Origin of the sequence: Klebsiella sp. Shm-1, assembly GCF_040804525.1 — a bacterium.
Taxonomy (GTDB): Bacteria; Pseudomonadota; Gammaproteobacteria; order Enterobacterales; family Enterobacteriaceae; genus Klebsiella; species Klebsiella pneumoniae.
In genome coordinates this window covers 2788397-3014908 of the sequence record NZ_CP161823.1, presented here as the reverse complement: position 1 = coordinate 3014908, position 226512 = coordinate 2788397, and the positions used below count along the sequence as shown (strand labels likewise).

Annotated in this window: 227 protein-coding genes, 5 pseudogenes and 1 other annotated feature (2 of these 233 only partly in view); of the genes and pseudogenes, 151 read left to right on the top strand and 81 right to left on the bottom strand. The window is 57.1% G+C overall.

Translation table 11 applies throughout. From position 1 onward, the window contains the following. On the top strand, nt 1–235 hold the 3' portion of the coding sequence (locus tag AB1E37_RS14870; RefSeq protein ID WP_002901627.1) for a YniB family protein. Its footprint begins 302 nt before the window's first position; the window shows 235 of its 537 coding nt (coding positions 303–537); the start codon falls outside the window, past its left edge; the stop codon is at nt 233–235. 29 nt (nt 236–264) lie between these two features. Here the strand turns inward: AB1E37_RS14870 and yciA are convergent, their stop codons facing one another. The 5 genes from yciA to AB1E37_RS14845 form a co-directional block, all read right to left on the bottom strand. Next, entirely contained in the window at nt 265–663 is a 399-nt protein-coding gene (gene yciA / locus AB1E37_RS14865) for an acyl-CoA thioester hydrolase YciA (RefSeq protein WP_002901629.1), read from the bottom strand. Between the two features lie 99 nt (nt 664–762). Further along, nucleotides 763–2946 carry a TonB-dependent siderophore receptor gene (locus tag AB1E37_RS14860; RefSeq protein WP_032447969.1) on the bottom strand — a complete coding sequence of 728 codons (2184 nt, stop codon included), beginning with the start codon at nt 2944–2946 and terminating at the stop codon, nt 763–765. A 271-nt stretch (nt 2947–3217) separates the two neighbouring features. Next, nucleotides 3218–3757: a septation protein A gene (locus tag AB1E37_RS14855; RefSeq protein ID WP_002901631.1), complete on the bottom strand. Its 540-nt coding sequence runs from the start codon at nt 3755–3757 to the stop codon at nt 3218–3220. 54 nt (nt 3758–3811) lie between these two features. Continuing rightward, nucleotides 3812–4555 (bottom strand): YciC family protein, encoded by a 744-nt coding sequence (locus tag AB1E37_RS14850; RefSeq protein ID WP_029884275.1) that lies wholly within the window; start codon nt 4553–4555, stop codon nt 3812–3814. A gap of 25 nt (nt 4556–4580) precedes the next feature. After that, nucleotides 4581–4994: a YkgJ family cysteine cluster protein gene (locus AB1E37_RS14845; protein ID WP_002901633.1), complete on the bottom strand. Its 414-nt coding sequence runs from the start codon at nt 4992–4994 to the stop codon at nt 4581–4583. A 269-nt stretch (nt 4995–5263) separates the two neighbouring features. Here AB1E37_RS14845 and ompW point away from each other — a divergent pair, with 269 nt between their 5' ends. Then, nucleotides 5264–5902: an outer membrane protein OmpW gene (ompW, locus tag AB1E37_RS14840; protein WP_002901634.1), complete on the top strand. Its 639-nt coding sequence runs from the start codon at nt 5264–5266 to the stop codon at nt 5900–5902. Between the two features lie 84 nt (nt 5903–5986). Here the strand turns inward: ompW and ybiX are convergent, their stop codons facing one another. The 3 genes from ybiX to AB1E37_RS14825 form a co-directional block, all read right to left on the bottom strand. Further along, nucleotides 5987–6664: a PKHD-type hydroxylase YbiX gene (gene ybiX / locus AB1E37_RS14835; protein ID WP_004140326.1), complete on the bottom strand. Its 678-nt coding sequence runs from the start codon at nt 6662–6664 to the stop codon at nt 5987–5989. A gap of 48 nt (nt 6665–6712) precedes the next feature. Beyond that, entirely contained in the window at nt 6713–8998 is a 2286-nt protein-coding gene (locus tag AB1E37_RS14830) for a catecholate siderophore receptor Fiu (protein ID WP_004176501.1), read from the bottom strand. Nucleotides 8999–9306: 308 nt separating this feature from the next. After that, nucleotides 9307–10014, bottom strand: a complete 708-nt coding sequence (locus AB1E37_RS14825) for an SDR family NAD(P)-dependent oxidoreductase (RefSeq protein WP_004224257.1) — start codon at nt 10012–10014, stop codon at nt 9307–9309. A 107-nt stretch (nt 10015–10121) separates the two neighbouring features. Here AB1E37_RS14825 and AB1E37_RS14820 point away from each other — a divergent pair, with 107 nt between their 5' ends. Next, nucleotides 10122–10394 carry a hypothetical protein gene (locus AB1E37_RS14820; RefSeq protein ID WP_004224259.1) on the top strand — a complete coding sequence of 91 codons (273 nt, stop codon included), beginning with the start codon at nt 10122–10124 and terminating at the stop codon, nt 10392–10394. Nucleotides 10395–10429: 35 nt separating this feature from the next. On the opposite strand, the gene AB1E37_RS14815 is transcribed toward AB1E37_RS14820, so the two are convergent. Beyond that, a complete protein-coding gene (locus AB1E37_RS14815) occupies nt 10430–11377 on the bottom strand; it encodes a zinc-binding alcohol dehydrogenase family protein (RefSeq protein ID WP_004190773.1) in 948 nt (315 codons plus the stop codon). 74 nt (nt 11378–11451) lie between these two features. Between AB1E37_RS14815 and AB1E37_RS14810 the strand changes: the two genes are divergently transcribed. After that, on the top strand, nt 11452–11934 hold the full coding sequence (locus AB1E37_RS14810) for a MarR family winged helix-turn-helix transcriptional regulator (protein ID WP_004224267.1): 483 nt from the start codon (nt 11452–11454) through the stop codon (nt 11932–11934). A gap of 3 nt (nt 11935–11937) precedes the next feature. Here the strand turns inward: AB1E37_RS14810 and trpA are convergent, their stop codons facing one another. From trpA to AB1E37_RS14785, 5 genes are read right to left on the bottom strand one after another with little or no spacing between them, the layout of a single operon-like run. Further along, nucleotides 11938–12747: a tryptophan synthase subunit alpha gene (gene trpA, locus AB1E37_RS14805; RefSeq protein ID WP_002901728.1), complete on the bottom strand. Its 810-nt coding sequence runs from the start codon at nt 12745–12747 to the stop codon at nt 11938–11940. Further along, nucleotides 12747–13940 (bottom strand): tryptophan synthase subunit beta, encoded by a 1194-nt coding sequence (gene trpB / locus AB1E37_RS14800; RefSeq protein WP_004224270.1) that lies wholly within the window; start codon nt 13938–13940, stop codon nt 12747–12749. The genes trpA and trpB overlap by 1 nt, the downstream gene beginning before the upstream one ends. Before the next feature lie 9 nt (nt 13941–13949). Continuing rightward, the gene (gene trpCF / locus AB1E37_RS14795; RefSeq protein WP_004224272.1) at nt 13950–15308 is read right to left on the bottom strand and encodes a bifunctional indole-3-glycerol-phosphate synthase TrpC/phosphoribosylanthranilate isomerase TrpF; all 1359 of its coding nucleotides are present in this window, start codon (nt 15306–15308) and stop codon (nt 13950–13952) included. 3 nt (nt 15309–15311) lie between these two features. After that, nucleotides 15312–16907 carry a bifunctional anthranilate synthase glutamate amidotransferase component TrpG/anthranilate phosphoribosyltransferase TrpD gene (trpD, locus tag AB1E37_RS14790; RefSeq protein WP_004148109.1) on the bottom strand — a complete coding sequence of 532 codons (1596 nt, stop codon included), beginning with the start codon at nt 16905–16907 and terminating at the stop codon, nt 15312–15314. After that, complete coding sequence (locus AB1E37_RS14785; RefSeq protein WP_004176488.1) at nt 16907–18469, bottom strand: anthranilate synthase component 1; 1563 nt, start codon at nt 18467–18469, stop codon at nt 16907–16909. Before AB1E37_RS14785 ends, trpD begins: the two co-directional genes overlap by 1 nt. A gap of 33 nt (nt 18470–18502) precedes the next feature. Beyond that, nucleotides 18503–18598: a sequence feature (Trp leader region), on the bottom strand. 159 nt (nt 18599–18757) lie between these two features. Between AB1E37_RS14785 and rnm the strand changes: the two genes are divergently transcribed. Both rnm and AB1E37_RS14775 read left to right on the top strand, forming a co-directional pair. Beyond that, nucleotides 18758–19621 carry an RNase AM gene (gene rnm / locus AB1E37_RS14780; protein WP_002901735.1) on the top strand — a complete coding sequence of 288 codons (864 nt, stop codon included), beginning with the start codon at nt 18758–18760 and terminating at the stop codon, nt 19619–19621. 16 nt (nt 19622–19637) lie between these two features. Next, the gene (locus AB1E37_RS14775; RefSeq protein ID WP_002901738.1) at nt 19638–20258 is read left to right on the top strand and encodes an L-threonylcarbamoyladenylate synthase; all 621 of its coding nucleotides are present in this window, start codon (nt 19638–19640) and stop codon (nt 20256–20258) included. A 21-nt stretch (nt 20259–20279) separates the two neighbouring features. On the opposite strand, the gene AB1E37_RS14770 is transcribed toward AB1E37_RS14775, so the two are convergent. Next, on the bottom strand, nt 20280–21188 hold the full coding sequence (locus tag AB1E37_RS14770; protein ID WP_004210746.1) for a DMT family transporter: 909 nt from the start codon (nt 21186–21188) through the stop codon (nt 20280–20282). A gap of 111 nt (nt 21189–21299) precedes the next feature. On the opposite strand from AB1E37_RS14770, the gene gcvA reads away from it, so the two are divergent. Together gcvA and rluB are read left to right on the top strand one after the other, a co-directional pair. Further along, nucleotides 21300–22196 (top strand): transcriptional regulator GcvA, encoded by an 897-nt coding sequence (gene gcvA, locus AB1E37_RS14765; protein WP_004224275.1) that lies wholly within the window; start codon nt 21300–21302, stop codon nt 22194–22196. Between the two features lie 281 nt (nt 22197–22477). Further along, on the top strand, nt 22478–23380 hold the full coding sequence (gene rluB / locus AB1E37_RS14760) for a 23S rRNA pseudouridine(2605) synthase RluB (protein ID WP_002901746.1): 903 nt from the start codon (nt 22478–22480) through the stop codon (nt 23378–23380). Between the two features lie 60 nt (nt 23381–23440). Here the strand turns inward: rluB and cobO are convergent, their stop codons facing one another. Together cobO and AB1E37_RS14750 are read right to left on the bottom strand one after the other, a co-directional pair. Continuing rightward, nucleotides 23441–24031, bottom strand: coding sequence for a cob(I)yrinic acid a,c-diamide adenosyltransferase (cobO, locus tag AB1E37_RS14755; RefSeq protein ID WP_002901749.1), 591 nt, complete (start codon nt 24029–24031; stop codon nt 23441–23443). Beyond that, entirely contained in the window at nt 24028–24789 is a 762-nt protein-coding gene (locus AB1E37_RS14750; protein WP_004196459.1) for a YciK family oxidoreductase, read from the bottom strand. Before AB1E37_RS14750 ends, cobO begins: the two co-directional genes overlap by 4 nt. Here AB1E37_RS14750 and AB1E37_RS14745 point away from each other — a divergent pair. Both AB1E37_RS14745 and sohB read left to right on the top strand, forming a co-directional pair. Continuing rightward, nucleotides 24784–24999, top strand: a complete 216-nt coding sequence (locus AB1E37_RS14745) for a hypothetical protein (RefSeq protein WP_004148112.1) — start codon at nt 24784–24786, stop codon at nt 24997–24999. The genes AB1E37_RS14750 and AB1E37_RS14745 overlap by 6 nt on opposite strands. 44 nt (nt 25000–25043) lie before the next feature. After that, the gene (sohB, locus tag AB1E37_RS14740) at nt 25044–26090 is read left to right on the top strand and encodes a protease SohB (protein WP_029884271.1); all 1047 of its coding nucleotides are present in this window, start codon (nt 25044–25046) and stop codon (nt 26088–26090) included. 47 nt (nt 26091–26137) lie between these two features. Here sohB and AB1E37_RS14735 read toward each other — a convergent pair whose 3' ends face one another. Beyond that, nucleotides 26138–26389: a YciN family protein gene (locus tag AB1E37_RS14735; RefSeq protein ID WP_002901761.1), complete on the bottom strand. Its 252-nt coding sequence runs from the start codon at nt 26387–26389 to the stop codon at nt 26138–26140. A gap of 406 nt (nt 26390–26795) precedes the next feature. Between AB1E37_RS14735 and topA the strand changes: the two genes are divergently transcribed. The 4 genes from topA (at nt 26796) to acnA (ending at nt 34187) form a co-directional block, all read left to right on the top strand. Continuing rightward, entirely contained in the window at nt 26796–29393 is a 2598-nt protein-coding gene (gene topA, locus AB1E37_RS14730) for a type I DNA topoisomerase (protein WP_002901763.1), read from the top strand. Between the two features lie 345 nt (nt 29394–29738). Further along, nucleotides 29739–30713 carry an HTH-type transcriptional regulator CysB gene (gene cysB, locus AB1E37_RS14725; RefSeq protein WP_002901772.1) on the top strand — a complete coding sequence of 325 codons (975 nt, stop codon included), beginning with the start codon at nt 29739–29741 and terminating at the stop codon, nt 30711–30713. A 245-nt stretch (nt 30714–30958) separates the two neighbouring features. Beyond that, nucleotides 30959–31126 carry a YmiA family putative membrane protein gene (locus tag AB1E37_RS14720; protein ID WP_002901776.1) on the top strand — a complete coding sequence of 56 codons (168 nt, stop codon included), beginning with the start codon at nt 30959–30961 and terminating at the stop codon, nt 31124–31126. 388 nt (nt 31127–31514) lie between these two features. Further along, nucleotides 31515–34187 (top strand): aconitate hydratase AcnA, encoded by a 2673-nt coding sequence (gene acnA / locus AB1E37_RS14715; RefSeq protein WP_029884270.1) that lies wholly within the window; start codon nt 31515–31517, stop codon nt 34185–34187. 46 nt (nt 34188–34233) lie between these two features. Here acnA and ribA read toward each other — a convergent pair whose 3' ends face one another. Beyond that, a complete protein-coding gene (ribA, locus tag AB1E37_RS14710) occupies nt 34234–34836 on the bottom strand; it encodes a GTP cyclohydrolase II (RefSeq protein WP_002901778.1) in 603 nt (200 codons plus the stop codon). Between the two features lie 163 nt (nt 34837–34999). Between ribA and pgpB the strand changes: the two genes are divergently transcribed. The 5 genes from pgpB (at nt 35000) to yciH (ending at nt 38642) form a co-directional block, all read left to right on the top strand. Further along, a complete protein-coding gene (pgpB, locus tag AB1E37_RS14705; RefSeq protein ID WP_002901779.1) occupies nt 35000–35767 on the top strand; it encodes a phosphatidylglycerophosphatase B in 768 nt (255 codons plus the stop codon). Between the two features lie 135 nt (nt 35768–35902). Beyond that, entirely contained in the window at nt 35903–36211 is a 309-nt protein-coding gene (locus AB1E37_RS14700) for a LapA family protein (protein WP_029884269.1), read from the top strand. Nucleotides 36212–36217: 6 nt separating this feature from the next. After that, entirely contained in the window at nt 36218–37387 is a 1170-nt protein-coding gene (gene lapB, locus AB1E37_RS14695; protein WP_002901781.1) for a lipopolysaccharide assembly protein LapB, read from the top strand. Between the two features lie 191 nt (nt 37388–37578). After that, nucleotides 37579–38316 (top strand): orotidine-5'-phosphate decarboxylase, encoded by a 738-nt coding sequence (gene pyrF, locus AB1E37_RS14690; RefSeq protein ID WP_004151907.1) that lies wholly within the window; start codon nt 37579–37581, stop codon nt 38314–38316. Further along, on the top strand, nt 38316–38642 hold the full coding sequence (gene yciH / locus AB1E37_RS14685) for a stress response translation initiation inhibitor YciH (protein ID WP_002901782.1): 327 nt from the start codon (nt 38316–38318) through the stop codon (nt 38640–38642). The genes pyrF and yciH overlap by 1 nt, the downstream gene beginning before the upstream one ends. Nucleotides 38643–38773: 131 nt before the next feature. Here the strand turns inward: yciH and osmB are convergent, their stop codons facing one another. From osmB to AB1E37_RS14650, 7 genes are all read right to left on the bottom strand, one after another. Continuing rightward, on the bottom strand, nt 38774–38992 hold the full coding sequence (gene osmB, locus AB1E37_RS14680; protein WP_002901783.1) for an osmotically-inducible lipoprotein OsmB: 219 nt from the start codon (nt 38990–38992) through the stop codon (nt 38774–38776). Nucleotides 38993–39267: 275 nt separating this feature from the next. Further along, nucleotides 39268–40017, bottom strand: a complete 750-nt coding sequence (locus AB1E37_RS14675; RefSeq protein WP_002901785.1) for a DNA-binding transcriptional regulator YciT — start codon at nt 40015–40017, stop codon at nt 39268–39270. Between the two features lie 71 nt (nt 40018–40088). Next, a complete protein-coding gene (locus tag AB1E37_RS14670; RefSeq protein WP_002901786.1) occupies nt 40089–40268 on the bottom strand; it encodes a hypothetical protein in 180 nt (59 codons plus the stop codon). Nucleotides 40269–40426: 158 nt separating this feature from the next. After that, a complete protein-coding gene (locus AB1E37_RS14665) occupies nt 40427–42361 on the bottom strand; it encodes an exoribonuclease II (RefSeq protein WP_004224284.1) in 1935 nt (644 codons plus the stop codon). Nucleotides 42362–42442: 81 nt separating this feature from the next. Beyond that, nucleotides 42443–43600 carry a carboxymuconolactone decarboxylase family protein gene (locus tag AB1E37_RS14660; RefSeq protein WP_032447498.1) on the bottom strand — a complete coding sequence of 386 codons (1158 nt, stop codon included), beginning with the start codon at nt 43598–43600 and terminating at the stop codon, nt 42443–42445. Between the two features lie 190 nt (nt 43601–43790). Further along, nucleotides 43791–44579 carry an enoyl-ACP reductase FabI gene (fabI, locus tag AB1E37_RS14655; protein ID WP_004140277.1) on the bottom strand — a complete coding sequence of 263 codons (789 nt, stop codon included), beginning with the start codon at nt 44577–44579 and terminating at the stop codon, nt 43791–43793. A 198-nt stretch (nt 44580–44777) separates the two neighbouring features. Then, nucleotides 44778–45320 (bottom strand): HutD family protein, encoded by a 543-nt coding sequence (locus tag AB1E37_RS14650; RefSeq protein WP_004152967.1) that lies wholly within the window; start codon nt 45318–45320, stop codon nt 44778–44780. A 247-nt stretch (nt 45321–45567) separates the two neighbouring features. Here AB1E37_RS14650 and AB1E37_RS14645 point away from each other — a divergent pair, with 247 nt between their 5' ends. Continuing rightward, complete coding sequence (locus AB1E37_RS14645) at nt 45568–46947, top strand: cytosine permease (protein ID WP_004151902.1); 1380 nt, start codon at nt 45568–45570, stop codon at nt 46945–46947. Between the two features lie 44 nt (nt 46948–46991). Here the strand turns inward: AB1E37_RS14645 and sapF are convergent, their stop codons facing one another. Genes sapF through sapC form a run of 3 tightly spaced genes read right to left on the bottom strand, consistent with a single transcriptional unit; the run spans nt 46992 to nt 49685 of the window. Then, a complete protein-coding gene (sapF, locus tag AB1E37_RS14640; protein ID WP_004140269.1) occupies nt 46992–47801 on the bottom strand; it encodes a putrescine export ABC transporter ATP-binding protein SapF in 810 nt (269 codons plus the stop codon). A gap of 1 nt (nt 47802) precedes the next feature. Next, entirely contained in the window at nt 47803–48795 is a 993-nt protein-coding gene (gene sapD, locus AB1E37_RS14635) for a putrescine export ABC transporter ATP-binding protein SapD (protein ID WP_004140266.1), read from the bottom strand. Then, a complete protein-coding gene (gene sapC / locus AB1E37_RS14630; RefSeq protein WP_004151901.1) occupies nt 48795–49685 on the bottom strand; it encodes a putrescine export ABC transporter permease SapC in 891 nt (296 codons plus the stop codon). Before sapC ends, sapD begins: the two co-directional genes overlap by 1 nt. Before the next feature lie 146 nt (nt 49686–49831). On the opposite strand from sapC, the gene AB1E37_RS14625 reads away from it, so the two are divergent. Next, complete coding sequence (locus AB1E37_RS14625) at nt 49832–51049, top strand: site-specific integrase (protein WP_023300902.1); 1218 nt, start codon at nt 49832–49834, stop codon at nt 51047–51049. A 220-nt stretch (nt 51050–51269) separates the two neighbouring features. Here the strand turns inward: AB1E37_RS14625 and AB1E37_RS14620 are convergent, their stop codons facing one another. The 8 genes and pseudogenes from AB1E37_RS14620 to AB1E37_RS14585 form a co-directional block, all read right to left on the bottom strand. Then, nucleotides 51270–51509, bottom strand: coding sequence for a DUF4060 family protein (locus AB1E37_RS14620; protein ID WP_004892750.1), 240 nt, complete (start codon nt 51507–51509; stop codon nt 51270–51272). A gap of 7 nt (nt 51510–51516) precedes the next feature. Then, nucleotides 51517–51825, bottom strand: a complete 309-nt coding sequence (locus AB1E37_RS14615; protein WP_080851493.1) for a hypothetical protein — start codon at nt 51823–51825, stop codon at nt 51517–51519. 146 nt (nt 51826–51971) lie between these two features. Next, nucleotides 51972–52433, bottom strand: a pseudogene (locus AB1E37_RS14610) (DUF550 domain-containing protein); the annotation flags it as partial. Beyond that, a complete protein-coding gene (locus tag AB1E37_RS14605; RefSeq protein ID WP_080851496.1) occupies nt 52426–52770 on the bottom strand; it encodes a hypothetical protein in 345 nt (114 codons plus the stop codon). The pseudogene AB1E37_RS14610 and the gene AB1E37_RS14605, both read right to left, overlap by 8 nt. Before the next feature lie 34 nt (nt 52771–52804). Beyond that, nucleotides 52805–53964 (bottom strand): annotated as a pseudogene (locus tag AB1E37_RS14600) (RecT family recombinase). Further along, on the bottom strand, nt 53927–57025 hold the full coding sequence (locus AB1E37_RS14595; RefSeq protein WP_117028513.1) for a RecE family exodeoxyribonuclease: 3099 nt from the start codon (nt 57023–57025) through the stop codon (nt 53927–53929). Before AB1E37_RS14595 ends, AB1E37_RS14600 begins: the two are co-directional and overlap by 38 nt. 137 nt (nt 57026–57162) lie before the next feature. Then, nucleotides 57163–57318 (bottom strand): YdaE family protein, encoded by a 156-nt coding sequence (locus tag AB1E37_RS14590; protein WP_012967861.1) that lies wholly within the window; start codon nt 57316–57318, stop codon nt 57163–57165. 8 nt (nt 57319–57326) lie between these two features. Then, nucleotides 57327–57518: a YebW family protein gene (locus tag AB1E37_RS14585; protein ID WP_004179600.1), complete on the bottom strand. Its 192-nt coding sequence runs from the start codon at nt 57516–57518 to the stop codon at nt 57327–57329. Between the two features lie 292 nt (nt 57519–57810). On the opposite strand from AB1E37_RS14585, the gene AB1E37_RS14580 reads away from it, so the two are divergent. Beyond that, on the top strand, nt 57811–58041 hold the full coding sequence (locus AB1E37_RS14580) for a hypothetical protein (protein WP_156838936.1): 231 nt from the start codon (nt 57811–57813) through the stop codon (nt 58039–58041). Between the two features lie 829 nt (nt 58042–58870). On the opposite strand, the gene AB1E37_RS14575 is transcribed toward AB1E37_RS14580, so the two are convergent. Next, nucleotides 58871–60478: an SIR2 family protein gene (locus tag AB1E37_RS14575; RefSeq protein ID WP_032436022.1), complete on the bottom strand. Its 1608-nt coding sequence runs from the start codon at nt 60476–60478 to the stop codon at nt 58871–58873. Between the two features lie 189 nt (nt 60479–60667). Further along, the gene (locus tag AB1E37_RS14570) at nt 60668–61063 is read right to left on the bottom strand and encodes a helix-turn-helix transcriptional regulator (protein WP_032436023.1); all 396 of its coding nucleotides are present in this window, start codon (nt 61061–61063) and stop codon (nt 60668–60670) included. A gap of 104 nt (nt 61064–61167) precedes the next feature. Between AB1E37_RS14570 and AB1E37_RS14565 the strand changes: the two genes are divergently transcribed. From AB1E37_RS14565 to AB1E37_RS14330, 48 genes are all read left to right on the top strand, one after another. Then, nucleotides 61168–61395: a YdaS family helix-turn-helix protein gene (locus tag AB1E37_RS14565; RefSeq protein ID WP_032436024.1), complete on the top strand. Its 228-nt coding sequence runs from the start codon at nt 61168–61170 to the stop codon at nt 61393–61395. Nucleotides 61396–61397: 2 nt separating this feature from the next. Further along, nucleotides 61398–61934 carry a toxin YdaT domain-containing protein gene (locus AB1E37_RS14560; RefSeq protein WP_032436025.1) on the top strand — a complete coding sequence of 179 codons (537 nt, stop codon included), beginning with the start codon at nt 61398–61400 and terminating at the stop codon, nt 61932–61934. A 128-nt stretch (nt 61935–62062) separates the two neighbouring features. Beyond that, on the top strand, nt 62063–62857 hold the full coding sequence (locus AB1E37_RS14555; RefSeq protein ID WP_273665803.1) for a ParB/RepB/Spo0J family partition protein: 795 nt from the start codon (nt 62063–62065) through the stop codon (nt 62855–62857). Nucleotides 62858–62874: 17 nt separating this feature from the next. Next, nucleotides 62875–63762, top strand: coding sequence for a hypothetical protein (locus AB1E37_RS14550; protein ID WP_177334457.1), 888 nt, complete (start codon nt 62875–62877; stop codon nt 63760–63762). Nucleotides 63763–63764: 2 nt separating this feature from the next. Next, a complete protein-coding gene (locus AB1E37_RS14545) occupies nt 63765–64514 on the top strand; it encodes an ATP-binding protein (protein ID WP_110219130.1) in 750 nt (249 codons plus the stop codon). Between the two features lie 7 nt (nt 64515–64521). Further along, the gene (locus AB1E37_RS14540; RefSeq protein WP_071003301.1) at nt 64522–64890 is read left to right on the top strand and encodes a DUF977 family protein; all 369 of its coding nucleotides are present in this window, start codon (nt 64522–64524) and stop codon (nt 64888–64890) included. Then, nucleotides 64890–65147 carry a hypothetical protein gene (locus AB1E37_RS14535; protein WP_023279098.1) on the top strand — a complete coding sequence of 86 codons (258 nt, stop codon included), beginning with the start codon at nt 64890–64892 and terminating at the stop codon, nt 65145–65147. The genes AB1E37_RS14540 and AB1E37_RS14535 overlap by 1 nt, the downstream gene beginning before the upstream one ends. Continuing rightward, a complete protein-coding gene (locus AB1E37_RS14530) occupies nt 65144–67225 on the top strand; it encodes a DNA cytosine methyltransferase (RefSeq protein WP_273665807.1) in 2082 nt (693 codons plus the stop codon). The genes AB1E37_RS14535 and AB1E37_RS14530 overlap by 4 nt, the downstream gene beginning before the upstream one ends. A 427-nt stretch (nt 67226–67652) precedes the next feature. Further along, nucleotides 67653–67886: a hypothetical protein gene (locus AB1E37_RS14525; protein WP_048337681.1), complete on the top strand. Its 234-nt coding sequence runs from the start codon at nt 67653–67655 to the stop codon at nt 67884–67886. A gap of 35 nt (nt 67887–67921) precedes the next feature. Beyond that, a complete protein-coding gene (locus AB1E37_RS14520; RefSeq protein ID WP_023322448.1) occupies nt 67922–68518 on the top strand; it encodes a DUF1367 family protein in 597 nt (198 codons plus the stop codon). Continuing rightward, on the top strand, nt 68518–68724 hold the full coding sequence (locus AB1E37_RS14515; RefSeq protein ID WP_072000763.1) for a hypothetical protein: 207 nt from the start codon (nt 68518–68520) through the stop codon (nt 68722–68724). Before AB1E37_RS14520 ends, AB1E37_RS14515 begins: the two co-directional genes overlap by 1 nt. Nucleotides 68725–68726: 2 nt before the next feature. Further along, complete coding sequence (locus AB1E37_RS14510; RefSeq protein ID WP_273665811.1) at nt 68727–69017, top strand: DUF1364 domain-containing protein; 291 nt, start codon at nt 68727–68729, stop codon at nt 69015–69017. Further along, nucleotides 69014–69376 carry a crossover junction endodeoxyribonuclease RusA gene (gene rusA / locus AB1E37_RS14505; RefSeq protein WP_004177081.1) on the top strand — a complete coding sequence of 121 codons (363 nt, stop codon included), beginning with the start codon at nt 69014–69016 and terminating at the stop codon, nt 69374–69376. Before AB1E37_RS14510 ends, rusA begins: the two co-directional genes overlap by 4 nt. Further along, nucleotides 69373–69513 carry a YlcG family protein gene (locus tag AB1E37_RS14500; RefSeq protein WP_023279926.1) on the top strand — a complete coding sequence of 47 codons (141 nt, stop codon included), beginning with the start codon at nt 69373–69375 and terminating at the stop codon, nt 69511–69513. Before rusA ends, AB1E37_RS14500 begins: the two co-directional genes overlap by 4 nt. Then, nucleotides 69510–70199, top strand: a complete 690-nt coding sequence (locus tag AB1E37_RS14495) for a bacteriophage antitermination protein Q (RefSeq protein WP_040225582.1) — start codon at nt 69510–69512, stop codon at nt 70197–70199. The genes AB1E37_RS14500 and AB1E37_RS14495 overlap by 4 nt, the downstream gene beginning before the upstream one ends. A 652-nt stretch (nt 70200–70851) precedes the next feature. Next, nucleotides 70852–71151 (top strand): phage holin family protein, encoded by a 300-nt coding sequence (locus tag AB1E37_RS14490; RefSeq protein WP_024940884.1) that lies wholly within the window; start codon nt 70852–70854, stop codon nt 71149–71151. Beyond that, complete coding sequence (locus AB1E37_RS14485) at nt 71148–71687, top strand: glycoside hydrolase family 108 protein (RefSeq protein ID WP_273665880.1); 540 nt, start codon at nt 71148–71150, stop codon at nt 71685–71687. Before AB1E37_RS14490 ends, AB1E37_RS14485 begins: the two co-directional genes overlap by 4 nt. Beyond that, a complete protein-coding gene (locus AB1E37_RS14480; protein ID WP_004190674.1) occupies nt 71684–72028 on the top strand; it encodes a hypothetical protein in 345 nt (114 codons plus the stop codon). The genes AB1E37_RS14485 and AB1E37_RS14480 overlap by 4 nt, the downstream gene beginning before the upstream one ends. Then, entirely contained in the window at nt 72025–72300 is a 276-nt protein-coding gene (locus tag AB1E37_RS14475) for a hypothetical protein (protein ID WP_273665879.1), read from the top strand. Before AB1E37_RS14480 ends, AB1E37_RS14475 begins: the two co-directional genes overlap by 4 nt. Beyond that, nucleotides 72251–72445, top strand: a complete 195-nt coding sequence (locus AB1E37_RS14470; RefSeq protein WP_019405025.1) for a hypothetical protein — start codon at nt 72251–72253, stop codon at nt 72443–72445. Before AB1E37_RS14475 ends, AB1E37_RS14470 begins: the two co-directional genes overlap by 50 nt. A gap of 813 nt (nt 72446–73258) precedes the next feature. After that, nucleotides 73259–73504: a DUF2560 family protein gene (locus tag AB1E37_RS14465; protein WP_004218558.1), complete on the top strand. Its 246-nt coding sequence runs from the start codon at nt 73259–73261 to the stop codon at nt 73502–73504. A 128-nt stretch (nt 73505–73632) separates the two neighbouring features. Next, the gene (locus AB1E37_RS14460) at nt 73633–73818 is read left to right on the top strand and encodes a hypothetical protein (RefSeq protein ID WP_004244013.1); all 186 of its coding nucleotides are present in this window, start codon (nt 73633–73635) and stop codon (nt 73816–73818) included. A 548-nt stretch (nt 73819–74366) separates the two neighbouring features. Beyond that, nucleotides 74367–75371 (top strand): terminase small subunit, encoded by a 1005-nt coding sequence (locus tag AB1E37_RS14455; RefSeq protein WP_058330843.1) that lies wholly within the window; start codon nt 74367–74369, stop codon nt 75369–75371. Then, the gene (locus tag AB1E37_RS14450; protein WP_004190663.1) at nt 75349–76656 is read left to right on the top strand and encodes a terminase family protein; all 1308 of its coding nucleotides are present in this window, start codon (nt 75349–75351) and stop codon (nt 76654–76656) included. The genes AB1E37_RS14455 and AB1E37_RS14450 overlap by 23 nt, the downstream gene beginning before the upstream one ends. Continuing rightward, the gene (locus AB1E37_RS14445; protein ID WP_008807834.1) at nt 76656–78056 is read left to right on the top strand and encodes a DUF4055 domain-containing protein; all 1401 of its coding nucleotides are present in this window, start codon (nt 76656–76658) and stop codon (nt 78054–78056) included. The genes AB1E37_RS14450 and AB1E37_RS14445 overlap by 1 nt, the downstream gene beginning before the upstream one ends. Next, a complete protein-coding gene (locus AB1E37_RS14440) occupies nt 78040–79152 on the top strand; it encodes a phage minor head protein (RefSeq protein ID WP_273665878.1) in 1113 nt (370 codons plus the stop codon). Before AB1E37_RS14445 ends, AB1E37_RS14440 begins: the two co-directional genes overlap by 17 nt. Nucleotides 79153–79236: 84 nt before the next feature. Further along, entirely contained in the window at nt 79237–80022 is a 786-nt protein-coding gene (locus AB1E37_RS14435) for a hypothetical protein (protein ID WP_016946679.1), read from the top strand. A gap of 10 nt (nt 80023–80032) precedes the next feature. Further along, nucleotides 80033–80986 (top strand): major capsid protein, encoded by a 954-nt coding sequence (locus AB1E37_RS14430; protein ID WP_004190653.1) that lies wholly within the window; start codon nt 80033–80035, stop codon nt 80984–80986. A gap of 8 nt (nt 80987–80994) precedes the next feature. After that, nucleotides 80995–81267, top strand: a complete 273-nt coding sequence (locus AB1E37_RS14425; protein ID WP_142689607.1) for an Ig-like domain-containing protein — start codon at nt 80995–80997, stop codon at nt 81265–81267. Between the two features lie 40 nt (nt 81268–81307). Continuing rightward, nucleotides 81308–81703, top strand: a complete 396-nt coding sequence (locus AB1E37_RS14420) for a hypothetical protein (RefSeq protein ID WP_004217348.1) — start codon at nt 81308–81310, stop codon at nt 81701–81703. 1 nt (nt 81704) lies between these two features. Continuing rightward, on the top strand, nt 81705–81959 hold the full coding sequence (locus AB1E37_RS14415) for a hypothetical protein (RefSeq protein ID WP_004217346.1): 255 nt from the start codon (nt 81705–81707) through the stop codon (nt 81957–81959). Nucleotides 81960–81968: 9 nt separating this feature from the next. Further along, nucleotides 81969–82202: a hypothetical protein gene (locus tag AB1E37_RS14410; RefSeq protein ID WP_004190646.1), complete on the top strand. Its 234-nt coding sequence runs from the start codon at nt 81969–81971 to the stop codon at nt 82200–82202. Beyond that, nucleotides 82189–82572, top strand: coding sequence for a hypothetical protein (locus AB1E37_RS14405; RefSeq protein WP_004217344.1), 384 nt, complete (start codon nt 82189–82191; stop codon nt 82570–82572). Before AB1E37_RS14410 ends, AB1E37_RS14405 begins: the two co-directional genes overlap by 14 nt. A 1-nt stretch (nt 82573) precedes the next feature. Continuing rightward, complete coding sequence (locus tag AB1E37_RS14400; protein WP_004217343.1) at nt 82574–83125, top strand: hypothetical protein; 552 nt, start codon at nt 82574–82576, stop codon at nt 83123–83125. After that, entirely contained in the window at nt 83122–83514 is a 393-nt protein-coding gene (locus AB1E37_RS14395) for a phage tail terminator-like protein (RefSeq protein ID WP_217873724.1), read from the top strand. Before AB1E37_RS14400 ends, AB1E37_RS14395 begins: the two co-directional genes overlap by 4 nt. A 23-nt stretch (nt 83515–83537) precedes the next feature. Continuing rightward, nucleotides 83538–84710 (top strand): phage tail tube protein, encoded by a 1173-nt coding sequence (locus AB1E37_RS14390; protein WP_004217341.1) that lies wholly within the window; start codon nt 83538–83540, stop codon nt 84708–84710. A gap of 53 nt (nt 84711–84763) precedes the next feature. After that, entirely contained in the window at nt 84764–85246 is a 483-nt protein-coding gene (locus tag AB1E37_RS14385) for a hypothetical protein (RefSeq protein ID WP_004226994.1), read from the top strand. 167 nt (nt 85247–85413) lie between these two features. After that, nucleotides 85414–85590, top strand: coding sequence for a hypothetical protein (locus AB1E37_RS14380; RefSeq protein WP_004217335.1), 177 nt, complete (start codon nt 85414–85416; stop codon nt 85588–85590). Between the two features lie 76 nt (nt 85591–85666). Then, nucleotides 85667–86023, top strand: a complete 357-nt coding sequence (locus tag AB1E37_RS14375) for a hypothetical protein (RefSeq protein ID WP_004217333.1) — start codon at nt 85667–85669, stop codon at nt 86021–86023. Between the two features lie 47 nt (nt 86024–86070). After that, on the top strand, nt 86071–86439 hold the full coding sequence (locus AB1E37_RS14370) for a zinc ribbon domain-containing protein (RefSeq protein WP_024940882.1): 369 nt from the start codon (nt 86071–86073) through the stop codon (nt 86437–86439). Between the two features lie 261 nt (nt 86440–86700). After that, a complete protein-coding gene (locus tag AB1E37_RS14365; protein WP_273665877.1) occupies nt 86701–89598 on the top strand; it encodes a phage tail length tape measure family protein in 2898 nt (965 codons plus the stop codon). Between the two features lie 83 nt (nt 89599–89681). Continuing rightward, a complete protein-coding gene (locus AB1E37_RS14360) occupies nt 89682–90017 on the top strand; it encodes a hypothetical protein (protein ID WP_004152648.1) in 336 nt (111 codons plus the stop codon). Between the two features lie 313 nt (nt 90018–90330). Further along, entirely contained in the window at nt 90331–90804 is a 474-nt protein-coding gene (locus AB1E37_RS14355; RefSeq protein WP_273665876.1) for a hypothetical protein, read from the top strand. Next, a complete protein-coding gene (locus AB1E37_RS14350; RefSeq protein WP_273665875.1) occupies nt 90791–91273 on the top strand; it encodes a DUF1833 family protein in 483 nt (160 codons plus the stop codon). Before AB1E37_RS14355 ends, AB1E37_RS14350 begins: the two co-directional genes overlap by 14 nt. Nucleotides 91274–91282: 9 nt before the next feature. Continuing rightward, nucleotides 91283–91663, top strand: a complete 381-nt coding sequence (locus tag AB1E37_RS14345) for a nitrite transporter (protein ID WP_273665874.1) — start codon at nt 91283–91285, stop codon at nt 91661–91663. Then, nucleotides 91660–94722 carry a host specificity factor TipJ family phage tail protein gene (locus tag AB1E37_RS14340; RefSeq protein ID WP_273665873.1) on the top strand — a complete coding sequence of 1021 codons (3063 nt, stop codon included), beginning with the start codon at nt 91660–91662 and terminating at the stop codon, nt 94720–94722. Before AB1E37_RS14345 ends, AB1E37_RS14340 begins: the two co-directional genes overlap by 4 nt. 77 nt (nt 94723–94799) lie before the next feature. Next, the gene (locus tag AB1E37_RS14335) at nt 94800–96953 is read left to right on the top strand and encodes a hypothetical protein (protein ID WP_284302638.1); all 2154 of its coding nucleotides are present in this window, start codon (nt 94800–94802) and stop codon (nt 96951–96953) included. A gap of 12 nt (nt 96954–96965) precedes the next feature. After that, nucleotides 96966–97700 carry a hypothetical protein gene (locus tag AB1E37_RS14330; protein ID WP_110225387.1) on the top strand — a complete coding sequence of 245 codons (735 nt, stop codon included), beginning with the start codon at nt 96966–96968 and terminating at the stop codon, nt 97698–97700. Between the two features lie 54 nt (nt 97701–97754). Here AB1E37_RS14330 and AB1E37_RS14325 read toward each other — a convergent pair whose 3' ends face one another. Continuing rightward, entirely contained in the window at nt 97755–98399 is a 645-nt protein-coding gene (locus AB1E37_RS14325; RefSeq protein ID WP_069012973.1) for a hypothetical protein, read from the bottom strand. Between the two features lie 314 nt (nt 98400–98713). Between AB1E37_RS14325 and AB1E37_RS14320 the strand changes: the two genes are divergently transcribed. The 5 genes from AB1E37_RS14320 to AB1E37_RS14300 all read left to right on the top strand — a co-directional run bounded on the left by AB1E37_RS14320 (nt 98714) and on the right by AB1E37_RS14300 (nt 103138). After that, nucleotides 98714–99253 carry a recombinase family protein gene (locus AB1E37_RS14320; protein ID WP_087661438.1) on the top strand — a complete coding sequence of 180 codons (540 nt, stop codon included), beginning with the start codon at nt 98714–98716 and terminating at the stop codon, nt 99251–99253. 50 nt (nt 99254–99303) lie between these two features. After that, a complete protein-coding gene (locus tag AB1E37_RS14315; RefSeq protein ID WP_001333465.1) occupies nt 99304–99726 on the top strand; it encodes a hypothetical protein in 423 nt (140 codons plus the stop codon). Nucleotides 99727–100275: 549 nt separating this feature from the next. Beyond that, a complete protein-coding gene (locus AB1E37_RS14310) occupies nt 100276–100695 on the top strand; it encodes a translesion error-prone DNA polymerase V autoproteolytic subunit (protein WP_002901812.1) in 420 nt (139 codons plus the stop codon). A 1-nt stretch (nt 100696) separates the two neighbouring features. Beyond that, nucleotides 100697–101962, top strand: a complete 1266-nt coding sequence (locus AB1E37_RS14305) for a Y-family DNA polymerase (protein ID WP_273665871.1) — start codon at nt 100697–100699, stop codon at nt 101960–101962. Between the two features lie 66 nt (nt 101963–102028). Further along, a complete protein-coding gene (locus AB1E37_RS14300) occupies nt 102029–103138 on the top strand; it encodes a YecA family protein (RefSeq protein ID WP_273665872.1) in 1110 nt (369 codons plus the stop codon). 11 nt (nt 103139–103149) lie between these two features. Here AB1E37_RS14300 and AB1E37_RS14295 read toward each other — a convergent pair whose 3' ends face one another. From AB1E37_RS14295 to AB1E37_RS14280, 4 genes are all read right to left on the bottom strand, one after another. Beyond that, entirely contained in the window at nt 103150–103821 is a 672-nt protein-coding gene (locus tag AB1E37_RS14295; RefSeq protein WP_048985174.1) for an SOS response-associated peptidase, read from the bottom strand. A 201-nt stretch (nt 103822–104022) separates the two neighbouring features. Further along, the gene (gene sapB / locus AB1E37_RS14290) at nt 104023–104988 is read right to left on the bottom strand and encodes a putrescine export ABC transporter permease SapB (protein ID WP_002901816.1); all 966 of its coding nucleotides are present in this window, start codon (nt 104986–104988) and stop codon (nt 104023–104025) included. Further along, nucleotides 104985–106628 (bottom strand): ABC transporter substrate-binding protein SapA, encoded by a 1644-nt coding sequence (gene sapA / locus AB1E37_RS14285; RefSeq protein ID WP_002901817.1) that lies wholly within the window; start codon nt 106626–106628, stop codon nt 104985–104987. The genes sapB and sapA overlap by 4 nt, the downstream gene beginning before the upstream one ends. A 333-nt stretch (nt 106629–106961) precedes the next feature. Then, nucleotides 106962–107870, bottom strand: a complete 909-nt coding sequence (locus AB1E37_RS14280; RefSeq protein WP_004190601.1) for an SDR family oxidoreductase — start codon at nt 107868–107870, stop codon at nt 106962–106964. A gap of 107 nt (nt 107871–107977) precedes the next feature. On the opposite strand from AB1E37_RS14280, the gene AB1E37_RS14275 reads away from it, so the two are divergent. Then, nucleotides 107978–108808 (top strand): helix-turn-helix transcriptional regulator, encoded by an 831-nt coding sequence (locus tag AB1E37_RS14275; protein ID WP_032447499.1) that lies wholly within the window; start codon nt 107978–107980, stop codon nt 108806–108808. Here the strand turns inward: AB1E37_RS14275 and AB1E37_RS14270 are convergent. Further along, nucleotides 108787–111096 (bottom strand): helix-turn-helix domain-containing protein, encoded by a 2310-nt coding sequence (locus AB1E37_RS14270; protein WP_032447500.1) that lies wholly within the window; start codon nt 111094–111096, stop codon nt 108787–108789. The genes AB1E37_RS14275 and AB1E37_RS14270 overlap by 22 nt on opposite strands. Before the next feature lie 171 nt (nt 111097–111267). Here AB1E37_RS14270 and AB1E37_RS14265 point away from each other — a divergent pair, with 171 nt between their 5' ends. From AB1E37_RS14265 to AB1E37_RS14255, 3 genes are read left to right on the top strand one after another with little or no spacing between them, the layout of a single operon-like run. After that, nucleotides 111268–112437: a M20 aminoacylase family protein gene (locus AB1E37_RS14265; protein ID WP_023279938.1), complete on the top strand. Its 1170-nt coding sequence runs from the start codon at nt 111268–111270 to the stop codon at nt 112435–112437. Nucleotides 112438–112462: 25 nt separating this feature from the next. Next, nucleotides 112463–113089, top strand: coding sequence for an MFS transporter (locus AB1E37_RS14260; protein WP_223809861.1), 627 nt, complete (start codon nt 112463–112465; stop codon nt 113087–113089). Next, entirely contained in the window at nt 113017–113853 is an 837-nt protein-coding gene (locus tag AB1E37_RS14255; RefSeq protein ID WP_020805926.1) for an MFS transporter, read from the top strand. The genes AB1E37_RS14260 and AB1E37_RS14255 overlap by 73 nt, the downstream gene beginning before the upstream one ends. Here AB1E37_RS14255 and pspF read toward each other — a convergent pair. Then, nucleotides 113844–114833, bottom strand: coding sequence for a phage shock protein operon transcriptional activator (gene pspF / locus AB1E37_RS14250; protein WP_004148137.1), 990 nt, complete (start codon nt 114831–114833; stop codon nt 113844–113846). The two genes, AB1E37_RS14255 and pspF, sit on opposite strands and share 10 nt — an antisense overlap. A gap of 152 nt (nt 114834–114985) precedes the next feature. Here pspF and pspA point away from each other — a divergent pair, with 152 nt between their 5' ends. The 6 genes from pspA (at nt 114986) to AB1E37_RS14220 (ending at nt 119098) form a co-directional block, all read left to right on the top strand. Further along, entirely contained in the window at nt 114986–115654 is a 669-nt protein-coding gene (pspA, locus tag AB1E37_RS14245) for a phage shock protein PspA (protein ID WP_032447501.1), read from the top strand. 55 nt (nt 115655–115709) lie between these two features. Continuing rightward, a complete protein-coding gene (pspB, locus tag AB1E37_RS14240) occupies nt 115710–115934 on the top strand; it encodes an envelope stress response membrane protein PspB (protein WP_002901911.1) in 225 nt (74 codons plus the stop codon). Beyond that, nucleotides 115934–116293, top strand: a complete 360-nt coding sequence (gene pspC / locus AB1E37_RS14235; RefSeq protein WP_002901913.1) for an envelope stress response membrane protein PspC — start codon at nt 115934–115936, stop codon at nt 116291–116293. Before pspB ends, pspC begins: the two co-directional genes overlap by 1 nt. Before the next feature lie 28 nt (nt 116294–116321). After that, a complete protein-coding gene (gene pspD / locus AB1E37_RS14230; RefSeq protein ID WP_002901915.1) occupies nt 116322–116540 on the top strand; it encodes a phage shock protein PspD in 219 nt (72 codons plus the stop codon). Between the two features lie 102 nt (nt 116541–116642). Continuing rightward, nucleotides 116643–118040, top strand: coding sequence for a YcjX family protein (locus tag AB1E37_RS14225; RefSeq protein ID WP_002901917.1), 1398 nt, complete (start codon nt 116643–116645; stop codon nt 118038–118040). Then, a complete protein-coding gene (locus AB1E37_RS14220) occupies nt 118037–119098 on the top strand; it encodes a TIGR01620 family protein (protein ID WP_014907753.1) in 1062 nt (353 codons plus the stop codon). Before AB1E37_RS14225 ends, AB1E37_RS14220 begins: the two co-directional genes overlap by 4 nt. A gap of 89 nt (nt 119099–119187) precedes the next feature. Here the strand turns inward: AB1E37_RS14220 and AB1E37_RS14215 are convergent, their stop codons facing one another. Then, on the bottom strand, nt 119188–120042 hold the full coding sequence (locus AB1E37_RS14215; RefSeq protein ID WP_032447970.1) for a LysR substrate-binding domain-containing protein: 855 nt from the start codon (nt 120040–120042) through the stop codon (nt 119188–119190). Nucleotides 120043–120200: 158 nt separating this feature from the next. Here AB1E37_RS14215 and AB1E37_RS14210 point away from each other — a divergent pair, with 158 nt between their 5' ends. The 3 genes from AB1E37_RS14210 to AB1E37_RS14200 all read left to right on the top strand — a co-directional run bounded on the left by AB1E37_RS14210 (nt 120201) and on the right by AB1E37_RS14200 (nt 124382). After that, complete coding sequence (locus AB1E37_RS14210) at nt 120201–121514, top strand: 6-phospho-beta-glucosidase (RefSeq protein ID WP_023327986.1); 1314 nt, start codon at nt 120201–120203, stop codon at nt 121512–121514. A gap of 172 nt (nt 121515–121686) precedes the next feature. Beyond that, nucleotides 121687–123228: a transcriptional regulator TyrR gene (gene tyrR / locus AB1E37_RS14205; RefSeq protein WP_002901979.1), complete on the top strand. Its 1542-nt coding sequence runs from the start codon at nt 121687–121689 to the stop codon at nt 123226–123228. 101 nt (nt 123229–123329) lie between these two features. Continuing rightward, nucleotides 123330–124382 (top strand): AbrB family transcriptional regulator, encoded by a 1053-nt coding sequence (locus AB1E37_RS14200; protein WP_004176450.1) that lies wholly within the window; start codon nt 123330–123332, stop codon nt 124380–124382. 70 nt (nt 124383–124452) lie between these two features. On the opposite strand, the gene tpx is transcribed toward AB1E37_RS14200, so the two are convergent. Continuing rightward, the gene (tpx, locus tag AB1E37_RS14195) at nt 124453–124959 is read right to left on the bottom strand and encodes a thiol peroxidase (protein WP_004152131.1); all 507 of its coding nucleotides are present in this window, start codon (nt 124957–124959) and stop codon (nt 124453–124455) included. Nucleotides 124960–125061: 102 nt separating this feature from the next. Here tpx and ycjG point away from each other — a divergent pair, with 102 nt between their 5' ends. Next, nucleotides 125062–126027: an L-Ala-D/L-Glu epimerase gene (gene ycjG, locus AB1E37_RS14190; protein WP_004176448.1), complete on the top strand. Its 966-nt coding sequence runs from the start codon at nt 125062–125064 to the stop codon at nt 126025–126027. Here ycjG and mpaA read toward each other — a convergent pair. Beyond that, the gene (gene mpaA, locus AB1E37_RS14185; RefSeq protein ID WP_004152134.1) at nt 126024–126731 is read right to left on the bottom strand and encodes a murein tripeptide amidase MpaA; all 708 of its coding nucleotides are present in this window, start codon (nt 126729–126731) and stop codon (nt 126024–126026) included. The two genes, ycjG and mpaA, sit on opposite strands and share 4 nt — an antisense overlap. A gap of 72 nt (nt 126732–126803) precedes the next feature. Here mpaA and AB1E37_RS14180 point away from each other — a divergent pair, with 72 nt between their 5' ends. The 3 genes from AB1E37_RS14180 to AB1E37_RS14170 all read left to right on the top strand — a co-directional run bounded on the left by AB1E37_RS14180 (nt 126804) and on the right by AB1E37_RS14170 (nt 129959). Then, nucleotides 126804–126920 (top strand): hypothetical protein, encoded by a 117-nt coding sequence (locus AB1E37_RS14180; protein WP_004148146.1) that lies wholly within the window; start codon nt 126804–126806, stop codon nt 126918–126920. Further along, entirely contained in the window at nt 126917–128533 is a 1617-nt protein-coding gene (locus AB1E37_RS14175) for an ABC transporter substrate-binding protein (RefSeq protein ID WP_004176446.1), read from the top strand. The genes AB1E37_RS14180 and AB1E37_RS14175 overlap by 4 nt, the downstream gene beginning before the upstream one ends. A gap of 412 nt (nt 128534–128945) precedes the next feature. Further along, nucleotides 128946–129959, top strand: coding sequence for a hypothetical protein (locus AB1E37_RS14170; protein WP_032438529.1), 1014 nt, complete (start codon nt 128946–128948; stop codon nt 129957–129959). A 90-nt stretch (nt 129960–130049) separates the two neighbouring features. Here AB1E37_RS14170 and AB1E37_RS14165 read toward each other — a convergent pair whose 3' ends face one another. Further along, on the bottom strand, nt 130050–130934 hold the full coding sequence (locus AB1E37_RS14165) for a LysR family transcriptional regulator (RefSeq protein ID WP_004152138.1): 885 nt from the start codon (nt 130932–130934) through the stop codon (nt 130050–130052). A 172-nt stretch (nt 130935–131106) separates the two neighbouring features. On the opposite strand from AB1E37_RS14165, the gene AB1E37_RS14160 reads away from it, so the two are divergent. The 4 genes and pseudogenes from AB1E37_RS14160 to AB1E37_RS14145 form a co-directional block, all read left to right on the top strand. Further along, nucleotides 131107–132243, top strand: a complete 1137-nt coding sequence (locus tag AB1E37_RS14160) for an alpha/beta hydrolase (RefSeq protein ID WP_004224319.1) — start codon at nt 131107–131109, stop codon at nt 132241–132243. Between the two features lie 72 nt (nt 132244–132315). Further along, nucleotides 132316–133518, top strand: a complete 1203-nt coding sequence (locus tag AB1E37_RS14155; protein ID WP_004224321.1) for an MFS transporter — start codon at nt 132316–132318, stop codon at nt 133516–133518. Between the two features lie 78 nt (nt 133519–133596). Further along, nucleotides 133597–134466 carry an aldo/keto reductase gene (locus tag AB1E37_RS14150; protein WP_004152141.1) on the top strand — a complete coding sequence of 290 codons (870 nt, stop codon included), beginning with the start codon at nt 133597–133599 and terminating at the stop codon, nt 134464–134466. A 230-nt stretch (nt 134467–134696) separates the two neighbouring features. Then, nucleotides 134697–134942 (top strand): annotated as a pseudogene (locus AB1E37_RS14145) (ATP-binding protein); the annotation flags it as partial. Nucleotides 134943–135012: 70 nt separating this feature from the next. Here AB1E37_RS14145 and AB1E37_RS14140 read toward each other — a convergent pair. Beyond that, nucleotides 135013–135201, bottom strand: coding sequence for a hypothetical protein (locus tag AB1E37_RS14140; RefSeq protein ID WP_004176439.1), 189 nt, complete (start codon nt 135199–135201; stop codon nt 135013–135015). A gap of 300 nt (nt 135202–135501) precedes the next feature. Next, complete coding sequence (locus AB1E37_RS14135; protein WP_004176438.1) at nt 135502–136416, bottom strand: LysR family transcriptional regulator; 915 nt, start codon at nt 136414–136416, stop codon at nt 135502–135504. A gap of 108 nt (nt 136417–136524) precedes the next feature. Here AB1E37_RS14135 and AB1E37_RS14130 point away from each other — a divergent pair, with 108 nt between their 5' ends. After that, entirely contained in the window at nt 136525–137286 is a 762-nt protein-coding gene (locus AB1E37_RS14130; protein ID WP_004224329.1) for an SDR family NAD(P)-dependent oxidoreductase, read from the top strand. Between the two features lie 216 nt (nt 137287–137502). Further along, a complete protein-coding gene (locus tag AB1E37_RS14125) occupies nt 137503–139035 on the top strand; it encodes an HD domain-containing protein (protein WP_004224331.1) in 1533 nt (510 codons plus the stop codon). Between the two features lie 186 nt (nt 139036–139221). Here the strand turns inward: AB1E37_RS14125 and AB1E37_RS14120 are convergent, their stop codons facing one another. Continuing rightward, nucleotides 139222–139788 (bottom strand): DJ-1/PfpI family protein, encoded by a 567-nt coding sequence (locus AB1E37_RS14120; RefSeq protein WP_004190556.1) that lies wholly within the window; start codon nt 139786–139788, stop codon nt 139222–139224. A 640-nt stretch (nt 139789–140428) separates the two neighbouring features. On the opposite strand from AB1E37_RS14120, the gene tssB reads away from it, so the two are divergent. The 26 genes from tssB (at nt 140429) to AB1E37_RS13990 (ending at nt 170473) form a co-directional block, all read left to right on the top strand. Beyond that, the gene (gene tssB, locus AB1E37_RS14115; protein WP_004176434.1) at nt 140429–140920 is read left to right on the top strand and encodes a type VI secretion system contractile sheath small subunit; all 492 of its coding nucleotides are present in this window, start codon (nt 140429–140431) and stop codon (nt 140918–140920) included. Nucleotides 140921–140962: 42 nt separating this feature from the next. Continuing rightward, nucleotides 140963–142507, top strand: coding sequence for a type VI secretion system contractile sheath large subunit (tssC, locus tag AB1E37_RS14110; RefSeq protein WP_004224342.1), 1545 nt, complete (start codon nt 140963–140965; stop codon nt 142505–142507). A gap of 9 nt (nt 142508–142516) precedes the next feature. Continuing rightward, nucleotides 142517–143860, top strand: a complete 1344-nt coding sequence (gene tssK, locus AB1E37_RS14105) for a type VI secretion system baseplate subunit TssK (protein WP_004224345.1) — start codon at nt 142517–142519, stop codon at nt 143858–143860. Further along, entirely contained in the window at nt 143857–144546 is a 690-nt protein-coding gene (tssL, locus tag AB1E37_RS14100; protein ID WP_004176431.1) for a type VI secretion system protein TssL, short form, read from the top strand. Before tssK ends, tssL begins: the two co-directional genes overlap by 4 nt. Continuing rightward, nucleotides 144543–146249 carry an OmpA family protein gene (locus AB1E37_RS14095; RefSeq protein ID WP_004224349.1) on the top strand — a complete coding sequence of 569 codons (1707 nt, stop codon included), beginning with the start codon at nt 144543–144545 and terminating at the stop codon, nt 146247–146249. The genes tssL and AB1E37_RS14095 overlap by 4 nt, the downstream gene beginning before the upstream one ends. A 4-nt stretch (nt 146250–146253) precedes the next feature. Then, complete coding sequence (gene hcp, locus AB1E37_RS14090; protein ID WP_002902160.1) at nt 146254–146745, top strand: type VI secretion system effector Hcp; 492 nt, start codon at nt 146254–146256, stop codon at nt 146743–146745. Nucleotides 146746–147009: 264 nt separating this feature from the next. Then, the gene (tssH, locus tag AB1E37_RS14085) at nt 147010–149664 is read left to right on the top strand and encodes a type VI secretion system ATPase TssH (RefSeq protein WP_032447502.1); all 2655 of its coding nucleotides are present in this window, start codon (nt 147010–147012) and stop codon (nt 149662–149664) included. A gap of 1 nt (nt 149665) precedes the next feature. Beyond that, on the top strand, nt 149666–152035 hold the full coding sequence (locus AB1E37_RS14080; protein WP_004224357.1) for a type VI secretion system Vgr family protein: 2370 nt from the start codon (nt 149666–149668) through the stop codon (nt 152033–152035). Next, the gene (locus tag AB1E37_RS14075; protein ID WP_004224359.1) at nt 152035–152814 is read left to right on the top strand and encodes a DUF4123 domain-containing protein; all 780 of its coding nucleotides are present in this window, start codon (nt 152035–152037) and stop codon (nt 152812–152814) included. Before AB1E37_RS14080 ends, AB1E37_RS14075 begins: the two co-directional genes overlap by 1 nt. A 63-nt stretch (nt 152815–152877) precedes the next feature. Then, nucleotides 152878–153408: a T6SS immunity phospholipase A1-binding lipoprotein Tli1-KP gene (tli1, locus tag AB1E37_RS14070; protein WP_117407294.1), complete on the top strand. Its 531-nt coding sequence runs from the start codon at nt 152878–152880 to the stop codon at nt 153406–153408. Between the two features lie 68 nt (nt 153409–153476). Further along, on the top strand, nt 153477–154007 hold the full coding sequence (gene tli1, locus AB1E37_RS14065) for a T6SS immunity phospholipase A1-binding lipoprotein Tli1-KP (RefSeq protein WP_038422402.1): 531 nt from the start codon (nt 153477–153479) through the stop codon (nt 154005–154007). Between the two features lie 68 nt (nt 154008–154075). Beyond that, nucleotides 154076–154606, top strand: coding sequence for a T6SS immunity phospholipase A1-binding lipoprotein Tli1-KP (gene tli1, locus AB1E37_RS14060; RefSeq protein ID WP_085855945.1), 531 nt, complete (start codon nt 154076–154078; stop codon nt 154604–154606). 68 nt (nt 154607–154674) lie between these two features. Continuing rightward, nucleotides 154675–155208 carry a T6SS immunity phospholipase A1-binding lipoprotein Tli1-KP gene (tli1, locus tag AB1E37_RS14055; protein WP_367776811.1) on the top strand — a complete coding sequence of 178 codons (534 nt, stop codon included), beginning with the start codon at nt 154675–154677 and terminating at the stop codon, nt 155206–155208. 68 nt (nt 155209–155276) lie between these two features. Next, nucleotides 155277–155807 carry a T6SS immunity phospholipase A1-binding lipoprotein Tli1-KP gene (gene tli1, locus AB1E37_RS14050; protein ID WP_038422402.1) on the top strand — a complete coding sequence of 177 codons (531 nt, stop codon included), beginning with the start codon at nt 155277–155279 and terminating at the stop codon, nt 155805–155807. A 68-nt stretch (nt 155808–155875) separates the two neighbouring features. Beyond that, nucleotides 155876–156406, top strand: a complete 531-nt coding sequence (gene tli1, locus AB1E37_RS14045) for a T6SS immunity phospholipase A1-binding lipoprotein Tli1-KP (RefSeq protein ID WP_117116798.1) — start codon at nt 155876–155878, stop codon at nt 156404–156406. A 68-nt stretch (nt 156407–156474) separates the two neighbouring features. Continuing rightward, nucleotides 156475–157005: a T6SS immunity phospholipase A1-binding lipoprotein Tli1-KP gene (gene tli1 / locus AB1E37_RS14040; RefSeq protein WP_004224370.1), complete on the top strand. Its 531-nt coding sequence runs from the start codon at nt 156475–156477 to the stop codon at nt 157003–157005. A 68-nt stretch (nt 157006–157073) separates the two neighbouring features. Next, entirely contained in the window at nt 157074–157604 is a 531-nt protein-coding gene (gene tli1 / locus AB1E37_RS14035; RefSeq protein ID WP_004224374.1) for a T6SS immunity phospholipase A1-binding lipoprotein Tli1-KP, read from the top strand. Further along, nucleotides 157592–160033, top strand: coding sequence for a DUF2235 domain-containing protein (locus tag AB1E37_RS14030; protein ID WP_004224376.1), 2442 nt, complete (start codon nt 157592–157594; stop codon nt 160031–160033). The genes tli1 (AB1E37_RS14035) and AB1E37_RS14030 overlap by 13 nt, the downstream gene beginning before the upstream one ends. Before the next feature lie 20 nt (nt 160034–160053). After that, nucleotides 160054–160311, top strand: coding sequence for a PAAR domain-containing protein (locus tag AB1E37_RS14025; protein WP_002902252.1), 258 nt, complete (start codon nt 160054–160056; stop codon nt 160309–160311). Then, entirely contained in the window at nt 160308–161447 is a 1140-nt protein-coding gene (locus AB1E37_RS14020; RefSeq protein ID WP_004224379.1) for a hypothetical protein, read from the top strand. Before AB1E37_RS14025 ends, AB1E37_RS14020 begins: the two co-directional genes overlap by 4 nt. Then, complete coding sequence (locus tag AB1E37_RS14015; protein WP_004224382.1) at nt 161431–164859, top strand: ImcF-related family protein; 3429 nt, start codon at nt 161431–161433, stop codon at nt 164857–164859. The genes AB1E37_RS14020 and AB1E37_RS14015 overlap by 17 nt, the downstream gene beginning before the upstream one ends. Next, the gene (gene tssA / locus AB1E37_RS14010) at nt 164856–166448 is read left to right on the top strand and encodes a type VI secretion system protein TssA (protein ID WP_004183804.1); all 1593 of its coding nucleotides are present in this window, start codon (nt 164856–164858) and stop codon (nt 166446–166448) included. The genes AB1E37_RS14015 and tssA overlap by 4 nt, the downstream gene beginning before the upstream one ends. A gap of 79 nt (nt 166449–166527) precedes the next feature. After that, nucleotides 166528–168282 (top strand): type VI secretion system baseplate subunit TssF, encoded by a 1755-nt coding sequence (gene tssF / locus AB1E37_RS14005; protein ID WP_004892596.1) that lies wholly within the window; start codon nt 166528–166530, stop codon nt 168280–168282. Next, on the top strand, nt 168246–169331 hold the full coding sequence (gene tssG, locus AB1E37_RS14000; RefSeq protein ID WP_032447508.1) for a type VI secretion system baseplate subunit TssG: 1086 nt from the start codon (nt 168246–168248) through the stop codon (nt 169329–169331). The genes tssF and tssG overlap by 37 nt, the downstream gene beginning before the upstream one ends. Continuing rightward, nucleotides 169309–169851, top strand: a complete 543-nt coding sequence (tssJ, locus tag AB1E37_RS13995; RefSeq protein WP_004176417.1) for a type VI secretion system lipoprotein TssJ — start codon at nt 169309–169311, stop codon at nt 169849–169851. The genes tssG and tssJ overlap by 23 nt, the downstream gene beginning before the upstream one ends. A 127-nt stretch (nt 169852–169978) precedes the next feature. After that, on the top strand, nt 169979–170473 hold the full coding sequence (locus AB1E37_RS13990) for a hypothetical protein (RefSeq protein WP_004179572.1): 495 nt from the start codon (nt 169979–169981) through the stop codon (nt 170471–170473). 66 nt (nt 170474–170539) lie between these two features. Here AB1E37_RS13990 and bdcA read toward each other — a convergent pair whose 3' ends face one another. Beyond that, on the bottom strand, nt 170540–171253 hold the full coding sequence (gene bdcA / locus AB1E37_RS13985; protein WP_004179573.1) for an SDR family oxidoreductase: 714 nt from the start codon (nt 171251–171253) through the stop codon (nt 170540–170542). Between the two features lie 73 nt (nt 171254–171326). Between bdcA and AB1E37_RS13980 the strand changes: the two genes are divergently transcribed. Next, the gene (locus tag AB1E37_RS13980; protein ID WP_004179574.1) at nt 171327–171920 is read left to right on the top strand and encodes a TetR/AcrR family transcriptional regulator; all 594 of its coding nucleotides are present in this window, start codon (nt 171327–171329) and stop codon (nt 171918–171920) included. Nucleotides 171921–171924: 4 nt separating this feature from the next. Here AB1E37_RS13980 and AB1E37_RS13975 read toward each other — a convergent pair whose 3' ends face one another. After that, complete coding sequence (locus AB1E37_RS13975) at nt 171925–172680, bottom strand: SDR family NAD(P)-dependent oxidoreductase (protein WP_004224392.1); 756 nt, start codon at nt 172678–172680, stop codon at nt 171925–171927. 158 nt (nt 172681–172838) lie between these two features. On the opposite strand from AB1E37_RS13975, the gene AB1E37_RS13970 reads away from it, so the two are divergent. Then, on the top strand, nt 172839–173717 hold the full coding sequence (locus AB1E37_RS13970) for an AraC family transcriptional regulator (protein WP_004151595.1): 879 nt from the start codon (nt 172839–172841) through the stop codon (nt 173715–173717). A 50-nt stretch (nt 173718–173767) separates the two neighbouring features. On the opposite strand, the gene AB1E37_RS13965 is transcribed toward AB1E37_RS13970, so the two are convergent. Both AB1E37_RS13965 and AB1E37_RS13960 read right to left on the bottom strand, forming a co-directional pair. Further along, a complete protein-coding gene (locus tag AB1E37_RS13965) occupies nt 173768–173974 on the bottom strand; it encodes a DUF1471 domain-containing protein (RefSeq protein ID WP_004179576.1) in 207 nt (68 codons plus the stop codon). A 25-nt stretch (nt 173975–173999) separates the two neighbouring features. Next, nucleotides 174000–174929 carry an aromatic alcohol reductase gene (locus AB1E37_RS13960; protein ID WP_004179577.1) on the bottom strand — a complete coding sequence of 310 codons (930 nt, stop codon included), beginning with the start codon at nt 174927–174929 and terminating at the stop codon, nt 174000–174002. Between the two features lie 138 nt (nt 174930–175067). Here AB1E37_RS13960 and AB1E37_RS13955 point away from each other — a divergent pair. After that, a pseudogene (locus AB1E37_RS13955) lies at nt 175068–175973 on the top strand (LysR family transcriptional regulator). A gap of 19 nt (nt 175974–175992) precedes the next feature. Here the strand turns inward: AB1E37_RS13955 and AB1E37_RS13950 are convergent. Continuing rightward, complete coding sequence (locus AB1E37_RS13950) at nt 175993–176916, bottom strand: LysR family transcriptional regulator (protein WP_004224395.1); 924 nt, start codon at nt 176914–176916, stop codon at nt 175993–175995. A gap of 87 nt (nt 176917–177003) precedes the next feature. On the opposite strand from AB1E37_RS13950, the gene AB1E37_RS13945 reads away from it, so the two are divergent. Beyond that, nucleotides 177004–177873 carry an MBL fold metallo-hydrolase gene (locus AB1E37_RS13945; RefSeq protein WP_164996054.1) on the top strand — a complete coding sequence of 290 codons (870 nt, stop codon included), beginning with the start codon at nt 177004–177006 and terminating at the stop codon, nt 177871–177873. After that, complete coding sequence (locus AB1E37_RS13940) at nt 177866–178777, top strand: NmrA/HSCARG family protein (RefSeq protein WP_004224397.1); 912 nt, start codon at nt 177866–177868, stop codon at nt 178775–178777. The genes AB1E37_RS13945 and AB1E37_RS13940 overlap by 8 nt, the downstream gene beginning before the upstream one ends. A gap of 56 nt (nt 178778–178833) precedes the next feature. Here the strand turns inward: AB1E37_RS13940 and AB1E37_RS13935 are convergent, their stop codons facing one another. Continuing rightward, nucleotides 178834–179382, bottom strand: a complete 549-nt coding sequence (locus AB1E37_RS13935; RefSeq protein ID WP_004224398.1) for a TetR/AcrR family transcriptional regulator — start codon at nt 179380–179382, stop codon at nt 178834–178836. A gap of 88 nt (nt 179383–179470) precedes the next feature. Between AB1E37_RS13935 and AB1E37_RS13930 the strand changes: the two genes are divergently transcribed. Continuing rightward, nucleotides 179471–180505 (top strand): NADP-dependent oxidoreductase, encoded by a 1035-nt coding sequence (locus AB1E37_RS13930; RefSeq protein ID WP_032447512.1) that lies wholly within the window; start codon nt 179471–179473, stop codon nt 180503–180505. Nucleotides 180506–180549: 44 nt separating this feature from the next. Here the strand turns inward: AB1E37_RS13930 and AB1E37_RS13925 are convergent, their stop codons facing one another. Next, the gene (locus AB1E37_RS13925; protein ID WP_004148182.1) at nt 180550–181725 is read right to left on the bottom strand and encodes an aminotransferase class I/II-fold pyridoxal phosphate-dependent enzyme; all 1176 of its coding nucleotides are present in this window, start codon (nt 181723–181725) and stop codon (nt 180550–180552) included. Nucleotides 181726–181945: 220 nt separating this feature from the next. Between AB1E37_RS13925 and AB1E37_RS13920 the strand changes: the two genes are divergently transcribed. Genes AB1E37_RS13920 through AB1E37_RS13910 form a run of 3 tightly spaced genes read left to right on the top strand, consistent with a single transcriptional unit; the run spans nt 181946 to nt 184435 of the window. After that, nucleotides 181946–182752, top strand: coding sequence for a MetQ/NlpA family ABC transporter substrate-binding protein (locus tag AB1E37_RS13920; RefSeq protein ID WP_002902393.1), 807 nt, complete (start codon nt 181946–181948; stop codon nt 182750–182752). Nucleotides 182753–182760: 8 nt separating this feature from the next. Next, nucleotides 182761–183774: a methionine ABC transporter ATP-binding protein gene (locus AB1E37_RS13915; protein WP_031591168.1), complete on the top strand. Its 1014-nt coding sequence runs from the start codon at nt 182761–182763 to the stop codon at nt 183772–183774. Continuing rightward, complete coding sequence (locus AB1E37_RS13910; protein WP_002902397.1) at nt 183767–184435, top strand: methionine ABC transporter permease; 669 nt, start codon at nt 183767–183769, stop codon at nt 184433–184435. The genes AB1E37_RS13915 and AB1E37_RS13910 overlap by 8 nt, the downstream gene beginning before the upstream one ends. Before the next feature lie 28 nt (nt 184436–184463). Here AB1E37_RS13910 and AB1E37_RS13905 read toward each other — a convergent pair whose 3' ends face one another. The 3 genes from AB1E37_RS13905 to AB1E37_RS13895 all read right to left on the bottom strand — a co-directional run bounded on the left by AB1E37_RS13905 (nt 184464) and on the right by AB1E37_RS13895 (nt 187047). Then, nucleotides 184464–185663, bottom strand: a complete 1200-nt coding sequence (locus AB1E37_RS13905; RefSeq protein WP_032447513.1) for an amino acid aminotransferase — start codon at nt 185661–185663, stop codon at nt 184464–184466. Nucleotides 185664–185701: 38 nt separating this feature from the next. Beyond that, nucleotides 185702–186316: a YitT family protein gene (locus AB1E37_RS13900; protein ID WP_004176405.1), complete on the bottom strand. Its 615-nt coding sequence runs from the start codon at nt 186314–186316 to the stop codon at nt 185702–185704. Nucleotides 186317–186567: 251 nt separating this feature from the next. Further along, entirely contained in the window at nt 186568–187047 is a 480-nt protein-coding gene (locus tag AB1E37_RS13895; RefSeq protein WP_002902405.1) for an Lrp/AsnC family transcriptional regulator, read from the bottom strand. A gap of 334 nt (nt 187048–187381) precedes the next feature. Between AB1E37_RS13895 and AB1E37_RS13890 the strand changes: the two genes are divergently transcribed. After that, nucleotides 187382–188761, top strand: a complete 1380-nt coding sequence (locus AB1E37_RS13890; protein ID WP_002902408.1) for an amino acid permease — start codon at nt 187382–187384, stop codon at nt 188759–188761. A gap of 250 nt (nt 188762–189011) precedes the next feature. Next, nucleotides 189012–189758 carry a hypothetical protein gene (locus AB1E37_RS13885; protein WP_002902411.1) on the top strand — a complete coding sequence of 249 codons (747 nt, stop codon included), beginning with the start codon at nt 189012–189014 and terminating at the stop codon, nt 189756–189758. Nucleotides 189759–189870: 112 nt separating this feature from the next. On the opposite strand, the gene AB1E37_RS13880 is transcribed toward AB1E37_RS13885, so the two are convergent. The 3 genes from AB1E37_RS13880 to AB1E37_RS13870 form a co-directional block, all read right to left on the bottom strand. Then, complete coding sequence (locus AB1E37_RS13880) at nt 189871–190065, bottom strand: hypothetical protein (RefSeq protein WP_004176404.1); 195 nt, start codon at nt 190063–190065, stop codon at nt 189871–189873. A 236-nt stretch (nt 190066–190301) separates the two neighbouring features. Next, nucleotides 190302–191420: an oxidoreductase gene (locus AB1E37_RS13875; protein ID WP_020803981.1), complete on the bottom strand. Its 1119-nt coding sequence runs from the start codon at nt 191418–191420 to the stop codon at nt 190302–190304. Continuing rightward, nucleotides 191383–192126, bottom strand: a complete 744-nt coding sequence (locus tag AB1E37_RS13870; RefSeq protein WP_020316476.1) for a DeoR/GlpR family DNA-binding transcription regulator — start codon at nt 192124–192126, stop codon at nt 191383–191385. The genes AB1E37_RS13875 and AB1E37_RS13870 overlap by 38 nt, the downstream gene beginning before the upstream one ends. A 279-nt stretch (nt 192127–192405) precedes the next feature. On the opposite strand from AB1E37_RS13870, the gene zntB reads away from it, so the two are divergent. From zntB to dbpA, 3 genes are all read left to right on the top strand, one after another. Further along, nucleotides 192406–193389 (top strand): zinc transporter ZntB, encoded by a 984-nt coding sequence (gene zntB, locus AB1E37_RS13865; protein WP_004148192.1) that lies wholly within the window; start codon nt 192406–192408, stop codon nt 193387–193389. 316 nt (nt 193390–193705) lie between these two features. Then, on the top strand, nt 193706–193900 hold the full coding sequence (locus AB1E37_RS13860; RefSeq protein ID WP_049245346.1) for a hypothetical protein: 195 nt from the start codon (nt 193706–193708) through the stop codon (nt 193898–193900). A gap of 14 nt (nt 193901–193914) precedes the next feature. Next, nucleotides 193915–195288 carry an ATP-dependent RNA helicase DbpA gene (dbpA, locus tag AB1E37_RS13855; RefSeq protein ID WP_032447514.1) on the top strand — a complete coding sequence of 458 codons (1374 nt, stop codon included), beginning with the start codon at nt 193915–193917 and terminating at the stop codon, nt 195286–195288. 45 nt (nt 195289–195333) lie between these two features. Here the strand turns inward: dbpA and ttcA are convergent, their stop codons facing one another. From ttcA to nifJ, 5 genes are all read right to left on the bottom strand, one after another. Continuing rightward, nucleotides 195334–196269, bottom strand: coding sequence for a tRNA 2-thiocytidine(32) synthetase TtcA (ttcA, locus tag AB1E37_RS13850; RefSeq protein ID WP_002902422.1), 936 nt, complete (start codon nt 196267–196269; stop codon nt 195334–195336). Between the two features lie 233 nt (nt 196270–196502). Next, nucleotides 196503–196937 (bottom strand): universal stress protein UspF, encoded by a 435-nt coding sequence (uspF, locus tag AB1E37_RS13845; protein ID WP_004140161.1) that lies wholly within the window; start codon nt 196935–196937, stop codon nt 196503–196505. Nucleotides 196938–197018: 81 nt separating this feature from the next. Next, nucleotides 197019–197231 carry a KTSC domain-containing protein gene (locus AB1E37_RS13840; protein WP_002902432.1) on the bottom strand — a complete coding sequence of 71 codons (213 nt, stop codon included), beginning with the start codon at nt 197229–197231 and terminating at the stop codon, nt 197019–197021. A 143-nt stretch (nt 197232–197374) separates the two neighbouring features. After that, complete coding sequence (ompK37, locus tag AB1E37_RS13835; RefSeq protein ID WP_002902433.1) at nt 197375–198529, bottom strand: porin OmpK37; 1155 nt, start codon at nt 198527–198529, stop codon at nt 197375–197377. Between the two features lie 356 nt (nt 198530–198885). Continuing rightward, nucleotides 198886–202413, bottom strand: coding sequence for a pyruvate:ferredoxin (flavodoxin) oxidoreductase (gene nifJ, locus AB1E37_RS13830; RefSeq protein WP_032447515.1), 3528 nt, complete (start codon nt 202411–202413; stop codon nt 198886–198888). 362 nt (nt 202414–202775) lie between these two features. On the opposite strand from nifJ, the gene AB1E37_RS13825 reads away from it, so the two are divergent. Further along, nucleotides 202776–203039 carry a DUF333 domain-containing protein gene (locus AB1E37_RS13825; protein WP_004140155.1) on the top strand — a complete coding sequence of 88 codons (264 nt, stop codon included), beginning with the start codon at nt 202776–202778 and terminating at the stop codon, nt 203037–203039. A 45-nt stretch (nt 203040–203084) separates the two neighbouring features. Here AB1E37_RS13825 and hslJ read toward each other — a convergent pair whose 3' ends face one another. The 3 genes from hslJ to AB1E37_RS13810 all read right to left on the bottom strand — a co-directional run bounded on the left by hslJ (nt 203085) and on the right by AB1E37_RS13810 (nt 205285). Then, the gene (gene hslJ, locus AB1E37_RS13820; protein ID WP_002902513.1) at nt 203085–203525 is read right to left on the bottom strand and encodes a heat shock protein HslJ; all 441 of its coding nucleotides are present in this window, start codon (nt 203523–203525) and stop codon (nt 203085–203087) included. 122 nt (nt 203526–203647) lie between these two features. Continuing rightward, the gene (locus AB1E37_RS13815) at nt 203648–204637 is read right to left on the bottom strand and encodes a 2-hydroxyacid dehydrogenase (RefSeq protein ID WP_002902515.1); all 990 of its coding nucleotides are present in this window, start codon (nt 204635–204637) and stop codon (nt 203648–203650) included. Nucleotides 204638–204784: 147 nt separating this feature from the next. Further along, nucleotides 204785–205285 (bottom strand): DedA family protein, encoded by a 501-nt coding sequence (locus AB1E37_RS13810; RefSeq protein WP_002902516.1) that lies wholly within the window; start codon nt 205283–205285, stop codon nt 204785–204787. Between the two features lie 206 nt (nt 205286–205491). On the opposite strand from AB1E37_RS13810, the gene AB1E37_RS13805 reads away from it, so the two are divergent. The 3 genes from AB1E37_RS13805 to AB1E37_RS13795 are packed head-to-tail and all read left to right on the top strand — an operon-like array spanning nt 205492 to nt 208644. Further along, the gene (locus tag AB1E37_RS13805) at nt 205492–208131 is read left to right on the top strand and encodes a YdbH family protein (RefSeq protein ID WP_004176388.1); all 2640 of its coding nucleotides are present in this window, start codon (nt 205492–205494) and stop codon (nt 208129–208131) included. Further along, nucleotides 208128–208313, top strand: coding sequence for a YnbE family lipoprotein (locus tag AB1E37_RS13800; RefSeq protein ID WP_002902519.1), 186 nt, complete (start codon nt 208128–208130; stop codon nt 208311–208313). The genes AB1E37_RS13805 and AB1E37_RS13800 overlap by 4 nt, the downstream gene beginning before the upstream one ends. A 7-nt stretch (nt 208314–208320) precedes the next feature. Next, nucleotides 208321–208644 (top strand): YdbL family protein, encoded by a 324-nt coding sequence (locus AB1E37_RS13795; protein WP_002902522.1) that lies wholly within the window; start codon nt 208321–208323, stop codon nt 208642–208644. Here the strand turns inward: AB1E37_RS13795 and feaR are convergent, their stop codons facing one another. After that, nucleotides 208645–209547 (bottom strand): transcriptional regulator FeaR, encoded by a 903-nt coding sequence (feaR, locus tag AB1E37_RS13790; protein WP_032447516.1) that lies wholly within the window; start codon nt 209545–209547, stop codon nt 208645–208647. Between the two features lie 235 nt (nt 209548–209782). Here feaR and AB1E37_RS13785 point away from each other — a divergent pair, with 235 nt between their 5' ends. Further along, on the top strand, nt 209783–211282 hold the full coding sequence (locus AB1E37_RS13785; protein ID WP_032447517.1) for an aldehyde dehydrogenase family protein: 1500 nt from the start codon (nt 209783–209785) through the stop codon (nt 211280–211282). A 124-nt stretch (nt 211283–211406) separates the two neighbouring features. Further along, nucleotides 211407–212297 (top strand): oxidoreductase, encoded by an 891-nt coding sequence (locus AB1E37_RS13780; protein ID WP_009309007.1) that lies wholly within the window; start codon nt 211407–211409, stop codon nt 212295–212297. 17 nt (nt 212298–212314) lie between these two features. On the opposite strand, the gene AB1E37_RS13775 is transcribed toward AB1E37_RS13780, so the two are convergent. From AB1E37_RS13775 to AB1E37_RS13760, 4 genes and pseudogenes are all read right to left on the bottom strand, one after another. Next, nucleotides 212315–213046, bottom strand: a complete 732-nt coding sequence (locus AB1E37_RS13775; protein WP_023279027.1) for a class II aldolase and adducin N-terminal domain-containing protein — start codon at nt 213044–213046, stop codon at nt 212315–212317. Between the two features lie 5 nt (nt 213047–213051). Then, complete coding sequence (locus AB1E37_RS13770) at nt 213052–213882, bottom strand: ABC transporter substrate-binding protein (protein WP_004190435.1); 831 nt, start codon at nt 213880–213882, stop codon at nt 213052–213054. A 23-nt stretch (nt 213883–213905) separates the two neighbouring features. Further along, nucleotides 213906–214778 (bottom strand): phytanoyl-CoA dioxygenase family protein, encoded by an 873-nt coding sequence (locus tag AB1E37_RS13765; RefSeq protein ID WP_032447519.1) that lies wholly within the window; start codon nt 214776–214778, stop codon nt 213906–213908. A 26-nt stretch (nt 214779–214804) separates the two neighbouring features. Continuing rightward, a pseudogene (locus AB1E37_RS13760) lies at nt 214805–216324 on the bottom strand (amino acid ABC transporter permease/ATP-binding protein). A gap of 488 nt (nt 216325–216812) precedes the next feature. Between AB1E37_RS13760 and AB1E37_RS13755 the strand changes: the two are divergent. From AB1E37_RS13755 to AB1E37_RS13725, 7 genes are all read left to right on the top strand, one after another. Continuing rightward, the gene (locus AB1E37_RS13755; protein WP_004190428.1) at nt 216813–217727 is read left to right on the top strand and encodes a LysR substrate-binding domain-containing protein; all 915 of its coding nucleotides are present in this window, start codon (nt 216813–216815) and stop codon (nt 217725–217727) included. Between the two features lie 169 nt (nt 217728–217896). Next, the gene (locus tag AB1E37_RS13750; protein ID WP_032447520.1) at nt 217897–219156 is read left to right on the top strand and encodes an NAD(P)/FAD-dependent oxidoreductase; all 1260 of its coding nucleotides are present in this window, start codon (nt 217897–217899) and stop codon (nt 219154–219156) included. Nucleotides 219157–219180: 24 nt separating this feature from the next. Further along, nucleotides 219181–219615: a RidA family protein gene (locus AB1E37_RS13745; protein WP_004190423.1), complete on the top strand. Its 435-nt coding sequence runs from the start codon at nt 219181–219183 to the stop codon at nt 219613–219615. After that, the gene (locus tag AB1E37_RS13740; protein ID WP_004190420.1) at nt 219612–220286 is read left to right on the top strand and encodes a DUF1028 domain-containing protein; all 675 of its coding nucleotides are present in this window, start codon (nt 219612–219614) and stop codon (nt 220284–220286) included. The genes AB1E37_RS13745 and AB1E37_RS13740 overlap by 4 nt, the downstream gene beginning before the upstream one ends. After that, nucleotides 220279–221436, top strand: a complete 1158-nt coding sequence (argE, locus tag AB1E37_RS13735) for an acetylornithine deacetylase (RefSeq protein WP_032447521.1) — start codon at nt 220279–220281, stop codon at nt 221434–221436. Before AB1E37_RS13740 ends, argE begins: the two co-directional genes overlap by 8 nt. Before the next feature lie 24 nt (nt 221437–221460). Beyond that, the gene (locus AB1E37_RS13730) at nt 221461–222279 is read left to right on the top strand and encodes a phytanoyl-CoA dioxygenase family protein (protein ID WP_004224479.1); all 819 of its coding nucleotides are present in this window, start codon (nt 221461–221463) and stop codon (nt 222277–222279) included. 22 nt (nt 222280–222301) lie between these two features. Then, entirely contained in the window at nt 222302–223285 is a 984-nt protein-coding gene (locus AB1E37_RS13725; RefSeq protein WP_162881888.1) for a zinc-dependent alcohol dehydrogenase family protein, read from the top strand. A 2-nt stretch (nt 223286–223287) separates the two neighbouring features. Here the strand turns inward: AB1E37_RS13725 and tynA are convergent, their stop codons facing one another. Together tynA and paaZ are read right to left on the bottom strand one after the other, a co-directional pair. After that, entirely contained in the window at nt 223288–225555 is a 2268-nt protein-coding gene (gene tynA, locus AB1E37_RS13720) for a primary-amine oxidase (RefSeq protein WP_004190410.1), read from the bottom strand. Between the two features lie 476 nt (nt 225556–226031). Beyond that, nucleotides 226032–226512: the 3' end of a phenylacetic acid degradation bifunctional protein PaaZ gene (gene paaZ / locus AB1E37_RS13715; protein WP_020802307.1), read on the bottom strand. 1565 nt of this gene lie beyond the right edge of the window; only the last 481 of its 2046 coding nucleotides appear in the window; the start codon falls outside the window, past its right edge; it ends in the stop codon at nt 226032–226034.

The following is a 226512-nucleotide window of genomic DNA, read 5'->3' as shown; positions in this document are numbered from 1 at the left end:
GCAGGCTTCCGGCGCGCGAATGGCGCGGCAGGCGAAATTTCTCCGCGAGGGGATTGAGGATCAGCTGATCCTCGAACAGGCCAAAGGCGCAGATGGGTTAACCCGCGAGCAGCTCGCTGAACGCATTGTGGTACCGCGCCATACGATCCTGGTGCAGTATTTCCCACTGTACGTGCTGCCGGTGATCGTGATTGTCATCGGTTACTTCTTCTTTTCGCTGCTGGGCTTTCTGTAAGTCAGGTGCCCGGCAAGCCGGGCACCTTCTTATTCCGCTGGCAGAGGACGTGGTTTTCCCTGATTATCAACGGCAACGTAGATAAACAGCGCTTCCGTCGCCTTGTAGCGCTGGCCAATCGGTTCTGAAGAAACTTTTTTCACCCACACTTCGATATTGATTGTCACCGAGGTGTTGCCGCGCTTCACGCAGCGGGCGTAGCAGCACACCACGTCGCCAACGGCGACCGGGCGTAAAAAGGTCATCCCATCCACCCGCACGGTCACCACGCGACCCTGGGCGATCTCTTTGGCCATAATGGCGCCGCCAATATCCATCTGCGACATCAGCCAGCCGCCAAAAATATCCCCGTTGGCATTGGTATCCGCCGGCATTGCCAGGGTGCGTAAAACCATTTCGCCCTTTGGGGCGAGATCTGTTGTTGTCATGCTCTACTCTGTTGTGGTCAAAGACGATCAGCGGGATGCTACTATGAAAATAGCGCAGTGAGAATAGGGGAATACGCCCGCTGGCGCGGGCGCGGTGGTTCAGAAGGAGAGGGTAACGCCGGCGTAATACGCGCGGCCAGGCTCATTGTAGGTCGAGGCGCCGGCATTTTCGCGATACAGTTGTTTATCAAATAGATTACTTATTCCGGCATTCAGGCGAATATCCCGGTTTAGCTGATACTGAGTACCAATACCCACGATGGAATAGGCGCCAACCTCGGTGGTGGCAAGGGTCCCGGTTTCGTTGCGGATCTCCGCATACTGACGCGGCTTCTGACGGCCATAAAGCGTCCAGTTCACATTCGCAGACAGGACGTCGTTTACCTGCCAGTCGAGCATCGTGTTAACGGTATATTTCGGGATAACCGACAGCGGGTTGCCAGTCTCTTTACTTTCAGATTTGAGCATCCAGGTGGCATTGGTCCGCCAGCTGAGGACATCTCTCAGCACCGGGATCAGCAGATTTCCTTCCAGCCCCTCGACCACGGCTTTGCCGCCGTTCTGCCATTGCAAAATATTATTGCCGCTGGAGGTATAGCCCAGTACCTCTGTTCCGGAGACGATTTTGTTTTTGTAATCGTTGCGAAACCAGGTGACTCCGGCAGCGTAACCATTAAGGTTAAATTCGATACCGATCTCTTTGTTGATACTGATCTCCGGGTCGAGGTCAGGGTTACCCAGCAGGTAGCAGCTGCCTTCAGCGATCGTGTTTGGACAACCGTTGCCGCGGGTGGAGAGCAAATATCCTTTACTGGATTGATAGAGGTTTGGCGCTTTAAACACGCGCGCGATACCGGCCTTCAGTGTGAACATATCGCCGAGCTCCTGGGACAGATTGAGGCTGGGGCTCCAGTTACTGCCAAACTGATTATGATAATCGAAGCGAATGCCGGGGATCAGGTTGGTGCCGGGCACGGCTTCGATATTATCTTCCAGATAGATACCGGTGAGGGTGGCGCTGTTTTTGGTACTGCGTTGCGTAGGGTCGCCCGAGGTCCCAGGGATAGTCTCGCCGTTGCTGTTAGTGGCCTGCATCGATGCCGGGTCGTCAAGCTGATCATGGTTCCATTCCATTCCCAGCGTCAGCGTCTGGTCCGCCAGCCAGAAGAAAGGCACATTGAATTCCGAGGTAGTACGCCAGGATTCCAGACGGCTGGTGGCATAATCTTCACTGTTGATCATGCCTTCGACGCGGCCGGTAGAGCCTTCCTGCAGGCGGGTATTGTTGGTTTTCTCGTAGTAAACACCGGCTTTGGACTGACCCCAATCCCATAGACCGTTGTAGGTGAGTCCCCAGGACTGGCGATAGAGGCGATTTGTTTCGTGGCCGTACAGGGAGTCCACCAGCCCGTTCGGGCTAAGATTGCCGTTGCTGTACTGGGTATCACCAGCATAGATATTCCCCTGACGGCTATAGGCGTAGCTGAAATCGAGGATCTGTTGCGGGGTCATTTTCCATGACAGCAAGGTGTTAATATCTTTATTGCGGACCCCTTCGCGCCCCGCAGCGTAAGAGCCGTTTTGCGCATGGTTAATATCCCAGGCGTCGGGTTCCGTTTTATTGATATTGCCATACAGGCGCATCGTCAGCGCCTCGCCGGCCAGTGGGCCGCTGAGATTGAAGTTAGCGCGATTGGTTGTGCCTTCTTTGTTGTTTTCCGGCTGGTTGGTGAAGAAAGACAGTGAACCGTGCCAGGTGTTGGTCGGACGTTTGGTAATGATATTGACCACTCCGCCCGCCGCGCCGGAACCATAGCGCGCGGCTGCCGGACCGCGGAGAACTTCAATCCGTTCGACCATTTCGGCAGGTACCCAGTTGCTGTCGCCCCGGGTATCGCGTTCGCCGCGCCAGCTATAGCGAACCGCGTTACGTGACGTGACCGGTACCCCATCTATCAGGATCAGGGTGTTCTCCGGCCCCATGCCGCGGATATCAATCTGGCGGTTGTTGCCCCGACTGCCGCTGGCGCTGTTGCCGGTCAAGTTCACCCCGGGCATTTTACGGATGATGTCTGAGAGATCGTTGACCGGCGGCTGCTTAGCAATATCCTCAGCCGTGATAATCGACACCCCGGGCTGTTGCTTAAGCGCCTCTTCCGCCGTACTGCGCACAATCATCGTTTCGGTATCTTGTTCTGATTCTTCAGCACAGGCGTTAGGGGCGAGGAGACTGGATATGACCAGCGCCAGGGTCGTGGGCACAGAATATTGCGGCGATCTCATGTAAATATCCTTTTCAAAACAATGCAAAATGAGATCGAGAATATTAATGATAACAATTATCATTACAATGTAACGAGATGAATCTCCATAAAATCCTCACAATTACCGCAATTTTTTATGCAGTTGAGAGAAATCGTGAAGAGAGCCTACACAGTGTGGCCGGGAAGCTGTCAGCGTATGCGCTGAGGTTGTGTGGTTGCAGGGAATGTTTGCCAGTGCAGTAAGCTTATAGGGGGCGAGCGCGGCGCGCAATGGCGCGCCGGCGGAGGGGTTAGTGGTGGTCGTCCTGCGGCATATGACGGTAGATGTAGATCCCGCTCAGCAAGGTAAAGACCAGCGTGAGGGCGGTTAAACCAAAGACCTTAAAGTTAACCCAGATATTCTGCGGCAGCCAGAAGGCGATATAGATATTGGCCAGCCCGCAGAGAATAAAGAACACCGCCCAGGCCAGGTTAAGTCGCGACCAGACCTGCTGCGGCAGGCTCAGCTCTTTACCCAGCATGCGCTGGATCAGCGGCTTTTTCATCACCCACTGGCTGAACAGCAGCGCGCCGGCGAACAGGGCATAGATCACCGTCACCTTCCATTTAATAAACTCATCATTATGGAAGAAGATGGTTAACCCGCCGAAGACGGCCACCAGCACGAAGGTGATCAGCGCCATTTTTTCCACTTTCCGGTAGCGCACCCAGCTGTAGATCAGCACGACGGCGGTCGCCACAATCAGCGCCGTGGTGGCGGCGTAGATATCGTAAAGCTTATAAAAGGCAAAGAAGACCACCAGCGGTAAAAAATCCAGAAACTGCTTCATACATCGATCCCGTCTTTCAGGACGGACCGGGGAAGGCCCCGGTCCTGGTTAAAATTAGCTGCGGATAAGCATATACACGCGGAATAAATAGATCAGCAACAGGGCGGAAATCAGGTTGCTGATGGTATTAATCACCACCGCGCCGACGTTTGGCGTCAGGGCGGCAAAGCTGGAAGCAAACAGTAACAGCAGGGTTTTCGCCACCAGCCAACCGATAATAGCCGGCGCCACCAGCCGCATATTGGCCCACGCCAGGCGCATGCTGCTGCGCATGGCGCCGAGGATGCCCATTTTGTCCTGTACCAGCATGATCGGCGCAAAGGCCAGCACGATGGCCAGCAGCACGCCGGGCACCAGCACCAGCATCATCCCCATCTGCACCAGGAAGGTGGTGAACAGGATCAGCAGCAGCAGCTTGGGCAGCACCGGCGCCGAGGCGCCGATGGCGCGCAGGGCGCTAACGCGATGACCGGCGGAGACCAGCTGGATCAGCAGCAGGACGCCGCCGACGAGGATCGCATTACCTACCAGACCCGAGAAGGTTGATGCCGCCGAGGCGCGCAGCAGAACCTGCTGCTGCTCCGGCGTCATGTTCTGCACCAGCTCGAACAGCCCGGCGCTACCGGCGAGGTTATCGCCTTCGCTGAGTATCGACAGCTGCTCGTCGCTGGGTGAAAAGGCATGGCCAAGTACTACCGTAATAAACGCGCACAACAGCGCAATCAGTAAAATAGTAATGAACTGATTACGAAAAAAATTCCCGGTGTCACGGTAGACGGACTTCGCCGTGATAGACATGCATTCTCCTTGAGTGTCGCAGGTGTTAACTAGCCGGCGATTGTACCGCAAATCGTTCCGTCGTAGCACTCTCTGCGCCGGTCAGGGCAGGTATATCTTTGTAAAGAGGCCGCAATGGTGGCAGGCCGTAGCGCGCCCGCGCCCGGTTGCAGGCATCGTTTTCCTCGCCATTTTCCCCGGACATGGCGAATTCGCGACACGGCGAAGGCCGGTTTTCATAAATAGTGCAGTGAACGGCGTCGCCGATATCGCCAGACAGGGCCGCGCAGCGACTCTGGCGCTGGTTGGTGCCGCTCATGCAGCGCAGGAAAGGGGTCAGCGGTTCGGTCAGCGCGGAGGGCACCAGGCCGCCCGCATCGTCGGCTTCCGCCCAGTAGAAAGAGACTCGAAAATACGCACAACAGGCACCGCACGTCATGCACGGGTTGATTTCACTCATAATTACACCTGAAAAAAACGCATCAACACAGATTGTCGGCAGTTAACTTATCCAGCCGCCTCAGCGACGGCAAGAGGGGCAGAAATAAATTTTTGCGCGAAAAGTGAAAATTGATGTGCGAACAATTCAAGGCATTGCGATCGGTAGCAAAAATTAATCTGGATCAATAAATGTTAAATCTGAGGACTTAGTGTGATCTAAAACAGATCAAACGTAACTCGTTATAGGTATATTTGGCCGCGCTGAAAAACCATAATGAGGAAGTGGATATGAAGAAGTTAGCAGCGGCGGCATTGATTCTTGGCACGCTTTCTACCGGCAGCGTCTGGGCGCATGAAGCGGGTGAGTTTTTCATTCGTGCCGGGACCGCCACCGTCCGACCGACGGAGGGCTCTGACAATGTGTTAGGCAGCCTTGGCAGTTTCAACGTCAGTAACAATACCCAGCTGGGTTTAACCTTTACCTATATGGCGACCGATAACATTGGCGTGGAGTTGCTTGCCGCGACGCCGTTCCGCCATAAGGTCGGCACCGGGCCAACCGGGACTATCGCCACCGTCCATCAGCTGCCGCCCACCCTGATGGCGCAGTGGTACTTTGGCGATGCGCAAAGCAAGGTGCGCCCGTACGTGGGGGCCGGTATCAACTACACCACCTTCTTTAATGAAGACTTTAACGATACCGGCAAGGCGGCCGGGCTTTCCGATCTGAGCCTGAAGGACTCCTGGGGCGCGGCGGGGCAGGTCGGCCTCGATTATCTGATTAACCGCGACTGGCTGCTGAATATGTCGGTGTGGTACATGGATATCGATACCGATGTGAAATTCAAAGCCGGCGGCGTGGACCAGAAAGTCAGCACCCGTCTGGATCCGTGGGTGTTTATGTTCTCCGCAGGCTATCGGTTCTAAATTCTTCTGTAAACTGGCCAACGGATGGCCAGTTCATTGTCTCGTCACATCTGTCTGCCGCAAGCCTCTGTCATCAACAGCGGATCACACTTCCGTCCACTGGCGCAGCAGGTTGTGATACATGTTGAGCAGGGAGAGGACCTCTTCTCCGTCGCCAAAGCGGGCCTTCAGAGACTGGATGGTGCGGTCCAGGTCGTAAAGCATCGCACGCTGCTTATCGTCGCGGACCATCGACTGGATCCACAGGAAAGAGGCCTGGCGGACGCCGCGGGTGACCGGGGTGACGCAGTGCAGGCTGCTGGCGGGATAGAGCACCAGATGCCCGGCCGGGAGCTTCACCCGATGTTGGCCATAGGTGTCTTCAATCACCAGTTCGCCACCCTCATAGCTCTCCGGATCGCAAAGGAACAGCGTCGCTGACAGATCAGTGCGCATCCAGCCCGCCTCGCCGTTCTGGCGAACGGCGCCATCGACGTGAAAACCATAGGTCTCCCCTGGCCCATAGCGGTTAAACAACGGCGCGGAAATCGTCCGCGGCAGCGCGGCGGAAAAAAACTGCGGATGGCCGCGCAGCATATCGAGCACAGCGGCCTGCAGGCGGGCATACAGCGGCGTTCGGGTATCGATCTGCTGGTTCTGTTTGACGGCCGCCCCCTGGCTACCCACCGTAACCCGCCCGTCGACCCACTCGGCCTGCGCCAGCTGCCGGGTAAATTCCGCCACCTGGTCTGTCGATAGCACGTCAGGAATGTGATACATCATCGCGGTGTTCTCTCTAAAAGGTGGGGCGCAACGGCCCCACGCGCAGACTCAGAAATGGACGTTCGCCGTCAGCATAAAGGTCCGGGGTTCGCCCGGATGATAGCGATAGCCGCTCTTGTTGATGGAGGCCACGTAATCGGTATCAAACAGGTTATACATATTGAGCTGCAGATCGAGGTTGCTGTTGACCCGATAGCCCAGTTTGGCGTCGGCAACCCAGTAGCCCTCGGTGTGATCCGGGGTACCGACCGCACCATCGCTGCCCCGGCGCAGGCTTCCGACATAGCGCACACCGCCGCCGACGGACAGATCGCTGGTGGCCTGATACTGCGTCCACAGCGTAAAGGCATGTTTCGGGGTGTAGGCCAGGGCGGAAGATCCATCCTGTGCAACGTTCTGTCCCTCCGTCACTGTCGCATGCTGCTGAGTGTAGCCGGCGATAATCGTCCAGTCCGGGGTCAGGTTTCCGGTCGCGGAGAGTTCATACCCCTCCACGCGCTTTTTGCCGTACTGCGACCAGGTTCCGTCATCGTTGGCGGCCACTTCGTTTTCAATATCGGTGCGGAATAACGCCGCACTGAGCAGCAGACGGTTGTCGAAGATTTGCCACTTGGTGCCCAGCTCGCTGGATTTCGCCTTCTGCGGCTTAAAGTCGGTCCGGTTAGCGCTGTTGCCGCTGCCGCTGGCGGCCAGGGCGAAGCTGCTGCCTCCCGGCGGCTGCTGTGAGATGGCGTAGTTGACGTAGACATTGCCCTGCTCGGTTAAGCGGTACAGCGCCCCGGCTTTCCAATTAACCAGATTGCCGGATTTAGCGGTATCGACAGTGGTGACCGGGCTGCCGGTCGACTGTCCGGGCGGGCAGGCGATAGCCCCGCGTCCGCTGCCGCCGCAGGCGGTGGCGCTGTCATATTTGGTATGGTAATTGTCGAGACGCAGCCCGCCGTTGATCTCAATCCGCTCGGTCAGCGTCAGCGTATCAAAGGCATAAATCCCGAAGGTATCGGTCTGGCCGTTGGCGTTCGCCCCGTTTCTGTCCAGCCCGCCAATCGACAGGTTGCTCACCGGATGGTAGAGATTCACCGCCGGCGCGGTCCTGGCGTTAACGCCATAGTTGGTCTGGTTTTCCCGGGTAAACTCCACGCCGGCGCTGACGTCATGGCCTATCGAGCCAGTATTGAAAGTCGAGGTGATATTGGTCTGGTTGGTCAGAATGCGGTTGCTGACATCTTTGGTATTAACCAGACGCGACCAGCTCCAGGTGTTGACGTCATTGATATCGGGGGCGGTGATATTGTTCGCGCCGCCCATCACCGCGGTCAAAAGATACTCCTGTTTCACTCGCGACCAGCGGGTGGTATTGCGCACGGTGGTATTCTCCGTCAGATCGTGTTCGAAGCGCAGGGTACCGCTGTCGGTAGTAGATTTATCGTAATCGGAGTCGGTGCCATAGAAATTGCTGGTATCGACCTTCCCGGCGGAGTTGAGTGCGGCATACTTCGGCGAAGGCGCCGAATAGCCCGGCAGGCCGACGGTAGGGATCCCGCCATCCGGGGTGTTGTTCTGCCGGACGTGCAGATAGTTCAGATACAGACGAGTTGGGGTATCAAGGCCGAAGGCCAGCGACGGTGCGATGCCATAGCGTTCGTTTTCAATGCGGTCCCGACCAGCGTCATGGGTTTTTTCCCCCATCAGGTTCAGACGGAACGCAGCGTTGTCGCTAAACGCCTGGTTCAGGTCGAGAGTGCCCCGGCGCGACCAGGCGCTGCCGATGCTGGCCGAGCCGTCGATCCCGGAGTCAAGGCGCGGCTGCTTGCTGATCATATTGATCGAGCCGGAGGGCGCGCTGCGGCCATAGTCCGTGCCGGCGGGCCCTTTGATGACTTCCACCTGCTGGGTATTGAAGGTATCGCGCGTCACGCTGCCGATGTCGCGAATGCCGTCCACATAGATGCTGTTAGAGGTATCCACGCCGCGCATAAAGATGGCATCCCCGGTGGTTGAGCTGCCATTCTCCCCGGCATAAAACGCCCCCACGCCGGGAACGTTTTTGAGGGCGTCAGTCAGGTTGGTGACGCCCTGATCTTTAATCACCTGTTCCGGGATCACGGTGATGGTGCGGGTGGTATCGACCAGCGGTTTATTGAACTTGGGATCGGCGGAAGCGCCGGGGGAGTAGAGTGAAGGCGGAGCGGCTTCCACTACCAGCGTCTCTTCACTATTTTTGACCGAATTTTCCGCTGCGATGCCTGCTGCCGGCGAGGCTCCCAGACACAGACCTGTAAACAATGCCAATGAGTTGAAACTGCCGAAAGGCAGAGAAGCGTTTTTTTCCATGATAAATGCAGGCTTATTTTTTGTTATGAGCACATATCACACCGCGCAAAAGCGACGTTATTCGTCGTCTGGCTTGCGCTGACCGGTGTGATTCTATAAATGATAAAAAGAATAGTTATCATTTGCCTTAATATTTACATAGAAAAGTTGACCTTAAAACAACTTTCTTCACTTCGATTTACATAATTCACATTTTTTGAACGATAAAGCGGAAATATAGGGAATGTGCTGCAGAATAAGGTCGGTAGCAAGCCGCGCCGGGCGGGGTTAACTTCCGGGCGGCCATATGATGGTTGTTCCGGCACGGATCACCAGGGCACGGTACGGCCCTGGTAATCCAGATACTCCAGTCCCGGACGTTGCCGTTTGTCGAGCAGGACGTTCACCAGGCGTGGGATCGTCTCTTCGATGGTCAGCGGGGCATCTGCCCCGCCGAGCTCGGTGCGGATCCATCCCGGGGCCATCACCACCAGCGGATGGGAGGCCGAGGAGGGGCGAGCGGCAAAGCTGCGCATAAACATATTCAGCGCAGCTTTACTCCCGCGGTAGAGTTCCCGCTGGCCGGTAAGGTTATTGGTCAGGCTCCCCTGGCCAGAGGACATCACGCCGAGCAGCCCCTGCGGTTTAACGGCCTGCTGCAGGCGCTCGATAACCCGCATCGGCGCCAGGGCATTGGTGAGCATCACCTGGTAAAACTCCTCGGTGGAGACGTCGCCAATGGTCTGCGATGGGTCACGATTGGTGGTACCGGCGTTGACAAACAGCATATCGAGGCTTGCCGGGGGAAGCGTCGCCTGCAGCGCGGCCAGCTGGGCTTCATCGCGAATGTCGAGCGTCGCCAGGCGTAGCCGCAGGGGATGCGTCTTGGCCAGGTCGTGGAGCGGCGTGTGGGATGATAAATCGCGCACGGTGCCGATGACCTCCCAGCCGTGCTGGATGAACGTCGCCGCCATAGCATGGCCAAGGCCGCGCGAGGCGCCGACGATGAGGATAGTGTTGTGCTGATCGGATTTCATGATGTCTCTCGCTGCAGAAGGGAGGTCTTCACTATAATCAGGCCCGAGATCGGGCGGAGTGCACTCATATCTTGCAGCAAACGCCCTGTCTGGCGACTGGAGCGATAATGAACGATCCCGATTTTAATTTGCTGGCGGCTCTCGATCCGCTGCCGGTCAGTACCGAGGTGATTACGGTTTCGCAGGCGTGGCATCCGCGTCTGGAGCAGGCCCCGGCCACCGCTGACTGCGGCAGCGGGTGCGTGAGGTGTGTCGCGAATAAAAAAAGCCCGCACAAGTGCGGGCAAAAATACTGGAAGCAATGTGAGCAATGTCGTACTGAATACCTGAGTGATTTACTCAACTATTCAGTGATGAGAAAGATAATATTTCTCATTTAAGATATCAACCCCATCTTTTGTGCGGAAGCGATTTTTTATCCGAGGGTGAAAACCGTGCGCTTCTGGCTGTCGTCCTGCGGCCAGGCCGCCGCGATCTCCTGCAGTGGCCGCGGGGTGGTGGCGATGGTCAATTTCCCCGGCACCGCCGCCTGCAGCATTTCACCGGTCGCCGCCAGCAGTTGCGATACCGACAGGCTACCGATCCCGCTGCCCATCAGCAGGAGCGGAGCGGAACGCAGCACTGCGCCATTTAACGCGATATCGGCGCCAGCCAGGGAACCCACCTGCACATAGCGCACCGGACTGCCGGCAGGGGTATATTTCGCCAGTGCCGGCAATAATAATTCCGCGCTGTGTCCCCACAGGTAATCGATGACCACATCGATCTGCGCGGCGCTGACCGCTGAAAATTGCCCGCTCAAGGTTTTATCATCAGCGGTTAACTGAATACACTCATCGGCGTCCAGCGCCGCGAGCGACTGCGCATTGCGCCCGGTTGCAATGATTTTTTTCGCCCCCAGATAGCGGGCAATCTGTACCGCCAACTGACCGGCGCTGCCGGTGGCGCCGTTAATCAGCACCGTTTCGCCGGCCTGAAGCTGGGCGCGTGTCACCAGCGATGCCCACGCGGACATACCGGGGTTGGCCATCGCCGCCGCCTGGATATCATCGAGCGCATCCGGCAGCGGCAGACAATTCTGCAGGGCGACCGGCGCCCGCTGCGCCATACTGCCGAAGGGGGCGGTGGGGAAGGCGAAGTAGACGCGCTGGCCCTGAGGTGTGGTGCCGACGCCATCGATACCGGGCACAAAGGGCAGATTGCCGTCGAAGCTGTAATGGCGTCCGGATGCCCGGGCCTTAACCACATGGCTTATCGCGGCGGCGCGGACGTCAATGAGCGTCTGGCCGGGCGCGGGCTGCGGGTCGATAAAATCGGCCCAAACCGGGCCTTCTGCGAGATCAAAAACCACGGCTGCTTTCATAAATTATCTCCTGTCGGGAATTATGTGTAAAATACACATATTGTTTTGCAGCACTATACGCGGAAAATTAATATATGCAAGATGCACATAATGACTACGACATTACCGACTTTCACGGCGCGCTGCTGGACATCATCAGCGTAATGAACCAGCCGCTGCGCGATGAGCAGATCCTCCAGGCAGCCGGCGTCCAGCTGGAACAGATGCTGTTTCCGCTGCTTGTGGCAGTAGGGCGCCATGGCCCGGTGGGGGTGGTTGAGCTGGCGGATCATTTAGGGCGCGATTACACCACCGTCAGCCGCCAGGTGAAAAAACTGGAAGCCCAGGGACTCGCCTGTAAGCAACCGAACCGTCATGATCGACGGATCAGCGAAGTGACGCTTAGCGCCAGCGGACAACAGATGATCGACAGTATTGCGGTAGCGCGGCGGCGGTTAATGAATCAGGTGCTGGCGCAGTGGCCGGAAGATGAAGTGCAGGCGCTGTTTCGCTTAACGCGCAAATACGCCGACAGTTTGCAGAAATTATCGCCGCCTGGCGCGATGCCAGGCGGCTGATGGTCAGGCGGTTTTGGTCGCTGCCTTCAGGCTCTGGACGAAGGCTTTCAGCTCGTCGAGCATGGTCTGCGGCTCATCGAGGTGGCGTTCGATGATTTTGACGATGGCGGAACCGGAGATAGCCCCGGCGGCTCCGGCGTCAATGGCGGCGCTCACCTGCTCCGGCGCGGAGATACCAAAGCCCTGCAGCGGCGGCGCGGCGTGATATTCCGCCAGCTTCTCCACCAGGTGGTGCAGCGGCAGCGCGGCGCGATTTTCCGCACCCGTCACTCCGGCGCGCGACAGCAGATAGGTGTAGCCGCGGCCATAAGAGGCAATCTGGCGCAGTAAATCGTCATCCGCATTGGGCGGGCAGATGAAAATCGGCGCGATGTTATGGCGCATCGCCGCCTGGCGGAACGGGGCGGACTCTTCCACCGGCACGTCGGCCACCAGCACCGAGTCGACGCCGACGCGGGCGCACTGGGCATAGAACGCATCGATGCCCGGGCTGAAGACGAGGTTGGCATACATCAGCAGGCCGATTGGGATGGTCGGATGCTTCTGGCGGATCGCCGCCAGCATCTCAAAGCACTGCGCCGGGGTCACTCCCGCGGCGAAGGCGCGCAGGGCCGCGCCCTGGATGGTCGGGCCGTCCGCCAGCGGGTCGGAGAAAGGGATCCCCAGTTCAAGGGCATCGGCGCCGCCTTCGATCAGCGCATCGATAATTTTCAGCGACTGCTCCGGTCCCGGATCGCCAAGGGTGACAAAGGGGACGAAGGCGCCTTCCTGGCGATTTTTCAGTTGGGCAAACAGCGTCTCATAGCGTTCCATCAGATTTCCCCTCGCGCTTTCAGGATGTCATGTACGGTGAAAATGTCTTTGTCGCCGCGGCCGGAGAGATTAACCACCAGCAGCTGCTCTTTTTCCGGGTTCTCGCGCATCATCTTCAGCGCGTGGGCCAGAGCGTGAGAGGACTCCAGCGCCGGGATAATCCCTTCGTGGCGGGAAAGCGCTTTAAACGCGTCCAGCGCTTCGTCGTCGGTGATCGACACATAGTCAGCGCGACCGGTGCTGTTCAGAAACGCGTGCTGCGGCCCAACGGACGGGAAGTCCAGCCCGGCGGAAATGGAGTAAGACTCTTCGATCTGGCCGTCGGCGGTCTGCATCATCGGCGACTTCATACCGAAGTAGATCCCAACGCGGCCATGCTTCAGCGGCGCGCCGTGCTCGCCGCTCTCGATACCGTGTCCGGCGGGCTCCACGCCGATCAGGCCGACGTTGGTTTCCTCGATAAAATCAGCGAACATGCCGATGGCGTTTGATCCGCCGCCGACGCAGGCGATCACCGCGTCCGGCAGGCGGCCCTCTTTTTCAAGGATCTGCGCTTTGGTCTCTTCGCCAATCATGCGCTGGAATTCACGCACAATCGTCGGGAACGGGTGCGGACCGGCGGCGGTGCCCAGCATATAGTGCGCCTTTTCGTAGCTGCCGGACCAGTCGCGCAGCGCCTCGTTACAGGCATCTTTCAGCGTGGCGGAGCCGCTGTGCACCGGGATCACCTCGGCGCCCATCAGGCGCATACGGAACACGTTCGGCGACTGGCGCTCGACGTCCTTGGCACCCATGTAGATACGGCATTTCAGGCCGAGCAGGGCGCTGGCCAGCGCTGAGGCGACGCCGTGCTGGCCGGCGCCGGTCTCGGCGATAATTTCGGTTTTACCCATCCGTTTGGCCAGCAGGGCCTGGCCCAGCACCTGGTTGGTTTTGTGCGCGCCGCCGTGCAGCAGATCTTCGCGTTTCAGGTACAGGGTGGTGCGGGTGCCTTCGGTCAGATTCCGGCATTTGGTCAGGGCCGTCGGACGCCCGGCGTAGTTTTTCAGCAGGTTGGTGAATTCCGCCTGAAAGGCCGGGTCCTTCTGCGCGCTGACAAAGGCTTCTTCCAGCTGGCGCAGGGCGGGCATCAGGATCTGCGGCACATACATGCCGCCGAATTCGCCGAAGTAGGGGTTCAGTAAAGTGCTCATTATTGCTCCTTAATATGCGCGCAGCGTCTGGAATACGGAGGCCAGCTTGCTGGCGTCTTTAATCCCGGGTTGCGACTCTACGCCTGAATTGAAATCGAGTCCGGCACAGCCGCTTTTGGCCGCTTCCACACAGTTATCGGCGCCGAGGCCGCCCGCCAGCATGACGTTGCGCAGATCCTGGCCCTGCAGCAGGCTCCAGTCAAAGCGCTGGCCGCTGCCGCCCTGGCCGTTGTCGAGCAGGTACTTGTCGACATGGCGGAGCGTACGGGCCGGGAAGGTTTCGCCGACGCTCAGCGCTTTCCAGATGCGGACGTTGTCCGCGAGGGCGTCGCGCAGCGCGTCGATATAGGCCTGGTCTTCATCACCGTGCAGCTGCACGGCGGCCAGCCCCAGAGCCTGCGCGCGGGCGACCACCTCCTCCAGCGGCGCATTGCGGAAGACGCCGACGTACTGCAGCGGCGCAGCGGCGATCACCGCTTTGGCCTGGGCGTCATTCACCGCTCGCGGCGAGGTCGGGACGAAGATCAGCCCACCGTAAACGGCGCCGGACTCCCAGGCCACCTGGGCATCCTGCGGGCGCGTCAGGCCGCACACTTTGTTCTCGCCGAGCAGCACGCGTTTAACCGCCGTTTCCAGATCCGCCTGCTCCATCAGGGCGGAGCCGATCAGGAAGCCGTTGGCGAAGTGGCTCAGCTCGCGCACTTCGGCATAGGTATGGATGCCGGATTCGCTGATCACCGTGACATCCGGGCCGAGACGCGCCGCCAGCTGACGGGTGCGGTTAAGGTCAATCGACATATCGCGCAGGTCGCGGTTGTTAATGCCCACCACCTTCGCCTTCAGGGCGATGGCGCGCTCCAGTTCCTCTTCATTGCTGACTTCGGTGAGCACGCCCATATTCAGGCTGTGAGCCACCGCCGAGAGCTGACGATACTGTTCATCGTCGAGCACCGAGAGCATCAGCAGGCAGGCGTCGGCCTGATAGTAGCGCGCCAGGTAGATCTGGTAAGGGTCGATGGTGAAGTCCTTACACAGGATCGGCTGCGGCGCGACCTGGCTGACGATCGGCAGGAAATCGAAGCTGCCCTGGAAATATTTCTCATCACACAGTACCGAGATCGCCGAGGCGTAGTGCTTGTAGATGCTGGCGATCGCTGCCGGATCGAAATCCTCGCGAATCAACCCCTTCGACGGCGAGGCCTTCTTGCACTCGAGAATAAACGCGGTGCGGGTGCCGGCCAGTGCGTCATAGAAATTGCGCTGCGTCGGAACGATCTCATTTTGAAAACTGGCTAACGGTTGTTGTTGTTTGCGGGCTTCCACCCAAATCGCTTTGTCGGCAACGATTTTTGCTAAAACGGTTTGCATTATTTACCCTCTTGCCGCTAAGGCGGTCACTCTGTCATAGGCCGCGCCGCTGTGCAGCACATCCAGTACCTGCTGAGCGTTAGCTTTCAGATCTTCATGCCCGTGTAAACGCATCAACATGGCGACGTTGGCGGCGACGGCGGCTTCGTGAGCGGCTTCACCTTTACCTTGTAGCAAGCGCGTCAGAATGTCACGGTTTTCTTCCGGGGTGCCGCCCGCCAGCTGCGCCTGATGGTAAGGCGTCAGGCCGAAGTCGTCGGCGGTCAGCTGATAGCTTTTAATTTCCCCGTTATGCAGTTCGGCCACCACCGTAGGCGCATGCAGTGAAACTTCATCCATCCCACCGCTGTGCACCACCGCCGCGCGCTGATAACCCAGCACGCGCAGGGTCTCGGCGATCGGCAGCACCAGTTCCGGGCTGTAGACGCCAATCAGCGCCAGCGGCGGATGCGCCGGGTTGATCAGCGGGCCCAGCACGTTGAACAGGGTGCGGGTCTTCAGCTGCTGACGGACCGGCATCGCGTGGCGGAAACCGGTGTGGTACTTCGGCGCGAACAGGAAGCAGACGCCCAGCTCATCAAGCGCGGCGCGGGATTTATCGGCGTTCATATCGAGATTAATGCCGAAGGCCGCCAGCAGGTCAGAAGAGCCTGATTTGCTGGAGACGCTGCGGTTGCCGTGTTTCGCCACTTTCAACCCGCAGGCCGCAGCGACAAAGGCGCTGGCGGTGGAGATATTGATGCTGTTGCTGCCGTCGCCACCGGTGCCGACGATGTCGGCAAACAGGTAGTCCGGGCGCGGGAACGGCGCGGCGTTTTCCAGCAGCGCGGTAGCGGCGCCGGCAATTTCCTGCGGCTGCTCGCCGCGCACTTTCATGCTGACCAGCGCGGCGGCCAGTTGCTCAGGCTTCACTTCGCCGCGCACGACGGCGGAGAACAGCTGGTGGCTCTCCTGCTGGCTCAGGGTTTCCGCCTGGTACAGCTTCTCGAGGATCGGCTGGAGGGTGTTGGTATGCTCCAGCTTCTGCAGCGCCCAGGCCAGGGTCTGCTCCAGCAGCCGTGCGCCCTGGGTGGTAAGGATCGATTCCGGGTGGAACTGGAAGCCGCACACCCGGTCCGCATCGTGACGCACCGCCATCACCATACCGTTGAAATTGGCGTTAATCGTCAGCCCGGCGGGAATATTGCTGCCGACCAGCGAGTGGTAGCGCGCCACCGGCAGCGGGTTAGCCAGACCGGCAAACATCGCCTGGCCGTCGTGCTCAATGCTGGAGGCTTTGCCATGGAGGATCTCCCCCGCCTGGCCGACATAGCCGCCGTAGGCTTCGACAATGGCCTGGTGGCCGAGGCAGATGCCGATGATCGGCAGCTTGCCGCGCATACGGGTCAGTAGCTCCGGCATGCAGCCGGCTTCGCTTGGCGTACCCGGGCCCGGGGAGAGCATCAGCACCGGGTTGTCCATGGTGCCCAGACGCTCAATCAGCGCCTGCGCCGGAACGGAGTTGCGATAAATCACTACGTTATGGCCGTTGGCGCGCAGCTGGTCTGCCAGGTTATAGGTAAAGGAATCGATATTATCGAGCAGCAGAATGTCAGCCATCAGAAAATCTCCTTCGCGTGATGGGCCTGGGCAATGGCGCGCAGCACCGCGCGGGCTTTATTTCGGGTCTCATCCGCTTCCGACTGGGGAACCGAGTCGAGCACAATGCCGGCTCCGGCCTGGACGGTAGCGATACCTTCCTGCACGTAGGCGGAACGGATGACGATGCAGGTGTCGAGGTCGCCGTGGGCGGTGAAATAGCCCACCGCGCCGCCGTAGCTGCCGCGGCGTTTACCTTCGGCGGCGGCAATCAGCTGCATGGCGCGGACCTTCGGCGCGCCGCTGAGGGTGCCCATATTCATGCAGGCGCGATAGGCGTGGAGGACGTCGAGATCCTGACGCAATTCGCCTACTACACGGGAGACCAGATGCATCACGAAGGAGTAGCGGTCAACCTTGGTTAAATCAGCGACATAGCGGCTGCCCGGGGTGCAGATGCGCGCCAGGTCATTACGCGCCAGGTCCACCAGCATCAGGTGTTCGGAAAGCTCTTTATGATCGGTGCGCATTTCCAGCTCGATGCGGCTGTCGAGGTCGCGATCCAGCGAGCCGTCGGCGCGGCGGCCGCGTGGCCGGGTGCCGGCGATGGGGTAGATCTCAATCTGACGGCTGACGGCATCATACTTCAGCGAGCTTTCCGGCGAGGCGCCGAACAGGGTGAAATCATTGTCCTGCATAAAGAACATGTACGGGCTGGGGTTGCTCTTCTTCAGCACATCATAAGCGGCCAGCGGCGATGGGCAGGGCAGCGAGAAGCGGCGGGAAGGAACCACCTGGAAGATTTCCCCGGCGCGGATCGCGCGCTGCATTTTGCGCACCACCGCGCCGTACTCTTCATCGCTCTGGTCAACGTCGCAGCGCATTTCGGCCACGGTGGTAACCGGTAGCGGCGCCGGCGGCTCGTTCAGCTGCTGACGCAGCTGGCTCAGGCGCTGCTCCAGGCGCTGTTTTTCACTCTCCAGCGGGGTGAACAGGCTGGCCTGAATGCGGGTATGCTTGGTCTGATGGTCGATGACCAGCAGGGTTTCCGCCAGATAGAAGCAGTAGTCCGGGCAGGCGGTGTCGCTTTGCAACTGGGGAAGATCTTCAAAACCGGCCACCAGGTCATAGGCGAACAGGCCGCCGAAGAACATCGCTTCGCGCTCGTTGTCCGGAACGCTCACCAGCTCCTGCAGGAGACGGAAGGCGTCAAACACCGACAGTGAGCAGAGACGGGCGTCTTCATCGAGCAGGGCGCTGACGGCTGGGAAGGTCAGGATGCGGCCGTTGGGCTGGCGCTGATTGTTGATCCCGGAGGGCAGCGCGCCGTCCAGTAGTTCCAGCAGCGCCGCGCCGTTGGCGGAGAGGGCCTGAATAGTGACAGTGTCACCAAGGGCCGTAATGCGCAGCGCGCTATCGACCAGCAGCAGGCTTTTTAAGTCATCTTTGCTGTCGATGTCAGCGGATTCCAGCAGCAGCGTCGCCGGCCGGGCGCCGCACAGTTGGTGGAATAACGCCGTCGGGTTCTCCCGGTAGATGGCGTCGCTGGTGAGAAGCTCGAGTGCCGGTTTGGATGTTTGCATTATTGTTCTCGCCTGTTCGTATTATTTTTGTCCAATAAAAAGCCCGCTCATTGGCGGGCCGGGTATCTGTATGCTGAATGCAAAACGCGATCACGCCGCCCGTCGTCAGGAGGTGCGCCACCAGCTGTGCAGAGTGATAAAGTGCATTTTCATCGTGATACCCCTTCATGTGAACTTGCGTACTAGTTAACTAGTTCAATGGAATAAAGTCAACCCTTGTTTGCAGATTTTCTCTGCCTGTCGGTATGATAATGCGCTTATTTACGTTGATGTCCAGCAGGAGTCCTTTTGAGCGACAGCCAATACGCAGTGATTTACGATCTGCACAGCCATACCACCGCCTCTGACGGGCGGCTGACTCCGCAGGAACTGGTCCATCGCGCCCATGAGATGCGCGTCGGCACCCTGGCGATCACCGACCATGACAGCGTGGCGGCGATCCCGGCGGCCCGGGAGGAGATCGCCCGCGCCGGATTACCCTTGACCCTGGTGAACGGCGTCGAGATTTCCACCCTCTGGGAGAATCACGAGATTCATATTGTGGGTCTGAATATTGATATTGCGCACCCAACGATGACCGCCCTGCTGGAGGAGCAGAAAGCGCGGCGCCAGCAGCGCGGTCAGATGATTGCCGAGCGCCTGGAGAAGGCGCGGATCCCCGGCGCCTGGGAAGGGGCGCTGCGACTGGCGGACGGTGGCGCCGTCACCCGCGGCCATTTTGCCCGTTTTCTGGTGGAGGCCGGCCATGCGAAAAACATGGCGGAAGTCTTCAAAAAATACCTTGCCCGCGGGAAAACCGGTTACGTGCCGCCGCAGTGGTGTACAATAAAACAAGCGATTGATGTGATTCATCATTCTGGCGGCAAGGCGGTGATTGCCCATCCCGGGCGCTACGATCTTTCCGCCAAGTGGTTGAAGCGGCTGTTGGCCCACTTTAGCGAGCAGGGCGGTGATGCCATGGAAGTGGCCCAGTGTCAGCAGGCGCCCCATGAACGCGCCCAGCTGGCCACCCTGGCCGTGCAGTTTGGTCTTCTGGCGTCGCAGGGATCCGATTTTCATCAGCCCTGCGCGTGGATCGAACTTGGCCGTAAGCTCTGGCTTCCTGCCGGCGTGGAAGGCGTCTGGCATAGTTGGGAAGCGGCCGCCGAATAAAAATTGAGAGGGAAGTATGAGCCAGTTTTTTTATATCCATCCGGATAACCCGCAGGCGCGGTTGATTAACCAGGCGGTGGAGATTGTGCGTAAGGGCGGGGTGATCGTTTATCCTACCGACTCCGGCTACGCGCTGGGCTGCAAAATTGAAGACAAGGGGGCGATGGAGCGGATCTGCCGCATTCGTCAGCTGCCGGACGGCCACAACTTTACCCTGATGTGCCGCGATCTGTCCGAGCTGTCAACCTACGCTTTTGTGGATAATGTGGCGTTTCGCCTGATGAAAAACAACACGCCGGGCAACTATACCTTTATCCTTAAGGGGACCAAAGAGGTGCCGCGTCGGCTGCTGCAGGAGAAGCGTAAAACCATCGGCATGCGCGTCCCGTCTAACCCCATCGCTCAGGCGTTGCTCGAGACCTTAGGCGAGCCGATGCTCTCCACGTCGCTGATGCTGCCCGGCAGCGACTTTACCGAATCCGACCCGGAAGAGATCAAAGATCGTCTGGAGAAAGTGGTGGACCTCATCATTCACGGCGGTTTCCTTGGGCAGCAGCCGACCACGGTTATCGATCTCACTGAAGACACCCCGGTGGTGCTGCGCGAAGGCGTCGGCGACGTGAGGCCGTTTCTCTAAGGCTATCTGCCGGGCGGTGCATCATGCGCCGTCCGGTACCCCGCGTTTTCGCCCCGACGGCACGATAATCATCCATAGCGCTACACAAACCAGCAGCGCGCCGAGAATCAATCCTTTCTCCACTGTCTCTCCGAGGCAGAGATAGCCCCACAGCGCCGCAAAAGGTGGGATCAAAAAGGTCACCGACAGCGAACGCAGCGGCCCTATATCTGCAATCAAGCGGAAGTAGAGAATATACCCTGCCGCCGTGCAGACCACGCCCAGCATGACTATCGCTATCCACGGCAGACTCTGCCGCCAGTCTACGGCAGGCCCATGCCAGCAGGACCAGAGAAAGAAAGGAAACAGAAACAGCGTGGCGCCGACCTGGCTACCCAGCGCGACGCGTTCAGCCTCGAGGCCGCCTCGCTGCTGGATCCAGCGGCGGGTCAGAAAGCCGGCCAGACCGTAACAGGCGGTCGCGGTCAGGCAGGCGCCAATCCCCGGCAGCAGCAGGGCGGCGCTAAGGCCAGATGTCGGGCGCGCGATCACCGCCACGCCAATGGCGCCCAGTATCGCGCCGCCGCCTTTGCGCAGGGTTAACGGTTCTGCAAAGCATAACGCGCCGATCAGCACCCCCATCATCGGCGCCGTGGCGTTAAGCGTGGCGGAGTACCCTGCCGGCAGCCATTGCGCGGCAAGGCAGTACATGAGAAAAGGAAGGCCTGAATTAATGACCCCCAGCTGCAGAGTGGATGTGAATTTTCCCTGATACCCGCTCCATTTACCCTGCACGCCGAGTAACAGCCCGAGCGCGATAGCGGCGAACAGTACGCGAAGAAAAGCGCTGTTCAACGCCCCGAAGGCCGGGGTGGTGATGCGCATAAACAAAAAGCTGGCGCCCCAGAGGGCGGCGAGCAGCAGCAGGCGGCCATAGTCGATAACACGCATGATTGACTCCTTGTAGTCACGAAGGAAGTCAACTGTAGAACCCACGTGCAGCGTGCGACAAACGCGTTATGCTTACATGATTAAGTTTTTCTTAACTAAGGTTCCATACCCATGAAACTCCCGCCGCTGAATGCGTTGCGCTGCTTTGAGGCGGCGGCGCGGCTGCTTAGCCTGAAACTGGCCGCCAGTGAGCTTTGCGTCACGCCCAGCGCCGTCAGCCAGCAGATTGCCCGCCTTGAGGAGACGCTGAATGTCCCGCTATTTATCCGTACTCCGCGACGGTTACAGTTAACGGCGGTGGGAGAGATCTACCTGCGGGCCGTTCAGCCGGCGTTTCATCAGATAGCCGCCGCCACCCAGCGTCTGCAGGTGCCCCCGGGACCAGAAAAGGTAGCTATCAGCTGTACCAGCGGCTTCGCCATTCAGTGGCTGCTGCCGCGGCTGGCTGATTTTGAACGACGCTATCCGCAGATAGAGATCCAGATCGGCACCACCAACCGGCGAGTGGATTTGCTGAGTGAAGGGATCGATTTTGCCGTGCGTCATGGTGTCGGCGGCTGGCCGGAACTGCAGGCTTACCGCCTGCTGGATGACGACCTGATGCCGGTCTGTAGCCCGCAGCTGATCGCTCCGCGCCGGACGCTCACCGATGCGAGCGATCTACTGCAGTATCCGCTGCTGCACGATGAACATCGTGAAGACTGGGCGCTGTGGTGTGAGGCCGTGGGGCTGGCGCCGCACATCGCGCGGCGTGGGCCGGTGTTCACTGATTCCAACGGCGTGACGGAGGCGGCGTTCGCCGGTATGGGGATGGCATTGCTGCGACGCTCATTCATAGCGCCTGCGCTGACGCAGGGGCGGCTGGTTAATCCTCTGGCGCAGCCCATCGCCTGTCCGCTGGCCTATCATCTGGTTTACCACGAGACCGCGCTGCTGGCGCCTGCCAACCGCTGTTTTCGCGACTGGCTGCTTGGCCAGCGCCCGGCCGTTGCTGAGGAGCGCGCGTAGTGAGGGGGGCGCTGTCCGATAAAGATCCGTATGCGTGAATGGGCACAGGAGAATGAGGAAAATCTGTTCCATACTAAAGACGGGGCGCGGCGAACAGAAGCTTTCCCGACGAAGTTAGTGTAGTATGTTCGGCCACGAATACGGCCTCGCGGTGGATATCCTGAACGCGCCGACGAGACTTTACGTTAAAAGTATATACGTAACAATGAGTTGTGCTTTTGGCCTCATTGTTTCATAAAGCATACCAGACGCCTGGGAAGGCGACACCTTAAGGAAGCTCAATGAGCGAGAAACTGCAAAAAGTGCTGGCCCGCGCCGGCCACGGCTCCCGCCGTGAAATTGAAGCGAAAATCGAAGCTGGCCGCGTCAGCGTCGACGGCAAAATCGCCACCCTCGGCGATCGTGTGGAAATTGTCCCTGGTTTAAAAATTCGTATCGATGGTCATCTGATCTCGGTGAAAGAGTCTGCCGAGCAGATCTGCCGCGTGCTGGCTTACTATAAGCCGGAAGGCGAGCTGTGCACCCGTAACGATCCGGAAGGACGCCCGACGGTGTTTGATCGTCTGCCTAAACTGCGCGGCGCGCGCTGGATTGCCGTTGGTCGTCTGGACGTGAATACCTGCGGCCTGCTGCTGTTCACCACCGATGGCGAACTGGCCAACCGCCTGATGCACCCGAGCCGTGAAGTCGAGCGTGAGTACGCCGTTCGCGTTTTCGGCCAGGTGGATGATGATAAGCTGCGCCAGCTGTCGCGCGGCGTACAGTTAGAAGATGGTCCGGCAGCGTTTAAAACCATCAAATTCACCGGCGGCGAAGGGATTAACCAGTGGTATAACGTTACCCTGACCGAAGGGCGTAACCGCGAAGTGCGTCGCCTGTGGGAAGCGGTCGGCGTGCAGGTCAGCCGTCTGATCCGCGTGCGCTACGGCGATATTCTGCTGCCGAAAGGCCTGCCGCGCGGCGGCTATACCGAGCTGGACCTGGCGCAGACCAACTACCTGCGCGAGCTGGTGGAGCTCACGCCGGAAACCAGCTCTAAGGTTGCCGTCGAGAAAGACCGTCGGCGGTTGAAAGCCAATCAGATCCGTCGGGCGGTGAAGCGTCATAGCCAGACCAGCGCTAATCCGCGCCAGGGTAACAACAGCAACCGTCGTTCCAGTACTCGCAATAAGACTAACGGTTAATGTTATGCGTTCCGGTGACTTGCCGCCGGAACGCGTACTTCCTTCCGCGCTATCAGGCCCTCAGTAGTCAATCCCCATCTGCGCTTTAATCCCGGCATCAAATGCATGCTTGACCGGACGCAGTTCGCTGACGGTATCGGCCAGTTCAATAATATCGCGATGACAGCCGCGGCCGGTGATGATCACCGACTGATGGGCAGGGCGCTCACGCAGGGCGCTCAGTACCGACTCCAGCGGCAGGTAATCATACGCCACCATGTAGGTCAGCTCGTCCAGCAGCACCAGATCGAGCTGGTCGTCAGCGAGCATACGGCGGGCATGCTCCCAGACCGCCAGGCAGGCGGCGGTGTCGCTGTCGCGATCCTGGGTGTTCCAGGTGAAACCTGTGGCCATCACCTGAAATTCGACGCCGTGAGGCTCCAGCAGATTACGCTCGCCGTTAGGCCAGGTCCCCTTGATAAACTGGATCACGCCGACTTTTTTGCCATGGCCGACGGCGCGGGTCGCGGTGCCAAAGGCGGCGGTGGTTTTGCCTTTGCCGTTGCCGGTAAAGACCATCACAATGCCGCGTTCGTCCTGGGCCGCCGCCACCCGGGCGTCAACTTTATCTTTCAGCCGCTGCTGGCGTTCGCGGTAGCGTTCATCACTCATTGGGCAATTCCTGGTTTACGTCCCGGTTGGGCGTCGAAGGTCATTCCCGTCTTGCGACGACTGTCGTCACCCATCAGCCACAGATAGACGGGCATAATGTCAGCGGGGGTTTTCAGTTTCAGCGGATCTTCCGTCGGGAACGCGCTGGCGCGCATTCCGGTGCGAGTGCCGCCGGGGTTGATACAGTTTACCCGCAGGTGGCGGCTTTGATACTCGTCGGCCAGCACCTGCATCATCCCTTCGGTGGCGAATTTGGAAACGGCATAGGCGCCCCAGTTGGCGCGGCCCTGACGACCGACGCTGGATGAGGTGAAGACCAGCGAGCCCGATTCCGAACGGAGTAATAAAGGAAGAAGCGCCTGGGTCAGCATAAAGGTGCCATTAACGTTCACCTGCATCACCTGCTGCCAGACCTCCGGCTTCTGCTCTTCCATTGGGCAGATGTCGCCGAGCAGGCCAGCGTTATGCAGCACGCCGTCAAGGCGGGGATAGTGCATGCTGATCTGCTGCGCCAGCTGCTGGCACGCCTGGGGCGTACAGGTGAGCAGGTCGAGGGTAAACCAGCGAGGGGGAATACCACCCTCACGCTCAATCTCCTGGGCGACGGTGCGCAGTTTGTCGTCGTTGCGACCCAGCAGGATAACGCTGGCGCTATAGCGCGCGTAGGTCAGGGCCGCTTCACGACCAATCCCGTCGCTGGCCCCGGTGACCAGGATGATGCGATCTTTCAGCAAGTGACGTTGTGGTTGATAATGCACGGCAACTCCTTGGGCGATCGGTTCCCGATCGCGCTTCATCTTTGGTATCTCACTTTTGCGCTGTTATGCCTGAAAGCGCCCGCCATTGCAATCGGCGAAGCGGAAAGTATTCACAAAATTAATATCTTGCAACGATTTCAGCCGCGCGAAAAAAAACGGAATCCGCTGCGCAGAGAACACAAAGCACAAAGACTTCTCGCCAGCGGCTGAGGTACACTGTGCAGCAACGTCAGTGCTTTACACAAGGTGAAAACGTGGAATTACTTGCTCAGTACGGCTTATTTTTAGCCAAGATCGCAACGGTTGTCGTCGCCATCGCGGTGATTGCCGCTATTATCGTCAACCTCGCTCAGCGCAAGAAGCAGCGCGGCGAGCTGCGGGTGACCAATCTTAGCGAGCATTATAAAGAGATGAAGGAATCGCTGGCGGTGGCGCTGCTGGACGGCCCGCAGCAGAAGCAGTGGCATAAGGCGCAGAAGAAAAAGCAAAAACAAGAGGCGAAGGCGGCCAAAGCGCGGGCGAAGCTGGGTAATGCCGAGCCGGAAGGCAAGCCGCGCGCCTGGGTGCTGGATTTCAAAGGCAGTATGGATGCCCATGAGGTCAATAGCCTGCGGGAAGAGATCACCGCGGTACTGGCGGCGGCGAAAGCGCGCGATCAGGTGGTGATTCGCCTGGAAAGCCCCGGCGGGGTGGTGCACGGCTACGGTCTGGCCGCCTCTCAGCTGCAGCGTTTGCGCGACAAGCAGATCCCGCTGACGGTGGCGGTCGACAAAGTGGCGGCCAGCGGCGGCTATATGATGGCCTGCGTGGCGAACAAAATTGTCTCGGCGCCGTTTGCGATCCTCGGCTCTATTGGCGTGGTGGCGCAGATCCCGAACCTGCACCGCTTCCTGAAGAATAAAGATATCGATATCGAACTGCACACCGCCGGGCAGTACAAACGAACGCTCACCATGCTGGGCGAAAATACCGAGGAAGGGCGGCGCAAGTTCCGCGAGGATCTCAATGAGACACATCATTTGTTCAAGGATTTCGTCCACCGGATGCGTCCGGGACTTGATATTGAGCAGGTGGCCACCGGCGAACACTGGTACGGGGCGCAGGCGCTGGAAAAAGGACTGGTGGATGCGGTTGAAACCAGCGATGAGCTGCTGCTGGGGCTGATGGAGAGCCACGAGGTGATCGGGGTGCGTTATCAACAGCGTAAGAAGATGCTCGACCGCTTTACCGGTAGCGCGGCGGAGAGCGCCGATCGGCTTCTGCTGCGCTGGTGGCAGCGCGGTCAGAAACCGCTGATGTAAATAACATAACGCGAGGCCTGGGCCTCGCGTTATTGTTTTCACTGGTCTTAATCGACCAGGTGGTACTTGTCCGACAGCTCGTGAGCAAGATACTTAAACATGTTAAATACCGCTGTACTCTTCGGCGTCGGTAGTCCCTGCTCATCAAGGTAAAACTCACCGCTAAACACCAGGACATTGTTGCGCTGAACGACGTCGGTGGCTTCGATACCGGCTAACGTATCCTCATGTTCGCGAATAAGTTTGTTGGCTTTTTCGAGCAGCGTCTGGCGATCGATTGGTTGGGTTGTACCTTGCATAACGGACTCCTCTTTTTCTCCGCGCGTAGTTTACGCCGCGCGGCGGCGTGGGGCAAATTTTCCATGCATAAATCAGGGGTAATGGTAACCAGTGGAGAAACAGCCGTTTACTGGCGGGATTTGCTTTTGCATGCTAATAAAGTTGCGTAACGAATTTTATCAGGTACAGTGTGACGCTTTCGGCGATCTGGCAACAGATTTGCTTGACATTCGGCCAAAAATTCTTCGTGCTATGTCACCTGACGAGAAAAAGTCAGCAAACTCAAGCGCCTGGTTTTACGGAGATGAAACGGGTGTTCAGGGTTGATATTCACCGACGGTGCCGCAACATATGAGGCAGTCGCCAGTGGAGGGTGTATGAATGTGCGATGTATTCCTGGATGAATCAAATTAGGTAAAGGTGAATATGGGTAAAGCTCTCGTTATCGTTGAGTCCCCGGCAAAAGCCAAAACGATCAATAAGTATCTGGGTAATGACTACGTGGTGAAATCCAGCGTCGGTCATATCCGCGATTTGCCGACCAGTGGATCAGCTTCCAAAAAGAGCGCCGACTCTACCGCCACCAAAGGGGCTAAAAAGCCTAAAAAGGACGAACGTAGTGCTCTGGTTAACCGTATGGGCGTGGACCCATGGCATGACTGGAATGCGCACTATGAAGTACTTCCGGGTAAAGAAAAGGTAGTTTCAGAACTCAAACAGTTGGCGGAAAAAGCTGACCACATCTATCTCGCAACCGACCTTGACCGCGAAGGGGAAGCCATTGCCTGGCACCTGCGGGAAGTCATCGGCGGCGATGAACAGCGTTACAGCCGCGTGGTGTTCAATGAGATCACCAAAAACGCTATTCGTCAGGCCTTTGAAAAGCCGGGCGAACTGAATATCGATCGGGTTAACGCCCAGCAGGCGCGTCGTTTTATGGACCGCGTGGTGGGCTATATGGTTTCGCCGCTGCTGTGGAAAAAAATCGCCCGTGGTCTTTCTGCCGGGCGCGTGCAGTCCGTCGCGGTCCGCCTGGTGGTGGAGCGTGAACGTGAAATTAAAGCGTTCGTCCCGGAAGAGTACTGGGAAGTCGACGCCAGCACCACCACGCCGGGCGGTGACGCCCTGCCGCTGCAGGTGACCCATAAGGACGATAAGCCGTTCCGTCCGGTCAGCCGCGATGAGACCATGGCGGCGGTATCGCTGCTGGAAAAAGCCAGCTACAGCGTACTGGAGCGTGAAGATAAGCCGACCAGCAGCAAGCCGGGCGCGCCGTTCATCACCTCCACCCTGCAGCAGGCGGCCAGCACCCGTCTGGGCTTCGGCGTGAAAAAGACCATGATGATGGCTCAGCGACTCTATGAGGCAGGGCACATCACCTATATGCGTACCGACTCCACCAACCTGAGTCAGGACGCGCTGAACATGGTTCGCGGCTACATCAGCGACAAATTTGGCAAAAAATATCTGCCGGATAGCGCGAACCAGTACGCCAGCAAAGAAAACTCGCAGGAAGCGCACGAAGCGATTCGTCCGTCTGATGTGAACGTGCTGGCGGAAACGCTGAAAGATATGGAAGCGGATGCGCAGAAGCTTTATCAGCTGATCTGGCGCCAGTTTGTCGCCTGTCAGATGACGCCGGCGCAGTACGACTCCACCACGCTGACCGTGGCTGCGGGTGATTTCAAACTGAAAGCGCGCGGTCGCACTTTACGTTTCGACGGCTGGACAAAAGTCATGCCGGCGCTGCGCAAGGGCGATGAAGACCGAACGCTGCCGCTGGTCAAACAGGGCGACCGCCTGAGCCTGGTGGAGCTGACGCCTGCGCAGCACTTTACCAAGCCGCCGGCGCGTTTCAGCGAGGCCTCGCTGGTGAAAGAGCTGGAAAAACGCGGGATTGGCCGTCCGTCGACCTACGCGTCGATCATTTCGACCATTCAGGATCGCGGCTACGTGCGGGTGGAAAATCGTCGTTTTTACGCCGAAAAAATGGGCGAGATCGTTACCGACCGGCTGGAAGAAAACTTCCGCGATCTGATGAACTACGATTTTACCGCGCAGATGGAGGATCGCCTCGACCAGGTTGCGAACCACCAGGCCGAGTGGAAAGAGGTGCTGAACCACTTCTTCGGCGATTTTACCACCCAGCTGGCGACGGCAGAGAAAGATCCGGAAGAGGGCGGCATGCAGCCGAACCCGATGGTGCTCACCAGCATCGACTGCCCGACCTGCGGCCGTAAAATGGGGATCCGTACCGCCAGCACCGGCGTTTTCCTCGGCTGTTCGGGCTATGCCTTGCCGCCGAAAGAGCGGTGCAAAACCACCATCAACCTGGTGCCGGAGAACGAAGTCCTCAACGTGCTGGAAGGCGATGACGCGGAAACCAACGCGCTGCGCGCCAAACGTCGCTGCCAGAAGTGTGGGACGGCGATGGACAGCTACCTTATCGATCCTAAGCGTAAGCTGCACGTCTGTGGTAATAACCCGACCTGCGACGGCTACGAGATTGAAGAGGGCGAATTCCGCATCAAGGGCTATGACGGCCCGGTGGTGGAGTGCGAGAAGTGCGGGTCTGAAATGCACCTGAAAATGGGGCGTTTCGGTAAGTACATGGCCTGTACCAACGACGAGTGTAAGAACACGCGTAAGATCCTGCGCAATGGCGAAGTGGCTCCGCCGAAGGAAGATCCGGTGCCGCTGCCGGAGCTGCCGTGTGAGAAGTCTGACGCCTACTTTGTGCTGCGCGACGGGGCGGCGGGCGTCTTCCTGGCGGCCAACACCTTCCCGAAATCACGGGAAACGCGTGCGCCGCTGGTGGAGGAGTTGTACCGCTTCCGCGATCGTCTGCCGGAAAAACTGCGTTATCTCGCCGATGCGCCGCAGCAGGATCCGGAAGGCAATAAAACGCTGGTACGCTTTAGCCGTAAAACCAAGCAGCAGTACGTGGCGTCTGAAAAAGAGGGCAAAGCGACCGGCTGGTCAGCTTTCTTTATCGACGGTAAGTGGACGGAAGCCAAAAAGTAATGGCGTTCGTTCGGGCAGGAAAAGCGCGCTTTTCCTGCTCAGGCGACCGGCAGAGAGAGTGCATTTCTCTGCCGTGTCGTCTTCCCCTCTTTGCGTTAATTTCCTCCCCTTATAACCACCTATATTATTTTTCGTTAGCGTCTATACAGTGTTGATATAAATGATATAGTGGTTATAGTTAATGCCTTTTTTATTATTAAAACGTCTTATACATCATCGCTTTCAGGATGCATTGCGGCGCCACTATGGCCAACTGCCGGGAGCCCAGGGCCTTCATCGGCGACAAGTTGCCTGAACGTAAAGTGTATTAAGCGGCTTCATTTTACGCGCAAACGGATATCAGCCATGAAACTACAACAGCTTCGCTACATCGTTGAGGTGGTTAACCATAACCTGAATGTTTCATCCACCGCCGAAGGGCTCTATACCTCCCAGCCGGGTATCAGTAAGCAGGTCCGCATGCTGGAGGATGAGCTGGGCATTCAGATCTTTGCCCGCAGCGGTAAACACTTAACCCAGGTGACGCCGGCCGGGCAGGAGATCATCCGCATCGCCCGCGAAGTGCTGTCGAAAGTCGATGCCATCAAATCTGTCGCCGGAGAGCATACCTGGCCTGACAAAGGGTCTCTTTACGTCGCCACCACCCATACCCAGGCGCGCTATGCGTTACCGGGAGTGATCAAGGGGTTTATTGAACGCTACCCGCGGGTGTCGCTGCATATGCATCAGGGCTCGCCGACTCAGATTGCGGAGGCTGTGTCGAAAGGCAATGCCGATTTCGCCATCGCCACCGAGGCGCTGCATCTGTATGACGATCTGGTGATGCTGCCATGCTATCACTGGAACCGGTCGATTGTAGTGACCCCCGAGCATCCTCTGGCCACCAAGGGCTCGGTGTCCATAGAGGAACTGGCCCAGTATCCATTGGTAACCTATACCTTTGGTTTTACCGGCCGCTCCGAACTGGATACCGCGTTTAACCGTGCGGGCCTGACGCCGCGCATTGTTTTTACCGCCACCGATGCCGACGTCATCAAAACCTATGTTCGCCTGGGGCTGGGGGTAGGGGTAATCGCCAGCATGGCGGTGGATCCGGTCTCTGACCCGGATCTGGTGAAGCTGGATGCGAACGGTATTTTCAGCCACAGCACCACTAAGATAGGTTTCCGCCGTAGCACCTTCTTACGAAGCTACATGTATGATTTTATTCAACGTTTTGCTCCCCATTTGACCAGGGACGTGGTAGATACCGCGGTGGCTTTACGCTCGAATGAAGATATTGAAGCGATGTTCAAAGATATAAAACTTCCGGAAAAATAACCCTGAAAATAATAATGGCACTCCCTGCGAGGAGTGCCATTAACTATGATGGACTGTATTTAACAACTTAAACCTCGAACCAATCACAAAATTAATAATTTTTGGCAACACGTTTTTCATTATGCCCGCCGCGATCAAATAACCGGTTAAATATATTCCATCAGGCCTAAATTCACTGGATTAATCTTTTATCCATAATTAAGATTTATCTGTACCTGATGATTTGAGCAATTGGTGGTGACAATATGATAAGTAATATCGATTACATGAAACTGGCGATGTCATACGAGAATGACAAAACCGAAATCGATCCCGTTCTGCGTAGTCGCGTATGGGGCGTAGTGTTGGTAGGGTTGGCGATGTTCTGGAGCATCATCGCGCTCACCATCTGCAACATCTGGATTGTCAGCTAAAGCTGTAGGTCATCGTTGTAGATACATGTCATTTTTATGACAGTGAAAGGAAACTGTAATATAAAATCAGTGACCGGCAATACAGGGAGAATATATTTTGCCGCTGGATTCATCCAACCTGAAATCACTCACCAGAGCTAATCACTGCCCGCTGGCCGATTAGCTCTTTTTTTGTCCTCGTGTACTAATACAATATCGGCATACGCCCTCTTTGCACTATTTTGGTGCTATTTCGCCTGCTCTCGGATAATTCCCGTTTCCTCTCTCTCTGTCTCGCCGTATTTAGCAATTTGGGTTGTTATCAAAGTGTTATGCTCAGTATGTGTTATCTTTAATGGAGACCCTGAGGAGAATCAGGGTATGCCATCCCTGAGATAAAGGAGGAGCTATGTCGTCAACCCTACGAGAAGCCAGTAAGGACACGCTGCAGGTCAACGATAAAACCTGGCATTACTACAGTCTGCCGTTGGCGGAGAAGCAGCTGGGCGAGATCAGTCGACTGCCCAAGTCGCTGAAGGTGCTGATGGAGAACCTGCTGCGCTGGCAGGACGGTGACTCGGTAACTGAAGAAGATATTCGCGCCCTGGCCGGCTGGCTGCAACAGGCCCATGCCGACCGGGAAATCGCCTACCGTCCGGCACGCGTCCTGATGCAGGACTTTACCGGCGTGCCGGCGGTAGTGGATCTGGCCGCCATGCGCGAGGCGGTGAAACGCCTTGGCGGCGATACGGCGAAGGTTAATCCGCTATCGCCGGTTGACCTGGTGATCGACCACTCGGTGACCGTTGACCGCTTCGGCGACGATGAGGCCTTCGAAGACAACGTCCGCCTGGAAATGGAGCGGAACCACGAACGCTACGCTTTTCTGCGCTGGGGGCAGCAGGCCTTCAGCCGCTTCAGCGTGGTGCCGCCGGGCACCGGTATTTGCCACCAGGTGAACCTGGAATACCTTGGCCGGGCGGTTTGGAGCGAGGAGGTTCACGGCCAGTGGATGGCGTGGCCGGATACGCTGGTGGGCACCGACTCCCATACCACCATGATTAATGGTCTTGGCGTGCTGGGCTGGGGCGTGGGCGGGATTGAAGCGGAAGCCGCTATGCTGGGCCAGCCGGTGTCAATGCTGATCCCCGATGTTGTGGGCTTTAAGCTCAGCGGCAAACTGCGCGAAGGCATCACCGCCACTGACCTGGTACTGACGGTTACCCAAATGCTGCGTCAGCATGGCGTCGTCGGCAAGTTTGTTGAATTCTACGGTGACGGCCTGGATACCTTACCCCTTGCCGACAGGGCGACCATCGCCAATATGGCGCCGGAGTATGGCGCCACCTGTGGCTTTTTCCCTATCGATGACGTAACGCTCAGCTATATGCGTCTCAGCGGCCGTAGCGAAGAACAGGTCGCTCTGGTGGAAGCCTACGCTAAAGCCCAGGGCATGTGGCGCCAGCCTGGCGATGAGCCGGTCTTTACCAGTACCCTGGCGCTGGATATGAGCAGCGTCGAAGCGAGCCTCGCCGGGCCGAAGCGACCGCAGGATCGCGTGGCGCTGGGCGATGTTCCGAAAGCCTTCGCCGCCAGCGGCGAGCTGGAGGTTAACCACCTTCAGCGTCAGCGTCAGCCGGTTGACTATACGCTGAACGGGCATCACTATTCGCTACCGGATGGCGCGGTGGCTATTGCAGCGATTACCTCCTGCACCAATACCTCTAACCCCAGCGTGTTGATGGCCGCCGGCCTGCTGGCGAAAAAAGCCGTCGAACGCGGCCTGCAGCCGCAGCCGTGGGTGAAAGCTTCCCTGGCCCCAGGCTCGAAAGTGGTGTCGGATTATCTGGCCCATGCCGGCCTGACGCCTTACCTCGACCAGCTCGGCTTCAATCTGGTGGGATATGGTTGCACCACCTGTATCGGTAACTCCGGTCCATTGCCTGAACCTATCGAAGAAGCGATCAAAAAAGGCGATCTGACCGTCGGGGCAGTGCTCTCCGGTAACCGTAACTTCGAAGGGCGTATTCATCCGCTGGTGAAAACCAACTGGCTGGCCTCGCCGCCGTTGGTGGTCGCCTATGCGCTGGCGGGGAACATGAATATCGACCTCACCCGCGAGCCGTTGGGACAGGGCAAGAATGGCGAGCCGGTCTATCTGAAAGATATCTGGCCGAGCGGGGAGGAGATTGCCCGCGCGGTGGAACAGGTCTCCACCGAGATGTTCCGCAAAGAGTACGCGGAAGTGTTTTCCGGCACTGAGGAGTGGAAGGCGATCAAGGTGGAGGCGTCAGATACCTACGACTGGCAGGAGGACTCGACCTATATTCGCTTGTCGCCGTTCTTTGACGAGATGGGCGCCGAGCCGCTGCCGGTAGAGGATATTCACGGCGCGCGGATCCTCGCCATGCTGGGCGACTCAGTCACCACGGACCACATTTCGCCGGCGGGGAGCATCAAAGCCGATAGTCCGGCAGGCCGCTATCTGCAGGAGCATGGGGTTGCCCGGCGCGACTTTAACTCCTATGGTTCCCGTCGCGGTAACCATGAGGTGATGATGCGTGGCACCTTCGCCAATATCCGCATCCGTAACGAAATGGTCCCAGGGGTGGAAGGGGGCATGACCCGCCATCTGCCGGATCCTGAACCGATGGCGATCTACGATGCGGCGATGCTGTACAAGGCTGAGGGCACACCGCTGGCGGTGATTGCCGGTAAGGAGTATGGATCAGGTTCCAGCCGTGACTGGGCGGCGAAGGGGCCGCGCCTGCTGGGGATTCGGGTAGTGATCGCCGAGTCCTTCGAGCGTATCCATCGTTCCAACCTGATCGGAATGGGCATTTTGCCGCTGGAGTTCCCGCAGGGCGTCACCCGCAAAACGCTGCGGTTGACCGGGGAAGAGCGGATTGATATCAGTAATCTGCAGTCGCTTCAGCCTGGCGCTACGGTGCCGGTGACCCTGACTCGCGCTGACGGCTCGCAGGAAGCGATCCCTTGTCGGTGCCGTATCGACACGGCGACCGAACTCACCTACTACCGCAACGACGGCATCCTGCACTACGTTATTCGTAATATGCTGTGAAACAAAGGGCCAGCATCGCTGGCCCTTTTTCGGTTATTCCACCGGTTTATTCCGTCGGCTTGCTGTTCAGCAGATGGCCCATCTTGGCGGCTTTTGTGTCCAGATAGTGAGCGTTTTTCGGGTTACGCCCGACGATCAGCGGCACCCGCTCCACAATGTTGATCCCGGCTTCGGTAAGAATTTCCACTTTTTTCGGGTTATTGGTTAATAACCGCACCTGCTCAACGTTGAGCAATTTGAACATGTCGGCGCACAAGGTGAAATCGCGCTCATCGGCGGCGAAGCCAAGCTGATGGTTCGCTTCGACAGTGTCGTAGCCCTGATCCTGCAGCGCGTAGGCGCGGATCTTATTCAATAAACCAATGTTGCGTCCTTCCTGGCGGTGATAGAGCAGGATCCCCCGACCTTCTTCAGCGATATGCGACAGAGCCGCTTCCAGTTGAAAGCCGCAATCACAGCGCAGGCTAAACAGGGCATCGCCCGTCAAACACTCTGAATGTACGCGGGCGAGGACCGGCGACTGCCCTGATATATCGCCATATACCAGCGCGACATGATCCTGTCCGGTTGCCAGTTCTTCAAAACCCACCATCAGGAAATCGCCCCAGGGGGTTGGCAGTTTGGCTTCTGCCACACGTTTAAGCTGCATGTGATTCTCCAGATTCTGTCAGCACCTGACTGTGCTTTCTGTTTCCCGCTATTTTGCCACAACGCCTGGACGTTCTCCTAATCGCGAACGGTTAGCCGTGTGGAAAGCGCACAAACGATCTACTTTCCGCTATGATGTTCATCTACAAGGAGAAGGAGAGAAAATGCTGTTGATAGCCCGACGAACTGCTCTCGCGGCGGCGCTGCTGCTGGTTATGCCCCTCACGGTCTGGCTTTCCGGGTGGCTGTGGCAGCCTGGACTGCCGGTTGCCATGTTGAAAAGCCTGTGGTGGGTGACGGAAACGGTGACCCAGCCGTGGGGAATTATCACTCATGTCGTGCTTTGCGGCTGGTTCCTCTGGTGTCTGCGCTTTCGGCTGCGCGCGGCGTTGATCCTGTTCCTTATCCTTGCCGCCGCTATCCTGGCGGGACAGGGGGCGAAATCCTGGGTCAAGGCGCGGGTCCAGGAGCCGAGACCGTTCGTCATCTGGCTGGAAAACACAAGGCAGGTGCCGGTGACGCAATTCTACGCGTTAAAGCGTAAAGAACGCGCTAAACTGGTGCATGAACAGCTGGCGCAGGCGCAGGACATTCCGTCATTTTTACGCAAACACTGGCAGAAGGAGACGGGGTTTGCTTTCCCGTCAGGTCACACCATGTTTGCCGCCAGCTGGGCGTTACTCGCTGCGGGGCTGCTGTGGCCGCGTCGCCGCTGGGGCACAATCGCGGTGCTGCTGGTGTGGGCGACGGCGGTGATGGGCAGTCGCCTGGCGCTGGGCATGCACTGGCCGCTGGATCTCATCGTCGCCACGCTGATCTCCTGGCTGCTGGTCACGGTGGCCTGCTGGCTGACGCAGCGCCTTTGTGGGCCGCTCTCGCCGCCCGGAGAAGAGGCGCAGGATATTAAAAAACGGATGCCTGAAGCGGAATAATGTTGATTTTAGCGGCATCCGACCGCATATCCTGAAGAGTTGCCATGCTTTTTCATTCCACCGCTGCGGCGAAAATGATACTTTATAGGGCTGAAAGCGGGCTTTTTTCGCGCAACCCACATAACGGGAAGTCATGTGAAATATTTACTCATTTTCTTACTGGTGTTAGCAATCTTCGTCATTTCAGTGACGCTGGGGGCGCAGAATGACCAACAGGTCACTTTCAACTATTTACTCGCTCAGGGTGAATTCCGCATATCGACGCTGCTGGCGGTGCTGTTTGCCGCGGGCTTTGCCATTGGCTGGCTGATCTGCGGCCTGTTCTGGCTGCGGGTGCGTGTCTCACTGGCGCGCGCGGAGCGGAAAATTAAGCGTCTTGAGCATCAGATTACCCCCGTCAGCCCGGCGGCTGTCGACGCAGGCGTGCCTGCGGTGAAGGAATAACCTCTTATGCTGGAGTTGTTGTTTCTGCTTTTACCCGTTGCCGCCGCTTACGGCTGGTACATGGGGCGCAGAAGTGCACAACAGTCCAAACAGGACGATGCGAGCCGCCTGTCGCGAGATTACGTGGCGGGGGTTAACTTCCTGCTCAGCAACCAGCAGGATAAAGCCGTCGACCTGTTCCTTGATATGCTGAAAGAGGATACCGGTACCGTTGAGGCGCACCTGACGCTCGGTAATTTGTTCCGTTCGCGCGGCGAAGTCGACCGCGCGATCCGAATTCACCAGAGCCTGATGGAAAGCGCGTCGTTAACCTACGATCAGCGCCTGTTAGCGGTGCAGCAGCTGGGACGGGATTATATGGCCGCCGGACTGTATGACCGCGCGGAAGACATGTTCAAACAGCTGGTGGATGAGACCGATTTCCGCCTCGGCGCGCTGCAGCAACTGCTGCAGATTTACCAGGCGACCAGCGACTGGCAGTCGGCTATTGAAGTGGCTGAACGGCTGGTGAAGCTGGGGAAAGAGAAACATCGTGGCGAAATCGCCAACTTCTGGTGCGAACTGGCCCTGCAGCAGATGGCAGCCAACGATTTGGATAAAGCGATGGCGTTGTTGAGAAAAGGCGCCGCCGCGGACCGCACCAGCGCCCGGGTATCGATCATGATGGGCCGGGTGTGGATGGAAAAGGGCGACTACGCCAAAGCGGTGGAGAGCCTCGAGCGGGTTATCGATCAGGATAAAGAGCTGGTGGGTGAAACGCTGGAGATGCTGCAGACCTGCTACCAGCAGCTCGGCAAAACCGATGAATGGGAAGTTTTTCTGCGCCGCTGCGTGGAGGAGAACGCCGGGGCGACCGCCGAACTGATGCTGGCGCAGATCCTTGAGCAGCGGGAAGGCGTCGAAGCGGCGCAAAACTACGTCACCCGGCAGCTGGAACGCCACCCGACCATGCGCGTCTTCCATAAGCTGATGGACTACCATCTCAACGAAGCGGAAGAAGGGCGGGCGAAAGAAAGCCTTGGGGTGCTGCGAAACATGGTTGGTGAGCAGGTGCGCAGCAAACCACGCTATCGCTGCCAGAAATGCGGGTTTACCGCTCATACACTCTACTGGCATTGTCCGTCCTGCCGCTCGTGGGCGACCATTAAACCCATTCGCGGTCTCGACGGCCAGTAAAGCCAAAAAAAATGCCTCCGTTAGTTACAACATACTTATGGCTTCACTCCTCTCCAGGCGCAGCCCCGGCAGCGCCATCGTCCGGTCAGGGCAGGTACGGCAGTCTGTTATTTTGTTCGCTTCACAGGTAGAATGCTGCCCGTTTACCTTTTTTGCGCCACCCCGGCGCCCATCAACACTAAGGTCTGGTCATGACGTCTACAGCTATCCCATCTTCCCGTGCTGTCACATCCTCTCCCGTTGTGGTTGCGCTCGACTATGATAATCGCGATAAAGCGCTGGCATTTGTCGACCGCATCGACCCGCGCGACTGCCGCCTGAAGGTGGGCAAAGAGATGTTCACCCTGCTGGGCCCGCAGTTTGTCCGCGATCTGCATCAGCGTGGGTTTGAGGTGTTCCTGGACCTTAAGTTTCACGATATTCCCAACACCACCGCCCGCGCGGTGGCCGCAGCGGCTGAGCTGGGCGTATGGATGGTGAATGTCCATGCTTCCGGCGGCGCGCGAATGATGACCGCCGCGCGCGAAGCGCTGCTGCCGTTTGGCAAAGATGCGCCGCTGCTGATCGCTGTCACGGTGCTCACCAGCATGGAGTCCAGCGATCTACAGGATCTGGGCATTACCTTATCTCCGGCTGACTACGCGGCGAAGCTGGCGGCGCTGACCCAACGCTGCGGCCTTGATGGGGTGGTGTGTTCAGCCCAGGAGGCGGTGCGCTTTAAGCATGAGCTGGGGCAGGCGTTTAAGCTGGTGACCCCGGGGATTCGTCCGCAGGGCAGCGACGCTGGCGATCAGCGGCGAATTATGACTCCTGAGCAGGCTCAGGAAGCTGGGGTAGACTATATGGTGATTGGTCGCCCGGTTACTCAGTCGGCGGATCCAGCCGCGACGCTGCGGGCGATCAACGATTCTCTGCGCAAGGGGGCATAATGAGCGATTCCAACAGCCGTCTGGTCTACTCCACCGAAACCGGGCGTATCGACGAGGCGAAACCGGCGCCGGTGCGCCCGAAAGGCGACGGCATTGTGCGGATCCAGCGCCAGACCAGCGGCCGCAAGGGCAAAGGCGTCTGTCTGATTAGCGGGATTGATGCCGACGATGCTGCGCTAACCGCTCTGGCGGCAGAGTTGAAAAAGAAATGCGGCTGCGGCGGCGCGGTGAAAGATGGCGTGATCGAGATCCAGGGCGATAAGCGGGATTTACTCAAGTCGCTGCTTGAGGCGAAAGGGATGAAGGTCAAGTTAGCCGGTGGCTGATCGCTATTTTCCCTCTGCTCCAATGGTCTGGTTGAAATAACAAGGCCGCGGTAAATGCCGCGGCCTTGAATGATTTAACGTGCGTAAGTCAATTCGTGTGAATTATTCTTTTATTTCGTCAGATAATTAAATTATTTGCCGACCTGGTGACCAATAATACCACCGACTGCTGCGCCACCCAGGGTACCGAGCGCGCTACCGTCAGTTAACACCGCACCACCGATAGCGCCGGCGCCAGCGCCGATAGCCGTGTTACGATCGCGTTTAGACATGTTAGAGCAAGCGCTCAGAGACATTGCTACAGTGACAGCCAGAACGACAGCAGCCATTTTTTTGCTCGTTGAAGTCATCATTTTTTTTCTCCTGAATAATCTATTCATGGATTACAGCGCTCCTTTAAGCATAGCCTGATAAAGCAGCTTTAGGGCAATTCCATGAAGTTAAGGTGCGCAGGTGTCACGAAAATCACGCAGGTGATAGTCACTTCCTGTTATATCGCTAATAATAATTTTACTTTTTTTAAAATTTATCGTCAGGTAAAAAGTCTTAATTAGCGGCTCGGAATACTCTCAGAGCGATAAAGCGCCCCTTCCGGCGCTTTGGCAGGAGATGGGGCGGCGGAGGATCAGATGTAGGGCACGATATCGACGGTCAGGCCGCTGCGGAGCAATTGTTCGCGACAGGCGTCCGGTAAGCGATCGTCGGTAATAACGCGGTTAAAGCGGCCGGCGGGACCGAGCGGATAGGGATGTACCGCGCTGAATTTTGAACTGTCGCTAAGAATAATTGCCTCACAATGCTTCTCCAGCACGGCGTTCACCACGTCCGCACGCATCATATCGCGGCCGGTAAAGCCGGTTTCCGCCTGCCAACCGTCGATCCCGATGAAGGCTTTGCTGAAATGCACCTGCTGGATGAACTGACGGGTTAGCGGACCGACCATACTCTCACTGCGTTTCTGATAAATTCCGCCCAGCAGGATCACCTCTCCTGGGGTCTCTTTCAGCAGATGGGCGATATAGCTGCTGACGGTAATGATGGTGATATCGCCGCGCTCGGCCAGCGTACGCGCCAGCAGGGCATTGCTGCTGCCGTTTTCGATAAATACCGTTTCACCGGTATTCACTAGCGCCGCAGCCCGGCTGGCCAGCTCACGCTTAATGGCGAAATGGGTCATCATGCGGGTTTCGACATCTTCGCTGTCCAGCGGTACGGCATAGCCATGAGTACGGCGCAAATAGCTCTGCTTTTCCAGCAAATTCAAATCCTGACGAATAGTAACCTCAGAGACACCGGTCATCTTCGCCAGATCGGCGACGCTCATGCGGCCTTTATCGATGACCACTTGCAAAATACTTTGTTGTCGGGCGTTCATAGCAACATCACTGTTAGGGGGCTATATGGCGAGCAACCGGTCCATATGGCCGGCTGCGGCATGGCTGATATTCAGATTTCCCAGGGCGCCTTGGGTTGGTTTTGTTGTTCAGCATCGTCCGCCGCCAGCGCCAGCAGCTCCGCTTTGAGGATCTCCAGATTATGGATCGCAGAATGGTAATCACCGGCAACCAGAATATCCAGCACGGTATCGATACGTTGAGCGAGCAGGTGGGCATTCACATCTGACATGGCATTATCCTGGTAACAAAAACGAATGAAATCAATGATGCTAAAAATGAATGAAAAAGAGAAGCGAAAAAAACGCACAACCTTAATCGGTGCGACGGAAATGGCTGGATAGAGAGGAAAGAAGCAGCGGTTCCCGCAGGAACCGCTGTGAAGGGGCGTCAGACCGCCGGACGCGCAATAATGCTGCGGGTTTCCATGCGAACTTCAGCGATAGTGACATCGATAACGTCAGTCACTTTATAGACTACTTCACCTTTGATCTGCACGGTACCGTTCTCCTGGCTGCACACCAGTTCGTCGCGCACGGCGTGGAGGAACGGGGCCGGAATAAAGGCGACCGCGCCATTGTCCACCAGACGCACGCGCATCCCGCCGCGGCTGACGTCGATGATCTCCGCCGCGAAGCGGGTATCGGTCCCGGCTTTATCGTTGAGGAAACGGGCGTACAGCCAGTCGGCGACGTCGCGCTCGGCCATCCGGTTGAGACGACGGCGCTCCGCCATCTGCACGGTGGCTTCATCCTGGGGACGCGCAATGGTCTCGCCTTTAATGATGGCTTTCAGCAGACGGTGGTTGATCATGTCGCCATACTTACGGATCGGCGAGGTCCAGGTGGCATAGGCTTCAAGCCCAAGACCAAAGTGTGGGCCCGGCTCGGTGCTGATTTCCGCAAACGACTGGAAGCGGCGAATGCGGCTGTCGAGGAAACCGGTCGGCTGAGCGTCCAGTTCCCGGCGCAGCTTGCAGAACCCTTCCAGGGTGAGCACTTCCGTCGGGTCGACGTGCACATCATGGGTTTTCAGCAGGGCGGCCAACTGCTCGGTATTCGCCGGGTCGAAACCGGTATGAACGTTATAAACGCCGAAGCCGAGCTTGTCGCGCAGAACGCGGGCGGCACAGATGTTGGCGGCGATCATCGACTCTTCGACAATGCGGTTGGCAATGCGACGCGGTTCCGCGACGATATCCAGCACTTCGCCTTTTTCGCCGAGAACAAAACGGTAGTCCGGACGGTCTTTGAACACCAGCGCATGGGTCTGACGCCATTCGCTACGACGCTGGCACACGTCCTTCAGCAGCGTAATTTGCTGCGCGATCGCCTCGCTGTCCGGCTGCCAGCTGCCGCGGCCTTCCAGCCAGTCAGAGACGTCGTCATAGGCCAGCTTGGCTTTCGATTCGATGGTGGCGGCAAAGAACTCGATATTGTCTTCGATGGTGCCATCGGCCCCCAGAGTCATCCGGCAGGCCAGCACCGGGCGCACTTCGTTAGCGCGCAGGGAGCAGAGATCGTCCGACAGCTCGCGCGGCAGCATTGGAATGTTGAAGCCCGGCAGATAGTTGGTAAAGGCGCGCACTTTTGCGGCGTTATCCAGCTTGCTGCCTTCGGCAATCCAGGCGGTCGGGTCGGCAATGGCGACCGTCAGCAGCAGTTTGCCATCAGCAGTGGACTCGGCATACAACGCATCGTCCATATCTTCGGTGCTGGCGCTGTCAATGGTGACGAAGTCGAGGGTGGTTAGGTCGCGGCGCGTCAGCCCCTCGTCGAGCATCTCGGTGGCGACGCCGTCCGGTGCCTCTTTCTCAAGATTATGGCGCGCCAGGGTTACCCACCATGGGACGAAGTGGTCGTCGCTAAAAGTGATGAACTGGGTCAACTCCGCGTAAAATCCGCGGTCGCCTTTTAATGGATGACGGCGCATCTCGGCGACGGCCCAGTCACCCTGTTTAAAATCGTGCTCAACGCCGCGGGCGGCGCGGCAGGGAATGGCGTCTTTCAGCAGCGGATGGTCAGGAACGATAGCGAGGCGATCGTCTTTCTTCTGGACTTTACCGACAAAACGAGTCAGGAAGGGCTCAACCAGCGATTCCGGCTCGGCGCTTTCGCGTTCTTTTTCAGAATGGATCACCGCGACGATACGGTCGCCATGCATCACTTTTTTCATCTGCGGCGGCGGAATGAAGTAGCTCTTCTGAGCGTCCACTTCGAGGAAGCCAAAGCCCTTTTCCGTGCCCTTAACGACCCCTTCCGCGCGCGGCGTCTGGGAATGCAGTTGCTGTTTAAGCTGCGCTAGCAGCGGGTTATCCTGAAACATAATTAGGTATTTTCGTGGCTAAAAGAGCGGCTGACATTTTTACGCGAATATGCCTGCCGCAGCAAGCGCTGTTTCAGCAATTTACGTCTGCTGACGCACATTGCCGAGGGCGATTTTCAGACGATTCATCCATCCGCACAGCCCGCTCCAGATCAACAGATCGATTGCTTGTTGCTCAGAGAGTCGATATTCCGCGAGGGGCGTTAACTGGGCGGCGCTAAACCGGTCAGGCGAGCGGGTTAACAGCTGCACCGCGGTCACGAGAGACCGGGCCTGAGGATGCTGCTGGAGCCAGTGATGGAGGGCCTGGTCGCCCTCCCGCAAATGGCTGGCGAACTCCTCTTCACCCTGCCAGTGGGGGAGCCAGGCGTCAAAACAGGTGGGGCTGCCATTGGTGCGCGCCGTGAGTAAGGCGACCTGCGGGCCAAAGGTATCATCCGTGCTGAGCTGGCGGATCAAGGTCTCCAGAGGCGCGAATAACTGTGGGTCGCAGGCCAGCAGCGGCGCCAGCTCGCCCAGACCGGGCAGCGACTGCCAGCCGGCGATGCGCCGCTGACGCTCATCATCGGCATACTGCAGGTCGGGATCCGCAATGTCTGCCTGCCATGCTCCCGGCGGCGGGGCGAACAGTTCCGCGGGTGCCTCCTCTTGCTGGGGCATACCAGGGATCCAGCGCACCGGAAAGCCCTGGGCCGCCTGCAGGACGGCAATCGCCCGCGCCTGGAAGCCGACGAATCCGATAATCTGGTTGAACAGAATAATGTCCCGACTGGTTAAGCCCACTTCGTCCAGCTGGCTACGGGAGAGAGCGTTAATAACCGAGGGCGAACCGGCAAGCTGACGAGCATATTGCGTGATTTGCGCCAGACGACGGTTGCTCTCGCGCGAGGAGTCGGGGCCTGGCAGGGGAGCAAGGCGGGCGGCGTAGTGGTTACACAGCCGCTGGACGCCGTAGACCTGGGCGACGGTGAGCGCGGTGCTGAGTCGATCGTAAGCGGTAAAGGTCTGCAGGCGACTCACCGCCACCTGGTCGGGAAATAGCAGTTCGGCCAGCTGGCGTGCGGGGTGTAGCCAGTCAGCGTGGGCACTTAGCCAGGCGGCCGGCAGCGTCAGGTCCAGCAAAAAGCGGTCTTCAACATGGGCGGCTTCAGGGACGAGCGGCAGGACATCCACCGGGCAGATTGTTGACTGGGTTTCGTGATACCAGTTATTTTTGCCATTCACGCGGCGTGGCTCCATGGGCTTTCCTTGTTCGGTATGTGGCGAACCGCCGTTCCGCGGATCGTTTATGCAGAACTATCCTGGCGTAACCCGGAAGCAGGAGAAAATATTGATACGTGCTAACAAATAGCCGATTGGAATAACAGGTGGGGTGTAAGGCGTGGGGGAGGGAAGAACCCTCCTCACCGGGGCGAGGAGGGGAAGGAACTTATTTCAGTTCCAGCTCGTTCATGGCGGCGATATTGAACCCGCCGTCAACGTGAACGACTTCACCGGAGATCCCCGCAGACAGGTTGGAGCACAGGAAGGCTGCGCTGTTACCCACATCTTCAATGGTGACGGTGCGACGGATCGGGGTGACCGCTTCGCAGTGCGCCAGCATTTTACGGAAATCTTTAATACCGGACGCGGCCAGCGTACGGATAGGACCGGCAGAGATGGCATTGACGCGAACGCCTTCCGGACCCATGGCGTTAGCCATATAGCGGACGTTAGCTTCCAGAGAGGCTTTGGCCAGACCCATCACGTTATAGTTCGGGATCGCGCGCTCTGCGCCCAGGTAGGAGAGCGTCAGCAGAGCCGAACCCGGGTTCAGCATGCCGCGGCAGGCTTTGGCCATTGCCACGAAGCTGTAAGCGCTGATGTCGTGCGCGATTTTAAAGCCGTCGCGAGTGACAACGTCAACGTAGTCGCCGTCTAACTGGTCAGCCGGGGCAAAACCGATTGAGTGGACGAAACCATCGAATTTTGGCCAGACTTTTTCCAGCTCGGTGAACAGCGCGGTGATGCTCTCATCTTCAGCAACGTCGCACGGCAGCACAATGTCAGAACCCAGCGCGGCAGCAAACTCTTCTACGCGACCTTTCAGTTTCTCATTCTGATAGGTGAATGCCAGTTCCGCGCCTTCGCGGTGCATTGCCTGCGCGATGCCGTAGGCGATGGACAGTTTGCTGGCGACGCCAGTGATCAAAATGCGCTTACCGGAAAGAAAACCCATAGCTTTAATCCTTATCGTTATTGCTTATTTTTACTTTAACAATCATAACGTTAACATTGTTATTTCAAAATAACTCAAATTTAGCCGGGAATTATATCCCACTGACGACCCCTTGTGTCACGATATTTTTCAGCCGGTCCGCGCCGCGCGGGGCAAAAGTACATCGCGATAGCTGCAGTATATCATCTCTCCTGACGATTATTTGAGCGCGATCTCCGCCAGCAGCAGGCGTCCATTGCTGCCCACGGGACGCAGATTCCGCGGGGATCCACCGCGCCAGCAGAGGCCGCTGCCGGCCGCGCAGCGTCGCCCGGCCAGATCCCACTCGCCTTGTAGAACATAAGCGACCCCCTCGCTGGCAGGGCATTGCAGGTCGCTAACGACCTGGACCGTCGCCGACGCGCGCCCGCGCTGAGTCATGATATTGAAGTCCAGCCCTGGCGCAACGATCCCGACGCTGGACAGCGCCCATTCGCCGGGGAAAGCCCACGGCTGCCAGAGCGCCAGCGGTTGGTCGATATTCTCGCCACACAGCCGTAGCGGCTGCCCCGCCAGCAGAGTAATGACCCGGTCGACGCCAGGAAAGGGGGAGAAAGGGCCATCCGCCTGCAGGGTGGCAATACTCGCTCGCCAGAGAAAAGGGGCATCTGGAGCGGGTACGCAGATGATTTCGCGCGTCTCTCCGCCGCCGTTTTTCCACGGCGTGACGGGGAGCGTCGAAAGTTGAAAAGGGACCATCATGGGCAGCATACCTTAGTTAATCGCTTCCGGCGTCAACAATAAGCACCGCCTTGAGCTAGTTTAGTAACTTTCTGCAATACAAATATTTTACATATTCGTCACGAAATGAGAGTGCATGCAAGGCGGTGAGTTGTCAATACTTGTATATACAAGAACGATTGAATGAGGTGATATTAATAACTTGAGTGAGGAACCTATGTCTTCGTTTTCGTCTACAGACGGGCAGTCAAAGAGCAATTATGCTGGAATGAGTGAAAGGCGGTCGATTGATTACATCCCGGAAAGCGAACGGCATGGACACCCTTTTAGCCAGTTCACCCTTTGGTTTGGCGGCAATCTGCAAATTACGGCGATTGTCACTGGCGCTTTAGCCGTTGTGCTGGGCGGCGATGTAGTGTGGTCTCTGGTCGGGCTTCTGGTCGGTCAGATGCTGGGGGCGGCGGTGATGTCTCTGCATGCGCTGCAGGGACCGCGACTGGGACTTCCGCAAATGATCCTTAGCCGCGCCCAGTTTGGGGTTTTTGGCGCGGTGGTGCCGCTGGTGCTGGTTTGCGTCATGTATATCGGTTTTTCTGCCAGCGGCACCGTATTGGCCGGGCAGGCAATGGCCAAACTACTGAATATCAGCCACGTAGCCGGGATGCTGATATTCAGTGCGATTATTATCGTTATCGCCGTCCTCGGTTATAAGGTGATCCACAAGCTGGGCAAACTGGCGAGTATCGTCGGAATTCTCGCCTTCGTTTATATGTTCATCACGCTGCTACTTTCGGCCGATCTCAGTGCGCTCGCGCACAATAACCATTTTTCGCTGCCGACGTTTTTATTAGCCGTATCGCTCTCCTCATCGTGGCAGATCGCTTTTTGCCCCTATGTATCAGACTATTCGCGCTACCTGCCACGCGATGTTTCCGCCACGAAAACGTGGTGCTCAGTGTTTTTCGGCACCGTATTGGGTACCCAAACGTCGATGACGCTCGGGGTTCTGACAGCGGCCATTGCCGGCAGCGCGTTCCCTGGTCACGAGGTGAGCTATCTGGTGGGATTAGGTAAGAGTCAGGCGATGGCCATGGTTATCTATTTCGCCATCTGTTTTGGTAAAATTACCTTCACTACCCTCAATGCGTACGGCAGCTTTATGTCGCTGACCACCATTGTTTCCGCCTTCCGCCGGCAAACCGTGCTGTCGCAAAAGTGTCGCATTGCATTCGTGGTGCTGATGGTGACGGCTTCCTGCATTATCGCGTTGCTTAGCGAACCCGCTTTCTTAAAGCATTTCACGCATTTTCTTCTGTTTCTGCTGGCGTTCTTCGTGCCGTGGAGCGCCATCTGTCTGACGGATTATTATCTTATCTCGAAGGGCGCCATCGATATTCCGGCGCTAAGCGACCCGCAGCAACGCTACGGGTTCTGGAACCTGTACGCGATCACCCTGTATATCGTCGGTGTGCTTATCCAGTTGCCGTTCATTGAGAACCCGTTGTTCCATGGTTCGCTCACGTGGATCTTCGCCGGTAACGATGTCTCATGGATAATAGGCTGGTTTGGCACCGGGGTTCTTTACTACGCGCTGCGCCGCTTTGACCGCCGGTCGCTGCCGGCGCAGAGTCTTTTCCCTTCTACCTGAATGACAAGGGCGGCGTGAGGGCCGCCCCTGCCGTCGCCTGCCAGCTATTTCCCGTCTTTGCGCCAGGCGTCGGCGGTGAGGGCTTCCCCGAAGTGGCCGGCGATCAGGCGCCGGGTCAGGTCGTGCAGCGGCGAGGCCAGCACATCGGCAGTGCTGCCGCGCTCGACCACTTCGCCGTTATGCATCACCAGCACCTGATCGCTGATGTGTTTCATCATTCCCAGGTGCTGAGTGACATAGATATAGGAGATGCCCTGTTTCTCCTGCAGCTCCAGCATCAGGTTGATAAGCTGGGAGCGCATCGACATATCCAGCGAGGCCAGCGCCTCATCGCAGACGATAACCTTCGGGCGCAGGATCAGCGCCCTGGCGAGGCCGAGACGCTGCTTCTGACCGGGTGCCAGCATATGGGGGTAGTAGCTGACGTGGTCCGGCAGCAGACCGACCATGCGCAGGGTGTCGATTATCTGCTTCTGCCGCGCCTCGGCGTCGAGATCGGTATTCAGTCGCAGCGGAAAATCGAGGATCTGCGAGATGCGCTGGCGCGGGTTCAGCGAGGTCGACGGATCCTGAAAGATCATGCGAATCTTCTGGCTGCGGTAGGAGTAATCCCCAAAAGTCAGCGGATGATCGTCAATCAGCAGTTCGCCGCTGGTGGGTTCCACCATGCCCGCCAGCATCTTCGCGAGGGTCGATTTCCCGGAGCCGTTCTCGCCGATAATCGCCAGCGTCTGCCGTTCGCGCAGGGTAAAACTCAGCGGTTTAACCGCCTCAACCGTCTGACGGTGAAACCAGCCGGTGCGGTAGCGAAAGGTCTTACTGAGTTGGCGAACTTCCAGCAATGTTTCGACCATTTCACTCTTTCTCCATGTTCAACGGGAAATGACAGGCGTACAGATGGTTGCGCGCCCCGGTAAGACGCGGCGTTTCGATACACTCGCGCTGGGCGTACGGGCAGCGCGGCCCCAGCCGACAGCCGATAGGCAACTGCTCCAGTAGCGGGATCGCTCCAGGCAGGGTGTTGAGGCGACTTTTATGCGGCATGGCGCTACCGAAATCCGGGATCGCGCGGATTAACGCCTGGGTGTAGGGGTGATGTGGGAGGGTGATCAGCTCTTCGCTGGGCCCGCTCTCCACCGTCTGCCCGCAGTACATGACGTTGATTTTATCCGCCCATTTGCTGAGCATTTGCAGGTCATGGCTGATCAGCAAGATGGTGGTGTTGTTGTTCTGGTTGAGCCGCGTCAGCAGGCGAATAATCTGCGCCTGGGTGGTCGGCTCCATGGCGTTGGTCGGCTCGTCGGCAATCAGCAGACGCGGCTGGTTGGCCAGGGCGATGGCGATCATCACCTTCTGGCACTCGCCCTCGGTCAGCTGATAGGGGAAGCTGCGCATGGCATCTTTGTGATCTTTAATGCCGACGCGGTGCAACAGCTCGATGGCCCGGCGCTTGCGCCAGCCCAGCCGTTGCCACCAGCGGCCCTTGTAGGTCCAGCCGGGGATACTCTGAATCAGCTGCTGGCCGATGCGCTCAGAGGGATCGAGGCACGACTGGGGCTCCTGAAAAATCATCGACACGTTATGGCCGATCAGCTTCCGGCGCTCGCGGTTCGACAGTCGCAGCAGGTCGATGTCATCGAAGCGCATGCGGTCGGCCGTGACCCGCCAGTTGTCTTTGGTCACGCCGCAGATAGCTTTGGCAATAAGGCTTTTCCCGGAGCCGGATTCCCCCACCAGGCCGCGGATTTCGCCTTCGGTCAGCGTCAGGCTGACGCGATCGACGGCTTTTACCCAGCCTTCGCTGGTTTTAAATTCAATGGTTAAGTGACGAATATCGAGTAACGGCATTATTCTACCCCGGCAATGATCGCCCGGCGAATACCGTCGCCCAGCAGGTTGACCAGCAGTACGCTAAGCATAATCGCCGCCCCGGGGAGCATCACGGTCCACGGCGCCACATAGATAAGCTCCAGCGCATCGCCCAGCATGGCTCCCCATTCCGGCGAAGGCAGCTGGGCGCCGAGATCAAGAAAGCCCAGCGCGGCAATATCCAGAATGGCCATCGACAGGGCGCGAGTGATCTCGGTCACCAGGCCGGAGGCGATATTGGGCAGGATGGCGAACAGCAGAATATTCAGCGTCGAGGCGCCATCGAGGCGGGCGGCGATGATGTACTCTTTCTCCAGCTCATCGTGGACCATGCTGTAGACGGAGCGCACCATGCGCGGCAGCAGCGCCAGCCAGACGGCGAACATCGCATGGCTCAGATGCGGCCCGGCAAAGGCGACGACGATAATCGCCAGCAGCAGCGAGGGGATGGAGAGCAGGGTGTCGAGGATATGGTTCATCACCGCCGAGCGCAGGCCGTGGGTCGATCCGGCAATCACACCCAGCACCAGACCAAACAGCGTGGCGCCGAGGGTGACGACAAAAGCGCCGCCGACGGTGGGCGCCGCGCCGCTCAGCAGTCGGCTCAGCACATCGCGGCCGAGGTCATCGGTTCCCAGAAAGAAGGAGACTTCGCCATAGCGCGACCACGACGGCGGCAACAGCTGGTAGCCGAGGAACTGCTGGTCGATGCCGTAGGGGGCGAACCAGCCGCCGAAGACGCAGAGCAGCAGCAGGCCCGCGCAGCCGTACAGACCGATCATCGCCGTGGTGTCGCCATAGAACTTACGCCATACGGTGCGCAGCGCGCCGGGCGGACGCTTTTCCAGATAAACGCTATCGTAGGGCATATGAATCCGTTTTAAGTTTGTTAGTCATGCTTTAAGTCTTTTCAAAAATCCCGCTAATACCAATACCTTGCTAGCATAGAGTGCTTTAATTTTGTGTGTTCTGCATTGATTTGAAGGTTATCAATTTAAGTAAAATGTGTACACTGATGTGTATATCGTCTTCCGGAGTGTACACATTGCTTACCGACACAAAATTAAGAAAAGCTCTTGGCAAAAAGAGAGACCAGATCGAGGTCATATCGGACGCTCATGGTCTGAATGTCCGGTTGTCTACTTCCGGCAGTATAACATTCTTTTACCGCTACAGATGGAACGGGAAAGCCGCTCAGCTAACGATTGGCGATTATCCAACCACCTCCTTATCTCAAGCTCGCGAACGTAGACAGCAGTTCAGGGCCTGGTTGACAGAAGGACTCGATCCGAGACGGCAAACAGTTCTGGAGAAACAGAAAAAAGTCGAAGCACTCACCGTTAAAGAGGCTTTCGATTACTGGGAAAAGTATTACTGCATCCCTGAAGGTCTTGTGAAAATCAAGGTTAACCGGCGGGACTTCAATAACCATATAGCGCCTGTGCTGGGGAACATGATTGTTGATCAGACCACTAAAGCACACTGGCTTAACCTTTTTGATGGCATGGGGCGAAGAGTTGTCACTGGTCAGATGCTGGGGCTGATGCAGCGTACGTTCCGTTTCTGCTCCAATCGAGGGGTAATTAATGTGAACCCAATTGAGAGCCTTAGGCGCTCTGACGTAGGTCTCACAGCATCCGTAAAAGATCGCAGATTGAGTGATGAGGAAATCAAAACAGTTTGGAACATCCTTCCTGAAATGAAGTACCGACAACAACTGATAATGAAGTTTCTCATCATGACTGGCTGCCGGAGTACAGAGATCAGAACAGCAAGATGGGAGTGGTTCGATTTCCATGAGCAAACGTGGACCATTCCGGCAAGCGATTATAAAACCGGGAAATCGGTCAGAAGGGCACTTCCCGAGGCAGTAGTAAGAATGATGTTAGCAGAGAAGGAAACATCAGTTTCAAAACACGTTGTGACACTGTCACGCTACAGAGGGCCAGAAGATGACAGACCGCCTCTACAACCAAACGTCGCTCTGTTTTCTGCTCAGATTATAGCTAAAACAGGCATGAAGCCCTGGTCTCTCCATGACCTCAGAAGAACAGTGGCGACACGCCTTTCTGAATTAGGTGCGCCGCCACATGTTGTGGAAAAACTGCTTGGCCATCATATGGCAGGTGTCATGGCACGTTATAACCTGCATGATTATCTGGATGATCAGCGTCACTGGCTTGCTGTTTGGCAGGATCACCTTGAGAAGCTGGTTGGTCAGCCTCTGGTTTGATCCCCACGTTATCTTCCCAGGCCAGCAGGTCTGAAAGTCTCCACCTTTTAGGGCTGCCATTTATTTTAGGCTGCGGGAATGGCTGAGCAAAGTAAGAGGGCATCCTGGATGGGGTGCTCCAGAAATAGAGTGTGCTGCGCGATATTTTGTATCTGGACAGAACGTCATCGGTTATCAAAATTTCATCTGATTTATGAGATGTATTAGTCATAAAAACCCCTTAGTTACATTGTCCAGGCAGATGGTGTAGCCGGCGCGCGCAGCTCATGGCTGTGGCCACATAGCTACTTTTTCTGTTAACAACTTCTACAGTGATCTTTGAGCCTTGAACCACCACCGTATAAGTTCTTTTCGTTTTCTGTCGCCCGTAGGCTCCATAAAGCTCAACGTGTTTTGCCAGTGCCGCATCGCACGCCTGGCGGCCCAGCGGTGATTGTTTGCTTCGGTTAATCAGTCGCATATTCACCTCACACAAAGACATCAACCGGATCGCCAGCTGCGCGCGCGTTGTCGTTCGCTTCCCGGCGGAGGCCGAGAATATAGCCAACGGGATCCCAACTGGACAGAATTGCATTGAGCTCTTTATGGCTGTGCCAGGTTGTCAGGCGTTTTTTAAGCTCGCTGGCGCAGGCGCGCACGTTCGCCCGGGTGGGGCCGGCCATCTTCATGCACAAGCACAAAGTCAGAAGCAGATCCGAATATTCGTCGGCGGCTGCGCGCAATGCTGCCGGGTCGATGCTGGCTTCCAGCTCGGGCAGGCGGTGTTTCAGGCTCATTTGGCACCTCCCTTACGACGAAGAGCCATTCTCAATTTGTTTTTCGCCAGTCTGGCTTTGCGTTGTGCGGGCGTTTCACGTTCGCGAGCGCGCGCATTTGATTCACGATTACGGCGGCGCCTGGCGTTGAGTGATTCGTCTTCGCTTCGTAAATGCATCCTAGGTTCCCCCTCCATTGGCTCGGGCCACTGGTGCGCCTTATTTACCGCGAGCTTATCGATCATCGCCTGGGTAATCTGCTCGTCAGTGATTCCCGCTCTGCGCTGGGCATCCCACATCAGGAACTGCATATCAGCCCATTCGCTGTGGTCGTTAGGTTCCGCGGCAGCTTCAAGCGCTTCTATGCTGAGGTGTTTCAGTGGGCCAGCCGGACCAACATTGCCGAAGGTGGCATGTGACCATTCAGCGTGTTCGCGGCGAACCTGATTGCGAGCAAATGAGAACTCCCCCATCAGCGCTGCCAATGCGATTTCAGTAATACGCAAATACAGGGCCGCGCGGGACGGATTGCTGAATTCACCCTCTTTTAAAAACTTCGATATTTCCGCCACGTCAGCACGGCACACGGCGATTAATTGCTCATTAGTGAATGTGGCGATATCAGTCATTCCAGGCCTCCAGCTCGTTCTGGATTTCTTCATCGATCTCGTCATTTGTGGCTTCTTCGTCCAGGTAATCACGCGCTTCTTTGAGGTACTGTTCCCGGCGTTCGTCATACCATGCCGAGAACTCAGGGGACCAGCCATCAGTTGTGCCGTCATAGTCAACCTTGGCGTTACGTTCAGCCATGCTCTCGACCATGCTGTAAGCGGTGGTAAGCGCAGCTTCGCGGATATACCCACGCAGATCGCGCTTACACCAGTAGGGGTTAACTTTTGAATCACAAAAAGGTTTGAATTCCACTTCCCAGCGACGTACGCATCGTGCATTCAGTGATTTGCTCATATCGTTACCGGGAGGGCGAACCCTCCCGCCTCCCTTATCCCACGTATTCCGGTTTCATGTCGTCCAAGGTGATGCGGAACTGGTCATACAGTTCATCACCGAGGTGGCGGCGCGATGAGGTCAGGGTGCTTTCTGCCTTCGCGAATAACTCTTCGGCTTCCGGATCCCCCGGGTTAGGAAGTGAATTTATGGCGGCCTCAACTTTGTTTCGGGCGTCTACCATGAAATAACGCTGCACGGCTTTACCTTTCAGTTCGGTGAAAAGAACAGTGCCCAACACAGCTTTCTCTTTATCCAGATCCGCCCTGATGGCTTTTGCTGCATCGACAGATTCGGCGCGCTCAATGCGGTCACGGAAATCATCTGCCAGGGAATCAATATTGAGAGCTGAATCCTGCGCGCTGGTGGTGATGTCTGTTCCGCTGGTGATCTCTGCGACAGACATTCTTTGCGCCGGCGCCGGGTTTATTTCTCGCTCGGTCCTTTGTTCAACTTCATCCGGGCTGTAAACACCCAGGATGACTTCCGGGCAATACAGCCGTGCCCAGTATTTGACGCCCAGATAAGCGATCTGCTGTTTCGGGTTAGAAACCCACAAAGGAGAATTACGTGTGACGACTCCAGAGAGATAAAGTGGCTCCCCCCAGGTGATTTCTGATTCACCGCGCAGAATCGCGCCGACCTGGACGAATAACCCGATTTCGTCTTCATCAGTCCAGCCGCGCACCCGTTCTGTAACGCTGTATTTCCCATTTTTACCGTGTTTTTCCCTGGTAATTTCCTGCGTCCTTGTGCAACGTTCCCAGTCGCCGCCGTAGCGATAATGAAATCGACCGTTAATAGCGCTGGAACTGGCGATTACCGCGTTGACGAGCTGGGCTTCATATCCGAGCACGCCGTTTACCAGATGCGTTTTTTGCGCGACTGCATAGGGATTCATGCCCCACTGCATAGCCTGCATAACGATGGCCATGCAATCGGCTGGCTTACCTGCAAGGTGAGCTGGCACTGTCACTTGTGAATCAGCCATAAGGTTTGCGAAAGCAGTTAACTGACCGAGAGCCTGAACGTTAAAGATCGCGTTGCTAGCTGAAATGGTGTTTGGTGCCTGCTGTTCGGCTGTAACAATGTTAGTGTTTTCCATGACTGTTCCCCCTTATGCCTGTACGCGCAGCGCTTCGAGACGGCGCATATCAAAATCGTTAAGTTCTTCGGTGTAGTCTTCGGTAATCGGCGCCGGCCATTCGCCAGTGTCGAAACCGTTCGCGATGGCACGCATTGCTTTGCGATATTCCAGCATGCCGAGTTCCAGCATTTCTTCGGATGCCTCGATGATGGCGATCCAGTGGTAGTTCTCGTCTTTGTTGACGAATATCCAGAAGAACTGGTCAAGGGCTGCGGTTTCGCAGTACATAGCCGCGCTCAGGTGGTAATCGCGCTCGATGATTTCCCGGTGCAGCTTCGCGCGCAGGCCTTCCTGCTTAATGTTCCACATACTGATGGTTTTCAGGTCCGCACCAATGCGCAGGCCGCCCATGTCTATCTCAAGGTCAGGGCGCACGCGAACTTCCAGCCCGGTTTCCTCATCAATGCCGAAATAGCTCACCTCGACGGCACGGCTCGGGTGCGTCAACAACTTGCCAGCGGTCGGGTGATTCAACAGTGCTTTCTGAATGGCCAGTGCCGTAGCCAGCTGCTGGCGGGTAACCAGCACTTTTCCTTCCGGGTTCTCGCGCCATGCATCCAGCAGCTCGTCGGCAAACACGGCATCCGGTTTTACCGATTTCACGGCCTGAATCAGATCGGCCTTTGTGCCAGAGACTTTCAGGGGCTGCGCCTTCTGTGCTTCCTGAGCAACCATGTCAGGATTAATAAGCGCCAGCTGTTCCAGTAAGGCATCGCGGCCACCGATGGTTTTCACCTGGGCGGGCAGGGTGGCGTTGTATTCTTTGATGCAGGCCTTCATTGCGGTGGCGGTTTGCTTCTGACCGTCTTCAATGCGCTGGAACTCAGCAGGTAAAGACATATAACCCTGGCCGGTTTCTTCAACTGATGTACCCAAGGGAACCTGGGCGGGCAGGTTCGCGTTGTATTCCTCCAGGAATCTTTTGATGTCATCTGCGCTGAGTAAAACCGGAAGCCCGTTGTTGTATTCGTCGATAAATGCGCGGATCGTCGCCGTCGTGGTGAAGGCACCTTCCGGGATTTCCGGCTCGATACTGAATTCTTTTTCCAGCTGATCAGGCTGCAGCGCCAGTGCATGCACCAGATTGCCCATATCCAGAACAGGAGAGCGCACCTTCTGGATGGTTTTGGATACGTGGCGCGCCTCGAAATACATCAGCGATACCCGGGCATCTTTAACCATCGTGGAGCTGATGCCGTTAGCGGCGTGGTAGACCTCATTTGGCACGCCTTCATATCGACCAGGCTCGAAATACTCCGGCCATGCTGGCGCTGCTTGTTCAGCCTCTTCCTCTTCATCGCTATGAGCACTCTCTGAAACCTGGCTTTTCAGCACTTCGGCGGTAAGATCCGGGCAGCGTTCAGCCAGTATTTTGCTCATGTTCACGGCAATTGTTTGCGCAGGAGGCTCATCAGCGCCTTCGCCTGCTGATACCGCATTATCATTTTCGTCTTCGACCGGCTGAGCCGTTTCCATCTGCACATCGCTGGTGGTTTCCCCGGAATTAGCTGGATGTAATTTTTCTTCTGCAGCGCGCTGGCGCGCCTGGTCCACGATAGAAAGTGCTGGTGCTGGCTGGCTATCCATCAGACCATCAATCGAAAAAACACCATTGCCCATGTTTGAAACTTCAGGCTGTTTGGGTTTGGTCAGGTCTTCGGTTATCCACTTCGGATCCGTGGGGTCACTGATGCCTTCGACATATTCGCCACGTTCGGCGGCCAGAACCTGATTAGCGTCAGGGCGTTTCTTTTGAGCTTCTTTCACCAGTTCGGTGCCAATTACCTGAAAGTCAGTTGGGAGAGTTTCCAGGTCAGGCACACCTTCATCTCCATCGATAGCCTTTTTCACAGCGTCCAGAGTGACGGCGGCAGATGAAACATGACCAGCTTTTTCAAGAGTCTCAGCAGAAGGGGCGTCATGCTTATGCTCGGTCAGGTTCGCATTGATATAGGTCTGCAGACTTACCGGGAAATGATGAATGTCGCTGGTGGCGCCACGAATAAGGGCAAAAATCGCGGCGCGGGAATAATCCAGGATGCCTGCAACCTTGCGCAGCGCTGCCGACCATTCCTTGAACGGACTTTCTTTCTTCTGAACGATCTCTTTGGCCCGGCGGTGAATTGATGCCGGGAAATTGTAGATATCGAAATCCATTGGCATTGTGGCCAGGGCTATTTCTACATCGAGCGTATCAAGGGTATGGGTGTAGTCAGGGTTGCGATCGGTTTTATTACCGCCGCCAGCATTAGTTCCTGCATCAGTTTTCAAAACCGAAGAAATGCAGTTACCGGCAGCCCATTCCCTGGTGAGAATGCCGCGGTCGATCGCGTTCGTGGCGAACCACAGCTTTGCAAACTGAATACGTTTGCCGAGCTCATGCCGTTTCCCTTCCGGGAAGACTTTTTTATTGGCGCTGGTGAATTTCCAGAGCGTCGGCATATCGTATTTTTTGATTTCAGGGATATTCTCGGCGGCCAGAATCAGATCCTGGACGGCTGCGTTATCAGTGTCCATTTCCAGAACTGACAGCTCCTGCCGGTGAGGCATGCTGATATGATAAACGTGACTCTCTTCGGCCATATACTGCGCCAGCAGCTGAGCGCGAAAGGGGAGTTCTGCCACGTTAAAAAGCGCGCTTGAATCGTCTTGGTATTCATCGCTACCGAAAGTTTCCACGGTCTCATCTTGTGCCGCGTCGCCAGTAGTCTTGGCATCAACCAGCTCTCCAGTAACGGCCTCAGAGGATACTCCGGCATTATCGCCGTGATGAACATCAGCAGGCGCCAGTCCTGGCTTAAGAGTCCAGGTGCGGCCATCGTCGCCGAGCTGGTAGCGTTCGCACCATGAGTAATCGAGAACACCCTCCGCTGGCAGGTCGTTGAATACCGGGAAATCGGTGCGAATAGGTTTTTGATAGTCTTTGCCGCGGCCTGTTTCGATCCCAGCGTCTTCCAGATCGACGTCGAGCTGCAGTAGAGCGCGGGCTTCTGATTTATTAGTGCGCCAGATTACGGCATCAGCTTTACCCGATTTTTGAGTCGCTTTTATCAGATAAAAATATTCCATGTGATAGCCTCTATTTTGGATGTAGAATCCCCCGGGCCATTGGTAGCGCCCATTTAGGGTGGTCATTGGTTTTGGTAATTTCCGGTGTAACTTTGGTCGGTGGCACCGGACGTACAGCCCGCTTCGGCGGGTTTACGTTAGCTCTCGTGCGCCATCTGGTCGTAAGAGGCGCAGCGTTCAGAGCAATACTCTTTTTCTTTCCGTGCTAGCTGGTTCCCCTGGAGGTACAACAGGGTGCTTACCACTGGCTTTCCCTCGATTGCTTTACGGCAGTAACCGCATTTCTTCTGCATTCCTCCCCCTACATTTGCACCGTGAACCCGGCCGGATGCTCGTCCAGTACACCTTTCAGCGGATAACATTCAGCTTTCACGTGTTGCTCTTCTGCGGCTGCCTTGCAGTCATTCTCAGTGTCGTAAACGCCGAGCAGGACATCCTGATTACCGCCCGTCAGCATGCTGACGGTGAGAACCAGGGCAAACATCGTGCTCATGAAGGGTCTCCTTTTTGCGCGAGCATGTAGCACACCCGGCGGATGAAAGCTGACAGCGGACTTAAACGAACAGCCTGCTGACGAGCGGGTTTGCGTGCGAAATCATTCATAGAAACAATCCCCTCAGTGCGCAGAAAAGCGCGATCCAGATGAAGAGCCCAATTACTGCTGAAATGACCAGGGTTCTTATACCGTGCTTGCTCATTTCAACTCCTCATGTATGCCTGTCTTTTAACCACTTCAGGCTCGGTGGTATGCTGGTAGTTCTCACACAGCCAGCAAGGAAATAAAAATGTCAAAACTGACAACGATGAAAGTTGCTTGCCCTGATTGCGGAAGCGAGATGCTCAAGCGTCCCGATGATTTCGACTTTGAGACAAACTTTGTTGGCGTCAGTTGTGCCAACTGTGGTCGAGAAATCACTAAGGACGATGTCGTTAAGCAAGGGACGGATGTTGTCAAAAAGCAGGTTGACGACATCCTCAGGGATGCCTTCAAGGGAACGGGCTGGAAGCTCAAGTAACCCCAGTAGTTCCTCGACCTGATTGATTACTTCCGTGGCGTCTATTTCGAGTTCAATAGGCGCCACCTTTACCTTACTCATCTCACCCTCATTGCCTTGTCGCCGGCCAGCGGAACGTTTAAACCTACTGCGCGTTGCTCTCTCCACCTCATCCGGTGTTTCGTATGCCGCCGGCAGCTACTTCGTGGGCTCCATGCCTGGGTGGTTTTTTTCGATGGAATAATTAAACACAATGTTTACTCGGTAGTCAACTAAATGAGTTGTTTTAAGTAAACAAAAGGTTTACATGCAATTGATTTAAGAGGTGGGTTGACTGTTTTTAATGCTGTTATTGGTTTAAAAAACATCAGCTAGAATGGTTGTGGAGCGAGATGAGTTGGATAGAGTTCGAGCTTTCATCGCTGACAGGATTGGATGTACTCAACTGCGCACCTTAGACAACGTCATTCCAAGGGAGCGCCAAAGGATGTATAGGAAAGGGAATCAGAGGGGATGGTATACTTATATTGGCTACGCCTGTGGTGAATCCATGTTCTGCTTGTAGTCATGAACGGTTGTTACATGATTGCTAGTAAAAAGCACGGCTTAAAGAGGAAGAATGATCGCAACGATGTTGAGGTTTACAACATTTGCATTAAAATACATGAAGCATAATTCTATGAATAATATGGGTTTTACAATTACAAGACTTTTATAATGTCCAATATATTGAATAGGTAATCTGCAAAGCTAGAGGTGTGCACACGGTTTCTCTCACCATAGAGAAACCATTCCGCCACCATGCGGAAGGCGAAAGGCCCCGAACAAGACTACTATTCGGGGATTTTATTCAGAGAGGTTTCTTAATATCACCATTTATAAGCAAATCGTAGGCTAAGAACAATTTCCTATAAACAGTCTTTAAGTTTTCATTATCACATGATATAAATTGTAAAAATATATCTTCTTTTACATAGACAGATAATTCACGCACATCTATGTGTCTAATATTTTTTATAACGACAACTGGTTCTTTTCGCTTGCTAAATCCTGCGTTTTTTATCTCTGTAATTGTGGTAAAGATTCGTTCTGCATTTGCTTTATCTAATGTTATAGAGTTAATTATATTATCCAAGTTACCATGACGCTCGATTCTTTGATTAAGTCGAGTTAATGCTTTTTGCTGCAAATTTAAATCACGGAAGTTGCAACTGGATATAATCTTTGAAAACGGTAATCTTATTGTATTTTTTGCATCAATGATAAACTCAATTGCTAACTTGTTGGATATTTCATTTTTCTCAAACAAATAGTCCTCTAGATAATTAAGTTCTTTTATTTGAGTGAAAACGTATTTTTTATCACCTAAAGCTACAACCAGGTTTTTTCCCTGTTTAACGCTTTCTTCAAGTTTATCTAAGTCTGATGGAGATACTAGTAATGTGTCGAGATTGCCTTTTTCGCCTTCATTAACAATAAGTGTCTTAATTGCTCTCTGATATCGTAAAACATCATAAGGAGACAATCCTTCATCAACAGTGCTTATCTCATCATAAATCTGTTTGTAATTGTCTGTTTCAACAGAGGTGTAAGTAACCTGAAGTTGCTGATCAGTGATTTGCTTTATGATTACTTGCTCTTCATTTGGTTTGTGTTGAATAAGAATTATTCTTTCAGCTGATTTCCTTCCATCTTCTTTTGGTAATTGTGATGAGAAGTCTGACAATAGTTTTTTCACATTTCTATCTGTTAACGAATACCCTATAAAGAGAATTGGATTTTTAATCATATTCGATAGTATTTTTGCACTTATGAGAATTGCACTATCATCATATTTCTCATAGTCCTCAGCGCTAATTACAATTGATTTCGGTTCCTTGATATCTCCATGTATCTTGTATAACTCACACCATCCGATGGTGTCTTCGAAGAAACCATTATTTCCAATATATAGTTTAGGGGTGACGCCTTGATCATTAAGCAGATGCTCTATAAAGGCATCATAATTAGTAGTAATGATCATTTTTGCTTTTTTTAATAGTGCTTTGAAAGAGTTTAATTCATCTAGGTCTACATCATCCTTAAGCGTAGGAGAAGAGAACCGTTGACATATTGAGTATTTGAAAGGTGAAATGTTTTCACTAAACACACGTTTTGCGTCTAGCCCTTCAAGTTTAATTGCGTTGCCAGTAAAAAGCTTGTTAAAGTCATTCTCTATTTTAGTTGCTGCTTCGGTGTATATTTTATGATCTAAATCAGAATCATCGCCAATGCTGGCTCGAAATTTCTCTTTTATTGTCAGAAGATAATTATAGAAATCTATTTCAGGATTTATTTTTTGCCAATACTCATTTAGTAAATCTTCCCAAGTAGGGTAATTTTTTAGATATCTTTTAGATATACCTGAACCAATGAATACGATAGGGTAGCTTTTGAATTCAAAAAGTTGGTTTGGCATATCAAAATCCTTCTAGTTAAACGAAGCATATTGTGTGTTTTATATCAGTTAAGACAAACATACCGTATTTATAGGGTTGAAAAGTAAAAATAACCGTCTTGCCTATATGTTTGTATCATGCTGCCGAACAAGCAAAATACCTCATCAGCCCACTATTGAGTACGAATGCTGTCTATACCTCTGAGGCGGTTACTCAGCATCACCCTTAATCCGCCGCCCCATGTACTTGGCGTACAGCTCATCGAGCTCCTTCAGCCGAAGAGATATGATCCGCTGCATGTTCTGTTGTTCTTCTTCGTTTGGCAGTTGGTTGTAAAGTTCAAGCAACCTTCGCTCGTCAGGTCTCAATCCGTCTTTAGAGCCCACATCTTGGCCTAAAACCCATTCAAGGCTGACGCCAAGCGCATCCGCGAGCTTTATCGCAGAGCTTTTTCCTATTGCGCCCCGCACAAACCAGTTGTTAACAGACTGCGCGCTCACACCACAGATCCTCGCGATATCAGCTTTTGATATGCGCTTCTTCTCAATGATTTCGTTAAGCCGCTGAACCTGCGGGTTATCTGCTTGGTGCGTATTTTTTCTCATATATCACGATTTTAAACTAAATGTTTACGCTCACAACATTCATAAAGTTGACATTAAAATAAACATAATGTTTAATTTGATTCGTAAACTATAAGGAGTCACTTATGAATGCATTAGAGAAAGCCATAAAAAATGCCGGTAACGCAACAAAGCTTGCTGAAAAATTGGACGTCTCATCAATGACAATTAGTCATTGGAAAAAACGTTGTGGGGGGCTTGTGCCTCAGGGACGCATTTCCTCTATTTTTCAGGCTACAGGCATTACACCTCACGAACTTCGCCCTGATCTTTATCCAAATCCAACAGACGGCCTACCGAAAGAGGAAGGCTGACCATGCAAATACTCTCCTTTCAACAAAATACCGGATTCAAGACCGGCACTTTGATAAAGCGAAATCAGCTGAGAGAGTCAGATCACGACGCTATTCGCTCCGCCGTTCGCGCCTGGGCTGCAGCTGAAGGGCAGGATGTTGTGTCGGCACACATCATCGGTGAGTGGCGGCAGAAGGGCGGCGGGGAGATCGACTTTCCTGATGACATCAGCCGTGCCAGACAAAAGCTTTTTCGCTACCTGGACAACCCGGCCGAGTCTGAGCGCTATCGCGAGTATGTTCGCCTTCTTACACCGGCGATCATGGCCGTTCTTCCGCTGGAATACCGCCACCGTCTTTTTCCCGTAGACAATTTTATGTCCCGCCTGGCTCGTCTGGAAAAAGAAACCAGCGAAGCAAAGATTGCCGTTGCTGTGGGGGCTCCACGCCATCAGAAGCTGAAAGAACTGAGCGAGGGAATTGTCGAGATGTTCCGGATAGACCCTGAGTTAACGGCGCCACTGATGGCCATTGTCACTTCAATGCTGGGAGTGACGTGATGCTGGAATTAAGAAAGGTGAAAGCCGCGGTGCTGCAACACCTACGGCTTTCTTTGCGAATTAACTGGATCAATTCACAGGGGAAATTATGAACACGAACCAACTGAATTTCAATAATGGGGGCGCCCATGGCTAAAAACTCGATCGACGCGTACGGCGCCAGCGGTAAAAGCAACGTCCTGTTTTTCGAACCGGAAAACCTGCATCTGGTGACCGATACAACACACCCGCTTTACGATGAACGAGTACACCTACCGCTTAATGAAGCTGTGATCCTCAACATCATGGAACTTGGGGTACTCGAACCGATTATCGTGTGGAAGGACCCGGAGACAGGGAAAACCTGCGTGGTTGCAGGTCGGCAGCGCGTAAAGAACGCTATGGAAGCAAACGCTAGGAGAAAGCGGGCAGGGCTGGAACCCTGGCCGGTACCCGGTATAGCTAAGCGCGGCTCAGCCATTCAAATGGCCAAATACATGGTCAGCGAAAACGAGATAGCGCAACCAGATACCCCACTGGGCCGGGCCAAAAAAATGGTTCAGCAGATGGAATACGGTCATGACGAAAATGACATTGCCCTGCTATTTGGCTGCAGCGTAAAAACGGTCCAGGCAACCGTGGCTCTACTGGATGCTACGCAGGCCGTCCAGGCGGCGGTTGAGGCAGGAAAAGTCACTGTCACTCAAGCGCGTCAGTTGGTCGATTTGCCACCGGAAAAGCAACGGGAAACGGTCAAACAGTTAGAGGCAGCGGCAGAGGGTGTAACTGGCCACGAGAAAGCTCGCCGACAGCGCGCTGTCCTCGGAGACACAAAGCCGCGTCTCAAATCCCGTAAGGAAATCACCCAGCAACTTCAAACCGCCAGCGGCGAATACGCAGCGGCTTTGCTGTGGGTGCTTGGTGATGAAAACACACCAGTTTAAGCAACAACGGGGTCTCTATGCGTGATTACGGCAAGGTGCATACATCATTTTGGATAAGCGATGGAATGCGCCGGGTATCGGATGATGCCAGGTTGCTGGCGCTGTACCTGCTCACCGGGCAACACACGAACATGATTGGGTGTTTCCGGCTGCCTGATGGATATGTTTCGGAAGACTTAGCATGGACTCCTGAAAGGGTTTCGAAAGGGTTTGATGAGCTATCGGCTAACGGTTTCGCAACGCGCGATTCGTCATCGAAATGGGTGCTAATTCGTAACTTTCTGACCTGGAATTCAGTTGAAAACCCAAACCAGGGAATTGCAGCACTGCGTTTGTTTGATCAGGTCCCGGACACATCTACGGTTAAGCCAGAGCTGGCGCGGGTTTTAGCCTCGGCAATATCCCACATCGGCATCGCAAAACTAAAGGGTTCCGAAAGGGTTCTCGAACCGTTCCTTAACCAGGAACAGGATCAGGAGCAGGAACAGGATCAGGAAGAAGATAGTTCGGGGCATGGCTTCGCCACACCCCCAGACGATCAGAACCAAGACGAAGGCGATAAACCTGATCCCCAAAAAATATACCCGAATGATTTCGAGCAGGTCTGGTCGGTTTATCCCAAGCGGGCAGGGGGAAACAGCAAGTCAGATGCTTTCAAAGCCTGGAATGCCCGAATCAGGGATGGAACCACTGCGGCGGAAATCTTCGCAGGAGTGGTGCGTTACGCGGCTTTCGTTAAAGCCGAGGGAATCCTCAACACGCAGTACGTGAAACAGGCGAAAACGTTTTTTGGCCCTGGTATGCATTTCAGCGAACCGTGGGCGATTCAGCAGGCGCCAGGCGCACGAGATCCCAATCAGATTTCGGAACCTGACAAAACCATCCCATCGGGATTCAGGGGGTAGCGATGAAAAACATGATTGGTACCGGGAATGCACTGGAGCGACTGAAAAAACTCATTCCCCCTGGCGTTCAGCCAAAATTCGGCAGCGTTGATGAATGGCGTGCCTGGCAAGCCGAAGAAGGCCGTAAGCGCTGTGTGGAACTGGAAAAACAAAACCAGCGAGCACGTGCAGAGAAAATCTTTGGACGTGCAGGAATTCAGGATCTGCACCGCGGCTGCACATTCGCGAACTATCAGGTTGAGTCGGATGGCCAGCGTCGGGCGCTCTCGATGGCGAAAAGTTACGCGCAGCATTTCGGTTCTGGGTTTGCGAGTTTCGTATTCAGCGGAGCGCCGGGCACCGGGAAAAACCATCTGGCGGCAGCAATCGGAAATCACCTGCTGGCTGGTGGCCGCTCTGTGCTGGTGGTAACCATTCCGGATCTCATGCTGCGTGTTCGGGAATGTTATGACGGCGGGCAGTCAGAGGCGTCATTGCTGGACGATTTGTGCCATGTGGACCTGCTTATTCTGGATGAGGTGGGTATTCAGCGCGGAAGCAGCGGTGAAAAAGTCATCCTGAATCAGGTTATCGATCGCCGGCTGTCCTCCATGCGACCTGTCGGCATCCTAACCAACCTGAACTATGAATCGCTGAAGGAAACACTGGGTATGCGGATCCTTGACCGTCTCCAGATGGACGGCGGTATGTGGGTGAATTTTGAATGGGACAGCTATCGCAAAAACGTTCGCCATTTGCGTGTCGTTAAGTGAGGTGTGTATGGCTAGAGCATTATCAGCAGTTGAGCGGAGAGAGTACGTCCGCGCAGTGATTCGGATCACCAGGCATCAGGGGCGCCTAACGACCACTGAGGCAATGAAAAAGCTGGGGCTGAGCCGCGCTACTGTCCAACGGTATTTTTCCGAAGCAGAAGCGACTGGCGAGGTTGTCCGGCATGGTCGTTTGGGGCTGTTCCGCGATCATCGGGCTGTCATCGACTTTGACATGAAGCGTTTTGGCCTGGTGCCGAAAGCTGCTGTTGGGATGAATTACAGCCTGCTTGGCAGCCCTGTATTTCAGCGCGTTTTGGATGTGCAAGAAGTAATTTCTGCGGGTAAACCGATAGCCGCCCCGCAGGAGGTGAAATAGTGGATCCTTCACTGGAATATGCCTGTAAGCGAATTCTGGAGCTGGAGCAGTTGTTGCTGGTGGATGTTCCTGAAACCGTTTGGCCCGCCGAGGTTGCAATGGTTCTGTCTCAAGTTGAAAGCGCCGGGATTCTCCAGGCGCACCACAAGCAACGACTGCAGCACCATATCAACAGAATGTGGCTCGAAAAAATGCCGGTACCGTCAATTATCGCCGCGGCCCGTTCGCTGGCCTGCGCCATGGAGAAATACGTGTGAGAGAGAGCGAAATCATCGTTGATAACTTTGCCGGCGGCGGCGGGGCGAGCACGGGCATCGAGATGGCGATTGGGCGCAGCGTTGATATTGCGATTAACCATGACCCCAACGCCGTTGCTATGCACACAACGAACCACCCTGATACGTTGCACTATTGCGAATCTGTGTATGAGGTTCGCCCTAAGGTTGCGACTGCCGGCCGCCGTGTCGGACTGGCCTGGTTCTCCCCGGATTGCCGCCACTTTTCCAAAGCGAAAGGGGCTAAACCAGTTGAAAAAGCGATTCGTGGGCTTGCTTGGATTGTTCTGCGTTGGGCGCTGGATGTTGGCCCGCGGGTAATGATGCTTGAGAACGTTGAAGAGTTTAAAACGTGGGGGCCACTACTGGCGGCGGAAATGCGTCCGGATCCGGACCGCGTTGGCGAAACGTTCTTGGCATTCGTCGGCATGCTGACATCCGGAGTTCCTGCGGATCACCCTGCGTTGTTGGAATGCTGCGAATTTTTGGAGTTATCGACGGATAGCGAACAGGCGATGCGTTTGATTACCGGGCTGGGCTATGACGTCGATTATCGCGAATTGCGCGCCTGCGACTACGGCGCGCCAACTATCCGAAAACGTTTCTTCATGGTTATGCGACGGGACGGGCAGCCGATAGTCTGGCCGGCAGCTACTCACGGGGATCCGAAATCGCCGGCGGTGATTTCTGGCAAACTGGCACCATGGCGCACAGCTGCAGAATGCATCGACTGGTCAATTCCAGCGCCAAGCATTTTCAACCGCAAAAAGTCTCTGGCAGAGAATACGCTGAAGCGGATCGCGCGCGGCATCCAACGCTTTGTTATCGAGAGCGCGTCGCCGTTTATCGTGAAGTGCAATCACACTACCACTAAAGGCAAATACGATTGCTTCCGGGGGCAGGCTCTCTCTGAACCGCTGCAGACGATTACGAAAACCCACGGTTTTGCGGTCGCAGTACCACACCTGACAAAGTTTCGTAACGGCGCCACCGGGCAGCCAGTTACCGAACCGGTACCAACGGTGACGGCTGGCACGTCCAAGCGCCCGGGCGGGAATGGTCATGCGCTGGGGATTGTTGAGGCGGGCCTTGTCCCGTTCCTCGCTGGCAACGGTGGCAGCGAATACCAGGCTAAACCGCGCCCGCTTGATCAACCTGCTCACACCATCCTGAAAGAGTCCAGGGCTTGCATTGTGGCGCCAGTCATTGCCCGCCAGTTTGGAGCCAGCATCGGCCACCGGGCGGACGTACCAAATGCAACTATCACGGCGGGCGGTGGCGGCAAATCGCAGTTGGTGACGCCGACGCTGATTCAGATGGGATATGGCGAGCGCCCAGGGCAGGAGCCGCGCGTGCTGCAACTGGACAAGCCTCTGGGTACTGTTACCGCCGGCGGAAACAAATTCGCGACGGTGAGCGCGTTCCTGGCGAAGCACTACGGAGGAAATTACACCGGACCCGGTGTTGGGTTGGATGAACCGACACATGCAGTGACGACAGTTGACCATCATGCAGTAGTTGCGGCGCATCTTATGGTGAACAATACCGGGCATCCTGGCGGTTCCGTGGAATCTCCTGCGCATACGGTTACAACTGGCAATCACCACGCCGTTATTGCTTCTCACCTAGTTAAGTTACGTGGTACTTGCCGTGACGGACAGCGGACTGATGCACCGATGCCGACCATTACCGCTGGTGGTCAGCACGTCGGGGAAGTTGAAACCACTCTCGCTGTTGAGCATTACGACGAAGAGCGCGCGCAACAGGTGTTAGCGTTCCTGAAAGAGTACTGCGGAGCCGATAGTACCGGGCTGGTGGAAATCGCCGGGGTAACTTACCGAATCGTTGATATCGGCATGCGTATGCTTCAGCCGCATGAGCTGTACCGGGCGCAGGGCTTTCCGGAGTGGTACATCATCGATCGGGATTACCGCGGGGTGAAGTATGCGAAGGATAAGCAGGTTGCACGCTGCGGCAATGCCGTTCCGCCCCCGTTCGCTGAGGCGCTGGTTAGGGCCAATCTGCCGGATCTATGTCAACAGAAGGGAATGGCTGCTTAATAAACTTCTATCAATTCAACCCGCGCTGGCGGGTTTTCTTTTTTGTCCTGGTAAATAGGGGGTTGCACACTACACAAAATGTGCATCTTATGACTCAGTAGTTTTTTCTGCTACACCAATGCATCTGAAATTAATTAAATTCTGAAATTGGCCTTTTCCATTTGCTCGAGTGAAATAGGGGCTTGTACGATACACAAAATATGCCGTCGACAACCGCGCAAAGCTTTTAACTCCGTTAGCCATGAAAGTTAAACAAAACTCCCAAACTTTCAATTTCGATAATCTCTTTTGAAAATAGGGGCTTGTAGGACGATCTTCATCTGCCATCATATCTTCCGTTACCGTGAAACTTTCACATGTAAGTGATTTAACATTAATTTATACTGTATAAAAACACAGTATATGGTTTTGCTTCCGGGAGGTAGGGATGCGCAATGAGAGTGATGAGTACTACGATCTGGTTAAACGTTCTACAGGTGAAGTTGTTGGCAGCATCAGGGCAGCAGGCCGGGTTCTGGTATACACGGCAAATGGTATGACTTCTATGCGACCACTGCTTGAGGATGAGGGAGTATTTAATCTCAACGCAATGACCAGTTTTCTGCATCGCCTCGGCTACCGGGTTATCCCGCCTTCTGATAATATGAAATCAACGGCCTGAACAACCGTTGACCTACTGCGCCACGGAGAGAAACCATGGCGCAATTGCACTTAATAAAGCAGTCACAAGGTTTACTGATCCCTGCCACGCAGGAGACCAGCGATTTCTTGCAATCAAAATGCAAGCTCGGCGCCGTTCTGGAGGCCGACTTTAAGCTTGTCCGCAATCCGGCGTTTCACCGCCGTTACTTTGCTTTACTCAATCTCGGCTTTGAATATTGGGAACCTACCGGCGGGGCGATTTCGTCTAACGAGCGCAGGCTTATCACAGGTTACGCCAAATACCTTGCTGCATATGGCGGGAGTGAATCGGCGTTGCTTGATGCCGCCGGGCAATATCTCGACCGGATAGCTGAGAAGCGATCCGGCTATATCAGTATTTGCAAATCCTTCGATGCTTACCGGGCGTGGGTCATCGTTGAAGCCGGCCACTATGACGCCATACAGCTGCCGGACGGCACGCTGAAAAAACACCCTCGCAGCATTTCTTTCGCAAGCATGGACGAATGCGAGTTCCAGGAACTGTACAAAGCATCGCTGGATGTTCTCTGGCGGTGGATCCTCTCTCGTTCATTCAACAGCCTGCAGGAAGCTGAGAACGCCGCCAACCAGCTTTTAAGCTTCGCTGGGTGATGCCGATGAAACACTCATGGTTTCAGCATCCCGAATGCACTGCGGAGCAGGCAGAACAGTTGGTGTCCAGATATCAGGCGCGTGGCATCGTCACCGAGAAAAGCCTTAACCCGGATTATCTGAGCTGGACGGTCAGCGCCAGGCTGCCGGTTTGTGCTCGACCGGAGTATACGCCGCGATCACTTCGTCAACGGATTTGGGGGTAAGCATGGCTAATCTTCTCAAAGCGGCGCGCGGCCGCGAATGTCAGGTTCGTATCCCGGGCGTCTGCAACGGTAACCCTGAAACCACGGTATTGGCCCATATCCGCATTGCTGGATTGTGCGGGACCGGGATTAAGCCGCCTGATCTGATCGCCGCTATCGCCTGTTCATCCTGTCACGATGAAATAGACCGCCGCACGCGCCTGGTAGATGCGGAGTATGCGAAGGAGTGCGCGCTGGAGGGAATGGCCAGAACGCAGGTTATCTGGATGAAAGAGGGGCTGATAAAAGCATGAACCAATATCGAATTTCATTACCCTGGCCACCAAGCAACAACCGCTACTACCGGCATAACCGGGGGCGCACACACATCAGCGCGGAAGGGCAGGCATACCGCGACAGTGTCGCCAGAATCATCAAAGACTTGATGCTTGATATCGGCCTTTCCACGCCACTGAGAATCCGTATTGAGTGCCACATGCCGGATCGCCGGCGCCGTGACCTGGACAACCTGCAAAAAGCTGCATTCGACGCCCTGACGAAATCGGGTTTCTGGCTCGATGACCAGCAGGTTGACTACTACAGCGTGAAGAGAATGCCTGTCGTCAAAGGTGGGCGGCTTGAGCTAACCATTACCGAAATGGAGGCCGCATGAGCCGTGACGTTATCGAACGCATCCGCGACCGCTGGCAAAAGCTCCGCCTCCTGCGTAGCCGCGGCACCGTGCTGGTTGACTACAAAATATTACGCAATTTCGTCCGTATCTATAAGCGCCTGGGAGAAGAAGCATGACAGCTCAATACTTGGAATTTGTTCGCCAGCAGCTGATAGTGGCCACCGCCGATCTGAGCGGCGCGACGAAAGGGCAACTGGTGGCTTTCGCAGAAAATGCGCAATTCACCGCTACGGCGCGCAGCCGGGGAAGGAAGAAGGTTTATAGCGAAGTAAAGCAAAAAATGGTTAACCCGGATGGGCCGCCGATGAGCGGCAGCCAGTCCCGCGCTAAGGGTTCATCAATCGCTCTCGTTCTGCCCGTTGAATATTCGACGGCAAGTTGGCGACGGGCTCTGCTGTCGCTGGAAGACCACCAGAAAGCGTGGCTGCTGTGGAACTACAGCGATAATATCCGCTGGGAACACCAGGAGACGATCACCCGGTGGGCATGGGGGCAATTCAACGAAAAGCTGGCCGGCGTGCGCATTGCAAAGAAAACAGTCGATCGCCTGCGCCAACTTATCTGGCTGGCCGCGCAGGATGTCAAAGCCGAGCTGGCAGGGCGGGAGGCGTATGAATATCAGGCGCTGGCGGAGCTGGTTGGTGTAGCAAAGTCCACATGGACAGAAACCTACCTCCCTCATTGGCTGGCGCTGCGCAGCAGTTTTGTGAAGCTTGATAGCGACGCTCTCATATCGGTAACGCGATCACGTTCACAACAAAAGGCGACAAATTTAGATGTAAGTCTTGCAAAACCGAACTGAAAGGCATATATTTCATGTAAATCTGATATCGTCGCCATAGCTTCGATTGTCGACACAAAGAATTCAAGCCCGAGGTTAACGCCTTGGGCTTTTTGCTTTCCGGCGACACGACAGGGGTATTCGCGAGATGCATTGCATCAGTACCCCTGTCACATCGTCGTAGAGCATTGAAACGAGTTTCATCAGATGTTAAATTTTTGGTGTGGTGAATCCCCCTATGCGGAGGGGCATTGCCAGTCTGATATGTTTTTTTGCGCATTGCGAGTCGTCTGTGGACTGGCGGCGACTTACCGGGAGGCACCCGGCACCACACCTAATAAAAAATGATGATAGCTGTAAGGCCCACTTCGGTGGGCTTTTTCTTTGGGCAAAAAAAAGCCCGCATGGTTTCATGCAGGCAAGGCAGTTACATTTAGATTTTGTCCCGGTATATGTTTTTTGTCCGGAAGTCGAAAGATACTGTCTCGAATACATTTTGTAAATAACGGATTCAAATCACAAGGCCATGCATTTGCATGGCTTTTTTATTATCAGGTCCCGCAGGAATCATCATCGACACGCTTCGTTGTTAAATCCAGCCTGACGGGCCTGACCCTTTTCAAACACACAGCTTCCCGATCTTCCATCGGAGGCGGTAACTATGGCTAAACGTATGCAAGACAAAGAGAGCATTGCCGGGATGTCCTGGCTGGTTCTGCTGATCATTGCTTGCTGGGGTGGACTTGTCCGCTACCTGATAGATGTGAAGCAGAGCAAGGCAACATGGAGCTTGATCAATGCTCTTGCCCAAATGGTGGTTTCAGGGTTTACCGGCGTTATTGCTGGCCTGGTGAGCATTGAAAGCGGACTGAGCATTTACATGATACTGGCCACTGCCGGTATCAGTGGTGCTATGGGTTCCGTAGCGCTCACGTATTTCTGGGAACGAATCACCGGAGTAAAAGCACAATGACAGCAGATCAGATTATCGAGGGGATCCTCGGCAAGGAGGATGGTTATGTCGATCATCCGTCGGATAAAGGCGGGCCGACCCGCTGGGGCATCACGCAGACCACCGCCCGTGCACATAGCTACACCGGTGATATGCGGAACCTGCCCAGGGAAACAGCAAAGCAAATCCTGCTGAGCGATTACTGGACCGGCCCCCGGTTTGACCAGGTGGCAGCTCTATCTACGTTACTGGCAGATGAGCTTTGCGACACTGGCGTGAACATGGGGCCATCTGTAGCCAGTAAGTTTTTCCAGCGCTGGCTGACCGCAATGAATATGCGCGGAAAGCTGTATCCCGATCTGATTCCGGATGGCGCCATTGGTCCCCGAACCATCACCGCGCTTAAGGGATACCTTTCCGCCCGCGGGAAAGAGGGTGAACAGGTTCTGTTGCGTGCGCTGAACTGCAGCCAGGGTGCCAGATACCTCGAACTGGCGGAGGGCCGCGAAGCCAACGAGGATTTTCTCTACGGCTGGGTTAAGGAGCGTGTCCTGTGAAGATGATCATTTTCGCTTTGCTTGTGCTGGTGGCTGTGCTCGTTCTGTTACTTCTGCGCAAATATACCCGGCTGGAGTTCGTAGGGCATGCCAGCTTGCTGCTGAAAACGTGGTCTGTAAAGCTGGGAGCTATCGGCGCGCTGGTTGGTGTATGGGCGCAGTCGTTCCCGGATGCTGCGCTGCACGCCTGGGCGGTGCTGCCGCCGGATATCAAAAACATCCTGCCGCCAAACATCGTTGCGTTGATTAGCCCTGCGCTGGTGGTGCTGGCCGTACTATCGCAATACGTACGCCAGCCAGCATTGAAAGAAAAGGCCGACGAACTGAAGGAGCAGCAATGAGCTTTGAAATTATCGCGGGACTGGTGGTCGTCATCCTGGGTGCTATTGCTGGCGCGTTCGGCATTGGTCATGCTCGCGGGGCCAGTAAGGCGAAAGCCAAAGCTGATCAGCAACGTACCGAAGAGAACGCCGCTGCTACTATCGCCGCGGCAGAACGCCGTGCTGAAGTCACGAAAGGGGCCAGCGATGTACAGGAAGACGTTAAGCGTATGGGCGATGACGATGTTGATCGGGAGTTGCGCGAAAAGTTTACCCGCCCCGGTAGTCGTTGACACGGCCTGCAGCTGGGTGCGGATCATCTACCTGACTGACCACGATATCGATGTGTTGGATAAGCAGACCAAGCGTGACATCCTGGCGCACAACAAAGCAGTGCAGGCCAATTGCTCGCAGCTCACAGAGAAGGGTTCCAGGTAATTCAGCTACAAACGCAGAACACTTTAGGTATTGAAATTTACATGGCCACATGAACAAAAAATCAGAATACGAGACAACAGAGCGCTGAAAAATGAAAAGTTGGTATCTAAGTCAGGTGCATTAAGGCACTATGGATTTTCAATTCCTTCTATCTAAGAAGCTGCCCATGACAAGAAATTCACTCCCTCAACTTCCGCATGGTTATCGATACGGTGACGAGCACTCTATTCACCCTCATTGTGATGGGGATTATTTAGCTCCGCAGGGATGTGTTATCAAGTCCGTTAACCTTGTAGATGGGGTGGTTATTTATGTGCCCATCCAACGCTACATCAAGCATCTAGATCTTTGGGTTAATGCCGAAGGAACTGTCGAATAAATTGTTAGTTACCGGCCTCGTTCGGGAGAGCTGAGAATTGCCATCAAAAGACCAGCAGAGATGCCTGGTGCTCTGGTTGAATGTTCCGGCAAGTTGAAAATGATTGGTTCAATGAGCTCTTTCGATATTTAAATGCTATCGATAACTTAAATGAAGCTATCATCACGTTATCACTGCCAGCCAACACCAAAACGGCAGTGGTCAGTTAAAAAGCAGAAAAGCCTCTCCCGGGTGGCTCCTGAGAGATTTTAGTTTTCTAACTGGTGCCAACCAAAGGTCGCATTTTTTATGCGACCTTTTTTATTGTGCGTAACAGGCATCCGTAAGGAAACCGTTCAGCTTGTACACACGGCAAAGATAAATGCAAAAGCATCACAGAGGCTATTTTGTCGAATGGCTTCGATAATACTCCCCACATCGCACAGAGGTAAGACATGTCAGAGATCACTGCATCCGAGCAAATCCGCCTGGATATCATCAAGAAAGTTAATTATGACACCGCAGCGGCCAAGCTGGCCATTGACTGGGTAGGCGACAGCTATCTGAAGTCTGAGCTATTCGCTGACTCTTTCGATCGTGTTTTCACGGAAAGTGAGATTGTCTCGAAGACCCGTAAGGCAATCCAGGAAGCGACCGAAGCGCTGGCGCTGTTTGATACTGCCGCTGAGAAGGTCAGCTAAGGCATTACAGCAGGCATTCATCGAGTGCCTGTGATAATGTTAAAGCTCCTGTATAAGGGGCAGTTGTATGATATCATGCAACGAAGCAACCAAGCTATGGAAAGTCCGGGTAATGGTTTGGAGTGAATGTGACGTTTAGCAGCGGTGGTATAAATGGCTACTTTTTCCTGTTGCTTAGTATGTGGCCAGTGCTAATGGTTTTATTCCTGGGATTGTCTCCTGCATTTTACGGTGTGTTAATGCCTAAAACGGCAATTGCTTGTCTGGTGATCGCTGCAGCCTTTGGCATTGGTGGGTGGTTCTATGGATTGTGATCTAAGTAACATTTGGTCAGGTTATAAACTGGTATCTGACCGCATTACAGCAGGTATTCATTGAGTGCCTGTGATAATGCCCGTCAGACAATGGACTGATATCATTGTCTGTTTCTCCCGGTGTATTTTGAAATACTCAATACTCTCATAACGTCTCTGCCTGCCAACATCAGAACGCCAGTGGTTAGTTAGCCGGATAGATGCACCTCTCTCTGTTGGCTCCTGAGAGATTCTTTATACGCTGGTTGGTAGTGACCAAAGGCCGCATAATTTTGCGGCCTTTTTCATTTCTGTAAAATGAAAGTCCTCAGGCGGTTAACGATGCTCTGGACCATGGAAGTGATCTCCACCATGTCCGCCGCTATGAGGCCCAGGGGGAAGGATACATCCTGAAAGAGACAGCGCACCACAGATCACAAAAACAGCAAGCATAATTCTTTTCATAATAACTCCTGAACTAAAGAGCCTTGATTCCAAAACATAAAAGTGAATATTTTATGGAGAATCAGTAATTCCTTTTTCTCCCTCACGTTAAATAGGAATAATCCATGGCAAAACCGGACTGGGGCGAGCTTCAGCGACGGTTCCTGTCCGATCATGCCGCAACCGGCGTATCACCGAAGGATTGGTGTGAAGCGCAGGGACTGAATTACGCTACTGCCCGCCGATACATCAAGAAACCCACTGCGCAAACTGCGCAAAAACCTGCGCAGAAGAAACTGCGCACTGCGCAAAAGGAAAAGTGCGCAGAAGAGCTGGTGGATGATGATGGCCTCACCGATCAGCAACGTTTATTTGTCGCAGAATACCTGAAGGACCACAACGCCACGCAGGCCGCTATCCGTGCCGGGTACAGCAAGAAGACTGCTGAACAAATTGGCTATCAGCTGCTTCAGAAAACTTCAGTTGCGCAGGCCATTGCGCAGCAGCAGAAAGCATCCATTATGCGCACGCTTGGCAGCGCTGATGAAGTGCTTGAGCAGATGTGGCGGCTGGCAACATTCGACGCCAACCAACTTTCTCAGTATCGCCGCGGGAGCTGCCGTTACTGCTGGGGCTTCGGTCACCAGTATCAATGGCGCGATGCGGTTGAGTTCGAAGAGAAGCTGGCTGAGGCTTTAGCGAAGAAAGGGAAAGAGCCAAACGACAGAGGCGGCTACGGTTACGACCATACCAGCTCGCCTAACCCGAAATGTCCTCGCTGTAATGGTGATGGCATCGGCCAGCCTTTCTTCGCCGATACGCGCAAGCTGGCGCCGGATGCTGCGCTTGCCTATTCCGGTGTGAAGCTTGGTAAGAATGGCGTTGAGATAACCGCCATCAGCCGTGAGCGCATGTACGAGGCGGTGATGAAACGTCTCGGCCTGGCTGACAGTGAGTTCGCCCAGCGTCTACAGCAGATTGAAATCGAGCGCCGGCAGCTGGAGATCGACAAGCTCCGTAAAGAGCTGGCCGCTGACCCAGAAGATGACGAACCAACGCCAGTTGCGATCAATATCAACGTAGTCGATGCGCGAGTGAGGGAAGAGGATGGCGATAGCTCCGACGCTTAACGTTCCCCAGGCTCGTTTTCTGGCTATGCAGCAGAAGTTCAAAGCCTATGTAGCTGGTTTTGGATCCGGTAAGACATGGGTTGGCTGCGGTGGAATATGCAAAGGGTTCTGGGAGTTCCCCAAAATAAACCAAGGCTACTTTGCCCCGACTTATCCTCAGATCCGCGATATTTTCTACCCCACGGTGGAAGAAGTTGCTCACGACTGGGGACTGAAAGTCAAAATCGTTGAAAGCAACAAAGAGGTCCATTTCTACAGTGGGCGCCAGTACCGCGGCACGACAATTTGTCGGTCGATGGAAAAGCCCGACACGATAGTAGGCTTTAAAATCGGCAATGCGCTGGTGGATGAACTCGACGTTCTGAAAGCGGATAAGGCGCGTCAGGCGTGGCGAAAAATAATCGCGCGTATGCGTTATAAAGTTGATGGTCTGCGTAATGGCATTGACGTGACTACCACACCTGAAGGATTTAAGTTCGTCTATAACCAGTTTGTTAAGGCTGTGAGGGAAAAGCCTGAACTGAGGTCGATGTATGGTCTGGTACAGGCTTCGACATTCGACAACGAAAAGAACCTGCCGGATGACTATATTCCTTCGCTTCTGGCGAGTTACCCGCCGGAATTGATCAAGGCATATCTGAACGGCCAGTTTACTAACCTGACCAGCGGCACCATTTATCATCAGTTCGACAGAGTGCTGAATAATTCCAGTGAGGAAGAGCAGCCAGGTGAAGCGCTGTATATCGGGATGGATTTCAACGTCGGGAAGATGGCCGGGATCGTCCATGTATTGCGGCTCGGCTTACCACACGCGGTAACAGAGATTATCAACGCTTACGATACGCCAGACATGATACGCATCATCAAGGAACGTTTCTGGCTGTATGCCGACGGTGACTACCGTAAGGTCCGCGAGATTTATATTTACCCGGATGCCTCTGGTGACTCCAGGAAATCAAACAACGCCAGCAAAACAGATATTGAGCAACTCCGACAGGCCGGATTTAACGTCATCGTTGATGATGCTAACCCGCCGGTAAAGGACCGCATCAACTCCATGAACGCCATGTTCTGCAATGGTAATGGTGATCGTCGGTACAAGGTGAATGTGGCCCGTTGCCCGGTCTATGCCGACTGCCTGGAACAACAGGTGTGGGATAAAAACGGCGAGCCGGATAAAAAGAGCGATAACGATCACCCCAACGATGGCGCCGGTTACTTCATTGTGAAGCAATTCCCAATCGTTCGACCTGCATTCTCTATTTCACTGGACACGACATTCTGATGGCCAATAACGATATTACTTATGTTCGCCCTGAGGTCAGGGCGGCGATGCCCGTGTGGAAAAAAATTCGTGACGTGTGCAAAGGGGCTGATGCTGTAAAGGCCGCCGGGAATGAATACCTCCCTTTTCTGGATCCGTCCGATAAGTCTGCACGCAATAAAAAGCGCAATGCTGATTACATTCAGCGCGCCGTTTTCTACGCGATAACGGGCAATACAAAAGTGGGTCTACTGGGGCTGGCATTCAGAAAAGACCCGACCATGACCGCGCCGGATAAACTGAATTATCTTCGTGACAACGCCGATGGTGCTGGTGCCAGCATTTATCAGCAGTCCCAGCAGGTTACAGAAAATATTCTGGAGGCCGCGCGCGAGGGGCTTTATACGGATTATGCAGCTGAGACCGACGAGGCGATCATCCTTCGTTATCAGGCGGAAAGCATCATTAACTGGCGCACCAAACGCATCAATGGACGTGATCAACTGGTGCTGGTGGTTTTACGCGAATGCATGGAAAAGGAAGATGGTTTTGCGTACGAGGATGAAATCCAGTATCGCGAACTGGCTCTGGAGAACGGAAAGTTTGTCTGCCGGGTATGGCGAAAGTCAGCTGACGCAGGCTCTTTTTCCGTCACTTCCGAGTATCATCCTAAGCCAAAAGGTGAGGATTTCTGGGATGAGATCCCCTTTACCTTCGTTGGTGCGCAGAATAATGATCCCACCATCGACGAGTCGCCTTTAGCCGCCCTCGTTGAAATTAACCTTGGCCATTATCGTAATTCGGCAGATTACGAAGACAGCGTATTTTTCTGCGGTCAGGTTCAGCCGGTGATTTCCGGTCTTGATACCGCCTGGCGTGACTGGCTGCAGGATAAGGGAATTCGTGTCGGTTCTCGTTCTCCATTCCTGCTGCCGAAGGAGGGGAGTTTTACCTATGCTCAGGCGCAACCAAACACCCTGGCTAAAGAGGCGATGGACAGTAAGCGTGATTATTCTGTTCAGCTTGGCGCCCGGCTTATCGAGCAGAACGGCGCGGTTAAAACCGCCACGCAATCCAGCGGCGAGCAAACCGCATCCACATCGGTGCTCGGCATTTGCGTTTCCAATGTCTCGGAGGCCTATACGCTGGCGCTCGGCTGGTGCGCCAGATATCTCGGCATTAAAGGCGAGGAATATCGTTACAGCATCAATCAGGAGTTTATCGCCAAAGTCGCAGAATCCGGCATGGTAACGGCAATCGTCAATGCCTGGCAGTACGGTGCGATTCGCGACACTGATATGGTCAGAGCTCTGCAGAGGCTTGACCTGATAGATCCTGCTGACGACCCTGAAACTGTCATTGACGCTATTCGTAACGGCGCGCCTAACCTGATTGGTGGCAATAATGGCAACGGCGAATGACAAACTGCAGGATGAATCCATAGCCCACGCTATATGGGTTAGTCGCTACAGCACCGGCGTTGCCAACAGGATGATAAAAGTTCTGAATGACAGCGACGCCGAACTTACCGCCAGGCTGCTGGTGGCTATCGATACGCTGGATCCCGAGAGCTTTACCGTTTCGCGTCTGGAAGCGTTACTGGTCAGTGTCAGGGCGATAAATAAGGATGCGATTCAGTCGATGTATGCAGCTCTTACTGCCGAGTTGCAGGAACTGGCGAAGCACGAAGCCACTTTTCAGATGAGCCTCTTCAAGTTTGCTATTCCCGACGATGTTCTTGCTCTTCATCCGCTGGTGGGCATCTCCCCGGATGCGGTTTATGCCGCGGCGATGGGGCGTCCATTCCAGGGACGTTTGCTGAGTGAATGGGCCAGCAACCTCGAAGCTGATCGGATGGCGCGGATATCCAATACGGTGCGGCAGGGATTCCTGCTGGGCGATACGCAGGAGCAAATCGCAAAAAAGGTCCGTGGTCATGCTAATCGTGGTTACCAGGATGGTGCGCTGCAGATGAGCCGGGCCAATGCAGCCAGCATTGCAAAAACGGCAGTAGGGCATCTTGCATCGACAGCCAGACAAAGCTTTGCGTCGGCGAACGACGACATTCTGAAGGGTAAGCAGTGGTTATCTACTTTGGATAACCGGACATCAAAGGATTGTCGGATCCGCGACCGTCTCAAGTACACGCTGGATAATAAACCGATAGGGCACAAGGTGCCTTATCTGCAGGGACCTGGAAAAATCCACTTTTGCTGTCGGAGCACTGAAACTTACATCCTGAAATCGTTCGAGGAGTTGGGTATCAAAGTCGGCGAAATCAAGGACAGCTCGCGCGCCAGTATGGATGGACAGGTTCCGGCTGATACGACTTACCAGGACTGGTTCTCCCGGCAGTCGTTCACGCGACAAGCTGAGATTGTCGGAGAAACGCGCGCCAGGCTGATTCGTGATGGCGGCATGTCTCCCGATGAGTTCTACAACGACAGGGGCGAGTGGCTGACGCTGGACCAGTTGCGCTCAAAGGATGAGCAGGCATTCAGAAACGCCAGGCTTTAACCAACATATCTTATTCAATCAGGCTGCCTTCGGGCGGCCTTTTTTATTGGGCCAGGCCCACAGTAACTATCCCAAGGGGACAACATGCTTATTCGTAACATGCTCATTAAATATTATTCGGCAGCTGGTGGTGAAGGTGGTGATGGCGGTGGATCGGGTAGTGGTGCGCCCGAGATTACGCCAGAAATCCAAAAGCTGATCGATGAGCAGGTCAGTGCTCAGGTTTCAGGCCTGAAAAATAAAAATAGTGAGTTACTCGGTAAGCTCAAAGAGTCCACTGAGTCGCTTAAGCGTTTTGAAGGTATCGATCCTGACGCGGTGAAAACTATTCTCCAGCGTTTCTCTGATGATGAAGAGGCGCAACTGATCGCCGCCGGGAAAATTGACGAGGTACTGGATAAACGCACTGAGCGGCTACGTGCTGATGTTGATAAGCAAATCAAAGCCGCTAATGAACGCGCTGAAAAGGCGGAAGCGTTCTCCAACAAATTCCGTGATCGTGTCCTGGGTGATGCTATCCGCAGTGCAGCGCTTAAGGCAGGCGCGCTGCCAGAAGCATCCGACGATCTGATTCTTCGTGCTAAAGGCACATTCCAGCTCAACGACGAAGGCGAGGCCGTAGCAGTTGATGCAAATGGCGATGTTCTGTTCGGTAAAGACGGCAAAACTCCGCTCACCCCGGTTGAGTGGGCTGAATCTCTGAAAGAGACGGCCCCGCACCTGTTCCCGCGCGCCGAAGGCTCCGGGGCTGGTGGTCATAAACCCGGTGGCGGTGGCGGTAGTCTGAAACGTTCAGAAATGAGCTCAAGCGACAAAGCGGACTACATCCGCAAACATGGCCAGCAGGCCTATCTCAAATTGCCTAAGTAAGGACTAATCAATGCCTACGACCGTAAACAGTGACCTGATTATCTATGACGACCTCGCGCAGACTGCGTTTCTTGAGCGTCGCCAGGATAATCTGGAAGTCTTCAACGCCGCTTCAAACGGCGCAATCATTCTCGACAACGAACTGATCGAGGGTGATTTTCGCAAGCGCACCTTCTATAAAGTTGGTGGTTCTATCGAATCGCGCAACGTTAACTCCACCGACCCGGTAACGGGTAAAAAAATCGGTGCCGGTGAATCTGTCAGCGTTAAGGCGCCGTGGAAATACGGCCCGTATGAAACCACTGAGGAGGCGTTTAAACGTCGGGGTCGCGACGTTAGCGAATTCTCCGAGGTGATCGGCGTCGACGTCGCTGATGCAACGCTTGAAGGTTATATCAAGTATGCCCTACAGGGTCTTGTTGCAGCCATTGGCGCAAATGCTGACATGACGGTATCCGCGGATATTGCCACTGATGGTAAGAAAACGCTGACCCGTGGCCTGCGTAAATACGGCGATAAATTTAACCGTGTTGCGCTGTTCGTTATGCATTCCACGACCTATTTCGACATTGTTGATCAGGCTATCGACAACAAAATTTACGAAGAAGCTGGCGTGGTGGTTTATGGCGGACAGCCAGGCACGTTGGGTAAACCGGTGCTGGTAACTGACACCATGCCAGTTGATGCGATTCTGGGGCTGGTGGCCGGCGCGGTATCCGTAACGGAATCACAGGCCCCGGGCTTCCGTTCCTACGATATCAACGACCAGGAAAACCTTGCCATTGGCTATCGCGCAGAGGGTACGGTCAACGTTGAACTGTTGGGTTACAGCTGGGATGAGACGAAGGGCGCTAACCCTGACCTGACCAAAATCGGCACCGGCGCGAACTGGAAGAAACATTTCACCAGTAACAAATCCACTGCAGGCGTACTGATTAAGCTGGAAGCCCCTGCGGGGGAGTAACCCTGTCAGTGGATAAAACTTCCGCAACTGCTGACAGTACCGACGCGGTGACCGTTTCGCTCAAGTACACCAGAAATGGTGCAGGAGTCTCCGGGGCATCTGTGGCGTGGACGTCTACAGGCGGCACGCTAAGTGCTTCGACGTCACAGACAGGGTCTGCTGGTGGCTCGACGGTGAAACTCACCTCTCCTACGGCCGGCTCCTTCACGGTGACGGCTACCGTTGACGGTGTGGTGAAAACAACTGAAGCGATTGCGTTCACTGCTCCTGCGGGTGGTTAACCGACGGGGCGAAAGCCCCGTTTCTTTTGGTGAGGATCCGATGACCGTTTATATAACAATCCAGGACGTTGACGAGTTGCTGGGGGATACCTGGACTGCCGCCGACAAAAAGGGTAAAGCCGTGCTCCAGGCAAACACCTGGATGACGGCGCTTAACCTTCAGGATATCGACCCGGAGCATATTCCTGAAGAAGTTAAGCAAGCCGGAGCGTTTATCGCTTCCGTAGCCGCTGCAGGCAATCTGTATCAGCAAAAAACAGATTCCGGCGTGGTGACGAGCAAAAGCGTTGAGGCCGACGATGTGAAGGTTTCCCGCACTTTTGCCGAGCTTTCAACCACCAGCACTGAATTACTCGATCCTGATTTGCAGCTGGCGCTGGATATGCTCAAACCGTGGATGATTAACCCTTTCCAGACGTTCTTTGTGAGGGCGTGATATGTCCGATTTGAAGGTGGTCCCATTTCAAAAGCCCAGCCATCACAGCCTCGATAACGACCAGGTTATTCGCCTGCTGAAACAGGCTCTGGAGAGAGCCGAAAACGGCGGCTGCCACAGTGTCGCAGTGATACTGCTTGATGATGAGGGTAACGCGATTGATTGCTGGCATAACGGTGGACGCCCCTATGTGATGGTTGGCGCTATGGAGTCGCTTAAAACCGACTTTATCCATGCTCATATTGAGCGGCGGTAAGGGGGTAACATGCAAAATCCATATGTGCATTATGCCGGCGACGGGCTCGGTCCCCGCGATGTGTTTGTGAATGGAAACCCGATCAGACATGTCGTTTACGCAAACCAGGCAAAGGGTGTTGTAGAGTTTGCTCCGCTCCCGCTGCGGGTTAAGCGCAATGGCGAAATTTATACCCGCAAACTCCACGGTACAGTGATCGTTAAACCTCAGCAGCGTATTGGTGGGTGCAATGGGCATTCGTGACGAGCTGCAAACCGAAGTCGCCGCGGCATTCGATACCGACCTGCAGGATGCCGTTAAGGATTTCACTGGGTCATATACCGTTCGGGGTGCCTGGGACCCGGTGACGGAAACCGGCACTGAAACGCAGGTGACTTACTCGGGGCGTGGAGTACTGGCGCGCTATAAGCTGCGCCGTATCGATGGCGTTAACATTCTGCATGGTGATGTGAAGCTAACCGCACTGGTTAACGAGGTGACTGATAAGCCGGCCGTCGGGCATATCATCACCGCACCGGATCCGGTTACGGGTGAGCTTCAGCGCTACGAGGTCATCACCGCTTCTGCCGACTCTGCTGGCGCTGCGTACTCCATTCAACTGCGGAGGGCGTGATATGGCTAAGGGCTGGAACATTGACCCGGCGGCATTCGCCGGGCTGGTGGCAGAAGATGTCAAACTACGCCAGCGGACAATCGCCATTCAGCTGCTGAATGAAATCGTTCGGCGGTCGCCGGTAGGAAACCCGGAGCTGTGGGCCATTAACGCGACCGCGGTTCAGTACAACAAAGCTGTTGGGGAATGGAACGAATCTCTTTATGCCGATCCTGCCAACCTGACAAAGACAGGCCGTCTCAGAAAGAAAGTCCGTGTTAATGACAGCATGGATATCAGGCGGCCGGCTGAGTATCGCGCAGGAACCTTCAGGGCATCGCATTTCGTCAGCATCGGCGAACCTAATCATTCCGTCCCGACCGAACCGGATCCGCGCGGGACAATGACGTTTCTTAATGGCAAAAATATCATTGACCAGGCGCCAGCCTACTCGGTGATTTACATCCAGTCGAACCTGCCTTACTCCGTGCCTCTGGAGAATGGCCACTCAACACAGGCGCCGACAGGCGTCTATGCCGTCTCGTTTAATGGTGTTATTCAGGCCTACAAATGACCCTTACAGAAATCAGAAACGCTGTCATTTCCCGAATGGCGGCACAGACCGCTATTGCCTCTGATGCGGTGGATTATCCGAATGGCCCGGTATTTGACCCCAGTAACCGCGATATCTGGACCCGACTAACCAACATTGCTGGGCAGGCTGGCGCAACCGAGATCGGGGACGGGCCGGTAGTCCACAGGACGGGCTTACTCATCATTCAGCTTTTTGTTCCGGTCGGTTCCGGGACGTTGCTTATCTCCCGAACGGCCGATCAGCTAACGGAGCTATTCGAGTTTAAGGATGACGGAAAGCTGAGTTATTTCGCTGTTTCTGCTGTGCCGGCGGGTGAGACCGATGGCTGGTTACAGCTCAATCTTCAAATTCCTTATCGCGCTCTGTAGCGCACAAAAAACAGGAGGCTCCTGTGAGCTCAGGTGCAAAAGTAGTAGCCGCGTTTATTCGCGAGACAACGCCAGGAATCACGCCTACAGCAGGGGCGTGGAACCTGCTGCGTCGTTCTTCATTTGGTCTGAAACCAACGCAGAACACCAACGACAATGACGAAATCGCTGGTGACCGCATGGCGCAAGGTGTTTCACGCGGCACAGTGGATGTCGGCGGCGATGTCGGCACGCGGTTTCGCTGGAACCAGCATGATGATTTTCTTGCCAGCTGCTTCGGTTCCGAATGGCTAAATAACGTGCTAACGATGGGTAATGGTCGCATTACGTTCTCCGTGGCGACTTTTGCCAGTGATGTGGGGATCGCCCAGATTGCCCGCGGTTGCCAGGTTGGCACCTTCCAGATGGAAATCCCGGCCGATGGTGATATCACTGCAACCATTACGTTTGCAGGGCTGGACTGGGAGACGAAGGGGGACGATACCAGCTATTTCACCGCGCCGGTGGATTTAGCGGGGGCGCTGCGTTACTCCTTTAAAGAGGTCACGAACATCCGGCTAAATGGTGTTGATGGCGGGACAGGTTTCTGCGTCGACACCTTCAACATCCAGTTCAACAACAATATGCAGACTCAGCGCTGCATTGGTACCGGTTCGGCATTCGCCGGCGCAAACATTCCGACAACCTTTACCCCGTCAGGTCAAATCACGCTGTCATGGTCAAAGGCTGCCTGGGAGGTTTACAAAAAAACGTTCACCGGCGAAACGGTGCCGTTTAGCTTCACGCTGGAGAATGCTGAAGGCGCCTATACCTTCGATTTCCCGGAAGTGCAGATCTCCGGCGACTGGCCGGATGCGGGGAGCACTGACATTGTTCAGGTTCAGCTGGATATCACCGCGGCCAATACTCCGCCAACTATCACCCGCGTTCCCAAAGTGCCGGCGACGGCAATCAGTGTTGCGCCAGCCACTTCAACTGGAGCAGTGGGATCTACTGTGACGTTAACCGCCACGCTTACGCCAGCTGATTCAACTGATACCGTCCAGTGGACGTCATCGGATCCGACTATCGCCAGCGTGGTTTCTACCGGGCAGAAAACAGCGAAAGTCACACGTAACGCAGCCGGTACTGCAACCATCACCGGTAAGGCCCGCACCTTTACCGCAACGTCTGAAATCACCGTTACCGCGCCTTAATTTACCTGGCCCGTTCTGCAGTCATCGCGGAACGGGCTTTTTTGGGAGTCTTTATGCTGATTATTTCTTCTCAAATTGATTTGAACGGAGAACGCTGGTTTTACCCTTACAAAAAGCCAGCAGGAAGTAAAAAGAAATTCACGCCGGAAGACGAGGCGCTATTTAAACTCCGTCTGCTGGTGGCCAGTAGCGAGAATCCACAATACCGCTCACGCAATGCGCTGGTGCGGCGCCATATCGACAAAATGGACGCGAGCTACCAGGTCGGTACGGATGCTTTCGATCTCGCCAGTGTGGGCGAGATTGACTCGGTTGATGATCTTCTCATCGACAATTGCGCGCGCTTTCTTCTGAAAGACTGGGAAGGCGTGGGGGAGCTGGTGGATGGTACGGAGACGGCGGTAGCGTATACACCGGAGCGTGGTGTTGCGTTACTGAAGCAAAACCCCTCTCTGTACTGGCTTATTCTGGCTGAGGCGGCGAATATTGCTCAGGGTAAGGAGCAGCAGACTCAGGAAACCGTAAAAAAGCCATAGAGGCCCAAAAGTGGCTAAAGGAATTCGCCGGCGAGCAGGGCGAGAAAGCAAAGTGGCGCAGGGAGAAACTAAATCTCCCGCCCATTCAGGAGCCTGAAATCGATGCAGTCACTGGGGAGATCCTCAACGCTTACGCCATGATATCGCGCGGCAGGAAGTATGCCGGCATGGCCGGAGTGCCGCTCCCTCTATCCCTGAACGATATCGAGCTTTACCTGGCATCGCGCACCATCCTGATCGACCGCATTGAGTTTGACGCAGCCATACTGGCTCTCGATGATGCCTGGAGGGCTGAGTGGGCAGAGGCACAGAAACGTGCAGCGGATAAGAAAGGAAGTAACTGACCTACCATTAATGGTGGTCCATGCTCCTGAAAGTCGATGATAGGATGTTTCCGATTGCAATCAAAGGAAACATATAATGAAAAAAGTCATCGCTTTGGCGCTTGGAGCGCTGTTACTTTCTGGTTGTACAGTACGTGTTGCAGATTTGACTGTGGCGAGTACTAAAAATTACAATCTCAATGGGGGTAAGTTCTATAAAGGGAAACGTGTAACAGCAGAAGATAGCTATCCGGTTATCATCTTCCCTCTTGGCATCCCGAACGTTAAAACAGCCGCTGATCGAGCGATTGAAAAAGATCGCTGTGCAGTTGGTCTGTCTGACGTAGTTGTCACTCAACTTAACCACTCCTTCCTGTTCGGTAAAATTGGTCTGCGTGTTGAGGGTAATCTTGTGATTGACCGCAGCCTGCCGGGTTGTGAGAACGCAAGCTGAATGATAAAGCCACCATCGGGTGGCTTTTTAATTTATGGGGTAGACAAGTGAAGATTATTGGATACTTAGCGATTGTAATAGGGGTGATCTTTGCTGTATCGGCGCTATTTATGGATGTGACAGTAGCGACAAGCGGTGGCTATAGGGTTAACAATCTTGGATTAATGTCATCGCGCCAAAATTACATGATATTTGGAGGTTTCGTAGCCATCGCAGGTATCATTATTGCTCTGGTGGGAGATAAGCTAAAAGCGTCCGGAACTTCAGTCAAATGCCCTTACTGCGCAGAATTAATAAATTCCGAAGCGGTGAAGTGCAAGCATTGCGGGAGTGATGTAACTCCTTCGGGTAATGCTGTCAACCTGTTGATGACTATTTTAATCTGTAGTCATTCAATCCTTGTAACATCAGGATGATCCTGGTGTCAGTGAAAATACGAAATCAACACGTTGGTATCATTACCACTCCTTCGAAGATAATAGCTAACACTGACAATACTGGAGCTAGTGATAGGCTGGCTGATGTCAATGTAAAGTTAATCGCTGGAATTGCAATTACTGTCTTTGCGGTGATTATCGTAGCAATAATGTTTTACCGCCAATGAAGTAAAGACCCGACAGTTTCAAAAAGTTCCAACCTCGCTTTGGCGGGGTTTTTTATTGCCCGGAGAAAAGCACGTGACAGAACAAACCTCCCGCCTGGCCATTATTATTGACAGCTCTGGGGCAGAAAAGCAGGCTGACAATCTCGCAACTGCACTTGTAAAAATGACGCAGGCAGGTGAACGTGCTGCCACCAGTGCAGGGAAAGTGACAAAGGCCACTGATGAAGAAAAACAGTCCCTTTCTGAACTTTTAGATCGTATCGACCCGGTAAACGCCGCGCTGAACAAACTGGATAAACAGCAGCAGGATCTTGCGAAATTCAAATCCAAGGGGATGGTAGATACCGATACATTCGATCTTTATTCAAAGAAAATCGAGGAAACACGAAACAGGCTAACAGGATTTCGCGACGACCTTGGTAAAACCGGCCAATCCGCCGCCCAGACTGCCTATGCCATGCGCATGATCCCGGCGCAGATGACCGACATTATTGTCGGCTTATCTACAGGTCAGTCACCGTTTATGGTGCTTATGCAGCAGGGCGGGCAGTTAAAAGATATGTTTGGTGGTATTGGTCCGGCAATTAAGGGTGTGGGCACCTATGTTATGGGGTTGGTTAACCCTTTAACTCTTGCAGCTGCGGCGGTCGGATTTCTTGGTCTGGCCTATTACAAAGGCACTCAGGAGCAGGACGAATTTTATAAGTCTCTCGTTCTCACTGGTAATCTGGTAGGCAAAACTTCCGGTCAACTGGCAGATATGGCGGCCCGTGTATCGGTCGCAGCTAACTCCACAACCGGTGCAGCAGCTTCAACGCTGAATCAGTTGGTGTTATCCGGTAAAGTAGCTGGCGACTCATTGGAGCGCGTGACAACCGCCATTGTTAAGACCAGCGAGGCGACGGGCATTGCTACCGATAAGCTGGTTGGTGATTTCAACGACATTACTGCTGACCCGGTTGCAGCCATTACCAAACTTAACGACCAGTACCACTTTCTGACACTGGCAACCTACAACCAGATTAAAGCGCTACAGGATGAAGGTAATCAGCAGGATGCTGCACGGGTGGCTACTGATGCTTACGCCAATGCCATGCAGCAGCGTGCGAATGATATTCATCAGAATCTTGGTCTTCTTGAAAGTGCATGGGACTCGCTGGGTAAAACGGCCAAAGGCGCCTGGGATGCGATGCTCAATATTGGGCGTGAACAAACACTAACGGATAAACTTGCCACCTTAAACGAAAATATTGCTGAAGCCCAAAAAGGGCAAAAAGATGGTGGGTTCTGGAACAGTTTTAGCGCGAGGTTTACCAACCTCCCGGAGATGATAAAACAGAGAGATTTGCTCGAATCAGTTGCCAATCTTCAGGGGGATGTAACCAAAGGACAGGCGAAGGCTAAGGAAGCCGAACAGCAAAGAATTAAAACGCAGCAGGAAGCAGATCGCGTTAACCAGCAATATCTGAGCAATGCGGATAAGCGCAATAAAGCTATTAAGCAGCAAAGCGAATTCCTGAAGGCTGGTGCAATTACTGCAGAGCAATATGCAAAAAATGTTTCTCGCATTAACGAGATGTACAAAGATCCGAAACCACCCAAGACGCCAAAGGGTAAAGCATATACCGAGGACGCAGCAACCAGGTTGCTTGATCAAATAAACCAGCAGACAGCTGCCTTGCAGTCACAACTGGATGCCAGTGACAAGCTTAACAGCGCAACCCAGGCACGTGTTAAGTTCGAACAGCAAATTACTGACCTCAAGTCTAAAACGCAGCTCACCGCTGACCAGAAATCGATCCTTTCCCGTTCAGATGAAATCCTCCAGGCGTATAAGCAGCAGGAGGCACTGCAAAACTCCGTAAAAACCCTGGATGATTACCGGAAAATGCAGGAACAGGTAAAGACGAAGGATGAGCGGACCAACGATCTGCTTAAAACCCGTCTTGAACTTCTGGAGAAGGCCAAAGCAACCGGGCAACTAAAGCCCGGTGAATATGAAAAAACACGGGCAGATATTTATCAAAATACCGATATGCAACTGCCCGCGACGGTTCGTAATGTTGTAGGAAACCTGACACCCACAGGAGGGCGACTCTCTGGAACTTTTGAGGGGATGCAGGGGCAAATCAACGAATATGACCAGGCTCAGCAAGAGCTCCAGCGCTGGCTGGCAGCTCAGGAGGAAGCTTATGCGAAGGCCGGTGAAATAACTGCCGAGGGTGAGGCCAGAATGACCTCTATTCGTCAACGTGCGGCGGATGCAAATCAGGTCATAGAGGCTCAGAAAAACACCATCATATCTGCGGCCACGCAGTCCTTGTTTGACAGTACCGCCGACATCATGCGAACGGGGTTTGGTGAGCAATCGGCAATCTACAAGGTTGCTTTTGCTGCGAGCAAGGCATTCGCTATCGCGGACTCAATGGTGAAAATCCAGCAGGCTATAGCAAGCGGTGCAGTTAGCGCGCCTTATCCGGCCAACATCATCGCTATGGCCTCAATCGCTGCGCAGACCGCCAGTATCGTCTCAAATATCCAGGCTGTTTCAGGAGTTGGCTTCGCCTCCGGCGGTTACACCGGCCGCGGTGGTAAGTATCAGCCCGCGGGTATTGTTCACAAAGGTGAGTACGTCTTCGACCAGGCGTCAACGAACCGGATCGGCGTGTCTCAGCTTGAGGCACTTCGAAATGGCCAACCGCTTGATGCAACTCTGGGGCGTACAGGGTTTGGTACTGGTGTTCAGAACGTTAACAGCGATAACCGTAGGCAAACAACTGTACACGCGCCGATTAATCAGGAGTTTCATCTCCAGGGTATTACTCCGGAGCAGTTGAGCGCTACACTCAATCAGAATAATCGACAGCTTTCCAGGCAGTTAAAAGGTGAGCTTACAAAGGAGGTTACCATGCCACAAGGGGCTTTTGGCAACGCTCTAAAAGGAAACTATACACGACACGGTCCTAGGTAAGCTAAACTGCATTAGCTGAGACTTGATTAGGTAGGTAAGTCTAACAATCTGAGTAGGTGCAAGAAAACACAAGGATCTTATTAATGGAAGCGTTGTTAACATTTACATTTAAAGACTTTATAGCTTTTATGATTCCTCTTTTTATTGGCGGGCTTATCTTCAATAGGAGACGTAAACGTAAGGAGGTCCGAGTGAAGTTTTCATTTCTTTGGCTTGTTTTGATAGTTGGTGGAATTCTTGAAATATGTGATGAGATTTACACAACTTATTCCTATAGGCATAATCACTTATATAATAATGATACGCTTACAACCGTGTTTAACTATGATTTTGCAAAAATTGTTTTTTGTGGGGTTTTGATCTTTGTTTCTATTGCGCTTCTTCTTCAGGAGTTGCTTTTAAACAAGCAGTCACATTGACGTATATTTCCTGTCGGCACATCGCCCTTTTTTATTTTGATGTGGGGCTGTGCCGAAACAATGTAAGCTCACATTAAAGTCAATAAAATTAATATATTGATAATGCTGTTTTTTCTGATTTCTTTTAGCTCTTAAGATGAGTTGATAAATATATCGCCTTGTGTGTTTGTGTCGATTTAATAAGATTTTTATCTTCGTTAATCTGAACCAAAAATCAGAGATTTCTTCGATTCCATCGTGCTTTATTCTGAAATGAATATCCTCCTGAGGTTAATGGTGAAATTTTATTCGAGATACTTTACCGGGAGACTGCATGACTGATATCAACTACCCACATGACAGCCTCCCTATGCCATTACAGGAAGGATACGGATTCCAGCCTGTAAGCCCGTTAAAACGTACCCAGTTAATCACCGGCCGCGCGCGGCAAAGGCGAGCTTATACGTCCACGCCGACGCAGGCCAGCATCACCTGGTTTATAGAAACCGATGCGCAGGGACTGGCGTTTGAGTCCTGGTTCCGTGATGCGTTATCTGACGGGGCTGCATGGTTCATGATGAAGCTGCAGACGCCGGCAGGCATTAAGTTTTACAAATGCCGCTTCACAGATATTTATCAGGGACCGGTGCTGGTGGCCCCGATTTACTGGAAGTACACGGCGACGCTTGAATTATGGGAACGCCCCCTTGCTCCTGCCCCATGGGGTAATTACCCGGAATGGCTGGCGGGCCAGTCGTTACTGGATATTGCGCTAAACAGAGAGTGGCCGAAGCATGACAATTCTTGAGCGGCTATATGCCAGCAGCGGACCGGAGGTGATCATTGAAACGCTGCAGATCACCATTGGCTCTGATGTTCACTACCTTTGCCAGGGTTACGAGAACATCACGGCAACGACGGAGAACGGCGATACCGTAACGTTTTCAGCCTGTGCGATAGACATTGCGCTGCCGGCGCGCAATGCGGACGGCACGCAGGATCTCAAATTTGCCTTGTGCAATATCGATGGTGTTGTGTCCACGGCGATCCGCAATGCCCTGGCTAACAGATTGCCTGCATCGCTGACGTACCGGAGTTATATCTCCACGGATTTAGCGGCCCCTGCGGAAGTGCCGTATATGCTGAAAATCAAGTCGGGCTCCTGGACGGCGACAGAGGTTCAGATCATTGCGGGCTACATGAACATCCTCGATACCGCCTGGCCGCGTTTCCGCTACACGCTACCTGTCTTCCCCGGACTGCGTTATATCAGCTAAGGAATTCCAATGTTTAACCCTGATAAATACCTTTCAGTCGTATGGCAGAAGGGCGGAAGAACGTTTCCCCGACTCGACTGCTTCGGTCTGGTTAACGAAATTCGGCGGGATCTCAGCTTGCCAGAATGGCCTGATTTCGCCGGGGTGACCAAAGACGATGGAGGCCTCGACCGAGAAGCCAGAAAACTGATGTTAAAACTGGAACGCTGCGACCCCTGTGAAGGAGCGGGGGTGGCTTGTTTCTCAGGTTCGACAGTGACGCATGTTGCTGTTGTGGTGAAAATCAATGGCGAACTGATGGTAGCAGAGTGTGGGAGTGCTACTAATGTCATGTTCCTGCCCCTGTCTCGCTTTATGCGTCGCTATGTTCGAGTGGAGTTCTGGAAGTGACGATCAGATTATACCCTTCCCGCCTGCCGGGTCAGCCACTCGAGACGCATGAGCACGACACCATCAGCATCCGTGACTGGCTGGTAAAAAATGTCGAAAACTATTCCGACAGAGAATTTCCACCTTTGGTTGTTGAACTGGATGGCTTACCTGTTGCGCCAGCTGACTGGGCTACTCAGATCATCCAGCCTAAAAGCGATGTTAGGTTCTATCCGGTTCCCTTTGACCCCGTAACACTTGGCTGGATTGCTGTTGGCGTATCGGTCGCAACCGCGGCTTATTCCCTTTTCATGATGAGCAACATCGATAAGGGTGGCTATACCTCATCCACAGGGCGAAGCCTCGACCTGAATCCCGCTAAAGCAAACAGCGCGAAACTGGGTGATGTGATTCGTGAAGTTTTTGGGCGCGTGCGTATCTACCCGGATTATGTGGTGCAGCCCGTTACCCGGTTCGATGCCGCCGATCCTACGAAAATGCGCGTCCAGATGCTGCTGTGTCTCGGTGTCGGTGATCTGATTTATACCAATGGCGATATCAGGGTTGGCAGTACGCCAGCTTCAACGCTACCGGGATTCAGCAGCACCCATTACCCGCCAGGCGCGGACGTTTCCGGTGATGAGCGCAGCGAAAACTGGGTCAACTCCACCGAAGTGGGCGGGACGTCATCCGGCACCGGGCTGGATATGGCCCAGACGTCGCCGGACGCAGACGACATTATCGCAGACAGCATGACCGTATCCGGTTCGAGCGTAACGTTTACCGGGCTGGATACGGATGATGATGACGATAATGACGAGAACGATAACGCACTGCCGCCCAGCTGGGTCGCTGGCGCCGTGGTCGAACTTAAAGCCCCGGCGAACTACCAGATCACCACGGCGGCCGGATACAGCGTTATCGCAAGCCCGCTGCTGACGGAGATCGCGCCGGTGGTTGGAATGCCGGTGACGCTGGGGTTTAACTCTGTCGATTACGATCTGTTTATCGCGTCATATACCCCCGGTCAGGCTGCAGTGCCCGGCACCGGGGGGAGTGCGGCAAAAGTCCAGGCCAGTGCGGCCCCGACCACCTACGATTTTTCGACCAGCTCCAGCACGTTCACGATCACCTGGCAGGGGGTTACCTACCCGGTGTCGCTGGTGGCTAACTATGTCTCGATGTCGGGACTGCTGGCGGCCATCACCGAGGGACTCACCGGCTCCGGCCTGGTTGCCCAGGACAACGGCGGCACCGTACTGATAACCGAGTCGGCCAGTCCGTTCGCGGGTGGGGCGATCACGTCCTCTTCGCTGCCTGCAGCTGTTTTCGGTGATGCCCCGGTTTACACCTCCGGCACGGCATCAACCGGCGGCAGCCCGGCGGTAACGGCGAATGTGACGCTTGCCTATAACAGCGCCACGGGAACGGCCTTTTCCGGCATGCCGGAGGGGGTGCAACGGCTTTCACTTGCTCACCGCGGGAATGAGTACCGCATTGTCTCTACCGACGGCACGACGGCGGCGGTGGCGCGCCTGGTTAATGGTGCCGTTGATGAGTCATGGCCGGGATTCACCGCCCGGACGATGATCGACTATGAGGCCACTGGTCTTAACGACACGCTGAGCTGGCTGGGGCCTTTCCTCGTATGCCCTGAGAATGAAGTGGTGGATGCATTCGAGGTGAATTTCTCCTTCCCGAACGGCATCTGTGGCTTTGACAGTAAGGGCAAAAAACGGATCCGCCACGTGGAGTGGGAGATACAGTATCGCGTCTACGGTTCCGGATCGGGGTGGGTGAGTCACCAGGGCGAGTATGCGCTGAAAAACGTCAACGGGTTAGGTTTCACTGAGCGGATCACCCTCAGCTCTCCGGGGCTGGTAGAGGTTCGCTGCCGTCGGCGCAATGAGCAGGGCTCAAACAACGCGCGAGACAGTATGTACTGGCAGGCACTGCGCGGGCGACTGCTGACGCGCCCTTCATCCTATCCCGGCGTGTCGCTGATGGCGGTGACCGTTGAGACGGGCGGGAAGCTGGCGGCGCAGTCGGACCGCCGCGTAAACGTTGTGGCCACGCGGGCCTACGACTCAGGAACGGCCAGAACCATTTCGGGAGCGCTGTTGCATGTAGGGAACTCATTGGGCCTGGAGATGGATGCCGACACCATCAACGCGCTGGAATCCGCGTACTGGACGCCACGGGGCGAGTATTTCGATTTCGCCACGGGCGACAGTATCTCAGCGCTGGAAATGCTGCAGAAGATAGCCAATGCCGGGAAGTCACGTTTTCTGCTGAGTGATGGCCTGGCGACGGTCAACCGTGAGGGGATTAAGCCCTGGACTGGCGTGATCACTCCGCATGAGATGGTGGAGGAGCTGCAGAGCGGATTTACCGTACCGTCCGACGATGATTTTGATGGCGTCGACGTGACATACATCAACGGGACTACCTGGGCGGAGGAGACCGTTAAATGCCGGACGCCTGATAAGCCCACGCCGGTGAAAATCGAGAACTACAAACTCGATGGGGTACTGAATCAGGATCACGCCTATCAGATCGGCATGCGTCGCCTGATGAAATACCTGCAGCAGCGGGTGACGTTCCAGACCACTACCGAGCTGGACGCGCTGTGCTACAACACGGGAGATCGCATTGTGCTCACGGATGATATTCCGGGTAACAACACGATTTCCTGTCTGGTGGAGGCGATGACAACGGCTGGTGGCGTGACAACGGTCACCGTTACGGAGCCGCTGGACTGGTCTTTCGAAAATCCCCGAGCGCTGATCCGCTATCAGGATGGCTCTGCATCCGGGCTGATGGTGGCGAGCAGGGTGGGTGATTTTCAGCTGTCAGTCCCGTACCTGAGCGAGTTTGATGACCCGATGAAGGTTGACCTGTCGTCGGCAACCATCGAGCCGATCCGCCTGGTGTTCTGCGGCTCAACGCGCCACGTCTACGACGCCATTGTAGAGGAGATCGCTCCGCAGTCAGACGGAACCTGTCAGGTCACCGCTAAAGAATACCTCGAATCGTTCTACCAGTACGACGACGCCACATACCCCGGCGACGCTGCTTAATACCAAAAAAATCCCTTTCAACTTTTCTTTCGCTCAAACCCTCGTTTGGGCGAAGCCTCTTTTTGGAGCAAAAAAACATGGCCGAACTTAACCCGCCTTTGGGAACGACGACGCCTGAAATTTTCCTGGATAACGTCAAGCGCGCTGACGAGCTGGTTAACGGTCCGGCCGGAACGGTTAACGACCGTGCAGGGCAACCGCTCGATACCTGGCGCCAGATGATGGCGAAAAACGATGAGATCAGGCAGAACCTGATCCCGCTCAGTAAGCAGTACGCGACGCTGGCGGCTGCCCAGGCGGACATCGCGAATATCCCGGAGGGCTCTACGACGTATTACCGCAGCCCGGACGACAGCGCCCTCGCGATTGAGGTCATGAACGTTGGCGGGACGCTGCAGCCTACCGGGCGGAAAATGCCTTCTCAAGCGGCCATCCAGGCAGTTCTTGACTATATCTCATCTCTCATTGCTACTGATGATGCTGATTCTCCTTTACTGACACTTAATGATGAGGCGGGGTTTCGTCTGGCGGCATTCGGCCTGAATGCAATTCAAAGCAATGCGATGACGGCTGAGTATGATGAGTTTATTGATGGTTTTGTATTCCGGGATAGCGTCGGATTCGTTATTCAGCAAATAGGGACTCCTCTGCTCAGCTCTGTTGACAGTGTTCAGCCTGTCGTTGAGCAGCAGCGATTGGTGACTGAGGCATTCAGTGCTGAATCTGACGCGGATATTTCTGGTTTTGTATTTCGCGACAGTGTGGGATTTGTCCTGATGAATCTCAATGGTGAGCAAAGCGATCAGAATAACGATGGGATAGATGACATTTCACGCAGAAATTCAGCAAATCTTGCCGCTGCTGCTGCCGCACGGGACGAAATTAATACGCGTATTGCTCGCCCGGTTTACGATTACAATATTCTGATCACAGGCGGCCAGTCGCTGAGTAACGGGACTGAGGGATGGGCAGCACTGAGCAAGGACATTCACGCTACTCTGAACATTAATATGCTCGGTGACTCCGTCCGGCCAAAAAATGAGAACGGTTCAACATTTACGCCGTTGAACGGAGCTGAAATCAGATCAGCCCGTGCGGTGGTGCAGGATTTAATCGCCCCTCCTGACGGCGGAAACCTTATGACCGATGAGGCTGTGGCCGCACTGCCTCGTGGGGCTAACAATTTCGGTGAAACCGTCGATATTGGCGCGATGTGGATGTGGCGGGAAATGCAGTTACAGTTCCGGGGAGTGGTAACGGATGAGCGCAAAATTGTGGCTGTGAACTGCGGTGTGGGCGGGCAGATTATTGAACACCTCTCTAAAGGCCATTCCTGGGGATTCTACAACCGGATCATTTCAGCCGTTACCCAGATTAAAGCCATTGCTGAAACCGAAGGTAAAACCTGCGGCGTGGTGGGTTTTTTATATCTTGGCAATGAATATAACTATGACAGCACAAAAGGAGGGGCGACAGACCGCGCAGAATACAGAGCACTCCTCAGAAAGCTCATTGATGATGTCATTACCGATACTACCGCTATCACCGGGCAGACAGAGCCCCCCCTGACTGTGCTGTATCAGACCAGCGGCAGCTGGACGCGCGACAGCACGAATATGAGCATTGGCGAGGCTCAGCTCGATATCTGTGCAGCAGATGCAAACGTAATGATGGCATCACCGGCGTATGCTGTCACCGACAAGGGTGGCCATCTTGACGCGAACGGCTACCGCTGGCTGGGAATGCAGTTCGGAAAAGTGCTCCATCGTGCAATTGATCGTCGCCAGAACTGGCGTCCACTGCAACCCCTGTCAGTCACGCTGAGCGGAACATTCCTGCGTGCGGATTTCCTGGTGTGGAGCCCGCCGCTTCAGTTTCGATCATGCTACGTGGGTTCATCTCCGACGACGTATGCCGCAAAAGGATTCAGAGTCACTGACGATGCCGGGGACGTTCCGGTGACGCGTGTCGACATTGTAGCCGATACCGTAGTCGATATTACGCTGGGGCGTGAAACGACCGGCGATGTTTATCTATGGTACGCCAGCCAGACCGGAAGTAACGGTAACGGAAATCTGTTTGACAGCGACACAACGGTCGCTGTTGCGAATTACGAATTTCACGAAGGGACAGGGCAATATCCGGAATCAAATATTCCAGAGCTGGTAAACCGTCCATACCCACTAAATAACCCCTGTGTGGCATTTCGTCGCCAGGCAATCGCTATTTAAGGAAAACAAATTATGGGTTCACGTATTATTGTTCCGGGTTATTTTGGTGATAAAGGCCTGGGTTTTGACCCGCTAGTTCGCCGTGGCCTGAAATATTTGAATTTTTATGGAGAGGCAGATAAAACTGGTCGGAATCTCGCACCGGATGGGGCAGCTGCAACGGTACTGGGTTCGCCTGTTGTGCAGGAAAATGGCGTCCAGTTTACGCCTGCAGGCACATTGCTTGATACGGGTATTCTTCAGTCTCTGGACTTTACTTTTTTCACAATCTTTAACTGTCCGACCCTTTCACAGATTCTGCTGCTCAGCAATTTTAACGGGCCACGGCAATCTGGCTCAGGAACCACGCAGGGCGTAGTGCTCAGGACGCAGCCCGGATCTACCAGCATGACACTGAACTTTTCGGTAAACACTCTCAACGGTAGCACGTCGACGCAGCGTACAGTCGCGCTCGGTGGGTTGCTGGCAAACACAAACTATTTAGTGTGCGCACGTTTTAAATCTGGACAAAAAATGGACTTTCAAATCCTGAACAAAGCTCTGTCAGCAGAGAAAACAACAGATATGGGCGACCCGGCGGATTTGGGGGCAAAACTGCGTATCGGCGGTAGTTACCAGGCTGATCTAACGAACGCAGGGATTCACCGAATGTCTGCGTTACACAATGTCGCGCTGACCGATGATGAAATTACAAAAGCCGCCACTCAGTGGATGGCGTGGGCTAAGGCTGTTGGTTTAATTATGTGATTTTTTACAAGGAATGTATTTTCCCGGTACATTTTAAAATACCGGGGAATTTCTTTACTTCAAATCTACAAAAATTTTTTTAGCCCAGTTCTGACCAATGTCAATGGTGAGCGTTTGCTCACCAGAGTCATTAAGTGGGTTCATTAACCAAAAGAATCGAAATTCATTTTGACCTTCATAAGGTATTTTGGGTTTTGTAAAAACAGGATCTTGTTGCTGCAAAAAGTTCGTTAACTCAACTTTAGTATATGAAACAGGTTTATTGATATATCTGATATCTTTTTTGAATTTTAAGCACAGTTGATCGGCAACTAAATCACAAAAAAAATCTGGTTGTTCTATTTTGATACAGAACTCCCCAAAGTCCTCCTTGAAATAGTCATCATTTCTGACAGTTGTTGCGCATACTATATATTCATCATGGCAGTAGCTTTCTGTTTCACAGTCTCGCATAATAACTGTTCCACCCTCGGCAACTTCAACAAGTTGTGCGAATTGTGGTTGAACTTTGATGACTTCATCCCATGCGGTCTTATCGAACTCCTGATATGGCACTTTATATTTTGAAAGCCCCTCTAAAACATCACCTTGCTTTTCATTTTCAATTCCTCTGTAATAATTCAAAGTGCCTAGCCTGATTTTACCATTTAGATAATCATCCTTGTGAGACTTCTCTTTGAAATATTTAAAGACTTCCATATGCTAACCTCATTATGCTTTGCTGTGATTGTATAAGTGAAATTTCGCTACATAATCAACCGGATTCTCGATGAATCATTTTAATCTCAATTACCAGACGCAATAGCTAAGCTTATCGAGCAAATAGGGGAGATAATGAAACCATTAATCCCATAAGAGTCAGTGGATTGCAAGATCATTATCATTTCCCGCTTGCTTTCAAAAACAGCATCAAGGTTGAACTGTCGTGCCGCCGCATCGTACGAATCGTGGACTTTCAGCGCGAACTGGCGAAGCTCAACCACGCATTCACCCTGCGCGAAGCCAACGTGACCATGAAAATAAAAAGTGTTCGCACCGAAAATTACTTGATTAACTGCGAGCTCATGATGCGCCGTTCTGGTGATGAGGTAAACCGGCGAGTTTGCGTTATGGATAGCTGCTCACAGATTTTGGCATCTCAAGTGATGGTGGTCTGGAAACTGGATCGGCTTGGCCGCAGCGTGCGTGATCTGATTACACTCGTGTCGGAGCTGCAGGCGCGCGGGGTGAATTTCCGCAGCCTTACCGACAGCATCGATACCAGTACGCCAGCAGGCCGCTTTTTCTTCCACGTCATGAGCGCCCTGGCGGAAATGGAGCGCGAGCTGATTGTCGAGCGTACACGAGCGGGTTTAGCCGCAGCGAGGGAGCAGGGGAGAGTCGGCGGCCGCCGCCGGGTAATGACTGAAGTAGTGGTGGAGCGGTGCCGCAGAATGCTGGAGAACGGCGCTACCCGGCAACAGATCGCAGATGTGATAGGGGTGGGGGTGAAGACGATCTACAAATACTTTCCTGCTGCCGTCCGCGATCAAGGATTCCTGCCCTTCCCGTGATATGTAACATTTGAGATAATATGTACTTTCAGTTTTGAAAACAGTTTGGTTTGTTCGTGAACGGTAAGAAAACAATAAGTTTTGAGCAATTTTTAACTATTAACAGCAATCTTGTTTCCATCTCAGATACATGGGCTGACTTGTGGGCGTTAATTTTTCACACGGGTTTAAGCGCTGGAAGGCTGCTGAGTATTCGATATGATGATATTGATGGTGACTTGATACTGATACGAAAACAGGGTCACCTGAAGGAGCTACGTGTTAAATCAACCCCTCCAGTGGAGGCGATGATTGCTCGTAGAAGAGAACGCTATCCAGAAGATGTTTATTTATTTCAGAGTCATTCTAACCGTGTGAAGTACCATCGCCGGCCGGTCACTATAATTGCTTTCAACGCCGCTTTACGTCGCGCCGCTAGATCATTACCAGACGTTAACGTAAGCAGTAGTAGCGCGAGAAACATACCGGACTAAGCGCCTGTCCAGTAGCGTGTGGCCGATGTGACAGGCGTGGGGGTGAAGACTATTTACAAATATTTGCCAGTACAATACGGCGATAAAAAATCCCCTTGAGCAGGCACACTCAAGGGGAAAATACTACATAACATCATTGCTGTGTGCGTCTTTGCGCTCATCTATCTTCCAAGAAGATGCCTAAAGCTTCCAGATATTTCTGGTCTGAGCAGTTAAAACATTGGATCGGCGGTCTATGTGATAGGAGGGGGTGAAGACGATTTATAAATATTTTCCAGCCGGTTAAGTTTGCTCACCTGCGAACCGTATGCAAGAGATCGCAGGTGAACAATTTGCTATGAAGGCATTGCCATAGCTGAAAAATTTTAACCTTGCATTGTTCGCAAAACCATCAAACAGCTAAGGCCTGAAAACACTTTCAGACTAACCTTACTCGTTACATCAATGTGTTACGTCAATGGCGTAAATTGATAGCCAGAGCCTATATTGATATGTCGTCCTGCTAAAACTACTGTATATAAAAACAGTGTTAATCTGAGCGAGTCAATTATGCAGTTTTACACGCCCGTTGAGTTACGTGAGATCATGCTGATCCCGTTGTACAGTGACCTTGTGCAATGTGGTTTTCCAAGCCCTGCACAGGATTACGTTGAGCAACGTATCGATCTGAACGAGTTGCTCGTTAACCACCCCAGTGCGACGTATTTTGTCAAAGCCGCCGGCGACAGCATGAAGGATGCCGGCATAGGGGAAGGTGATCTTCTTGTTGTGGATAGCTCAAGGACAGCAGTTCATGGCGATATCGTTATCGCTGCAGTGGATGGGGAATTCACCGTTAAGAAGCTGCAGCTGCATCCGCGGGTTCAGCTTAACCCAATGAACCCTGCATATTCGCCGATAGTCGTGGGTAGCGAGGATACTCTCGATGTGTTCGGGGTCGTAACTTACATCATCAAATCGGCTGGCTGAGATGTTTGCACTTTGCGATGTGAACTCATTTTACGCATCCTGCGAAACTGTTTTCCGTCCTGACCTGAAAGGGCGTCCGGTGGTCGTACTGTCAAACAACGACGGCTGTGTGATCGCCCGTTCACCAGAGGCGAAGCCCTTCGTTAAAATGGGTGAGCCGTACTTCAAACAAAAGGATATTTTTCGCCGGCACGGTATTATCGCGTTTAGCAGCAACTATGAGCTTTATGCCGATATGTCCAACCGAGTGATGACAACGCTGGAGGAAATCTCTCCACGCTGCGAAATTTACAGTATTGATGAGGCATTTTGCGATCTTACTGGTGTTCGTAACTGTCGCGATCTTACCGAATTTGGCAGAGAAATTCGCGAGACGGTTCTGCGCAGGACGCACCTCACGGTCGGCGTCGGCATAGCCCAGACTAAAACCCTGGCAAAGCTGGCCAATCACGCTGCGAAACAGTGGCAGCGACAGACCGGAGGAGTGGTGGATCTGTCTAATCTGGAAAGACAGAGGAAGTTGATGGCTTTGCTGCCGGTGGATGAGGTCTGGGGTGTTGGCCGCCGTATAAGCAAAAAGCTTGAAGCTATGGGGATAAAAACCGTCCTGCAGCTAGCTGATACGGATATCCGCTTTATCCGTAAACACTTCAACGTTGTGCTTGAGAGAACCGTCCGGGAGCTTCGCGGCGAGCCGTGTCTTGAGCTGGAAGAGTTTTCGCCAGTGAAACAGGAAATCGTCTGCAGCCGGTCGTTCGGGGAGCGCATTACCACCTATGAGCAAATGCGCCAGGCTATCTGTTCATATGCGGCCAGAGGCGCAGAGAAACTTCGTGGAGAGCATCAGTATTGTCGTTACATCTCCACCTTTGTGAAGACATCTCCCTTTGCGCTGAACGAAAAATACTACGGCAACAGCGGGTCCATTAAGTTACTAACGCCCACGCAGGATAGCCGGGATATCATCAATGCCGCGGTAAAGTGCCTGGATGCGATTTGGGTCGAAGGGCACAGGTATCAGAAAGCGGGGATCATGCTCGGTGATTTCTATAGCCTGGGTGTCGCGCAGCTGAACCTGTTTGATGACAATGCGCCACGGCAGAACAGCGAGAAACTGATGGAAGTTCTCGACCACCTCAATGCAAAGGACGGGAGGGGAACTCTCTATTTTGCAGGTCAGGGGATCCAGACCACCTGGCAGATGAAGCGTGAAATGCTTTCTCCGAGATATACAACGCGTATTCAAGATGTGCTAGTTGTAAAATGATAGGAGTTAGTATGTAATAACAACTTGATAATATCTTATGGCTAACTTAAGTGAGGTGTCATGTATATGGCAAAGATAGGGCGAAATGATTCTTGCTGGTGTGGGTCAGGAAAGAAATATAAAAAATGTCACTTGGGAAGAGAAAGGGAAAAAAATATAGATCGAGGCGATGTTAATTCAGTTCTTAAACTATTTACAAATGTAAGTAAGTGTAGTGTTCCTGATGATTTAAAACACGAATGTGAGCGCAAGATCGTTAAGGCTCATACATTATCAAAATCAAATAGTCTAAAGGAAATCGCAAAGAATGGTCATGTATTAGGAACAAGTAAAGGTTTTGATGCATTTGAAAGGCATAATGGTGTGCTTAGTTTTGATAAAATAGGAATTAACAAAGCATTAACTTTCACAGGATTCTGTTCTTATCATGATAAAATGCTTTTTTCCTGCATTGAGGATGAAGAGTTTATAGCAAATAACAAGCAATGCACTATGCTTGCTTACAGGCCTTTGATGAGAGAATTCTATGTTAAAGAGGCAAATCTAAAAGTTGTAGAGGCAAGCAGGATATTCGATAGAGGATGGGACTTCCAGGCCCAGTTGGCATGGGCAAGACAAGTGAATGAGAATATTGAAGGTACAAGATTAAGTTTAAAGGATTTGAGTTATATTAAGGATGAAATTGAGTCGTCAATCAAAGATAATACATTTAGTGCATTAAAGCATTTAATTATAAAACTTGAGGAACCCCCAAAAGTAATGGCATGTGGCATTTATGCCCCAATTGTTGATATTCTAGGTAACGAAATTCAAGAAATAACAAAAGAAGACGCGAGACCTGAATATATAATCACAAATGTTTTAGCTTTAGATGGTAATGGTTACGTGATTTTTTCATGGTTACCAGAAGATAATAACGTAATTCAAAAGTTTATTGCATCTATTAAGAAATGCTCCAGACATCTCTTAGGTGACAAACTTACAAATCATATCCTTTCATTTATGGAGAATGTTTTTGCATCAGAGGAGTGGTGGGACTCTCAGGGGGATAAACAGGGATATATAAATGAGTTATTGATGCAGGGAGTAAGAATGCATGTTTATGATTTAGGACTTATTTCTCATGATTATAATAACTACAATGCTATAACAGTAAATGAAATCATTGAAATTTAATTAAAGAATGTTTAATTTATATTTTTTAATAGTTCAGCGTATTGATTTTTCACATTACCAACTGCGCTTGAAACAGGGTGCCAAGTAAAATGGTCGGTTGGCACGGCGCCGTCGACGGCTATCTCCTCAGCCTCTTTCCCTCCTATATCCTGTCTCATCCATTCCCTGGCTGCTTCTGGTGACAACACCAGCGGCCGGCGGTCGTGAATATCTACCAGACCTTTATCAGCTGCTGCAGTGACGATCAGAAATCCTTCTGCTTCATCTCCGCGTTCAAATGGTGTGCTTCCGATTGCTGCCATGAATATCGGTTGGCCATCGGCACGATGGATGAAGTATGGCTGCTTCTTGTCGCCTTCCTTCTTCCATTCGAACCAACCATCAGCAAAGCAGATCGCCCGGCCATGTTGCCATAGCGGCTTAAACATCCTGCTGGTGGCCGCGGTTTCTACTCGAGCATTAATCAGCGGTGGTTTATCCCACCATCCCTGGGCGTAACCCCAGTGTACTGGATCAAGATGCAACTGCTCGTCGCGTTCGCTCAGGAGCAAAACCTTTGTCCCTGGCGCCACGTTGTACCGGCCGATTGGTACGGGGTCATAAGCGATGTCACGATCGGCTTCATCGGCAAGATAGGAAAGAGAATCTTCGCGGCTCATTGACTGGGAAAAGCGTCCGCACATATCAACCTCCAGTGGTCAGACTGAAAGTATAGAAGGTGTGGAGGAGTCGGAAGGGAACTCCGACAGCCATCGAACTAATGACTGTCGGAGATGACGTTAAAAATAATGTGTACAAAATTGTGTATTAAAATCAGAATCACAGAATGATTTTAAATACTAACTCATTGCTTTTAATTGATAAAATAGTTTATTGAGTAGGTGCTATCGTAGGGCATACCATTCCTTATGTTTCAGTGGGTTAGCCATGGCACCGAGAATATCGGAAATTACGTTGACAATAATCACCAGCGCGCCAATCACCATCACTCCGGCGGAGATCGCCGCGTAGTCCTGCTGGCGAATAGCGTTGATCAGCCAGCGGCCTAGTCCAGGCCAGCTGAACACCATCTCAGTGATCATCGCCAGGGTGAGCATGGTGGAAAACTGCAGGCCGAGACGCGGGATCACCGGCGGCAGGGCGTTGTGCAGCACATGGCGCAGTAGAATTTTGCGTCGCGACACGCCGCGGGTGGCGGCCGCTTTTACATAGTTAGTGTCATACACCTCGCTGGTGCTAATGCGCATCAGGCGGATCACTTCGGTGGTGGGGGCGACCGCCAGGGTCAATACCGGCAGCACCATATGCCGGGCGGCGCTGACGATCATCTCATGGCGCCACGGCGAGTCCGAAAGCCAGGCGTCGATCAGCGCGAAACCGGTGACATTTTTCACCTCATACAGCAGATCGAAGCGACCGGAGACAGGAAGCCAGCCGAGGGTCAGGGAAAAGAAGAGGGTCAGGAGCAGCGCCAGCCAGAAGACCGGGATCGAGAAACCGACCAGCGCGACGGCGCTGATCAGGGTATCGGGCCATTTATTGCGCATTACGCCGGCGATCATCCCCACCGGAATGCCTATCAGCAGGGCAAAGCCGAAGGCGAGGATGCACAGCTCCATGGTCGCCGGGAAAACCTCGCGCAACTGCTCAGAAATCAGCTGGCCGTTAATGCTGGAGACGCCGAAATCCCAGTGCAGCACCCCTTCAAACCAGAACAGCCACGCATTCCACAGGGAAGCGCCCTGCAGTGGGGCATGAGGGGTGAAATAGCTCAGGCTGAAACCGACAAAGGTCAGAAAAAAGAGGGTGATCAGCAGCAGCAGCAGACGGCGCAGGGTAAAAATAATCATGGCTTTTTCACCTCTTCAGTATTTTCCCGCGATACGCCAGCGAACGAAGCGTTACCGAAAGGGCTGAGCACCAGGCCTTTCATATCATAGCGGTAGGCCTGCAGCCGTAGCGACGAGGCCAGCGGCAGGACCGGCAGTTCGCGGGCGAGGATCCGCTGCGCCTCTTTGTAAGCGTCCATCCGCGAGGAGAGCTGCTGCGAGAGCAGCGCTTTTTGCAGCACGTCGTCAAACTCCCGGTTACACCAGTGGGCAAAGTTGGTTTGCGAGGCGATGGCCGCGCAGCTCAGCAGCGGTCGGAAGAAACTGTCCGGATCGTTACTGTCCGTCGCCCAGCCGGAGAGCGTCAGGTCGTGGCTCATGTCCATCAGGCGCGCCTCCTGGAAACGTCCCTCTACCGGCACAATAATCACCTTAACGCCAATCTGCGCCATATCCGCCTGGATAAGCTCCGCCGTTTTCAGCGGGCTGGGATTCCACGCCTGCGAGCTGGTGGGCACCCACAGCTTGAGGGTCAGGTTTTCCAGACCCAGGGCTTTCAGGCGGGCGCGGGCCTCCTGCGGATTATATTCGGTAATTTTAGCGTCATTATCGTAGGCCCACGAGGCCCGCGGCAGCATGGACGCCGCCGTCTCCGCGGTGCCATAGTAGATGGACTGCATCAGGCGCTGGTTGTTAATCGCCAGCGCCAGGGCATGGCGCACCTCAGGATTATCCAGCGGCGGCTTGGCGGTGTTGAAGGCCAGCCAGGCGATGTTCATTCCCGGGCGCAGCGTCAGGCGCAGGCGCGGGTCGTCACGCAGGATCGTCAACTGGCTGGCGGCCGGCCAGGCCAGCACGTCGCATTCTCCGGTCAGCAGTTTCGACAGGCGGCCGGTGCCGCCGGAGCCAAGGTCGACCACCACCTGGGGCATCAACGGTTTGCCGCGCCAGTAGCCGGGGTGGCGCTGCAGGCGAACATATTGTCCGGAGCGGTAATCGGATAGCTGGAACGGGCCGGTGCCAACCGGCTGGCGGTCCAGTTGCTCCTGGCGGTCGTCCTGCGTTAAGCGGGCGGCATATTCGGCAGAGGTAATTGACGCATAGTGGGTGGCCAGATGCCAGAGGAACGAGGCGTCCGGCCGCTTGAGGCGAAACTCCACGGTCTGATTATCCAGCTTGCGGACGCTCTCCACGCTGTCAGCAAACTGCAGACTGTCGAAGTAGGGGAAGCTGCTGCCGTTGACGTTGTGCCACGGATGGTCGCGGTTAAAAATACGGCCAAAGGTAAAAATGACGTCATCGGCATTAAAGTCCCGCGTCGGGGTAAACCACGCCGTGCGTTGAAACGGGACGTGGCGGCGCAGGTGAAAGCGGTAGGTGGCGCCGTTATCGAGAACTTCCCAGCTCTCCGCCAGCTCGGGGACCAGCCGGTAGGTATAGGGATCGACGTCAAGCAGACGATCGTAGATCTGAGCGGCCAGCGTATCGACAATCAGGCCGCTGCTGACTTTCTGCGGGTTAAAGGTATTAACCTGGCCGCTGACGCAATAGACGAAACCGCTATCGCGGATATCGGCGCGGTCGGGGAGCGCAGGGGCGGCAAAAGCTGGCCCACACAGCAGGGAAACGGCTGCCAGGAGAGATGACAATTTCAGGCGCATATTTTCTGTTTGATTATAGAGCTGAACTCTATCTTATTAAGATTAATAGACATTCACCACCGCCTTCAACAAGCCTGAGGGATAATGCGGTTACCGGGTGCGTATAGTATTCAGTCAATTGATTAAAATAGTCGCGGAACCGAGTCTGTATAGTGAAACATGGTAACTTTTTATCGCCGATATCGCCAGTCAGCTCTGTTTGGCCGCGGTTGACCAAACGGCGACGACGTGCGGACGCTAGAGAATAGATTCAGTATAGCGGGGAGAAAGCCGATGACCCGACGGGCGACTAGCCGTACCCGTCGGGTGTGATACAGGGGGAGCGTGTTTCGATTATTGTGACAGTGTCACTTTATGATAGTCCATGTTCTGCAGGTCCTCCAGCAGCCCGGGGCCAACCGGCTGCCACTGCAAGCGCTCGCGGGTCCATGCCGAGCTGGCGCGCAGGTCAAGGGCGGTAAACGGCGCAAACCAGCCGAACCAGGCGTCGACCTGCGAGTCATCCAGGTGGGTCAGCGGCAGGTTTAATCCGTGGGCAATTACCGCGGCAATATCGCGTAATGCGATCCCCTCTTCGGCCACCGCATGATAGCGCTCGCCGGCCGCGCCCTGAAGCAGCGCGCTGACATACAGACGTGCGACGTCATCGACATGGGCGGCTGACCAGCGGTTGCTTCCCTCGCCGCGCAGGGCTACCGCCCCGTTGGCGACCGCGCGTTCGATGTAGCAGGTCAGCAGTCCCTGACGCACGGTGTCATGCACCTGCGGTAAGCGGACCACCCTGACATCCACTCCCGCCTCCAGCAACTGCTGGCCGGCGAGCTCTGAGGCGGTGCGCGGGCTGGGGTGCCCTGAGTTGAAGAACGACTCCCGGGCCGGGGCGCCGCTCCCGTCGTCGCCCATCAGCGTGCCGGAGGTGATCACCAGCGGCCGCGTGCTGCCTCGCAGCGCCTGGCCCAGGGCCAGGATCGCCTGGCGGTCTTTCTCGCAGTTAGCGGCAAAGCGGCTGAAGTCGTGGTCGAAGGCGGTATGGATCACCGCGTCGGCGTTCCCGACGCCAGCCAGCAGCGACTCCGGGGCATCCAGCGTGCCGCGATGCACCTCGGCGCCGGCCGCCTTCAGGGCCTGTGCGGTGCTTTCGCTGCGCGCGAGGCCGATAACCTGATGGCCCGACGCCTGCAGCGCCGGAAGAATACGTGAGCCGATAAATCCGCTCGCGCCGGTAAGAAATATACGCATCATGGATCTCCTGAATGGGTTTCAGGCGTATCCTACCTGCGATGTCATACTATAAAAGTAGAGACATTATCGGGGTATAAATTCTAACAGGCAGAACCCACAGGCAGATGATGAACACTTCTGAGAACCATGCTTTAGGCGATTTTCTCCGCGCCCGCCGCCAGCGTCTCGATCCGGCAACGTTTGGCTTCCCGGCGGGACGCCGGCGCACCCCGGGGCTGCGCCGCGAAGAGGTCGCGCAGCTCGCCAGCATCAGCCCGACCTGGTATACCTGGCTTGAACAGGGGCGCGGCGGGGCGCCTTCCCGCGAGGTGCTGGAGCGGATCGCCCGCGGTCTGCGGCTGACCACCCCGGAGCGCGAGCATCTGTTTATTCTCGCCTTTGGCCATCCGCCGCAGACGCGTCTGACGGTGACGGATGATATGACGCCGCGGCTGCAGCGGGTGCTTGACGCTTTCACCATTCCGGCGATTATCCGCACCGCCAGCTGGGACGTCATCGCCTGGAACGCACCGGCGGCCAGGGTGCTGACCGACTACAGCCAACTGCCGCTGGCGGAGCGCAACGTGCTGCGCCGCCTGTTTACCCGGCCGGAGGCCCGCTGCACTCTGGAGGACTGGCAGAGGGTGGGGCAGCTTATCGTCAACGCCTTCCGCGCCGACGTCACGCGGATGGGCGCCACGAAAGAAACTGACCAGTTGATCGCGGAGCTCAGCCAGCAGAGCGTCGAGTTCGCCCGTTTCTGGCAAAGCCATGACGTCGCCGGCCACGGCGAGGGCTATAAGCGCATTAATCACCCGCAGATGGGTCCGCTCGACCTGGAATTTACCTCCTTTGCCGTGGAGGGCCGTCCCGATCTTTCCCTGCTGGTCTTTAATCCGGCAACGACGGAGAGCCAGCGGAAAATTCACGGTTTACTTCAGGGGGCTGTGGGCGACTGAGGGGTAAACTCGTACAGCACCAGCGCATTGCTCTGCAGCGAGTCGATCCGCAGCCAATAGCCATCGAGCCTGGCTTCATCCACGCTGAGCGCCGGACGGGCCTGATGCATCAGCCACTGATAATCCTCGGCGTCAGGGCCGCTGCGGCTGCGAAAGGCGTCCACCAGCGGGAACAACGCGCCGTGGTGCTGATCGAACAGGTGCTGTTTGATGCGCCAGCTGCCATCCAGGCCCTGCAGCCGCACGCTGTAGGGCTGGCTGAAGCGCTGGATAAAGGCCGCTTCGCTGGAGAGCCAGGGATTGTAGACCACCGTATTGCGCAGCAGCAGCTGGTAGTGACCCTGGTGGTGGAGCAGCAGCAGGTTTTTATCGTGAACCAGGATCTCGCCGCGCAGCCGCCGCCAGAGCCAGAGTACCCAGTAAACCGGGCGCGGCAGGCCGTGCAGATAGTGCAGCGCCAGGCTGGAGGTATCGAGCTTGCCGTTGGCGCGAGCTTCGCCCTGGAGGCCTGAATTTAACCAGAAGCCCGCCAGCCAGACCTGGTCCGCCACCCCCAGCAGATTATCCATCAGCAGCGCGCCGCGAAAAAAGCGGCCGTTGGTATCCCGCGTATCGCCAGTCAGCGTATTCCAGGAGAGCAGCCACAGCGGCAGGTTGAGCTGACGCTGGCGCAGGGCGCTGTGGATCTGCCGCAGCTTGTGCAGCGGGTAATGTTCGCTGGAGGCCAGGCGGCTGCTGTCTGCCTGGGCCAGATCCAGCTGTTCGTTGGCATCTGCCTGGCAGGCGAGAAAATCCGCCTCTGCCAGCAGCGGCGAGTGGAACAGCGGATCGTTCCCGGGATCGCCGGGAGCAAAGCGGTGCCAGATCCCCAGCTGCGGCTGCGGCAGCAGGCGATGAAGGACCCCGCGCTGCTGCCGCCAGGCGGCCTGGCGCGCAGCTTCGCTGGCCTGCGGCGACCAGTGCCAGACAAAGCGCCAGCTGTTGAGCGTGGCTGGCGGAAAATGGTTGGCGGCGAGCTGCAGGAAGCGCTGCAGCAGGTCACTGCGGGTGGTGACGCCGGTGTGCAGGATCACCTGCCAGCCCATCGCCGCCAGCCAGCTAAAAATCTGCTGCAGGTTGTACCAGCAGGCGTAGCCGGCCATCTGCGGATCGTCCCAGCCGGTGCCGAACAGCCGACTGCTGAGAAAGGGATCGTTGATATCGATGGCATACACCGGCAGGGCGTGGTGCAGCTGTTCGAGTTCCCGGCGCACATCTTCGCGCAGCAGATCGTCCAGTTCGCGCACGGTCACCACCATCCGGGTATGGCGCAGCGCTACGGGGCGCGCTGGACGATCGCGCAGATTGATCTCCCGGGTCTGCGGTGGGTTGATCGGCAGGGGGGGACTTTCCCGGTCGCGTGGTTCCGGCTCATTGAGTCGCGCATACAGCCGGTCGGCCGCCACCGGCTGCCAGCGATCGGCCTGCGGCGGGCGCGGTCGGGCAAGCTCCAGAGGATGCTGTTCACGATACTGGCGCGGCGTCACGCCGTGCTGGCGCTTAAACAAATCGCTCATCATTCGCGTACTGGCGAATCCCTGTTCGCGGGCGATTTGCTGGACGGTTTTGCGGGTGGTTAATAGCTGGTCGGCGGCGTGGCGCAGGCGCAGCGCGGTGAGGTACTGGACAAAACTTACCCCGACCTCTTTGCGAAATAAGCGTGACAGCCAGGCCTCGGAGACAAATTCCGCGGCCGCCACCTCCTGCAACGAGAGGCGACGCTGATAGTTAGCGTCGATCCGCGCCACCACGCTGGCTATTCTCCGGCTCCATTTTTCGGTATCGCGCCGGGGCGTGGAGGCGATGGGCTGGCTAAAGCGCGTGGCCAGCAGCAGCGCTATCTCACTCAGCCAGCGGTTGGCCTCCAGTCGGTAATGGCCAGGATGATTGACCAGGCCGCTCACCAGCAGCTGGCGCATCAGGCGGCGCAGGCCGTCATCGGCATCCCGGGTGCGCGGCGTTATCTGGTAATCGACGGCAAAAAAGGCATTATCGAGGCGGGCCAGCCAGCTGGCGGAGAGGGTGAGGATCATCACGGCGTTAGCCCCGGCGCTGCACAGGCTCCAGCGACGGTTGCGGTTAACGATCGCCAGCCCGTCGGCGGCGAGCGGCTGCGACGCACCTTCCGCCACCGCCAGATTTACGCTTCCCTCCAGTACCCACAGCAGCGTCAGCAGATCGCTTTCCGGCTGGGTCAGCTGACGCACATCGCGTACGGTGACGCTAAAGTCGCCTGAATGCTGCTCCACATGACTCTCCTCTGTAGACAAAAAACAACCGGTTGTTTTTTGTCATAACCGATATGTATGAAAAACACTCATTGATTTTTCGTCAATATAAAACAAAAAAGCGCGCCTGCAAGCTGAGGCACCCGCATAAACTCGAAGGTGTCGTGCAAACACAACACAGGAATAACAAAAATGACACATCCGTTGCTAGAAGCATTGCAGGTTAACGAGGCGCAATTTATCGCTCTGCGTCGTCGGTTCCACCAGCAGCCGGAGATCGGCTTTGAAGAGCACCAGACCAGCAGCGAGGTCGCCCGACTGCTTGGCGAGTGGGGATACGAGGTTCACCGCGGCCTGGCGGGCACCGGAGTGGTGGGCACGCTGCGCGTCGGCGAGGGGAAAAAACGCCTTGGCCTGCGGGCGGATATGGATGCCCTGCCGATGCAGGAGGGGAGCGGTAAGCCGTGGGCAAGCCAGGTTGAAGGGCGCTTTCACGGCTGCGGCCATGACGGGCACACCACCACGCTGCTCTACGCAGCTGAATATCTGGCGCGCACCCGGCAGTTTACCGGCACGCTGCAGCTGATTTTCCAGCCCGCGGAAGAGTTGCTGTACGGCGGGCGGGTAATGGTCGAGGACGGTCTGTTTGATCAGTTCCCCTGCGACGCCATCTTCGGCCTGCACAATATGCCGGGTCAGCCGTTGGGCAAGATCGGCCTGCGCGACGGGGCGATGATGGCCTCCTCCGATACGCTGCATATTGAAGTGAAGGGCGTTGGCGGCCACGGCGCGGTGCCGGAGCATACGGTGGATGCCACGCTGGTGGCCTGCCATATTACCCTCGCGCTACAGTCCATTGTCTCGCGCAATATCACCCCGTTTGAGCCGGCGGTGGTGACCGTCGGCAGCATCCAGGCCGGTCATGCGCCCAATATCATTAACGATCACGTGCTGATGAAGCTCACGGTGCGCACCCTCAATGAGCAGGTGCGCGAGACCGTGCTGCAGCGGATCCATGATATCGCCGTGGCCCAGGCGGAGAGCTTCAATGCCACCGCCACGCTGACCCACGTCAACGGCAGCCCGGTGTTGCGTAACGATCCGGCGACGAACGCCATGGTGCGGGAGGTGGCGACAGCGCTGTTTGGCGCAGAGCAGGTGGGCGAGGTGAAGCCGTTTATGGGCAGTGAAGATTTTGCCTTCATGCTGGAGCAGCACCCGCATGGCAGCTATTTCACCATCGGCGCTGGCGACGAGCCTGACCGCTGCATGGTGCATAACCCGGGGTATGACTTCAACGACGCGCTGTTGCTGACCGGCGCGGCGCTGTGGTGCGGCCTGACGGAACGCTATCTGCGCTAATCACGAGAAACGGGAGGGCCATGCGATGAGCACTGTCACAATAAGCGACACCCCGTTTGTCGGCAACGATCGCCTGCTGGTGGGGATTGTGTTAAGCGTTTTAACCTTCTGGCTGTTCGCCCAGTCGGTGATTAACGTGGTGCCGGCGATGAAAAGCAGCCTTGATATCTCTCTTGAAACCTTAACTCTGGCCGTCAGTCTCAGCGCGCTGTTCAGCGGCTGCTTCGTGGTCGCCAGCGGCGGCCTGGCGGACAAGTTTGGCCGGATGCGGATGACCACCCTCGGGCTGGGGCTGAGTATCGTCGGCAGCGCCATGCTGGTGGTTGCTCAGGGACCGGGGCTGTTCCTGGCCGGCCGGGTGCTGCAGGGGCTGTCGGCAGCCTGCATTATGCCGGCGACGCTGGCGCTGATTAAGACCTGGTATGAGGGGCGTGCGCGGCAGCGGGGGTCAGCTTCTGGGTCATCGGCTCGTGGGGCGGCAGCGGTCTCTGTTCCTTCGTCGGCGGGGCTATCGCCACCGGTCTGGGCTGGCGCTGGATCTTCGTCTTCTCGATCGCCGTTGCCCTGCTGGCGCTGTTTTTGCTGCGCGGCACGCCGGAGAGCCGCAGCGCCAGCGCCAGCCAGCATAAGCTGGACGTCGGCGGTCTGCTGAGCCTGATTGTTGCGCTGGTGCTGGTGAATCTGTTTATCAGCAAGGGCCACGGCTGGGGCTGGAGCAGCCCGCTGTCGTTGACCATGCTGGCCGGGGCGCTGGCGGCGGGGACGATATTTATCCGCAACGGCATGCGCAAAGGTGAGGCGGCGCTGATTGATTTTGCGCTGTTCCGCAATCGGGCCTACGGTGCGGCAGTGCTGTCGAACTTTCTGCTCAATGGGGCGATTGGCACCATGATGATCGCCAGCATCTGGCTGCAGCAAGGGCACCACCTGACGCCGCTGGAGAGCGGGATGATGACACTCGGCTATCTGGTGACCGTCCTGGCGATGATCCGGGTCGGCGAGAAGCTGCTGCAGCGCTATGGCGCCCGGCTGCCGATGATGGCCGGTCCGGTGTTGACCGCTATCGCCATCGCGCTGATATCCTGCACCTTTCTCGAAAAGGCGCTGTATATCGGGGTGGTGTTCGCCAGCAACGTGCTGTTTGGCCTCGGGCTGGGCTGCTACGCCACGCCATCGACGGATACCGCGGTGGCCAATGCCCCGGAGAACAAAATCGGCGTCGCCTCGGGGATCTATAAGATGGGCAGCTCGCTGGGCGGGGCGATGGGTATCGCCGTGACAGCGTCACTTTTCGCGCTGTTTTTACCGCTGGGCATGGCCCATGCCGCCCAGTATGCCCTGTGGTTTAACGCCGTCTTATGTCTGGGGGCGATGGCGGTGAGCGCGCTGCTGCTGCCGCGCGCCTCTCACAGCTGATGCTTTTTCAGCAGCGCGCGGAGCTGGTGATAGGTTAATCCCAGCAGCTCCGCCGCCTGCTTCTGATGATACTTCGCCTGCTCCAGACTCCGCTGCAGCAGGCGTTTTTCCTGCTGGAGCTGGAAATCGCGCAGATCCAGCGGTAGCGCGGGCAGCTCATCGCCGGGCGCGGCTTCCGGCGGAGAGCCGGGGGACTGACGAAAAGGGTTAATAATAATCGCGTCCAGCTCATGTTCGCTGTCGCCGTGGCGATACACCGAGCGCTCAACCACGTTCTTCAGTTCGCGAATATTCCCCGGCCAGCGGTAGCCGAGCAGCGTCGCGGTCGCTCGTTCGCTAAAGCCGGGAAACAGCGGCAGACCGAGTTCGCGGCACATCTGGATGGCAAACTGGTTGGCGAGCAACATGATGTCGCTCTGCCGGTCGCGCAGCGGGGGGAGCTGTACCACGTCGAAGGCCAGGCGGTCGAGCAGGTCGGCGCGAAAATGACCTTCCTCGACCATCTGCGGCAGGTCAGCGTTGGTGGCGCACACCAGCCGGACGTTAACCTGCAGCGGCTGGCTGCCGCCCACGCGCTCCAGCTCGCCATATTCAATCACTCTTAACAGCTTCTCCTGCACCAGCATTGGGGCTGTCGCCAGCTCATCGAGAAACAGCGTCCCGCCGTCGGCGCGCTCGAAGCGCCCGGGATGGCGCTTGCTGGCCCCGGTGAAAGCCCCGGCTTCGTGGCCGAACAGCTCCGAGTCGAGCAGATTATCGTTCAGCGCCGCGCAGTTCAACGAGATAAACGGCCCCTGCCAGCGGCTGGAGAGGTAGTGGAGACGGTTAGCGATAAGCTCTTTCCCGGTGCCGCGCTCGCCGATGACCAGCACCGGTTTATCCAGCGGGGCCAGCCGGGAAACCTGTTCCAGCACCTCGAGAAAGCTGTTGGCCTCGCCCAGCAGATTATCCTTGTACTGCGCCATGATGAATTTCGCCATTAAGTAGTGTAATTAACCAGGTGACTGTAGCAATGCCCAGCACGTTTCGCAACCACCCTGTTTAAAATCAATAAGATAAAAAGTTGGCACGCCATTTGTATTAGCTAAGCCACAGGTGAATGCCTGAAACCAGAACTATGAGGATTGAAATTATGGGTATTTTTTCTCGTTTTGCCGACATCGTGAACGCCAACATCAACTCCCTGCTGGAGAAAGCGGAGGACCCGCAAAAGCTGGTGCGTCTGATGATCCAGGAGATGGAAGACACGCTGGTTGAGGTGCGTTCGACATCGGCCCGCACGCTGGCGGAAAAGAAACAGCTGTCCCGTCGTATTGAGCAGGCGGTCGCCCAGCAGGCGGAATGGCAGGAAAAAGCCGAGCTGGCCCTGCGCAAAGAGAAAGAAGATCTGGCCCGGGCGGCGCTGATCGAAAAACAAAAGCTGACCGACCTTATCGCTCAGCTGGATCATGAAGTGCAGCTGGTGGATGAAACCCTGGCGCGGATGAAAAAAGAGATTGGCGAGCTGGAGAACAAACTTAGCGAAACCCGCGCCCGTCAGCAGGCGCTGGCGCTGCGCCATCAGGCGGCGAGTTCATCCCGCGATGTGCGTCGCCAGCTGGACAGCGGTAAACTGGATGAGGCGATGGCGCGCTTTGAATCCTTTGAGCGTCGCATCGATCAGATGGAAGCGGAAGCGGAGAGCCACCGCTTTGGCAAGCAGCAGACGCTGGATCAGCAGTTTGCCGAACTGAAAGCGGACGATGAAATCAGCGAGCAGCTGGCGGCGTTGAAAGCCAAAATGAATCAGTCCAACCAGTAAGTATGATTGCGCGGCGCGGCGTTGCGCCGCGGCTCACCCCCTGTAAGGAGTACACATGAGCATGCTTTTTCTCGCCATTCCGCTGACGCTGTTTGTGCTGTTTGTTCTGCCGGTCTGGCTGTGGCTGCACTACAACAATCGCGGCGCCAACGGCAGTCTGACGCAAAATGAGCAGCAACGGCTGCTGCAGTTGACCGATGACGCGAAGCGGATGCGCGAACGCATTCAGGCGCTGGAAGCGATCCTGGACGCCGAACATCCGAACTGGAGGGACAAATAATGGCCGGGCTGGATCTGAATAAAAAACTGTGGCGTATCCCGCAGCGCGGGATGGTAAAGGGCGTCTGCGCGGGCATTGCTCAGCATCTTGATGTCCCGGTGAAGCTGGTGCGCCTGATTACCGTGCTGGCGATGATTTTCGGCCTCTTTTTCTTTGTCCTGGTGGCCTACATCATTTTGACTTTTGCTCTGGATCCGATACCGGACAGCGAGCTGTACGGTCATAAAGCGCCGAGCAATGGCGATCTGCTGGCCGCCGTGGATGCCGAACTGGCCTCCGGTGAACAGCGTCTGCGTGAAATGGAGCGGTATGTGACCTCCGACACCTTTACGCTGCGCAGCCGCTTTCGCCAGCTGTAAACCCTGTTTTTAACGAATGAGGCAACGCATGAATAGCAAATGGCAACGCGCCGGGCAGCAGGTGAAGCCCGGTCTGAAAATCGTCGGTAAGCTGGCGCTGCTGACCGCGCTGCGTTATGGCCCGGCGGGCGTTGCCGGCTGGGCGGTTAAATCGGTCGCGCGTCGGCCGCTGAAAATGCTGCTGGCGGTGGCGCTGGAGCCGCTGCTCAGCCGGCTGGCCAACCGCGTCACGCGCGGGATGAAATAATGCCGCCGTGGGGAAGGCGCAAAAGGATTAACGTTGTCCTGCTTATCCCCGGCAGATAGCTTATGATGACGAGACATACCTTCAGGGCATAACGGACTGGCGATGAAGCGACTGAAAACTGAATTGAATGCGCTGGTCAACCGCGGGGTTGACCGGCATTTACGTCTGGCGGTGACCGGCCTGAGCCGGAGCGGTAAAACGGCGTTTATCACCGCGCTGGTCAACCAGCTGTTGAATATCCACACCGGCGCCCGCCTGCCGCTGCTGAGCGCCGCACGCGAAGAGCGGCTGCTCGGCGTCAAGCGCGTGCCGCAGCGGGACTTTGGCATTCCCCGATTCACCTACGACGAAGGGCTGGCCCAGCTGTACGGCCAGCCCCCCATGTGGCCAACCCCGACGCGCGGGGTGAGCGAGATCCGTCTCGCGCTGCGCTACCGTTCGAATGACTCCCTGCTGCGCCATTTTAAAGATACCTCCACGCTGTATCTGGAGATCGTCGACTATCCGGGCGAGTGGCTGCTCGACCTGCCGATGCTGGCGCAGGATTATCTGAGCTGGTCGCGACAGATGACCGGGCTCCTGCAGGGACAGCGTGCGGAGTGGTCGGCCCGCTGGCGGCAGCTGTGCGCCGGGCTGGATCCGCTGGCCCCTGCCGACGAGGCTCGGCTGGCGGATATCGCTGCCGCCTGGACGGACTATCTCCACGCCTGTAAGCGCGAAGGGCTGCACTTTATCCAACCCGGGCGCTTTGTCCTGCCCGGAGAAATGGCGGGCGCGCCGGCGCTGCAGTTTTTCCCGTGGCCCGACGTCGACGCCGTCGGCGAAGCCAAGCTGGCGCAGGCCGATAAACACAGCAACGCCGGCATGCTGCGCGAACGCTACAAATACTATTGCGAAAGGGTGGTGAAGGGGTTCTACAAAGAGCACTTCCTGCGCTTCGACCGGCAGATTGTGCTGGTGGACTGTCTGCAGCCGCTCAACAGCGGGCCGCAGGCGTTTAACGATATGCGTCTGGCATTGACCCAGCTGATGCAAAGTTTCCATTACGGGCAGCGCACCTTGTTCCGCCGGTTGTTCTCGCCGGTTATCGACAAGCTGCTGTTTGCCGCCACCAAAGCCGATCACGTCACGATCGATCAGCACAGCAATATGGTGTCGCTCCTGCAGCAACTGATTCAGGACGCGTGGCAGAACGCCGCCTTTGAAGGGATCAGTATGGATTGCCTGGGGCTGGCGTCCATTCAGGCGACCCAGAGCGGGCTGATTGAGGTGAATGGCGAGAAAATTCCCGCCCTGCGCGGCAATCGCCTGAGCGACGGCCAGCCTTTGACCATCTATCCCGGAGAGGTGCCGGCGCGCCTGCCGGGCCAGGCCTTCTGGCAGCAGCAGGGATTTCAGTTTGAAAACTTTCGTCCGCAGGTCATGGATGTCGATCGGCCTTTGCCGCACATTCGTCTCGACGCGGCGCTGGAATTTTTGATTGGAGATAAACTGCGATGAGCGAACCGTTAAAACCGCGGATTGATTTTGATGGGCCGCTGCAAGCGGAGAAAATTCCGCCGCTGAAAGGCGCTCGCGCCTTCGACACCCTGGAGGCGGACAACTTCGCGCCAGCGCGGCTGGTGACCGGCGAAGAGGAAGAGGGGGCGGCGGAAGCGGTGGTGGAGTCGGTCCTGCGACCCAAACGCAGCCTGTGGCGGCGGATGGTCAGCGCCGGACTGGCGATCTTCGGCGTCAGCGTCGTGGCGCAAGGCGTGCAATGGACGGCTAACGCCTGGCAGACCCAGGACTGGATTGCGCTGGGCGGCTGCGTCGCCGGGGCGCTGATCGTCGGAGCCGGCGTCGGATCTGTAGCCACCGAGTGGCGCCGTCTGTGGCGACTGCGCCAGCGCGCCCACGAACGCGATGAAGCGCGCGATATGCTGCACAGTCACGCGGTCGGTAAAGCGAAAGCGTTTTGTGAGAAGCTGGCGCAGCAGGCCGGGCTGGATCAGTCGCATCCGGCGCTGCAGCGCTGGTATGCCGCGATCCACGAAACGCAAAGCGATCGCGAAGTGGTGAGCCTTTATGCGCAGCTGGTGCAGCCGGTGCTCGATGCCCAGGCGCGGCGGGAAATCAGCCGTTCGGCGGCGGAGTCGACGCTGATGATTGCCGTCAGCCCGCTGGCGCTGGTGGATATGGCGTTTATCGCCTGGCGGAACCTGCGGCTGATCAACCGAATCGCCACGTTGTACGGCATTGAGCTCGGGTATTACAGCCGTCTGCGACTGTTTCGCCTGGTGTTGCTCAATATCGCTTTCGCTGGCGCCAGCGAACTGGTGCGCGAGGTGGGGATGGACTGGATGTCGCAGGATCTGGCGGCCCGGCTGTCGGCGCGCGCCGCGCAGGGCATTGGCGCCGGCCTGCTGACCGCCCGTCTCGGGATCAAGGCGATGGAGCTGTGCCGCCCGCTGCCGTGGATCGCCGATGATAAACCGCGACTCGGCGATTTTCGTCGCGAGCTGATTGGGCAGTTGAAAGAGACCCTGCAGAAAAGCAAAACCCGCCCGGAGAAGTAACCTCCGCTCAGAGACATTGCCGGGCGGCGGCTTCGCCTTGCCCGGCCTACGACGTCAAGCTCTGGCACGCGCACCCTGGCAATATTCGATTAGGCGCATTCCGCCGCCAGCCACTCGCTGAAGGCGCGAAAGCGCGGGCGGGAACGGTTCTCCTGCGGACAGATCAGGTCATAGCCAAAGGGCGAGGGCGCTTCATTTTCAGACAAGGCCACCAGCCTGCCGGCGTCGAGCAGCGGCTGGATCAGCGTTTGACGCCCCATCACCACGCCGAGTCCATTGAGCGCCATCTCGATGGCCAGCGAGTGGTTATTCACCGCGTAATACCGGCCGTCAAAAGGTAACGCCTGTCCGTTGTGCTGGCACCACAGGCGCCATTCCGCAAATTGATCCTGTACGTCGGTGGATTCGCACGCATGGATCCAGACGAGCGCCGCCGGGTCGCCGCCGCTCAGCGGACGATACTGCTGGCGATAACGCGGGGAGCAGACCGGGAGCAAACTTTCCGCCATCAGCCGCTGTTGATAAAGATCGGGGTAGCGCGTGGCGCCGTAGTAAATTGCCAGATCCACCCGCTCCTCGTTAAAATCCATCACCCCGGCGCGCACGCGAAACTGCAGATTCAGTCCCGGCCATTGCGCCTGAAAGCGCGGCAGACGCGGCATCAGCCACAGATGGGCCAGCGTCGGCGCAATACCAATATGCAGTGTGCCGCGCAGATCCTGATCGCGAATATCCTCAATTTCATCGTTAATCGCCCGCAGCGAATGGCTTAACGTCGCCAGCAGCCGCTTACCTTCCTCTGTCAGCGCCAGTTTACGCGTCATGCGGATAAACAGGCGAAACCCGATGTGCATCTCCAGCCTGCGGATCCGATGGCTGACCGCTCCCTGGGTAAGGTTCATTTCATGCGCGGCAAGGGTAAAGCTCAGGTGGCGGGCGGTCACCTCAAAGGTCTGCAGCAGCGCAAGGATGCTTTGTTGCTCAAGCACAGATTGTCTCCCTTATGCATTAATTGAGTTCATGCATAGGCCGATTTAATTCGTTTGTTAGGCCAGTTTTGCCGGTTTTAAATAGTTATATCGTAACTAAACCGAGGTATACCATGTCAGGACTCAAAATTGTGGTGATTGGCGGTGGCTCCAGCTACACCCCGGAACTGATTGAAGGTTTGCTCAACCGCTATCACGAAATGCCGGTCGCTTCGCTATGGCTGGTGGACATTGAAGAGGGCAAAGAGAAAGTCGAGATTATCGCCGGACTGGCGCGGCGAATGATCGCCAAAGCCGGGCTGACTATTGAAGTGGTGGCCACCCTTGACCGGGAAAGCGCGCTGCACGATGCCGATTTCGTCTGCTCGCAGTTTCGCGCCGGCTGCCTTGACGCCCGGATCAGCGATGAACGTATCTCCCTCAAGTATGGCTTGATCGGCCAGGAGACCAATGGCCTCGGCGGCTTCGCCAACGCCTGTCGCACCATTCCCATCGCCCTGGAGATCGCTGCCGATATGGAGCGACTGTGTCCCGACGCCTGGCTGCTGAACTTTACCAACCCGTCGGGGATGGTGACCGAAGCGATCCTGCGCCATAGCCGCATCAAAGCCGTCGGCCTGTGTAACGTGCCGGTGATTATGCAAAAAGGGATAACCACTCTGCTGCAATGCGCTGACGAAAAAGAGGTGGTGATGCAGGTCGCCGGCCTGAACCACTTTATCTTCGTGCGCCAGATCCTGCACAAAGGTAAAGAATGGCTGCCGGAGGTGATAGCCGAAATCAACGCCGGTCGGGATCCGCTGGTGCCGCGCAACATTCCGCCGTTCCGTTGGCCGTCGCATCTGCTGCAGGGCTTAGGCATGATCCCCTGCGCCTATCTGCGTTATTACTACATGAAAGACGATCTGCTGCGCCAGGAGCTGGCGGAGGCGGGCGGCGAAGGAACCCGCGGGGAAGTGGTTAAGCAGCTGGAAAAAATCTTGTTTGACCAGTACCGCGACCCGCACCTGGCAGTCAAACCGAAGGCGCTGGAAGGGCGCGGCGGCCAGTACTATTCCGAGGCGGCCTGCGAGCTGATGAATGCCATCTACAACGACAAGCGGATTATCATGCACGTCAATACGCGTAATAACGGCGCCATCAGTGGCCTGCCGGATGACTGCGCGGTAGAGGTCAGCTCGCTGATTACCGCTTCTGGTCCGCTACCTCTCAATGTGGCGCCGTTCCCGGAAGATACCCTGCGTTTGCTGCAGCTGATGAAATCATTTGAACGGCTGACTATCGAGGCCGCGCTCACCGGCAACCGCCACACCGCATGGCGTGCTCTGATGCTGAATCCGCTGATCGTCAGCGGCGAGAAGCTCGAACTGGCGTTGGATGAGGTGATCGCTGAGAACCGTCAGTGGCTGCCTGCTTTCCACGCCTGACCCAAGACTCACCGGCCGCCTGGCCGGTGATTTAACCACTGACCGTCTGACTTTACGCCACAGCGCCCATTTTTCCGCCACACTGTCAATAATTGTTGACAGTTAGCTTCCCGAAAACCTATTCCTGGCCTATTATTCTCCCGTCATTGGCACTTTTAGGGTGAACACTCCCATGCGTCTTGAAGTCTTTTGTGAAGACCGTCTCGGTCTGACTCGTGAATTGCTCGATTTGCTGGTGCTGCGCGGTATTGACCTGCGCGGTATCGATATTGACCCTATTGGCCGAATTTACCTCAATTTCGCCGAACTGGAATTCGCCACGTTCAGCAGCCTGATGGCTGAGATCCGCCGTATCGCCGGCGTGACGGACGTGCGCACCGTGCCGTGGATGCCGTCTGAACGTGAACACCTGGCGCTCAGCGCGCTGCTGGTAGCGATGCCGGAGCCGGTGCTGTCGCTGGATACCAAAGGTCGGGTGGAACTGGCGAACCCCGCCAGCTGTCTGCTGTTTGGCCAAAGCCAGGCGAAGCTGCGTAACCACCCGGTGGCCCAGCTGATCGCCGATTTTAACGTTCAGCGCTGGCTGGAGAGCAGCCCGCAGGAGACGCATGCGGAGCATGTGGTGGTGAATGGGCAGAACTACCTGCTGGAAGTGACTCCGGTCTATCTGGAAGGCGAGCATAACGAGCGAGTGCTGACCGGCGCCGTGGCGATGTTGCGCTCAACCGTGCGCATGGGACGCCAGCTGCAGACCATGACCAGCCAGGATACCAGCGCCTTCAGTCAGATCCTCGCGGTGGGGCCGAAAATGCGCCACGTGGTAGAGCAAGCGCGCAAGCTGGCGATGCTCAGCGCGCCGCTGCTGATTGTCGGCGACACCGGCACCGGTAAAGATCTGCTGGCCCATGCCTGCCATCTGGCCAGTCCGCGGGCGGGCAAACCCTATCTGGCGCTCAACTGTGGCTCCATTCCCGAGGACGCGGTCGAGAGCGAGCTGTTTGGCGACGCGCTGCAGGGCAAGAAGGGCTTCTTCGAGCAGGCCAACGGCGGCTCGGTGCTGCTGGATGAAATTGGCGAGATGTCGCCGCGCATGCAGACCAAGCTGCTGCGCTTTCTCAACGACGGCACCTTCCGCCGCGTTGGCGAGGATCATGAAGTGCACGTCGATGTGCGGGTGATCTGCGCGACGCAGAAAAACCTGATCGAGCTGGTGCAGAAAGGGCTTTTCCGCGAAGATCTCTACTATCGCCTCAACGTCCTGACGCTGTATCTGCCGCCGCTGCGCGATTGCCCGCAGGACATCATGCCGCTGACGGAGCTGTTCGTGGCCCGCTTTGCCGACGAGCAGGGGATCCCGCGGCCGAAGCTCTCTGCCGATCTCAGTACGGTGCTTACCCGCTACAGCTGGCCCGGCAACGTCCGCCAGCTGAAGAATGCCGTCTATCGCGCACTGACCCAGCTGGAAGGATTTGAGCTGCGTCCACAGGACATTCTGCTGCCGGACCATGACGTCGCCTCGCTGCCGGTGGGCGAGGAGGCCATGGAAGGGTCGCTGGACGATATCACCCGCCGCTTTGAGCGCTCGGTGCTGACCCAGCTCTATCGCAGCTACCCCAGCACCCGTAAGCTGGCGAAGCGGCTGGGGGTGTCGCATACCGCCATCGCCAATAAGCTGCGTGAATATGGTCTGAGTCAGAAAAAGGGCGACGAATAATCCCGCCAGGCCGGCGACTCACGTCGCCGGCATCCCGGCCTGCAAAGCGGGCCAAACCTGTATATACTGGTTTTTTAATCCTTTTTCCGGGGTGGTGCATCTTGGCGTCGCGTCGCGCGATCGGGCACTGGCTGATATTGCTGCTGCTCTCTGTTCTCTTTTCCTCGCTGCTGTTACGAATACACCTGCCGGCAGCGCTGCTGCTGGGGCCGCTGATCGCCGGTCTCATTTTGAGCCTGCGCGGGGTGAAGCTGAGCATCCCTCGCCCCTGTTATCTGGCGGCGCAGGCCATTGTCGGCTGCATGATCGCCCGGGCGATTAATCCCTCTGTTTTTGGCGTGCTGTTCAACAACTGGGCGCTGGTGCTGGCGATCCTGTTGACCACCCTGGCGATAAGCGGCCTTACCGGCTGGCTGCTGGTCCGCTACAGCGCGCTGCCGGGCGCCACTGGCGCCTGGGGAAGCTCTCCCGGCGGCGCGTCGGCAATGGTGGTGATGGCCCAGGAGTACGGGGCCGATGTGCGGCTGGTGGCGCTGATGCAGTATCTGCGAGTGCTGTTTGTCGTCGGCGCGGCGGCGCTGGTGGTGCGCTATGCCCTGGGCAATGAAGCACAGGAAATGACTCAGGATATTGTCTGGTTTCCATCGTTGACCCTGAATTTCCCTTTCACGCTGCTGCTGACGGCGGTGGCCTGTTGGCTGGGCATGCGGCTGCGCATCCCCTCCGGGGCCATGCTGCTGCCGATGCTGCTTGGCGCGCTGGCCCAGGGCGGCGGCTGGCTGATGCTGGAGCTGCCGGAGTGGCTGCTGGCGATGGCCTATGCGGTGCTGGGCTGGACGGTGGGGCTCCAGTTTAATAAAGCCATTTTTCTGCTGGCGCTCAAGACGCTGCCGCAGATTATCGCCTCCATCCTCGGACTGATCCTGATGTGCGCCCTGATGGCCCTTGCCCTGACCCACATTCTGCAGATGGACTTTATGACCGCCTATCTGGCCACCAGCCCCGGCGGGCTGGACACGGTGGCGATTATCGCCGCCGGCACCCGGGCGGACATGTCGTTTATTATGGCGCTACAGACGCTGCGGCTGTTTACCATTTTGCTGACCGGCCCGGCGATGGCGCGGGCTATCTCCCGCTATGCGCCGCGGCAATAAAAAGCCCCCGCAGAGCGGGGGCTGGGCAGATCGAATGTCCGCGAGCGCGATGCGCCCGGGCAATCTGTTATCAGGCTTTCAGGGCGGCCAGCGCGGCGTCGTAGTCCGGCTCTTCGGTGATTTCGTTCACCAGCTGGCTGTAGACGACCTGATCGTTTTCATCGATAACGACCACCGCACGGGCAGCCAGGCCAGCCAGCGGACCGGTGGCGATGGCGACGCCGTAGTCAGCGAGGAAGGACGCGCCGCGCAGCGTGGACAGGGTGACCACGTTGCTCAGGCCTTCCGCGCCGCAGAAGCGGGACTGGGCGAACGGCAGGTCAGCGGAAATGCACAGCACTACGGTGTTGTCCAGTTCAGCGGCCAGCTGGTTGAATTTACGCACTGATGCGGCACACACGCCGGTATCAATGCTCGGGAAAATATTCAGTACTTTACGTTTGCCGGCGTACTGGCTCAGCGCGACGTCAGAGAGATCTTTGGCGACCAGCGTAAACGGCTGCGCTTTAGCGCCTGCCTGCGGAATGGTGCCCTGAACAGAAACGGGGTTGCCCTGGAAATGCACGGTTTGTGACATGGTTATCTTCCTGTTTACATATAGTTAACGTCGCGAGTAGTGTATGACATCCGCCAGCTACACGGCAAACCCTATTTAACATTTACCAGAGAGGACAAGGGAATGCGTAACGTGCGAGTGTATGAGGAAGCCTGGCCGCTCCATACCCCTTTTGTGATCGCCCGCGGTAGCCGCAGCGAGGCAAAAGTGGTGGTAGTGGAACTGGAAGAGGACGGCGTGAAAGGGGTAGGCGAATGCACACCCTATCCCCGCTATGGCGAGAGCATCGCCTCGGTCATGGCCCAGGTGATGGCGATCGGCGAGCAACTGGAGGCGGGGCTTACCCGCGAACAGCTGCAGCGGCTGCTGCCGGCAGGCGCCGCCCGCAATGCCATTGACTGCGCGCTATGGGATCTGCAGGCCCGGCGCGAAGGCAAAACCTTGGCCCAGCTGTTGGGCGTGGCGTTGCCTAACCGGGTGATTACCGCCCAGACGGTGGTCATTGGCACGCCGGATCAGATGGCGGCCAGCGCCGCGGCGCTGTGGCAGGCAGGGGCCCAGCTGTTGAAGGTGAAGCTCGACGATCGACTGATCAGCGAGCGGCTAATCGCTATCCGCCAGGCGGCGCCGGAGGCTACGCTGATTGTTGACGCCAATGAGTCCTGGCACAGCGAGGGGCTGGCGGCGCGCTGTCAGCTGCTGGCGGACCTCGGTGTGGCGATGCTTGAGCAGCCGCTCCCCGCCGACGACGACTCGGCGCTGGAAAACTTCGTTCATCCGCTGCCGATTTGCGCCGACGAGAGCTGCCACACCCGGGAGAGCCTGCCGCGGCTGCGCGGGCGCTATGAGATGGTCAATATCAAACTGGATAAAACGGGCGGCCTGACCGAAGCGCTGGCTCTGGCCGGGGAGGCGGAACGGCAGGGATTTGAACGGATGCTGGGCTGTATGCTCTGCACCTCGCGCGGGATCGCCGCCGCGCTCCCTCTGGCGCCGCTGGCGCGCTTCGCTGACCTCGACGGCCCGACATGGCTGGCGGTGGACGTTGAGCCGGCGCTGCGGTTCAGCACCGGCGTGCTTCATCTTTAAGCCTGCCAGCGCAGCAGATCGGTCATCGCCGGCAGGTAACGCTCCGTTGCCTCGTCTGCGGAGACCGGCGGAAACTCGGCGGTGATGCAGGGGAGTCCGATATCGGCGCACCAGCTGCCAAAGGAGCCCGGCGTGTCGTAGCCCACGCTGCCCACCAGCGGCAGGGAGAAGGCGTCGGCCAGCCAGCGACCCAGCGGGCTGTGGCCCGGATCTTCGATGCAGGCCAGCGGATCGTGAAAGGAGACCACCCACGCCGGATGAATCTGATGGATCAACTGACACAGGGCCTCGGTCTCCCGTTCCGAACCCGGCTGCTCGCCGGTCAACAGCACCACGTCGCGCTCCGCCGCCGCGCTATTCCAGCGGTAAACCGTTTCCCCTTGCTTCCAGTTGGCTGCTGGAAAGTTACGGTTGAGGTCAACGCCGCGGGCATTGGCGCGCAGCCCGAGCTGACAGCCGTCAGGATTGACCGTCAGCACCACGTGGTGGCGGCGCAGCTCGGGTTTCAGGGTGCGCAGGGCGCAGGAGAGGGTCACAATCGACGAATTCTCATCACCGTGGGTACCGGCAATAATCAGCCCGCTACGGCTGTCGGCCTGCGGCGCAGGAAACCACAGCAGCGGCGCGCCCAGTTCCGAGCTGCCATACTGCCGGGTTCCCGGCGGAAAGTCGCCGCGCTGCGGGCGAGGACGTGAAATAGACATAGGGCTTCCTGTGTGTCGTTATTATTTAGTGTTGGCGAAAAGCGTATCGGGATCAAACCCATTCCCTGAGGCGTGAAATCCGACGGCACATCAATTTTCTATCATATGTCGTTTGCAATTTCAGGTGATGAAACAAATAATTATCGCTCTGTTGGCGGTATTTTTTTCATTTTAAAGGGGATCTTATGAAGTATCCTGTCGCTTTGACATGCGGCGCGCTGTGGTTAGCCAGCGTATCTTCTCTGGCCTGGGCGGCTGACGTACCGCCGGGCACGGTACTGGCGGAAAAACAGCTGTTAGTGCGCCATATCAAAGATGAACCCGCCTCGTTAGATCCCGCCAAAGCGGTGGGCCTGCCGGAAATCCAGGTGATCCGCGATCTGTTTGAAGGTTTAGTCAATCAGGATGCGAAAGGCAACCTGGTTCCAGGCGTAGCGACCCGCTGGCAGAGCAACGATAACCGCGTCTGGACCTTTACCCTGCGTGATAACGCCCGCTGGTCCGACGGCACGCCGGTTACCGCCGAAGATTTCGTCTATAGCTGGCAGCGTCTGGTGGATCCGAAAACCACTTCGCCGTTTGCCTGGTTCGCGGCGCTGGCGGGGATCGCTAACGCGCAGAACATTATTGACGGCAAAGCCGCGCCGGAGACCCTGGGAGTCACCGCCGTCGACGCCCACACCCTGCGGGTGCAGCTGGATAAACCACTGCCGTGGTTCAGCAACCTGACCGCCAGCTTTGCCTTCTATCCGGTGCAAAAGGCGAATGTCGACAGCGGGGCGAACTGGACGCGACCCGGCAGCCTGGTGGGCAACGGCGCCTATGTTCTGAAAGACCGCGTGGTCAATGAGAAGCTGGTGGTGGTGCCGAACACGCACTACTGGGATAACGCCAAAACGGTGATCCAGCAGGTCACCTTTGTGCCGATTAACCAGGAGTCCGCCGCCACCAAGCGCTATCTTGCAGGGGATATCGATATCACCGAGTCTTTCCCGAAAAATATGTACCAGAAACTGCTGAAGGATATTCCGGGGCAGGTGTATACCCCGCCGCAGCTGGGTACCTACTATTACGCTTTCAATACCCAAAAGGGGCCGACGGCGGATGAGCGGGTACGGCTGGCGCTGAGCATGACCATCGATCGCCGGGTGATGGCGGAGAAAGTACTGGGGACCGGGGAAAAACCGGCCTGGCGCTTCACGCCGGACGTGACGGCGGGCTTCACCCCCCAGCCGTCACAGTTTGAGAGCATGAGTCAGGCTGAGCTTAATGCCCAGGCGAAAGCGCTGCTGGCTGCCGCTGGCTATGGCCCGAATCGTCCGCTGAAGCTGACGCTGCTGTATAACACCTCTGAGAACCACCAGAAGATTGCCATCGCGGTGGCGTCGATGTGGAAGAAAAACCTCGGCGTGGAAGTGAAGCTGCAGAACCAGGAGTGGAAAACCTATATCGACAGCCGTAACACCGGCAATTTCGACGTGATCCGCGCTTCGTGGGTAGGGGACTACAACGAGCCGTCCACCTTCCTGTCGCTGCTGACCTCCACCCACAGCGGAAATATCTCGCGCTTTAACGATCCGGCGTACGACAAAATCCTCGCCCAGGCGGCGGTAGAGAATTCGGCCAAAGCGCGTAACGACGATTACAACGCGGCGGAAAAGATCATTATGGTCAAAGCGCCGATCGCGCCGATCTACCAGTACACTAACGGCCGATTGATTAAGCCGTGGCTGAAAGGCTACCCGATCACCAACCCGGAAGATGTGGCCTACAGCCGTACCATGTATATCGTGAAGCACTAACCGGTACTGGTTGCCTGATAATGTCAGGCAACCATCGCTGATCCCCGAGCTGGCGCGTCTTGCCGCGCCAGTTATTTATTAATAAGTAAATTAGCCAATTGAGAATTTGGTGCTTTAATCTATGCCAGATCTTAAAAATTAATATCGTCTTTCCTATAATGATGAACCAGAAATAAATAATATTTCATGTTCGAGATATATAAAAAAGCTGTTCTTTGCATATTATATGTTCAGTAACTGGTCGCACCGAAGATCGACTTAAGTGAAAATACCAGTTTTCTGTAATCCTGAATTACTAACAATGTACATTGATTTCATATGTCCGGTATGTTAGGTAGCACCATAGAATAGACGAGAGGAAACTATTTCTGTTATAACTGTCTGCAATATTATTTGTTAAAGAAGGAAATTAATGATGGCAAATATACTTCGCTCAATACCTATGCTATTAGTGATTGGTTTTAATCTATTGCTGGCCATCCTGTTTAGTTTGATCTATGCCAGGAAGCATCCGGAAACTGATCTATTCATCATCATAACATTTACTGGTATGTTATCAATTTCCACATATATTATAAGTTTCTACTCTGTTTCGACCTTTGCAACTAAGGAGAAAAAGAAAATAAAAGGTGTCTTTCCCAGACGAAGAGGTAAACTAAAAAGAATTATTACAGACTCGATGGTACTAATCTTGGTTTTTTTTGTTTCAGGCTCGATAGTATTTTCAGGGAGTGATTTGAATTATGGTCTTGCTCTCTTAGCCATTTCAACAGGCTATTTTACTTTCTTGCTTGTTAATTATTATTTTTTGTGTATGTCAAGAGTAAAAGAAAAGATAGTCAAAATAATAAATAAAATCCTTTTTATTGTGTTCTCGATTATATTGTTTTTTTCTAAGATGATTGCAAATGGTTTTGTTAAAGAGTTTTTTGATGTTGATATCGCTAAAGTTCCTTATATTAGTTGGTCATTCTCGATTTTGTTTGCCATTCCATTTTTTTTGATTACTTCCCACGTGGGGTGTATGATTTTAGAAGGTACAACAGATTTATTCCGGACAAGAAAAATTAAAGTGCCTCCGATGATCCATTATTCGATATTTTGTTTATCTTGCGTTTTTTTTAGCATTAGTTATATTTCTTATTTGGGTAGCGCAGGTTGGTTATTTAATGCTGTGACCAAAAAGGTTTATTCTTATGATACCAGAAGCTCTTTTCGATGCAATAATAAGTACTGGACGATTCCAGAGTTAGGGAAAGATGCGAGGTATCTCGCTGAAACATCTGATAGTTACCGTGTTATCTATATTAGAGGAAATAATATTAATGTGGAAGTTGTAAAATGTAAAAAAAACGAAGGATATATCCTTTTTCCCATTGAAAATGCTAACGATATATTAAAAAAGCAGGTTCCAAAGGGAGGCTGACTCACGTAAGGTTGCGAATATTGAGTCTTGATTTAGTGCGGATAGGGGTACCTCTTGCCATAGTTCAAAACACGATCCAGGCAACCTCAGCTACATTCGCAATGTATCAATGACCGCTCTCAGCGCGGGTGACACATTGCGGTGCGGGTAATAGAGAAATGAACCTTCCAGACGCTGGCTATAACGCTGGAGCACCCGGATAAGTGTGCCCTGGGCTAGATCGTCGGTAATCAGCTCTTCCGGGACATAGGCCAGCCCCAGACCGAGCCTCGCCGCTTTGGCCTCCATATAGCTATCGGCGAAAGCCCACTGTCCCTGAGGTGGGTGGGTGATTTTTTTGCCATCCACATTAAGTTCCCAGGCGTAAAGGCTGCCGTCGCCGAACTGATAAGCGATGCAGGGGTGGGCGACTAAATCGGCGGGCGTTTGTGGAAAGCCGTAGCGGCGAAAATGTTCCGGTGTACCCACCACCGCCATCTCCATATCGGGCGAAATGCGTACCGCAATCATGCCACTCCCGACTTCCGGGCCCAGACGCACGCCCGCATCGAATCGCTGCGCAATAATATCGACAAACCGGCTTTCGCTGATCAGTTCCAGTCTGATATCGGGATAGCGTTGTTTAAATACTGCCAGCTTCGGCAGCAGGACTTTATCAATGGCATGCTGGCTGGCATTGATGCGTACCGTACCGGAGGGCGTCTGACGATAGTGGGCCAGCGTGGCGAGCCCCATATCTAAGGCGTCGAAACCGGATTCGACGTTGTGATAGAGCTGCTCACCTGCCTGAGTGAGCGACAACCGGCGGGTGGTACGCACCAGAAGCTGAACGCCCAGGCGTTCTTCAAGTTCACGAACCGCACGGCTTACCCCGGACTGCGCCAGGCCAAGTCGTTGCGCTGCGGCGGTAAAACTGCCTTCCCGCACCACCTGCATAAACAGATAAAGGTCATTATAGTTTTCCCGTTTCGCCATTATCCTGCCTCGTCACCCAGATGCCATTTAGAACAATATGGTATTAATTTTAGCATTTTTCAGCCTCTAATCAGAACCATTACTGCTGGCTACACTAAGCGCACGACAACAAAGCACAGCAGCGTTGTCTACTGAAGACTTGCATTGATCACGTTTATTTAGGGGAATTTTGATGACGGTTTTCACCAAAAAACTGACAGCCGCGATACCCGCCATGCTGCTTTGCGCCTCATTAACTGGAGTCACAACGATGAGCTCTGCTGAGACAACTAACCCGAATGCGCCTGTTTCAATGATTGAAAAATGGGACAAAACTTTTGCTGAGAGTTCGAAAGTGGATCACCGTAAGGTGACCTTCCAGAACCGCTACGGGATAACCTTAGTTGGCGATCTCTACCTGCCGAAGGATCGCGGTGAACGCAAACTGGCAGCTATTGCCGTGAGCGGTCCCTTCGGCGCGGTAAAAGAGCAGTCCAGCGGCCTGTATGCCCAGACGCTGGCCGAACAGGGGTTTGTCACCCTGGCGTTTGACCCATCGTATACGGGCGAAAGCGGTGGCTACCCACGCAACGTGGCCTCACCGGATATCAATACCGAGGATTTTAGTGCCGCGGTGGACTTTCTGGGCCTGCAAAAAGAGGTGGATCGCAACCGTATCGGTTTGCTCGGCATTTGTGGCTGGGGCGGTATGGCCCTGAACGACGCGGCGATGGATACACGCGTCAAAGCGGTGGCGACCAGTGTAATGTATGACATGAGCCGCGCGATGGGGCATGGAGTGGGCGATGGCAAAGACCGCTATACCACTGCCGATCGTCGCGCCGTACTGCGCTATCTGAACGTGCAGCGCTGGAAAGATGCGGCAAACGGCACCTTCGTCCCCGGTGGGCATGACATTTATGTTGATGATAAGGGCAACGTCAGCGCTGCCGATCGTATTTTGCCGGAAACCTTGCCCGCCAACCCCAACCCGGTCCTGAAAGAGTTCTTCGATTATTACCGTATGCCGCGTGGTTTCCATCCGCGTTCGGTTAATTCAACCGGGGCCTGGAATGCGACGATGCCGCTGTCGTTTATGAATATGCCGCTGCTGAGTTACGCCAGCGAAGTGACTATTCCGACGCTTATCGTGACCGGCGAAAAAGCCCATTCATGCTATTTTGCCGAAGATGCCTTTAAGGCCATCGGCAGTAAAGAGAAAGCGCTGGTGATTGTCCCAGGCGCAAACCACGTCGATCTCTATGACAACGTCGCGGGCAAAATTCCCTTTGCGACGTTCGCGCAATTTTTTAAAACCAACCTGAAATAGATCTCCTGTGCCGGAGACATCCCCAAAGCCGCCACGCGCCTGCGGGCGGCTTTGTCTTGTCGGAGAGAAATAATGTCTGCATTAGGTCATACCCGGGCACACTGGAGCGGCGTCCTGGCGATGACGCTCTGCGTATTTGTGCTCATTGCCTCAGAATTTATGCCGGTCAGTCTGTTGACACCCATCGCGGGTGATTTACACATTACCGAGGGATTAGCCGGTCAGGGCATTGCGCTTTCTGGCGCGCTGGCGGTACTGACCAGCCTGACGATATCCCGTCTTACCGGATCGCTGGACCGTAAATGGCTGCTGCTGGGGCTCACGGCGTTGATGGCAGCCTCTGGGGTGATTATTGCCCTGGAGTCCAGTTTCCCGGTTTATATGCTGGGCAGAGCGCTCATTGGGATCGTCATCGGCGGCTTCTGGTCGATGTCGGCGGCAACGGCCATTCGGCTGGTGCCGCAACGCCAGGTCCCCCGCGCACTGGCCATCTTTAACGGCGGCAACGCGCTGGCCACCGTTGTGGCAGCGCCGCTGGGCAGCTACCTGGGGGCCACCGTCGGCTGGCGCGGCGCCTTTTTATGTCTTGTCCCGCTGGCGGTGCTGGCCTTCGTCTGGCAATGCATTAGCCTGCCGTCGATGAAAAGTCCGCGCGCACCACAGCGGCAGGGATCGGTGCTGCGTCTGTTCCGTCTTTCTACGCTATCCCTGGGATTGCTGGCCTGCGGACTGTTCTTTATGGGACAGTTTACCTTATTTACCTATGTGCGACCGTTTCTGGAGACGGTGACCCAAGTCAGTCCTTCTGGTCTGTCCCTGATATTGCTGACAATGGGTATCGCCGGTTTTATCGGCACGCTGCTTATTACGACCGTTCTGAATGCCCGATTTTATCCGACGCTGGTGGCTATCCCGTTGTTAATGGCCGCAATTGCCGGAACGCTTCTGCTGGCCGGACACCACACGGGATCGGTCGCCGTACTGTTAAGCCTGTGGGGCCTGCTGGCGACGGCGGCGCCCACCGGCTGGTGGACATGGATTGCGCGGACGCTGCCCGAGGATGCGGAGACGGGCGGCGGGCTGATGGTCGCCGTGATCCAGCTATCGATAGCCCTCGGGTCAACGGTAGGCGGCCTGGTGTTTGATAGTCTGGGATGGCACAGCACTTTTGCACTGAGCGGTCTGTTACTGCTGGGCGCGGCAGGGGTGACTTTTCTGCTCTCTGTCAAAATCAGATCATCTCAGCGCACTGCGATTAATGAATTGAATGCATAAGTCAAATCAGGAATGAGAGGCTAATCGTGACCGCGTTCCTGTCTTACCATGGTGTTTTAACAAGAGGGGAGCTTCACCGTGGAATATTCAGTATTAAGTAACGCTCGCAAAATGCCGATGCTGGGTTTCGGCGTTTTCAAGGTGACCGATAAAGCGGAGTGTAAGCAGGCGGTGTTGAACGCCATTCGCACCGGTTATCGCCTCATCGATACCGCTGCCGTCTACGATAATGAAGATGCGGTGGGTGAGGCCGTGCGCGAAGCCATCGCCGAAGGTCTGTGTACCCGCGAGGCGCTGTTTATTACCTCCAAACTGTGGGTCCAGGACATGGCCAACACCGGGATGGCGAAAGCCGGGATTGCCGCGTCATTAAAAAAATCGGGCCTGGAATACTTTGATCTTTATTTGCTACATCAGGCGATGGGCGATTATTTCAGCGCCTGGCGTGCGCTGGAAGAGGCCTATGAGGCCGGTACCCTGAAAGCGATCGGCGTCTCCAATTTTTACCCCCATGTGTTAGCTAACTTCTGCGAAACTGTCAGAATTAAACCAATGGTGAACCAGGTTGAACTGCATCCTTATTTCGCGCAGCCCGCGGCGCTGGAAGCCATGAAGCATTATCACGTTCAGCCTGAAGCGTGGGCGCCGTTAGGCGGTGGCAGACATAATCCGTATCAAGATGCATTGCTTCGGGGGATCGCCGATGCGCACCAGAAAACCATTGCGCAGGTTGTTCTGCGGTGGAACGTGCAGCGTGGCGTCACGGTGATCCCTAAATCCACCCGCCAGGAGCGCATTGAAGAAAATTTTGCTATCTGGGATTTCGTATTAACAGATAACGAAATGGCGCAAATCAGCGCCCTGGATTTAGGCTATGTTGGCGAAGCGGTAAAACACTTCAACCCTGAGTTCGTTCGCGGATGTCTGGGGGTGAAAATCCACGACTGATTGCGGCATCGGCTGATTCGATATCCATCTCCTCGCCTGCGCTGCGGCGACGGGTTCAGTATGCTGGTTAGCGCCCACGCGTTTGCCGCGATGGTTGTCAATGCGGTAGTCGATCGTCACGGGCAGCTGACTGGTGACAGTTGATCCTCTGGCCGGTGACATGTCGGTTGGATGCTTCCGTCGCAGTGGCCTTTAAAGCGGCAGTCTCCCGGGAAATTTTCGCTGCCAATGACCGCGTGACACTGCGCTTTATCGATGCGGGAGAGATCTTTCCTGCCGAACGCCTGGCGCTGGCGCGTAACGATGAGCACTTTGAGGTCGATCCGTTAGCGGAAGGCGGCAGAGGCTTGCGGCTTATTCTGCGTGCGGTGGACTATTTTAATGTGGAAACTGGCGCCGGGGAGAATGTGACTACCCTGATAGAAGCGTTGCCTGATACCCGCCTAAGCCATGCCACCGACGATCGCTGCGGGTGAGGGAACAGACGTTGCCCCCGGGTGAATCACCGGGGGAATTTCCCCACCCGCGTTCACCGGCTTCATCATCTTATTGCTGTGCCTGGGCAGCGGAGTGCACGCCAAGGTGATGAGGACGGATGGTATCTAATGTCATCATGGCTGATTTGCAGAAAATGCATTTCGCACCAAAAGGGTTTTTTTCAGTGACGTCAAACTGGGACGTTCTGTACTGGGAGCCATGGCAGCATGGGCATCTAAAATGGATATGTTCGATCATAATGTAAACCTTGTATGGGTGATGTTCTGTTGAAAAGACAATGGTCGTTTCAGGAAAATTAACGCGGCTGATTTTAGTTGGTGGTAAGCCGGGTTTTGTGTCAGATGGCGGACTTTTTAAGGAGCCGACAAGGATCTGACAGGGCCTGTTTACAGAAAAAGCAAACTACTAACGGGACTGCTCAAAGGAAGGTGGTATCAGGGATAACGCCTGGAGATGAGAACACGTACTCAGATAATAACTTTTTGTCTGGTAAATCGACTCAACGATTAACGCACGTGCCGTGAATAATAGCAAACGTTATTTTAGCCTTCCGGATGCCTGCTGCGCCAGGGGAGGCTTCATCAGCGCCGTCACCCAGTCGATAAATACCTGTACCCGGGCAGAGAGCTGCCGATTACTGGGATAGAGCAGGGAGAGCGGCAGCGGCGCAGGACGAAAATCGGCCAGCACTTCCGTTAACGCGCCCGACGCCAGATCGGCCTCAAGGCGGGGCAAGGGCGCCTGATACAGGCCAAAGCCAAGCCTTGCCGCTTCGGCGCCGACGTCGGCATCGGAAGTCAGCAGCCGACAGGGCAAACTGACCTCGCTCTGACGGCCATCCTGGGTAAAGCTCAGCGGCAAGGTACGTTGCGTGCGCGATGAAACAAACCCGATCATCACGTGGCCCGTCAGTCCTTCAATCGTATGCGGGGTGCCGTACCGGGCGAGATAGGTCGGGCTGGCGCAGGTGATCTCCTGCAACCCGGCGAGCGGCCGGCAGATCATCTCGCTGTCGGGGAGATGGCCGCCGCGAATGACGCAGTCGACTCCCTCGCGAACCAGATCGACGTCACGCTCGCTTTCCCCGATCTGCAGCGTAATGTCCGGGTAGCGGGCGAGAAACTGCGGCAGCGCGGGCAGAAGCAGGGTCCGCGCCAGGTTGCCCGCCACGTCTACCCGAATGGTGCCGGAGATGCTCCCCCCGGCGCTGCGGTTGGCTTCCTCAAGGGCCGCCAGAATGGACACGCAGCGCTGATAATACAGCGAGCCTTCTGCCGTCGGCCGTACGTGCCGGGTGGTACGATGTAGCAGCCGCGCCCCGAGACTGACCTCCAACGCTTTAATAGCCGCGGTCGCTACTGGCCGGGAAACCCCCAGATCCGCGGCGGCGGCACTGAATGAGCCCCGTTCGACGATGCGCACAAACAAGGTCAGAGTATCCAGTTTATCCATGACATTGTTCCAGCAGGCAAAACTATCCTGTCGCCCAACGCGGTCTTATCGTCGGCATTCAGGGGCTTATAATCGCTCATGTTTTCAGCAGAGAGAAAAGGAGAAAACATGAACAATAGCGCAAAAATCGCCCTGGTGACAGGCGGCAGCCGCGGCCTGGGACGCGCGACCGTCGAAGCGCTGGCACAGCGCGGCGTAAATGTAGTACTGACCTACAAAACGCGTCTTGCCGAGGCGAACGAGGTGGTTACACGGGTTGAAGCACTGGGCGCCCGGGCGATCGCGTTGCCTTTCAGCGCCGGCGAAATCGATACCTTTGACGCATTTGTTAGCGCTTTTCAGGGCGCGCTGACGGAGGTGGGCGCCGATAAATTTGATTATCTGGTCAATAATGCCGGCAACGCCAGCGGCATGGGATTTCTTAACGCCACGGAAGCGGAATTCGATGCGCTGTATCGCATCCACGTGAAGAGCGTTTTTTTCCTCAGCCAAAAACTATTGCCGCTGCTGGCCGATGGCGGGCGAATAGTGAATGTCTCGTCCGGCCTCACCCGCATCGTGATGGCGAACCGGGCGCCCTATGCGATCATGAAATCCGCGGTGGAAACCCTGACTCGCTATATGGCGTTTGAGCTGGGCAGTCGCGGGATCACGGTGAACTGCGTGGCGCCCGGCGCCATCGCCACCGATTTCAGCGGCGGGGTGGTGCGGGATAACCCGCAGGTCGCTCAGGCGGTGGCGAATATGACGGCGCTGGGCCGACCTGGCCTGCCAGAGGATATCGGGCCGATGATCGCCTCGCTGTTATCCGATGATCATCGCTGGGTGAATGCCCAGCGCATTGAAGTGTCCGGTGGAATGCGCATCTGAGCGAAGAAAACCGGGGCTGTTTTCATCCGTAGTCAATCGATATGTCAGTGGATGCCGATATAGCGCGACCCTGTGCAGAGATAAGGAAATAAAGATCTGCCGCATTGCTCGTTAAATATTAGTGATTGACCTTATTGCCTGAATGCGCAAGATTATTGTTGAATAAACAGTCAATATGCTAAATATATTTAATGCACGTATGAAAGGATTTAAGATATGGATTTTGAAAATGAATTGACCAGTAAGATCCTTGATCCCATTCACGGCACTATTCGTTTGACGACACTCGAGATTGCCTTTATCAATCACCCCCTGTTCCAGCGCTTACGCAACATTAAACAGAACTCTTTTTTATATAAGGTGTTTCCCTCTGCGGTGCACAGCCGCTTCGAACACTCTCTCGGGGTGCTGCATTTATCAAGTGAAATACTCAATAATTTACGCCTGAATGCGATACGGTATCAAAAGAAATATGATGATGGCCATGTGTTTGGTCATATCGATCAGATACCAAAACACAACATTCAGGAGTTGAGACTCGCTGCCCTGATGCATGACATCGGGCACGGGCCGGTATCCCACCAGTTTGAGAGTTTTATGCCTGGTAAGCACGAATTCTCCGATGTTCTCCCCACAGCCTACCATTCAATCATTGATGTATTAAGCAAGCCAGAACAGAAAGTTGAACATGAACAGCTTTCGCTGTTGTTCAGCCTGATGATTTATCATGATCTGAGAAAACAAGGTAAGGTCGATGACGAAATAAATATCGAAAATGTGTTAAAAATCATCGAAAAAAGATACGGTGACCAACAGATCATTGAGGAAATTAATGGAAAGGCAACAGATATCCTGCCGTTAATGACCTCGATCATCTCTTCCTGTCCGATCGATGCCGACCGGATGGATTACTTGCTCAGAGATGGCTATTTCTCCGGCGTCAAGTGTGGCATCTACGATTACAATCGCTTGTTTATGTCAATTGTCCCGGTCGAGGAACAGGGAAAATTGTACCTTGCTTACAAAGAGAGTGGGATTGATTCGATCGCTGAGTTTATTGGGGCGCGCTCCAGCCTTTTTTCGCAGGTATATTACCATAAAACAAACCGCGCCTTTGCGACGATGTTGAGCACATTATGTGAGATTATGCAAAGCAAGGATCCACAAAATGTCATTATCGCTGACGTTACCGACCGTATCGTTGACCATAGCGATGAAAGCTTCATCGACGCGCTGAAGGATTTTTATCTGGCGTGCAGTGATGATTATTTTTTGAATGACAAGGTTGGTGAATGGATAGATATCAGCGATACCGAGGCGGTTAATAAAAAAATACTTGATGACATTATTAACCGACACCCATGGTCGAAGGTCTATGAGGCCAAACACTCTGTGTATAAAGCTAACATCGCTGACAAGGAAAATAAGGCGTGGAAGAGTCAACTCACCGGGTTATTGACTTCTGTATTACAGCCTCATTTCAAACCACATGAATTTGCCGTTGATATTGTCTCCGACTGCGCCTTTAAAGACCTGGATAAAACCGAAGTTAAGCTTTTGGTGAAAGATCTTAAGAACCGCTACGAAATAAAACCGTTAATTGAATGTGGTGATAAGTTAAATCAGTATCAAATCATCAAATATTGCATTCGGGTATTTGTTGACCGCGATATCAAAGAACGCGTAACTCCTGAAATAATCTATAAAATCAATGAAATAGTGGTCAAGCAGATCGCGTTGCTGAATTGATGATGCCCGTCAGGGCAGCGATAAATCTTTCAGGGGCTGGTTTTTTAACCGGCCCCTGAAGATAAGCGGTAAATCGTGGCGCATCCCCGCCATCGGCATAACATACAACAGCGCGTAAACACCGCGCTGAGGCATAGATTCCCGCAGGGGAGCGGGTGGCTCAACAAAAACACCGGCTCAGTATGTTTATTCCGCCAGCAGGGCGGCGAATTTCGCCAGCCACTGTGGATGAGCAGGCCAGGCGGGGGCGGTAACCAGGTTACCGTCCACATGCGCCTGGTCGATACCAATATCCGCATAGTGCCCACCGCTCAGGCGCACTTCCGGAGCGCAGGCGGGATAGGCGCTGCAGGTCCGTCCCTGCAGAATACCGGCGGCGGCCAGCAGCTGCGGGCCGTGGCAGACGGCGGCGATAGGTTTACGCGCGGCGTCGAATGCCTGTACCAGTTTAATAACCTCCTCGTTCAGGCGCAGATACTCCGGCGCCCGGCCGCCGGGGATCACTAGCGCATCGTAGTTCTCGGCCTTTACTGCGGCGAAGTCAGCGTTCAGCGTGAAGCGATGGCCCGGCTTTTCGCTATAAGTCTGGGCGCCGTCAAAGTCATGGATTGCGGTCATGACATAGTCGCCAGCGGCTTTATCCGGGCAGACGGCATCGACCTGGTGGCCAATCATCTGCAGTGCCTGAAAAGGAACCATCGTTTCGTAATCTTCGGCATAATCGCCGACCAGCATTAGGATTTTCTTGCTCATCTTTGTGTCTCGTTGTGGGCGAAAGGTGTCTTAGATATAGCCTGGCGACTTGCAGAATGCGAACCGTTCAGGATGCCGACGACGGTGTCGTGTGCGTCTTGTAACCGGGCTCATGTTTTTTTGCTAACGACAACTTTGTTCGACATCGCGCTGTGGCTCGTTATCCGCAAAAAATCGGTTTGTGGGGAGTAAGGGGAGCAGAAGAATATTGTTACCGTTTAGATTTCGCGCCAGCACTATTAAGCGTCCGCCGCGAAGGGGCAATCGGATGGAAGCCAGATATTTTCCCTCTGAGTAATTGATTGCGTTGTTACGCTAAATTTGCATAATGAGCGAATTATATTGCCCCGGTCGTCTCTATGGTTTCCTTTATTCATCCGCTTAATGTTTTAGCCCGCCTTATAGTATCCATTGCAAACATTCCTTTGGTGCATTATTTATTGAATTTATCATTGACTGTTGTTTCACATTTTAAATATTGATATTCATGGTGCTTTTATTTTCGTGGTGAAAGTGGGTGTTTGTGAATAAATATAATTATTAGGTGGCTAAGTTGATCGGTAATCCATTTTTGCTTTATCATCGTCACGTTTCACATCAATATATCTTCAATAATTATTCCTTAAGGAAAGGAACTGCTATGGCTGATACGTTCCAGAATGAAGTCCCCAGGGCGCGCATTAATCTCAAATTATCTCTTCATACCGGCGGCGCGCAAAAGAAGGTCGAACTGCCGCTGAAGCTGCTTACCATTGGCGATTTTAGTCATGGGAAGGAAAACCGGCCTTTATCGGAAAGAGAAAAAATCAACGTCAATAAAAATAATTTTAACAGCGTACTTTCGGAATTTAGCCCGGAAGTTAACCTCTCGGTGCCGAATACGCTGGCCGGCAATGGCGAAGAGGAGAACGTCAGACTGCGTTTTACCGACATCAAAGATTTTGAACCGGAGCAGGTTGCCCGGCAAATTCCGCAACTCCGCGCCATGCTGGCGATGCGTAATTTATTACGCGATCTCAAATCCAATCTGCTCGATAACGCCACTTTCAGAAAAGAGCTTGAGGCAATCCTGAAAGATCCGGCGCTGTCCCAGGAATTACGCGACGAAATGAGTGCGCTTGCCCCGAAATAAGTGCGGGGCAAGTCTGTTAATGGATTAACCGGGAAAATGCTAATGTCTGTTACCACAGAAAACGCCCCTGTTCAGGGGCAAACCACGCTGCAGGAAAACAGCGCGGGCGAGGGCGTTTACGCCTCGCTGTTTGAAAAAATTAATCTCACCCCGGCGTCTCGCCTCGGGGATATCAACGACTTTCTGGACGATGCCGCGCTCTCCGAGGCGCCGGCGGCGGAGCGTCTCACCGCGGCGATGCAGGTGTTTATGGATCGCATCCGTCAGTCCGGCCAGCGGGTGGAAAAGCTCGACAAAACGCTGATCGACCACCATATCGCCGAGCTGGATTTCCAGATAAGCCGTCAGCTGGACGCGGTGATGCACCATCAGGAGTTTCAGCAGGTCGAATCCCTGTGGCGCGGCCTCAAACAGCTGGTGGACAACACCGACTATCGGCAGAACGTCAAAACGGAGATCCTCGACGTCGCCAAAGACGATCTGCGCCAGGACTTTGAGGACGCGCCGGAGCTTATCCAGAGCGGCCTGTACTGGCACACCTATACCGCGGAGTATGACACTCCCGGCGGCGAGCCGATCGGCTCGGTGATCTCGGCCTATGAGTTCGACGCCAGCCCGCAGGATGTGGCGCTGCTGCGCAATATCTCCCGGGTTTCTGCGGCCGCCCATATGCCGTTTATCGGCGCCGTCGGCCCGGCCTTCTTCCTGAAAGAGACCATGGAAGAGGTGGCTGCCATTAAGGATATCGGCAACTACTTCGATCGCGCGGAATATATTCGCTGGAAGGCGTTTCGTGAAACCGACGATGCCCGCTACATCGGCCTGGTGATGCCGCGCGTGCTGGGTCGTCTGCCGTACGGCCCGGACACCGTGCCGGTGCGCAGCTTCAACTATGTCGAGCAGGTGAAGGGCCCGGACCACGAAAAATATCTCTGGACCAGCGCGGCGTTCTCCTTCGCTTCCAATATGGTGAAGAGCTTTGTTAACAACGGCTGGTGCGTGCAAATTCGCGGTCCGCAGGCGGGCGGCGCGGTGAAAGATTTGCCTATCCATCTGTACGATCTGGGCACCGGCAACCAGGTGAAGATCCCTTCCGAGGTGATGATCCCGGAAACGCGGGAGTTTGAGTTCGCCAGCCTGGGCTTTATCCCGCTGTCGTACTACAAAAATCGCGATTACGCCTGCTTCTTCTCGGCCAACTCCGCGCAGAAACCGGCGCTGTACGATACCGCCGACGCCACCGCCAACAGCCGTATCAACGCGCGTCTGCCTTATATCTTCCTGCTGTCGCGCATCGCGCACTACCTGAAGATGATCCAGCGCGAGAATATCGGCACCACCAAGGACCGGCGTCTGCTGGAGCTGGAGCTGAACACCTGGGTGCGGAGCCTGGTGACCGAAATGACCGACCCCGGCGACGAGCTGCAGGCCTCCCATCCGCTGCGCGATGCCAGCGTGGTGGTGGAAGATATCGAGGATAACCCGGGCTTCTTCCGAGTGAAGCTGTACGCGGTGCCGCACTTCCAGGTCGAGGGGATGGACGTCAATCTGTCGCTGGTTAGCCAGATGCCAAAGGCGAAGGCGTAGGTTCGGACGATGATGAAAACGGAACGTCCGTTGTGGGGCCGGGGCATTATGGTGTCGCCTCAGCATTTTCAACAGCAGGCTGCGTATGCAGCCTGGACTGCGGAAGTGATTGCCCGGATGGGTCTTAACCACCCCTGGGGAGTGGTTGAGGCGACCTTCGAACCAGAGATGCTCAAACTGGGCCGCCTGCAGGCTCACAGGCTGCAGGTCCGGTTCCAGGATGGCACGATGATTGATACGGACAATGCCGATGCGCTGCCGTCCGCGCTGTCGCTGGACGGCGCGTCCGGCGAGGCGGTGATCGTGCTGGCGCTGCCCCTGATGCAGGCGAATGGCGGCAACTGTCTGAAGCCGGAGGAGGTGGCCGAAAGGCCGGTGCGCTTCCGGCAGCGCTGGCGCGATGTCCGTAACCAGTTTGGGGATGATACCCGGCAGATTGCCGTCATACAGCCGGAGCTGATCCTCCGCTTCGCCCACCAGGACAACAGCGATTACCTGACCTGTCCGCTTGTTCGCCTGCAGCGGGACTCGCAGGGGGCCTGGCTTATCGACGAGACGTTTCTCCCGCCGCTGCTGCAGATCCAGGGCAGCCGCTGGCTGGCGACGCAGCTTGAACAGCTGCTCGTCCAGCTCCGGGCTCGTCTGACGCGCCTGATGGCCATGCGTCGCGAAAGCAATGAACGGATGGCTGATTTTGCCGTAGCCGATGTCTCTCTGTTCTGGTTGCTGAATGCGCTGAACAGCGCCGAGCCGGTGCTGGGGTACTTTCTGCGTTACCGGCAAAGCCCGCCGGAACGCCTCTACCCGGAGCTGGCGCGCCTGGCTGGTAGCCTGCTGACCTTTTCGCTCACCCATCAGGCGAATGCCGTCCCGATCTATCAGCATGACCAGTTGAACGCGGTTTTTCCGCCGCTGTTTGATTTACTGAGCGACCTGCTGGAGGCGAGCCTGCCATCGCGGGTGGTGGCGATTGCGCTGGAGCATGATGTCCGGCTGCACTTCTGGCAGGCGCGTCTGCACGATGCCCGGCTGCGGGAAGGGGCTGATTACTACCTGTCGGTTCGTTCGTCGGTACCGGTCGCCCAACTGCAGGAGCAGTTTCCGCGCCAGTGCAAAGTGGGCAGTCCGGATCATGTCAAAGCCATCGTCAACTCCTCGCGGACAGGGGTGCCCCTCACGCCATTGCGTCATGTGCCGGCGGCGATCCCGCTACGTCTGGAAAATCAGTATTTCAGCCTCGATGTGTCCCACCCTCTGGCGACGGAAATGCTGCAGAGCGGCACCTGTATGTTTTACGTCCCGGGGATGCTGGGTGAGCCTGAACTTGAACTTTTTGCGGTACTACGAACGTGAATGAGCCTAAACGCGGCAACGCCGCGTCCATTGATATTGATGCGCTGCTGCAGAACACCTGGCTGCAGGTTATCAGCCTGCGCCACGGCCCGCAGTTCCGCGATGAGGAAGGGTACACGCTATGGCAGCGCTGTATTGCTGATGTCGAGCGCGTGCAACATGAGCTGAAGGCGAGCGGGCTTGATGACGCCAGCTGTCAGCATATTCTCACCGCCCAGTGCGCGCTGCTCGATGAAGCCGTGAAAGGGCGCGGCGTGGAGGATGAGGCCTGCCTGCAGTGGTATGACATTCCGCTGCAGGGGCACTTCCTCGGCACCATGGACGCCGGCGACACCCTGTGCGAGCGGATGCGTGATGTGTTGCGTGAACCGGCGCCCAACCTGGCCGTGGTCACCTGTTTTCAGCGGGTGATGCTGCTGGGTTTTATTGGCAGCTTTCGCTCCCTCCACGACCCCGAGCGCCTGAAGCTGGTCAACGCGCTCGGTGAGCGTGTTCCTCCTTTTCAGTGCCCGGCTACCGCTCCCGTACTGGTAGAGAGTCGCGCCGGTCTGGGGATAAGCGGCTGGCTGGCCCCATGGCCGGTACGTATTGGCCTGAGCGTGGTGGTGGTACTCGCCCTGTGGTGGGGACTCAACCACTGGCTCGATCACCTGCTGCTGACCTTGTTACCGGGGGAGGTGAAATGAGCCCCGCGCAGCAGCGTGGGCTGGCGCTGTGGGCCAGTCTGCTGAGTGCGCTGGTGTGCCTGCTATTTTTGCCGGTTCCCCGCTGGGGGGCGTGGCTCATTCTGCTGGTCACGCTGGCCCTGATCATCGGGAGCTGGCGCATCGCCAGTCGTCGTACCGGACGTAACGTCGCATCAACCCTGGACCCTCTCCCGGAGGGCGCTTATCGCCAGCCGGTGGTCCTCGTTTGCGGCGACCTGCCGTGTGTCTGGCCGCCAGCGTCACCGGTGCGAGTCGTCAAACAGGGCTGCTGGATCCGCGTGGAAAAGACGGAGGAGCTGCAGCAGGTCGCGCGCCAGGTATTGAGCCAGCGGCCGGAATGGGGGCCTCAGCTGTCGGTGCTGCTCTGCGTCTGCCCGCAGCGGCATGTGCAAAGCGATGCGCTGACCAGCGCTCTGCTGGCCCTGCGCTGGCAACTCAGCCAGCTGCGCCAGCAGACGGGGTATGCCGTACCGCTGGCGCTGCAGGGGCAGGTGGGCAGCGCGATGAGTCGCGACCTGTTGTGGCAGGCGGCGATACCGGGTGAAGCGGTGAAAGTCTGGCAGCCCTCCTGCGCCCCCTGTTTCGTACCGGCCTGGGTACGCGCCGGTGGGGCGGCCGCGCTGGAGCAGCAGGTGCTGATGAACAGCCTGATGGGCTGGTTTGAACAGCACGTCCATGCCGTGTTGACGGAAGAGAATATCGACCTGCCGCCTCTGACCCCAGCGGCCGTGCTGTGGGGCCTCGGGCCCTCGCTGCCTGGAAGTCTGGCGTCGTCGGCCTGGACGACGTGGTTATCCCGACATAGCGGCCTGTCGCGGGTAGCTGGCTGGCAGCCTGGCGAGAGCGACACCGGGGACGCTTCAGCTTTGCCGGAATTCATCCTGCCGCAGTTACCAGCGGGACGGGGACTCACGCCACGAGGCAGGGCCTGGCGCGCGGCGCTCGCGATTTTCACCCTCGCGGCTGTCGCCGCGCTGCTCAGCAGTGGCTGGAACAATCGACAACTGCTGCAGCGCGTTGGCGTCGATATTGCGCGTTATGAGCGGATTGCGATGGATGATTATCGACCAAAAGCCAGCGCTGTCAGGGTGCTGCGTGAAGATGCCGCGCTGCTTGATAGCTGGGCGCGTAACGGCGTCCCGCTGCGCCTGAGTCTGGGCTTATATCGCGGGGAGCAGATTCGCCTGCCGTTGCTGGAGGCGATTCGCGGTTACGTGCCGCCTCCGCCTCCGCCCAGGCCGGTGCAGCGCGTTGCCCCGAACGTCATCCGCCTTGACAGCATGTCGCTATTCGATACCGGGAAATGGGTACTGAAGCCTGGTTCGACAAAGCGGCTGGTCAGCTCGCTGATGGACATTAAGGCCAGGCCCGGGTGGCTGATCGTGGTGGCGGGTCACACCGACAGCGTGGGTGAGGAAAAAGCCAACCAGCTATTGTCGCTGAAACGTGCGGAATCGGTCCGCGACTGGATGCGCGATACCGGCGACGTGCCGGACAGCTGCTTTGCCGTTCAGGGCTATGGCGAAAGCCGACCAATTGCAACAAACGATACGCCGGAAGGCCGTGCGCTGAACCGTCGTGTCGAAATCAGTCTGGTGCCGCAGGTAGACGCCTGCCGGTTACCGGACCAACCCTCTGCGTCATCCCAGGATGATGGCGCTTCACTACACAATGGAGAGTAATTCCATGGCAATTCCTGTTTATCTTTGGCTGAAAGACGACGGCGGCGCGGACATTAAAGGGTCTGTCGACGTTCAGGATCGTGAAGGCAGTATCGAAGTGGTGGCTCAGGAGCATAACCTGTATATCCCGACCGATAACAACACCGGCAAACTGACCGGCACGCGTATTCATACGCCGTTCCTGTTCACCAAGGAGATCGACTCCTCCAGCCCCTACCTGTACAAGGCGGTGACCACCGGTCAGACCCTGAAGTCCGCCGAGTTTAAGTGGTACCGAATCAACGATGCCGGCCAGGAAGTGGAGTATTTCAATACCAAACTTGAGAACGTCAAGGTGGTGAAAGTGAATCCCCTGATGCACGACATCAAAAACCCCGCCTACGAGAAGCACAACCATCTGGAACAGATAGAGCTGCGCTACGAGAAGATCACCTGGACCTATAAAGACGGCAACATCATTCACTCCGATAGCTGGAACGAACGCGCCACCGCGTAATTGCCCGTCATATTTCGCGCCGCTGGCGCGCAGGCGACGTTCGCTCATCCCGGCTGCATCGTTATCTCTGCGGCCGGGGATTATTGCGGGCGATCGCCTGATGCGGGCAGCGTTTCTCTGCCCGCCGTTTTTTGCTGAGCGCCTGAGGTACGGGTTCTCAGCAAAGAAAAACACAATCTGTCTGCCTGACCTTGTGCGCTTGGGGTTCCTGTTCAGGAACAGCGACGGGCGGTAGCGTGTCCGGAACCAATAAGAGAGGATCTCATGGAAAATCCAGCCAGCCTGTTACGCCGTCTTAATCCCTGCTGTGCCCGCGCAATGGAGGGGGCGGCCTCCCTGTGCCAGACCCGGGCGCATGCCGAGATCCTGCCCGAGCACTGGCTGCTTAAACTGCTGGAACAGGGGGAAGGCGATCTGACGGTGCTGGCGCGGCGCTATGAATGGGATATGGATGCGCTGTGGCAGGATCTGCTGAGCTGGCTGGATAAACAGCCGCGCTCGGTACGTCATCGTCCCCAGCTCTCTGACCATACCCTGAGGCTGATGCAGGAGGCCTGGCTGATTGCCTCGCTCAGCGGCGAAGCGCAGATCCGCAGTGTTCACCTGCTGATGGCGCTGGTTGAAAAACAGAATCTGATCCAGTGCGATGGCCTGTGGCCGCTGTTAACGCTGGGCCAGCGTCAGCTGGAACGCCTGCGCCCCTTGCTTGATGCCCAGTCCGACGAACGTCCGCCAGCGCAGCAGGAAGCGGCGCTTGCGCAGCCCCATGGCGGGGACGTGGAATTTGTGGGGCGTCCTGCGGGCAGCGAACTGAATGCGGATGGGCTCAACCCGGCGCTGCAGAACGCGCTGGACAAATTCACTCTCGACGTCACCGCCAAAGCCAGAGACGGCCAGATTGACCCGGTGTTCGGACGCGACACGGAAATCCGCCAGATGGTGGATATTCTCTCCCGTCGACGTAAAAACAACCCGATCCTCGTCGGTGAGCCGGGCGTGGGCAAGACCGCTCTGGTGGAAGGCCTGGCGCTGCGCATTGCCGAAGGCAACGTCCCCGACGCGCTGAAGCCGGTGTCGGTGCGCACCCTCGACCTCGGTCTGCTGCAGGCCGGCGCCGGGGTCAAAGGCGAGTTCGAGCAGCGGCTGAAAAATATCATTGAGGCGGTACAGCAGTCGCCTTCGCCGGTGCTGCTGTTTATCGACGAGGCGCACACGATCATCGGCGCGGGTAATCAGGCGGGCGGCGCGGATGCCGCCAACCTGTTGAAGCCGGCGCTGGCCCGGGGCGAGCTGCGGACCATCGCCGCCACCACCTGGTCTGAATACAAGCAGTACTTCGAGCGCGACGCCGCGCTGGAGCGCCGCTTTCAGATGGTCAAGGTGGATGAGCCGGACGACGACACCGCCTGCCTGATGCTGCGCGGCCTGAAGTCCCGCTATGCCGACCACCACGGCGTGCATATCACGGATGATGCGGTGCGCGCCGCCGTGACGCTGTCACGACGCTATCTCACCGGCCGCCAGCTGCCGGACAAGGCAGTGGATTTACTCGACACCGCTTCCGCCCGCCTGCGTATGAGTTTGGATACCGTGCCTCAGCCGCTGACCCGCATGAAGGCGCAGCTCACCGCGCTGGCAATGGAGAAGCAGGCGCTGCTGGAAGATATTGCGCTGGGCAACAGCGCCCGCGGCGATCGGCTGGCGGCCATTGAGCAGGAGGAGATCCGCCTTATTCTGGCGCTGGATACCCTTGAAACTCAGTATGGTCAGGAGCTGCAGCTGACGGAAGCGCTGCTCGCCTGTCGCCGCGATATCTCCCGCCAGGCGGAAATTAGCGATCTACAAACCGCGCTTATCGCCGTCCAGCAGGGCAATCCGCTGCTCGGGCTGGACGTCGACGTCCGCACCGTGGCGACGGTGATTGCCGACTGGACCGGCGTGCCGCTCTCCTCGCTAATGAAAGATGAGCAGACGGAGCTGCTGAGTCTGGAAGAGAGTCTCGGCAAACGGGTGGTTGGCCAGGAGGCGGCCCTGAGCGCTATTGCCCGGCGCCTGCGCGCCGCGAAAACCGGCCTGACGCCGGAGAACGGTCCGCAAGGGGTGTTCCTGCTGGTCGGGCCGAGCGGCACCGGCAAAACGGAAACGGCGCTCGCCCTGGCCGATGCGCTGTTCGGCGGCGAGAAAGCGCTGATCACCATCAATCTCTCCGAGTACCAGGAGCCGCACACCGTCAGCCAGCTGAAGGGTTCTCCGCCCGGCTACGTCGGCTACGGCCAGGGCGGGATCCTGACCGAGGCGGTGCGCAAACGCCCCTACAGCGTGGTGCTGCTCGATGAGGTGGAAAAGGCCCATCGCGATGTGATGAACCTGTTCTACCAGGTCTTCGACCGGGGGGTAATGCGCGACGGCGAGGGGCGTGAAATCGACTTTCGCAACACCGTGATCCTGATGACCGCCAACCTCGGTAGCGACCTCCTGATGCAGCTGCTGGATGAACAGCCGGAGGCCAGCGAATCAGACCTGCACGAGCTGCTGCGCCCGGTGCTGCGCGGCCACTTCCAGCCGGCGCTGCTGGCCCGCTTCCAGACGGTGATTTACCGTCCGCTGCCGGCGGCAGCGCTGCGCGCCATTGTCGGCATGAAGCTCGGGCAGGTAAGTCAGCGTCTGGCTTGCCATTACGGAATCACCACCACCCTCAGCGAGAGCCTGTTCGACGCGCTGACCGAGGCCTGCCTGCTGCCGGATACCGGCGCCCGCAACGTCGACAGTCTGCTGAATCAGCAGATCCTGCCGGCGCTGAGTCAGCAGCTATTGAGCCATATGGCGGCGGGGCAGAAACCGCGCCAGGTGACGCTGGGGTATCACGAAGAGGAAGGCGTCGTGATGGCGTTTGACGAGGGGGCAATCGCCGATGAGTAGCGTGAAATCGTTGTTGTTCAGCCACAACCACCACCTGCTTTCGGTGAAGGGATGTGAAGCCGGGCTTGATGTGCTGGCCTTCGAGGGCGATGAAGCCCTGAGCCAGCCGTTCCGCTACCGTATTGAATTCACCAGCGCAGACCATGCCATCAGCAAAGAGATGATGCTGATGAAGTCAGCCTCCCTGACGCTGCAGGCGCCGGTGGCTCAGGGCTTCGGCATCAATGTTCAGCAACCCGTGCGGGTGATCCAGGGTGTGGTGACGGGGTTTGAACGGCTCAGTACCTCCAGGGATGAAACGCACTACGCGCTGACGCTTCAGCCGCGCCTGGCGCTGCTTAACCGCTCGCACCAGAACGCCATTTACCAGGACCAGTCCGTTCCGCAGATTGTGGAAAAAATCCTCCGCGAGCGCCACGGCCTGCGCGGTCAGGATTTTCTGTTCTCGCTGACAAAAACGTATCCGCGACGCGAGCAGGTGATGCAGTACGGCGAGGATGACCTGCGCTTTATCACCCGGCTGCTGGGTGAGGTGGGGATCTGGTTTCGCTTTACCGCCGACACGCGGCTGCACATCGACGTCGCTGAGTTCTGCGACAGTCAGCAGGGCTATGAGAAGGGGCTGACGTTGCCTTCGGTCCCGCCGTCAGGGCAGCAGTCGGCCGGGGTGGACGCGGTGTGGGAGATGGCATGCCGCCACCGCGTCGTGGAGCAGCAGGTCAGTACCCGCGACTACAACTACCGCGAGGCGACGGCGGACATGAACGCGCAGGTGGATGTCACTCGCGGGGAGACCACCACCTTTGGTGAGGCTTACCACTGGGGAGATAACTACCTGACCGCGGGGAATGTCCATGACCGCCATCCGGCGCCGGAGTCCGGGGCGTTTTACGCCCGGCTTCGCCATGAGCGTTATCTGAACGGCCAGACCCGGATGCAGGCCACCACCAGCTGCCCGACGCTCTGCCCGGGACAGGTGCTGAAGGTCACCGGCGGAGAGGAGGTGGCCGGGGAGTTTGCTGATGGCGTGCTCGTCACGGCGATGCACAGCCACGCCCGGCGCGATGCCGACTTTGCGGTGGAGTTTGCCGGCATACCGGACAGCCCGGACGTCGGCTACCGGCCTGAGCCCGGCGCGCGTCCGGTGATGGCCGGGACGCTGCCGGCCCGCGTGACCAGCACCCGGGAAAACGACACCTACGGGCATATCGATAAACACGGACGCTACCGGGTGAATATGCTGTTTGACCGGGCGCGCTGGGAAACCGGGTTCGAGAGCCTGTGGGTCCGCCAGTCGCGGCCGTATGCCGGAGACACTTACGGCCTGCACCTGCCGCTGCTGGCGGGGACGGAGGTGGCGATTGGCTTTGAGGATGGTAACCCCGACCGGCCGTATATCGCGGGCGTGCTGCACGACTCGGCGCACGGCGACCACGTCACCATTCGCAATGACAAACGTAACGTCCTGCGCACCCCGGCCAACAACAAAATCCGCCTCGACGATGAGCGCGGGAAAGAACATATCAAGGTCAGCACGGAGTACGGCGGTAAAAGCCAGCTCAATCTCGGGCATCTGGTGGATGCTGAAAAGCAGCCGCGCGGCGAAGGCTTTGAGCTGAGAACCGACAGTTGGGGAGCTATCCGGGCACAGAAGGGTATTTTTATCAGCGCGGACGGACAGGCGCAGGCTCAGGGGCAGGTGCTGGCGATGGAGCCGGCGGTCAGTTTGCTGAAAGGTGCGGTGAATCAGGTCACGGAATGGGGAAGTATTACGCAAACCCATCACAATGTTGTCCCAGACACCGGCCCATTAAGCGCACTGACCGCAGGCGCCAGCGATCTTAAACAGCCGACATTGCTGATGTCGGCCCCGCAGGGGATTGCCGCAGTCACGCCGGAAACGACCCTACTACACAGCGGTAACGGGCTGTATCTGCAGAGCCTGGGAGAGGTCAACATCACCACGGCACAGCGCTGTTCACTGAATGCCAGCCAGGCTATTTCACTGCTGGCGCAACAGGAAGGAATGCGGCTGGTCTCCGCCAAAGGCCCGTTGGAAGTAGAGTCGCACGGCGATATTCTGTCGCTGACCGCGCTAAAAGATATCACCGTCCAGTCAACCCAGGGGCATCTGCAGTTGACGGCTAAAAATGGCATCACCCTGGGTTGCGGCGGCGCATATATCCGTCTTACCCCGCAGGGAGAGGTACAGATCCACGGACCGGGGGTGATTAGCCTTAAGGGGCAGCATGATTTGCAGGGGCCGGTCAGCGAGGCGTTTCCCTTGCCTGAGCTACCGGCATCGGTGTGTAAAGAGTGCCTTAAAAAAGCCCAGGCGCTGGCGCAGGGCTTCGTGCCGCGGGAGGCATGATGACCAGACAATGGATTGAAGAGGTCGCCGGAACCTGTCGGGCTTTCGGAACGGATTATCTGCATGTCATTATCGATCAGGCGGGGGTGAATTTTTCCGTTATTCCGGCGCTGAATTCGCTGTCAGTTGAGTGGCAGTCGCTTTTTCATGGACTTCCGGAAGTATTTATTGTCGATGATGCTCCGCTGGTGGCGCGCTTTACGCTTGATGATCATGAGCAAATGCGCTGGTTACAGGATATCAGCCAGCAACTTGCCATCCAGGCGCCGCTGCTCCTGTTCTGCACATACTGGCCCTTTTCGGCGCTAGCGAACTGGCTCACGCAGTGTATGGATATTCTGCAGGAAGGGCGCAGCGGAATTTTACGCTTTTACGATACCCGGGTATTTCCGCTGTTGTTTACGCACATTCTCAGTGACGAGCAGCAAGAGCCATTGATGCGTCCGGCCCTGTTTTGGGCGTGGCAGGATCTTGACGGCCAGGCGAAAGGCATCAAAGGCAGTGGTCTCCCGCCGGAACGCGATGAAAATGCGCCCAAAATTGAACTCAGCGATCGCCAGCTTGAGCATCTGATGTGTATCAGCGATGTCATCGTCATGTTGTCGCACTGTGCTCCGCCTGCGGGCATGTTTGACTCAAGACAGTCACTGTTTTCGGCCTGTTACCAGGGCATGGTGGAGGCGACACGCCAAGGCCTTCTTCTGGATGACGCTCGTGAAGACTGGGTAATGAAGAAGTGGCTTTCCGACGTAAAAACCAGTGAGAGACCTTCAGAATGAAAAGCCTGGTCTGGCTGAGTACACCCCTCTCTTCATTACCCTCAACCCGACAGGGAGAGTCCGATGAAATCTGCATTAATCAGCCCGCTGCTGGCGGGGCTGCTGCTGTTAACCGGCTGCGCACAGCCTGCCGCACAGGCCGGAGGCGGCGGTGGCGGAACAATAAAAGCCATCAACCACACAAAATGGGCGATCAACCACTTCAGTGTCAACGGCCAGTCGGGGATCGACATTTTAGGCCCGTTTCAGGGCGGCGGCGGTGGCTGCTGCTTCAGCGTGCCCGCCCGCTGGACGCCGGGTATGACGGTGCGCGTTGACTGGGAAACCGGGGTGGGTGATACAGAAGGTTCCCCTGGCTTTGGTAATGATGAAAAGTACCTTGCCTGGGCTAAGAAAATGAAGGCCCAGAACCGGCAGCACAGCAAAACTGTCCCGCTGCCCGACTATAACGGCCAGGATGTGTGCGGCATTACGGTACACTTTTTACCCTGCGATGACGTGAAGGTGACCACCAGCTGCTGGTCACCGAGAAATGTGAACTATCCGATAAAAGAGCCCGTCAGGATGACGGAGCCGGCCGTCTGTCCGAAGTAGCCCGCCTTCGTTTATTCAGGATGGCATCACCTTCACTTAATCACCCTCAAACCGACAGGGAGAGTCCGATGAAATCTGCATTAATCAGCCCGCTGCTGGCGGGGCTGCTGCTGTTAACCGGCTGCGCGCAGCCTGCCGCACAGGCCGGAGGCGGCGGTGGCGGAACAATAAAAGCCATCAACCACACCAAATGGGCGATCAACCACTTCAGTGTCAACGGCCAGTCGGGGATCGACATTATAGGCCCGTTTCAGGGCGGCGGTGGCGGCTGCTGCTTCAGCGTGCCCGCCCGCTGGACGCCGGGTATGACGGTGCGCGTTGACTGGGAAAGTGGTGAGGCATCGACTGAAGGTTTTCCTGGATTTGCTGATTCAAAAAAATACAGAGAGTGGAGAGATAATTTAAAACAAAACAACCGTCAGCACAGTAAAACCGTCCCGCTGCCCGACTATAACGGCCAGGATGTGTGCGGCATTACGGTGCACTTTTTACCCTGCGATGACGTGAAAGTGACCACCAGCTGCTGGTCACCGAGAAATGCGAACTATCCGATAAAAGAGCCCGTCAGGATGAAGGAGCCCGCCGTCTGTCCGAAGTAGCCCGCCTTCGTTTATTCAGGATGGCATCACCATCCCTTCATTACCCTCAAACCGACAGGGAGAGTCCAATGAAATCTGCATTAATCAGCCCGCTGCTGGCGGGGCTGCTGCTGTTAACCGGCTGCGCACAGCCTGCCGCACAGGCCGGAGGCGGCGGTGGTGGAACAATAAAAGCCATCAACCACACCAAATGGGCAATCAACCACTTCAGTATCAATGGCCAGTCGGGCATCGATTCAATAGGCCCGTTTCAGGGGGGCGGAGGCGGCTGCTGCTTCAGCGTGCCCGCCCGCTGGACGCCGGGTATGACGGTGCGCGTTGACTGGGAAAGTGGTGAGGCATCGACTGAAGGTTTTCCTGGATTTGCTGATTCAAAAAAATACAGAGAGTGGAGAGATAATTTAAAACAAAACAACCGTCAGCACAGTAAAACCGTCCCGCTGCCCGACTATAACGGCCAGGATGTGTGCGGCATTACGGTGCACTTTTTACCCTGCGATGACGTGAAAGTGACCACCAGCTGCTGGTCACCGAGAAATGCGAACTATCCGATAAAAGAGCCCGTCAGGATGAAGGAGCCCGCCGTCTGTCCGAAGTAGCCCGCCTTCGTTTATTCAGGATGGCATCACCATCCCTTCATTACCCTCAAACCGACAGGGAGAGTCCAATGAAATCTGCATTAATCAGCCCGCTGCTGGCGGGGCTGCTGCTGTTAACCGGCTGCGCACAGCCTGCCGCACAGGCCGGAGGCGGCGGTGGCGGAACAATAAAAGCCATCAACCACACAAAATGGGCGATCAACCACTTCAGTGTCAACGGCCAGTCGGGGATCGACATTTTAGGCCCGTTTCAGGGCGGCGGCGGTGGCTGCTGCTTCAGCGTGCCCGCCCGCTGGACGCCGGGTATGACGGTGCGCGTTGACTGGGAAACCGGGGTGGGTGATACAGAAGGTTCCCCTGGCTTTGGTAATGATGAAAAGTACCTTGCCTGGGCTAAGAAAATGAAGGCCCAGAACCGGCGGCAGCACAGCAAAACTGTCCCGCTGCCCGACTATAACGGCCAGGATGTGTGCGGCATTACGGTACACTTTTTACCCTGCGATGACGTGAAGGTGACCACCAGCTGCTGGTCACCGAGAAATGTGAACTATCCGATAAAAGAGCCCGTCAGGATGACGGAGCCGGCCGTCTGTCCGAAGTAGCCCGCCTTCGTTTATTCAGGATGGCATCACCTTCACTTAATCACCCTCAAACCGACAGGGAGAGTCCGATGAAATCTGCATTAATCAGCCCGCTGCTGGCGGGGCTGCTGCTGTTAACCGGCTGCGCGCAGCCTGCCGCACAGGCCGGAGGCGGCGGTGGCGGAACAATAAAAGCCATCAACCACACCAAATGGGCGATCAACCACTTCAGTGTCAACGGCCAGTCGGGGATCGACATTATAGGCCCGTTTCAGGGCGGCGGTGGCGGCTGCTGCTTCAGCGTGCCCGCCCGCTGGACGCCGGGTATGACGGTGCGCGTTGACTGGGAAAGTGGTGAGGCATCGACTGAAGGTTTTCCTGGATTTGCTGATTCAAAAAAATACAGAGAGTGGAGAGATAATTTAAAACAAAACAACCGTCAGCACAGTAAAACCGTCCCGCTGCCCGACTATAACGGCCAGGATGTGTGCGGCATTACGGTGCACTTTTTACCCTGCGATGACGTGAAAGTGACCACCAGCTGCTGGTCACCGAGAAATGCGAACTATCCGATAAAAGAGCCCGTCAGGATGAAGGAGCCCGCCGTCTGTCCGAAGTAGCCCGCCTTCGTTTATTCAGGATGGCATCACCATCCCTTCATTACCCTCAAACCGACAGGGAGAGTCCAATGAAATCTGCATTAATCAGCCCGCTGCTGGCGGGGCTGCTGCTGTTAACCGGCTGCGCACAGCCTGCCGCACAGGCCGGAGGCGGCGGTGGCGGAACAATAAAAGCCATCAACCACACAAAATGGGCGATCAACCACTTCAGTGTCAACGGCCAGTCGGGGATCGACATTTTAGGCCCGTTTCAGGGCGGCGGCGGTGGCTGCTGCTTCAGCGTGCCCGCCCGCTGGACGCCGGGTATGACGGTGCGCGTTGACTGGGAAACCGGGGTGGGTTCATCAGCGGGTTTCCCGGGATATGAAGATGAGAAGAAGTTTTTAGAGTGGGCAAGGAATATTAAAGCTCAGAACCGCCAGCACAGTAAGACCGTCCCGCTGCCCGACTATAACGGCCAGGATGTGTGCGGCATTACGGTACACTTTTTACCCTGCGATGACGTGAAGGTGACCACCAGCTGCTGGTCTCCGAGAAATGCGAACTATCCGATAAAAGAGCCCGTCAGGATGAAGGAGCCGGCCGTCTGTCCGAAGTAGCCCGCCTTCGTTTATTCAGGATGGCATCACCATCCCTTCATTACCCTCAAACCGACAGGGAGAGTCCAATGAAATCTGCATTAATCAGCCCGCTGCTGTCGGGGCTGCTGCTGTTAACCGGCTGCGCGCAGCCTGCTGCCCGGGCCGGAGGCGGCGGCGGTGGCACCATTGACGCCATCAACCACACAAAATGGGCGATCAACCACTTCAGTGTCAATGGCCAGTCGGGGATCGACATTATAGGCCCGTTTCAGGGGGGCGGAGGCGGCTGCTGTTTCAGCGTGCCCGCCCGCTGGACGCCGGGTATGACGGTGCGCGTTGACTGGGAAAGTGGGGAAGCTTCAACTGATGATTTCCCGGGATATGAAAACTGGAATAAATATCTTGAATGGGAAAAGAAAATAAAAGCCAGTCATCGGCAGCACAGCAAAACTGTCCCGCTGCCCGACTATAACGGCCAGGATGTGTGCGGCATTACAGTGCACTTTTTACCCTGCGATGACGTGAAGGTGACCACCAGCTGTTACACCTACGGCAGTCCGTCCTACCCGATAAAAGAGCCCGTCAGGATGAAGGAGCCCGCCGTATGTCCGAAATAGCATGCCTCCGTTTCCCAGGGGTGGCATCACCCTCACTTAATTACCCTCAAACCGACAGGGAGAGTCCGATGAAATCTGCATTAATCAGCCCGCTGCTGGCGGGTCTGCTGCTGTTAACCGGCTGCGCGCAGCCTGCCGCACAGGCCGGAGGCGGCGGTGGCGGAACAATAAAAGCCATCAACCACACAAAATGGGCGATCAACCACTTCAGTATCAACGGCCAGTCGGGCATCGATTCAATAGGCCCGTTCCAGGGGGGAGGTGGCGGGTGCTGCTTCAGCGTGCCCGCCCGCTGGACGCCGGGTATGACGGTGCGCGTTGAATGGGAAACCGGGCAGGGTTCATCCGCGGGTTTCCCGGGGTTTGCCGACAGGGCTAAATACAAAGCCTGGATAGCAGACATTGATGCCCAAAAACGCCAGCACAGCCAAACCGTTCCGCTGCCCGACTATAACGGCCAGGATGTGTGCGGCATTACGGTGCACTTTTTACCCTGCGATGACGTGAAGGTGACCACCAGCTGCTGGTCACCGAGAAATGCGAACTATCCGATAAAAGAGCCCGTCAGGATGAAGGAGCCCGCCGTATGTCCGAAATAACCGAAAACCATGCCGCCTGGGTCCCGCCGCCGTTTCCGCCGCAGGGACGTCTGCCGGGCCGGGCGCTGCAGGTTGGGCAGAACTGCCATCAGCAGAACAGCGACGAGCGGCGCTATCACCAGGAACTGTGCCTGGCTGCCGGACGGCGCGTGGAGCCGCCGTGCTGCAAAACGCTGCACATCAGTCTGTTTTTCGACGGTACCGGCAATAACTTAAATCATGACTTTTTTATCGCGAACCCGAAACATCCGACCAATATCGCCCGGCTGTTTCGGGCGACTATTGGAACGGGAACGGCTGGCGGGGTGCCGTCTGACGATCAGAGCAAGCTGTTTGATGATGACGGCGGGGGAGACGGGAAATATTTTAAATTCTATATGCCCGGCGTGGGCACCCCCTTCCCGGAAGTGAATGACCCGGACTATTCCACCATGGGTCTGGTGGGGGCATTTAAGGGGGAGGATCGGATTAACTGGGCGCTGCTGCGCATAATCGATGTGCTGATGTTTAGTGCCACCGAAAAATGGCTGACCACCACAGAGAGTCGTCGTTCACTGAAAGAAATGAGCACCAGCTGGAACCAGCTGGGATTTGGCGGCAGCCATAACCGCTATGAAGAGTTCACTCGTTTGCTGAATGATTTGGCCTCTGATTTGAAGCCCCTGATTATTCAGCCTGAGCCGGGCAAGCCGAAACTGACAGGCATCAAGCTGTATGTCTATGGTTTTTCCCGCGGCGCGGCAGCGGCGCGCACCTTTGTGCGCTGGCTGAGCGAACTGCTGCCCCCGCCGGCAGCGGAGGGTGAAAAACCGCCGCAGTGCCTGCAGACAGGCGGGATGCAGCTGCCCGTCAGCGTGGAGTTTCTCGGGCTGCTGGATACGGTGGCCTCCGTCGGGGTGGCGCATGTGGTGCCGGTTGCCGACGGGCATATGTCCTGGGCAGACGGCACGATGGAGCTGCCGGATGATGAAACCTATGGCGGGCTGATAAAAAAATGTGTCCACCTGGTCTCCGGGCATGAGCAGCGTCTCTGCTTTCCGCTGGACTCAGTGCGCCGGGCAAACGGCAAATACCCGCCCTGTGCCACTGAGGTGGTTTACCCGGGGATGCACTCGGATATTGGTGGAGGATATCCACCGGGGGATCAGGGGAAAGCGAATGGTGAGAATGACAGTTTATTGCTATCTCAGGTAGTTTTAAACGATCTTTATTCTGCGAGCTTCCAGGCTGGGGCCCCTCTGAAAGTACCTGTCGACACGCTGCCTGTTGATCTTAAAAAAGATGCATGGCGTGCTATGCACCCTGATCTCATAAAACAATTTGATACCGATATTCCTTTAGTCAACCGCTTCAACGCCTGGCGCGAACTCACCCTGGGCCAAACCACGCCGAAAACGTTCGATCCTGAAGCAGCCTCTCACTACGAACCACCTGCCGCCGGCGGCAGTCTGGAAACCGTCATTGCTGAGCAGATGGCCTGGATCACCGCCTGGCGCATCGACCGCTATGCCAGAGGCTCGATGCTGAAAACGCCCTTCTATCAGCGCGCCAAGAATACCGACGCGCTGCCTGCCGCGCGGAAGGCGGCAGAAGAGGTTCGTGATGAAAAACAGGCGGCGGTGCTCAGGGCTCGCCAGAACCAGATAGCAAACCAGCCTCCTGACAGGATGGATGAGCTGGTTCTGCAGCCGGGCGTGAAGGATTTTGACCCAAAGATGGATCAAACCCAGCTGTTCGACGCGGCGAAGGAGTTCGGAAAGGATTACCACGACGGTTACCGTATCCCGGATAACCTGGCGCAGCTGGTGCTGGATACCGTGCTGCAGCCGGTGATTTTCATTCTGAATACCGATGATGAAGCGCAGGAATACCGGCGCATGAAGCGTGACGGAGAGGCCCGGGTGGCCGTCCTGTTCCCAGAGGCCGGGGAGGCCAGCAACGCGGAGCAGCCTGCCGGGCTGGTGAGGGCGCTGTTTGATGATCAGGTGCATGACTCACGCGCCTGGTTTATGTATGCCGCGCTCGGCACGCGCGAGATGTGGACCGGCTACTTCCGCTACCGGATGATTTACTTCAGCGAGCGCTGCAGTAAACCACTCTCGCCGCTGGTGCTCGCCGGAGACCTGGTGGGTTTTGCGACCGTGACCGCGGGCGTCGTGCTCAGTTTCCGGCAAAAGCGCCTGACCGGCAAGCTGGCCGGGCTGGCTGCGACAGGCGCCGTGCGCTCGCTGGAGGTGGCGGTGCTGGACCAGATAACCGGGGAAGCGCTGCCGGAGCTGCCCGGAGGGGAGCAGCTGCGGGCATTTACCCACGAGCCGGGAACCGTTGTCGCACAGCAAAAGGCGCGGAAAGCGGACGAGCAGCTGGCGCGGGGGCAAGCCGCGCTGCCGGCCAGCTGGCTGGAGGACGTTCTGACGACAACGGTCTGAACGCGGATAAGGAGGATCCGATGAATAAAGTCATTCGCAAAGGCGATACCCTGCGGGAGTATGGGGGCAGGGTGCTGATGGGGCATTATCAGTGTTTTGGTCTGGGGTTCGCCTGCAAGGGCGACCCGGTCAAGTGTAACAAACACGGTATGACGACCATTGCTGAAGGCAGCGCACGAACAACGATTGATGGCCAGCCGGTTGCGCTGCACGGTCATCGCTGCGCCTGCGGCTGCACGCTGGTCAGCTCTAACCCAGACTGCGGGGTTGATCAGTGAGGCCGGTACCGGAGTATCCCCCGTACGGAGACGCGCGACCGCCTGGTACGGCCAGGTGGCTATCGGCTTCGGCCCTGCTGGTCCTGCTTAGCGGCGGGGTCAGCGCTTTACTTGCCTCGTCAGAAGGGAAAAGCGCCCTGGCCGCCACCGGGATCCTGTTGGCTCTGGTGCTGGCAGGTACCGGCTGGTTGATCCGGCTGCTGTACTACCGCATGAGCGTGCATAACGCCAGGTTCTATGACCAACTGGTGGCATACGAACAACAGCAATGGTGGGCGGAGCATCGGCAGCCGATCGGGTTACAGGAAGGTCTGTTACTGGGGCCCATGGGCAAAACGACCACTGACTGGCTGCGGGTGCTAAGCCGTCACCAGCGTCCGCCAGAGGAAGAGAACGAGGGCGGCGGCAGGGCGCTGCGAGCGCCATACCTTTCAGTTTCTGAGGCTATCGCCCGCGAAAAACGGCTGGCGGAACTACTGGTGATGGAATGGCAACGACAGCGCAGTGAAAGAACGCTTACGCCGCCGCTGCGTTGCTACTGGCAGGGAACGGAGCTCGCCTGGCAGGCGTTTCGTGCACAGATGACCCTCACTGTTGCGCAGATGACACTACCCTCACGCCCGCATGCCTGGCGTGGGGAGGCCAGCCTCGCGGAGATAGCACACGCTCTGGCGGAAGCTGCCCCCCATGACACTGTGCTTATCGCCGGATGTCAGGTGGTTGTCGCCCAGCCGGGGGCCGTGCAACCCGCCGGAGAGTCTGCGGTACTGTGGCTCGCCGGACGAGACGGTCCGGTGCACCTGACCAGGGGGGAAACCTATTGCGCAGAAAAAGGGGAGGCCCTGACTGCTGTAGCCGCTCGTGTGCTGGTGCAGAACGAACTGAGCGGCCCCCCGGAAGCCTGTGCGCTGTTTTTTCAGCCGGGACTGGAAGCGCTGGCGCACAGCGGTTGGGATATCAACCTGTATCGCCAGGATGCCTGTTGGGGAGACATCGGCGAGATGGAAGGCTTGACCGTTCTGTCGCTGGCGGCGATCTACGCCGCGCACTACCAACAACCGTGTGGCTGGCTAGCCCGCGATCCCTTGAATACCCTCGCAATTGGAATTGTAAAACCTGATGGACAACGTCAATAAACCTGCAGCTATCTCTGTGGCGGCTACGGTTATCGTCTGTATTGCTGCGGTCACGCTTCTGGTGCTCCTGGGCGGGCTGGCATGGTGGCTGTGGGCGATGGATCGTGCCACGCAGTGGGAAACGCTGCGCCCGCTTATCGCTACGGGCTTTATTATCTGGGGGATGGCACTCAGCCTGCTGGTACTGGGGTTTATGGCCTTTCGACTGCTGATAAAAGATAAGGTTAAGCCTTCAGCAGCGCCTGTGCGGCAACCCACCAGGCCCGCCGGGCGCGAAGCCCTTTATGCCCCGCTGAAAAAGCACCTTCACGCACGTTACCGCCTGCGCTGGCGGCGCAAAGTCCGCCTGCTTTTAGTCACCGGCGACGAGGCGGCAATCGAACAACTGGTGCCTGGCCTGCGTCAGCAGCACTGGCTTGAAGGCAACCGCACCGTGCTGATTTACGGCGGCAGCCTTGCATCGGAGCCTGACCGAGAAAAATACATCGCGCTGCGCAAGCTGCGCCGCGGTCGTCCTCTGGACGGGATTGTGCGGGTGATGCCGTCGTCTCTGACCCTGACGCCGCAGATAAGCGAGAGCGACCTGCGTTGGCTGGAAAAAATCAGCGAACTGCTGCGCTATGCCGCCCCGGTCTGGTTATGGAAACTGTGCGACAGTGAGTGGCCGCAGGCTGACCGCGCGGTGCAGGCGGTAGGGGTTAGCTTCCCGTTGCGCGCCACTGAGGAAGATGCCGCCCGTCAGCTTGCGCAGATGTTGCCCACGCTACGGGAGCAGGGGATGCACCAGATCGCAGCAGATACCCGCCACGACTTTCTGCTGCGTCTGGGGCAGCAGCTTATCGACGGGGGGATCGCGCAATGGCGCTGGCAGCTGGCGCCGTGGCTGACCGCCTCGCGGCAGCGGCTTGCGCTGCGAGGCCTGATGTTTAGCCTGCCAGAGCCTCGTACCGTAGATCCGTATCAGGAGGCGGATACCTCGCCTGCGGGCCAGCCTCATCTCCTGACGCTGCCCGCCACCTGGCTGGGGATCGTCGATGACTGCCGCCGTTTACGCGGGCATCACGTGGGAATGGCGTGGGAGCGGGGCCTGGCGTGCGGTCTGCTGGCCATCCTCGGCCTGTGGGCGGCGGGACTGCTGCTCTCCTTTGCCCTCAATTACAGTCAGATTGCTTCGGTAGCGGGAAAAGCCCGCGACCTGGTGGCCCCCCCCTCCGTTTCTGACTATCAACTGACGGCCCTCCATGCCCTACGCAATGAGGCCGGCCGTCTCGTGCACGATGGGCAGAAGGGAGCGCCCTGGTATCGGCGCTTTGGTCTGGACCATCATCAGCAACTATTAAACGCCGTCCTACCCTGGTACGGTGTGGCAAATCATCGCCTGATACGTGACCCGGCCAATGCCGCGTTGCAGCAGGCGCTCAGCGCGCTGGTCAACTCCGCCCCCAATAGCGACCAACGAGCCAGGCTGGCGAAACCGGGCTATGACCAGCTGAAAGCCTGGCTGATGATGGCTCGTCCGGATAAAGCCGATGGCGCATTTTTTGCGCAGACCATGAAAACGGTCCAGCCGACGCGAATGGGGATCTCGACCGGTCTGTGGCAAAGTCTGGCGCCGGATTTGTGGGCCTTTTATCTCTCCCTGCTGCCCGAGCGGCCAGAGTGGAAGATCATCCCGGATGCGCAACGGGTGAGTCAGAGCCGTCAGGTTCTGTTGCAGCAGCTAGGTCGCCGCAATGCCGAAAGCACCTTATATGAGAACATGCTCAAATCCGTGCGTCGTAATTTTGCCGATGTGTCGCTGGAAGACATGACCAGTGGCACCGACGCGCGCCGCCTGTTTACCACCGATGAAGTGGTCCCGGGGATGTTTACCCGCCAGGCATGGGAAGGTGGCATTCAGCAGGCCATTGATAAGGCAGCCAGCTCGCGCCGGGAGGAAATCGACTGGGTGCTGAGCGATTCGCGCAAAACGATGTCGACAGACCTGTCGCCGGAGGCGCTGAAAGCGCGTCTGACCCGACGCTACTTCACCGATTTCGCCGGCAGCTGGCTGAATTTTCTCAACAGTCTGCGACTTAATCCGGCGACCACCATTGCCGATGTTACCGACCAGCTCACGCTGATAAGCGATGTCCGCCAGTCGCCGCTGATTGCCCTGATGAATACCCTTGCCTGGCAGGGGCAGGCGGGGCAACAAAGGGAGGGGCTGTCGGACAGCCTTATTAAATCGGCCAAAGATCTGGTGGGCGGGAAAGACAAGCCGGTCATCGACCAGTCGGCAGCCGGCCCGCAGGGGCCTCTGGATGACACGTTCGGCCCACTGCTCCAGCTGATGGGGAAAAACACGGGCAGCAACGTCATGTCGGCCGATAGCACCCTGAGCCTGCAAACCTATCTGACCCGTATCACCCGCGTGCGCCTGCGCCTGCAGCAGGTTGCGAATGCTTCCGATCCGCAGGAGATGATGCAGACCCTGGTGCAGACCGTCTTCCAGGGGAAAAGCGTCGACCTGACCGACACGCAACAGTACGGTAGCCTGATTTCGGCAAGCCTTGGCGAAGAGTGGAGTGGCTTCGGTAATACTCTGTTTGTGCAGCCGCTGACTCAGGCCTGGGAAACCGTGCTTCTGCCGTCGGCGGCCAGTCTGAATGATAAATGGCGCCGCTCGGTGGTCGCCAACTGGCACACCGCCTTTGACGGACGCTTTCCGTTTGCCGCCAGCAAAAGCGACGCCTCCCTGCCGATGCTGGCTGAGTTTGTGCGCAAGGACAGCGGGCGGATCGAACGTTTTCTCACGACGGAGCTGAACGGTGTCCTGCATAAAGAAGGCAGTCAGTGGGTGCCGGATAAGGTCAACAGTCACGGCCTGGTCTTTAATCCGGCCTTTCTGCGCGCGATCAACCAGCTAAGCCAGCTGTCCGACATTCTTTTCACCGACGGCAGCCAGGGGATCAGCTTTGAGTTACAGGCCAGGCCTGCCCCGGAGGTTGTCGAGACACAGCTGACGATAGACGGCCAAAAGCTGCGCTATTTCAATCAAATGGCCGACTGGCAGACTTTCCGCTGGCCGGGGGAGACGTATAAACCCGGCACTCTGCTTACCTGGACCACCGTCAATGCGGGCACGCGTCTGTTTGGTGACTACAGCGGTACCTGGGGTTTTATTCGCTGGCTGGAGCAGGGTAAACGCCAGCCGCTGGATCGCAGCCAGTGGATGATGAGCTTCTCCGCCCCGGATGGCCGCACTCTGCAGTGGGTATTGCGCTCCCAGCTTGGGAGCGGCCCGCTGGCGCTTCTGGCGCTGCGCGGATTGACCCTGCCGGATCAGATTTTTACTGTCGATGCGGCTGAGAGCGCACAGGTCCTGACGACGGGGGTAGGGAATAGTGACATGGATGAGATGGAATTATGAGTATTTTACAAAATTTGGTTGCCGCCAGTCAGTTGGATGAAAGCGTACTACGCCAGCAGGCCCGGTCACGTCAGGCGCAGTGGCAGTCCTGGCTTGCGCCAATCAGTGACGCCCAACCAACCGGGGACGATCCGGGCTATGACGATGATTTTCAGCGTATCCGCGATGAGGTCAATAAGATCTCCGGCGTCGATACCGAACTGATTTGCCAGCTGGCAGAAAAACTGCTGACTCAGACCTGCAAGGATCTGCGCGTGATCACCTTTTACGTGTGGGCGCGTCTGCAGCGGGATGGTGAAACCGGTCTGGCGGAGGGCGTTACGCTGCTGGCGGCAATGCTTGAGCGGTTTGGGGCTATGCTCCATCCACAGCGTGAACGTAGCTGTAAATCAGCGCTGGAATGGCTTGGCAGTCGCCGGATGTCGGACAGTCTGTCTCTTTATCCGGAAGTCGACATGACCACTATGCAGGTCATTATCGGGGCGTTATTGCTGGCGGAAGCCACTTTTTCCGGCTTGGCTGAAGCATCTCGCCCCGATCTTTCCGGGCTATATCAGATACTGGAGAACCGCCTGGTGCAAAGCGGCGGAGCCCACAGTCTGGTGCCGCAGACCAGCCGCGAAGAACACGATCTGCTACCCCAACATACGGACACCGCACCGGTAATGCATACCGTCACGTCAGGTCGTGATTTGCTCGATCAGGCTAAGGTGCTGGCGAAATATCTGCGTGAGTGTCCCGGCGGATGGCTGGCAGGTCATCATCTGATGAAGAGTGTGCGTTGGGATACGTTAACGGAGTTACCGCCGCTGGATGCCTCCGGCCGGACACGGCTATTGCCTCCCAAGCCTGAGAGTAAAGCCCATCTTAAGCGTTTGTATTTACAGAAAAGCTGGTCGGAACTGCTGGAGCATACGGACACGCTGTTGGCGCAAGGCGTCAACCATCTGTGGCTGGATGTGCAGTGGTACGCCTGGCAGGCGTTGCTGAAACTGGATGCTGACAGTGTACGGGCCGATATCCTGTGCCGGGATATGAAAGGGCTGCTGGCTCGTCTGCCGGGGCTGGAAACCCTGGCGTTTAACGATGGTACGCCATTCGCCGATGAAGTGACGCTCAACTGGCTTAACGAACGTGTCCTGGATGAGATGGCCGGATGGCAAGATGAGCCGGTAATGGCGGCGACCAGCGCTGATGAGGTGCTGTCGCTGGAGCCAGAAGTGCTCACCCGCGCGGACGATGAAGGTATTGAGTCGGCGCTGAACTGGTTACAGGCGCAGCCGGGCTATACCACCAGCCGCAATCGGTGGCTGATGCGCTTACTGATGGCGCGGGTCAGCGAGCAGTACGGAAAAAATGAAATGGCGCTGCATCTGCTGGCGGAACTCGACAGCCGCGCCCGGGAAATGACGCTCGAACAATGGAAGCCGGAGCTTATCTTTGAGGTCAAAGCCCGCCGACTCCGGCTGCTCAGAGGCAAGGCCGGGCGCAGTGAGGCAGAAAAAAATCGCTTGCTGCCAGAAATGGAGTCATTGCTTGCCGGGCTCATCGCTCTGGATCCTGCTCGCGCCGCGGTGCTGTGCGCATAATTCACGCATCATTCACATTGCATTCCCTGCACCTGCGGTTCTCTGCATATCTGAAAGCTATTACTCATTCTGGTGATTTATGGACGATTTAACCTTGCGTTATTACGACGCTGAAATGCGCTACCTGCTGGAAGCGGGTGAAGAGTTTGCCCGCGCTCATCCTGAGCAGGCGGCAATGCTCAATCTCGACAAAGCGGGCGCCCGCGACCCCTTTGTCGAGCGCCTGTTTGAAGGTTTTGCCTTCCTGATGGGCCGCATGCGCGAGAAACTCGATGACGATCTGCCTGAGCTGACCGAAGGCGTGGTCAGTCTGCTGTGGCCACATTATTTACGTACCATTCCCTCGATGTCGGTCGTGGAGTTCACCCCCGACTGGCCGGAAATGAAAGAATCGATGACGATAGGCAAAGGTTTTGAAGTGCTTTCCCGGCCGATCGGTGAAAAGGGCACGCGCTGCCGGTACACCACCACCAAAGCGATCGCTCTGCAGCCGTTATCCCTGGAACGCGTCCAGCTGGCCACCGATACGGATGGCCGGTCGGTGATCACGCTGCGCTTTACCTGCAGCCAGCTGACGGACTGGCGCCGGGTCGATCTCAGTCATATCCCGCTGTACTGCAACGCCGATGCGCCGCTGGCCTGCGCCATGCACGAGGCCTTTACCCTCAATGTGGCCCGGATGTGGCTGCGCATGCCCGATGAGGTGGACAGAAGGCCGCTGGACGGGTATTTCAGCGCGCTGGGATTTGGCGAGGATGACGGCCTCTGGCCTGAAGATGGCCGCAGTTTTCGCGGTTACCAGCTGCTGCTGGAGTATTTTACCTTCCGCGAAAAGTTCATGTTCATCGATCTGCGCGGGCTGGAGACGGTGGCTTTTCCGGCCGGACTGGCGTGGTTTGAAATCGACGTCGTGCTGGCGGAACGCTGGGAACATGACTTCCGCTTCAGCGAAAAGCAGCTGCGCCTGCACTGCGTGCCAGTGATCAACCTGTTTCCGCTGGAGTCCGATCCGCTGACCATCAATTCCCTGCAGACCGAATACCCGCTGCGCCCGATGCGCGTGCAGGACGGCCACACCGAAATTTACACCGTCGATTCCGTGATCTCCTCACACCAGCAGGTTTACGCGCCGTTCTCAAGTTTTCGCCACAAAGGCGGCATGATGCGTCATGACGCGGCGGACTATTACTATCATACCCGGGTGCGCCGTGGCCCCTCCGGGCTGTACAACACCTGGCTTATCGTCGGCGGAGAAGCCTTTGATAATCATACCGTACCGGAAGATGAAAGCCTGTCGCTGACCCTCACCGGAACCAACGGCCAGCTGCCGCGTCGCGCGCTGCAGAGCACCGTGCTCGATACGGTGATGAAAACCACTTCCGCCAGTATTGCAGTGCGTAACCTCTGCGCGCCGACGCTGCCGTGCTATCCCCCCGCCCAGGACCGTTTTCACTGGCGGGTGCTGAGCCATCTGGGCAGCAGTTTTCTTTCCCTGATGGATAACGCGGAGGTCCTGCGCGGCACCCTGGCGCTGTATGAATGGACCGACAGCGAGATGAATCGTCGGCGTCTGGAAGCCATCCTCGACGTGAAGCACCGCGCAACAGAGCGCTTTGCACAGGGCCATCTGGTGCGCGGCGTACAGATTGAAGTCACCCTCGACAGTCACGGCTTTGCCGGACGAGGCGATATATGCCTGTTTGGCGAGATGCTTAGCCGCTTCTTCGCGCTCTACACCGACATCTACTTGTTCAACCGCCTGATTATCATTCTGCAACCAACCGGAGAACGACTGGAATGGGAAGAGAAGCACAGCCGCCGCATTCCCGGCTGACCCCGCGACTGGAGGCCGACCTGCCGCGGATCAATTTTTACCGCTTCTGCCAGCTTCTGGAAAAACGGCGTCCCGGCCAACCGCTGATGGGGGGAACCAGCCATCCGGCTGACGATCCGGTGCGTTTTTACCCGCATCCGGGAATGGGATTTCCCGCCAGCGAACTGAAAGCCGTGGAATACGATGAGGACGATGACAGCAGGCCGCCGGTCATTCGCACCACCTTTATGGGGTTGTACGGTGTCGATTCGCCGCTCCCGACGGCATATCTCGATGATATCGCCCAGCACAGGGAAGGGCATGAAGCGCTGCAGGGCTTACTGGATATCTTCAGCCACCGGATCATGACGCAGTTTTACCGCATCTGGCGGAAATACTCCTGGCCCGCCACCTTTGAGCCCGGCGGCACCGATCGTCTCTCGCAGTCGCTACTGGGCCTGGCGGGGCTAGGCATCCCCGGCACGACGCAGCATATCGCCTCGCCGGCGTCGCGCTTTCTGGCGCTAACCGGCGTGCTGCGTCAGCCGGGCAAAACCCAGCAGGGGATCCAGGCGCTGGTCACCCTGCTGGCCCCGGAGACCACCGTCAGGGTGAGCCCGTACAGCCTGCGTCCGGTGGCGATCAGCCAGCCGCTGGGGTTTTACGGCGATGACGACTTCTTCCTGGACGGCAATACGCCGCTGGGTGACGAAGCGATGGATGCCAGCAGCCAGCTCCTCGTCGCCCTTACCACCGACAATCCCGCGGAGGCGCAGGGCTGGAAGCCTGACGGCCCGCTGTTTCGGGACTTTCTCATCCTGCTGCGGGTCTACCTCGGCTGGCGATTCCGGGCCAACATCACCCTGACCGCGCCGACCCGACTGCTGGCTGTCCCGCCGCTGGGGGACGAGCCGTTCTGGCTCGGTATGAACGGCGTGCTGGGCGTGGGTGAGGGCGAGAGTGAGGACGATATTCCTCAGACCTTTACCACCGAGCTGGGTACCTATACGGGCCTGCAGCCTGCCACCTTTCTACAAGGAAACCGACGTGTTACGTATAAGTTTGACTAAAACCGCCTGTCTGCTGCCCCTGCTTGCGCTTTGCCTGAGCGGATGCGGACTCACCCAGCGCGTCTCGGAGGGAACAAAGTCTGCCTTCAACGCCGTTTTTTATAAGAAAATTAATACGCTGCATCTGGACTTTACCGCGCGCGAAGCGCTCAACACCGATGCCAGAGAGAATCACTCGCTCTCTGAACCGGTGGTGGTGCGCATCTATCAGCTTAAAGATCGCCAGACCTTTGACCGGCTGGTTTACCAGCAGCTGCTGGAGGAGGGGGATATTCTGCTCGCCGCCGATCTCCTCGCCAGTCGCGATGTGGTGATCGGTCCCGGAGGGGACGCCAGTCTGAATATGCCGCTGGAAGCGGAGGCGACGTTCGTGGCGGTTGTCGGCCTGTTCCGCCATCCGGACACACAAAGAAATACCTGGAAGCAGGTGCTGGCGCGTGAGGAATTGGATCCGGACAAGCCGCGCATTTTCACCGCCGAACACAACCAGCTACGGCTCAGGCCTGAAGCGGCGAAGTAACGTAAAAAAAACAAACATTTGCGGCGGGGCCATCGCGCCAGCCCGCCATCAATCTTCGTAACCAGCGAACGGGCGATAACCATCTTGATCCAGCCCAACCGGTTTCATCACAGCACAGGGAGATAACGTGACAGCGAGGGAACGTTTTTTTAAGAAACTGCAGCAACAGCAAAATCCGCGGCGGACAGCGGCCCTCGACGGGTCGGCCGCCGCGGATATCGCCAGGTTTCGTCAGCAGATGGCGGCACTGGCTCAGCAGATAAGTCAGTGGTTTGATGGAACCGGTATTGAGGTGGTGATTTCGACCCGCCATCTCCACGACCTGAGTACCCTTGGCTACAGCCTCAACAGCGGCATCTGCCGCTACGATATCCCGGCCATTCGTCTGCAAAACGGCGAGCGCAGCGTCAATATCGTGCCGCAGCAGCTGTTGGATGGCGTGGAAAAGGGGATCGTGACCCTGAGTCTTGAGGCGCCCGACGGCGCGGGATCCCGGGAGGTGTTTTATCTGAGCCTGGCCCCGGAGGAGGGCTGGATGATCCGCAAGGCGCACCAGTCCCCGGAAGCGCGGCTTATGCTTACCGAAGATCGCTTTTTTATGGCGGTCGATAGCCTGGCCTGATGATCCCTGACAGGCGATGACGTTCCCGCGGCGGCGGTGCAAAGCGCGCATCGCCGCCCTGAGGTATCAGGCGCCAAACGCTCCGTCGATGGTGTGCATGGCGCCAGTGACAAACGACGCCTCCGGACCGGCCAGCCACGCCACCATTCCCGCCACCTCTTCCGGACGGCCATGGCGCTTAATGGCCATAAAGCTGTGCATCAGCTCTTTCATCGGGCCGTTCTCCGGGTTGGCGTCGGTATCAATTGGGCCGGGCTGGACGACGTTGACCGTGATGCCGCGCGGGCCAAAATCCCGCGCCAGGCCGCGCGCCAGCCCCTGCAGGGCCGATTTGCTGAGCGCATAGGCCGCCATTCCCGGCAACGGCATGCGATCGCCATTGACCGAGCCGATGACAATAATGCGCCCGCCTTCCGGCATGCGGCGCGCCGCTTCGACGGAGGCATGGTAGGGGGCGTGAATATTGATGCGGAACAGGCGATCGATGGCATCGCTGTCCTGCTCGAGAGCGTCACCGAAAAGCGCGATCCCGGCATTGACCACTAACACGTCCAGCGGGCCGCTGTCGCGGACCAGGCTTATCACCGCATCGCGATCGGCGCTGTCCGCCTGCACCGCCGTGCTGCCGGTCTCTGCCGCCAGCCGCTCGGCCGCTTCCGGCGAACCGGAATAGCTAAACACCACCGACGCGCCATCGGCGACAAAACGCCTGACGATCGCCGCGCCAATTCCCCGACTCCCGCCTAAAACCAGCACTGATTTGTTGTGAAACGCTGTCATATCCCACACCTCATGATATTGTAGTGATGATTACAATATGCTGCGGCTAAACAGGCTGTCAAGGATTAATATAGTGACCACTACAAAACAAGGGCGTACTCCGGGACGTCCCCGCCAGTTTGATGCGGAACAGGCCATTGAAACGGCGCAACGCCTCTTCCACGCGCGAGGCTACGACGCGGTGAGCGTGGCCGATCTGACCCAGGCTTTCGGCATCAACCCCCCGAGCTTTTATGCCGCTTTTGGCAGTAAGCTCGGGCTGTATACCCGCGTCCTGCAGCGCTACAGCCAGACCGGGGCCATTCCCATTGATGCCCTGCTGCGAGACGACCAGCCGGTGGCGGCGTCGCTCATCGCCGTACTGCAGGAGGCGGCTCGCCGCTATGTGGCCGATCCGGCCGCCGCCGGCTGCCTGGTGCTGGAGGGGGTACATTGTCAGGATGCTGATGCCCGGGTGGCGGCAGGCGAATGGCATGCTGCGGCAAGAGCCAAAATCCAGCAGTATATCGCCCGCCATCGCCCGCAGGACGCGCTGCGGGTGACTGACTATATGGATACGTTGATGCTTGGCCTGTCGGCGAAAGCGCGGGAAGGGGATAGTCTGCCGCGTCTTCTGGAGACCGTGCGGCTGGCAGGCCTGGCGCTGGAGCGCATCCTGCCAGCCTGAGTCGTCAGATGGTTTGTCCGCCCGACACCTCGATCCGCTGGGCGGTCACCCAGCGGTTATCGTCGCGTAGCAGGCTGGCGATCATCGGCCCAATATCCTCGGGAACGCCCACCCGTCCCAGCGCCGTCATGGCGGCAAACTGCGCGTTAACCCCCGCGTCGTCCCGCACCAGCCCGCCGCCAAAATCGGTGGCGATAGCCCCGGGGGCGATGGTATTGACGGTGATGCCGCGCCCGCCCAGCTCGCGGGCCATATACACGCTCAGCATCTCCACAGCCGCTTTGGCGGCGGCGTAGGCGGAGAAGCCAGGATAGGAGACGCGGGTCAGCCCGGAGGAAAAGTTAACGATCCGCCCGCCGTCTGCCAGCAGCGGCAGCAGGGTTTGTACGAGGAAAAATACCCCCTTAACGTGGACGTTAAACAGCCCGTCGAACTGCGCTTCGCGCGTTTCGGCCAGCGGGGCGAATTCGCCGTGCCCTGCGTTATTGATCAGGTGGTCGAAAGTGGCCCGCCCCCAGACGCTGGCCAGCGCGCTGCCGAGGCTGTCGGCGAAGGCCGGGAAGCTGGCGGTTTGCGCCATATCCAGCGGTAGGGCGATGGCCTTGCGGCCCAGGGCGCGGATGTCGGCGACCACCGCTTCCGCCTGTTCGAGACTGCCGCGGTAGGTGACGATGACATCCCCACCCTGGCGGGCGATATCCAGTGCAGTCTGACGGCCAAGGCCGCGGTTGGCGCCGGTAATAAGTGCAATTTTAGTCATGTTCGGTCCTCTCTGGTATGTGGAGTCCTTACAATAGGAGAGGCTCACCGGGCCGGGTTGCCCAATCCTTGTTATTTTTTGCCCATTTCTCTCCGTTCACTCCCTTTTGCCGGGAAATAGCGCATACTCAGGCTTTAAAACTTGCCTGAAAGGATCTTATGCGCGACGCTCTGTTCGATCTCTGCCGCCGGTTTGCCGATGCTCATGTCGATAGCAGCGGGGTGGCAGTTACCCCGGTTCCCGGTATAACTCTGGTGCGGGCCCTGCATCCTGGTGACCTGCAGGCGGCTATCGCCAGGCCGCTGGTGGCCATGCTGCTCCAGGGGCGTAAGAGCGTGACCACCGGCCTGGCCAGCTTTGACTATGGTCCGGGCGAGGCGATGGTGATTGCCGCGGATGTTCCCACTACCAGCCAGATCACCGAGGCCAGTCAGCGTTTTCCCTATTACGCGCTGGTGCTGGAGCTGGACCTGGCTATCCTGCGCGAGCTGCAGGAGGCCGGGCCGTCAGGGCCGGATGAGGCGCCCCGCGTTGGTATCGAACCGATGAACGCCGATGTGACGGATGCCGCTTACCGGCTGGCAAGGCTGTTTGATCAACCGGGGGCGCTGGCGGTGCTGGGGGAAGGTCTGCGGCGGGAGCTGCATTACTGGCTGTTGCAGAGTGTCCATGGGCCGGCCATCCGGGCTCTGGGCGCCGTAGACAGCCATTCGGCGCGGATCCGTCGGGCGGTGGCGATGCTGCGCCGGGATTTTATGCAGCCAGTCAGCGTCGACGCGCTGGCCGACGCCGCCGGGATGAGCGTCTCTGTCTTTCACCGTCATTTCCGCGCCATGACCACGCTGTCGCCGCTGCAGTTTCAGAAGCAGTTACGCCTGATCCACGCCCGCCGCCTGATGCTGGCGGAAGGGATGAGTATTGCGCAGGCTGCCGGGGAGGTGGGCTATATCAGCGTGTCGCAGTTCACCCGGGAATACGCTCGCCTGTATGGCGCGCCGCCGGGCCGCGATCGTCGACGGGAAAAAATGAGCGCCTGACCTGGCGCGCGGGCTGCCGGCAGCTCATCCCTGAGCCTGACGCCGGTGCTTTAGTCCGCGATTTTCGCCGTGATATGCACTTTGTTGCCCATTCGCGCTTCAGTGATGCGATAGGTAGTCGCGCCCTCGCGGGCGGCCTGCTGGCGGATTTTGCTCTCCGCATGGTCCAGGGTATCGCCGGTGGCGGTAATGGTTCTGGCATTTGCCGCGAGGGGCAGCAGACAACTCAATACGATCAGTGGAATTAACTTGTTCATCGTCATTCTGTCCTGTGAGAGAAAATCAGCGCGCGGTCTGCAGCCAGCCGGCAATGTCCTGGGTCGGCAGCTGGTGGCGGGCATTCCAGGTGTCGCCCATCGGCCACCACACGCCATCCCCCCGGGCGAAGGCGGCGCGATAGCGCAGCATGGCGTCATCCGGGTCTGTCCGCAGCTGCTCCAGCAGGGCGGGCAGGGTGTGGACGGCTTTGCTGAACGTCTGCTGCGTTACGCGCTCCACGGTATCCGCCAACTGCCGGTAAGAGGTCGTTTCGCCGGCAACAAACACCACCTCGTTGACGATCCGCGGCTGATGCAGATAAATCGCCGTGGTCAGGCGGCCAATATCCGCCGGTGAGGTGACGGTCACCTGGGTATCCCAGCTGCCAAGGGCGTGAAGGGTTCGGTTGGATAAATTCACTACATCGAAGTCTGGTTCGAAGAGAAAGCTGGTAAACATCCCGGTGGAGACAATGACCCACTCCGTGGCCCGCTGCGCGCGCAGCAGGGTCCGGACATCGTACTGCTCGTCCCAGACCGGCTGACCGCTGCCTTTGCCTACCACATCGTAATTGACGCCAAACTGCCAGGGAAAATAGCGGGGTACCCCGGCCGCCAGCACCGCGCGGGTAATTTTCAGCTGTGTCCCCGGACCGGCGACAAACCCCATGCAGTTAATCACGGTGGTGAATCCGCGAAACTGATCGGCCAGCGTCTCCATGGCGCTACCGGCGATATCGACGGCGAGGAAGGTGGCTCCGGCGTCGGCCAGCGCCTGATGGTTTGACGACCGCAGCTGGCCGGCTTCATCCCAGGCCGCCGGCGAGACGATGACCGAGACCGTGCCCTGGCGCTCGATTACCGCAGGCACCAGCGCATCGAGAACGGCGGCGCCCAGTTGTCCCGCTCCCAGCACCAATACCTTTTCCGCATGATTAAAATTATCAGTTTTCATTTTAACTCCTTGCTCAGTTAAGCCTTGTGTTGACGGGCTACAGGTTCAGTGTAGGGGGACGGTCGACATTCGATAAGTACAGCGTTTCGGGTTAGACTGTTCGTAATAATGGGATAATGAGCGCCGGAGGGTAACGAAATGGACAAACTGGATGCCATGCAGGTCTATGTTGCGGTCGTGGATGCCCACAGCTTCGCCCGCGCGGCGGAGGTGCTCGGGCAGCCGCGCTCCACGGTATCGCGGGTGGTGAAGGAGCTGGAAGCCTGGCTCGGGGCGCAGCTTCTCCAGCGCACCACCCGCAAGCTCAGCGTGACGGCGGAGGGTCGCCGGTATTATGAAGAGTGTAAAAGGCTGCTGGCCGAGATGGCGGCGATGGAAGCCTCCTTTCCCGGGCGCTCGGCTCAGCCCGCCGGGCGGTTCAAGGTAGGGATGCCGCAATCCCTTGCCCGCCACTGCATTCTGCCGAGGATCGGCGAGTTTTTGCAGCAGTAGCCCGATCTGGAGTTGATCCTCTGCTCAAGCGACAACGTGGAAGATATTATTCAGGAGGGATTCGACTGCGTGATCCGTACCGGGCGGATCGAAGATTCCACCACCCTGGTGGCGCGTCCTCTGGCCCGCTACCGCTGGATGGTCCTCGCCTCGCCGGCCTGGCTCGCGGCCCACGGCCGGCCGCAGAGCATCGACGAACTGCACCAGCATCGGGCGGTGGGCTACCTGAATCACCGTACCGGGCGGACCATCGACTGGCTTTTCTCCCTCGATGAAGGCGACTGCGCGATCCGCATGCGGGAGACGCTGGTGGTCGACGATACCGATGCCTACATTCAGGCCGGCATTCAGGGGCTGGGCCTGATCCGCGTCGCCAGCTATCTGGCGCAACCTTATCTGCAGAGCGGGGCGCTGGTCGCCTGTCTGGAGCAGGCCGCTTCTGATCTTCCCTTGTCGCTGGTCTATCCGCAAAACCGCTATCTGCCGCCGGCGGTGCGCGCGTTTTATGACTGGAGCAGGCGCGTGCTGCAACCCCCGCACAGCGAGGCCTGATGCCGGGGCATCGGCCCGGTTATTGGCCGCGCATGGCCTGTTTTAACTTCGTCACCAGCCAGTTCAGCGCCGGATCCTGCGCCCGCCGTTTGTGCCGCAAAATGCACAGCGTAAATTCCGGATACGCTACCGGCGGAGCGTCCGCGCGCAGCGCATACTGCGCCTGCCAGCGCTGCGCCAGCCCCTGCGGGACGGTGGCGAACAGCGGCAGGGTGGTCAGCAGCAGGGGAAAGGTGGAGAAATTCTGCGTGGCAAAGCGCACGCGCCGCGCGAGCCCCTGGCTGGCGAGCTGGCGGTCAATTTCACCGTGGCCGGTTTCGCGATAGGCCACCATCACATGTTCCCAGGCGACAAAGTCGCTCACCGACAGCGGACCGCGGCAGGGGATCTGCTGCGGCGACCACAGGGTGGTGACTCCCATGGACATCACCGGCTCGCTGACCACCTCCCCACGGCTCTGTTTGTTGACAGACACCGCGACATCAATGCGCTCCTCCTCCAGCAACTGGCGAACCTGGAAGGGGTCGGCGGCTATCGACTGCAGTGAGACTCCGGGCGCCTCCTGCATCAGCCCGGGTAACAGCGGGGGCATCAGCCAGTGTTCGCTCCAGTCGCTGAGGCCGATGCGAAAAAGCTGCTGCGCGCGCGCCGGGACGAACTCTGCGGCGCCAAACATCGCCGAATGCAGGTTTTCCATCAGCGGCTGCAGGTCGGTCATCAGCGCTTGCGCCCGCGGCGTCGGCAGCATGCCTCTGGCGCTGCGGACGAACAGCGGGTCGTCAAACATCTCGCGCAGCCGTTTCAGCGCCCCGCTGATAGCCGGCTGGCCAAGATGGAGTACCTCTGCGGTGCGGGTGACGCTCCCTTCGCGGTACAGCACCATCAAGACTGTCAACAGATTCAGATCGATACGACTAAAATCATTTTCAATGATTTTGTTCATTATGATAATCAATTTGAATGTGGGTTATCCCGGCAGCATAGTGAATATCACCCCGATAAATCAACCAGCGCAATGCGCGCGGAGGGAGTGATGCAAACTTACCAGACAGGCGATAGCCTGATTTTCAAAGTGCCGGAGCGCGAGATTTCCCTGCAGCCGGCGGCGCTCTATCCAGAGGCGTTCCCGGTAGCGGAGGCGGAGGCCGTTATTCAGCCGATTGCGCTGTCAATCCACAGCTGGGTGGTGCAGACCCCCCACGATCTGATTGTTATCGATACCGCCACCGGCAATGGTCGGGAGCGCGGCGGCAATCCGCTCTATCATCAACTTAACACGCCGTATCTGGAGAATCTCCGCGCCGCGGGGGTGAACCCGGAGGTCGTGACCCTGGTGCTACTGACTCACCTGCATACCGACCATGTCGGATGGAATACCGTCTGGCAGGACGATCGCTGGGTGCCGCTGTTTCCCAACGCCCGCTATCTGTGCTCGGCAAAAGAGCTGTCGCGGGTGAAAAACAGCGAACGCTACCGGGCGCTGTGGCTTGACAGCCTGCTGCCGGTGATTGAGGCCGGCCAGCTGGAGACCGTCGATGTGGCGACCCGGCCGCGGGTCGGCGGACGGATCGACTTTATTCCCACCCCCGGCCACAGTCCGGACCATGCCGCGCTGGTCCTCGCCGCTGGAGATGACTACGCCTGTTTCTCCGGCGATCTTCTGCATTCCCCGATCCAGTTTGCCCATCCGCAGTGGAATTCAGCGTTCTGCGGCGATCCCCGGCAGGCGGAAGTCTCGCGACGGGAGATGATGGCGTGGGGGGCAAGCCATCATGCTCAATGGTTCACCGGGCATTTTGCCGGGCCTTCCTGCGGCTGGCTGGAGAAGGATAAGCAAGGTGACTATCGTTGGCGAGAGGCCGGGAAACAGGCTGCAGATAAGGGGAACAGTGATGAATAATGCGCAAAGCGTGTTGGTTTTTGGCGCCACCGGTCAGCAGGGCGGCTCGGTGGCGCGGGCGCTGCTGCACCGCGGCTGGCGGGTTCGGGCGCTGGTCAGGGATCCTTTCTCCGCCGGGGCCGCTGCGCTGGCGGCGCGGGGAGCCGAGCTGGTCGTGGGTACCTTTGAAGACCGGGCGGCAATGCGGTCGGCGATGGCCGGGGTCGACGGCGTCTTCAGCGTCCAGCCCAGTTCGCCGGGAGGGACGGTGACCGATGAGCAGGAGGTACGCTACGGGATAACCATCGCCGATCTCGCCGTCGAGTGCGGGGTGAAGCATCTGGTGTACAGCTCCGGCAGCGCGGCGGGGGAGACGCCGACCGGCGTAGCGCATTATGACACCAAAGCGGAAATTGAACGGCATATTCGCCGCCTGCCGCTGGCGGCGACCATCGTGCGGCCCGCCACCTTTATGGAGCTGCTGGTGATGCCTGGTTTTGGCCTTGATGAAGGTCGTTTTCAATTTTTTATGTTGCCGGAGGGGAGAATGCAGGTGCTGGCGGTGGAGGATATCGGCCATCTTGTCGCGGCGGTTTTTGCCGCGCCGGCGCGGTTTGCCGGCAAGACGTTCGAGATCGCCAGCGACAGCGTGACCGGTCGTCAGCTGGAGGGGTTATTCTCCGCGGCGGCGGGACGGCCGATCCCCTATTCGCGATTTTCCGACGAGGTGCTGGCCGCCAGTCCTTTTCTGCACAAGCTGACCGGGCTGGTGGACGACGGGCGGCTGGCCGGGCACGCCGACCTCGACGCCCTGCGCCAGCTGCACCCGCAGCTGCACACCTTCGCCGGCTGGCTGGCAGGCCCCGGCCGTCCCGCCTTCGAGCGGGCGCTGACCAGCGGGGCTCGCTGGGCGTTTGATCGTTAAAGGCTGGCGTTCTGGTTACCCGCCAGGCGCGCTGTCTCGTCGGTGACCGGCCGCCGCTAGCCGGCAGTCAGGATCGCGTCGGCCAGCACCGCTAAAATCCGCTCTGCGCGCGGGGCATGGGACGGTTGCTCCCGCAGCCAGGCAAGCGCGGCGATCAGATCGAACAGCTCCTCTCCGCTGAGATCTGGCCGTGCCAGCCCGGCCTGCTGCGCGCGGGTAAGCAGCGACGTACCGGCGGCGCGCAGGGCAACGCAGGCGCTGTGCAGGGCGGACTCAGGATCGTCGATGGCGCTCATCAGCGGGGCGATGATCCCGCGATGCTGATGGGCAAACGCCACGCTCTCGGCCAGCCACTCCAGCAGCGCCGCGGCAGGATCGGCGGCGAGCAGAAGCGACTCAGCCCGGGCGGTTAGCGCCGCAAAGCGGCTGCGGAGCAGGGCTTCCAGCAGGCTGTCGCGGTTGGGAAAGTGGCGATAGAGGGTTCCCATTCCGACGCCCGCCCGGCGGGCGATATCGCGCAGCGAGGCCTCAGCGCCTTGCTCCACAAAGACGTCCCGGGCCACCTCGATCAGCAGGTCATAATTTTTTCTGGCATCAGCTCTCATTGGCGTTCCTTGACAATCGGAGCACTGCTCCATATATTCGGAACAGTGCTCCGTTAAATATAACGCATTTCCATATGAGGAGAAAGCGATGTCGACGCAGATGATGAAGGCCGTTCAACAGCACGCCTTTGGCGGGCCGGAAGTCCTGAGCTATGAGGATGCGCCCATGCCGGTCCTGCAGGCCGGTGAAGTACTGGTACAGGTGCACGCGGTGGGCGTGAACCCGCCGGACAGCTATCTGCGCGATGGCTATCAACAGCTGCCGCCGGAGTGGCGGCCCGAGGTCCGCTTTCCCTTGATCCTCGGGACCGATCTCTCCGGGGTGGTGGTGGCGCGGGCGGATGACGTCCGGGAGGTGGCGGTCGGCGACGAAGCGTATGCTATGGCGCGTTTTCCCGAAGGGGCGGCAGGGGGCAGCCGCGCTTACGCCGAGTACGTTAGCGTGCCGGTCAGCGACCTCGCTCGCAAACCCCTAACCCTGAGCCATCAGCAGGCCGCCGCGGTGCCGATGTCGCTCCTGACCGCCTGGCAGTTCATGATCGATCCCGGGCATGAGGTGGCGAATCCGCTGCAGCCGGGGCCGCATCGGCCGGTGCCGCTGGCGGGTAAACGCGTCCAGGTCAACGGCGCGGCAGGGGGAGTCGGTCATTTCGCCGTGCAGCTGGCGAAGTGGCAGGGCGCCGAGGTGATTGCCGTCGCCGCGGGCCGCCATGAAGCCTTTTTACGTCAGCTCGGCGCGGATAGCGTTATCGACTATACAACCACCGCAGTGGAAGAGACGGTGCGTGACCTGGACCTGGTCATTGATGCGCCGGGCGGGCCGGCCAGCGGCCGTTTTTTGCGTACCCTGCGACCCGGCGGCGCGCTGTACCCGATCTTTCCGCTCGGCTTTGCCGGGACGGAAGAGGCGCGACAGCGCGGAGTGACGGTTTCCACCACCCAGGTACGCTCCAGCGGCGCGCAGCTCGCCCGGCTTGCCGACCTGCTGGACGCCGGGGCCATCCGGGTTGCAATTGACAGCGTTTTCCCCCTTGCGCAGGCGCAGATGGCGCATGAGCGAGCAGCGCAGGGGCATCTTGAGGGCAAAATCGTGCTGTCGGTGATGGACTCGTCAGCCGGGTAATCCCCGACGGCCAGGGTCGCGTTTTTGCTTCTCCCGGCGGCGAACTAAAACAGCGCCAGCCGGGCAAGACGGTCCAGCGCGTTGCTCAGCGCCTCGTCCCCTGCGGTCAGGCTGATGCGAATAAATCCTTCTCCCCCTGCGCCAAAACCCGTGCCCGGCGCCACCAGAATATGCGCTTCCTGCAGCAGCAGGCGGGCAAACTCCTGCGAACGGTAGCCGGGCGGTACGCCGAGCCAGAGGAAGAAAGTGCCTTGTGCGTCACGCGCCGGCCAGCGCAGCGCGGCCAGTCGACGCAGAACCCACTCCCGACGTTGATGATAGACCGCCGTCAGCTGCGCAATCCGTTCGGCCGGCAGGTTGAGCGCGGCGATCGCCGCATCCTGAATCGCGCCAAACACCGTACTGTAGCTATGGGTGTGCAGCTTTTTAAACGCCCGGATAATCGAGGCGTTGCCGACCGCGAAGCCGAAGCGCCAGCCGGCCATATTAAAGGTCTTGGAAAAAGTATAGGTTTCCACTCCCCATGCTTTCGCGTCGGGCTGGGAGAAGAGGCTCAGCGGCGCATCGCTGGCCGCGCTGCCGATGGCCGCATAGGCAAAATCATGGAGGATCGGCACCTGGTGACGACGAGCAAACTGCAGCGCGCTGGCGAACAGCGCCGGCGTGGCGAGGGCGCCGGTTGGATTATGCGGATAGTTAAGCACCACCAGCCCGGCCTTGTCAGCGACTTCCCGGGGAAGATCGTTAAAATCCGGCAGGAAATGGTTCTCCGCCCTGAGCGGCAGGCCATAAAACGCCGCCTGGGACTGCAGCGCCGCCGAGCGGTAAATCGGATAGCAGGGATCGGTGGAGATGAGGTATTGCCCGGGGCTGAGCAGCGCCCGCGGGATGCCGCCTATACCGATATGCGACCCCTGAAACACGGCGACTTCGCTGTGCGGATCGAGTTCCACATCATACTGCCGGCGATAGAACCGGGCGATCGCCTCGCGGACCTGTGGTTTGCCCCAGAACGACGGGTAGCCATGGTTTTCACGACGATGAATAGCGCTCTGCAGCGAGTCGATTACTTCCGGCGGGGTGGGTTGATCCGGACTGCCGCTGGAAAGATCGATCAGCGGCAGCGCTTCGGTGTTGACCTCCGCGGCCAGTTTTTCCAGCAGGCTGAACAAATTCTCTTCCAGGGCGTCCACCAGCGGCGAAGCAGTAAAATCAGGCATAACATTCCCGGTTTAAATCACGAATAATTAACCATCTTTAAGGGATTTATAGCGGCTGGCTAAATAACAATATACGCAAAAGATTCTTGTTTTTAAGATATGTCGGTATAGCAAAAGTTAATGAGGAATTAGCAAAAGGAAATTCGGCGTTTTGGCTTACAACCCACAATCGGCTGTGATTTAATCGTTCAAAATCGCCAACCCTCCAGGAAAATACCTTATGAACAAGTCAGTTGCGCGCGGGATCGCTCTCGCCCTGTTGTCGGCCACCTCTTTTTATGCCGCCGCCGACGCTCATCTTATCCGCGTCGGCTTTAACCCCGGGCCGTATAAAGAACAATTTGAGAAAGGCGTCGCGCCCTATTTATTGAGTAAAGGGTATAAAATCGAATATAAGGATTTCAGCGACGGTATTCAGGTGAATGACGCGGTAGCCCGCGGCGATATCGAAGCGAATATTATGCAGCATCCGGTATATCTGAAAGCAATTAATGAGCGGCTGGGGATCGATAACGTGGGCATTGTGCAGGTCCCCACGCCGCCGATGGGGCTGTATGGTGGGAAACTGACCACCCTGGGGACCCCGGCGGCGGGCACCGTCGTGTCGGTACCAAACCAGCCGTCAAATGAATATCGCGCGGTACTGGTGCTGGAGAGCCTTGGCTGGGTGAAAATTAAACCAGACAGCGATCCGGCCACTTTTTCGCAGCGTAACATCGTAGATAATCCTTACAAAATTGTCCTAAAAGAGATGGATAATGCCCAGCAGGTTCGCGCTCTGCCGGACGTCGACTATGGCCTGATTCAGGGCAATTTTGCCGTCTCCAGCGGTATGTCCCTGACCTCGGCATTAAAGCTGGAAGCAGCCACCAGCCATTTTATTAATGTCGTGACCGTCGCCGGTAAAAATCAGAAGGCGCAGTTTGCCAAAGATATTATCGATGGCTACCACTCGGCCGAGTTCAAAAAATATATTCTCAGCCATCCGCAGTATGATGGTTACCTGCTGCCTGACTATTTAAAATGAATAACGCGATGATAGAATTTCGCCACGTCAGTAAAAGCTTTTCCAGGAAAGGACATCCGGTTCTGGCCTTGCAGGATATTAATCTCAGCATTGAGCGAGGCGATATTTTTGGCATTATTGGCTACAGCGGGGCAGGAAAAAGCACCTTATTACGGCTGATTAATCGTCTGGAAACGCCTGGCGAGGGCGAGGTACTGTTAAACGGCGAGCCGCTACAGGCCTGCAGCGGCCAGCGCCTGCAGGCGATCAAAAAAGATATCGGCATGATCTTTCAGAATTTTAATCTGCTTAATTCGAAAACCGTTTTTCATAACATCGCCATCCCGCTTATTTTACAGGGGCGCGACAAGGCCTTTATCCAGGCGCGGGTGGCGGAACTGCTGGCGTTCGTCGATCTGAGCGACAAAATCCACAGCTACCCTAATGAGCTGTCGGGCGGACAAAAGCAGCGGGTCGGTATTGCCCGGGCGCTGGCCACCAACCCGTCGGTCCTTCTGTGCGATGAAGCCACCTCGGCGCTCGACCCCCACACTACGGTGCAGATCTTACTGCTTTTGCAGGAGATTAATCGTCGGTATGGCATCACCATCGTACTGATCACCCATGAGATGTCGGTGATCCAGAAAATCTGTCACAAGGTGGCGGTGATGCAGGCGGGCCGTATCGTTGAACAGGGGGCGGTTTTTGATCTCTTTGCTCAGCCGCAGCATCCGGTCACTGCCAGTTTCGTGCAGTCGGTGGTGCACGACCGCCTGCCGCAGCGGGTGGCGTCGTTCCTGCAGCGCGATAACGGCGCCCGAGCTTTACGCCTCGAATTTGTCGGCGCGACGGCGCAGAAGCCGATTATTAACCACCTGATCCGCGAGTATGCTGTCGAGGTGAATATCCTGTTTGCCAGCATGTCTGAAGTTCAGGGCCGGATTCTGGGATTTATGATTATGCAGCTCCTCGGCGAGCCTGACGAAACCGAACGCGCCATCACCCATCTGGTCGATGCAGGAGTGAAAATCACCCATGTTTGATCTTATTGATACCGCCATCACCGGCGATCAGTTTCTGCTGGCGCTGCATGACACCCTGATTATGGTCGCCGTCTCGCTGGGCTTTGGCGCGCTGATCGGCGTCCCGCTGGGGATTGTGCTGGTGGTTTGCCGTCCCGGCGGCATCGTGGCCAACCCGGTGGTGCATCAGGCGCTGAATCCGCTGATTAACGTGCTGCGCTCGCTGCCGTTTATCATTTTGCTGATTGTGATCCTGCCCTTTACCAGACTGCTGGTGGGCACCACTATCGGCACCGCGGGAGCCATCGTGCCGCTGATCGTCTTTGTCGCCCCCTATATTGCCCGACTAGTGGAGAGCTCGTTGCTGGAGGTGGATGAGGGGATCCTCGAGGCTGCGGACGCCATGGGCGCAACCCCGCTGCAGACTGTCTGGCATTTTATGCTGCCGGAGGCGGCAGCGTCGCTGATTCTGGCCCTTACCACGGCGACCATCGGCCTGCTTGGTGCGACCGCCATGGCAGGAACGGTGGGCGGCGGCGGAATTGGCGACCTGGCGATCACCTATGGCTATCAGCGCTTCGACGCCTTTGCCACCCTCACCACCGCCCTGGTGCTGATTGTTATTGTCCAGCTTATTCAGACGCTGGGGACCCGCCTGGCTCGCCGGCTGCGTCGCGATTAATCGCTCTACCGCGCCGGGGTTGACCCGGCTAGCGTGCGCAGACCGCGGCGAAGGCGCTGGCTACCCGCACAATATTGCCGTGGTTGAGCCCGGCCACGCAGACCCGACCGCTGGCGATCAGATAGATGCCATGCTCTTGACGCAGAACGTCTACCTGATCGGCGCTAAAGCCGGTGTAACTGAACATGCCGCGCTGGGTCAGCAGATAGGAAAAATCCCCCGCCGGCAGGGCTGCCTGCAGGGCCTTCACCAGCGCGACGCGCATGGCGCTGATGCGGGTGCGCATGGCCTCCACTTCTTCCTGCCACAGGGCATTCAGCTCGGGATCGTTGAGCACCTGCGACACCACCTGGGCGCCAAACCCCGGCGGGCTGGAGTAGTTGCGGCGCACGGTGGCTTTCAACTGGCCCAGCACGCGCCCGGCGGCATCGGCGTTGTCACAGACCACCGACAGGCCGCCGACGCGCTCGCCGTACAGCGAAAAAATCTTCGAGAACGAGTTGCTGACCAGCGCCGTCAGCCCGGCGCTGGCGATGGCGCGAATGGCATAGGCATCTTCATCCAGCCCGCGGCCAAAGCCCTGGTAGGCGATATCAAGGAATGGGATCAGCTCCCTGCCGATCAGCACCTCAATCACGCGATCCCACTGCTCGCGGGTGAGATCGGCCCCCGTCGGGTTATGGCAGCAAGGGTGAAGCAGCACAATGCTGCGCGGCGGCAGCTGCTGGAGGGCGGCGAGCATAGCGGGGAAATTCACCCCGCGGGTGGCGCTGTCGAACCAGGGATAGGTATGTACCTCAAAGCCGGCGCCGGCAAAGATGGCAACGTGGTTCTCCCAGGTTGGATCGCTGACCCAGACCGCGGAGTCGGGGAAGTAGCGCTTGAGGAAATCAGCGCCCACCTTTAGCGCGCCGGAGCCCCCCAGTGTCTGGATGGTGGCGATGCGTCCGGCACGCAACGCCGGATGATTGTCGCCAAACAGCAGGGTCTGGACCGCGCGGCGATAGGGCGCCAGCCCCTCCATCGGCAGATAAAGGCTGGCCTTTTGCTGCTGACTCTGCAGCCGGTCAGCGGCCTGACGGACCGCCTCCAGCTGGGGAATAATGGCCTGCTCGTTATAGTACAGCCCGATGCTGAGGTTAACTTTGTCTGCCCGGGGATCCTGTTGAAAGGCTTCCATCAGCGACAGGATAGGATCGCCCGCATAGGCGTCAACGTTCTGAAACACAGTGGTTACTCCTGAAATGACCGTCAAAGGTGAAGCCATTACACCGCGTAGCGTCCGGGACGGTGGTTCATGGCGATAATCGAATTCAAAATCACGGCGCCGAGGACAGAGACCAGCAGCATCGGCAAGCTCACTACCCACAGCGAGGCGGTGACGATGCAGGCGTCAACCACCATCTGGAATTTACCGGCGCGGATGCCGCTTTTGTCCTGCAGATAGAGGGCCAGAATATTGACGCCGCCGAGGCTCGCTTTATGGCGAAACAGCACCACAAAGCCGATGCCGACCATGATGTTGCCGAAGAGGGTGGCGTAATAGGGGTTCAGGCGATCGACATGGATAAAGTAACCGTGCAGGTCAGAGAACAGGGACACCAGTCCGACCGCGCAGAAGGTTTTCAGCGTGAAGGCGGCGCCCATCCGCCGGACAGAGAGCCAGTAGAATGGCAGGTTAATGGCGAAGAAAACCACGCCGAACGGCAAGTGGGTGGCGTAGTGGATCAGAAAGGCCATGCCCGCCGTCCCGCCGGTCAGGGCGCCAGCCTGGCGAAAGAGGATAATGCCAAAGGAGATCATCAGCGTGCCGAACAGCAGCGCCAGGGCATCCTCCAGCCAGGTGTGGGTCAGTTTTTCAGGGGAAAGGACGTTATCCATAAATAAGCACTATCTTTTCGTTAACAAGGATAAGCTCTTGTTTGCAAAAATCGCACCAGAGGAGCGTGCCCTGGCGAGCGTTTGCGGAAAAAATAGCCGTGGTTTAGCCTAACCTGTTGTTCTGACAGGAAGAGAAAATTGCACGGGTCGTGCGTTTTATGGTTTCCGAATGCGTGAATTGTGCGAATTTGCCGCTTGTCGCGCATTGTCTGGCCCCGCGTCTGCACCAGCGCAGGGCACTGTGCCCCGGTTCAGCGCAGCGGGGTCGTGCCCGGCATCAGCTGGCCGTTCTCTTTCAGGCGGTTGAGCACGACGGCGGTTTTCAGATGGGCCACCCCTTTGTTTTGCGCCAGAATATGGCTGATCAAATGGCTCAGACCGGGCAGGTCCGGGACCGTTACCCGCAGCAGATAATCGGCGTCGCCGGTGGTTTTCCAGGCGTCCAGAATGGCGTCCACTTCACTGAGCATCTGATGAAAGCTCTCCACGCATTGCGGGGTGTGATTCAGCAGACGCACCTCAATCAGGCCAAGCATCTCCTGCCCGGCTGCATCCGGCGCCAGACGCGCATGGTAGCCGAGGATAAGCTGTGCCTGTTCAAGGGCGATACGGCGGCGCGAACACTGGGAAGCGGACAGGCCGATAAGCTCGCTCAGCTCCTGATTGGTTAAACGGCCATTGGCCTGCAGCAGGGTAAGTATTTTCAGATCATAGTCGTCGATGTTGTACATAGTGGCCACTAGCGGAACGTAAAAGTGGCTACCAGCCTAACAGTTTTTTGCCTGGCGTGAAGCCTGAGCGGACGGCGGCAAACCGGATGCACCAAAACGGGTCAGGTTCATGCATTAATCCGCTCTTTTTCTCATGATCTGTGCGTTATCTGGCCAGTTTTCGCGTGTGATGCGCCAGGTCGGCGCCGACATGACCAGCTACCGGAACTGATTTGAAAAGAATATTTGAATATATTTCAATTAATTAATTTTTGTCTGACGCTGCAAGGCGCTCCGCTGGCCTGAAAGTTGCTACCGGCGAACGTGACTTTTTACAGACAGGGGCAGGTCAGAGATGACAACGCAGCAAGAGCATCAGTTAAAACGCGGGTTAAAAAACCGCCACATCCAGTTGATCGCCCTCGGGGGGGCGGTCGGCACCGGACTGTTTTTAGGTATCGCGCAAACGATCCGTATGGCAGGCCCGTCGGTCCTGCTGGGGTACGCCATCGCCGGGGTTATCGCTTTCTTTATCATGCGTCAGCTTGGCGAAATGGTGGTAGAGGAGCCGGTGGCGGGGTCGTTCAGCCATTTCGCCAACCGCTACTGGGGGCCCTTCGCCGGGTTTATGTCCGGCTGGAATTACTGGGTGTTGTACGTGCTGGTAAGCATGGCGGAGCTGACGGCGGTGGGGATCTATATTCAGTACTGGTGGCCGGAGGTACCCACCTGGCTGTCGGCGGCGATCTTCTTCGTGGCGATCAACGCCATCAACCTGACGCACGTCAAAGTGTATGGCGAGCTGGAGTTCTGGTTCTCGATTGTCAAAGTGGCCGCCATCATCAGCATGATCGCCTTTGGCTGCTATCTGTTATTTAGCGGTCACGGCGGCCCGGCGGCGACGGTGGCCAACCTGTGGCAGGACGGGGGATTTTTCCCTAACGGCATCACGGGCTTGGTGATGGCCATGGCGGTGATCATGTTCTCCTTCGGCGGGCTTGAGCTGGTGGGGATCACCGCGGCGGAAGCCGACGAACCGCATAAAACCATTCCCAAAGCCACCAACCAGGTGATCTACCGTATTCTGCTGTTTTACGTGGGGTCGCTGGCGGTCCTGCTGTCACTCTACCCGTGGCGGAACGTCGTGGAAGGGGGAAGCCCCTTTGTGCTGATCTTTCACGCCATTGACAGCAATATTGTGGCCAACGCCCTCAATCTGGTGGTGCTCACCGCCGCGCTGTCGGTCTACAACAGCTGCGTCTACTGCAACAGCCGGATGCTGTTCGGCCTGGCTCAGCAGGGCAACGCCCCGCGTGCGCTGCTGCGGGTGAACCACCGCGGGATCCCATTGACCGCCCTGGCGGTATCCGCCGTCGCCACGGCGCTTTGCGTGGTGATTAACTATGTGATGCCCGGGAAAGCCTTTGCCCTGCTGATGGCCCTGGTGGTGGCCGCCCTGGTCATCAACTGGGCGATGATCTGCATCACTCATCTTAAGTTCCGCCGCGCCATGCAGCGGGCGGGGAAGGTAACGGCTTTCCAGAGTTTCGCCTATCCCCTGACAAACTGGCTGTGTCTGCTGTTTCTCGCCGCGATCCTCGGGGTGATGTATCTGACCCCGGACATCCGCATCTCCGTCTGCCTGATCCCGGTATGGCTGCTGATCCTTGCTGCAGGCTATCTGCTGCGCAGGAAAAGCGCGCCGGCGCCGGTGGCGGCGCTTGAGGAGCGTTAATCTGCGACGCCCTACCTGGCGGCAGGGCGATATTATTGCGCTGAAAATATATAGCGCCAATATATAGGATGGTTTATATAATTACGATAAATGATAACTAACAATATCACGCTGAATATAAATTAGAATGTGAGGAGACCGCGCGCTTTTTATTGATCTTGCGTACCGCTTTGCTACTATCCAGCCGGCATTGAGACTGTATTTAATAATGCCTGGAAATGGAATAGTAAAAACCATAATGGAGTAGGGTATGAAGCATGTGCACAAGCTGGCCTGGATAGGCCTGTTCGTCAATATTATTATCTGTTTTGTCGCGCGAAATTTATTACTTGATGAAGGACAGCTGAACTTCCATAGTCGGGCGGACGGCGTATGGTCCTGGCTGGTGCTGGCCCTGTTTATTGCCGTGGTGGTTCAGGCGATCAGCATAATGCTGTCAGGCCGCTACCCTTATCTGGCCATCGTCCTGGCGTTTGTTGGCGGCATCGTGATGGTGCCCGCCAGCGTGATCTTTCTGGTGGGTAGTCTGTTCAGCTTGCAAACGCGGATTAACGCCGGATTTACGCCCTGGCGATCAACCACGGCAGTGGGCGAGGCTGATAACCAGCAGCTATTAACCTTTAATGCCTCAGGCTTTTATCCCCAAGGGGCGCTGGCGCTCATCGCCGGGATCATTATTTTAATGATTGGCATGGGTATAGGCGGAGTATTTATTGCCGCTGGTATTGTTGCGCTGTGCAATGGCTATCGTCTGCAAAATCGGGTGGTGATTGGCGTGAGCGGCGAGTCGATGATATTTACGCCGGGGCTCTATGCCGATACCTACGTTATTCCCTTGCGGGATGTTGCCGTAGTTGAACGCAGCAATAATGATGCGAAAGTCCGGCTGCTGATCCGTTCCAGCGGCAGAAGCTTCACGTTGCGTAAAAAACTGCTCGCCGGCGATAAGGTTAATGACGCCTTCGCCGCCATTCTGGCAAAACTGACTACCGTTTAATGCTGGCAGAATAGAGAAGCCGCCAGGCGGCGCGAGGCGTCCTGGCGGTGAAAGGTGGGGTTAGCCTGCGCGGCTACCGCACCAGCTTGTCTCTTACGAACAGCACTGCCTGTTAATCCACGTTAGTAAAATAATCGCGCGCGGCGGTCTCGACGCGTTTCGCATCCAGCCCGGTCTTCTCAGTGATCTGTTCGATAAACGATTTAAATTTTTCGCTCATCACGTTACCCCCTTCCCAGTGGGCGACGTAAAATTTGCACTGATAGCGATAAAAATGGAGAGTGGTATCTCCTAACGTGTAATACATGCGCTTCTCCTGTCCGGTAGTACGGTTGCCGCGTCCACAGCGTCAGCAACCTCTTTCTCATTACGATCGATCTGCATTCTATCCTCCTCCCAATTGGCTGAAATTTCCAGCGGTGCTTTGCGCCATGGAGCAGGATAAAGCAATGTTAATCTGCGGATAGATAGTGATTTTTTCTAAGGTGGCGCAAAAGTAGCGGTTACCTGCGGGCCGCGCAGGTAACCGGAGAACAGGGCGGATTAGCGCAGCGTGTTGCGCTCGTCGTCGGACAGGTCCAGGGTCTGCACCATACCACTTTCAGCAGAGCGCACCGCCGCTTCCAGAACGGCCATCACCGCCAGCGCTTCCACCGGCGGCACCGGATTGGCGATCTGGCCCTTCAGCGCATCGCGGATCAGCATATAGTACTGGCGCTGATCGCCCTGCGGGGTAGCCTGCGCGTGGGCCTGCAGCGAGGCATCATAGATAACCAGCGGGTCGTCATCCTGGCCCCAGTCGGCGCTGCCCGGTACCACGCCCGCCAGCAGCTGGCTCTCCTGTTGGTCGGCCCGCGCTTTGATAACGCTACCTTTATCGCCGTGCACGGTGAAGCGCGACGAGCCGCCCGCGACCAGCATGCTGCAGTGCAGGATCACTTTATGCGCCGGGTAGTTTAATACCACATGCGCCCAGTCGTTGATCTCCGCCCCGTCGCGCAGGGTGGCTATGTTACCTTGCACCGACTGCGGCAAACCAAATAGCTGCAGCGCCTGGTCGATCAGGTGCGGCCCCAGGTCAAACCACAAGCCGCTGCCCGGGACGTTCTGCTCGCGCCAGCGGACGCGGACTTCCGGGCGGAAGCGGTCGAAATGCGACTCGAAGTGTTTCACCGCGCCGAGGGTGCCTTGCTCAATCACCTGACGGATCCCGAGATAGTCGCTGTCCCAGCGGCGGTTATGGAAGACGGAGAGCAGACGCTGTTTCTCCTCCGCCAGGGCGATCAGCTCCCGGGCCTCCTGCATATCGAGGGTAAAGGGCTTATCCACCACCACATGTTTGCCGGCGTTCAGCGCCAGGCGGGCCAGCGGGGCGTGCGTGGCGTTAGGGGAGGCGATGACCACCAGGTCAACGTCCGGATGCTGGACCGCTGCTTCCGGGGAGGCGATCACCGTGACGTCCGGTAGGTCGCGTTTGACCTTCTCTTCATCGCGGGAAGCGACGAACGCCAGGTTCAGCCCCGGCACCGAACGGATAAGCGGCGCGTGGAAGGTCTTACCGACGAATCCGTAGCCAATCAGGGCGATATTTATCGTATTGTTACTCATCAGGTTCTCCACGTTGTTAAGCGTCAGCAATATGTACAGAGAGGGCGGGGTCATCCCCCAGCTCAGCCCAGGGACGATCAAGAAAAAGATGGTGAATGTCGCTGAGCCCGGCCACCCGCCACGGTTCGCAGCGGTTGAGTTTGGTATGGTCCGCCACCAGCCAGTGCTCGGCGCTGGCGGCCAGCATGGCGCGTTTAACGTCGGCATCAGCTTCCTGGCTGGCGCTCAGCCCCAGCCCGGCATGGAGCGCGCAGGCGCCGAGAATGGCGATATCGGCCCGGTAGCGGGTGACCAGCGACAGGGTGGCGCTGCCGGCGAACAGTCGTTGTTTACTATCCCACTGACCGCCAAGCAGGATCAGCTGGATATCGGCACGGTCGCTGAACAGCTGAGCGATATCCAGAGAAGCCGTGATCACGGTCAACGGCCCTTTCAGCTGGGCTGCCACCGCCAGCAGCGTGCTTCCGGCGTCGAGAAACAGCGTCGAGCCAGAGGGAATGCGCGCGGCGACCTGCTGACCCAGGCGCTGCTTGGTCTGGGTGAGAAGAGCGTTTCTGCCCTGACGCGTCATGGCCGGGACGTTAAGGGCGATAGCCCCGCCGTGGCTTTTCTGCAGCACACCCTGTTGTTCCAGGTCGCTCAGATCGCGGCGAATGGTATCGGCCGACACCTGCAGCTCTGCAACCAGTTCGCTGATGCTCAGCTGACCGGTTTCGCTAAGCCTGTCGAGAATATGTTTTTGCCTGGCGAGCTTATGCATGGCCATTGACTCCGCAAATTAACGCAATAAACAGCATAATACAGCAAGAAGTTGCAAAATAAACGGCAAAACGTCGCTCTGTATGTGTTGAATCGTGAAGAACTTGATTTCACTAAGTTTTAACGTTAAATGAGGGGAGCGCCGCGACCGGGGGCGAAAGCGCTTTTCAATGAAGCGACTAGGCCTGTATTTCCGGGTTATTAAAAGCAAGAATGCGCGCTTTCGCGTACCTTATAGAGAAGGCGCGTAATTTAGCAGATATGGATTAACGGAGGTTGAGTGGACGCGATTAAAGGCTCGGAGTTGCAGATACCGGACGCGATCTTCGCGTGGGTGCTCGACGGGCAGGGGGGCGTTAAGCCGCTCGCCGATGACGATATTATCGACAAAGACAAGCCTTGCTGGCTGCATCTCAACTATACCCATAGCGACAGCGCCGACTGGCTGGCGGCCACCCCGTTGCTGCCCAATAACGTACGCGATGCCCTGGCGGGGGAGAGCACCCGGCCGCGGGTGACGCGGATCGGTGACGGGGCGCTGATCACCCTGCGCTGTATCAACGGCAGTACCGATGAGCGGCCCGACCAGCTGGTGGCGATGCGCCTGTATATGGATGAGCGGCTGATCGTCTCCACTCGTCAGCGCAAAGTGCTGGCGCTGGACGATGTGCTGGGCGACCTGAAGGAAGGTAATGGCCCGACGGACGGCGGCAGCTGGTTGGTGGAGGTCTGCGATGCGTTGACCGATCATGCCAGCGAGTTTATCGAACAACTGCACGATCGCATTATCGACCTGGAAGACGACCTGCTCGATCAGCAGGTGCCGCCGCGCGGATTTCTCGCGCTGCTGCGTAAGCAGCTGATTGTGATGCGCCGCTATATGGCGCCGCAGCGCGACGTTTATGCCCGGCTGGCCAGCGAACGGCTGCCGTGGATGAGTGACGATCAGCGGCGGCGAATGCAGGATATCGCCGAGCGGCTGGGGCGCGGTCTGGATGAGATCGACAGCTGTATCGCGCGGACGGCGATCATGAGCGACGAGATCGCCCAGATTATGCAGGAGTCGCTGGCGCGGCGGACCTATACCATGTCATTGATGGCGATGGTGTTTCTACCCAGCACCTTTTTAACCGGCCTGTTCGGCGTCAACCTCGGCGGGATCCCTGGCAACAGCTGGCATCTGGGGTTTAGCCTTTTCTGTTTGATGTTAGTCGTTGTCATCGGTGGTGTTGCGTGGTGGTTACATCGCAGTAAATGGCTGTAAAGAATCGCCTTTTAGCGGCTGTAGTGCCGGGAAAACCCGGCAATGTTTGAGCGAAATCAATAAACCATCTACCCATTCAGGGCAATATCTCTCTCGCAGGTGAATGCAACGTCAAGCGATGGGCGTTGCGCTCCATATTGTCTTACTTCCTTTTTTGAATTACTGCATAGCACAATTGATTCGTACGACGCCGGCTTTGTTGAGTCGGCTTTTTTTTTGCGCTCTCCGGTCCAGCTTCTACCCTTACTAAGACACCCGACGGTTTCTGGCCGTTGACGCCTGCGGGTACGCCCATATCACTCTCCGGGAGGCCTCTATGTATTACGCTTCAGAGCTGACAGCCCAGTCTATCCCTATCTCGCCCGAGCCGAACGATCCGGCTCCTTTACCCGACCCACGACCGCGTCCGCAGCCCCAGCCCGATCCGCCGCCTGACGAAGAGCCGATTAAATTGTCGCATCAGGCGCGGAGATCTGCGAGGATACGCGCCTGCAGATTGTCTGCCTTTTAATACGAGAATACATTGTGACCGCTTTTTCTACCCTGACTGTTTTACCTGCCGCCCAATTAGCCAACCTTAACGAGCTGGGTTATCTGTCGATGACCCCGGTTCAGGCCGCCGCCCTGCCGGCGATCCTCGGGGGGAAAGATGTGCGCGTGCAGGCAAAAACCGGCAGCGGAAAAACGGCCGCATTTGGGCTGGGTCTGCTGCAGCATATCGATCCGGCGCGCTTCGAGACCCAGTCGCTGGTGTTGTGCCCGACCCGCGAGCTGGCCGATCAGGTCGCCGGCGAGCTGCGCCGCCTGGCGCGCTGCCTGCCGAACATCAAGATTCTGATGCTCTGCGGCGGGCAGCCCTTTGGCGCCCAGCGAGATTCCCTGCAGCATGCCCCGCATATTATCGTCGCCACCCCGGGCCGTCTGCTCGATCATCTGCAGAAGGGAACGGTCTCCCTTGACGCGCTGCAGACCCTGGTGATGGACGAAGCGGACCGCATGCTCGATATGGGCTTCAGCGATGCCATTGATGAGGTGATCCGCTTCGCACCGGCTGACCGGCAGACGCTGCTGTTCTCTGCTACCTGGCCGGCGGCAATCGCGGCGATCAGCGGCCGGGTGCAGCGCAATCCGCAGACCATTGAGATCGACACTGTCGACGCGCTCCCGGCGATTGAACAGCAGTTCTTTGAAGTTTCCCGCCAAGGTAAGATTGCCCTGCTGCAGCGCCTGCTCAGCCAGCATCAGCCCGCATCCTGCGTGGTGTTCTGCAATACCAAACGCGATTGCCAGGCGGTCTGCGATGCGCTCAACGCCGCCGGGCAGAGCGCCTTGTCGCTGCATGGTGACCTTGAGCAGCGCGATCGCGATCAGACGCTGGTGCGCTTCGCTAACGGCAGCGTCCGGGTTCTGGTGGCGACCGACGTCGCTGCCCGCGGTCTGGACATCAAATCCCTGGCGCTGGTGGTGAATTTCGAGCTGGCCTGGGATCCGGAGGTGCATGTTCACCGCATCGGCCGTACCGCCCGCGCCGGTGAACAAGGGCTGGCCATCAGCTTCTGTGCGCCGGAAGAGGCGCAGCGCGCCACTATTCTGGCCGACATGCTGCAGCTTTCCCTGAACTGGCTGCCGGCGCCGACGGGCAACACCATCGCGCCGCTGACGGCGGAGATGGCGACGCTGTGTATCGACGGTGGGAAAAAGGCGAAAATGCGCCCGGGAGATGTGCTGGGAGCCCTGACCGGGGATATGGGCTTTGATGGTGCCGATATCGGCAAAATTACCGTCCACCCTGCCCACGTCTATGTGGCGATCCGCCAGAATATGGCGCAGAAGGCGTATAAGCAGTTACAAAATGGCAAGATCAAAGGTAAATCCTGCCGCGTACGACTGCTGAAGTAAGGGCAGGAGAGTGCGTCTCAGGCGGCTGCCTGAGACGCGTGAGGGTTATTTCACTTCCACTACGTTCAGACGCAGCTCATCGAGACGGGCGTCTTCTTCTTCCGGCTGCCAGCCGGCGGGCTGCAGGGGAATGTCTTCCCGGTCAAACGCCAGATCGCCACCATCCACCACCTCTGAGCCGTGGGTGATACCTTTAAAATCAAACAGATTGACGTCGCTCAGGTGCGAAGGCACCACGTTCTGCATCGCGCTGAACATGGTTTCAATGCGCCCAGGATAACGCTTATCCCAGTCGCGGAGCATATCGGCGATCACCTGGCGCTGCAGGTTTGGCTGCGAACCGCACAGGTTGCACGGAATAATCGGGAAGCCTTTGGCCTGGGAGAAGCGCTCGATGTCCTTTTCGCGGCAGTAGGCCAGCGGGCGGATGACGATGTGTTTGCCGTCGTCGCTCATCAGCTTCGGCGGCATCCCTTTCATTTTGCCGCCGTAGAACATATTCAAAAACAGCGTCTGCAGGATATCGTCGCGATGATGGCCGAGGGCGATCTTGGTCGCCCCGAGCTCGGTGGCGGTACGATAGAGGATGCCGCGACGCAGGCGAGAGCACAGCGAGCAGGTGGTTTTTCCTTCCGGGATCTTCTCTTTGACGATGCCGTAGGTGTTCTCTTCGACAATCTTGTATTCAACCCCCAGCTGCTCCAGATACGCCGGCAGAATATGCTCCGGGAACCCTGGCTGCTTCTGATCGAGGTTCACCGCCACCAGCGAGAAGGAGATGGGCGCGCTTTTCTGCAGATTGCGCAGGATCTCCAGCATGGTATAGCTGTCCTTGCCGCCTGAAAGACAAACCATAATGCGGTCGCCCTCTTCAATCATATTGAAGTCGGCAATCGCCTCACCGACGTTGCGGCGCAGACGTTTCTGCAGCTTATCGATGTTGTACTTTTCTTTTTTACTGATTTCTTGGTTTTGCAGCATGTAATAGTGGCTCAATTCATAGTGTGGCATCAGAAGAGCACGCATTCTGCCAGCCGCTGAACAACGTGGCGCTGGCGCGTAGCAATTATTGAGGTTTGACAGGCAACCGTGGCGTGTATGGTACGGATTCAGGGGCGGAATGTCAGCATCTTTCCGGCACTTTCGGCAGCGAGCAGCCAGGCGGGGGCGGCTGATGCGGAAATAAAAAGCCCGCCGGGCGGCGGGCTGCGGCGTTAGCGGACCACCAGTACCGAGCACTCGGCGTGACGAACCACCGCGGCGGCGTTGGAGCCCAGCAGATAAGTTGTGATATCCGGTCGGTGCGAAGCGATGATCACCAGGTCGGCTGGCAGCGACTTGGCCAGCGCAAGGATTTTATCTTTTGGCGATCCTTCCGCGACGTGAAAATGCATCCGGTCTTCCGGGATGGAGAACTGCTTCGCGATCTCTTTCAATTGCGTTTCAGAACCCTCACGCAGCTCGTCCATGCCGGGAAGCTCAGCGGTATAGGCCATTCCCAGTGAGGCATAATAGGGCAGAGAAGGGATCACGGTGAGGAAATGCACCTCGGCGTCGTCAATCCGCGCTTCCGATTCAACGTGACTGATAATGCGTTCAGTAAATTCTTTATCAGAGATATCGATAGGGACAAGAATCATTCTGCTCATAAAACCTCCTGTTTAAGTATCCCTTCATATTGTACGGTATTAGGGCACGTTTTGTATCATGACCGCAGTCACACTTTGACATTAACGTAGCTTGCGTTCGGGAAATTTTCCTTTGATCACCCCGTCATAATACCGGCCTTTTGACACCACCTGTAAAAAATCATGAAAAATACGCGGTGGGACCCCGGTATATTGTAATGGCGGCTGGTGATAGAAATAGATTTCCAGTGTGGCGGAGGCGTCATCGTAGGCGACGGAGATAATTCGGGAAGATTTTACCGGATGGTGGTGCATGATGGACGTCCTCGGGCAAGCACTGACTGGCCATGACTATATCATTAAACGGACGGCTATTTTAGTCCGCGAGATATAGCGTTTTGTTTTATCTGCAGCGAGGCGGGAGGGGGAAAGCCCGCCGGAACCGGCGGGCAGGCGCATCAGAACTGGTAAACCAGGCCCAGGGCGACGATGTTATCGGTAGAGATACCGTTGTCTTCGTAGAATTTGTCGTTACCATCCAGCAGGTTGATTTTGTAATCAACATAGGTGGACATATTACGGTTGAAGTAATAGGTCGCGCCAACGTCCATATATTTGACCAGATCTTTATCGGCATAGCGGCCGTTATTGTACAGATCTTTGCCTTTGGACTGCAGGTAGGAGATGGCCGGACGCAGGCCGAAGTCGAACTGATACTGCGCGGTGACTTCGAAGTTTTGCGTTTTATTGGCGATACCGCCACCGTTGGTACTGCTGGTAGAGCCGTATGGCGTCATATTGCGGGTTTCAGAGTACATGGTCGCCAGGTAAATATCGTTGGCGTCGTACTTCAGGCCGGCGGTCCAGGCGTCCGCTTTGTCGCCTTTGGCGTATCGTTCGGTGTGAGTATAGTGTTGCTGGTCGCCTGTACGGTCAGACGAGGTGTAAGCTGCCGCCGCGCTGATGCCCATGCCGAAGTCGTAGGAAGTGGAGAGGCCGAAACCATCGCCATTGTCGAAGCGAACATCGCTGTCGCTGCTGCGGTTATTGGTGCCGACGTTGATATCCTGCGCGTTCTGGCCTTCGTTTTTACCCTGATACTGCAGGGCGAAGTTCAGACCCTCCACCAGACCGAAGAAATCGCTATTGCGGTAGGTTGCGACGCCGTTGGCGCGGCCTGCCATAAAGTTATCCGCATAGGTGTAGGAGTCGCCGCCGAACTCCGGCAGCATATCGGTCCAGCCTTCAACGTCGTACAGCACGCCGTAGTTACGACCGTAGTCGAAAGAGCCGTAATCGCCCACTTTGATACCGGCGAATGCCAGACGGGTCCACGCCTGATCGCTGGAGGTCTCGGTGTTGTTGGCCTGAACGTTATATTCCCACTGGCCATAGCCGGTAAGCATATCGTTGATCTGGGTTTCGCCTTTAAAGCCAAAACGTAAATAAGTTTGATCGCCGTCTTTTTTCGAGTCGCTGGAGAAATAATGCAGACCATCTACCTTGCCATAGAGATCTAATTTATTCCCGTCTTTATTATAAATTTCCGCCGCATGCGCGGCACCGGCGGCTAATAAAGCCGGAATAACGAGGGCCAGTACTTTTCTTTTCATGAAGAAATTCCTTTAACTGTTTTTATGTTTTAACTTCCGGGTGGGAAGTGAACTCATGCTAAAGGAGCGGTCTGAGATCCGGTAAGACTCAATTGTTACGATATAAGTAAAATCTAAAATAAATAATACCAATGAAATGGTGATAATTATGCTGAATGCATTTATAGATAATATACAAAATAAAAATTATACATGCCCGGGCTAATCACGTATTATTTGCGCGTTATATGCCTTTATTGTCATGCCAATAATTTATTGTTGCCGTCTCATTCTGCGGAATGATGTTGTTTATCGGTAAAACGACAAGCCCGAACGTTGTGTTCGGGCTTTTTTTATGGACAGAGGTGACGGGGCGGTTAACCTTCGCTTGGCGATTTCTCCGCTTTGCCAGCCAGCTGGGCGAGGAAGTCATAGCGCTTCTGCAGATCGGCGGCGGCGTCTTTCCATAGCTGCTCCGCCACTTCAGGCTGCTGGGCGTTCAGGCGGCGGAAACGTTGCTCATTAAGCAGCGTCTCGGCCAGCGCGTCTGATGGCGGACGGGAATCTAGCGCCAGCGGGATCTTGCCTTCGTCTGCCCGACGCGGGTCGAAGCGGTAGAGCGGCCAGAAGCCGGTGGCGGTCAGCTGACGCATCTGGTCGTGGCTGAGCGCCAGATCGTAGCCATGCTCTTCGCAAGGGCTATAGGCGATGATCAGCGATGGCCCCGGATAGGCTTCCGCTTCCTGAATCGCTTTCACCGTCTGGTTCAGCTGCGCGCCCAGCGAAATTTGCGCCACATAAACATGACCGTACATCATCATGCTGACGCCCAGATCTTTACGCGCCTTGCGTTTGCCATGCTCGCCAAACTTAGTCACTGCTCCCAGCGGGGTGGCTTTTGACGCCTGCCCGCCGGTGTTGGAGTAACACTGGGTGTCCAGCACCAGAATATTGACGTTTTCCGTCAGGCTCAGTACATGGTCCAGGCCGCCGAAGCCGATATCGTAAGCCCAGCCGTCGCCGCCGATCAGCCAGACGGATTTCTCCACCAGTGCGTCGGCATCGGTCAGCAGCTCTTCAGCTCCCGCCACGCCGGCCAGCGCCTGACGCAGGGCCGCCACCTGTTCGCGGCGAACTTCCGGCGTCGCCTCGGCGTGCAGCGCCGCGTTCAGCTCTGCCGGCAGCTTGTCGGCGAATTCGCTCAGCAGGCGCATCACGCGCTGGCGATGCTGGTCGACGGTCAAGCGGAAGCCGAGCCCGAATTCGGCGTTATCCTCAAACAGCGAGTTGGCCCACGCCGGGCCGCGGCCGTTGGCGTCGGTAGTGTACGGTGTCGAGGGCAGGTTGCCGCCGTAAATGGAGGAGCAGCCGGTGGCATTGGCAATCAGCATTCGGTCGCCGTAGAGCTGGGTCAGCAGTTTGATATACGGCGTTTCGCCACAGCCCGAGCAGGCGCCGGAGTATTCAAACAGCGGGCTGATCAGCTGTGAGGTGCGAATATCAATGCGCTCCAGTTTGCTGCGGTCGATTTCCGGCAGGTTGAGGAAGTACTCGTAATTGACCTTCTCCTCTTCCACATGCTCCAGGCGGTACATCATATTGATGGCCTTGATCTCCGGGTTCTGGCGGTCTTTCGCCGGACACACTTCGACGCACAGGTTGCAGCCGGTGCAGTCTTCCGGGGCGACCTGCAGAACGTATTTCTGCCCGCGCATATCGCGGGATTTCACATCCAGCGAATGCAGGCTGGCAGGGGCGTTCTCCATCTCTTCCGGGGCGACCACTTTGGCGCGGATCGCCGAGTGCGGGCAGGCGGCGACGCAGTGGTTGCACTGAGTACACAGCGCTTCCTTCCAGATGGGGATCTCTTCGGCGATGTTGCGTTTCTCCCAGCGGGTGGTGCCCATGGGCCAGGTGCCGTCCGGCGGCAGGGCAGAGACCGGCAGCGCATCGCCGAGGCCGGCCAGCATCGCGGCGGTGACCGTTTTGACGAAATCCGGCGCGGCGTCGGAGACCACCGGCGGGCGGTTCGGACTGCTGGCGTTCACCGGCTGGAGCGGTACTTCCGCCAGTGATTCACGGGCCAGGGCCAGCGCCTGCCAGTTGCGCTCCACCAGCTCCTGACCTTTACTGCTGTAGCTTTTGGCGATGGCTGCCTGCAGTTCCGCCAGCGCGCTATCACCCGGCAGGATCTGGGTTAAATGGAAAAAGGCCATCTGCATCACGGTATTAATGCGCGCCCCGAGGCTGCATTCGCGGGCGATCTTTGCCGCGTTGACCACGTAAAAACGCGCTTTTTTCTGATTCATGGTGGCCTGGACTTCCTGGGGCAGGCGGGACCAGACCTCATCGGCGCTGTACGGCGTGTTGAGCAGGAAAATGCCGCCGGGCTTCAGCCGCTCGGCCATCTGGTATTTATCGATAAACTGCAGCTGGTGGCAGCCGACGAAATCAGCCTGCGAAATCAGATACGATGAACGAATCGGTTTTTCGCTGACCCGCAGATGCGAGACGGTGAGGCCGCCCGCTTTCTTCGAGTCATAGACAAAATAGCCCTGGGAGAACCATGGGGTAGAGTTGCCGATGATTTTGATGTTGTTTTTGGTGGCTGACACGCTGCCGTCGCTGCCGAGGCCGTAGAACAGGGCCTCGAGCTTGGCCTCTGCCGGCAGGGTATTTTCGCCCAGCGGCAGCGACAGGTTGGTCACGTCATCATAGATCCCGACGGTAAAGCGCGGCTTCGGCTGGGCGGCCTGCAGTTCACTGAATATCGCCAGCACGCATTCCGGACCAAACTCCTTGGAGGAGAGACCGTAGCGGCCGCCGATAGTGCGCGGTAGCGTCTCGCGCTCGCCGCGGTTAAAGGCTTCCGCCAGGGCGGTCATCACGTCGAGGTAAAGCGGTTCGGCAAGCGCGCCGGGTTCTTTGGTGCGATCCAGTACGGCAACCGCGCGGGCGCTTTCCGGCAGCGCCGCCAGCAGGTGGGCGGCGGAGAACGGGCGATAGAGGCGGACTTTTAGCACGCCGACTTTCTCGCCGCGACTCAGCAACTCATCGACCACCTCTTCGCAGGTGCCGATGGCCGAGCCCATAATGACGATCACGCGCTCTGCCTGCGGGTGGCCGTAAAACTCAAACGGTTTGTACTGACGGCCGGTGGCGGCAGCGAAATCGTCCATCGCTTTCTCGACATGGTCATACACCGCGTCGTACCACGGATTGGTGGCCTCCCGGGACTGGAAATAAGTGTCGGGGTTGGCCGAGGTTCCGCGGATCACCGGGTGTTCCGGGTTGAGCGCGCGCTGGCGATGCTCAGCGATCTTATCCTGCGGCAGCAGGGCGCGAATAGTGTCATCCGCCAGCGGGGCGATTTTGTTGATTTCGTGCGAAGTACGGAAACCATCAAAGAAATGAATAAACGGCACCCGGCTTTGCAGGGTGGCGATATGCGAGATTAGCGCGAAATCCTGCGCTTCCTGAACGCTGCTGGCGCACAGCATGGCGCACCCGGTCTGGCGGACGGCCATGACATCGGAATGGTCGCCGAAGATCGACAACGCATGGGTAGCGACAGTGCGGGCGGCGACGTGCAGCACAAACGGCATCAGCTGGCCGGCCAGTTTGTACAGCGTAGGGATCATCAGCAGCAGGCCCTGCGATGAGGTAAAGGAGGTGGAGAGGGCGCCGGTCTGCAGCGCGCCATGTACGGCGCCAATGGCGCCCGCCTCCGACTGCATTTCGACCACGCGGGGAACATCGCCCCAGACGTTTTTCAGCCCATTGCCGGCCCAGGCGTCAGCCTGTTCCGCCATCGTTGAACTGGGCGTGATCGGGTAGATGGCGATAACTTCACTGGTGCGAAACGCGACGGAAGCGACCGCGCCATTACCATCAATCGTAATCATATGAAGACACCCTTACATTGCGCAAAAGAATGGACGCGTGAAACCGCGACGCGCCCTGTAATTATATAAGGGGTAGTTTAGCAAACCGCTGACCCCGCCATTTTTGCATTTGTGTCCTCAATGCGCCGGGTACCCGTGACCAGATCAATATTTTGCGTGGTTCGCGGAGAAAATGGCTGCCTGCCGGGAGAGGAACCACCTGTGTCGGGCGACATGGCCGAGGCAGATCAAGCTTTCGGCGAAAATTTGCTAGAAAATGTTAATGAGGCGCATAAATACGTACTTCCCCTCTCGACGCCGCCCGCCACGCTGCCTATTATTCTGGGGTTTGCTTTTTTAAGACGTTTCCGAGGGGAGAGAGAATGCGAGCTGCGATGTTAGTAGGATGTGCGGCGCTGTTGCTGTCCGCGTGCAGTAGTGAACCCGTTCAGCAGGCCACGGCGGCGCACGTCACGCCGGGAATGCGGGCGGCGATGAGCGACGCCGGTCAGGCCAACTGCGCCATGATAGGCGGCTCGTTATCGGTGGCTCGTCAGCTCGATGGTTCGGCGATTGGCATGTGCGCGCTGCCGAACGGCAAACGCTGCAGCGAGCAGGCGCTGGCGGGCGGCAGCTGCGGCTACTAACAGCGGCCCCGTCGCGGGGCAGCGTCAGCGGCACCTCAACGCCGGCTAGTGCATCAGGTCGGCGAGCTTATAGACCAGCGTCTGGTCGGCGGTCGCCAGCGTCAACTGGTTTTCCGTCAGATCGACCTGCGCACCCTCGCGCAGCATCTTGTCGATCGTCGCATCCAGGGTATTGAGCTGGGCGTCGTGGCACAGCATCCGGGTCATCGCCAGCGATTTGACCTTCAGCTCGCCGTCCGACACTTTACCTTCCCCGCTAAAGCCGTTGCACATATTGCCGGATACATACATCTTGCCGGTAATAGCCATCTTCTCACCGAAGCTCAGCTCCAGCGGCCGGTCGCTGGCGTTGACCGCCTGGCCGTTGACGCTGGTCAGCACGAAACGATGATGCTGCAGCTGTTCCGCACCGGTGGACACCTTACTGTTATAGACACAGCCGGACAGCAGCATACCTGCCGCCAGAAGCGCCGCAAATTTGTTCATTTTCACTCCAAAACATTCATATAACTAATAAAACCAAGCCAGTGTAACGGTATCGCAGCAGGGATCTGTGGGGATTATCTGAATGTGCTCCCCCCGGGAGAGGAGCACAAAAGGGAAAGGCGTCAGACGATGGCGTTCGGACAGGTTTCGCCGTTGGCGACCTGCTGCAGGTTACCCAGAGTGGTCTCCGAAATGCTGATCAGCGCCTCGGCGGTGAGGAACGCCTGGTGGCCGGTAAACAGCACGTTATGGCAGGCGGAGAGGCGGCGGAAGACATCGTCCTGGATCACGTCGTTGGATTTGTCTTCAAAGAACAGATCGCGTTCGTTCTCATAAACGTCCAGCCCCAGCGCGCCAATTTTCTGGTGCTTCAGGGCGTCGATGGCCGCCTGGGAGTCGATCAGGGCGCCGCGGCTGGTGTTGATCACCATCACCCCGTCTTTCATCTGATCGAAGGCTTCGCGATTGAGCAGGTGGTAGTTTTCGTCGGTCAGCGGACAGTGCAGGGAGATCACGTCCGATTCCTTGTACAGCGTGGCGAGATCAACATATTCTACCCCCAGCTCCAGCGCGGCGGCGCTTGGGTACGGGTCGAACGCCAGCAGGCGCATGCCGAAGCCTTTAAGGATCCGCAACATCGCTACGCCAATTTTCCCGGTGCCGATCACCCCGGCGGTTTTGCCGTACATGGTGAAGCCGGTGAGGCCTTCGAGGGAGAAATTGGCATCACGGGTACGCTGGTAAGCGCGGTGGATGCGGCGGTTGAGCGACATCATCATACCGATCGCATGCTCAGCGACCGCTTCCGGAGAGTAAGCTGGAACGCGCACGACGCGCAGGCCAAGCTCCTTTGCCGCCTCAAGGTCGACGTTGTTAAACCCGGCGCAGCGCAGGGCGATATATTTCACCCCGTGGGCCTTCAGCTCTTCCAGCACCGGGCGGCTGCCGTCGTCATTGACGAAGATACATACCGCTTCGCAACCGTTGGCGGTTTTGGCAGTCTTCGCTGTCAGCAGGAAATCGAAGAATTCCAGTTCAAAGCCGTATGCATCATTAACGTGCTGCAGGTACTTTTTATCGTACTGCTTCGTACTATAAACCGCGATTTTCATAAGACTTTTCTCCAGTGATTATACCGTCACGGTAGCATATTTAAAATAATCGTACAATTATTAAAAAATAGTTTAATGAGAGGGTGCTAATCCTAATTCTAGAGCATATCGCGGACTTGCGGAATCTCTTTGAAAGACAAAGTTTTTTCACCACAAACTGAGGCTGAAAGCGCCGGGGGCGAGCAGCAGAAGCGGCCACAGCAGACCGGAGCTGACGTTAGCCAGCTGAAACGACCACAGCGGCAGACTGCTGGCGCCGCTAACGAAGGGCAGCGTAGCCCTCAGGGGAGAGAGAAAGCGGCTGAAAAAGATAGCCCACGGGCCATAGCGCTGAAAGAAGAGGCGGCTGCGGGCCAGACGCTCGGCGGTCAGCCAGCGTAGATGGGTGAGGCGATGACGGTAGCGAATGCCCAGCCGCCACGATAGCCAGAATCCGCCGATGGCGCCGAGGCTGGCGCTGGACCACATTAACAGGAAATGTCCGAGGCTGGCGGAAGCGAATGTCCCCAGCAGCAGCAGGCCGGAGGTGCCGGGGATTGCCAGCGAGACCAATGCGCAGGATTTAGTGAAGGTAAGCAGAAAAACAATCAGCAATACCCATGGATAGTGGTCCTGTGCGCTCTCTATGAGCGAGATAATTAACGACACCGCCTCTCCCGCAAGCTATTCCCGTCTGGCTGGAGTGTGGCAGGAGCGACTTAAACAACAGTTAAATGATAATGGCCGAACGTCGCGCCGCGAGTCCGGCTGGCAACTATGCTTTAACAGGCCGTAAACTTTCACTCACTGGTCGAACGTGTCACAATGGACGCCTTTCGGCTTTTACTTATGTTGAATCAGGATATTAACTGCCCATGAAGGGTAAATATAAAGCCGCCATCGCGCTGGTGTTAGTTCTGGTGTTATTGCCGCTAACCCTGCTGTTGACGCTAACCCACTGGGTGCCGACGCTGGCGGGCATCTGGCTGCCCGTGGGCACGCGTATCTCTTTGCAGGAGAGCCCGCGCCTGACGCGGTCGGCCCTGCTGATCCCCGATCTGCGTTATCTGGTGGGCGACTGTGAAATCGCCCGGGTGACCGATGCCCGTCTCTCGCGTCCCAGCCGCTGGCGGCTGCATATTGGCCAGCTGGAGATCAACAGCGCCTGCCTGAGCAAACTGCCGGCCAGCGATCCCTCTCCCGGTTCACCGCGCACGCTTGCCGAATGGCAATCGATGTTGCCCTATAGCTGGTTAACCATTGACAATCTGCGGCTGTCGCCGTGGGAGAAATGGCAGGGGCGGCTGGTAATGTCATTAACGCCTGCGCAGCAGGATATCGGCTTTGCCGGGAAGGAACTGAGTCTGCAGGCGCGCCTGCGCGGCCAGGCGCTCACCGTCAGCCAGTTCAGCGCCCGGCTGACTGACGATCAGCCGCCGGTGAAGCTGGTGGGGACCTTCCATCTGCCGCTGGTGCCGGATGGTCTGCCGGTCGACGGTCAGATGCAGGGCACCTTCGAATTCCCGCAGACTGCGGAATGGATCGATGCTGAGCTCGAGTGGCAGCACAATCGCGGCCAACTGCTGGTCACCCCGCGGGGTGAGGTAGAGCCTATTCTGGACCTGCCGTGGGAGATCACCCCGGAGCGGATCACTATCAGCGACGGCCGCTGGCGCACCCGTTACGAGGCGTATCCGCTGCGCGGGCGGGTGGCGCTGTCGGTGGGTAACTGGCAGCAGGGCACCGAACAGATGATCGTCAGCGGTCGCCTGAATGTTCTCACCGAGGGGCATGCCGGGAAGGGCAATGCGGTACTGAATATTGGTCCGGGCAAGCTGAGCATGGATAACAGCGATCTGCCGCTGCGGCTCACCGGCGAGGCCAAGCTGGGGGAGATGATACTATACGCGGCGCTGCCGGCTCAGCTCAGCGGGCCGCTGATCAGCCCGCAGCTGGCTTTTCACCCCGGTGCGTTGCTGCGCTCGCGCGGGCGGGTGATCGACGCGCTGAATATTGACGAAATCCGCTGGCCGCTGGCCGGGGTTAAGGTCACTCAGCAGGGCGTCGATGGCCGCCTGCAGGCGATCCTTCGCGCCCATGAGCAGCAGATGGGCGACTTTACGCTGCATCTGGACGGTCAGGCGAGCGATTTTCTGCCCGACAGCGGCCGCTGGCAGTGGCGCTACTGGGGCGAGGGACATTTTACCCCGATGCAGGCGCGCTGGGATGTGAAGGGCAGCGGGGAGTGGCGCGACAATGCTATTACCCTGAGCAGCCTCTCCACCGGCTTCGATAAGCTTGAGTACGGCACAATGCGGGTCAGCACCCCGCGTCTGACCCTCGAGCAGCCGATCCGCTGGCTGCGCGATGCTGAGCATCCGCGCTTGACCGGCGCGCTGTCGCTGGACGCCGCCAAAACCACCTTCTCCGGCGGCAGCTATCTCCCGGCCTCAACGCTGAAATTCGCCCTCGACGGTCGGGACCCGACGTGGTTCCAGTTCACCGGCGCCCTGCATGCCGAGGCTATCGGTCCGGTGCGTCTGTCCGGGCGCTGGGATGGCGAACGGCTGCGCGGCCAGGCGTGGTGGCCAAAACAGTCGCTAACGGTGTTCCAGCCGCTGGTGCCGCCGGACTGGAAGATGAACCTGCGCGAAGGCAGTCTCTACGCGCAGGTGGCCTTCTCGGCGGCAGCCGGGCAGGGATTTGAGGCGGGCGGCCATGGCGTCCTGAAGGGCGGCAGCGCCTGGATGCCGGATAACCAGATCAACGGCGTCGATTTCGTCCTGCCGTTCCGCTTCAGCGACGGTCACTGGCAGCTGGGCATCCGCCGCCCGGTCTCCCTGCGCATTGGCGAAATCGTCAACCAGGTCACCGCGCGTAATCTGACGGCGGACCTGCAGGGCACCTGGCCGTGGAGCGAGGCCAATCCGCTGCAGCTCAGCGACGTCAGCGTCGATCTGTTAGGCGGGAAACTGACACTGCTGCAGCTGCGTATGCCGCAGCGCGACCCGGCGTTGATCCGCCTGCAGCATATCTCCAGCAGCGAACTGACCAGCGCCGTCAAGGTGAAACAGTTCGCCATGTCCGGCGCGGTGAGCGGCGCGCTGCCGCTGTGGCTGGAGAATAATCAATGGATCATCCACGACGGCTGGCTGCGCAATGACGGACCGATGACCCTGCGGCTGGATAAAGACACCGCCGATGCGCTGGTGGCGGATAACGTCTCCGCCGGGGCGGCGATTAACTGGCTGCGCTATATGGAAATCTCCCGCTCGTGGACGCAGATTAACCTCGATAATCTGGGCGTGTTGACGCTTAAGGCCAGCATCAACGGCACCAGCCGGGTGGAAGGGAAAAGCAGTACCGTGCATTTAAACTACGCTCATGAAGAGAATATTTTCGACCTGTGGCGCAGTTTGCGCTTCGGCGACAATTTACAGGCGTGGCTCGAGCAGAATGCTACGCTGCCCGTACGGCGCTGTGCGGACGGTAAGACATGTAAGGAACCTAAATGAAGAAGCTGTTACTGGCCATGGCGGCGTCGATGCTGCTCGCCGGCTGTACGCCGCGCATCGAAATCGCGGCGTCGAAAGAGCCCATCACCATCAATATGAATGTCAAAATTGAGCATGAGATCCATATCAAGGTCGATAAGGATGTGGAAAACCTGCTCAAATCCCGCAGCGATTTGTTCTGAGGCGACGATGAGAAAACGACTGTTAACCGCGGCGCTGACGCTGGCTTTACTCAGCGCGCCCGCGCTGGCGTTGACCCTGAGCGAAGCGCGCCAGCAGGGACGAGTGGGGGAGACGCTGAACGGCTATCTCGCGCCGCTGCGTCAGGATAAAGAGACGCTGGCGCTGGTAAAGCAGATTAACGCCGCGCGCAGCGAAAGCTACCAGCAGCTGGCGGATGACAACAATCTGCCGGTGGATGAAGTGGCGAAAATGGCCGGGCAGAAGCTGGTGGCCCGCGCGCAGCCCGGGGAGTACGTCCAGGGATTGAACGGCCAGTGGCTGCGCAAATAATTAGCGACAGCGCTTGCGGTATTCCCCCGGGGTGACGCCAAAGCGCTGCTTAAAGGCGGTGGAGAAATGGCTGTGGTCGCTGAAGCCCCAGCGGTAGCCGATCCCCGCCAGCTTTTCATCGTCATGGACGTTCTGTAACGCCTGGGCACACAGATCCAACCGCCGGTTCTTAATATACTGCGCCACCACCAGCCCCTGTTCGGCAAACAGCCGGTACAGGCTGCGTACCGACATGCCCGTCTCGCTGGCCAGCCACTCCGGACGCAGATGCTCCGACTGAATGGACGCATCGATTAACGCAATAATATTCTGAAACTGCTTTTCCCGCCGGGAAGGGGCAGGATCGCGCTGATGCAGCACCGGGCGCAACAGGCAGGCGATCGCCTCCAGCGCGGCTTCGCTCTCGCTGGCGGAGAGCGTCGTGCCGCCCATGCTTTCCAGCAGCAGTCGCTGGCTGAGCTGGACCATTGGCAGAGATTTGTCCAGCCGGCAGGCGGTAGTGATGTCCCCTGTGGGCGCCACCCGCTGGCGCGGCAGCAGCAGCGAGGCCTGACGCGAGGTCTGCTGCCAGACGATGGAGCATGGGCGGGCGGCGTCGATTAACGTGATATCGCCTGCCGCCAGCGTCACCTGGCGATCGTCCTGTTCGATGATGGCTTCGCCGGCGAGCTGAAACACGGTATAGAACCAGGCGTCGTTATCGCGTTTTATCTCATTGCGCGTGCGGTAGAGATTGACGCCGGCGGCGGTGACGGTACTGACCTTGAGGCTGCCGGCGTAGCGGGCGTCAATCTCGCCGTGGAAACTCTCCTCCAACGGCCGGGCGGCGAAATGGCCGCAGACCTGATTGATCGTCGCCAGCCAGCGCTGATACGCCAGCCCCCCCTCTGCCGTGGTCATCATTCGCCCTTCTCCTGTAATAACAATGTTTCCGCATTGTTGCATTTGTGTCGCATCAGGCAAGGGCGCGATGGCGGGTATATGAAAGAACTATTACCCGCGGCACATTTCTGCGAGGGCAGACGACGGAATTGCGGCGACTGTCACAGCGGCGCAAACGAATGTCACAGAGAAAAAAGCGCCAACCGCCAACCAGACATAGACTGAAAGCACTATCCGCGATGAATAAGGAAAGGGTATGTCCACCTCACAGATAGCGCTGCTTGCCAGCGTCCAGCAGTTTTTAGACCGTCAGCATGGCCTGTATATCGACGGCGCCCCCTGCGCCGCGCAGAGCGATAACCGGTTAACCGTCTGGGATCCGGCCACCGGGCAGGCGATTGCCACCACCGCCGACGCCAGCCCGGTGGATGTCGACCGGGCGGTGATGTCCGCCTGGCGCGCTTTTGTCGATCGCCGCTGGGCCGGGCGCACCCCGGCTGACCGTGAACGCATCCTGCTGCGTTTTGCCGATCTGGTGGAGCAGCACGGCGAGGAGCTGGCGCAACTGGAAACCCTCGAGCAGGGGAAATCCATTGCCATCTCCCGCGCCTTTGAGGTCGGCTGCACCCTGAACTGGATGCGCTACACCGCGGGGCTGACCACCAAGATCAGCGGCCGGACGCTGGACGTTTCGATCCCGTTCCCGCAAGGGGCGCGTTACCAGGCGTGGACCAAAAAAGAGCCGGTCGGGGTGGTGGCGGGCATCGTCCCGTGGAATTTCCCGCTGATGATCGGCATGTGGAAGGTCATGCCGGCCCTGGCGGCGGGCTGTTCGATCGTCATCAAACCCTCGGAAACCACCCCGCTGACCCTGCTGCGGGTGGCGGAGCTGGCGACCCAGGCGGGCATTCCTGACGGGGTGTTCAACGTGGTCACCGGCAGCGGCGCCGGCTGCGGCGCGGCGCTGACCGCCCATCCGCAGGTGGCGAAGGTTAGCTTTACCGGCTCGACGGCGACCGGGAAACAGATTGCCCGCGTGGCTGCCGACCGCCTGACCCGCGTGACGCTGGAGCTGGGTGGCAAGAATCCGGCGATTGTGCTCAAAGACGCCGACCCCCAGTGGGTTATTGAGGGGCTGATGACCGGAAGCTTCCTCAATCAGGGGCAGGTCTGCGCCGCCAGCTCGCGGATCTACATCGAAGCGCCGCTGTTTGATACCCTGGTCAGCGGCTTCGAGCAGGCGGTGAAATCGCTGCAGGTGGGGCCGGGGATGCAGGAGACGGCGCAGATCAACCCGGTGGTCTCCCGGGCCCACTGCGACAAGGTGGCGGCCTACCTCGAAGAGGCTCGCCAGCAGAAGGCAGAGATTATCAGCGGCAGCGCCGGACCAGATGCGGGAGGGTACTATATTCCGCCGACGCTGGTGGTAAACCCCGACGCCGGACTGCGTCTCAGCCGTGAGGAGGTTTTTGGCCCGGTGGTGAACCTGGTGCGAGTGGCCGATGGCGAGGAGGCGCTGCGCCTGGCCAACGACAGCGATTTTGGTCTGACCGCCAGCGTCTGGACCCGCGATCTGACCCAGGCCCTGAACTACACCGACCGTCTGCAGGCGGGAACGGTATGGGTCAACAGCCATACCCTGATTGACGCCAACCTGCCTTTCGGCGGCATGAAGCAGTCTGGAACCGGCCGCGATTTCGGCCCTGACTGGCTCGACGGCTGGTGCGAAACCAAATCCGTCTGCGTGCGCTACTAGCCCTCCGTCGGGGAAGGCGAAAGGCTTTTCCCGACGCGCCCCTTGCCGACTTCCGGTCTTTCTCGCTACTGTGGAGGGCAATCTTTGCCTAATCTGGGCGGTGAATCATCAGGAGGTCTTCGGCATGACAGCATTTCCTAAGGTTGCGCTAATTGGTCCCGGCGCCATCGGCACCACGATTGCCGCCGCCCTGTTTGAGAGGGGGAGGGCGCCGATGGTCTGCGGGCGTACCGCGCATTCGGCGCTGGTGCTGCGCACTGACGAGGGTGAGATCGTGGTGCCCGGCCCGGTGCACACCGACCCGATGGCGATAGCCGCCCCCTTCGACCTGGTCTTTGTCGCGGTGAAAACCACCCAGACGGAGGCCATCGCCCCCTGGCTGACGGCCCTGTGTTCCCCTGACACCGTGGTGTGCGTGCTGCAAAACGGCGTTGAGCAGCGCCAGCAGTTTGCCCCCTTGACCGGCGGCGCGACGGTGCTGCCGTCGGTGGTCTGGTTCCCGGCCCAGCGCGATGCCGATGCCTCTGTCTGGTTGCGCGCCACGCCGCGCCTGACGCTGCCGGATCTGCCGGGGGCAGAGCGGGTGCAGCAGGCGCTGGCGGGAACCCGCTGCGCGGTGGACCTGGCGGCTGATTTTACCACCGTGGCCTGGCGCAAACTGTTGCAGAACGCGGTTGCCGGACTGATGGTGCTGACCGGACGCCGCGCCGGGATGTTCGCCCGGGAGGACATCACTGCCCTCGGACTGGCTTATCTGCGCGAATGCCTACAGGTGGCGCGGGCGGAAGGGGCCGCCCTGAGCGACAACGTGCCGGAGGAGATTATCGCCGGCTTTCATCGGGCGCCTGCCGACTTAAGCACCTCTATTCTGATCGATCGCCTCAATGGCCGACCGCTGGAGTGGGATATTCGTAACGGCGTGGTGCAGCGTCGCGGGCGTCAGCACGGCATTCCGACGCCGCTCAGCGATATCATCGTGCCGCTGCTGGCGGCGGCCAGCGACGGCCCGGGCTGACCCGGGCTGGCGCGGGGTTAGTCCACCAGGGAGGGATCGAGGTCGATCATCAACTGCTTCATCTCGGCAAAGTGCTGCCTGGAGAAATCGGCAATCTTCTCCCAGTCCTGGGCGGTTTTTTCCGCCACCGCGTCTGACAGCACCTTCAGCGGCTGGCCGGTTGACCAGGCGGTGATCAGGATCTGACAGGCGCGCTCCAGGGTCCAGATATCGTCGAACGCTTCGCCGATGGTCGGGGCGGTCACCAGCACCCCATGGTTGCCCATCAGCAGACGGCGTTTATCCGCCAGCAGCCCCGCCAGCCGGGCGCCTTCTGCCGCGGTGTCCGCCATCCCGCCGTACAGGGTATCGACGGCGACCCGGTTAAAATAGCGGGCCGTGTTCTGGTCGATAGGCAGGATCTGCGGCGTCGCCAGACAGGCGAGGCTGGTGGTGTACACCGGGTGCAGATGCAGCACCACCCGCACGTCGGGCAGTCGCTGATGGATCTGCCCGTGGATGGCCCACGCGGTGGCATCGACGTCAGGGCGCGCGGCGCAACGTTCATCATCGGCGTTCAGCACCAGCAGATCGCTGGCGCGGATGCGCGAAAAGTGTTTCCACTTCGGGTTGAGTAAAAACGTTTTCCCGTCAGCGGAGAGCGCGGCGCTGAAATGGTTGGCCACCGCCTCATGCATGCCGAGATGGGCAATGATGCGAAAGGTGGCCGCCAGGTCGATGCGGATCTGCTCTTCATCGGAATCGCGCATGGGCATTATTCCGCTTTCGGCATCAGGGTCTGCAGATCGTCCGCCGTCGGCGCCTGGAAGTGATATTTCTTCAGCAGGGCGGCATATTCCGGCGTCGCGCTGTATTTTTTCAGCGCCTCTTCGAGGGCGGTTTTCACCTTAGTATTGCCTTTTTTAACGCCAAAGCCGTTCAGCACCGGATAGATCAGCGTGTCAGAGGAGATAACCACCCGATCACCCAGTTTTTCCACCACCCCGCGCGCCACGGCGGCGTCGGTGATCTGCGCATCCACCGCGCGCGACAACAGCGCCTGGGTGGTCTGCGGGTCGGTGGTATAAACGCTCAGCGCAATTGGCTTCAGCCCTTTCTTCACGCAGTAGTCGGCGGAAAGCTTCTGCAACTGCGCCAGCCACGAGGTGGCGCCCATCGAGCCGATTTTATGCCCGCAGAAGTCTTCCGGCGTCTTAGGCTGGTAGTCGCTCCCTTTGCGGGCGAGGATCGCCTCCCCGCTTTTCAGGTACGGCACCATGTCGATCACCTTCAGGCGCTCGGCGGTAATGTACATCGACGAGTTGGTGATATCGAAGCGCCCGCCCTGCAGCCCGGGGATCAGGTTGGGGAAGCGGGTATCGATATTCACTGCTTCACGGCCCATGCTCTTCGCCAGGCCGTTGAGCAGTTCAATATCAAACCCCGCCGGCTTATTGTTCTCCATGTACTCGTAAGGGAAAAAGGTCATGTCCGAACCAGCGGTGATCTTACCGCTTTGCTGGAAGGCCAGCGCGTTCAGGGATGTCAGAGCAGCCGCTGCGCAGAGCAGCAGGGTCAGCGGGCGTGGTGCGAAAATGCGTGTCATAAAACCTCCGGAGTGTGGGCGAATTACATGCTGACGCGATCGGCGCCGGCCTGCTGAACAAAAAACGAAGCGCCGTGCGGCTTCTGCGGCAGACGAAGCTGGTTATTGGTGCTGCGCACCAGACCGCTCTCTTCCCCGGCCACCAGCTGGCCGGCATGGCGGCTCGGCAGCGGGTTTTCGCCGAAGGGCAGCGCATCCTCGGCGGCGTAGACGCTGATGAACAGGGTGCGCGGCAGGGCGGTCTCGTTGGGGCTGGAGGCGTGCAGCAGGCGGGTATGCATAAAGCAGACCGAGCCCGCCGGGCCAAAACAGGCCTGCGGCTGCTGGCAGTGCGTCGCCACCACCTCATCATCCACCGCCCCCGTGAAGCGCCCCTCCTGCCAGTGGGTCCACAGCGGCCCCTGATGGCTGCCCGGCACCACGTTGAGCGGGCCATTCTCCGGCGTCACCTCGCTGACCATCAGCAGAGCGGTGATGATGTCGTCATTGCTGTGTGGGGTGAAGAGGAAATCCTGATGCCATTTCACCTCGGTGGCGGTGTGCGGCAGCTTGGAGTTAATTTTGCTGTGATGAAAGCGGGTGCCGCTGCCGCCGATCAACTGCGCGGCGATGGTAGCCATCCGCGAATTCAGCGCAGTATGGCGATAGGCCTCGGAGATCTCCGTCGGGGAGGCGACCCGGCGCAGCGACGGATGGTCGGGAGCATGGTCGCGTTCGATATCGAAACGTGGCCGCCCGTCGAGGGTTTCTCCCCACACCGTCGCGTGACCGCGGCTCTCCTCGACCCAGCCGTCGAAATCGCTCTGCAGGGCGGCGATGTCAGCGCTGGAAAGCACTTCTTCGACCACCAGAAAACCCTGCTGATGAAACTGATCAATTTGCCACTGCGCAATCATAGTTTTTCCTCTTCACGTTCCGATAGTTAAGCCAGAGAAACATCTTTGAGAAAGGCCTCGACCCGCGGGTGCTGCCCGCTACGCATCGCCTGCGGCGTGTCATCGCACACCACCCGGCCTTTCTCCATAAACACGATCCGGTCGGACACTTTGAAGGCGAAGTTCATCTCGTGGGTGACGATGACCATGGTGATGCCTTCGTGGGCCAGGGATTCGATAACCTGCAGCACTTCATTCACTTTTTCCGGATCCAGCGCCGAGGTGGGCTCATCGAACAGCATGATCTGCGGACGCATCATCAGGGCGCGGGCGATCGCCACCCGCTGCTGCTGTCCGCCGGAGAGCTGGTGTGGATACTTCCAGGCGTGCTCCAGCTGCCCACTTTGTGCAGCAGTTCGCAGGCGTGCTGGCGCAGCTCCGCGTCACTTGCCAGATGGTGATAGCGCGGGGCCAGCAGCAGATTGCCGAACACGGTCAGATGCGGGAACAGGTTAAAGCTCTGGAACACCATGCCGATGTTCAGGCGATGTTCGGCATTCTCCATAAAGCGCGGCTTCTGCTGCCCCTGGCGGTCGAGGTGAATAAAGGGTTGGCCGTTAATCTGAATTTCGCCGTTATCGATCTGCTCAAGACCGTTCAGCAGGCGAATGAGGGTGGTTTTCCCCGAGCCTGACGGACCGATGACCGAGACCACCTCGCCGGGCTGGATCTGCAGGCTCACCGCCCCCAGCACTTCGACGTTGTTGTAGGCCTTATGCAGCTTAGAGGCCTGCAGTGCCGGCTCATGACTCTGGGTGACGCTGCGCGCCATCGCCGGGCGGCGGGCGCTGGCCAGCCGCTGCATCTCGGCATCTACCGGACGAGCGGTATTGCGCTGGGTTACGTCAAGGTAGTTCTCCAGCCGTTTCAGCAGAAAATCGAACACCGTGACGATAAAGATGTAATAAAACGCCACGGCCGTCATCGTCTCCATGACCAGAAAGTTCTGCGAGTAGAGCTGCTGGCCGACCATCAATATTTCGGTCAGGGAGATCACCGACACCAGCGAACTGAGCTTCACGATGGCGATATATTCATTGGCCAGCGCCGGCAGGGCGACGCGCAGCGCCTGGGGGATGATCACCCGCCACTGGATCCCGGCGTAGCGCAACCCCAGGGCCCGCGCGGCTTCGCTCTGCCCTCGAGGGATGGAGAGCAATCCGCCGCGGTGGATCTCGGCGATATAAGCCGCTTCGCTGAGAACCATCGCCAGCAGGCCGGCCCAGAAGGGATCGTTCAGCACCGGGGCGAAGGAGGGCAGCGCCTGCGGCATGTTGTAGACAAAAATCAGCAGGACCAGCAGCGGCATACTGCGAAATAACCAGATATACAGCCGGGCTGGGGTGGATAACCAGCCGCGCGGCGACTGTTTGGCCAGCGCCAGAATAAATCCGAGCACAATACTGCAGCCCCAGGTCAGCAGACTTAATTTAATGACGGTCCAGGTGGCCCACCAAAAATCGGCATCGCTGAGCAGGCTTAACATGTAGTTCCAGTTAAACGTCATGGGCTATTTCACTCGTCATAATTATCAAAAATGAAAGTGGCTCGGCTGTGCCGTAATGGGGAGCCACCGGTATTCATCGTGCGAATACACTATGCTGGCAGGATGCTTTCAGAGGCAATTAGTAAATTTTTGGCCTTTAAGTTTAAAAAAACTATACAGCGATATTAACGATATGGAATTTAAAGTGATTGTTAAGATACTTTGCGTAAACAATTTAAAAACAATGACTGTAATTCAATAACGCTATTTTGAGCAGACAGGTTATTTTGCGCGAAACTGGGGCAGACGCTGCCAGTCTGGCGTGCAGCGTGGCGCATGATGGTGCAATGGTGGAAATAAACCACGCGGGCGTAGAGCAATAATAAATATTGTCGCCCCTTGTCGGGCAATGCGCCGCTCTTTTCCGGGGGTGGCACGCGGATTGCTTGGGACTTAGAGGAAAACTATTCCCTGTGTGCGCCGGACCATATTTTATCAATGGTGATGCTATGAACCGATTTACCCTGAAGCAGCTCAAATATTTCGTCACCGTGGTGGAGACGGAGAGTATCGCCGAGGCCTCCCGCCAGCTGCACATTGCGCAGCCGTCGATTTCGATTGCCATCAAGAATCTGGAGAGCACCTTCGACCAGCAGCTGTTTATTCGCCACCATGCGCAGGGCGTTTCGCTCACCTCCAGCGGTCGGCGGATCTACGATAAAGCGAAAGAGCTGCTGCGCCTGTCCTGGGAGTTCGAACAGAATTCGCGAGCGGATAAAGAGCTGGTTTCTGGCATGATCTCCATCGGTTGCTTCGAATCGGTGGCTCCGCTGTATATGCCGAAGCTGGTGGCCGGGTTTAAGAAATGCTATCCGGAAATCACCCTGCATCTGTACGACGGCGAACAGCATGAGCTGATGCATGGCCTGCACCGCGGCCGCTTCGACCTGGCGCTGGTTTACGATCTGGAGCTCGGCCATTCGATCAATAAAGAGCGGCTCAATGCCCCGCATAAACCCTACGCGCTGCTGCCCGCCGCGCATCCGCTGGCGCAGAAGGCGCAGGTGACGCTGCAGGAGCTGAGCCGCGAGCCGATGATCCTCCTCGATGCGGTCCCCAGTAAAAATTATTTTATCTCCATCTTTAAGGAAAAGGGTTATCACCCGGAAGTGGCTTACAGTTCCCCCTCCATTGAAATGGTGCGCTGTATGGTGGGTCAGGGGTTGGGTTTTTCGGTGCTGGTCACCCGGCCCTGCTGCGATATGACCTACGATGGCGAAAGAGTGGTGCAGCGGGATATTGCCGACGAGATGCCCGCCTCGACCTTAATTATGGCGCATCTCGCGAATAATGAGCCCACGCGGCCGACGCAACTGTTTATGGATTATTGTCGCAGCATCGAATTAACCCCAACTCACGCCTGAAATAACGCCTGTCGATCCGGCAGGCGTTATTTTTTTGTCGTCACTCAGCCTCGTAAAATTCTATTCAGTCGATCGTTTTATAATATTTTACCAATTCGTCACAGTTAAATAACCTGAAAGCCGTCAATTCCGGCGACGTCGTCGGCAACTGTGCTTGAAGGATAGCGAAATGACTGAACAGATTACCGAGATCGATACCCTGGTGGTCGGCGCGGGGCAGGCGGGCGTCGCCATGAGCGAGCATCTGACCCGGCTGGATATCCCCCACCTGGTGCTGGAGAAACAGGGTATTGCCCAGGCCTGGCGCAGCGGGCGCTGGGATTCGCTGGTGGCCAACGGCCCGGCCTGGCACGATCGGTTTCCGGGGATGGTGTTCCCGGACTGCCCGCCGGACAGCTTTGTCGGCAAAGAGCAGGTTGCGGACTATTTTGCCGCCTATGCCCGCAGCTTCAATGCGCCGATCCGTACCGGGGTGGAGGTGTACAGCGCCGAACGCCTCGCCGGACGGCCGGGCTTTCGTATTGACACCTCGCAGGGGGGGATTGAAGCGCAGCGGATCGTAGCGGCCACCGGGCCGTTTCAGCGGCCAGTGATCCCGGCCATTGCCCCACAGAGTCCGGCTATTCAGCAGCTCCACTCCGCGCACTATTTTAACCCGCAGCAGCTGCCGGAGGGCGGTGTGCTGGTGATTGGCGCAGGATCCTCCGGCGTGCAGATTGCCGATGAGCTACAGCGGGCCGGACGCGCGGTGTGGCTGTCGGTGGGAGCGCACGACCGCCCGCCGCGTCGCTATCGTCAGCGCGATTTTTGCTGGTGGCTCGGGGTGCTGGGGATGTGGGATGCCGCGGCCAATGCGCCGGGTAAAGAGCATGTCACTATCGCGGTGAGCGGCGCGCGCGGCGGCCATACCGTCGATTTTCGCCAGCTGGCGCATCAGGGGGTCACGTTAGTGGGGCAGACCCGCGGCTTTGACGGTGACAAAGCACTGTTTCACCCCGACCTGGCGGAGAATATCCGCCGCGGCGATGCCTCCTACCTTGCGCTGCTCGACGCCGCGGACGCGTGGGTGGCCCGCAACGGCATGGACCTGCCCGAAGAGCCCTCCGCCCGCGAATTTCTGCCCGATCCGGCCTGCGTTACCGACCCGCTGCTCAGTCTCAATCTGGCCGAGGCCGGGATCGGCACCATCATCTGGGCGACGGGCTACACCACTGACTATCGCTGGCTGAAGGTCAACGCCTTCGATGACGCACAGCGGCCACAGCATCACCGCGGCGTATCGACGGAGCCGGGCGTCTATTTCCTCGGCTTGCCGTGGCTCTCGCGGCGCGGGTCCACCTTTATCTGGGGCGTCTGGCACGATGCCAAATATATTGCCGACCAGATCGCCATTCAGCGCCAGTACCAGCGTTACCAGCCGTCCTGTTAACCGTTTTCCTTAAGGAGTGCTTTGATGCCAACTCATACCCGTATTCGCATGTTTAACACCAAAGAGACCTACCCGAACCAGGCGCTGAACAACGATCTGTGCCAGGCGGTGCGGGCCGGCAATACCGTCTACGTTCGCGGCCAGGTTGGCACCGACTTCGCCGGCAATCTGATTGGCCTCGGCGACCCGCGGGCGCAGGCGGAGCAGGCAATGAAGAATGTTGAACAGTTGCTGAAAGAGGCGGGAAGCGACCTCTCGCATATCGTCAAGACCACCACTTATCTGATCGATCCCCGCTATCGCGAGCCGGTCTATCAGGAGGTGGGCAAATGGTTAAAAGGTGTCTTTCCCATCTCCACCGGGGTGGTGGTGTCGGCCCTCGCGCAGCCGCAGTGGCTGATGGAGATTGACGTTACGGCGGTGATCCCTGACGACTGGCAGGGGGAGGCAGCAGAATGACTCTCTCTATTAGCGCCCGCTGCCCGGAATCAGGTCAGCTCGGCATTGCCATTAGTTCGTCGAGCATGGCCGTGGGATCGCGCTGTCCGTGGCTATTGCCCGGCGTCGGCGCGGTCGCCAGTCAGAACATAACCCTGCCGTCGCTGGGGCCGCAGATCCTCAGCGCGCTCGAAGCGGGGGCCAGCGTTGAGCAGGCCCTGAACCTGGCCCTGGCGGAGGATCGCTTCCGCGAATATCGCCAGGTCGCGGCGATTGACGCCAACGGCGACACGGCGGTGTTCAGCGGGGAGTTCACCCTCGGGATCGGCGGCGCCCTGGCGGGGGATAACTGCGTGGCGGCGGGTAACATGCTGGCCGGTCAGGGGGTAATCGCCGCGATGGTGGGCGCCTTTGAGGCCGCCACCGGAGAGCTGGCCAGCCGGCTGCTGGCCGGGCTGCGCGCCGGGATCGTCGCCGGGGGCGAGGCCGGGCCGGTCCACTCGGCGGCGGTGAAGGTGGTGGACGATTACCCGTGGCCGGTGGTCGACCTGCGCATTGACTGGGCGGAGGTGGATCCGCTGGCGGCCCTTGAGCAGCTGTGGCTGGCCTGGGAGCCGCAAATGGACGCCTATATTACCCGGGCGCTCGACCCGCGCGAGGCGCCCGCCTATGGCGTCCCCGGCGATGAATAACATCCTCGCCGCGCTGCTGGCTTTTGACACCACCAGCCGCCATTCGAACCTGGCGATGATCAACTGGATCGCCGATTTTCTCGCTGCCCGCGGCGTGGCGTCCCGCCGCTTTTATGACCCGTCGGGCGGTAAGGCCAATCTCTACGCCCGGCTGGGGCCGTCCGGCGGCGGTGGGGTGATGCTCTCGGGCCACACCGACGTGGTCCCGGTGGACGGCCAGGCCTGGAGCGTTCCGCCTTTCAGCCTGACCGAGCGCGATGGCCGCTACTATGGCCGCGGCAGCGCCGATATGAAGGGGTTTCTCGCCTGCGTGCTGGCGGCAGTGGATGACTTTCTGGCGGCGCCGCTGCGCATGCCACTGCATCTGGCCTTCTCCTATGACGAAGAGGTCGGCTGTCTCGGCGTGCGCAGCCTGGTGGATTTTCTGCAGGCCTCGCCGGAGAAACCGGCGCTGTGCCTCATCGGCGAGCCGACAGAGATGCAGCCGGTGTTCGGTCATAAAGGCAAACTGGCCATGCGCTGCTGCATCGAGGGGCAAGCCTGCCATTCGGCCTATGCCCCGCAGGGGGTGAACGCCATCCGCTACGCGGCGAGACTGATCAACCACCTGGATCGGCTGGGCGTGCGTCTGGCCCGGCAGCAGGACAGCCGCTTTTCGCCGCCCTTCAGCACGCTGCAGGTGGGCACCATTCAGGGTGGGGCCGCGCTGAACATTGTTCCGCAGTCCTGCCGCTTTGATTTTGAGATCCGCTACCTGCCGGGGATGCGTCCCGAAGCGGTCACCGAGGCGCTGGCGGCCTACGCCCATCGCCAGCTGCTGCCGGAGATGCGCCGGGTAGGCAGCGGGAGCGACATCCAGTTCCAGCTGTTAAGCCACTATCCGCCGCTGCTCAGCGATCCGCAGTCCGACTTCGCCCGCTGGCTGGCGCAGTGGTGCGGCAGCGACCGCTTCTCCACCGTGGCGTTCGGCACCGAAGGAGGGCTGTTCGATGAGATGGGCGTCGCGACCCTGGTCTGCGGACCGGGCAGCATGGCCCAGGGCCATAAGGCCGATGAGTACATCAGCATCGCGCAGACCGAGCGCTGTATGACGATGCTGAGACAGCTTTGCGCGTGGATGCGTGCCGAACCGGCGGAACCGCTCACCTGATCCCTCAACACAGGAACCCAAGCGATGCACAATCAACACTCTCCCCACATCGATCAAGCGACCATCGACCGCTGGCAGGCGGATGGCGCGGTGTTATTAAAAGGCGTCTTTACCCCCTGGGTCGAGCGCCTCGCCGAAGGGGTCACGGCGCTGATGGCCAGCCCCAGCGAGTATGGTCATGCGCGCACGGTGATCCCCAAAGATGGTTCGCCGCCTTTTTTTCAGGACTACTGCAACTGGTCGCGGATCCCGGCGTTTAGCGAGTTTGTCTTTCAGTCAGCGGCCGCCGAGATCGCGGCGGCGCTGATGCAGTCGCAGACGGCGAAATTTTTCCATGAACATACGCTGGTCAAACCGGCCGGAGGCAGCACGGTGACTCCCTGGCATCATGACCAGCCTTACTATTGCGTCTCCGGCAGGCAGAACGTCAGCTTCTGGATCCCGCTGGACCCGGTGGCGGAGGCCACCTCGCTGCGTTGCATTCGCGGGTCGCATCGCTGGGAGGAGGAGTTCAGTCCTACCCGTTTCAATGGCACTAAGCTTTACGAGCACACCCGGTTCAGCACCCTGCCGGATATCGACGCCCATGAGGACGAATACGATATCGTCAGCTGGGCGCTGGAGCCGGGGGATGCGGTGGCCTTCCATTTTCGCACCGTCCATGGCGCCCGCGGCAACCCCGGCGCGCGGGCGCGACGGGTCTTCTCCGCCCGCTGGGTGGGGGATGACGCCTCGTTTGCCGATCGCGGCGGCGTGACGTCGCCACCGTTCCCCGAGCTGACCCTGCGGGACGGCGACCCGCTGGATTCCCCGCTGTTCCCCCAGGTTTGGCCGCGGGCGTGAGCCACTGGCGGCGGGATCTGCTATGATCCCGCCTTTCGCTGTCTGGAGCCAGTCGATGTTCAACGACGCCATTGTTTATGACCGCTACGGGCCGCCGGCCGCCGTGCTGACCCTGAAACGCCTGCCGCTGGCGCCGCTGGCGGGCGGACGGGTGCGGGTCAGGATGCGCTTTGCCCCGGTGAATCCTTCGGATCTGATCCCCGTGACCGGCGCCTATCGCCACCGCACCCGACTGCCGGCCGTCGCCGGCTATGAAGGCCTTGGCGAGGTGGTCGCCGCGCCATACGGCAGCCGGTTGGCCGCGGGCCAGCGGGTGCTGCCCCTGCGCGGGGGCGGCACCTGGCAGCGGTTTATCGATCTGGATGAGACCTGGCTGGTGCCGGTGCCGCCGGCAGTTGACGATCTGCTGGCCGCCCGCGGGTATATCAATCCGCTGACGGCGATGCTGATGCTCAAGCGCTGGCCGGTTGCCGGAAAACACCTCGTGCTGACCGCGGCATCGTCCTCCTGCGCCAGTCTGCTGGGACAGTGGGCGCTGGCGATGGGCGCCCGCTCGGTGAGCGGGATTATTCGCTCGCCGCAGCATCGGGCGCGCCTGGAACAGGTCGGGATCTATCCGATCCTCGATACCGACCGGGCGCTGATGGAGAAGGTCAGCCAGCACAGCGATCTGGTGTTTGACGCGGTGGGCGGCGAACTGGCGAATACGCTGCTGTCGGTGCTGCCCGGGTCGTCGACCCTGATCTCCTATGGGCTGTTATCCGGGCGGCCGCTGACCCAGACGCGCGGTAGCGCGACGGTGCGCAAGTTTCATCTGCGGGAGGCGCTGCCGACACTCAGCGTGGCGGCGTGGCGGGCAGCGTTCGACGAAATCTGGCAGCGCCTGCCGACGACCTCCCAGCCGCCGGCCCAGCGTATAGCGTTGAACAACTGGCGGGAGGCGATTGCCGCCGCCGGCCAGCCGGGAAGAGGCGGTAAGATCCTGCTGGATTTCACCGCTGGTTAAGATTACTTTTTCTTTTCGCCCAGAGTAGGGGTTTCGTCAAAGAAGTTCCACGGCTTGAGCAGCGCGTGCGCCCACTCGGTCGGCATGATCGGCCACTCTTCGGCGCGCGCCACGTGGGTGGTGCCGGTGGTGATCCACACGACGTCATCGTGGTTAGTCAGCGACTCATCATCCTTCGCGTACTGGCCCAGGCCGGTATCGTGGGCGGAACGGTTCGGGTATTTCCCTTCCGGATATCGCTCTGTCGGGTGGTAGCGCGTCACCCACAGCTGTTTATCCATAAAGCTCAGGCGATGATATATCCACTCGTCCGGGGCGAATTTGGCACCGGTCGCCGCCGGGTGCGTGCCGCCGGCGTAAGGGATAATCTGGTATGAGACCGGGTTGCCCATGCGGTTCTCTTTGCTGGTGTTGCTCAGCAGGCGGATAGTGCCCGGGTCGAATTTCTGCGCCGCTTTCTGCTCGCTATCGATTGTGTACTGATTCACCTGCATGGTGCTGGTGCGCGGGCCGCCGGCGGTGTTGGGCTTCACTTCAGGATCCATCGCCACCAGGGTGTTGTTCTCGCCGTCCACATCGAGGTCGAGGCGGAAGTTATAGATGTGCTGGTGAGTGGTGCCGACAATATTATGGTCGATCAACGTTCCGTAGCGGGTATCCTCTTTGGCACTGGGGTCATGCATGGTCTTCGCCAGCACGCCTTTCACCGCTTCAATGCCGGTGGCGCCGGCATCGATACCGATGGTGCCGTTGTCGTGGAACACCCAGTCAAAGATATAGTCGTAGTTGCCGACGGTGCTGATCCAGCGTACCACCAGTTCCCGGCGTTCGGTGCTGACGTTGGGTTTGCCCATCTCCAGGTGCTTATACTCAGGCCCGGCATAGCGTTCGAATATGGCCACCGCGCCTGGAATAGTGGTCGGTTTGCCGGTGTAATCGGCGATAGTTTCGTCCAACAGTACCGCATTTGACGGCGCATCTTTACCGCGAACAATCGGCGAGGTCAGGGTGCCCATGCCGTAATCGCCGGAGTCGAGGTAGGCTTTGAAATACCAGCCGACGTCCGGGTCGCCGTAGGGGACGATCATCCCGCCGAGGGAACCTTCATACATCACCTGGCGTTTTGTGCCGTTATCGTTGTAGGTCACCGTTGACAGAATTGGTCCGACGCGCGAGTTAAGACGCAGGTGGAAATCCCAGTTCTGCCAGTGAATGGTATCGCCGGTAATGGTGTAGTTTTTGCCTTCCGGTTCGGTTATCTCCAGCGGTTTCACCGCCGGGGCGTTGCGGTCGCGACCATCATACGGACGGGGCTCCATTGGGACCGGGATCACCGGACCTTCTTCGATTTTGATGATTTTCTTCGCTTCAAGGTCGACCACCGCCACCAGGTTTTCAATCGGGTGCGCCCAGTAGTTGCCGTCGCCGGTATCCAGATAACTGACCACCTTCAGCAGACGCGCATCCTGCTGCAGGCCATCTTTGCCATCAAAAAAGCCAACGGTGAGCGGGGTGGTGACCACTTTGCCAGGATCGGTAATACCGTGCTTTTTCAGCACCTCAGCGAATTCGCTGCTGGCATTGATGATGTTCTGCACGCTAACGAAGTCATCGAGCAGCACCATCCCGTGGGCGCCTTTGATCGGCGTCCAGGAGAGGATTTTTTTGTTTTGCAGATCGACCACGGCTTCAATGACGTGTTTGCCATCGAGCATCACCACATCGGCAGTGCGGGGAGCATCGACCGGCGTTCCCTGCAGGGCAAAGGCCCATACCGCCGCCTTGTCCGGCTCGTGTAAGGAAATCTCAGTAAAGCGGGTATTCGGCTGAAACTCCGGCGCGGCTTTGACAATGGTCACTGCTTCACTGATTTCCGCCGCCGAGAGCGAGTTTAACGGGTGCGGGCGCTTTTCCACCTGGAAGGTCTGATCGAGACCGGACTGGAACACATCGTTGATAAAGGTATCGGAAACCCAGGCTTTACCTTCCTTCATTACCACAGGCACCGGTAGGTCAAGGGATTTACCGTTGACGATCGCCGTTTTGGCGCCGGGCTTTACTTTGACGTAAGCGCCGTCTTTTATCAGGGTGAACATTTGCGCGTAGTCATCCCACTGCACATCGGCGCCGAATTCCTGCAGCGTTTTATCCAGCGGTACCATGTGGGCTTCGCTACCGTGAGCGAAGACCGGTGATTGCCAGGCGCAAACCACCGCCACGGCCAGCGCCAGCGCGGTTTTACGAGGAGAAAATTTCAAGCCGTTTGCCATTGTGACCTCATCTTATTGTTGTGTTGTCTCTTGCCGCTGCGAATGTCGGCTTTGTCATCCTTAAGCTACCAGCCAGCGGTGCCGGGGCGTTTGTTTGCTTTTGCCAGCTTGTTTGTCAGTTTTGCCAGACGGACGTAAAAAATGCCTCCGCAGAGGCATTGAGAACGTGCGCTGATTTTTTTGCCGGGTGGCGGCTGACGCCTTACCCGGCCTGGGGGCCGTGCGGCCTGCCGTTAATTTATTCACCATTCTTGCTGGCCCGAGCCCGGGGGTACAGGGGGCAGCGGCGACTGGCCGCCCCCTGTGCGCTCCCTGCGCTATGCCAGGCATAACGCAGACGATTAACCGGGAGCGCAATGTGCGCTGAAGCCACGGATAACATAAAGGACTTCCCGGGGCGAAACCGTTGCAAACCGATTGCAGTATCAATGGCTAAAGGGTCGGCCAACAGAGCGCCAGCGGTCTATTTTTCGCTATCACGCCGGGAAATCTCCCTGTTGACGCGCCACCAGGGTCAGAATGGAATACAGCGCCACCGCCTGCTGGTGCTGGTTGAAAATCTCCACCGCCCATTCCACCACGCCGGTGGCTTTCTCATCGGCGCTGCGCTGACGTTTGACCGTTTTACGCTTACAGGTCAGGCGAACCTGAATGGTGTCGCCCGGTTTGACCGGCTCAATAAAGCGCAGGTTTTCCATCCCATAGTTGGCGATAACCGGCCCGACGCCGGCATCGACGAACAGCCCGGCCGCGGCGGAGATCAGGAAATAGCCGTGGACCACCCGCTCGCCAAAAATCGACTCGGCGGCGGCGATTTTGTCCATGTGCGCGTAGAAATGATCGCCGCTCAGGCAGGCGAAGTTAACGATATCCGCTTCGGTCAGGGTTCGGCGCGGGGTTAATAAGCTGTCGCCAGGCTGAATCTCTTCGAAATATTTGCGGAACGGGTGAATACGG

Coding starts and splice junctions, on each gene's coding strand:
- yciA (WP_002901629.1), bottom strand. CDS start 663: ATGACAACAACAGATCTCGCCCCAAAGGGCGAAATGGTTTTACGCACC.
- AB1E37_RS14860 (WP_032447969.1), bottom strand. CDS start 2,946: ATGAGATCGCCGCAATATTCTGTGCCCACGACCCTGGCGCTGGTCATA.
- AB1E37_RS14855 (WP_002901631.1), bottom strand. CDS start 3,757: ATGAAGCAGTTTCTGGATTTTTTACCGCTGGTGGTCTTCTTTGCCTTT.
- AB1E37_RS14850 (WP_029884275.1), bottom strand. CDS start 4,555: ATGTCTATCACGGCGAAGTCCGTCTACCGTGACACCGGGAATTTTTTT.
- AB1E37_RS14845 (WP_002901633.1), bottom strand. CDS start 4,994: ATGAGTGAAATCAACCCGTGCATGACGTGCGGTGCCTGTTGTGCGTAT.
- ompW (WP_002901634.1), top strand. CDS start 5,264: ATGAAGAAGTTAGCAGCGGCGGCATTGATTCTTGGCACGCTTTCTACC.
- ybiX (WP_004140326.1), bottom strand. CDS start 6,664: ATGATGTATCACATTCCTGACGTGCTATCGACAGACCAGGTGGCGGAA.
- AB1E37_RS14830 (WP_004176501.1), bottom strand. CDS start 8,998: ATGGAAAAAAACGCTTCTCTGCCTTTCGGCAGTTTCAACTCATTGGCA.
- AB1E37_RS14825 (WP_004224257.1), bottom strand. CDS start 10,014: ATGAAATCCGATCAGCACAACACTATCCTCATCGTCGGCGCCTCGCGC.
- AB1E37_RS14820 (WP_004224259.1), top strand. CDS start 10,122: ATGAACGATCCCGATTTTAATTTGCTGGCGGCTCTCGATCCGCTGCCG.
- AB1E37_RS14815 (WP_004190773.1), bottom strand. CDS start 11,377: ATGAAAGCAGCCGTGGTTTTTGATCTCGCAGAAGGCCCGGTTTGGGCC.
- AB1E37_RS14810 (WP_004224267.1), top strand. CDS start 11,452: ATGCAAGATGCACATAATGACTACGACATTACCGACTTTCACGGCGCG.
- trpA (WP_002901728.1), bottom strand. CDS start 12,747: ATGGAACGCTATGAGACGCTGTTTGCCCAACTGAAAAATCGCCAGGAA.
- trpB (WP_004224270.1), bottom strand. CDS start 13,940: ATGAGCACTTTACTGAACCCCTACTTCGGCGAATTCGGCGGCATGTAT.
- trpCF (WP_004224272.1), bottom strand. CDS start 15,308: ATGCAAACCGTTTTAGCAAAAATCGTTGCCGACAAAGCGATTTGGGTG.
- trpD (WP_004148109.1), bottom strand. CDS start 16,907: ATGGCTGACATTCTGCTGCTCGATAATATCGATTCCTTTACCTATAAC.
- AB1E37_RS14785 (WP_004176488.1), bottom strand. CDS start 18,469: ATGCAAACATCCAAACCGGCACTCGAGCTTCTCACCAGCGACGCCATC.
- AB1E37_RS14775 (WP_002901738.1), top strand. CDS start 19,638: ATGAGCCAGTTTTTTTATATCCATCCGGATAACCCGCAGGCGCGGTTG.
- AB1E37_RS14770 (WP_004210746.1), bottom strand. CDS start 21,188: ATGCGTGTTATCGACTATGGCCGCCTGCTGCTGCTCGCCGCCCTCTGG.
- gcvA (WP_004224275.1), top strand. CDS start 21,300: ATGAAACTCCCGCCGCTGAATGCGTTGCGCTGCTTTGAGGCGGCGGCG.
- rluB (WP_002901746.1), top strand. CDS start 22,478: ATGAGCGAGAAACTGCAAAAAGTGCTGGCCCGCGCCGGCCACGGCTCC.
- cobO (WP_002901749.1), bottom strand. CDS start 24,031: ATGAGTGATGAACGCTACCGCGAACGCCAGCAGCGGCTGAAAGATAAA.
- AB1E37_RS14745 (WP_004148112.1), top strand. CDS start 24,784: ATGCACGGCAACTCCTTGGGCGATCGGTTCCCGATCGCGCTTCATCTT.
- AB1E37_RS14735 (WP_002901761.1), bottom strand. CDS start 26,389: ATGCAAGGTACAACCCAACCAATCGATCGCCAGACGCTGCTCGAAAAA.
- topA (WP_002901763.1), top strand. CDS start 26,796: ATGGGTAAAGCTCTCGTTATCGTTGAGTCCCCGGCAAAAGCCAAAACG.
- cysB (WP_002901772.1), top strand. CDS start 29,739: ATGAAACTACAACAGCTTCGCTACATCGTTGAGGTGGTTAACCATAAC.
- AB1E37_RS14720 (WP_002901776.1), top strand. CDS start 30,959: ATGATAAGTAATATCGATTACATGAAACTGGCGATGTCATACGAGAAT.
- acnA (WP_029884270.1), top strand. CDS start 31,515: ATGTCGTCAACCCTACGAGAAGCCAGTAAGGACACGCTGCAGGTCAAC.
- ribA (WP_002901778.1), bottom strand. CDS start 34,836: ATGCAGCTTAAACGTGTGGCAGAAGCCAAACTGCCAACCCCCTGGGGC.
- pgpB (WP_002901779.1), top strand. CDS start 35,000: ATGCTGTTGATAGCCCGACGAACTGCTCTCGCGGCGGCGCTGCTGCTG.
- lapB (WP_002901781.1), top strand. CDS start 36,218: ATGCTGGAGTTGTTGTTTCTGCTTTTACCCGTTGCCGCCGCTTACGGC.
- pyrF (WP_004151907.1), top strand. CDS start 37,579: ATGACGTCTACAGCTATCCCATCTTCCCGTGCTGTCACATCCTCTCCC.
- yciH (WP_002901782.1), top strand. CDS start 38,316: ATGAGCGATTCCAACAGCCGTCTGGTCTACTCCACCGAAACCGGGCGT.
- osmB (WP_002901783.1), bottom strand. CDS start 38,992: ATGACTTCAACGAGCAAAAAAATGGCTGCTGTCGTTCTGGCTGTCACT.
- AB1E37_RS14675 (WP_002901785.1), bottom strand. CDS start 40,017: ATGAACGCCCGACAACAAAGTATTTTGCAAGTGGTCATCGATAAAGGC.
- AB1E37_RS14670 (WP_002901786.1), bottom strand. CDS start 40,268: ATGTCAGATGTGAATGCCCACCTGCTCGCTCAACGTATCGATACCGTG.
- AB1E37_RS14665 (WP_004224284.1), bottom strand. CDS start 42,361: ATGTTTCAGGATAACCCGCTGCTAGCGCAGCTTAAACAGCAACTGCAT.
- AB1E37_RS14660 (WP_032447498.1), bottom strand. CDS start 43,600: ATGGAGCCACGCCGCGTGAATGGCAAAAATAACTGGTATCACGAAACC.
- fabI (WP_004140277.1), bottom strand. CDS start 44,579: ATGGGTTTTCTTTCCGGTAAGCGCATTTTGATCACTGGCGTCGCCAGC.
- AB1E37_RS14650 (WP_004152967.1), bottom strand. CDS start 45,320: ATGATGGTCCCTTTTCAACTTTCGACGCTCCCCGTCACGCCGTGGAAA.
- AB1E37_RS14645 (WP_004151902.1), top strand. CDS start 45,568: ATGAGTGAAAGGCGGTCGATTGATTACATCCCGGAAAGCGAACGGCAT.
- sapF (WP_004140269.1), bottom strand. CDS start 47,801: ATGGTCGAAACATTGCTGGAAGTTCGCCAACTCAGTAAGACCTTTCGC.
- sapD (WP_004140266.1), bottom strand. CDS start 48,795: ATGCCGTTACTCGATATTCGTCACTTAACCATTGAATTTAAAACCAGC.
- sapC (WP_004151901.1), bottom strand. CDS start 49,685: ATGCCCTACGATAGCGTTTATCTGGAAAAGCGTCCGCCCGGCGCGCTG.
- AB1E37_RS14625 (WP_023300902.1), top strand. CDS start 49,832: ATGTGTATATCGTCTTCCGGAGTGTACACATTGCTTACCGACACAAAA.
- AB1E37_RS14620 (WP_004892750.1), bottom strand. CDS start 51,509: ATGCGACTGATTAACCGAAGCAAACAATCACCGCTGGGCCGCCAGGCG.
- AB1E37_RS14615 (WP_080851493.1), bottom strand. CDS start 51,825: ATGAGCCTGAAACACCGCCTGCCCGAGCTGGAAGCCAGCATCGACCCG.
- AB1E37_RS14605 (WP_080851496.1), bottom strand. CDS start 52,770: ATGAGCAAATCACTGAATGCACGATGCGTACGTCGCTGGGAAGTGGAA.
- AB1E37_RS14595 (WP_117028513.1), bottom strand. CDS start 57,025: ATGGAATATTTTTATCTGATAAAAGCGACTCAAAAATCGGGTAAAGCT.
- AB1E37_RS14590 (WP_012967861.1), bottom strand. CDS start 57,318: ATGCAGAAGAAATGCGGTTACTGCCGTAAAGCAATCGAGGGAAAGCCA.
- AB1E37_RS14585 (WP_004179600.1), bottom strand. CDS start 57,518: ATGAGCACGATGTTTGCCCTGGTTCTCACCGTCAGCATGCTGACGGGC.
- AB1E37_RS14580 (WP_156838936.1), top strand. CDS start 57,811: ATGTCAAAACTGACAACGATGAAAGTTGCTTGCCCTGATTGCGGAAGC.
- AB1E37_RS14575 (WP_032436022.1), bottom strand. CDS start 60,478: ATGCCAAACCAACTTTTTGAATTCAAAAGCTACCCTATCGTATTCATT.
- AB1E37_RS14570 (WP_032436023.1), bottom strand. CDS start 61,063: ATGAGAAAAAATACGCACCAAGCAGATAACCCGCAGGTTCAGCGGCTT.
- AB1E37_RS14565 (WP_032436024.1), top strand. CDS start 61,168: ATGAATGCATTAGAGAAAGCCATAAAAAATGCCGGTAACGCAACAAAG.
- AB1E37_RS14560 (WP_032436025.1), top strand. CDS start 61,398: ATGCAAATACTCTCCTTTCAACAAAATACCGGATTCAAGACCGGCACT.
- AB1E37_RS14555 (WP_273665803.1), top strand. CDS start 62,063: ATGGCTAAAAACTCGATCGACGCGTACGGCGCCAGCGGTAAAAGCAAC.
- AB1E37_RS14550 (WP_177334457.1), top strand. CDS start 62,875: ATGCGTGATTACGGCAAGGTGCATACATCATTTTGGATAAGCGATGGA.
- AB1E37_RS14545 (WP_110219130.1), top strand. CDS start 63,765: ATGAAAAACATGATTGGTACCGGGAATGCACTGGAGCGACTGAAAAAA.
- AB1E37_RS14540 (WP_071003301.1), top strand. CDS start 64,522: ATGGCTAGAGCATTATCAGCAGTTGAGCGGAGAGAGTACGTCCGCGCA.
- AB1E37_RS14525 (WP_048337681.1), top strand. CDS start 67,653: ATGCGCAATGAGAGTGATGAGTACTACGATCTGGTTAAACGTTCTACA.
- AB1E37_RS14520 (WP_023322448.1), top strand. CDS start 67,922: ATGGCGCAATTGCACTTAATAAAGCAGTCACAAGGTTTACTGATCCCT.
- AB1E37_RS14515 (WP_072000763.1), top strand. CDS start 68,518: ATGCCGATGAAACACTCATGGTTTCAGCATCCCGAATGCACTGCGGAG.
- AB1E37_RS14510 (WP_273665811.1), top strand. CDS start 68,727: ATGGCTAATCTTCTCAAAGCGGCGCGCGGCCGCGAATGTCAGGTTCGT.
- rusA (WP_004177081.1), top strand. CDS start 69,014: ATGAACCAATATCGAATTTCATTACCCTGGCCACCAAGCAACAACCGC.
- AB1E37_RS14500 (WP_023279926.1), top strand. CDS start 69,373: ATGAGCCGTGACGTTATCGAACGCATCCGCGACCGCTGGCAAAAGCTC.
- AB1E37_RS14495 (WP_040225582.1), top strand. CDS start 69,510: ATGACAGCTCAATACTTGGAATTTGTTCGCCAGCAGCTGATAGTGGCC.
- AB1E37_RS14490 (WP_024940884.1), top strand. CDS start 70,852: ATGCAAGACAAAGAGAGCATTGCCGGGATGTCCTGGCTGGTTCTGCTG.
- AB1E37_RS14485 (WP_273665880.1), top strand. CDS start 71,148: ATGACAGCAGATCAGATTATCGAGGGGATCCTCGGCAAGGAGGATGGT.
- AB1E37_RS14475 (WP_273665879.1), top strand. CDS start 72,025: ATGAGCTTTGAAATTATCGCGGGACTGGTGGTCGTCATCCTGGGTGCT.
- AB1E37_RS14470 (WP_019405025.1), top strand. CDS start 72,251: ATGTTGATCGGGAGTTGCGCGAAAAGTTTACCCGCCCCGGTAGTCGTT.
- AB1E37_RS14465 (WP_004218558.1), top strand. CDS start 73,259: ATGTCAGAGATCACTGCATCCGAGCAAATCCGCCTGGATATCATCAAG.
- AB1E37_RS14455 (WP_058330843.1), top strand. CDS start 74,367: ATGGCAAAACCGGACTGGGGCGAGCTTCAGCGACGGTTCCTGTCCGAT.
- AB1E37_RS14450 (WP_004190663.1), top strand. CDS start 75,349: ATGGCGATAGCTCCGACGCTTAACGTTCCCCAGGCTCGTTTTCTGGCT.
- AB1E37_RS14445 (WP_008807834.1), top strand. CDS start 76,656: ATGGCCAATAACGATATTACTTATGTTCGCCCTGAGGTCAGGGCGGCG.
- AB1E37_RS14440 (WP_273665878.1), top strand. CDS start 78,040: ATGGCAACGGCGAATGACAAACTGCAGGATGAATCCATAGCCCACGCT.
- AB1E37_RS14435 (WP_016946679.1), top strand. CDS start 79,237: ATGCTTATTCGTAACATGCTCATTAAATATTATTCGGCAGCTGGTGGT.
- AB1E37_RS14430 (WP_004190653.1), top strand. CDS start 80,033: ATGCCTACGACCGTAAACAGTGACCTGATTATCTATGACGACCTCGCG.
- AB1E37_RS14420 (WP_004217348.1), top strand. CDS start 81,308: ATGACCGTTTATATAACAATCCAGGACGTTGACGAGTTGCTGGGGGAT.
- AB1E37_RS14415 (WP_004217346.1), top strand. CDS start 81,705: ATGTCCGATTTGAAGGTGGTCCCATTTCAAAAGCCCAGCCATCACAGC.
- AB1E37_RS14410 (WP_004190646.1), top strand. CDS start 81,969: ATGCAAAATCCATATGTGCATTATGCCGGCGACGGGCTCGGTCCCCGC.
- AB1E37_RS14405 (WP_004217344.1), top strand. CDS start 82,189: ATGGGCATTCGTGACGAGCTGCAAACCGAAGTCGCCGCGGCATTCGAT.
- AB1E37_RS14400 (WP_004217343.1), top strand. CDS start 82,574: ATGGCTAAGGGCTGGAACATTGACCCGGCGGCATTCGCCGGGCTGGTG.
- AB1E37_RS14395 (WP_217873724.1), top strand. CDS start 83,122: ATGACCCTTACAGAAATCAGAAACGCTGTCATTTCCCGAATGGCGGCA.
- AB1E37_RS14385 (WP_004226994.1), top strand. CDS start 84,764: ATGCTGATTATTTCTTCTCAAATTGATTTGAACGGAGAACGCTGGTTT.
- AB1E37_RS14380 (WP_004217335.1), top strand. CDS start 85,414: ATGGCCGGAGTGCCGCTCCCTCTATCCCTGAACGATATCGAGCTTTAC.
- AB1E37_RS14375 (WP_004217333.1), top strand. CDS start 85,667: ATGAAAAAAGTCATCGCTTTGGCGCTTGGAGCGCTGTTACTTTCTGGT.
- AB1E37_RS14360 (WP_004152648.1), top strand. CDS start 89,682: ATGGAAGCGTTGTTAACATTTACATTTAAAGACTTTATAGCTTTTATG.
- AB1E37_RS14355 (WP_273665876.1), top strand. CDS start 90,331: ATGACTGATATCAACTACCCACATGACAGCCTCCCTATGCCATTACAG.
- AB1E37_RS14350 (WP_273665875.1), top strand. CDS start 90,791: ATGACAATTCTTGAGCGGCTATATGCCAGCAGCGGACCGGAGGTGATC.
- AB1E37_RS14345 (WP_273665874.1), top strand. CDS start 91,283: ATGTTTAACCCTGATAAATACCTTTCAGTCGTATGGCAGAAGGGCGGA.
- AB1E37_RS14335 (WP_284302638.1), top strand. CDS start 94,800: ATGGCCGAACTTAACCCGCCTTTGGGAACGACGACGCCTGAAATTTTC.
- AB1E37_RS14330 (WP_110225387.1), top strand. CDS start 96,966: ATGGGTTCACGTATTATTGTTCCGGGTTATTTTGGTGATAAAGGCCTG.
- AB1E37_RS14325 (WP_069012973.1), bottom strand. CDS start 98,399: ATGGAAGTCTTTAAATATTTCAAAGAGAAGTCTCACAAGGATGATTAT.
- AB1E37_RS14320 (WP_087661438.1), top strand. CDS start 98,714: ATGAAAATAAAAAGTGTTCGCACCGAAAATTACTTGATTAACTGCGAG.
- AB1E37_RS14310 (WP_002901812.1), top strand. CDS start 100,276: ATGCAGTTTTACACGCCCGTTGAGTTACGTGAGATCATGCTGATCCCG.
- AB1E37_RS14305 (WP_273665871.1), top strand. CDS start 100,697: ATGTTTGCACTTTGCGATGTGAACTCATTTTACGCATCCTGCGAAACT.
- AB1E37_RS14300 (WP_273665872.1), top strand. CDS start 102,029: ATGGCAAAGATAGGGCGAAATGATTCTTGCTGGTGTGGGTCAGGAAAG.
- AB1E37_RS14295 (WP_048985174.1), bottom strand. CDS start 103,821: ATGTGCGGACGCTTTTCCCAGTCAATGAGCCGCGAAGATTCTCTTTCC.
- sapB (WP_002901816.1), bottom strand. CDS start 104,988: ATGATTATTTTTACCCTGCGCCGTCTGCTGCTGCTGCTGATCACCCTC.
- sapA (WP_002901817.1), bottom strand. CDS start 106,628: ATGCGCCTGAAATTGTCATCTCTCCTGGCAGCCGTTTCCCTGCTGTGT.
- AB1E37_RS14280 (WP_004190601.1), bottom strand. CDS start 107,870: ATGATGCGTATATTTCTTACCGGCGCGAGCGGATTTATCGGCTCACGT.
- AB1E37_RS14275 (WP_032447499.1), top strand. CDS start 107,978: ATGAACACTTCTGAGAACCATGCTTTAGGCGATTTTCTCCGCGCCCGC.
- AB1E37_RS14265 (WP_023279938.1), top strand. CDS start 111,268: ATGACACATCCGTTGCTAGAAGCATTGCAGGTTAACGAGGCGCAATTT.
- AB1E37_RS14260 (WP_223809861.1), top strand. CDS start 112,463: ATGAGCACTGTCACAATAAGCGACACCCCGTTTGTCGGCAACGATCGC.
- pspF (WP_004148137.1), bottom strand. CDS start 114,833: ATGGCGAAATTCATCATGGCGCAGTACAAGGATAATCTGCTGGGCGAG.
- pspA (WP_032447501.1), top strand. CDS start 114,986: ATGGGTATTTTTTCTCGTTTTGCCGACATCGTGAACGCCAACATCAAC.
- pspB (WP_002901911.1), top strand. CDS start 115,710: ATGAGCATGCTTTTTCTCGCCATTCCGCTGACGCTGTTTGTGCTGTTT.
- pspC (WP_002901913.1), top strand. CDS start 115,934: ATGGCCGGGCTGGATCTGAATAAAAAACTGTGGCGTATCCCGCAGCGC.
- pspD (WP_002901915.1), top strand. CDS start 116,322: ATGAATAGCAAATGGCAACGCGCCGGGCAGCAGGTGAAGCCCGGTCTG.
- AB1E37_RS14225 (WP_002901917.1), top strand. CDS start 116,643: ATGAAGCGACTGAAAACTGAATTGAATGCGCTGGTCAACCGCGGGGTT.
- AB1E37_RS14220 (WP_014907753.1), top strand. CDS start 118,037: ATGAGCGAACCGTTAAAACCGCGGATTGATTTTGATGGGCCGCTGCAA.
- AB1E37_RS14210 (WP_023327986.1), top strand. CDS start 120,201: ATGTCAGGACTCAAAATTGTGGTGATTGGCGGTGGCTCCAGCTACACC.
- tyrR (WP_002901979.1), top strand. CDS start 121,687: ATGCGTCTTGAAGTCTTTTGTGAAGACCGTCTCGGTCTGACTCGTGAA.
- tpx (WP_004152131.1), bottom strand. CDS start 124,959: ATGTCACAAACCGTGCATTTCCAGGGCAACCCCGTTTCTGTTCAGGGC.
- ycjG (WP_004176448.1), top strand. CDS start 125,062: ATGCGTAACGTGCGAGTGTATGAGGAAGCCTGGCCGCTCCATACCCCT.
- mpaA (WP_004152134.1), bottom strand. CDS start 126,731: ATGTCTATTTCACGTCCTCGCCCGCAGCGCGGCGACTTTCCGCCGGGA.
- AB1E37_RS14175 (WP_004176446.1), top strand. CDS start 126,917: ATGAAGTATCCTGTCGCTTTGACATGCGGCGCGCTGTGGTTAGCCAGC.
- AB1E37_RS14170 (WP_032438529.1), top strand. CDS start 128,946: ATGATGGCAAATATACTTCGCTCAATACCTATGCTATTAGTGATTGGT.
- AB1E37_RS14165 (WP_004152138.1), bottom strand. CDS start 130,934: ATGGCGAAACGGGAAAACTATAATGACCTTTATCTGTTTATGCAGGTG.
- AB1E37_RS14160 (WP_004224319.1), top strand. CDS start 131,107: ATGACGGTTTTCACCAAAAAACTGACAGCCGCGATACCCGCCATGCTG.
- AB1E37_RS14155 (WP_004224321.1), top strand. CDS start 132,316: ATGTCTGCATTAGGTCATACCCGGGCACACTGGAGCGGCGTCCTGGCG.
- AB1E37_RS14140 (WP_004176439.1), bottom strand. CDS start 135,201: ATGATCGAACATATCCATTTTAGATGCCCATGCTGCCATGGCTCCCAG.
- AB1E37_RS14135 (WP_004176438.1), bottom strand. CDS start 136,416: ATGGATAAACTGGATACTCTGACCTTGTTTGTGCGCATCGTCGAACGG.
- AB1E37_RS14130 (WP_004224329.1), top strand. CDS start 136,525: ATGAACAATAGCGCAAAAATCGCCCTGGTGACAGGCGGCAGCCGCGGC.
- AB1E37_RS14125 (WP_004224331.1), top strand. CDS start 137,503: ATGGATTTTGAAAATGAATTGACCAGTAAGATCCTTGATCCCATTCAC.
- AB1E37_RS14120 (WP_004190556.1), bottom strand. CDS start 139,788: ATGAGCAAGAAAATCCTAATGCTGGTCGGCGATTATGCCGAAGATTAC.
- tssB (WP_004176434.1), top strand. CDS start 140,429: ATGGCTGATACGTTCCAGAATGAAGTCCCCAGGGCGCGCATTAATCTC.
- tssC (WP_004224342.1), top strand. CDS start 140,963: ATGTCTGTTACCACAGAAAACGCCCCTGTTCAGGGGCAAACCACGCTG.
- tssK (WP_004224345.1), top strand. CDS start 142,517: ATGATGAAAACGGAACGTCCGTTGTGGGGCCGGGGCATTATGGTGTCG.
- AB1E37_RS14095 (WP_004224349.1), top strand. CDS start 144,543: ATGAGCCCCGCGCAGCAGCGTGGGCTGGCGCTGTGGGCCAGTCTGCTG.
- hcp (WP_002902160.1), top strand. CDS start 146,254: ATGGCAATTCCTGTTTATCTTTGGCTGAAAGACGACGGCGGCGCGGAC.
- tssH (WP_032447502.1), top strand. CDS start 147,010: ATGGAAAATCCAGCCAGCCTGTTACGCCGTCTTAATCCCTGCTGTGCC.
- AB1E37_RS14075 (WP_004224359.1), top strand. CDS start 152,035: ATGACCAGACAATGGATTGAAGAGGTCGCCGGAACCTGTCGGGCTTTC.
- tli1 (WP_117407294.1), top strand. CDS start 152,878: ATGAAATCTGCATTAATCAGCCCGCTGCTGGCGGGGCTGCTGCTGTTA.
- tli1 (WP_038422402.1), top strand. CDS start 153,477: ATGAAATCTGCATTAATCAGCCCGCTGCTGGCGGGGCTGCTGCTGTTA.
- tli1 (WP_085855945.1), top strand. CDS start 154,076: ATGAAATCTGCATTAATCAGCCCGCTGCTGGCGGGGCTGCTGCTGTTA.
- tli1 (WP_367776811.1), top strand. CDS start 154,675: ATGAAATCTGCATTAATCAGCCCGCTGCTGGCGGGGCTGCTGCTGTTA.
- tli1 (WP_038422402.1), top strand. CDS start 155,277: ATGAAATCTGCATTAATCAGCCCGCTGCTGGCGGGGCTGCTGCTGTTA.
- tli1 (WP_117116798.1), top strand. CDS start 155,876: ATGAAATCTGCATTAATCAGCCCGCTGCTGGCGGGGCTGCTGCTGTTA.
- tli1 (WP_004224370.1), top strand. CDS start 156,475: ATGAAATCTGCATTAATCAGCCCGCTGCTGTCGGGGCTGCTGCTGTTA.
- tli1 (WP_004224374.1), top strand. CDS start 157,074: ATGAAATCTGCATTAATCAGCCCGCTGCTGGCGGGTCTGCTGCTGTTA.
- AB1E37_RS14030 (WP_004224376.1), top strand. CDS start 157,592: ATGTCCGAAATAACCGAAAACCATGCCGCCTGGGTCCCGCCGCCGTTT.
- AB1E37_RS14025 (WP_002902252.1), top strand. CDS start 160,054: ATGAATAAAGTCATTCGCAAAGGCGATACCCTGCGGGAGTATGGGGGC.
- AB1E37_RS14015 (WP_004224382.1), top strand. CDS start 161,431: ATGGACAACGTCAATAAACCTGCAGCTATCTCTGTGGCGGCTACGGTT.
- tssA (WP_004183804.1), top strand. CDS start 164,856: ATGAGTATTTTACAAAATTTGGTTGCCGCCAGTCAGTTGGATGAAAGC.
- tssF (WP_004892596.1), top strand. CDS start 166,528: ATGGACGATTTAACCTTGCGTTATTACGACGCTGAAATGCGCTACCTG.
- tssG (WP_032447508.1), top strand. CDS start 168,246: ATGGGAAGAGAAGCACAGCCGCCGCATTCCCGGCTGACCCCGCGACTG.
- bdcA (WP_004179573.1), bottom strand. CDS start 171,253: ATGACAGCGTTTCACAACAAATCAGTGCTGGTTTTAGGCGGGAGTCGG.
- AB1E37_RS13975 (WP_004224392.1), bottom strand. CDS start 172,680: ATGACTAAAATTGCACTTATTACCGGCGCCAACCGCGGCCTTGGCCGT.
- AB1E37_RS13970 (WP_004151595.1), top strand. CDS start 172,839: ATGCGCGACGCTCTGTTCGATCTCTGCCGCCGGTTTGCCGATGCTCAT.
- AB1E37_RS13965 (WP_004179576.1), bottom strand. CDS start 173,974: ATGAACAAGTTAATTCCACTGATCGTATTGAGTTGTCTGCTGCCCCTC.
- AB1E37_RS13960 (WP_004179577.1), bottom strand. CDS start 174,929: ATGAAAACTGATAATTTTAATCATGCGGAAAAGGTATTGGTGCTGGGA.
- AB1E37_RS13950 (WP_004224395.1), bottom strand. CDS start 176,916: ATGAACAAAATCATTGAAAATGATTTTAGTCGTATCGATCTGAATCTG.
- AB1E37_RS13940 (WP_004224397.1), top strand. CDS start 177,866: ATGAATAATGCGCAAAGCGTGTTGGTTTTTGGCGCCACCGGTCAGCAG.
- AB1E37_RS13935 (WP_004224398.1), bottom strand. CDS start 179,382: ATGAGAGCTGATGCCAGAAAAAATTATGACCTGCTGATCGAGGTGGCC.
- AB1E37_RS13930 (WP_032447512.1), top strand. CDS start 179,471: ATGTCGACGCAGATGATGAAGGCCGTTCAACAGCACGCCTTTGGCGGG.
- AB1E37_RS13925 (WP_004148182.1), bottom strand. CDS start 181,725: ATGCCTGATTTTACTGCTTCGCCGCTGGTGGACGCCCTGGAAGAGAAT.
- AB1E37_RS13920 (WP_002902393.1), top strand. CDS start 181,946: ATGAACAAGTCAGTTGCGCGCGGGATCGCTCTCGCCCTGTTGTCGGCC.
- AB1E37_RS13915 (WP_031591168.1), top strand. CDS start 182,761: ATGATAGAATTTCGCCACGTCAGTAAAAGCTTTTCCAGGAAAGGACAT.
- AB1E37_RS13910 (WP_002902397.1), top strand. CDS start 183,767: ATGTTTGATCTTATTGATACCGCCATCACCGGCGATCAGTTTCTGCTG.
- AB1E37_RS13900 (WP_004176405.1), bottom strand. CDS start 186,316: ATGGATAACGTCCTTTCCCCTGAAAAACTGACCCACACCTGGCTGGAG.
- AB1E37_RS13895 (WP_002902405.1), bottom strand. CDS start 187,047: ATGTACAACATCGACGACTATGATCTGAAAATACTTACCCTGCTGCAG.
- AB1E37_RS13890 (WP_002902408.1), top strand. CDS start 187,382: ATGACAACGCAGCAAGAGCATCAGTTAAAACGCGGGTTAAAAAACCGC.
- AB1E37_RS13885 (WP_002902411.1), top strand. CDS start 189,012: ATGAAGCATGTGCACAAGCTGGCCTGGATAGGCCTGTTCGTCAATATT.
- AB1E37_RS13880 (WP_004176404.1), bottom strand. CDS start 190,065: ATGTATTACACGTTAGGAGATACCACTCTCCATTTTTATCGCTATCAG.
- AB1E37_RS13875 (WP_020803981.1), bottom strand. CDS start 191,420: ATGACCCCGCCCTCTCTGTACATATTGCTGACGCTTAACAACGTGGAG.
- AB1E37_RS13870 (WP_020316476.1), bottom strand. CDS start 192,126: ATGCATAAGCTCGCCAGGCAAAAACATATTCTCGACAGGCTTAGCGAA.
- AB1E37_RS13860 (WP_049245346.1), top strand. CDS start 193,706: ATGTATTACGCTTCAGAGCTGACAGCCCAGTCTATCCCTATCTCGCCC.
- ttcA (WP_002902422.1), bottom strand. CDS start 196,269: ATGCTGCAAAACCAAGAAATCAGTAAAAAAGAAAAGTACAACATCGAT.
- uspF (WP_004140161.1), bottom strand. CDS start 196,937: ATGAGCAGAATGATTCTTGTCCCTATCGATATCTCTGATAAAGAATTT.
- AB1E37_RS13840 (WP_002902432.1), bottom strand. CDS start 197,231: ATGCACCACCATCCGGTAAAATCTTCCCGAATTATCTCCGTCGCCTAC.
- ompK37 (WP_002902433.1), bottom strand. CDS start 198,529: ATGAAAAGAAAAGTACTGGCCCTCGTTATTCCGGCTTTATTAGCCGCC.
- nifJ (WP_032447515.1), bottom strand. CDS start 202,413: ATGATTACGATTGATGGTAATGGCGCGGTCGCTTCCGTCGCGTTTCGC.
- AB1E37_RS13825 (WP_004140155.1), top strand. CDS start 202,776: ATGCGAGCTGCGATGTTAGTAGGATGTGCGGCGCTGTTGCTGTCCGCG.
- hslJ (WP_002902513.1), bottom strand. CDS start 203,525: ATGAACAAATTTGCGGCGCTTCTGGCGGCAGGTATGCTGCTGTCCGGC.
- AB1E37_RS13815 (WP_002902515.1), bottom strand. CDS start 204,637: ATGAAAATCGCGGTTTATAGTACGAAGCAGTACGATAAAAAGTACCTG.
- AB1E37_RS13805 (WP_004176388.1), top strand. CDS start 205,492: ATGAAGGGTAAATATAAAGCCGCCATCGCGCTGGTGTTAGTTCTGGTG.
- AB1E37_RS13800 (WP_002902519.1), top strand. CDS start 208,128: ATGAAGAAGCTGTTACTGGCCATGGCGGCGTCGATGCTGCTCGCCGGC.
- AB1E37_RS13795 (WP_002902522.1), top strand. CDS start 208,321: ATGAGAAAACGACTGTTAACCGCGGCGCTGACGCTGGCTTTACTCAGC.
- feaR (WP_032447516.1), bottom strand. CDS start 209,547: ATGATGACCACGGCAGAGGGGGGGCTGGCGTATCAGCGCTGGCTGGCG.
- AB1E37_RS13785 (WP_032447517.1), top strand. CDS start 209,783: ATGTCCACCTCACAGATAGCGCTGCTTGCCAGCGTCCAGCAGTTTTTA.
- AB1E37_RS13780 (WP_009309007.1), top strand. CDS start 211,407: ATGACAGCATTTCCTAAGGTTGCGCTAATTGGTCCCGGCGCCATCGGC.
- AB1E37_RS13775 (WP_023279027.1), bottom strand. CDS start 213,046: ATGCGCGATTCCGATGAAGAGCAGATCCGCATCGACCTGGCGGCCACC.
- AB1E37_RS13770 (WP_004190435.1), bottom strand. CDS start 213,882: ATGACACGCATTTTCGCACCACGCCCGCTGACCCTGCTGCTCTGCGCA.
- AB1E37_RS13765 (WP_032447519.1), bottom strand. CDS start 214,778: ATGATTGCGCAGTGGCAAATTGATCAGTTTCATCAGCAGGGTTTTCTG.
- AB1E37_RS13755 (WP_004190428.1), top strand. CDS start 216,813: ATGAACCGATTTACCCTGAAGCAGCTCAAATATTTCGTCACCGTGGTG.
- AB1E37_RS13750 (WP_032447520.1), top strand. CDS start 217,897: ATGACTGAACAGATTACCGAGATCGATACCCTGGTGGTCGGCGCGGGG.
- AB1E37_RS13745 (WP_004190423.1), top strand. CDS start 219,181: ATGCCAACTCATACCCGTATTCGCATGTTTAACACCAAAGAGACCTAC.
- AB1E37_RS13740 (WP_004190420.1), top strand. CDS start 219,612: ATGACTCTCTCTATTAGCGCCCGCTGCCCGGAATCAGGTCAGCTCGGC.
- argE (WP_032447521.1), top strand. CDS start 220,279: ATGAATAACATCCTCGCCGCGCTGCTGGCTTTTGACACCACCAGCCGC.
- AB1E37_RS13730 (WP_004224479.1), top strand. CDS start 221,461: ATGCACAATCAACACTCTCCCCACATCGATCAAGCGACCATCGACCGC.
- AB1E37_RS13725 (WP_162881888.1), top strand. CDS start 222,302: ATGATCCCGCCTTTCGCTGTCTGGAGCCAGTCGATGTTCAACGACGCC.
- tynA (WP_004190410.1), bottom strand. CDS start 225,555: ATGGCAAACGGCTTGAAATTTTCTCCTCGTAAAACCGCGCTGGCGCTG.